The sequence below is a fragment of the Lysobacter tyrosinilyticus genome (genome assembly GCF_054779815.1).
The window spans coordinates 1-229683 of the sequence record NZ_BAAGXN010000013.1 but is presented as its reverse complement, the minus strand read 5'-3'; the positions used below and the strand labels follow the sequence as shown (position 1 = coordinate 229683).

At 64.6% G+C, this 229683-nt stretch carries 191 protein-coding genes and 2 pseudogenes; 88 read left to right on the top strand and 105 right to left on the bottom strand.

Annotation, left to right across the window (positions count from 1 at the left end; genetic code table 11):
* Nucleotides 1-79: 79 nt before the first annotated feature.
* Nucleotides 80-856 (top strand): FHA domain-containing protein, encoded by a 777-nt coding sequence (locus ACYVGK_RS15660; protein WP_460735371.1) that lies wholly within the window; start codon nt 80-82, stop codon nt 854-856.
* Nucleotides 857-1018: 162 nt separating this feature from the next.
* On the opposite strand, the gene ACYVGK_RS15655 is transcribed toward ACYVGK_RS15660, so the two are convergent.
* The gene (locus ACYVGK_RS15655; protein WP_460735369.1) at nt 1019-1417 is read right to left on the bottom strand and encodes a hypothetical protein; all 399 of its coding nucleotides are present in this window, start codon (nt 1415-1417) and stop codon (nt 1019-1021) included.
* Between the two features lie 433 nt (nt 1418-1850).
* Here ACYVGK_RS15655 and ACYVGK_RS15650 point away from each other — a divergent pair, with 433 nt between their 5' ends.
* The gene (locus tag ACYVGK_RS15650) at nt 1851-3221 is read left to right on the top strand and encodes an esterase-like activity of phytase family protein (RefSeq protein ID WP_460735367.1); all 1371 of its coding nucleotides are present in this window, start codon (nt 1851-1853) and stop codon (nt 3219-3221) included.
* Nucleotides 3222-3449: 228 nt separating this feature from the next.
* On the opposite strand, the gene ACYVGK_RS15645 is transcribed toward ACYVGK_RS15650, so the two are convergent.
* From ACYVGK_RS15645 to ACYVGK_RS15625, 5 genes are all read right to left on the bottom strand, one after another.
* Nucleotides 3450-3989: a hypothetical protein gene (locus tag ACYVGK_RS15645; RefSeq protein WP_460735365.1), complete on the bottom strand. Its 540-nt coding sequence runs from the start codon at nt 3987-3989 to the stop codon at nt 3450-3452.
* Nucleotides 3986-5302 (bottom strand): peptidyl-prolyl cis-trans isomerase, encoded by a 1317-nt coding sequence (locus tag ACYVGK_RS15640; RefSeq protein ID WP_460735363.1) that lies wholly within the window; start codon nt 5300-5302, stop codon nt 3986-3988. The genes ACYVGK_RS15645 and ACYVGK_RS15640 overlap by 4 nt, the downstream gene beginning before the upstream one ends.
* A gap of 50 nt (nt 5303-5352) precedes the next feature.
* A complete protein-coding gene (locus tag ACYVGK_RS15635; protein WP_460735361.1) occupies nt 5353-6396 on the bottom strand; it encodes a hypothetical protein in 1044 nt (347 codons plus the stop codon).
* A gap of 249 nt (nt 6397-6645) precedes the next feature.
* Entirely contained in the window at nt 6646-7884 is a 1239-nt protein-coding gene (locus ACYVGK_RS15630; protein WP_460735359.1) for a proprotein convertase P-domain-containing protein, read from the bottom strand.
* 36 nt (nt 7885-7920) lie between these two features.
* Nucleotides 7921-10017, bottom strand: coding sequence for a phosphocholine-specific phospholipase C (locus ACYVGK_RS15625; protein WP_460735357.1), 2097 nt, complete (start codon nt 10015-10017; stop codon nt 7921-7923).
* Between the two features lie 400 nt (nt 10018-10417).
* Here ACYVGK_RS15625 and ACYVGK_RS15620 point away from each other — a divergent pair, with 400 nt between their 5' ends.
* The 3 genes from ACYVGK_RS15620 (at nt 10418) to ACYVGK_RS15610 (ending at nt 13697) form a co-directional block, all read left to right on the top strand.
* Entirely contained in the window at nt 10418-11821 is a 1404-nt protein-coding gene (locus ACYVGK_RS15620; RefSeq protein ID WP_460735355.1) for an ATP-binding protein, read from the top strand.
* Nucleotides 11818-12498, top strand: a complete 681-nt coding sequence (locus ACYVGK_RS15615) for a response regulator (RefSeq protein ID WP_460735353.1) — start codon at nt 11818-11820, stop codon at nt 12496-12498. Before ACYVGK_RS15620 ends, ACYVGK_RS15615 begins: the two co-directional genes overlap by 4 nt.
* A gap of 104 nt (nt 12499-12602) precedes the next feature.
* Nucleotides 12603-13697 carry a S41 family peptidase gene (locus ACYVGK_RS15610; RefSeq protein WP_460735351.1) on the top strand — a complete coding sequence of 365 codons (1095 nt, stop codon included), beginning with the start codon at nt 12603-12605 and terminating at the stop codon, nt 13695-13697.
* 125 nt (nt 13698-13822) lie between these two features.
* Here ACYVGK_RS15610 and ACYVGK_RS15605 read toward each other — a convergent pair whose 3' ends face one another.
* Both ACYVGK_RS15605 and ACYVGK_RS15600 read right to left on the bottom strand, forming a co-directional pair.
* On the bottom strand, nt 13823-14449 hold the full coding sequence (locus ACYVGK_RS15605) for a class I SAM-dependent methyltransferase (protein WP_460735349.1): 627 nt from the start codon (nt 14447-14449) through the stop codon (nt 13823-13825).
* A 372-nt stretch (nt 14450-14821) separates the two neighbouring features.
* Nucleotides 14822-15124, bottom strand: coding sequence for a PilZ domain-containing protein (locus tag ACYVGK_RS15600; protein ID WP_460735347.1), 303 nt, complete (start codon nt 15122-15124; stop codon nt 14822-14824).
* Nucleotides 15125-15504: 380 nt separating this feature from the next.
* On the opposite strand from ACYVGK_RS15600, the gene ACYVGK_RS15595 reads away from it, so the two are divergent.
* Both ACYVGK_RS15595 and ACYVGK_RS15590 read left to right on the top strand, forming a co-directional pair.
* Complete coding sequence (locus tag ACYVGK_RS15595) at nt 15505-17445, top strand: S9 family peptidase (RefSeq protein ID WP_460735345.1); 1941 nt, start codon at nt 15505-15507, stop codon at nt 17443-17445.
* Between the two features lie 563 nt (nt 17446-18008).
* Entirely contained in the window at nt 18009-19613 is a 1605-nt protein-coding gene (locus ACYVGK_RS15590) for an outer membrane protein assembly factor BamB family protein (protein WP_460735343.1), read from the top strand.
* Between the two features lie 397 nt (nt 19614-20010).
* Here the strand turns inward: ACYVGK_RS15590 and ACYVGK_RS15585 are convergent, their stop codons facing one another.
* The 5 genes from ACYVGK_RS15585 to ACYVGK_RS15565 form a co-directional block, all read right to left on the bottom strand.
* Entirely contained in the window at nt 20011-21072 is a 1062-nt protein-coding gene (locus ACYVGK_RS15585) for a serine hydrolase domain-containing protein (protein WP_460735341.1), read from the bottom strand.
* Nucleotides 21073-21154: 82 nt separating this feature from the next.
* Nucleotides 21155-21988 (bottom strand): helix-turn-helix transcriptional regulator, encoded by an 834-nt coding sequence (locus ACYVGK_RS15580; RefSeq protein ID WP_460735339.1) that lies wholly within the window; start codon nt 21986-21988, stop codon nt 21155-21157.
* 8 nt (nt 21989-21996) lie between these two features.
* Nucleotides 21997-22230, bottom strand: a complete 234-nt coding sequence (locus ACYVGK_RS15575; RefSeq protein WP_460735336.1) for a hypothetical protein — start codon at nt 22228-22230, stop codon at nt 21997-21999.
* Between the two features lie 239 nt (nt 22231-22469).
* A complete protein-coding gene (locus tag ACYVGK_RS15570) occupies nt 22470-23483 on the bottom strand; it encodes an alpha/beta fold hydrolase (protein WP_460735333.1) in 1014 nt (337 codons plus the stop codon).
* 339 nt (nt 23484-23822) lie between these two features.
* Nucleotides 23823-24266 carry a fasciclin domain-containing protein gene (locus ACYVGK_RS15565; RefSeq protein WP_460735332.1) on the bottom strand — a complete coding sequence of 148 codons (444 nt, stop codon included), beginning with the start codon at nt 24264-24266 and terminating at the stop codon, nt 23823-23825.
* Nucleotides 24267-24603: 337 nt separating this feature from the next.
* On the opposite strand from ACYVGK_RS15565, the gene ACYVGK_RS15560 reads away from it, so the two are divergent.
* From ACYVGK_RS15560 to ACYVGK_RS15530, 7 genes are all read left to right on the top strand, one after another.
* The gene (locus ACYVGK_RS15560; protein ID WP_460735330.1) at nt 24604-24810 is read left to right on the top strand and encodes a hypothetical protein; all 207 of its coding nucleotides are present in this window, start codon (nt 24604-24606) and stop codon (nt 24808-24810) included.
* 821 nt (nt 24811-25631) lie between these two features.
* Nucleotides 25632-25874: a hypothetical protein gene (locus ACYVGK_RS15555; protein WP_460735328.1), complete on the top strand. Its 243-nt coding sequence runs from the start codon at nt 25632-25634 to the stop codon at nt 25872-25874.
* Nucleotides 25871-26236 carry a YybH family protein gene (locus tag ACYVGK_RS15550; protein WP_460735630.1) on the top strand — a complete coding sequence of 122 codons (366 nt, stop codon included), beginning with the start codon at nt 25871-25873 and terminating at the stop codon, nt 26234-26236. The genes ACYVGK_RS15555 and ACYVGK_RS15550 overlap by 4 nt, the downstream gene beginning before the upstream one ends.
* Before the next feature lie 248 nt (nt 26237-26484).
* Nucleotides 26485-28167 carry a M64 family metallopeptidase gene (locus ACYVGK_RS15545; RefSeq protein ID WP_460735326.1) on the top strand — a complete coding sequence of 561 codons (1683 nt, stop codon included), beginning with the start codon at nt 26485-26487 and terminating at the stop codon, nt 28165-28167.
* 307 nt (nt 28168-28474) lie between these two features.
* Nucleotides 28475-30112 (top strand): outer membrane protein assembly factor BamB family protein, encoded by a 1638-nt coding sequence (locus ACYVGK_RS15540; RefSeq protein WP_460735324.1) that lies wholly within the window; start codon nt 28475-28477, stop codon nt 30110-30112.
* 104 nt (nt 30113-30216) lie between these two features.
* The gene (locus ACYVGK_RS15535) at nt 30217-31866 is read left to right on the top strand and encodes an outer membrane protein assembly factor BamB family protein (RefSeq protein WP_460735322.1); all 1650 of its coding nucleotides are present in this window, start codon (nt 30217-30219) and stop codon (nt 31864-31866) included.
* A 490-nt stretch (nt 31867-32356) separates the two neighbouring features.
* The gene (locus tag ACYVGK_RS15530; RefSeq protein ID WP_460735320.1) at nt 32357-33700 is read left to right on the top strand and encodes a hypothetical protein; all 1344 of its coding nucleotides are present in this window, start codon (nt 32357-32359) and stop codon (nt 33698-33700) included.
* A 162-nt stretch (nt 33701-33862) separates the two neighbouring features.
* Here ACYVGK_RS15530 and ACYVGK_RS15525 read toward each other — a convergent pair whose 3' ends face one another.
* The 3 genes from ACYVGK_RS15525 to ACYVGK_RS15515 are packed head-to-tail and all read right to left on the bottom strand — an operon-like array spanning nt 33863 to nt 39941.
* On the bottom strand, nt 33863-35026 hold the full coding sequence (locus ACYVGK_RS15525; RefSeq protein WP_460735318.1) for a hypothetical protein: 1164 nt from the start codon (nt 35024-35026) through the stop codon (nt 33863-33865).
* A complete protein-coding gene (locus ACYVGK_RS15520; RefSeq protein WP_460735316.1) occupies nt 35023-36828 on the bottom strand; it encodes a hypothetical protein in 1806 nt (601 codons plus the stop codon). Before ACYVGK_RS15520 ends, ACYVGK_RS15525 begins: the two co-directional genes overlap by 4 nt.
* An 8-nt stretch (nt 36829-36836) precedes the next feature.
* Nucleotides 36837-39941, bottom strand: a complete 3105-nt coding sequence (locus ACYVGK_RS15515; RefSeq protein WP_460735314.1) for a hypothetical protein — start codon at nt 39939-39941, stop codon at nt 36837-36839.
* Between the two features lie 448 nt (nt 39942-40389).
* Here ACYVGK_RS15515 and ACYVGK_RS15510 point away from each other — a divergent pair, with 448 nt between their 5' ends.
* Nucleotides 40390-42066 (top strand): NAD(P)/FAD-dependent oxidoreductase, encoded by a 1677-nt coding sequence (locus tag ACYVGK_RS15510; protein ID WP_460735312.1) that lies wholly within the window; start codon nt 40390-40392, stop codon nt 42064-42066.
* A gap of 86 nt (nt 42067-42152) precedes the next feature.
* On the opposite strand, the gene ACYVGK_RS15505 is transcribed toward ACYVGK_RS15510, so the two are convergent.
* Together ACYVGK_RS15505 and ACYVGK_RS15500 are read right to left on the bottom strand one after the other, a co-directional pair.
* The gene (locus tag ACYVGK_RS15505) at nt 42153-43292 is read right to left on the bottom strand and encodes a M23 family metallopeptidase (RefSeq protein WP_460735310.1); all 1140 of its coding nucleotides are present in this window, start codon (nt 43290-43292) and stop codon (nt 42153-42155) included.
* 131 nt (nt 43293-43423) lie between these two features.
* Entirely contained in the window at nt 43424-44764 is a 1341-nt protein-coding gene (locus ACYVGK_RS15500) for a chymotrypsin family serine protease (RefSeq protein WP_460735308.1), read from the bottom strand.
* A gap of 486 nt (nt 44765-45250) precedes the next feature.
* Between ACYVGK_RS15500 and ACYVGK_RS15495 the strand changes: the two genes are divergently transcribed.
* The 6 genes from ACYVGK_RS15495 to ACYVGK_RS15470 all read left to right on the top strand — a co-directional run bounded on the left by ACYVGK_RS15495 (nt 45251) and on the right by ACYVGK_RS15470 (nt 51519).
* Complete coding sequence (locus ACYVGK_RS15495; RefSeq protein WP_460735306.1) at nt 45251-45436, top strand: hypothetical protein; 186 nt, start codon at nt 45251-45253, stop codon at nt 45434-45436.
* 212 nt (nt 45437-45648) lie between these two features.
* Complete coding sequence (locus ACYVGK_RS15490; RefSeq protein WP_460735304.1) at nt 45649-47802, top strand: heavy metal translocating P-type ATPase; 2154 nt, start codon at nt 45649-45651, stop codon at nt 47800-47802.
* Nucleotides 47803-47957: 155 nt separating this feature from the next.
* Nucleotides 47958-49070, top strand: a complete 1113-nt coding sequence (locus ACYVGK_RS15485) for a hypothetical protein (protein ID WP_460735302.1) — start codon at nt 47958-47960, stop codon at nt 49068-49070.
* Between the two features lie 12 nt (nt 49071-49082).
* Nucleotides 49083-49745: a TerD family protein gene (locus ACYVGK_RS15480; RefSeq protein WP_460735300.1), complete on the top strand. Its 663-nt coding sequence runs from the start codon at nt 49083-49085 to the stop codon at nt 49743-49745.
* Nucleotides 49746-49801: 56 nt separating this feature from the next.
* Nucleotides 49802-50716 carry a hypothetical protein gene (locus ACYVGK_RS15475; RefSeq protein ID WP_460735298.1) on the top strand — a complete coding sequence of 305 codons (915 nt, stop codon included), beginning with the start codon at nt 49802-49804 and terminating at the stop codon, nt 50714-50716.
* 8 nt (nt 50717-50724) lie between these two features.
* Nucleotides 50725-51519 (top strand): VWA domain-containing protein, encoded by a 795-nt coding sequence (locus ACYVGK_RS15470; protein ID WP_460735296.1) that lies wholly within the window; start codon nt 50725-50727, stop codon nt 51517-51519.
* Between the two features lie 288 nt (nt 51520-51807).
* Here ACYVGK_RS15470 and ACYVGK_RS15465 read toward each other — a convergent pair whose 3' ends face one another.
* From ACYVGK_RS15465 to ACYVGK_RS15445, 5 genes are all read right to left on the bottom strand, one after another.
* Entirely contained in the window at nt 51808-53889 is a 2082-nt protein-coding gene (locus ACYVGK_RS15465) for an alkaline phosphatase D family protein (protein WP_460735294.1), read from the bottom strand.
* 358 nt (nt 53890-54247) lie between these two features.
* On the bottom strand, nt 54248-55342 hold the full coding sequence (locus ACYVGK_RS15460; protein ID WP_460735292.1) for a DNA glycosylase AlkZ-like family protein: 1095 nt from the start codon (nt 55340-55342) through the stop codon (nt 54248-54250).
* Nucleotides 55343-55426: 84 nt separating this feature from the next.
* Complete coding sequence (locus ACYVGK_RS15455) at nt 55427-58030, bottom strand: ATP-binding protein (protein ID WP_460735290.1); 2604 nt, start codon at nt 58028-58030, stop codon at nt 55427-55429.
* Nucleotides 58031-58127: 97 nt separating this feature from the next.
* Entirely contained in the window at nt 58128-58400 is a 273-nt protein-coding gene (locus ACYVGK_RS15450) for a DUF4242 domain-containing protein (RefSeq protein ID WP_460735288.1), read from the bottom strand.
* 26 nt (nt 58401-58426) lie between these two features.
* On the bottom strand, nt 58427-58654 hold the full coding sequence (locus ACYVGK_RS15445) for a hypothetical protein (RefSeq protein ID WP_460735286.1): 228 nt from the start codon (nt 58652-58654) through the stop codon (nt 58427-58429).
* A 219-nt stretch (nt 58655-58873) separates the two neighbouring features.
* Between ACYVGK_RS15445 and ACYVGK_RS15440 the strand changes: the two genes are divergently transcribed.
* A complete protein-coding gene (locus ACYVGK_RS15440; RefSeq protein ID WP_460735284.1) occupies nt 58874-59188 on the top strand; it encodes a hypothetical protein in 315 nt (104 codons plus the stop codon).
* Between the two features lie 198 nt (nt 59189-59386).
* Complete coding sequence (locus ACYVGK_RS15435; protein WP_460735282.1) at nt 59387-60205, top strand: hypothetical protein; 819 nt, start codon at nt 59387-59389, stop codon at nt 60203-60205.
* A gap of 120 nt (nt 60206-60325) precedes the next feature.
* On the opposite strand, the gene ACYVGK_RS15430 is transcribed toward ACYVGK_RS15435, so the two are convergent.
* Both ACYVGK_RS15430 and ACYVGK_RS15425 read right to left on the bottom strand, forming a co-directional pair.
* A complete protein-coding gene (locus ACYVGK_RS15430; protein ID WP_460735280.1) occupies nt 60326-61336 on the bottom strand; it encodes a hypothetical protein in 1011 nt (336 codons plus the stop codon).
* Nucleotides 61337-61371: 35 nt separating this feature from the next.
* Entirely contained in the window at nt 61372-63282 is a 1911-nt protein-coding gene (locus ACYVGK_RS15425) for a hypothetical protein (RefSeq protein ID WP_460735278.1), read from the bottom strand.
* A 175-nt stretch (nt 63283-63457) separates the two neighbouring features.
* On the opposite strand from ACYVGK_RS15425, the gene ACYVGK_RS15420 reads away from it, so the two are divergent.
* Nucleotides 63458-63778: a hypothetical protein gene (locus tag ACYVGK_RS15420; RefSeq protein ID WP_460735276.1), complete on the top strand. Its 321-nt coding sequence runs from the start codon at nt 63458-63460 to the stop codon at nt 63776-63778.
* On the opposite strand, the gene ACYVGK_RS15415 is transcribed toward ACYVGK_RS15420, so the two are convergent.
* The 3 genes from ACYVGK_RS15415 to ACYVGK_RS15405 form a co-directional block, all read right to left on the bottom strand.
* A complete protein-coding gene (locus ACYVGK_RS15415) occupies nt 63762-64766 on the bottom strand; it encodes a hypothetical protein (protein ID WP_460735274.1) in 1005 nt (334 codons plus the stop codon). The two genes, ACYVGK_RS15420 and ACYVGK_RS15415, sit on opposite strands and share 17 nt — an antisense overlap.
* Nucleotides 64767-64839: 73 nt before the next feature.
* Nucleotides 64840-66201, bottom strand: a complete 1362-nt coding sequence (locus ACYVGK_RS15410; protein WP_460735272.1) for a DUF2252 family protein — start codon at nt 66199-66201, stop codon at nt 64840-64842.
* 164 nt (nt 66202-66365) lie between these two features.
* Nucleotides 66366-67007, bottom strand: coding sequence for a DUF2306 domain-containing protein (locus ACYVGK_RS15405; RefSeq protein ID WP_460735270.1), 642 nt, complete (start codon nt 67005-67007; stop codon nt 66366-66368).
* 388 nt (nt 67008-67395) lie between these two features.
* Between ACYVGK_RS15405 and ACYVGK_RS15400 the strand changes: the two genes are divergently transcribed.
* Nucleotides 67396-68889: a serine hydrolase domain-containing protein gene (locus tag ACYVGK_RS15400; RefSeq protein WP_460735268.1), complete on the top strand. Its 1494-nt coding sequence runs from the start codon at nt 67396-67398 to the stop codon at nt 68887-68889.
* Between the two features lie 111 nt (nt 68890-69000).
* On the opposite strand, the gene ACYVGK_RS15395 is transcribed toward ACYVGK_RS15400, so the two are convergent.
* The 4 genes from ACYVGK_RS15395 to ACYVGK_RS15380 are packed head-to-tail and all read right to left on the bottom strand — an operon-like array spanning nt 69001 to nt 71865.
* On the bottom strand, nt 69001-70008 hold the full coding sequence (locus ACYVGK_RS15395; protein WP_460735266.1) for a DUF2268 domain-containing putative Zn-dependent protease: 1008 nt from the start codon (nt 70006-70008) through the stop codon (nt 69001-69003).
* Between the two features lie 45 nt (nt 70009-70053).
* Nucleotides 70054-70743 (bottom strand): DUF6058 family natural product biosynthesis protein, encoded by a 690-nt coding sequence (locus ACYVGK_RS15390; RefSeq protein ID WP_460735264.1) that lies wholly within the window; start codon nt 70741-70743, stop codon nt 70054-70056.
* 35 nt (nt 70744-70778) lie between these two features.
* Nucleotides 70779-71582, bottom strand: a complete 804-nt coding sequence (locus ACYVGK_RS15385; protein ID WP_460735262.1) for an SDR family NAD(P)-dependent oxidoreductase — start codon at nt 71580-71582, stop codon at nt 70779-70781.
* Nucleotides 71572-71865 carry a VOC family protein gene (locus ACYVGK_RS15380; protein WP_460735260.1) on the bottom strand — a complete coding sequence of 98 codons (294 nt, stop codon included), beginning with the start codon at nt 71863-71865 and terminating at the stop codon, nt 71572-71574. Before ACYVGK_RS15380 ends, ACYVGK_RS15385 begins: the two co-directional genes overlap by 11 nt.
* 181 nt (nt 71866-72046) lie before the next feature.
* Here ACYVGK_RS15380 and ACYVGK_RS15375 point away from each other — a divergent pair, with 181 nt between their 5' ends.
* Nucleotides 72047-73003, top strand: coding sequence for a LysR family transcriptional regulator (locus ACYVGK_RS15375; protein WP_460735258.1), 957 nt, complete (start codon nt 72047-72049; stop codon nt 73001-73003).
* Nucleotides 73004-73319: 316 nt separating this feature from the next.
* Here ACYVGK_RS15375 and ACYVGK_RS15370 read toward each other — a convergent pair whose 3' ends face one another.
* From ACYVGK_RS15370 to ACYVGK_RS15345, 6 genes are all read right to left on the bottom strand, one after another.
* Nucleotides 73320-74729, bottom strand: a complete 1410-nt coding sequence (locus ACYVGK_RS15370; protein WP_460735256.1) for a DUF1501 domain-containing protein — start codon at nt 74727-74729, stop codon at nt 73320-73322.
* A gap of 80 nt (nt 74730-74809) precedes the next feature.
* A complete protein-coding gene (locus ACYVGK_RS15365) occupies nt 74810-76621 on the bottom strand; it encodes a DUF1800 domain-containing protein (RefSeq protein ID WP_460735254.1) in 1812 nt (603 codons plus the stop codon).
* Between the two features lie 553 nt (nt 76622-77174).
* Nucleotides 77175-77828: a DUF1353 domain-containing protein gene (locus tag ACYVGK_RS15360; protein WP_460735252.1), complete on the bottom strand. Its 654-nt coding sequence runs from the start codon at nt 77826-77828 to the stop codon at nt 77175-77177.
* Nucleotides 77829-77843: 15 nt separating this feature from the next.
* Entirely contained in the window at nt 77844-79085 is a 1242-nt protein-coding gene (locus ACYVGK_RS15355) for a hypothetical protein (RefSeq protein WP_460735250.1), read from the bottom strand.
* Complete coding sequence (locus ACYVGK_RS15350) at nt 79063-79749, bottom strand: hypothetical protein (RefSeq protein ID WP_460735248.1); 687 nt, start codon at nt 79747-79749, stop codon at nt 79063-79065. The genes ACYVGK_RS15355 and ACYVGK_RS15350 overlap by 23 nt, the downstream gene beginning before the upstream one ends.
* Nucleotides 79750-80689: 940 nt before the next feature.
* On the bottom strand, nt 80690-81355 hold the full coding sequence (locus tag ACYVGK_RS15345) for an alpha/beta hydrolase family protein (protein WP_460735246.1): 666 nt from the start codon (nt 81353-81355) through the stop codon (nt 80690-80692).
* A 398-nt stretch (nt 81356-81753) separates the two neighbouring features.
* Here ACYVGK_RS15345 and ACYVGK_RS15340 point away from each other — a divergent pair, with 398 nt between their 5' ends.
* The 3 genes from ACYVGK_RS15340 to ACYVGK_RS15330 all read left to right on the top strand — a co-directional run bounded on the left by ACYVGK_RS15340 (nt 81754) and on the right by ACYVGK_RS15330 (nt 85332).
* Nucleotides 81754-82920, top strand: a complete 1167-nt coding sequence (locus ACYVGK_RS15340) for a serine hydrolase domain-containing protein (protein WP_460735244.1) — start codon at nt 81754-81756, stop codon at nt 82918-82920.
* A gap of 162 nt (nt 82921-83082) precedes the next feature.
* Nucleotides 83083-83457: a hypothetical protein gene (locus ACYVGK_RS15335; protein WP_460735242.1), complete on the top strand. Its 375-nt coding sequence runs from the start codon at nt 83083-83085 to the stop codon at nt 83455-83457.
* A 75-nt stretch (nt 83458-83532) separates the two neighbouring features.
* Nucleotides 83533-85332: an RICIN domain-containing protein gene (locus tag ACYVGK_RS15330; protein WP_460735240.1), complete on the top strand. Its 1800-nt coding sequence runs from the start codon at nt 83533-83535 to the stop codon at nt 85330-85332.
* A gap of 271 nt (nt 85333-85603) precedes the next feature.
* Here ACYVGK_RS15330 and ACYVGK_RS15325 read toward each other — a convergent pair whose 3' ends face one another.
* Nucleotides 85604-86806 (bottom strand): hypothetical protein, encoded by a 1203-nt coding sequence (locus tag ACYVGK_RS15325; protein WP_460735238.1) that lies wholly within the window; start codon nt 86804-86806, stop codon nt 85604-85606.
* A 446-nt stretch (nt 86807-87252) separates the two neighbouring features.
* Between ACYVGK_RS15325 and ACYVGK_RS15320 the strand changes: the two genes are divergently transcribed.
* A complete protein-coding gene (locus ACYVGK_RS15320; RefSeq protein WP_460735237.1) occupies nt 87253-88704 on the top strand; it encodes a bifunctional 2-methylcitrate dehydratase/aconitate hydratase in 1452 nt (483 codons plus the stop codon).
* A gap of 12 nt (nt 88705-88716) precedes the next feature.
* Here the strand turns inward: ACYVGK_RS15320 and ACYVGK_RS15315 are convergent, their stop codons facing one another.
* Complete coding sequence (locus tag ACYVGK_RS15315; protein ID WP_460735235.1) at nt 88717-88932, bottom strand: hypothetical protein; 216 nt, start codon at nt 88930-88932, stop codon at nt 88717-88719.
* Here ACYVGK_RS15315 and ACYVGK_RS15310 point away from each other — a divergent pair.
* Nucleotides 88931-89425 (top strand): nuclear transport factor 2 family protein, encoded by a 495-nt coding sequence (locus ACYVGK_RS15310; RefSeq protein ID WP_460735233.1) that lies wholly within the window; start codon nt 88931-88933, stop codon nt 89423-89425. The two genes, ACYVGK_RS15315 and ACYVGK_RS15310, sit on opposite strands and share 2 nt — an antisense overlap.
* Nucleotides 89426-89499: 74 nt before the next feature.
* Here ACYVGK_RS15310 and ACYVGK_RS15305 read toward each other — a convergent pair whose 3' ends face one another.
* The gene (locus tag ACYVGK_RS15305) at nt 89500-90375 is read right to left on the bottom strand and encodes a right-handed parallel beta-helix repeat-containing protein (protein ID WP_460735231.1); all 876 of its coding nucleotides are present in this window, start codon (nt 90373-90375) and stop codon (nt 89500-89502) included.
* A gap of 643 nt (nt 90376-91018) precedes the next feature.
* Between ACYVGK_RS15305 and ACYVGK_RS15300 the strand changes: the two genes are divergently transcribed.
* Together ACYVGK_RS15300 and ACYVGK_RS15295 are read left to right on the top strand one after the other, a co-directional pair.
* The gene (locus ACYVGK_RS15300) at nt 91019-92155 is read left to right on the top strand and encodes a dipeptidase (RefSeq protein WP_460735229.1); all 1137 of its coding nucleotides are present in this window, start codon (nt 91019-91021) and stop codon (nt 92153-92155) included.
* A 94-nt stretch (nt 92156-92249) separates the two neighbouring features.
* A pseudogene (locus tag ACYVGK_RS15295) lies at nt 92250-92384 on the top strand (IS3 family transposase); the annotation flags it as partial.
* A 111-nt stretch (nt 92385-92495) separates the two neighbouring features.
* Here the strand turns inward: ACYVGK_RS15295 and ACYVGK_RS15290 are convergent.
* From ACYVGK_RS15290 to ACYVGK_RS15280, 3 genes are all read right to left on the bottom strand, one after another.
* Entirely contained in the window at nt 92496-93491 is a 996-nt protein-coding gene (locus ACYVGK_RS15290) for a hypothetical protein (protein ID WP_460735227.1), read from the bottom strand.
* 279 nt (nt 93492-93770) lie between these two features.
* Nucleotides 93771-96605, bottom strand: a complete 2835-nt coding sequence (locus tag ACYVGK_RS15285) for a protein kinase domain-containing protein (protein WP_460735225.1) — start codon at nt 96603-96605, stop codon at nt 93771-93773.
* Between the two features lie 45 nt (nt 96606-96650).
* On the bottom strand, nt 96651-97196 hold the full coding sequence (locus ACYVGK_RS15280; protein ID WP_460735223.1) for an ECF-type sigma factor: 546 nt from the start codon (nt 97194-97196) through the stop codon (nt 96651-96653).
* A 153-nt stretch (nt 97197-97349) separates the two neighbouring features.
* On the opposite strand from ACYVGK_RS15280, the gene ACYVGK_RS15275 reads away from it, so the two are divergent.
* The 5 genes from ACYVGK_RS15275 (at nt 97350) to ACYVGK_RS15255 (ending at nt 103803) form a co-directional block, all read left to right on the top strand.
* Nucleotides 97350-98273: a hypothetical protein gene (locus ACYVGK_RS15275; RefSeq protein WP_460735221.1), complete on the top strand. Its 924-nt coding sequence runs from the start codon at nt 97350-97352 to the stop codon at nt 98271-98273.
* Between the two features lie 653 nt (nt 98274-98926).
* On the top strand, nt 98927-99301 hold the full coding sequence (locus ACYVGK_RS15270) for a hypothetical protein (RefSeq protein ID WP_460735219.1): 375 nt from the start codon (nt 98927-98929) through the stop codon (nt 99299-99301).
* Between the two features lie 209 nt (nt 99302-99510).
* Nucleotides 99511-101994, top strand: coding sequence for a hypothetical protein (locus ACYVGK_RS15265; RefSeq protein WP_460735217.1), 2484 nt, complete (start codon nt 99511-99513; stop codon nt 101992-101994).
* An 81-nt stretch (nt 101995-102075) separates the two neighbouring features.
* On the top strand, nt 102076-102735 hold the full coding sequence (locus tag ACYVGK_RS15260) for a hypothetical protein (RefSeq protein ID WP_460735215.1): 660 nt from the start codon (nt 102076-102078) through the stop codon (nt 102733-102735).
* A 138-nt stretch (nt 102736-102873) separates the two neighbouring features.
* Nucleotides 102874-103803 (top strand): hypothetical protein, encoded by a 930-nt coding sequence (locus tag ACYVGK_RS15255; RefSeq protein WP_460735214.1) that lies wholly within the window; start codon nt 102874-102876, stop codon nt 103801-103803.
* Nucleotides 103804-104053: 250 nt separating this feature from the next.
* Here ACYVGK_RS15255 and ACYVGK_RS15250 read toward each other — a convergent pair whose 3' ends face one another.
* The 5 genes from ACYVGK_RS15250 to ACYVGK_RS15230 form a co-directional block, all read right to left on the bottom strand.
* A complete protein-coding gene (locus ACYVGK_RS15250; protein WP_460735212.1) occupies nt 104054-105055 on the bottom strand; it encodes an NADP-dependent oxidoreductase in 1002 nt (333 codons plus the stop codon).
* A 43-nt stretch (nt 105056-105098) separates the two neighbouring features.
* Complete coding sequence (locus tag ACYVGK_RS15245; RefSeq protein ID WP_460735210.1) at nt 105099-105926, bottom strand: oxidoreductase; 828 nt, start codon at nt 105924-105926, stop codon at nt 105099-105101.
* Nucleotides 105927-106016: 90 nt separating this feature from the next.
* A complete protein-coding gene (locus ACYVGK_RS15240) occupies nt 106017-106598 on the bottom strand; it encodes a TetR/AcrR family transcriptional regulator (protein WP_460735208.1) in 582 nt (193 codons plus the stop codon).
* A gap of 262 nt (nt 106599-106860) precedes the next feature.
* Entirely contained in the window at nt 106861-107178 is a 318-nt protein-coding gene (locus tag ACYVGK_RS15235) for a hypothetical protein (RefSeq protein ID WP_460735206.1), read from the bottom strand.
* A 21-nt stretch (nt 107179-107199) separates the two neighbouring features.
* Nucleotides 107200-107664 carry an Hsp20/alpha crystallin family protein gene (locus ACYVGK_RS15230; protein WP_460735628.1) on the bottom strand — a complete coding sequence of 155 codons (465 nt, stop codon included), beginning with the start codon at nt 107662-107664 and terminating at the stop codon, nt 107200-107202.
* A 639-nt stretch (nt 107665-108303) separates the two neighbouring features.
* Here ACYVGK_RS15230 and ACYVGK_RS15225 point away from each other — a divergent pair.
* Complete coding sequence (locus ACYVGK_RS15225) at nt 108304-109539, top strand: S1 family peptidase (RefSeq protein ID WP_460735204.1); 1236 nt, start codon at nt 108304-108306, stop codon at nt 109537-109539.
* 156 nt (nt 109540-109695) lie between these two features.
* Here the strand turns inward: ACYVGK_RS15225 and ACYVGK_RS15220 are convergent, their stop codons facing one another.
* Complete coding sequence (locus tag ACYVGK_RS15220; RefSeq protein ID WP_460735202.1) at nt 109696-111063, bottom strand: XVIPCD domain-containing protein; 1368 nt, start codon at nt 111061-111063, stop codon at nt 109696-109698.
* Between the two features lie 26 nt (nt 111064-111089).
* A complete protein-coding gene (locus ACYVGK_RS15215; RefSeq protein WP_460735201.1) occupies nt 111090-111524 on the bottom strand; it encodes a hypothetical protein in 435 nt (144 codons plus the stop codon).
* Nucleotides 111525-111722: 198 nt separating this feature from the next.
* On the opposite strand from ACYVGK_RS15215, the gene ACYVGK_RS15210 reads away from it, so the two are divergent.
* The 4 genes from ACYVGK_RS15210 to ACYVGK_RS15195 all read left to right on the top strand — a co-directional run bounded on the left by ACYVGK_RS15210 (nt 111723) and on the right by ACYVGK_RS15195 (nt 116850).
* Complete coding sequence (locus ACYVGK_RS15210) at nt 111723-112187, top strand: hypothetical protein (protein WP_460735199.1); 465 nt, start codon at nt 111723-111725, stop codon at nt 112185-112187.
* Nucleotides 112188-112734: 547 nt separating this feature from the next.
* Nucleotides 112735-113820 (top strand): serine hydrolase domain-containing protein, encoded by a 1086-nt coding sequence (locus ACYVGK_RS15205; RefSeq protein ID WP_460735197.1) that lies wholly within the window; start codon nt 112735-112737, stop codon nt 113818-113820.
* 204 nt (nt 113821-114024) lie between these two features.
* Nucleotides 114025-115713: an AAA family ATPase gene (locus ACYVGK_RS15200; RefSeq protein ID WP_460735195.1), complete on the top strand. Its 1689-nt coding sequence runs from the start codon at nt 114025-114027 to the stop codon at nt 115711-115713.
* A 195-nt stretch (nt 115714-115908) separates the two neighbouring features.
* Complete coding sequence (locus ACYVGK_RS15195) at nt 115909-116850, top strand: DNA adenine methylase (protein ID WP_460735193.1); 942 nt, start codon at nt 115909-115911, stop codon at nt 116848-116850.
* On the opposite strand, the gene ACYVGK_RS15190 is transcribed toward ACYVGK_RS15195, so the two are convergent.
* From ACYVGK_RS15190 to aceE, 4 genes are all read right to left on the bottom strand, one after another.
* Nucleotides 116780-118999, bottom strand: a complete 2220-nt coding sequence (locus tag ACYVGK_RS15190) for a hypothetical protein (RefSeq protein ID WP_460735191.1) — start codon at nt 118997-118999, stop codon at nt 116780-116782. The genes ACYVGK_RS15195 and ACYVGK_RS15190 overlap by 71 nt on opposite strands.
* Before the next feature lie 381 nt (nt 119000-119380).
* Nucleotides 119381-120031 (bottom strand): hypothetical protein, encoded by a 651-nt coding sequence (locus ACYVGK_RS15185; RefSeq protein WP_460735189.1) that lies wholly within the window; start codon nt 120029-120031, stop codon nt 119381-119383.
* Nucleotides 120028-120687: an HIT family protein gene (locus ACYVGK_RS15180; RefSeq protein ID WP_460735187.1), complete on the bottom strand. Its 660-nt coding sequence runs from the start codon at nt 120685-120687 to the stop codon at nt 120028-120030. Before ACYVGK_RS15180 ends, ACYVGK_RS15185 begins: the two co-directional genes overlap by 4 nt.
* 233 nt (nt 120688-120920) lie before the next feature.
* Nucleotides 120921-123614, bottom strand: coding sequence for a pyruvate dehydrogenase (acetyl-transferring), homodimeric type (gene aceE / locus ACYVGK_RS15175; protein ID WP_460735185.1), 2694 nt, complete (start codon nt 123612-123614; stop codon nt 120921-120923).
* Between the two features lie 484 nt (nt 123615-124098).
* Between aceE and ACYVGK_RS15170 the strand changes: the two genes are divergently transcribed.
* The 3 genes from ACYVGK_RS15170 (at nt 124099) to ACYVGK_RS15160 (ending at nt 125897) form a co-directional block, all read left to right on the top strand.
* Complete coding sequence (locus tag ACYVGK_RS15170) at nt 124099-124509, top strand: endonuclease domain-containing protein (protein WP_460735183.1); 411 nt, start codon at nt 124099-124101, stop codon at nt 124507-124509.
* A 105-nt stretch (nt 124510-124614) separates the two neighbouring features.
* The gene (locus ACYVGK_RS15165; protein WP_460735181.1) at nt 124615-125022 is read left to right on the top strand and encodes a DUF2946 family protein; all 408 of its coding nucleotides are present in this window, start codon (nt 124615-124617) and stop codon (nt 125020-125022) included.
* A 167-nt stretch (nt 125023-125189) separates the two neighbouring features.
* Nucleotides 125190-125897 (top strand): hypothetical protein, encoded by a 708-nt coding sequence (locus tag ACYVGK_RS15160; protein ID WP_460735179.1) that lies wholly within the window; start codon nt 125190-125192, stop codon nt 125895-125897.
* Between the two features lie 309 nt (nt 125898-126206).
* Here ACYVGK_RS15160 and ACYVGK_RS15155 read toward each other — a convergent pair whose 3' ends face one another.
* The 6 genes from ACYVGK_RS15155 to ACYVGK_RS15130 form a co-directional block, all read right to left on the bottom strand.
* Nucleotides 126207-126980 carry a c-type cytochrome gene (locus ACYVGK_RS15155; RefSeq protein ID WP_460735177.1) on the bottom strand — a complete coding sequence of 258 codons (774 nt, stop codon included), beginning with the start codon at nt 126978-126980 and terminating at the stop codon, nt 126207-126209.
* Between the two features lie 9 nt (nt 126981-126989).
* Nucleotides 126990-128114, bottom strand: a complete 1125-nt coding sequence (locus tag ACYVGK_RS15150) for a copper resistance protein B (RefSeq protein ID WP_460735175.1) — start codon at nt 128112-128114, stop codon at nt 126990-126992.
* Nucleotides 128115-128122: 8 nt separating this feature from the next.
* The gene (locus ACYVGK_RS15145) at nt 128123-130006 is read right to left on the bottom strand and encodes a copper resistance system multicopper oxidase (RefSeq protein WP_460735173.1); all 1884 of its coding nucleotides are present in this window, start codon (nt 130004-130006) and stop codon (nt 128123-128125) included.
* Nucleotides 130007-130123: 117 nt separating this feature from the next.
* Nucleotides 130124-130567, bottom strand: a complete 444-nt coding sequence (locus ACYVGK_RS15140; RefSeq protein ID WP_460735171.1) for a CopL family metal-binding regulatory protein — start codon at nt 130565-130567, stop codon at nt 130124-130126.
* A gap of 75 nt (nt 130568-130642) precedes the next feature.
* On the bottom strand, nt 130643-131551 hold the full coding sequence (locus ACYVGK_RS15135; protein ID WP_460735169.1) for a polysaccharide pyruvyl transferase family protein: 909 nt from the start codon (nt 131549-131551) through the stop codon (nt 130643-130645).
* A 391-nt stretch (nt 131552-131942) separates the two neighbouring features.
* The gene (locus ACYVGK_RS15130) at nt 131943-134216 is read right to left on the bottom strand and encodes an NADP-dependent malic enzyme (RefSeq protein WP_460735167.1); all 2274 of its coding nucleotides are present in this window, start codon (nt 134214-134216) and stop codon (nt 131943-131945) included.
* A 244-nt stretch (nt 134217-134460) separates the two neighbouring features.
* On the opposite strand from ACYVGK_RS15130, the gene ACYVGK_RS15125 reads away from it, so the two are divergent.
* Nucleotides 134461-134871 carry a GntR family transcriptional regulator gene (locus ACYVGK_RS15125; protein WP_460735165.1) on the top strand — a complete coding sequence of 137 codons (411 nt, stop codon included), beginning with the start codon at nt 134461-134463 and terminating at the stop codon, nt 134869-134871.
* Between the two features lie 111 nt (nt 134872-134982).
* Here the strand turns inward: ACYVGK_RS15125 and ACYVGK_RS15120 are convergent, their stop codons facing one another.
* Complete coding sequence (locus ACYVGK_RS15120; protein WP_460735163.1) at nt 134983-136245, bottom strand: flavohemoglobin expression-modulating QEGLA motif protein; 1263 nt, start codon at nt 136243-136245, stop codon at nt 134983-134985.
* Nucleotides 136246-136453: 208 nt separating this feature from the next.
* Nucleotides 136454-137593: a ribosome small subunit-dependent GTPase A gene (rsgA, locus tag ACYVGK_RS15115; protein WP_460735161.1), complete on the bottom strand. Its 1140-nt coding sequence runs from the start codon at nt 137591-137593 to the stop codon at nt 136454-136456.
* 144 nt (nt 137594-137737) lie between these two features.
* On the opposite strand from rsgA, the gene ACYVGK_RS15110 reads away from it, so the two are divergent.
* From ACYVGK_RS15110 to ACYVGK_RS15095, 4 genes are all read left to right on the top strand, one after another.
* On the top strand, nt 137738-138988 hold the full coding sequence (locus ACYVGK_RS15110) for an aminotransferase class I/II-fold pyridoxal phosphate-dependent enzyme (RefSeq protein WP_460735159.1): 1251 nt from the start codon (nt 137738-137740) through the stop codon (nt 138986-138988).
* 120 nt (nt 138989-139108) lie between these two features.
* Complete coding sequence (locus tag ACYVGK_RS15105; protein ID WP_460735157.1) at nt 139109-139729, top strand: SGNH/GDSL hydrolase family protein; 621 nt, start codon at nt 139109-139111, stop codon at nt 139727-139729.
* Between the two features lie 26 nt (nt 139730-139755).
* Nucleotides 139756-140427, top strand: a complete 672-nt coding sequence (locus tag ACYVGK_RS15100; protein WP_460735626.1) for a methyltransferase domain-containing protein — start codon at nt 139756-139758, stop codon at nt 140425-140427.
* 63 nt (nt 140428-140490) lie between these two features.
* Nucleotides 140491-140811, top strand: coding sequence for a hypothetical protein (locus ACYVGK_RS15095; protein ID WP_460735155.1), 321 nt, complete (start codon nt 140491-140493; stop codon nt 140809-140811).
* Between the two features lie 135 nt (nt 140812-140946).
* Here ACYVGK_RS15095 and ACYVGK_RS15090 read toward each other — a convergent pair whose 3' ends face one another.
* Nucleotides 140947-141798, bottom strand: coding sequence for a polysaccharide deacetylase family protein (locus ACYVGK_RS15090; RefSeq protein ID WP_460735153.1), 852 nt, complete (start codon nt 141796-141798; stop codon nt 140947-140949).
* Nucleotides 141799-142066: 268 nt separating this feature from the next.
* Here ACYVGK_RS15090 and grxD point away from each other — a divergent pair, with 268 nt between their 5' ends.
* Nucleotides 142067-142996: a Grx4 family monothiol glutaredoxin gene (grxD, locus tag ACYVGK_RS15085; protein WP_460735151.1), complete on the top strand. Its 930-nt coding sequence runs from the start codon at nt 142067-142069 to the stop codon at nt 142994-142996.
* Between the two features lie 71 nt (nt 142997-143067).
* Here the strand turns inward: grxD and ACYVGK_RS15080 are convergent, their stop codons facing one another.
* The 3 genes from ACYVGK_RS15080 to ACYVGK_RS15070 are packed head-to-tail and all read right to left on the bottom strand — an operon-like array spanning nt 143068 to nt 145582.
* Nucleotides 143068-144459 carry a cryptochrome/photolyase family protein gene (locus tag ACYVGK_RS15080; RefSeq protein WP_460735149.1) on the bottom strand — a complete coding sequence of 464 codons (1392 nt, stop codon included), beginning with the start codon at nt 144457-144459 and terminating at the stop codon, nt 143068-143070.
* 2 nt (nt 144460-144461) lie between these two features.
* Complete coding sequence (locus tag ACYVGK_RS15075) at nt 144462-145013, bottom strand: DUF924 family protein (protein ID WP_460735147.1); 552 nt, start codon at nt 145011-145013, stop codon at nt 144462-144464.
* Complete coding sequence (locus ACYVGK_RS15070) at nt 144998-145582, bottom strand: lysozyme inhibitor LprI family protein (protein WP_460735145.1); 585 nt, start codon at nt 145580-145582, stop codon at nt 144998-145000. The genes ACYVGK_RS15075 and ACYVGK_RS15070 overlap by 16 nt, the downstream gene beginning before the upstream one ends.
* A 346-nt stretch (nt 145583-145928) precedes the next feature.
* On the opposite strand from ACYVGK_RS15070, the gene ACYVGK_RS15065 reads away from it, so the two are divergent.
* The gene (locus tag ACYVGK_RS15065) at nt 145929-146297 is read left to right on the top strand and encodes a cupin domain-containing protein (protein ID WP_460735143.1); all 369 of its coding nucleotides are present in this window, start codon (nt 145929-145931) and stop codon (nt 146295-146297) included.
* Between the two features lie 273 nt (nt 146298-146570).
* Here the strand turns inward: ACYVGK_RS15065 and ACYVGK_RS15060 are convergent, their stop codons facing one another.
* Nucleotides 146571-146978, bottom strand: coding sequence for a GFA family protein (locus ACYVGK_RS15060; RefSeq protein ID WP_460735141.1), 408 nt, complete (start codon nt 146976-146978; stop codon nt 146571-146573).
* An 80-nt stretch (nt 146979-147058) separates the two neighbouring features.
* Complete coding sequence (locus ACYVGK_RS15055) at nt 147059-147835, bottom strand: AMP nucleosidase (RefSeq protein ID WP_460735139.1); 777 nt, start codon at nt 147833-147835, stop codon at nt 147059-147061.
* A gap of 195 nt (nt 147836-148030) precedes the next feature.
* Here ACYVGK_RS15055 and ACYVGK_RS15050 point away from each other — a divergent pair, with 195 nt between their 5' ends.
* Nucleotides 148031-149467 carry an amidohydrolase gene (locus ACYVGK_RS15050; protein WP_460735624.1) on the top strand — a complete coding sequence of 479 codons (1437 nt, stop codon included), beginning with the start codon at nt 148031-148033 and terminating at the stop codon, nt 149465-149467.
* Nucleotides 149464-150765 (top strand): amidohydrolase family protein, encoded by a 1302-nt coding sequence (locus ACYVGK_RS15045; RefSeq protein WP_460735137.1) that lies wholly within the window; start codon nt 149464-149466, stop codon nt 150763-150765. The genes ACYVGK_RS15050 and ACYVGK_RS15045 overlap by 4 nt, the downstream gene beginning before the upstream one ends.
* A 73-nt stretch (nt 150766-150838) precedes the next feature.
* Here the strand turns inward: ACYVGK_RS15045 and ACYVGK_RS15040 are convergent, their stop codons facing one another.
* Nucleotides 150839-152542, bottom strand: a complete 1704-nt coding sequence (locus ACYVGK_RS15040; RefSeq protein ID WP_460735135.1) for a GGDEF domain-containing protein — start codon at nt 152540-152542, stop codon at nt 150839-150841.
* 100 nt (nt 152543-152642) lie between these two features.
* On the opposite strand from ACYVGK_RS15040, the gene ACYVGK_RS15035 reads away from it, so the two are divergent.
* The 5 genes from ACYVGK_RS15035 to ACYVGK_RS15015 all read left to right on the top strand — a co-directional run bounded on the left by ACYVGK_RS15035 (nt 152643) and on the right by ACYVGK_RS15015 (nt 155902).
* A complete protein-coding gene (locus ACYVGK_RS15035) occupies nt 152643-153365 on the top strand; it encodes a hypothetical protein (RefSeq protein WP_460735133.1) in 723 nt (240 codons plus the stop codon).
* Nucleotides 153366-153401: 36 nt separating this feature from the next.
* Nucleotides 153402-153797 carry a DUF1761 domain-containing protein gene (locus tag ACYVGK_RS15030; RefSeq protein ID WP_460735131.1) on the top strand — a complete coding sequence of 132 codons (396 nt, stop codon included), beginning with the start codon at nt 153402-153404 and terminating at the stop codon, nt 153795-153797.
* Nucleotides 153798-153808: 11 nt separating this feature from the next.
* Nucleotides 153809-154423 carry a DsbA family protein gene (locus ACYVGK_RS15025; protein WP_460735623.1) on the top strand — a complete coding sequence of 205 codons (615 nt, stop codon included), beginning with the start codon at nt 153809-153811 and terminating at the stop codon, nt 154421-154423.
* 108 nt (nt 154424-154531) lie between these two features.
* Complete coding sequence (locus ACYVGK_RS15020) at nt 154532-155479, top strand: DegV family protein (protein ID WP_460735129.1); 948 nt, start codon at nt 154532-154534, stop codon at nt 155477-155479.
* A gap of 78 nt (nt 155480-155557) precedes the next feature.
* Complete coding sequence (locus tag ACYVGK_RS15015; protein ID WP_460735127.1) at nt 155558-155902, top strand: hypothetical protein; 345 nt, start codon at nt 155558-155560, stop codon at nt 155900-155902.
* Nucleotides 155903-155930: 28 nt separating this feature from the next.
* Here the strand turns inward: ACYVGK_RS15015 and ACYVGK_RS15010 are convergent, their stop codons facing one another.
* Nucleotides 155931-156563 (bottom strand): LuxR C-terminal-related transcriptional regulator, encoded by a 633-nt coding sequence (locus tag ACYVGK_RS15010; RefSeq protein WP_460735126.1) that lies wholly within the window; start codon nt 156561-156563, stop codon nt 155931-155933.
* A 200-nt stretch (nt 156564-156763) separates the two neighbouring features.
* Nucleotides 156764-157177, bottom strand: coding sequence for a hypothetical protein (locus ACYVGK_RS15005; protein WP_460735124.1), 414 nt, complete (start codon nt 157175-157177; stop codon nt 156764-156766).
* Between the two features lie 190 nt (nt 157178-157367).
* On the opposite strand from ACYVGK_RS15005, the gene ACYVGK_RS15000 reads away from it, so the two are divergent.
* Nucleotides 157368-158123, top strand: coding sequence for a tetratricopeptide repeat protein (locus ACYVGK_RS15000; RefSeq protein WP_460735122.1), 756 nt, complete (start codon nt 157368-157370; stop codon nt 158121-158123).
* 187 nt (nt 158124-158310) lie between these two features.
* On the opposite strand, the gene ppc is transcribed toward ACYVGK_RS15000, so the two are convergent.
* On the bottom strand, nt 158311-161076 hold the full coding sequence (ppc, locus tag ACYVGK_RS14995; RefSeq protein ID WP_460735120.1) for a phosphoenolpyruvate carboxylase: 2766 nt from the start codon (nt 161074-161076) through the stop codon (nt 158311-158313).
* Between the two features lie 278 nt (nt 161077-161354).
* Nucleotides 161355-162779, bottom strand: coding sequence for a glutamate--cysteine ligase (locus ACYVGK_RS14990; RefSeq protein WP_460735622.1), 1425 nt, complete (start codon nt 162777-162779; stop codon nt 161355-161357).
* A 130-nt stretch (nt 162780-162909) separates the two neighbouring features.
* Here ACYVGK_RS14990 and ACYVGK_RS14985 point away from each other — a divergent pair, with 130 nt between their 5' ends.
* Both ACYVGK_RS14985 and ACYVGK_RS14980 read left to right on the top strand, forming a co-directional pair.
* Complete coding sequence (locus tag ACYVGK_RS14985) at nt 162910-164490, top strand: peptide ABC transporter substrate-binding protein (protein ID WP_460735118.1); 1581 nt, start codon at nt 162910-162912, stop codon at nt 164488-164490.
* A 160-nt stretch (nt 164491-164650) separates the two neighbouring features.
* Nucleotides 164651-165571 carry an ABC transporter permease subunit gene (locus ACYVGK_RS14980; RefSeq protein WP_460735116.1) on the top strand — a complete coding sequence of 307 codons (921 nt, stop codon included), beginning with the start codon at nt 164651-164653 and terminating at the stop codon, nt 165569-165571.
* 45 nt (nt 165572-165616) lie between these two features.
* On the opposite strand, the gene yihA is transcribed toward ACYVGK_RS14980, so the two are convergent.
* Entirely contained in the window at nt 165617-166234 is a 618-nt protein-coding gene (yihA, locus tag ACYVGK_RS14975) for a ribosome biogenesis GTP-binding protein YihA/YsxC (protein WP_460735114.1), read from the bottom strand.
* Between the two features lie 311 nt (nt 166235-166545).
* Here yihA and ACYVGK_RS14970 point away from each other — a divergent pair, with 311 nt between their 5' ends.
* The 4 genes from ACYVGK_RS14970 (at nt 166546) to ACYVGK_RS14955 (ending at nt 169722) form a co-directional block, all read left to right on the top strand.
* Nucleotides 166546-167322, top strand: coding sequence for a c-type cytochrome (locus ACYVGK_RS14970; RefSeq protein ID WP_460735112.1), 777 nt, complete (start codon nt 166546-166548; stop codon nt 167320-167322).
* Nucleotides 167323-167441: 119 nt separating this feature from the next.
* Nucleotides 167442-168083, top strand: a complete 642-nt coding sequence (locus ACYVGK_RS14965; RefSeq protein ID WP_460735110.1) for a thiol:disulfide interchange protein DsbA/DsbL — start codon at nt 167442-167444, stop codon at nt 168081-168083.
* Between the two features lie 98 nt (nt 168084-168181).
* Nucleotides 168182-168931, top strand: a complete 750-nt coding sequence (locus ACYVGK_RS14960) for a thiol:disulfide interchange protein DsbA/DsbL (protein WP_460735108.1) — start codon at nt 168182-168184, stop codon at nt 168929-168931.
* 50 nt (nt 168932-168981) lie between these two features.
* Entirely contained in the window at nt 168982-169722 is a 741-nt protein-coding gene (locus tag ACYVGK_RS14955; RefSeq protein ID WP_460735620.1) for an endonuclease/exonuclease/phosphatase family protein, read from the top strand.
* A 10-nt stretch (nt 169723-169732) separates the two neighbouring features.
* On the opposite strand, the gene ACYVGK_RS14950 is transcribed toward ACYVGK_RS14955, so the two are convergent.
* Genes ACYVGK_RS14950 through ACYVGK_RS14940 form a run of 3 tightly spaced genes read right to left on the bottom strand, consistent with a single transcriptional unit; the run spans nt 169733 to nt 172745 of the window.
* The gene (locus ACYVGK_RS14950) at nt 169733-171010 is read right to left on the bottom strand and encodes an aspartyl/asparaginyl beta-hydroxylase domain-containing protein (protein ID WP_460735106.1); all 1278 of its coding nucleotides are present in this window, start codon (nt 171008-171010) and stop codon (nt 169733-169735) included.
* Nucleotides 171007-172149 (bottom strand): class I SAM-dependent methyltransferase, encoded by a 1143-nt coding sequence (locus ACYVGK_RS14945; RefSeq protein WP_460735104.1) that lies wholly within the window; start codon nt 172147-172149, stop codon nt 171007-171009. Before ACYVGK_RS14945 ends, ACYVGK_RS14950 begins: the two co-directional genes overlap by 4 nt.
* A gap of 17 nt (nt 172150-172166) precedes the next feature.
* Entirely contained in the window at nt 172167-172745 is a 579-nt protein-coding gene (locus ACYVGK_RS14940) for a 2OG-Fe(II) oxygenase family protein (protein WP_460735102.1), read from the bottom strand.
* An 87-nt stretch (nt 172746-172832) separates the two neighbouring features.
* Here ACYVGK_RS14940 and ACYVGK_RS14935 point away from each other — a divergent pair, with 87 nt between their 5' ends.
* On the top strand, nt 172833-174680 hold the full coding sequence (locus ACYVGK_RS14935; protein ID WP_460735100.1) for a tetratricopeptide repeat-containing sulfotransferase family protein: 1848 nt from the start codon (nt 172833-172835) through the stop codon (nt 174678-174680).
* A gap of 173 nt (nt 174681-174853) precedes the next feature.
* Here ACYVGK_RS14935 and ACYVGK_RS14930 read toward each other — a convergent pair whose 3' ends face one another.
* Both ACYVGK_RS14930 and ACYVGK_RS14925 read right to left on the bottom strand, forming a co-directional pair.
* Complete coding sequence (locus tag ACYVGK_RS14930) at nt 174854-177829, bottom strand: TonB-dependent receptor plug domain-containing protein (protein WP_460735098.1); 2976 nt, start codon at nt 177827-177829, stop codon at nt 174854-174856.
* 175 nt (nt 177830-178004) lie between these two features.
* Nucleotides 178005-178805 carry a sulfite exporter TauE/SafE family protein gene (locus tag ACYVGK_RS14925; RefSeq protein ID WP_460735096.1) on the bottom strand — a complete coding sequence of 267 codons (801 nt, stop codon included), beginning with the start codon at nt 178803-178805 and terminating at the stop codon, nt 178005-178007.
* Nucleotides 178806-178949: 144 nt separating this feature from the next.
* Between ACYVGK_RS14925 and ACYVGK_RS14920 the strand changes: the two genes are divergently transcribed.
* The 4 genes from ACYVGK_RS14920 to ACYVGK_RS14905 all read left to right on the top strand — a co-directional run bounded on the left by ACYVGK_RS14920 (nt 178950) and on the right by ACYVGK_RS14905 (nt 184909).
* Complete coding sequence (locus ACYVGK_RS14920; protein ID WP_460735094.1) at nt 178950-181043, top strand: lytic transglycosylase domain-containing protein; 2094 nt, start codon at nt 178950-178952, stop codon at nt 181041-181043.
* Nucleotides 181044-181062: 19 nt separating this feature from the next.
* Nucleotides 181063-181440 (top strand): PH domain-containing protein, encoded by a 378-nt coding sequence (locus tag ACYVGK_RS14915; protein WP_460735092.1) that lies wholly within the window; start codon nt 181063-181065, stop codon nt 181438-181440.
* 128 nt (nt 181441-181568) lie between these two features.
* A complete protein-coding gene (locus tag ACYVGK_RS14910) occupies nt 181569-182822 on the top strand; it encodes a multifunctional CCA addition/repair protein (RefSeq protein WP_460735091.1) in 1254 nt (417 codons plus the stop codon).
* Between the two features lie 56 nt (nt 182823-182878).
* Nucleotides 182879-184909, top strand: coding sequence for an LTA synthase family protein (locus tag ACYVGK_RS14905; protein WP_460735090.1), 2031 nt, complete (start codon nt 182879-182881; stop codon nt 184907-184909).
* Between the two features lie 72 nt (nt 184910-184981).
* On the opposite strand, the gene ACYVGK_RS14900 is transcribed toward ACYVGK_RS14905, so the two are convergent.
* The 3 genes from ACYVGK_RS14900 to ACYVGK_RS14890 all read right to left on the bottom strand — a co-directional run bounded on the left by ACYVGK_RS14900 (nt 184982) and on the right by ACYVGK_RS14890 (nt 189454).
* Nucleotides 184982-187606 (bottom strand): TonB-dependent receptor plug domain-containing protein, encoded by a 2625-nt coding sequence (locus ACYVGK_RS14900; protein WP_460735089.1) that lies wholly within the window; start codon nt 187604-187606, stop codon nt 184982-184984.
* 244 nt (nt 187607-187850) lie between these two features.
* A complete protein-coding gene (locus ACYVGK_RS14895; protein WP_460735087.1) occupies nt 187851-188231 on the bottom strand; it encodes a VanZ family protein in 381 nt (126 codons plus the stop codon).
* 8 nt (nt 188232-188239) lie between these two features.
* Nucleotides 188240-189454: a class I SAM-dependent methyltransferase gene (locus ACYVGK_RS14890; RefSeq protein WP_460735085.1), complete on the bottom strand. Its 1215-nt coding sequence runs from the start codon at nt 189452-189454 to the stop codon at nt 188240-188242.
* 65 nt (nt 189455-189519) lie between these two features.
* Between ACYVGK_RS14890 and ACYVGK_RS14885 the strand changes: the two genes are divergently transcribed.
* The gene (locus tag ACYVGK_RS14885; RefSeq protein WP_460735083.1) at nt 189520-190275 is read left to right on the top strand and encodes a pteridine reductase; all 756 of its coding nucleotides are present in this window, start codon (nt 189520-189522) and stop codon (nt 190273-190275) included.
* Nucleotides 190276-190414: 139 nt separating this feature from the next.
* Here ACYVGK_RS14885 and ACYVGK_RS14880 read toward each other — a convergent pair whose 3' ends face one another.
* The 4 genes from ACYVGK_RS14880 to tsaD form a co-directional block, all read right to left on the bottom strand.
* Nucleotides 190415-191242 carry a DUF6159 family protein gene (locus ACYVGK_RS14880; protein WP_460735081.1) on the bottom strand — a complete coding sequence of 276 codons (828 nt, stop codon included), beginning with the start codon at nt 191240-191242 and terminating at the stop codon, nt 190415-190417.
* A gap of 193 nt (nt 191243-191435) precedes the next feature.
* The gene (folK, locus tag ACYVGK_RS14875) at nt 191436-191918 is read right to left on the bottom strand and encodes a 2-amino-4-hydroxy-6-hydroxymethyldihydropteridine diphosphokinase (RefSeq protein WP_460735079.1); all 483 of its coding nucleotides are present in this window, start codon (nt 191916-191918) and stop codon (nt 191436-191438) included.
* Nucleotides 191919-191980: 62 nt separating this feature from the next.
* The gene (gene folB / locus ACYVGK_RS14870; protein ID WP_460735077.1) at nt 191981-192334 is read right to left on the bottom strand and encodes a dihydroneopterin aldolase; all 354 of its coding nucleotides are present in this window, start codon (nt 192332-192334) and stop codon (nt 191981-191983) included.
* 30 nt (nt 192335-192364) lie between these two features.
* On the bottom strand, nt 192365-193381 hold the full coding sequence (tsaD, locus tag ACYVGK_RS14865; protein WP_460735075.1) for a tRNA (adenosine(37)-N6)-threonylcarbamoyltransferase complex transferase subunit TsaD: 1017 nt from the start codon (nt 193379-193381) through the stop codon (nt 192365-192367).
* 134 nt (nt 193382-193515) lie between these two features.
* Between tsaD and rpsU the strand changes: the two genes are divergently transcribed.
* From rpsU to ACYVGK_RS14835, 6 genes are all read left to right on the top strand, one after another.
* The gene (rpsU, locus tag ACYVGK_RS14860) at nt 193516-193731 is read left to right on the top strand and encodes a 30S ribosomal protein S21 (protein WP_036170822.1); all 216 of its coding nucleotides are present in this window, start codon (nt 193516-193518) and stop codon (nt 193729-193731) included.
* A 146-nt stretch (nt 193732-193877) separates the two neighbouring features.
* Nucleotides 193878-194324 carry a GatB/YqeY domain-containing protein gene (locus ACYVGK_RS14855; protein ID WP_460735073.1) on the top strand — a complete coding sequence of 149 codons (447 nt, stop codon included), beginning with the start codon at nt 193878-193880 and terminating at the stop codon, nt 194322-194324.
* A 10-nt stretch (nt 194325-194334) separates the two neighbouring features.
* On the top strand, nt 194335-194898 hold the full coding sequence (locus ACYVGK_RS14850) for a hypothetical protein (protein ID WP_460735071.1): 564 nt from the start codon (nt 194335-194337) through the stop codon (nt 194896-194898).
* 14 nt (nt 194899-194912) lie between these two features.
* Nucleotides 194913-195452: a GNAT family N-acetyltransferase gene (locus ACYVGK_RS14845; protein ID WP_460735069.1), complete on the top strand. Its 540-nt coding sequence runs from the start codon at nt 194913-194915 to the stop codon at nt 195450-195452.
* 106 nt (nt 195453-195558) lie between these two features.
* Nucleotides 195559-197346, top strand: coding sequence for a DNA primase (gene dnaG / locus ACYVGK_RS14840; RefSeq protein ID WP_460735067.1), 1788 nt, complete (start codon nt 195559-195561; stop codon nt 197344-197346).
* Between the two features lie 327 nt (nt 197347-197673).
* A complete protein-coding gene (locus ACYVGK_RS14835) occupies nt 197674-199659 on the top strand; it encodes a S9 family peptidase (protein WP_460735065.1) in 1986 nt (661 codons plus the stop codon).
* A gap of 66 nt (nt 199660-199725) precedes the next feature.
* Here ACYVGK_RS14835 and ACYVGK_RS14830 read toward each other — a convergent pair whose 3' ends face one another.
* Entirely contained in the window at nt 199726-201477 is a 1752-nt protein-coding gene (locus ACYVGK_RS14830; protein WP_460735063.1) for a phosphoethanolamine transferase, read from the bottom strand.
* The gene (locus ACYVGK_RS14825; RefSeq protein ID WP_460735061.1) at nt 201474-202268 is read right to left on the bottom strand and encodes a phosphatase PAP2 family protein; all 795 of its coding nucleotides are present in this window, start codon (nt 202266-202268) and stop codon (nt 201474-201476) included. Before ACYVGK_RS14825 ends, ACYVGK_RS14830 begins: the two co-directional genes overlap by 4 nt.
* 238 nt (nt 202269-202506) lie before the next feature.
* Between ACYVGK_RS14825 and ACYVGK_RS14820 the strand changes: the two genes are divergently transcribed.
* On the top strand, nt 202507-203196 hold the full coding sequence (locus ACYVGK_RS14820; RefSeq protein ID WP_460735059.1) for a response regulator transcription factor: 690 nt from the start codon (nt 202507-202509) through the stop codon (nt 203194-203196).
* Nucleotides 203193-204476, top strand: coding sequence for a sensor histidine kinase (locus tag ACYVGK_RS14815; RefSeq protein ID WP_460735057.1), 1284 nt, complete (start codon nt 203193-203195; stop codon nt 204474-204476). Before ACYVGK_RS14820 ends, ACYVGK_RS14815 begins: the two co-directional genes overlap by 4 nt.
* 460 nt (nt 204477-204936) lie before the next feature.
* Here the strand turns inward: ACYVGK_RS14815 and ACYVGK_RS14810 are convergent, their stop codons facing one another.
* From ACYVGK_RS14810 to ACYVGK_RS14790, 5 genes are read right to left on the bottom strand one after another with little or no spacing between them, the layout of a single operon-like run.
* A complete protein-coding gene (locus ACYVGK_RS14810) occupies nt 204937-206232 on the bottom strand; it encodes a Xaa-Pro dipeptidase (protein WP_460735055.1) in 1296 nt (431 codons plus the stop codon).
* A gap of 37 nt (nt 206233-206269) precedes the next feature.
* Nucleotides 206270-207199, bottom strand: coding sequence for a heme o synthase (gene cyoE, locus ACYVGK_RS14805; protein WP_460735053.1), 930 nt, complete (start codon nt 207197-207199; stop codon nt 206270-206272).
* A gap of 4 nt (nt 207200-207203) precedes the next feature.
* A complete protein-coding gene (locus ACYVGK_RS14800) occupies nt 207204-208346 on the bottom strand; it encodes a COX15/CtaA family protein (RefSeq protein WP_460735051.1) in 1143 nt (380 codons plus the stop codon).
* Nucleotides 208347-208356: 10 nt separating this feature from the next.
* The gene (locus ACYVGK_RS14795; protein WP_460735049.1) at nt 208357-208971 is read right to left on the bottom strand and encodes a hypothetical protein; all 615 of its coding nucleotides are present in this window, start codon (nt 208969-208971) and stop codon (nt 208357-208359) included.
* A complete protein-coding gene (locus tag ACYVGK_RS14790; RefSeq protein WP_460735047.1) occupies nt 208968-209702 on the bottom strand; it encodes an SURF1 family protein in 735 nt (244 codons plus the stop codon). The genes ACYVGK_RS14795 and ACYVGK_RS14790 overlap by 4 nt, the downstream gene beginning before the upstream one ends.
* Nucleotides 209703-209768: 66 nt before the next feature.
* Between ACYVGK_RS14790 and ACYVGK_RS14785 the strand changes: the two genes are divergently transcribed.
* Nucleotides 209769-209981, top strand: a complete 213-nt coding sequence (locus ACYVGK_RS14785; RefSeq protein WP_460735045.1) for a twin transmembrane helix small protein — start codon at nt 209769-209771, stop codon at nt 209979-209981.
* A 106-nt stretch (nt 209982-210087) separates the two neighbouring features.
* Here the strand turns inward: ACYVGK_RS14785 and ACYVGK_RS14780 are convergent, their stop codons facing one another.
* From ACYVGK_RS14780 to coxB, 5 genes are read right to left on the bottom strand one after another with little or no spacing between them, the layout of a single operon-like run.
* Nucleotides 210088-210963, bottom strand: coding sequence for a cytochrome c oxidase subunit 3 (locus tag ACYVGK_RS14780; protein WP_460735043.1), 876 nt, complete (start codon nt 210961-210963; stop codon nt 210088-210090).
* Nucleotides 210964-210995: 32 nt separating this feature from the next.
* Complete coding sequence (locus ACYVGK_RS14775) at nt 210996-211583, bottom strand: cytochrome c oxidase assembly protein (protein WP_460735041.1); 588 nt, start codon at nt 211581-211583, stop codon at nt 210996-210998.
* Nucleotides 211580-211717, bottom strand: coding sequence for a hypothetical protein (locus tag ACYVGK_RS14770; protein WP_460735039.1), 138 nt, complete (start codon nt 211715-211717; stop codon nt 211580-211582). Before ACYVGK_RS14770 ends, ACYVGK_RS14775 begins: the two co-directional genes overlap by 4 nt.
* A 13-nt stretch (nt 211718-211730) precedes the next feature.
* Nucleotides 211731-213362 carry a cytochrome c oxidase subunit I gene (gene ctaD, locus ACYVGK_RS14765; RefSeq protein ID WP_460735037.1) on the bottom strand — a complete coding sequence of 544 codons (1632 nt, stop codon included), beginning with the start codon at nt 213360-213362 and terminating at the stop codon, nt 211731-211733.
* A 26-nt stretch (nt 213363-213388) separates the two neighbouring features.
* Nucleotides 213389-214360 carry a cytochrome c oxidase subunit II gene (coxB, locus tag ACYVGK_RS14760; protein WP_460735618.1) on the bottom strand — a complete coding sequence of 324 codons (972 nt, stop codon included), beginning with the start codon at nt 214358-214360 and terminating at the stop codon, nt 213389-213391.
* A gap of 414 nt (nt 214361-214774) precedes the next feature.
* Between coxB and putA the strand changes: the two genes are divergently transcribed.
* Complete coding sequence (putA, locus tag ACYVGK_RS14755) at nt 214775-217999, top strand: bifunctional proline dehydrogenase/L-glutamate gamma-semialdehyde dehydrogenase PutA (RefSeq protein ID WP_460735035.1); 3225 nt, start codon at nt 214775-214777, stop codon at nt 217997-217999.
* A gap of 166 nt (nt 218000-218165) precedes the next feature.
* On the opposite strand, the gene ACYVGK_RS14750 is transcribed toward putA, so the two are convergent.
* Nucleotides 218166-219539, bottom strand: a complete 1374-nt coding sequence (locus ACYVGK_RS14750) for an OmpP1/FadL family transporter (protein WP_460735033.1) — start codon at nt 219537-219539, stop codon at nt 218166-218168.
* 215 nt (nt 219540-219754) lie between these two features.
* Here ACYVGK_RS14750 and ACYVGK_RS14745 point away from each other — a divergent pair, with 215 nt between their 5' ends.
* Both ACYVGK_RS14745 and ACYVGK_RS14740 read left to right on the top strand, forming a co-directional pair.
* A complete protein-coding gene (locus ACYVGK_RS14745) occupies nt 219755-220447 on the top strand; it encodes a rhomboid family intramembrane serine protease (protein WP_460735616.1) in 693 nt (230 codons plus the stop codon).
* Nucleotides 220448-220514: 67 nt separating this feature from the next.
* Nucleotides 220515-220835 (top strand): DUF1820 family protein, encoded by a 321-nt coding sequence (locus ACYVGK_RS14740; protein WP_460735031.1) that lies wholly within the window; start codon nt 220515-220517, stop codon nt 220833-220835.
* A gap of 82 nt (nt 220836-220917) precedes the next feature.
* On the opposite strand, the gene ACYVGK_RS14735 is transcribed toward ACYVGK_RS14740, so the two are convergent.
* The 4 genes and pseudogenes from ACYVGK_RS14735 to gpmI all read right to left on the bottom strand — a co-directional run bounded on the left by ACYVGK_RS14735 (nt 220918) and on the right by gpmI (nt 225623).
* Nucleotides 220918-221304: a VOC family protein gene (locus tag ACYVGK_RS14735; protein ID WP_460735029.1), complete on the bottom strand. Its 387-nt coding sequence runs from the start codon at nt 221302-221304 to the stop codon at nt 220918-220920.
* A gap of 41 nt (nt 221305-221345) precedes the next feature.
* Nucleotides 221346-222644, bottom strand: a pseudogene (locus tag ACYVGK_RS14730) (S41 family peptidase); the annotation flags it as partial.
* Nucleotides 222645-222819: 175 nt separating this feature from the next.
* Complete coding sequence (locus ACYVGK_RS14725; protein WP_460735027.1) at nt 222820-224031, bottom strand: murein hydrolase activator EnvC family protein; 1212 nt, start codon at nt 224029-224031, stop codon at nt 222820-222822.
* Nucleotides 224028-225623, bottom strand: a complete 1596-nt coding sequence (gpmI, locus tag ACYVGK_RS14720; RefSeq protein ID WP_460735025.1) for a 2,3-bisphosphoglycerate-independent phosphoglycerate mutase — start codon at nt 225621-225623, stop codon at nt 224028-224030. The genes ACYVGK_RS14725 and gpmI overlap by 4 nt, the downstream gene beginning before the upstream one ends.
* 154 nt (nt 225624-225777) lie before the next feature.
* Here gpmI and ACYVGK_RS14715 point away from each other — a divergent pair, with 154 nt between their 5' ends.
* The 3 genes from ACYVGK_RS14715 to ACYVGK_RS14705 all read left to right on the top strand — a co-directional run bounded on the left by ACYVGK_RS14715 (nt 225778) and on the right by ACYVGK_RS14705 (nt 228789).
* Nucleotides 225778-226449, top strand: a complete 672-nt coding sequence (locus tag ACYVGK_RS14715; RefSeq protein ID WP_460735023.1) for a DUF4097 family beta strand repeat-containing protein — start codon at nt 225778-225780, stop codon at nt 226447-226449.
* Between the two features lie 132 nt (nt 226450-226581).
* On the top strand, nt 226582-228300 hold the full coding sequence (locus tag ACYVGK_RS14710) for a M28 family metallopeptidase (RefSeq protein ID WP_460735021.1): 1719 nt from the start codon (nt 226582-226584) through the stop codon (nt 228298-228300).
* A gap of 87 nt (nt 228301-228387) precedes the next feature.
* Complete coding sequence (locus ACYVGK_RS14705) at nt 228388-228789, top strand: MAPEG family protein (RefSeq protein ID WP_460735019.1); 402 nt, start codon at nt 228388-228390, stop codon at nt 228787-228789.
* Between the two features lie 244 nt (nt 228790-229033).
* Here ACYVGK_RS14705 and ACYVGK_RS14700 read toward each other — a convergent pair whose 3' ends face one another.
* Nucleotides 229034-229354, bottom strand: coding sequence for a PilZ domain-containing protein (locus ACYVGK_RS14700; protein WP_460735018.1), 321 nt, complete (start codon nt 229352-229354; stop codon nt 229034-229036).
* Between the last annotated feature and the right edge of the window lie 329 nt (nt 229355-229683).

The following is a 229683-nucleotide window of genomic DNA, read 5'->3' as shown; positions in this document are numbered from 1 at the left end:
CTTTGCCTGGTCAAAGTTCACCGCACGTTGACCGGCGCTCTGGCGGTATCGGATAAAGGTTTCCATGGGATCCAATCAGATGAAGCTTGTCTTCCCCGGTGGAGAACACCCTCAGGTTCTGCTGTCACCCGGTGTGAGCAGCGTAGGCTCGGATCCTCAGGCGACTATCGTGCTTGGCACGCCGGGCATCTTGCCGCGGCACTGCCAGCTTCGTGTCACGTTGACAGGCGTAATGCTGGAAGTGCCACAGGGCACACCGGTAAGCGTCAACGACCGGCCTGTCGAAGGATTCATTTCGTTGCGGCCAGGCGACTGCGTGCGTTTCGACCAGATCGTCGCCCGACTGGCTTCGTTGAGTTCCCCCGAGTCGCAGCGGTCTTCCGGGAGCTGGTCGCCGGCCAATGACGATCCCGGAATGACGGCCGTCCGGAAGGTCATGCCCACGTATGTCTTGCGCGGCCTGACCGGAAGCGTCTTTGGAAGGACCCATCCCGTGGAGGGATCCCTGACCCTCGGGCGCTCGCCCCAGTGCGACATCCACCTAGAGGATTCCGGTCTTTCTCGGATACACGCCAAGCTGACGCCGGAAGAAGGCGGACTGCTGATCGAAGATCAGAACTCCACCAACGGGAGTTTCATCAACGGCACGCGTATCCAACGCCAACGTGCCCACCTTGGCGATGAAGTCAGCTTCGATAGCGTGCGGTTTTTCCTCACGGGATCAGCCCATGTGCAACCCAAAAGCGAGGCGACCTTGGAAAGTCAGTCGCTGCCGCGCGCAAAGTGGCGGGCAATGGTGATCATCGCTGGCATCTCAGCATCAGCGGGCGCGGCACTGCTGATCTTTGGTGTTTAGACACGGCGTCAGAGACAGCGTTGTGTCTCTGACCCCGCTTTCGCGCGCAGGGCGCCGAAGGTGCAATGCGACTAGTGGCTCAGATGCCCTTCGGTCACACCCAACGCAAGCCCCTTGGGGAATGGGCCTGCGCCTGCACGCCCACCTCCGACTTCCGCCTGGTTAGTTGCCGGGCTCGGGGGGCTGCGGGTTGACCCGTCGCGCCGCGCATTCCACGTTCGACTCTTGATGCGGGCCGACCACCGACGCCAGGTGCAGCGGCGGATCGTAAATCGCAAACGCATAGCCATCGCCATGCTTGAGATGGGCTTCGGCTGCGTTGTCGCTGGCCCCGATCAGAATTCCCAGGAACTCGTTCTCGGTAAACACTACCGTCGAGCCATTCGGCAGGATGAAGGTGCAGTTGCCGGTGGCCTCGCAGTTGGCGCCCAGATCGCGGGGTCCGCCGATGTTGTGGCAGATCGTGCGCGGTTGCCCGCCGGCGACGGCGGCGCCTGCAATCAAGGTCGCGCTGACAGCCAGCGCACCCGTCATCAGTGATTTCTTGGTGAGCCTGATCATTTCAGTCTCCGTATCTCAAGTGGATTGAACATAGGTCTGTGCTTGCTGGTTGTGACTCGTCGCGCGTTCCTTCAGCCGCAATAGCACGGTGTCAGAAGCGAAATCGCCGGGCCATTCCACGAAAGGGGTAACTGCCGGGCCGGCGTCACGCTGGAAGGCGCTCCCCGACGGGTCACCCGCAGACCGTGGGCGGCTACTGGGCGACCCGGAGCCCCTTGACCAGAGCGCTGCCGTTGCCGACGCGCTTGTTCCAGCGCCGTAGGCTGGGCTGACTCCATCAGTTGCGGGACGGTGTTGGAGACACTTCCGACGCGCGCCCGCTGGCCTTGGGAAGCGGCGCTCGATGCCATCGGTTGCCCCCTGTCATGCCAGTGGCGCTCGACTGAAACAATCGTGCCCAACGATGCATGTTTCCCATGAGGAACATGCCGCCATGACTCGTCTTAAGCTGCTTCCGCTCGCGCTCGCGTCGCTGCTCGCCTTTCCGGCCCACGCGGCGGTCGATCTGATCGCCATCGATGGCCTCAGCGCAAACGATCGTGATCTATCCACGCAAGCGGGGGCGCTGGAAAGCGGCGTTCCGGGCAATTTGCTGGGCGGCCTGGGCTCGGGGTTCACCTATGCAGGCGGTAGCACCTATCTCGCCTTGCCGGACCGTGGCCCCAACGCGCTCGCCTACGATGCGTCGGTCGACAACACAACGTCCTACATCAACCGTTTCCAGACGCTGCGCATCGTCCTGACACCCAATGCGGCGGGCGCGGCCCTGCCCTTCATTGCCACGCCGACGCTCACCGGCACCACGCTGCTGCATAGCGCTCGCGCACTCGCTTATGGCAACAGCGGCGCTCCAGCGCTCAATGCCACCAACCATACGAATTACTTCACCGGTCGCTCCGACGGCTTCGATTCGTTGCGTCTTTCCACCGACCCGCTGGATGCCCGCCTGGACCCTGAAAGCATTCGCGTGAGTCACGACGGCAGCAACATCTTCATCAGCGACGAGTACGGCCCCTACATCTACCGCTTCAATCGTCGCACCGGCCAGCGCACCGGCATCTACCGCTTGCCGGAAGCCTTTGCGGCGAATGTGCTCAGCCCGATGGGTGATACCGAGATCGCAAGCAACACCGTGGGCCGCGTTGCCAACAAGGGCATGGAGGGCCTGGCCATCTCGCCGGATGGCACGGCCTTGTTTGGCATCATGCAGAGCCCGCTGCAACAGGACGGTGGCACCACCGGTGGCTACACCCGCATCATCCGCGTCGACCTGGAAACGGGCGCCACCCAGCAGTTCGTCTACCCGTTGACCAACATCGGCACCGCCGCCAAGCCCAAGTACCCGACCGTCAGTGACATCGTGGCGATCAACAACCACGAATTCCTCGTCGACGAGCGCGATGGCAAGGGCCTGGGCGACAACTCCGTCGCCGCGTTCAAGCGTCTGTACCGCATCGATCTGGCCGGTGCTCCCGACGTCAGCAACCTGACCGGAACCCTCGCGCTTGCACCGCATGCGGTGTCCAAGACGTTGTTCCTGGACATCGTGCAAAAGCTCAACGCATTCGGCATTGCCAGCAAGGATATTCCCGCGAAGCTCGAAGGCGTCAGCTTTGGCCCGGACGTGGTGATCGGTGGCGTGCGCAAGCACACCCTGTTCGTCGCCAACGACAACGACTTCCTCCCAATCATTACCGACAGCCTGCATCCGGCCGGCGTCGACAATCCCAACCTGTTCTTCGTGTTTTCGGTAGATGTAGGTGATCTTCCGACCTACGTACCGCAACAGTTCGCGAAGAAGTAAGGCAGGCGTAGCGGGCACAACGCTTCGACCACGCGAAGCGGGGGAGCACAAACTCCCCCGCTCCGATCGCAGCGAATATCGTCACTCCATGGTATGGATCTCGACGTAGCCGGTGGCCGTCGGGATCAGCCTGCTGCGTGGATGCGGCAAGGGAAATCTGCGTCCCGCTTGCCGATCGCTGTCGGCCAGCCATCTGGCGACGAATCGATCCGATCACTTCGCTCTCAGTCATTCACTGTTTCGCAGCGCCACCTGCCGCGCTTCCAGATGGCGGATCTTGTCTTGCGCTTCGGCGATCGCGGCTGGCGGCGCGCCGGATGCGCGCGCCCGGGCGAGCAAGGCCTTCCACTTCGGCAATTCTTCTTCCACCGCCATCAGATATTCGGCACGAAGTCGCTGCTGGCCGCGCAGTTCGTACTCGCGGTAGCGGGCGGGATCGCTGAGATCCCATGCAGTGGGCGCGGGGGCCTGCGATTCCGGCAGGGGACGCTCGATCGGCGGTGCGCGATCGTCGCCATGTTCGCGTGCCTCGGCCATCGTCTGCCAGGCCGGTGGCGGCTGTGTCCGCTTCGATGCAGTAGGCGGTTCGCCGAACTCTGCTGGTGTGACGGATACATTCCGGCCGGGCGTGCCCGCCAACGGAGCGGCAGGCGCGAGCGCTTCCAACGATGGCGTGCGCGCGCCTGAAGCAGGCGAGGCATGGAGCCACCACGCCACGACGAGGATGGCCGCAACCGACAGCGCACCGCCTGCCATCCCCCACTTCACGGCCCGGTCTCCAGCACCCTTGGTGCAGCTCGCATACCCAGCATCGCCGGATTGATGTTGATGCGCGCCTCGGCCAGGAGGCGCGCACGCAGGCTGGCGAAGCCGGACGCAGCACGCTGCCGCGCGATGGCTTCACTTGCGGCGAACCGCACCGTTTCGCTATCAGGCGGATGCAGACCGGTCACGCGCTGGTCCACCCTGACGATGATCCAGCCCGGTACCGCGGTACCAGCCTCGGGCTCACGGATCGGCGGCGACGCCGCTCCTGGCGCCTGTGCGAAGGCCAGCTGCGCCAGCCATGAGCCATGTGCGGCCTGGCTGTCGAGCCATTTGGCCACACCATCGCCGGCGCCACGTCGTCGCGCTACCTCCTCGAAGCGCGCGCCCCTGGCGAGTTCGGCGCTGGCGGCACGCGCCCGGACCTCGTCGGCGAAGCGCATCGTGCGCGCCAAAACTTTTTCGGTGCGCGCGAATTCGGCCTTGTGTGCGTTGTAGTAGCTGCGGATGGCCGCAGGCTCGACAGTGCGTTGCTGCCGCTCGACTTCGGGACTGCTGTAGTGCGGATCGCCACCGCTGCCCAGCCGCCGCGCCAGCGCAATACTGCGATTGCGGTCGGCCACCAACTGTCGCAGTTGCGCCAGACCATCGGCGCCGAGGCCGCCCTGCTGACTCACCCAGCCCAGCACGAAACGGTCGCGCGCCAGCTGCCGGGCCTGCTGCATCGCGAAATCGGCATCGAACCCATACAAGACATTGCGTCCCTGCACGTCCAGCTGTGTCCATACGTCGTGCAGGGTAATGCGATAGCGCTGCGCACCCACGCGGCCGTCGATCAGGGGCACGTCGTTCAACTTCGCTTCGCGCGCCGGCGGCAAACGATCGTCCAGGCGCAGCTTGCCGCCGCTGTCCAACAGGGCAACCAGACGCTCGCGTGTGAGCGGATGGCGTTTGACGATGTAGCTTTCGCCCGGCCCCATAGCCTTTGCCAGCGGCTCGCGAAATGCCGCTTGCAAGGTCGTCACCAGCGACGCTTCGACCGATGCCTGCGGGGAAAACCGCACCTGCTCACCGGCAAACAGCACTGCGTCGTCGTACTGGCGCCGCGCATACGAACCCAGCACACGGTCCCGGGCCACCGCCGCCACCACTTGCGAAGGCGTGACGTCGGGCTTCTGCGTCCGCACGGCGCGCAACAATGCATCCATCGCTGCAGTAGACAGGCTCCAGTCGTTTACCCGCAACGCGACACGGGGTTCCGCCAGCGTCCCGTCGACCGGGACGCCAGAGGTTGCCGCATGCACGGGCGTAGCCACGAGCAGGACGCCACAAAGGCCGCCCCTCAACGCGACGGCACGAAGCGCCTTCACGGCGACAGGCGTTCCGCCGCGCGGTCAAGCACGCGCACCACCATCGCAATTGCATGCGGCACCGTCTTGCGCGACACCGCCAGGCGATCGGCGTGTGCAGTGGACGACAGCGCAAGCGCGCCGTTCTGGTAGGTGTAGGCACCGAGCTGGTACATCAGCGGACGGACGTCGGTGGCGGTAGCCGACAGTGCGGGGATGTCGCCCAGCGCCTGCTTCACCAGCACCGGATCGTTGAGCCGCTCGGTGTAGTAGTAATTCTCAACCCAGCCTTCGTAATCGGAATGATTGTTGCCCGATGTGGACCAGGTGTGCTGCGGCACGCTGACGTCGGTGGTGTGCAGAACGAAACCCAGCGTTTGTGCCGTCGGCTGGGCGAGGAACTGCGCGAACCAGTACTGGCCCAGGTTCGAAATCGGCTGGAACGGCATGGCCTGGAAGTCGGCGTACATCGACGCGCTCGACGCGCTGCCGATGCGGTACTTGCTCTCGGTCACACCGTAAGTGTTGTAACGGCTGGTCTCGCCGAACCAGCCCTTCATGCCGCCCGCGCCGTCGTCGAGATGGTCGTTCCACAGCCAGTCAGCGGCCATGTTGTCCACGTCGCCCTTCATCACGCTGCGGTTGTAGTTGTAACCGCCGTAAGGGTTGCCGTGCACATCGCGGCTGTTGGCGTGGTCCTGGAAATGCCAGTACGAGGTGTAGTTGACGATGGCAGCGGTGGTACCCCACAGCGGCGCCTTCACGCAATCGCCGGTGAGCGCGCCGCAGATGTAGGTGTCGGAGAAATCATCGACGTCGTAAGCACCCTGCCCGATGGCAGCGGCGAACGTATCGATGGTGTAGCCCGCCGCCTGCACGCCAGCCAGCAGCTTGTTGTAGTTGGTGATGTCGGGGTTGGCCTTCATGAAGGCCACGGCATCGAGGACGATGCGACGGTGAACCTCCTGCTTGTGGGCCTCGGCGGTGGTGCTGGTGAGCAACAGCGAGGCGGCGCACACAACCGCGGCGGAGTGACGAAGAGCACAGGACAACAGGGACATGACCACGATCTCCTTGTGGATAAGTGCCCGGAATGATGGGCAGCGCTCGTGACGGATCTGCGTCAAATCCCGGCAGAGGCCTCGACCTGTCGAGGGTTCCTCGCTCGCCCTGCCTTGCAGCCGCAAGGCGAACGCAGACAGGCCGCCCGAAGGGCAGCCTGCCGGTGCAGCGTTCATGGATATGGCGCCTTACGGGGGCGCGGCGAATTTCTGCCGACAAGAACGGCGCGCCCGCATCATCCGGATGCTCTAGAACGTAATGCTCCAGCTGTCGATCCTGCCGGTGTCCTGACTGGCATTGTCGTTGACGCGCAGGTTCCAGGTGCCGTTCAACGCTTCGCTGGACAGATCGAAGGTCATCGTCTTGTTGATGTTGTCGGTGCTGGCACCGGTGCGGTTGTGCAGGTTGTAGAGCGTACCGTCGGGCGCGACCAGATCGACCTTCAGATCGCCGATGTAGGTGTGCACGATCGCGACGGTCACCGAGGCATTGGCCGGGCAGTTACCGCTGCGGCCCGCCACCGTGATCGGGCTGTCCACCGTCGCGTTGTCGTTGATCGGGTAGTCGGCGCTGTTGCTGTAGGTCTGCGCGCTGCCCGGCGGCGTGTAACTGCCGGTCAGGCTGAGACCGCTGAAGGCGCTGTAGGCCTTGACCCGCACGTAGTAGGTGCCGGCCGTCGGCACTACGAAGGTGCAGGTCTCGCTATTGCCGCCGAGATACGGACGGCAGTCGTAACTGGTGTCGGTCGGGGCCGCACCGAATTTCACGTACAGGTCCGCGTCGCCGCTGCCGCCGCTGGTCGCGAACTGCAGGTTGGTCGCGCGCGCCGGCACGGTCATCGTGTAGTCCACGGACGTCCCGGCGGCGGCCGACAGATTCGTTACCGGCACGCCGTTGCCGAGCCCGTTGCCGGACGCCACGGTAACCAGCTTGTTGAGCGTATTGGTCGCACCGGCGTTGTCGGTCACCGTCAGGGCGACGGTGTAGGTACCGGCCGCGGCATAGGCGTGGCCGGTGTTGCCGATGTTCGAGGTCGTGCCATCGCCGAAATTCCACAGGCGCGACGCAATGCTGCCATCGGCATCGGTCGAGGTATCGGTGAATGTCGCCGTCAGGCCGCTGACCGTGAAGTCGAAGCTGGCCACCGGGTTGGCATTGCTCGTCTGTGTGCCGACGAAGTTCTGTCCGGCCATGGCGGCGCCATTGACCGTCACTGTGCGACTGACCGGCGCGAAGCTGTAGCCGCCCAGGCTGGGCGTGATCGTGTAGGTACCGTTGCTGAGATTGACCACGGCATAGCTGCCGTTGCTCTTGCTGAGCGAACTGGAGGTGCCATCGCGAACGACGACACCGCGCAGGTTGGCGCCGGTGTTGGTGGTGATGGTGCCGGACACCGCATAGGTCGTCGGCGTGCATTCGTCGGCACTGGCCACAGCCGGCAGCATCAATCCCAGGGCGGGCACGAGCAGGAACGTGTTGAGCTTCATCGTCGAATCCTCAAGGCGAATACGCAACGGCAGGTCTTACGCGCCCAGGGCGGGATCGCTGACGCTCGGCAAACCGGTTTCCACGTGCCCGGCCAGTCGGCGCAGCCAGCCCGCGTCGCTGTCGGAGGTGATGCTCAGGTCGTACCAATGACCGCTGCCCGCGATCGACCACGCATCGAGTAGTTGCGCGCCCGCGGCGAGCGTGTGCGTGCGCGCGGGCTCGGTGCTGTAGCGATTCGGCCGCACGGTGAGCCGGCAGCTCTGCGTGCCTACGTTGCGCAGGACCAGCACCACGCGCCCATCGGCAACGTCGTAGCGCGCCGTGACCTCAGGCTGCGCGTGATCGCCGGTGGCCAGGGCGATGTCGCCCTTGAATTCGCGCAGGAAGCCATTGGGTGCGAACACGCTCAGGTCGTACTTGCCGGCCGTGACCGACACCGCGCTCCAGTAATCGGACAACGACTTGCCCGCTTCGACGGTGTAGAACCACGGCCCGTCCGTGCGGTTGGCGGAATACACGTTGAAGCCCGCGCCGGCGCTGCCGTTGTTGTAGAAGTCCAGCCAATACCGCCCACCCGTCGTCGCACAGACGCGGCCGTTGACGTGCAGGTCATACGGCAGGGCGCGCGCGGAACGCTGACCGGGCTCCTGCCGCGGCATGGTCTGCGTGGTCGGCACGGTCGGCGCACTCAGACGGCAGGTCGCGTCGGCGTCGCCGAGGTTGCCGCTGGTGTCGGGCAACGCCGGCCAGCTCGTGTTCGGCGCAGTGAAGTCGAGCGCCGTGGTGAGATCGCCGCAGACCGCGCGTCGCCACGCGCTGATGTTGGGTTCGGCGACACCGAAGCGCTGTTCGAGGAAGCGCAGCACCGAGGTGTGGTCGAACACCTGCGAGTTCACCCAGCCGCCCTTGCTCCATGGCGAGATCACGAACATTGGCACGCGCACGCCCAGACCGACCGGCACGCCGTTGTAGCTCTCCGTGCTGGTATCCACCGTGCTCAGGCCGAGGCTGGTGGTAAGCGGCGGCAGGTGCGGCGCGGCGTGATCGAAGAAGCCGCCGTTCTCGTCGTAGTTGATGATGAAGACCGTCTTCGACCACACCTCGGGATTGGCGGCAAGGATCGCCAGCAATCGCGCGGTCAGCGATTCGCCATAGGCCGGCGTCGCCGCGGGGTGCTCGCTCATGATGTACGGCGGGACCAGCCACGACACCGCCGGCAGCGTGCCGGCTTCGACATCGCGCTTGAACGCATCGATCAGATATTCGCCACGCGAAGCGGACGCATTCGCCGCGGTCGAACCCGCCACCCACGCACGGCCGCGCTGGTACAGCGGCGACGAGGTGGAGAGGTTGCGGAAGTTCTTGAAGAACGGCAGCGAGTTGTCGCCGTAATTGTCGTACTCCTGATACACCTTCCAGCTCACGCCCGCGCTCTGCAGACGCTCGGCGTAGGTGCTCCAGGTGTAGCCGGTGAACGTCGGATTGTCTTTCGACATATCCGCAGTCCAGTTGCCGTCATCGGCGTTGTTCACCGCCTGCGTGCCGCTGTTGCCCACCGTCAGGCCGCTGGTGCCGGTGAACAGATGCATGCGGTTGGGATTGGTGGGGCCTTGCAGCGAGCAGTAGTACGCGTCGCACACGGTGAACGCGTCGGCCAGCGCGTAATAGAACGGCAGGTCGGCGCGAGTGAAGTAGCCCATGCAGAACGAGCCTTTCGTCTGGATCCACGCGTCGTAGTTCTTCCAGGTCGTGTGCGAACCCTTCCAGTTGTGATCGAGATCCGACAGGCACTGCGCCGAGGTGGCATCGGTGTCGAGATGGAACGGCATCACGTACTGGCTGCTGCCGATGGTCTTGGGTTGCTGCCACACGCTCTTGCCACCGCCCAGCGGAATCGGGCGCGGATCGTCGAAGCCGCGCACGCCGCGCAGCGCGCCCAGGTAATGATCGAACGAGCGGTTCTCCTGCATCAGGATCACCACGTGCTGCACGTCCTGCAGCGTGCCGGTGACGATCGCGGGTTCGACCGCGAGCGCGTCCTGGATCACCTTAGGCAGCAGATGCAGCCCCACGGCACCGCTGGCCGCCATGGCGGAAAACTTCAGGAAATGGCGGCGGTCTTTGGAAACCATCGGAAGCCTCGCGTGCAGGTGGTTTGGCACGCCGGATCCTTGCCAACGCAGGGTGGCGGCGCTGGGGCTGCATGCTCGCTCAGCAATGCGGCACCTGGATGACGCTCGATGTACCGCCGCACCAGGCTGTCCGTGTCCCGCACGGCGTTGTCGCGCTCAGTACAGCGGCGTCCCCGCGGCAGCGTGGTATCGAAGTCTTCCTGATACGGCGACTTCTCGTGCACGTAGTACGGCACACCGCCCACGCTGGTCGATCCGGACCAGCACTTCGGCGTGGCCCGCTCTTCCGGCGCGTGAAACCCAGGTTGCCTGGGTCCGTGTTCTCCATTAGCGTCGCCCGAACCTTGCCGGGCGGTCGACTCCCATGAAGTTTTCCATCGCCAGCCGCCTCTTCGTGGCTGTGCTGCTGTCGGTCATGACGGTGGCGATGCTCGGCCTGGAGGTGGTGCGCTGGCAATTGTTCGCCAGCAGCGTGGAATACGCGCCGCCCGGAAACACCGACAGCTATGACCGGGATCGCGTTCGCAATCTCGCGGCCATGGTGTCCGGGCAGTTCCAGACCCATCACGATTGGTCGTTCCTGCCGTCCGATGTCGCACGCCGCCCGGCCTGGCTGCGTGAAGCGTTACTTCGCCTGCCAACCAAGCCAGGAGCTGCACCGGACGAGCGGCGGTTTTCCTCGAACCTGGGCGACCGCGTCGGCCTGCTCGATCGCGACCGGCATTATCTCGCGGGAGCGGTGGCCAACCGGCTGGTGATTGCGTTCGCTTCAATCGATACGGTCGAGCGCCCGCTCGTCGTCGACGGTCGCACGATCGGGTACCTGATCACGGCGAAATCGCAGAACCCTGCGGACGAGCTGGCGGTGGCCTTCCTGCTCCAGCAGCAGCACAACCTGATGCTGGTTGCGGGCATCAGCGTGCTGTTGAGCGCCCTGGCCGCGGCGGTATTGGCGGCGCACTTCCGACGCCCCATCCAGCGCCTCGTCGCCGGTGCACGCCAGCTCCAGGCTGGCCGCTTCGACGCGCGCGTTGGCGTCCGTCGCAGCGACGAACTGGGCGAGCTGGCCAACAGCTTCGACCATCTCGCGACGCGACTGGCCGACATCGAACGTTCGCGCCGGCAATGGGTTGCAGATACTTCGCACGAGTTGCGTACACCGCTCTCCGTGCTGCGCGGACAGTTGGAAGCACTGCAGGATGGTGTCAGAACCGCCTCGCCGGAGAACGTCGCGATCATGCTGCGACAGGTGCTGTCGCTGACGCGGCGCGTCGACGAACTCTATGAACTGGCGCGCGCCGACAGCGGGCAGATGCGTTACGACCTGACCCCGAACGCCCTCTGGCCGCTGGTCATCGACACCATGGCGAGCTTTTCCGAGAAATTTCGCGCGGCCGGTCTGGTCGTAACCGTCGGAGCACCGCCGCCATGCTCGCTGGTGCTTTGCGATGCCGGGCGGATGCAGCAGGTGGTGACCAACCTGCTTGAGAACTGTGTGCGCTACACCGCAGCGGGTGGATGCATCGAGCTGCGCGGGGAGGTCGTCGACGACGCCCTGCATGTCACGATTGATGATTCGGCCCCTGGCGTTCCTGAATTGGCGCTGGGACGCCTGGGCGAGCGGTTCTTTCGCACGGATTCGTCACGCAGCGATGCGCTTGGTGGCGCTGGATTGGGACTGGCGTTGTGTAGGCAGATTGTTGAGGCGCATGGCGGGCGGCTTGAGTTCGCCACATCCGCTCTCGGCGGCCTGCGGGTCCGGATCGTTCTCGCGTTGGACGACGCGCTGGTAGAAGCGCCATGACCGAAACCATCCTGATCGTCGAAGACGAAGCCGATCTGGCGGCCATCGTGGCCGACTACGTCAATGCTTCGGGTTTCGTAGCGACGATCATGCGTGATGGCAACGAAGCGCTGAGCAGCGTGCGCCGAGCCGCACCGGACCTGATCGTGCTCGACCTGATGCTGCCTGGCCTGGATGGCATCGCGCTATGCCGTGCGGTGCGCGCGTTTTCCGATGTCCCGATCATCATGGCCACCGCCCAGGTCGAGGAGATCGACCGGCTCCTGGGCCTGGAAGTCGGTGCGGACGACTATGTCTGCAAACCCTTCAGCCCACGCGAACTGGTCGCGCGCATCAAAGCCATCCTGCGCCGGCAGCGCAGGCCGGTGGATGGCCAGCCGGATGACAGTCTGCACCTCATCGAGATCGACGAGGCGACGCGGACGGTGCGCCTGCGTCGCCAGCCACTGGAGCTGACGCCGACCGAGTACACGCTGTTCGTCGCCATGGCCAGGCGTCCCGGAACGATCTATTCGCGCGCGCAACTGCTGGACCTGGCGCGGCGTGACAGCCTCGAGGTCAATGACCGTGCGATCGACAGCCATATCAAAAACCTGCGCCGGAAGATCGCGACGGTGACGCCGGAGACCGAAGTCATTCATTCCGTCTACGGCGTGGGCTATCGCGTCGAGGTGTAACGGCCCGGCCGCGGTCGCAGGCGATCCACACACTTTCTCCATATTGCTTGGCCACGCTGGCCTCGTCGGTTACCGACGAATTCCACAGCCAGAGAGACCAAGCAATGGACATCAGCAAGAAGAAGAAAGTGGGCGCCGTCGCTGCCGTCAGCGCCGGGGCAGTGGGCCTGTTGGGGTTCGCGCTGTTCGGTATGCCAGGCCGCGCCCAATCCGAGCCGTCACAGAAGGACATGCGCATCGACAAGGCCATCCGCGAGGAAGCCATCGCGGGCGTGATCGCCAATCTCGAAAAGTCCTATGTTTTTCCCGACAAGGCGGCGGTGCTCACCAAGCAATTGCGCGCCCGGATGCAGCGCGGCGATTACGACACCGTGACCAGTGCGGAAAAGCTGGCCGAGACGCTGACAGCGGACCTGCGGCGCGACAGCCAGGACAAGCACCTGGAAGTCCGGTACTTCGAAAAGGCGGTAGCCCAGCCTTCACCGGAACAGGAGGCGTCCGACGCGGCCGCGGAATTCATCGATGGACAACGCTTCAACTTCGGTTTCAAGCGACTCGAGCGCCTCAACGGCAACATTGCCTATCTGAACCTGCATTCGTTCTCGCGACCGAACGGTGCGAGCGAGCGGATCGCCGCCGCGATGACCTTGTTCGGCGACACCAAGGCCATGGTCATCGACCTGCGCGACTGCTACGGCGGCGATCCGGAAACGGTGATGCTGTTTGCCAGCTATCTGTTCGACCAACCCACCCATCTGAACGACCTGTACTGGCGCGACGAGAACCGGACTGAACAGCGATGGACCACGGCAACCGTGCCGGGCAAGAAGTACGGCAGCACGCGCAAGGTGTATCTGCTTACCAGCAGCGACACGATTTCCGGTTGCGAGGATTTTGCTTATGCGTTGAAGAACGCCGGTCGCGCCACCGTGATCGGCGAGACCACCGGCGGTGGCGCGCATGCAGGCGGTCCGCGTCGTCTGAGCGACCACTTCATGATGTTCGTGCCGTCGGGTCGTCCGATCAATCCGGTGACACACACCGACTGGGAAGGCGTCGGCGTCAAACCCGACATCGCCGCGCCGGCCGAGAAGGCGCTCGAGGTTGCCGAGATTTCAGCGCTGAAGGACCTGATCGCCACTGAGACGGATCAGGACTGGAAGCAACGCTTGCAGTTGCGGCTCGACGAGATCGAATGAGATCTTCGCGCCTCCTTCTCCCCGCAAGCGGGGAAAAGGGAGTCACACCGGCAACTATCGCCCTGACACCATCAGGTCGCCGCCACGGCCTCCGCGCCCTTGGCGTGCGTGCCGGTAGTGAATTGTCAGGCGCCAGACTGAAATACAGGAAGATCAGCGAAGCGCCAAACACCAATATGTTTGTCGGAGTAGATGCCATCGGTATGGTGGCAGCGTTCGTCGACGAGTGCCACAGGCATTGGAAAGTTGAAGGGTGGGCGCTGCATGTTGAGCGGACGCCACTCTCCGGTCTGGATGTCCTGGTTGCTGCGGTCACCCACGAAGGTCGTTGCCGCGAGGTACGTCGCGCCGGTACGACGGAGATTGGCGAGCGCCAGCAGGACATTGGCCTGACTGAGATGTACCAAGGCATCGCGGCAAAGGACAAGGTCGGCAGTTGGCAGGCGCTGACGGACCATGTCACGGCAGAGGAATTGCCGGCGTGGAGAGGACCAGCGTTGCCGGTTTGAGCGGATGAGTGCAGGCACGATGTCGACGCCGATGTAGCGATCTACTGCGTCTGCAAGGGGAGATGTCCAGTTGAAATCGCCACACGGAGCATCGAGCAGGGTTTTGGTGCCGAGGGATCGCAGCAGAGCGATGAGATCCGGGAGGAAATCGGCGGCCCGCTCACGCGTTGAGCCGGGACCGGAGCTCGACTCGCAGTCACCCCAGCTCTTTGCGGCGTGGATAGCGTCGAAGATCCGACGCATCTCACGAGTCTTCTTTGTGAATGATGGTAGTTCGAAGAGAGCCATGCTGGCGCCGCCTGAGTGAAGCCGAGCCGCGGGGCGGCGCGAATGAATTGACCAGCGCCCGAAAGCGCGATCGGAACGGATGTTCGAGCGCCCACGATCGCGGGTCAAGCAACGCACATCGGCGGCATCGCTCACCCATCGATGCGTTCGGCCTAGGGCCAGCCGCGCGGATCGCGGCAGCACCGGCAACACCGATCCGGTCGCGCCGCACCTGCACTTAGCCGTCTTCGTACTCGGCCCGGAGCGGCAATGAGGGAGGGGCACTAGATTGCGCCCGAATAGACGGGCGCGGGTTCATAGGCACAGCGAGTAAGCGTTTGCGCGTCTTCAGCCCAAGCGCCGCATTAGCGCCAGGATGCGCCCTTCCTGTTCGGGCTCGAAGGCCAGACCGAGGTGGTCGATCGCCACGCGCGCCACATGCCCGTGCAGCATGATCGGATCGTCGGAGTCGGCCAGGAAGAACACGCGCAGCGACGCACCGTCGACCGGCGTCCAATCGTCCGGCAGACCCACCCGCGCGCCGCCTGCGGAAATGTCGAAGATCTCCGCGTCATGCCCATGGCCGTTGGGCGTGATCATGACCGCGCCGTGGACTTCGTGACGCGGGGTGTGGCGGTGCTCGGTGTCCATGCGCTCGCTTCCTTGGGGAATCCTTCCCTTCGAACGCCGGGGGCAGGTGGAAGCGGCCGCGGGTTTGCTCCAAGGCCCCGGGCGGTGCCCCGGACGCCGCGGGTCGAGCCCGGTGCGGGCGCCGGTACCAGGCGGAGGCGATCAATACCGAGGGTCCGGGTGGATTCTCATGACCCCATGAAATGAACCTTGAACCTTTCCTTCGATGTGGATTGGCAATATCGGACAACGTACGCGCAGGGTGACTAACGCAACATTGGCCTCCTGATGGCCGGCATCCCCAGTTGCTCCGTGGTCAAAGCAACGCAATGACGCCGCCCCATCGTTCCCGGGCGTGGAAGCCCGTCTTGCCTGACGATTTCTCAAAAAGGAGTTTCGATATGCCGCTACCGTTCCAGCGAATTTCCCGGCTTGGCCTTGGCCTCGCGATGGCTCTCGTGATGGCGCCGCCCGTCCTCGCGGCGCCGGCGGCGGACGCTGCCCAGATCCAGCGCCCGTCCCACCAGTACGCAATCGCCGACTTCGTCAACACCATCGGTGTGACCGGCGCTTCGTTCTCCGCGAATGAGTCGCGCCTGCTGTTCTCGTCGAACAAGTCGGGTGTGTGGAACGCCTACTCGATGCCCGTGACCGGCGGCGAATGGACTGCCGTTACCCGGTCGACCACCGACAACAACTACGCGGTCGCCTATTTCCCCAACGACGACCGCGTGCTGGTCACCCGCGACCAGGGCGGCAATGAACTCAACCATCTGTACGTGATCGGTACCGATGGCAAGGAGCGCGACCTCACTCCCGGCGACAAGCTCAAGGCGACCTTCCACGCCTTCAGCCACGACGGCCATCACTTCTATGTCATCAGCAACGAGCGCGACCCGAAGTTCTTCGACGTCTACCGCTACGACAGCGCCTCGTACGAACGCACGCGCGTGTACGAAAACAAGGACGGCTACGATCCCGGCAGCCTGTCCGCGGATGGCCGCTGGCTGATGCTGGGCAAGCAGGGCGACTCCACCAGCGACTCCAACCTGTTCGTCGCGGATCTCCAGAGCGGCAAGGTGACCAAGGTGTCCGAGCACACCGGCGAAGCCGCATTCGCCGGCCAAGACTTCAGCCCCGACTCGAAGTGGTTGTACTACACGGCGAACGATGCCGGCGAGTTCGCCCAACTGCGTCGGGTGAACCTGTCCACTTGGAAGCATGAGCTGGTAAGCAAGGCCAACTGGGACATCCAGTTCGCCTACTTCTCGCACAACGGCAAGTACCAGGTTACCGGCATCAATTTCGATGGAAGCACGGTGCTGGACGTGGTCGACACCGTTACGCGCAAGCCGCTGGCCATCCGCAACCTGCCGGCCGGCAACCTTTCGGGCGTGAACTTCGCGCGCTCGGAGCGGCGCATGGCCTTCTACGTCAACGGCGATCGTCAGCCCAGCGACCTGTATTCGCTCGAGCTCGGTGGCGAACCCAAGCAGCTGGTGCGCGCGCTCAATCCGGCGATCGATCCGGCCGACCTGGTCGAGACCCGCGTGGTGCGCTTCAAGAGTTTCGACGGGATGCAGATCCCCAACATCCTGTGGAAGCCGCATCAGGCCACCGCCGCGCACAAGGTGCCGGCACTGGTGTTTGTGCATGGCGGCCCCGGCGGACAAACGACGCGCGACTACAGCAGCCTCCTGCAATATCTGGCCAACCATGGGTACGTGGTGCTGGGGATCAACAACCGCGGCAGCAGCGGCCACGGCAAGACCTTCTTCGCCGCCGATGACGGCAAGCACGGCCGCGAGCCGCTGTGGGACACCCTGGCCGCGAAGAAGTACCTGCAGTCGCTCGATTACGTCGACCCCGATCGCATCGGCATCATCGGCGGCAGCTACGGCGGTTACATGACCGTGGCTGCCCTAGCGTTCCACCCGGATGAGTTCAAGGTGGGCGTGGACATCTTCGGCGTGACCAACTGGCTGCGCACACTGGAAAACATCCCGCCGTACTGGGAGAGCATGCGCAAGGCGCTGTACAAGGAGATCGGCGACCCCGCCACCCAGCGCGACTTCCTCATCGCCACTTCGCCGTTGTTCCATGCAGACAAGATCAACAAGCCACTGATGGTGCTACAGGGCGCCAACGACCCACGCGTGCTCAAGGTGGAGTCCGACGAGATCGTGGCAAAGGTGAAGGCGAACGGCGTGCCGGTGGAATACGTGGTCTTCGACGACGAAGGCCACGGCTTTACCAAGAACAAGAACCGCATCGAAGGCTACGGCAAGGTGCTGGAGTTCCTCGACACGCACCTGAAGGGCACGACCGAAAGCACGCAGTAGGCGCGCGTCGGTTCACATGGCACGACAGGAAGGCCCTGCAATGCGGGGCCTTCTTCTTGCGATTGCAGCGCGCTCTGACTCGAAAGGATGGGACAGGATTCAATTGCCACTTCAGCAAATGGACATGCCCCCTTATCTCAGCGGAGTGTTGTCCTTCTCCCCGCTTGCGGGGAGAAGGTGCCCGCAGGGCAGATGAGGGGCGTTTTTCTGCGTAGACGCGTGACGTCCCCTCACCCTGCATCGCTACGCGATGCGGTCCCTCTCCCCGCAAGCGGGGCGAGGGGATCATTCCCGCAATCGAGGCCCCGTCAGTTCAGGCGGCCCTTTATTTTGCGAACCCATTTTCCTCAAATTGAGCCCGACAAATGAAACCCTCCCCCCCCAACAGCTTTCAACCATTCACCGAGTCACGTGTAAGTGCGATTGAGTAGAATGCCCGGCGGTGCGCGGGCAAGTCATCGCCGATCGATCACGTGGGATTCCTTACGTGGTGACAGTCGAGGTGCGCGCACAAACTGAACTCAGGGGAAGGACGGATGCAGGCGATACGGTGGAGTGCACTGGTGTGCGCGTCGGTGGTGTTGGCGGGTTGTCCGCAGAACAAGGACGCTGAAAAGCGCGAGGCTGTGGCGCCGAAGGTGGGCGCTGCCCAGATCACGACGTCGACGTCTCCTACGAATGTCGCAACCTCCGGGGTCACGCTCACGCTCGCCACGCGCCCGGTGTCTGCCGAGATCAACAAGGGCGAGCGGTATGCCGTCACGCTGGTCGGCACTTGGCAGAACACGGGATCAGGCGCGGTCTACCTGCAGGCAAGCGACAGCGCCAACAAGTTCGTTGGGCCGGCGCCCGTGTTGGTCGCCAACCCTTCGACCTACCGCAACCGCCCGGCGCCGACCTCGACGTACCGCATCACTGTGTCGTTTCCGTCAACGGCGGCGGCAGGCTTGTACACCGGCACGCTCACTGTGCGTGCCTGCGCGGATAGTCTGTGCGTACAACCCTATGCGGACACGCCGCACAGCATCGGATATTCGCTCAAGGTGAATGCACTGGGCGAATGGGAGACCCTGCAGCGCACGTCGCGCCACGACGGCTATGTGCCTGTACAGATCACGCCGAGGGGTTATGTTAAGGCGTGGACTTATCAGGCCCCCAACGCATACGTGCTGAGCGACGTCGTGACGGGTGGTGGCAACGTCTATTTCGCGGAGTCGGGATCCAGCTCGGTGTTTGCAAAACGGGCAACTGACGGCGTGACGCAGTGGCGCCGTGTGTTCACAGGAACCAACGGCCCTCGCGTCAGCCCGCCGACCGTAGCGAACGGGGTCGTCTACGTCTCGACGACCGGACACGATGACACCTGGCTGTATGCACTGCGGGCCAGCGATGGGATGCAGTCGTATCAGTCCAAGTTCTTGACGCAGTGGGCCGAGATCCTCAACCCCGCCGTGCGTAATGGGAAAGCGTACGTCAACGCAGGCTATTTCGGAGGCGTGGTGTATGCCTTCAACCTCGCCGGCGGCACCGCCGCATGGAATGCCTCTGGCGGCACGTATGGCAAGAACACGCCGGCGGCCGACGATGACTTCGCTTACGCCTATAACGGCAGCACGCTCAACGTGTTCAATGCCGCCAACGGTTCGCTGTTCACGAGCATCGGACCGAGCCCCAGCGGGGTGCAGACCGACTACAACGGCACGGTAATGCTCGGCTCGACGGATCATGTAATGGCCTACAACGGCACGACCTTCGCGACAACGGAAAAGCGTCAGCTGCTGAACTACTCAGTAGCTGGACAGGCGTTGCGATGGATGTCGATTTCGCTTTACAGCAACTATCCCGCTGTTGCGAAGGGTGTCGTCTATGCGACATCTAACGAGACGCACACGCTCGACGCGCTCGACGAGGCAACGGGACGGTTGCTGTGGTCGTGGAAGCCGCTGGAGCAGTCCTTCGAGTTCATCGGAAACGTGGTCGTTGCCGACGATGTCGTCTTCGTCAGCACCAATACCAGGGTTTATGCGATCGACCTCTTGAGGCAGCGCGACATCTGGTCCGCGCCGACGCCCGGCAGGATATCGATTTCGGCGGATCGGATGCTGTTCGTCTCGTCGCAGGCCTACTTTTACCCTAACTCCCGCATCACTGCGTACCGGCCGAATTGATCGCCGCGGCGCGTGCTTGGCCGGAGTTCCGGCCTGACGCAGGTTGCGAGTGAAATCGCAACTTCAAAGAAGAGTGACCCGGTTCATCTACTGCATCTAGTAAATGGACCTGCCGCCTATCTCTACGGCGTCTAGGTCTGTTCCGCGATGATGCGTGCGCACTCTTGAGCGGCGACGACCTGTACCACCTCGCGAACGCGAACCCACCTCCCTCTCCCGCAAGCGGGGAGAGGGAGTCATTCCGGAACTATCGCCGTGACGCCATCAAGGCGCCGCCACGGCCTCCGCCACCTTCGCTTGCGTTTCGCGACGGACGACGATCTCGGCTCGGTGACGCTCGGCCGGGCCGGTTCGTCCAGATCCCTGACGACCGCGCCGCGCCAGCGACGCCGACTTATCAGATCCGCGGAAGCTTCGGCAGGATCTGCTCCATCAACAGCTTCGCCGTCAGCCGGTGCGGTTGCTGCACGTTGTAGTTGGTGGTGGTGATCACCACGACGACCCGCTCGGCGGGGAAGACCTGCACGGAGTTGCCGCCGCTGCCGTTCATCGCGAACGACTTCCAGACCTTTTCGCCCACCGGGAACTGCATCAGCCACCACAGGTAGCCGTACTCGACGCCGTCGTCGACGCGGGCATGCGCGGTGGTTGAGGCCTGTACCCACGCGTTTGGCACCAGCGTCTTGCCGTCGTGCTTGCCGCCGTCGAGATACAGCTGGCCCAGCGCCAGCAGGTCGCGGCTGCGCAGTCCCAGGCCACCGCCCGCCTGCGGCAGGCCCAGCGGGGAGAACTGCCATTCCGGTTTGTCGATGCCCAGCGGCGCGAACAGCCGGCGTTGCGCGTAGGCATCGAGGCGTTCGCCGACGGCGCCCTGGATGGCCGCACCCAACGCGGTCACGCCGGCGGTGCAGTAACGGAAGTTGCGTCCATACGGCGACTTCGCCGGTGTCGGCATCCAGGCCGGGAAGCCCTGGATCGGCAAGTCGATGTAGAACTTCACCCAGTCCTCGACCAGGTACATGCGCTCTTCGTTGCCGCGCGAGTACTCGTTCTCGTCGTGGCATTCCATCAGCGAGGACATGGTCATGACGTCCTCGAAGGTGATCTTCGCCTTGCGCGGATCGTCGTTTTCGATGGGCTTGGTGTAGTGCAGGTACGGCAGCAACGGAACCTGCGCATTCGGCAGCTTGCCGTCGGCGATGGCCAGGCCCGCCAGTATCCCGGCGACGGTCTTGGTGGCCGAGCGGGTGTTGCGGCGTGCTTCGGCGCCGCCGTCGTCGAAGTAGTGCTCGTAGACGAGCTTGCCATCGCGGGCGATCAGGACGCTGGTGATCTGCTTGAACTCGCCCGCTACCACTGCACGGGTCACGTTGTCGAAGGGCGCCTCCTCGACGGCGGCCGCGGCCACCAACGGCGCCGCCAACAGACACGCCGCGAATACAACTGTTTTGATACGCATGACAAGCTCCAATCGGGAATGCGCGAACCGTAGCAAGCGCGTCGCGCCATGCCTTGTATGTACTGAACCTGCCGCTGACACGTCAGCCCAGCGCGCGATATTGCGCGGGCGTGCAGCGATGCTGACGGCGGAAGGTATGGGTGAAGTGGCTCTGGTCGACGAAGCCGCATGCTGCGGCGATGTCCACCAGCGCGACGCGGCGGTCGTGCAGCAAGGCGATCGCGCGCTCCATGCGGCAGCGGCGCAGGTACTCGCCCGGCGAGCAGCCGTAGCGCCGGCGGAACGCGCGCGCGAGATAAACCGGATGCACGCCGGCGGTATCCGCCAGCTCGGCCAGATCGGGTGTGCGGCGCCACTCGTCGTGGAGTTGCTCGCGTGCGCGTTCGAGCCACATCGGGCCGTCACGTTCGCTCGCGCCAGGTTGCGCTGCGGCATCCAGCAGGAGCTGCAGGCCCGCCTCGATGGCCAGCGGCGATGCGCCGTCCCAGTTGCGCAGCTCGTGCCATAACCGCGTGGCCAGCACCAATGCGGTCGCGGGCAAACGCATCGCGTCCTGCGCCAACTTTCGATGCTCGATCGCCGTGTTCCATGCCGCGGCTGGAATGGAGAGAGTGAAGAAGCGTCCGTCGAGGCCGCGAAAGCAATCGCGGTGCGTCGTCCCTGGTGGGTTGAGCACCAGCGCGCGCGTCGTGCACACCTCGGGCATGCCGCGCGCCGTGCTCAGGTACGAGCCATCCAGCAGGATCAGGAAATGGGCGTCGTCGTGGGTGTGCGTGTGGACGTCGTGCTCTGGCACCGTCGGACGCATTTCAGCCAGCGCGAGATCGCCGACATGGCGCTGCTCGCGGTAATCGCCGTAGAAGGCGCCGTGCCCCAGTCGCGAACTTCGATGCACGTCAGCCGATGCGTAGTTCACTGGGGCAGTCAGGCCGCTGCGCGATTCGAGTGCTGCGGCCCGGAACGCCAACCGAGAAGACGGGCAGGAAGCAACAGCAACGCCTGCAGGAATGCAAACAGCGCCGAGAACGTGATACCGACCAAGCGAAACGGCAGAGCGAGCAGCCATACCACGGGCCACAGCACCAGGGCCAACAGTGCGAGCGGCCAGCACACGACGAAGAGAAGGCACCAGGCAGCGATCGCAAGCAGCGTCTTCATCAGGGTTCTCCGCGGCTGGGCGAGCCGCATGCGGATGGACCGGCGCACGTTGCGGCCTTCGGAAGCCCCAGGCAATCCGCCTGCGACGAACCCGCCCTGGCACCCGACCAAGCCGTGAATACGGCGACAAAGCTCGGTGGAGACGCTTCTGCGATGGGCCAGAGTGAATTGACGCGTCGCACGCTAGGTCACTCTGGCCCCCTTCCTTCGGTTTCGTCCCCATTGTTCGCGGCGCGACATCACCGTTGAGGCTTGAGCACTCCGGTCACCGCCTCTGCAACCTTTTCCGGCGCATCCAGCTGCACCTCATGCGACGCGTTCGGCACGTCGACACGACGGCCGTTGCGCGATGAAGCGATCAGCCGCGTCTGCGTCTGTTCGCGTGCGGCCTGCATCACCTTGCGCACGTCGTCCGGCACGCCGGGGAAATCGTTGGGCGCAATCAGGACGATGACGGGCGTATTGCCATACGACTCATCCGTCGCGACGGGCGCGGCGAAGATCGCGGTGTTGGCGTCGAGCTCGGAACGCAGCGTGCGCCAATACGCGGGCTTGAGCTTGTAGGCGCGCGTGGCGGCGGCGACAGGGACGCTTTGCCACGGCGGCGCAGCGCGCAGGCAGGACGACAGCGGGCCTTCGGCCTTGTCCAGCGTGCCGGCTTCGGCCGCCTTCAGGCAGGCGTCGAGGTAGGCATTGCGTTGCGTACGGCCGATTTCGCCCTGCTCCTTCCATTCTTGCGGGAACAGCGCGTCGGCGCCCTGTTCCGGCGGATCGAGCAGCACCAGCGCGTTCACCCGCTTCGGGTTGAGTTGCGCGTAGCGGCGCACGATGTTGCTGCCGAGCGAGTGCCCCACCAGCACCAGCGGCGTCTTCAACTTGCCTGCCTTGATGAGCGCGGCCAGGTCCGCGACGTCGGCGTCGAGGTTGCGCGGCATCGGGCCTTCGTCGCTGAAGCCGTAGCCTGCGCGGTCGTAGGCGCATACGCGTACGTCGGGCGACCGCAGCGGCTGCACGCGGAACCAGGTAGCGGAGTCGGCATTGCCGCCGGCTTCCAGGAGCACGGTCTTGGGCCCTTTGCCGACGCAGCGCAGGTTCAATGCGCGGCCCGGGGCGATAGTGACGCGCTCGCCGGCTGAGGCGTACGTGTCCGGGGTTTGTTGCGGGGCATCCGGCGCGGCGCGCGCAAGTGCGAACATCGAAGTAGCGGCGAGAAACGCAAGCTTGCGATCGACTTCATCCTGCTCTCCGTGCATGGCGGGAAGCACGTGCGCCAACGTGTCCGGCACACGGCACGGGCAAGCGTATCGCGACTCGCAGAAGAATAACGGCCTTGGGCCCACCTCTTTTTCGGTTGCCTTCAGCAACCGCCCATCTCCTGCGGCGGAGAGGCGTCGTTCTGAACTTGATCTCTTTACCTTTGGAGTAAATCAACCCGGCCCCTTTTACCTCCTGGGTATTGTTGGCGCGGTAGCGACACGCCCGAAGGAAAGTCGACTCACACTGCGGGAGCTCCGCTTGCGGCATTGCCGCTTGCCACTTGCAAAAAAACGGCGGGGCTTTCGCCCCGCCGCTGGATAGCTCACAACACGACCTTATTGCTTGGTCGGCATATTGACCTTGTCGATGCCGTGGATGACGCCGTTACTTGAGTCGATGTCGGCCGAAGTGACCTGAGCGCCGTCGATGCTGACCTTTTCGTCGGTCAACTTGATCGGGGCCGACTGGCCGCCGATGGTCTTGGCGGCTTGCCACTTGCCAATGTCGGCCACGTGCTTGCGGCCGTTGACGACGTGGTAGTTGAGCATCGAAACGAGCTCTTGCTTGTTTTCGGGTTTGAACAGCTCTTCCAGCGCGCCGGCTGGCAGTTTGTCGAACGCGGCGTCCGTCGGGGCAAAGATGGTGAAGGGGCCGGTGCCACGCAGCGTATCGCTGAGGCCGGCGTATTCGATGGCCTTGCCGAAGGTCTTGAAGGACCCATTGGCGGCAGCTGTATCGAGGAGATTCTTGCTGTTGGTGGGAGTAACCAGGGTGTCCATGAGATTGAGTGCCTTTGAGTACGACCCGCAGAGTTGCGGTGTCGCGAGCGGCCGAAGCCATTACCCTGCTGGAAGCAGAGTTGCGAGGCTCAGTGCGAAGGAGAAGAGGTGCCGCGCGGCTGAGTGGCCGTTACGACGTTGCGTCGTAGTGCCAGGCGAGAGTGCGCCCTGGCTTGTTAGTTGGGTGTTATCTGATGAACGCGGTGGTTACCTGGGGTACAAGCGTCAACTCGGCAGATCTCTCGTGCGTTGGCCGGACGAGAACTCCGAGCGCCTCGTTGACGACACGCAACCGCGCGAGGGTCCACACTCAGGTAAATCGAGCTGGAGAATCACCATGGGAATCGAGTGGAGCAATCGGGATAGCGAATTCGAGGGCGCTGAAAAGCACGTCGCCGCCACCTTGGCAGCTGCCCTGATCGCGCGTGGCTTCAACATGCCCGCCGCGTCCAATACCACCATGGCTGCAGCGCAGGCGGTGGATATCTATCGGCGGGTCCTGGGGAAATTGAGAGACGCGGATGTGGAACCCGATGCAGAGTAGAGGTCTGGCCGCCGACAGCAGCAGTGGAAATCGCGCGAACGTCAGCGGTGCGACAGCATGGATGTCGAACTCGCAGAAGAACGTTGATCGGACAGCAACGGCGCATGATGGGCCCTTGCGATGGGCCAGCCCTCATTCTCGGCCGCGGCGATCGCCTGCGCGATGCCCTTGCTGGCTGACTGGGCAATTGGACCGCACGTACTGACGTAACGATGTCGCTTTTCTCGGCTCACGCAGCGGCTCCTGGATCGGTGATGACATCGAGTCAGAATCACCGTACTCCCGGATCCGATACGGGCTGTGAACGACAACAGTCGAAACCGGTGCTGTCCGGCAAACAAGCGCATAGTTCGTGGCTACGACGCAATGTCGTAAAGGCCTCAGCCGCTCTACCCGCCCCTGAGCTCTCCCGATGCCCATCTCCACGACCGGCGGGGCGTAGCCACCCTGCGCGCAGCTGACGGATCAAGGAGCACAAGATGCAACCGCTTCTACTACAGTCAATTCGCGTTCGCCTGCGCCAAGCAGTGCGAATCGAGGCCGCAGACGCGCCTCTCACCACCCAGCCAACAGTTGCGCGTTCCGGCTGGCCGCCCTTGTCCACCACGCCGTTGCTTCGCCGGCGAAGCACCGACGCGCTTCCATGGCTTCCGCGCGGTCCACGCGACGACTGGAAACGGTAGTCAACCAGCCCACGCACGGATTTTTGCCCGCTTTTTCGCCTCGTAGCCGCGGGTTGATACCCGCCCCTACGCACTCGACGATTTCCTGTCGTCGTGCCCCACGGGCCTTCGTGCAGCTCGCCGCACAGGAACAGCACCATGATCATCTCTCTTTATTCCGGCATGGCCTCGTGGGTAGTCGTACCGCAACGAGTGAAGCCGACCCGTGCGACGTTCCTGTTCGGACCACTCATCTTCGAGGGCACGATCCATTCCCATCTCCTGTCTGCGGACATCTGGTCCCGCATCTGGTCCGACTGGGAGCGGCAATCGTTTTCCAGCTTGTCCGAAGACCTCGGGTTGGTATTGCTCGAGGCGAGCCTCAATCGATACGGTAGCTGAGCGGACTGTTCGCATCGCCAGGATTCGCCCTGAGCTGGCAGACGGGCAAGGTTGAAGTCGCCCGCGCCGGCGACATCGCCTACACGCTCGGGTCCTACCAACTGACCGTCAACGACGCCAACGGCAAGCCGATCGTCGACCGCGGCAAGTACGTCACGATCTGGCGCAAGCAGCCCGATGGCGGCTGGAAGTCCATTGTCGACACGTTCAACACCGACCTGCCCATGGAGCCGATGGCGCCAGCGAAACGCCGACCCAGCCCAAGCAGGACGCTGCCAAATAGGGTCGTTGAGCCCGGACAACCGGCCGTCACCCAAGCGGCGACCGCATATGCGCATCCGGCTTGCCGCGCCACTCGATAGTCCTGAAAGCACTCGGAGCCCGTTAGCTCGAAGGACTGCCCACGCTCTGAACGCAAGTTCACTCTGGCGGTTCTTTCTTCTTCTCCGTCGTGCATGGCGCGCGCATGGGAAAAAGCCGGCCTTTATCGAACACCTTCGGTCGCGACACCAGAGCCCAGAGTCGACTCCCCCAATTACTTTTGATCATTTGCCGCAGGTCCTATCTGCGGTCGCATTCTGTTGCCCCATCCCCGTGACAAGGACGTCCGATGATCAGGTCCGTGATGTTGCGCGTCGCCGCTCTGTGGCTGCTGGCGAGCTCGTCCGTATTCGCCGCGGTTCCCGCGCACTACGTCGTGTTCGAACTGGATGCACGCGGGCACGCGGAACCCGTGTTCTACACACAAGTACAGCTCGACGATGCGCGGCGCGACCGACAGCATCCACACCAGGCTGAACGCGGGGTCGAACACATCGTGTACCGCGCTTCGCGCAACGGCGTGAAGAGCGCGATTGCGTACGAAGCACATGTGCCGAACTTTGTCCGCGCCGAGTTCGCACGCGACCCCGACCATGGGCACGGCGAGATCGCGGTGCATCCGTTGATTCGCGATCCGCATCGCGCCTTCGTCGTGCGCGTACCGATTGCGGAGGCCGACGAAATCGAACTGGCCGGCAACATCACCCGGGCCACGCAGCGCATCGACCTGCGCGAGCTAGCGATCCGTGCGCCGCTACTACCGCTGGCCGGAATGATGCGCACCCCGGCCAAGCTTCTGGAAACGGCGCGCGGCAAACCAACCAGCACCGACAATCGACTCGACATCCTCGTGCTCGGCGATGGTTACACGGCGGCCGAACAAACGACGTTCGCAAATCATGTCGCGGCGCTGCAGACCGCGATGTTCGACGTCAGCCCCTACAAGGAATACCGCAGCTTCGTGAACTGGCAAGCCGGCTTTGTCGCCTCACCGCAATCGGGCGCCGATCATCCGCCGTATCAAGCGAGCTGCACGACCACCAGTTGCTGCGCCGACACCGCTGCCCGCAACGATCCGCTGACCGGACAGTTCGTGAGCACCGCCCTGGACGCCGCGTTCTGCACCGCCCAGGTGCATCGCCTGTTGTCTGCCAACTCGACGAAGGTAATGGCTGCGGCTTCGAGCTACCCCAACTGGGACAAGATCATCGTCACCGTGAATGACCCGGTGTACGGCGGCGCCGGCGGCTCGTTTGCGGTCGTGTCGGCGGAACCGCATGCGCCCCTGATCGCGATCCACGAATTCGGCCACAGCTTCCACGGCCTGGCCGACGAGTATGAGACGCCCTACCCCGGCTTTCCCGCCTGCAGCGATATCAGCGGCAACACGCTGTGCGAACCCAACGTCACCAATCAAGGCAATGCCAGTCTGGTGAAATGGCGCAGCTGGTTCACCCCGGGCTTGCCGATTCCGACGCCCGATGGCACGCCCGGCGTGGGCCTGTTCGAAGGTGCGCGCTACTTCAGCACCGGCATGTACCGCTCGGTGGAGAACACCTGCCTGATGCGCGCCCTCGGCACCAGCTTCTGCCCGGTGTGCCGACAGGAGTACGTGCGCATGCTCTACCGCGGCGGCTTCGGCTCGCCGGCCAATGGCATCGATCTGATCGAACCGGGCAGTGAAGCGCCTTCGGCAGGCGCGACCATTTCCTACACACGTGGCATGACGCAGCGCTTCCGCGCCGCGCTGTTGCTACCGTACGAAGGCTCGGTAACGACGCAGTGGTATCTCGACGGCGTCGCGATTCCCGGTGCCACGGCACCGAGCTACGACTTCCGTCAGGACGCATCCACTCCGGCGAACCATACGCTCGAGCTGCGCGTCACCGACCAGACCGCGTTTGTCCAGCCGAGCATGGCAGGCATGCTGCTGGTGCATTCGCGACAGTGGACGATTCGCGTGCGCAGGTGAAGCGGCAATTCGCATCTGCGCGAGCAGGGCAGCAAGCGAAGCAAAGGGGTCGGGTTCACTACAATGAACCTGTTATCAGCTGTGGGCTGTACCGAACGAGCTCAACGCTCATCAGCGAGCGGACGCGTGCGGCAAAGCGTAATGAAGATGCCAGCCGGTGCGCGCGCGCCTCATACCCCGAGAAAGAGTGCGATTGGGTGTTAGCATGCCCGCCGGTACGCGGGTAGCCAACGCCGTCGCTCACGTGGGGTTCCTGACGTAGTGACCGTCGAGGTGCGTGCACAAACTGAACTCAGGGGAAGGACGGATGCAGGCGATACGGTGGAGTGCGCTGGTGTGCGCGTCGGTGGTGTTGGCGGGTTGTCCGCAGAACAAAGACGCCGAAGAACGTGAGGTCGTTGCGCCGAAGGTGAGCGCTGTCCAGATAGCGACGTCGACGTCTCCGTCGAGTGTCGCAACCGGGGTCACGCTCACGCTCGCCACGCGCCCGATGTCCATTGAGATCACCAAGGGCGACCGCTATGCCATCACGCTGGTCGGCACCTGGCAGAACACGGGATCCGGCGCGGTCTACCTGCAGGTGAGCGACAACGCCGGCAAGTTTGTTACGCCGGCGCCCGTGTTGGCGTCGACAGTTTCTACGTATCGCAACCGTCCGTCGTCGAACTCGGCGGCCACTTACCGCATTGAGGCATCGTTGCCGACCACGACCGCGGCCGGCACGCACACCGGCCTGCTCACCGCGCGTGCCTGCGCGGACAGTCTGTGCGTGCAGCCCTACGTTGATACGACGCACAGCATCGGGTACACGCTCAAGGTGAATGCCTTCGGGGAATGGGAAACCCTGCAGCGCACCTCGCGCCATGACGGTTATGTGCCGGTGGAGCTCAAGCCGAGGGGCTACGTGAAGGCATGGAGCTTTCAGCCCCCCAACGGGGGCACGATCAGCGACGTCGTAACCGGCAACGGCAATGTCTATTTCTCGGAGTTGGGGGCCCACTCGGTGTATGCAAAACGGGCGACCGACGGCGTGACTCAGTGGCGTCGTGTGTTCACCGGAATCTACGTCACCCCCGACGTCAGTCCCCCGACCGTGTCGAACGGGGTCGTCTATGTCTCGACGACCGGACAAGGCGACACCTGGTTGTATGCGCTGCGGGCCAGCGATGGCATGCAGTCGTATCAGTCCCAGTTCCAGACGCAGTGGGCCCAGATCCTCAACCCCACTGTTCGTAACGGGAAAGCGTATGTCAACGCAGGCGGGGTCGGAGGCGTGGTATATGCCTACGACCTGGCCGGCGGCGACATCTTGTGGAATGCCACTGGTGGCACGTACGGAAAGAACACGCCGGCGGCCGATGATGACTTCGCCTACGCCCATAACGGCAGCACGCTCAACGTGTTCAATCCCGCCAATGGCTCGCTTTACGCCAGCATCGGACCGCGCTCCGCCGGAGAGTGGGGCGACTACAACGGCACGCCCATGCTGGGGTCCGCGGATCACGTGTTGGCCTACAACGGCACGTCCTACTCGCAGGCGACAGGGCGCCAGTTGCTGGACTACTCCGTCGCCAACAAGGCGGTGCGTTGGACGTCGATCGGGCTTTACAACTACTTTCCCGCGGTTGCGAAGGGCGTCGTCTATGCGACGTCGAACGAGTCGGACACGCTCGATGCGCTCGACGAAGCGAGCGGACAGGTGCTGTGGTCGTGGAAGCCGCGCGAGTCCTCCATCAACTTCATCGGCAATGTGGTCGTGACCGACAATATCGTCCTGGTCAGCACCAACACCCGGATTTATGCCATCGACCTTTTGACGCACCGTGACATCTGGTCCGCGCCGACGCCCGGCACGATGTCGATTTCGGCGGATCGGATGCTGTTCGTCTCGGCGTCGGCCAACTCTTGGCTCCCAGCCCTCATTACCGCGTATCGGCCGAACTGATCACCGCGACACGCTGAGGTGATTCGTTCATGCTGAAACGGGTGAACCGCCTTTCGCAAGCTTTCGACATTCAACATTTCGCGAAGAACCAGGGCCAGAACCGGATGAAGGCAATAGGATGGAGAGCGCTGGCGTGCGCGTCGGTGGTGTTGGCGGGTTGTCCGCAGAACAAGGACGCCGAAGAACGTGAGGTCGTTGCGCCGAAGGTGAGCGCTGTCCAGATAGCGACGTCGACGTCTCCGTCGAGTGTCGCAACCGGGGTCACGCTCACGCTCGCCACGCGCCCGATGTCCGTTGAGATCACCAAGGGCGACCGCTATGCCATCACGCTGGTCGGCACCTGGCAGAACACGGGATCCGGCGCGGTCTACCTGCAGGTGAGCGACAACGCCGGCAAGTTCGTTACGCCGGCGCCCGTGTTGGCATCGACAGTCTCTACGTATCGCAACCGTCCGTCGTCGAACTCGGCGGCCACTTACCGCATTGAGGCATCGTTGCCGACCACGACCGCGGCCGGCACGCACACTGGCCTGCTCACCGCGCGTGCCTGCGCGGACAGTCTGTGCGTGCAGCCCTACGTTGATACGACGCACAGCATCGGGTACACGCTCAAGGTGAATGCCTTCGGGGAATGGGAAACGCTGCAGCGCACCTCGCGCCACGACGGTTATGTGCCGGTGGAACTCAAGCCGAGAAGTTACGTGAGGGCGTGGACCTATCAGCCAACTAGTAACGATGAAACGCTGAGCGATGTCGTTACGGGCAATGGCAATGTCTATTTCTCGGAGAGGGAATCCCACACGGTGTATGCCAAACGGGCGACCGACGGCGTGACGCAGTGGCGTCGTGTGTTCACCCAAAACCAGAACCCCCGCCTCAGCCCCCCTACCGTATCGAATGGGGTCGTCTATGTCTCGACGACCGGATCCTACGACACCTGGTTGTATGCGCTGCGGGCCAGCGATGGCACGCAGTCGTATCTGTCCCAGTTCCAGACGCAGTGGGCCGAGATCCTCAACCCCACCGTCTGCAATGGGCGGGTCTATGTCAACGCAGGCGCGTACTCGGGCGAGGTCTACGCCTACAACCTCGCCGACGGCGCCCCCCTGTGGCAAGCATCGGGCGGCTCGTACGGCAGGAATACGCCGGCGGCCGACGACAACTTCGTCTATGCCTATAGCGGTAGCACGCTCAGCGTCTTCAATGCCACCACTGGTTTGCCACTCGCCAGGATCGGGCCTACGCCTTACGCAACAACGCACAACTATTACGCCACGCCCATGCTCGGCTCCGCGGATCACGTGTTGACCTACGGCGGCACGACCTACGGCCCGATGGAACCGCGCCAGCTGCTGGACTACTCCGTAGCCAACAAGACGGTGCGCTGGATGTCGATCTCGCTTTACAACAACTATCCCGCGGTTGCGAAGGGCGTCGTCTATGCGACGTCCAACGAATGGCATACGCTCGATGCGCTCGACGAGGCAACGGGACGGCTGCTGTGGTCGTGGAAACCGCAAGAGCAGGGCTTCAACTTCATCGGCAATGTGGTCGTGACCGACAATATCGTCCTGGTCAGCACCAACACCCGGATTTATGCCATCGACCTTATGACGCACCGTGACATCTGGTCCGCGCCGACGCCGGGCACGATGTCGATTTCGGCGGATCGGATGCTGTTCGTTTCGATGCCACGCGACGCTTTCCCATACCCAGCTCCCCCCGCCCGCATCACTGCGTACCGGCCGAACTGATCGCCGTACCGCTCGCCAGGCCGAAATAGATTTGAAGCCACGTCAAGGGTCAGGTTCATTTGCCGCATCGGGCATTTGAACCTGACCCATTGTTTTGGGTGAAATCGGGTAGTGAGACGCAGGCCGTGCATAGGGTTGCGCGCACATGCAAGCATGTGCGCACCACTATCGCGATAAGGAGATTGCGTTGAAGGACCAGATCCCATTGCGCAGCAGACGCCGGCGGAACGTACGCCCGCTTCTCAGCCACGCGCTGTTGTTGGCAGGCGTGCTTGCCCTGTCGGGCTGCCCGGAGTCAGCGAGTCCGTCTGCACCTGGCCTCGCGACTGCGGAGAATTCGTCCCCGACTGCAGCGACCTTGCCCGACTCCTCGACGACGGCCACGCCTGCGACATGGTGGACCACCGGTCATCGTCGATCGGGTTCGGTCGGAGGAGTCTCCGCATCTTCCACGCAAGCGTCGTTGTGCTCGCAGGTACAGCAGTACGGCGTGACCTTCACTCTGGACCGCGCGTATCCCTGCGGCCAGTTTGCCAATGGCGACTACTGGGTCACACCGGTAGAAGGCAGCCTGGGCAAGGTCAAGGTGCTGTCGATCACCCCCGCCTATCAGCAGGGACGCAACGGCTTCGAGGTGAATCCATCCCGGGTCGATCGCCATGGTTTCGACGCAGGGGCCTATGGTTTCGACGCGTCGCTTGTGCAGGCGCTGCCCTATTCCGCGGCGCCCAACGAGTCGCTGGTGAAGGCGGTCTCGATCATCGGCAACGACAAGACCTATCTCGATACCGCCGTGGTGCTCACGGTGCTGGCCGCTGCGCCACCGGATGGTGGACGCACCGTGTTCCGTCCGCCTTATTTCGGACGAACCAAGCCGCTGTACTCGACGAATGGGCTGCGGTTGGATTTGCTGCCGACGTTGCCCGCGCTGCCGGACATGCCCACCCTGCCCGCGCTGTCGCAACGGTTTGCACGTGTGCAGTTGGATCATCAGCTGTGGTGGAGCGCGGACCAGATCCATCCGGTGCAGAACATGCCTGATTACGGCGCCGTGATTGCAATGGACACCGCGGTGGCCTCGCTGCGCCTGATGGTCGAAGGCGATTCGGTCGGGCGCAAACAACTGGCGATTCACCTGGTGCAATACGGCATCGATCTCGACGCTGCCATGCAGGGCGGTCTGCACTTCTATGCCGACGGTGGTCACCGGCACGGCAGGAAGTTGGTGCTGGCCCTATCCGCGTTGTTGCTGGACGACGCGGCGATGGCAGCGCGCGTGCGGGACTTCCAGCTCGGAACCTTCCAGGAAGACAGCCAGCTGTATGTCGGTGCCGGATCCGGGATCGTGCTGTTTGGCCAACCCTGCTCTGCCGAGGATTACTGGGACAACCAGATCACCGGTGGCAACTCGCGCGATTGCCGCGACCCGTATGGCTACATCGATGGTGGCCAGGAGCCGGGCGCTTACTACCAGTACTGCTGCACCGCCAAGGCCTACAAGGCCACCGCGCTCGCACTGCGGCTGCTGCCGGCGTTGCGCTGCATCTGGAGCGACGATCGGATCCTGCGCTACGCCGACCGCTGGGTGCAGCACGGCGCATGGACCCAGCCAGACCCCTATCAGCCTCTCGGTAACGGGGCGCTCGACAGCAATCCGGCCGATGGCACGGGACGCTGGCCTCAAGCACATGGCGCCGCGCGCGATGACGGCTTCTATGCCAATGAATTCGCCGATGCGATGTGGGCCGCGTACCGATCGCACGCCAGCGACACGTACAGTTGCTCCGCGAATGTCGAGAAGGAGTGCAATGGGATTCGCATACCGGGGCGGTGAATTTTTTCGGAGCAAGGTTCATTTGCGGCATCGAGTAAGTGGGCCTGCCCCCGTTGTCCGTGTGCTCGGATATTTCGAGCGCGTCGTCGACCTCAACGAAGGCCGCAAGCGGTACGTGTGGCTCGCGCTCGGATCCGCCCCGCCACGCCGTCGCACTTCCGATCAGCGCGACGAGGTGACTCGGGTCAACCGCTCGAGCCAGCTCCGAAGGGGACTGAGATCGGCCTTGCTGTAGATGACGGGCCCGGAGACCGCGAGCCTCTCCAGCCCCTCTAGGTCGGGCGGCACGGCCCAGGGTCCGGACAGGAAGCCCGTGGGCTGCCCAATGCCGCCAATGCGGCCGGCCGCGCTCTTCACGCGACTTTCCAGCGTCTTGCCGCGCGGAACGTTATTTGGCAACACCAGCTCCGGCGTATCGGTGCGACGTGCATCTGTCCAGACATCGTCTCGCTTCAACCACGCCTGTACGCCCACACCGGCATCGGTCCACGTCGGATTGAACAGCAGCCGTTCGCGCGGCAGGGGCACCAGTCTGCCGTCCTGATGGCATTGGATGACATCATCGCGTCCGGAACTGGCCAGGCGCACGAAGAACGCGCCCAACTGGCTGCTTACGCCTTGCGAACCTATGGTCTTGGCTTCGACCCTGAGCAGCACGATGGTGTAGCCGCCGTAATCCATGAGGAACGCACCATCGACGAAGTCGACGTTGTTGATGCTGAAGCGGTCGACGTAGCGGATGCCGGCCTTCTTCCACGCTGTCGGGCTCGTGAGCCGCTGCTGACGCATCGCCTGCGTGCGTTTCGCGAGCGCGAGGCGATCCTTGTCGAGGAACGGCACGGTCTCGCCGTTGGCATCGAAGAACCCCAGCCCGCCGTAGCGACGCCCGTTGGCATCCAAGCCCACCTCGGCACTGTGGATGCGACGAAGAAAGAACTCCTGCATCTCCAGCGCGCCGGCCAGATGGTCACCCAGGCGCACCCGCACGTCCGGAACATCAAGGAGGGAGCGCTCCCAGTAGCGCCCCATGAACTGGTAGATGGTCTTCGGGCTGCCATCGAATTCGGCCGCTGTCGCCAGCACGTGGGATTCGATCAGTTCCTGGCCCCTGATTCCTCCCAGCGTCTCTGGAAGCGGATCGTCGCGCATGTACTGCTCCGTGCGCTTCCAACTGATGAGCATCGAGGACACCCTGTCCGCGCGCGGCCGCACGTGCGGCACGCCCTTCGCGCCCGCGGGCGCCTGCCCGTGCGGATGGGGCACCCCTGCAGCCTCGAGCACCTGCCGACCCGGCATCTTGCCCGGAACCTTCACGTGCACACTCATCGCGCCGTGTCCTGTGCGAGCGCAAGCACCAGCACGCCGTCCTCCACCGTCGTGCCGATGTCGCCAGCCAGCCACTCCAGCTCGAGCGCGCGTCGCACCACGGCGAACTGGTCCGGGAGGCCGAGACGAAGCGCAAGCGCGTGGTCGACCCGTTGGGCCACCTTGAGCTTGAGCACCGAAGCGACGAGCTGTGCCGACATCGCGATGCCGAGCGCGCTGCAGGAGCCCAGCATCAGGCCGGCACGACGTAGTGTTTCCATGCTCTCGACGCTCATCAGCGCGATGGCCTGTCGCCACTCGTCCTTGGCCGTCTGGACCTGTCCGATCACGTCCACCACGCTCATCGCCAGCATCGCCATGCCCAATGCCACGTCGATGCCTTCGATCAGCGAGCACACCAGCACCGCGCCGGCGGGCAGGGACGCGCCGCCACTGACTACCGTGGAGGCCACGAACGCAACCAGGGCGGCAACGGCGGCAATCCAGTTCAACACCGTCAACAGGATGCGGAATTTGTCGGCCTCGCGCCTGGCTGCCTCGATCTCGGTCTCCAGCGCGTGCAGGTAGTGCACGGCCACGCACCTGCGGAAGCGGCTGCGGTGCTTCTCATTCCGGTCCAGCGCGTAGGCACGCACCAGGTCGGCCATGCCAAGCACGGTGTTGGATTCCGGTTCGATCGCGCACGCAAGCAGCGCTTCCGCCAGCGGGACCGGCGAAGTCAACGCGCGCCGCAGGCTGGCGCCCAGGGTCCAGCGTTCCAGACAACGGCGGGCGACGATGCGCTCCGCTCCGGGAGCGTCGCGATTCCAGTACTCCCCGAGCTCTGGATTCAGCCCACCGCGACGAGCCGCCTGTTCGGCAACGCCGTCCATCACCAGGCTGCCGGTCAGCTGCGCCAGCTGCGCATCGTTGCGCACCAGGGTGTCCATGATTAGCGTAGCCAGCGCCGATTCGCGATCGCTGTAGATCAGCTGCACGCCTTGCTCCATCCCGGGCGTCGACGACCTTCCGCCGGAAGGTTCGAACAAATCGCCCGACGTGTCCGCGACCAGCACCGCCGCCGGACATTCGACGCGCAACAGCGCGAGCTGCTCGGCTCCACCGCGCAGGTACTCTTTCTCGCGCGCGCCCCAGTTGCGTGCGATGTCCTTGTAGCGGTATTCGTCGTCGTTCACCCCTGGCACGTAGCCGCGTCCAAGCCCGGGGGTGTTCTTGCGCTCCTCCTCGCTGCGCTTGCGCTTGCGTGCCAGCGAATGGAACTCGCCCAGCCGCGCATTGGCCTGCTTCCATGCCTGTCGGTCGACGAATACATGCTGCGATTTGGTGATCGCTTTGAAGCCGCTACGCCAGTTCGTCAATTGCCGGCGTATGGCCTGCCAGCGACCCTTGGCGAGGACCGACACCTCCGCTTCAATCGCCGCAAGCTCCTCCGCGATGCGCGCTCGCAGCAGTCCGCTCGCACCGCGCACCAGACCGCCGAGCGAAGGCTGCGGCGGAGACAACGCCGCAATCTGCGCTTGCACTGCCTCGACCACCGGCCAGCCCCACAGCGCATACAGCAGAGCCAGCTGATGGAACAGGGTGTCATCGATCTGCAGATCGACCTGCACCGCTTCAGTGCCCGGTAGCGTGCGCAGTGCCAGCGCCACGCTGCGTGCAGGCACCGACTTGCCGGTGTAGCCGCGCCAGTACTGCGCGAGCCACAGCGCGTTCACCGGTTCCAGTTCGAGCAGGGCCGCTTCGGCCTCGGCGACATCCACGCCACCTCGGCCGATGTCGACCGCCACCTGTACGGCCAACATGTCGCGCCTCAGGCCGGAATGGCCGGAATGGCGGGATCGGCCAAGTCGGTCGGAATCGGCGAACTGCTGTCCTGCAGGTAGAGCAGCGCGGTCGGCACAGTGAACGGCCACGGATCGCCTTCCGGCTTGGCGCCCTCCAGGTCGTCCTGCTGCTTGCGGATTTCTTCATGCACCGGGATGAACAGCGGATCGCCGATGACCGGCGCCGCACCGCCACTCCACGGCTCGCGCGTGGCGAGGAAATACATCACCGCGTCGTAATAGCCCGGCGTCACCGCCACCAGCACGCGTGCCGAACCGGCGCGGAGGAAGTCGCTCATCGCGCTGTCCGCGTAGTCCAGGCGATTCATCATTTCGAGCCACTTGGGACGTCGCGCCCAGAAGTAGGGATAGGTCACGTAGGTGATCTGCCGCCATTCGAAGGCCTGCTCCAGGAACTGGACCAGGCGCCCGCGCCGTGCCGCCTCGTCGATGCGCAGGAACGGGAATTCGACCTCCAGCGAAGGCGTGTCGAAGCGCGCGTAGGGCTGCCCGTTATGGTCGCCGGCGTCGAAGGTGGGATAGGTCATTTGCACCGGAGACTCGCCCACGCCCGGGATGGCGACCAGCACGTCGTCGGACGCGTCGGCATCGAACTCGTGCGCGATCATGCTCACGCAATGGCGCTTGAGCTCCTCGCGGATGACGCCGGCGTTGAAGGCCTCCGATCGTCCCTGGATGAGTTCATTGACCGTCAATGCACGCAGTTCGGCCAGTGCGTTGAGATATTCGGAACGCGCCGATTCGTGCGCGACGCGCCTGGCCTCGTTGATCGGCCCGACCCGGTCCTGCTCCAGCTGGCGGATGTGGTTGTACACGGCGATCTTGAACGTCTCCCGCGAGGCGTCCTTCAGACTCAGCTCCGCATCGAGCGTGAGGCCGTAGTGATTGCCGTCCTGCAGCGCGATGGTCAGGTCCAGTCCCGCTCCGCTGATCGGAAGGGCGTCGACCGTGATGATCTTCGGTTGCCAGTGCCAGCCGCCGAGGCCGTTATCTGCGTGGTCGAAGACCTGCGTTCCGTCGACGGTTAGGACGATGTAGTTGTCATTCTTGCTCTCGGTTTGATCTTCCCCACCGCCCTGCCCGACGCGCCCGGTGAACTCGATGTAGCCACGGGCGCTGATCTGCGTCAGCGCGTAATCAACCGCTTGTTCGTCCATGGCCACGCGGTAGGTCGCACTGGTCCACTGGTCGTCGCCCAGATTGGCCTGGCTGAACATGTTGGTGTTGTTCGCCTGGTTGATCAGACTGACCTTCCGGGTCGGCGCCGGATAGGTGAACGCGGACAGGTCGTAGCGGACCGCCAGTGCATCGAACACATCGGTCGTGATCTGCGCGGCCAGGAGCGGCTGCCCGGTCAACGGGTTGCGGATGTCGACGCCTTCCAGCTGGGGCGCTTCCGGCGGCCGCGGCAGCCGCATGTCGCGCGCGGCCGCCTGCAGGCGCGCCTGCACCAGGAACGCGGCTGGTTCGGGAATGATGAATTCCAGCATCCAGCGCTTGCCGTAGTTGAACAGCTGCGCTTCGTAACGCTTGTCCAGCCAGCGGTAGATGCCCGACACGTGCCTGGCACCCTGCTCGGTGTTCGTGTACTTCTGCCGGTCCTTGTCGATGGTCTCGTAGGTCGTGGTGATGGAGCGGCTTTGGCTGGTGCGGCGTTCGACCTGGCTGACCGCCTTGTCCATGACCTCGCGTGCAAATGCATTCGCACTGCGTCGGCTCACCTCTCCGGAGTTGGCGTAAGCGAAGCCGGCACCGATGTTGGTCTGGATCTTGTATCCGCTTTCGTACTGGATGCTGGTACTCGCATTCGCGTTGACGTTCAGCTGGGTCTTCAGCGCGGTTTCCGCTTCCTGCTTGATGTCGTACTTGTCCGTGGACTGGCGCTCGCTGGTGTTGGTCTCGGACGCGTCGGTGGTATAGGACAGCGCATCCACCCGACGCTCGGTGACCTGCGTGCTGCGCGTCTTCTCCTCGCCGCTCATGATGTTGACGATGCGCGCGATCTCGCCCACCCGGTAGCCGCGCAGCCACTGCTTCACCACCTTCAGATCGCCGAGGTAGGGGGTGATGGAATTGAATTTGCCTACCGCGTAGTAGCCCAACTCGGCCACGATGGGCGGGATCACCACTTCGGCGTGCAAGCACTTGCGCAGGTCTTCCGCGCTCGCCACGAACTTGACGGCATCGGGGCGCGCCGGATTGGCTCGCAGGCCCGCGTGCTCGCCGTAAACGCCTTCGAAAATCGTCGCGTAGTAGTCCGCGCCGGGGAACGCAGGCAACGTCCCTGCGCGCACGGCCTCCAGGCAGGCATCGGCCGCCAGCAGCTCAAGCGCATGCAGGGCACGGATACCATCCATCACCTCGCCCAGGTCGACGTCCACGATGCGGCGCAGGATGTAAAGCTGGTAGAGCGTGTCCCAGAGGACGGCGCGCGCGTACTGGAACGTGCTGTCGTACTGGTGCCCTTCCTGCAGGTAGACGGCCGACCACAGGTCGGTGCTGCCACTAAACAGCGCCTGCAGCTCGGCGAACAGCAAGGCCTTGTCGAATGCGGCATCGTCCGCATGGCGCCACAGAATGGTCCGCAGGCGCGGCAGCCAGTCGCCGCCGGACGGCACGTCGGACAGTTGCGCAGGCAGCAGGTAGAACACGTTGCCGGCGCTGGCCGCGAGATGGGCATGCTCCTGCAGCTGGCGCACGATGTCGATGCTGCGCCCCGCGGCCGGCATGGTACCCAGCTGTGGCTGCAGGGTCGGCATTTGCGCCAACACGCCGGCAACTACGGCGTCATTGGTCTGGCGCGGCGTACGTCCTCCGGTGTGTTCGAACAGTTCCGCGTAGATCAGCCGGCCCACCGCCGACTCGCTGTCGGGGCGGAACGGCTCGCGCGCCGCGCGTGAGACGACGTAGTAGTCGGCGACCTCGCCGTTCTCGTCGACGTACTCATGGTTGGCGCGCGTCAGCGGGCCGGTGTCATGCACATATTCGCGCTGGGACCCGGGCCGGTCGGTGGCCTCCGGTGCCCGTAGCGCAACGAACTGGAATACGTTGATCTTGTCGCTGCCTGCCATGGGATGCCACTTCCTTCGTTAATCGAGCGCACACCCAGACATAGAGCGCAAAACGGCACCCAAACCGGACACGCGACCAACGAGTCCATTCGCCGCAAGGCGCTGGATCAGCTGCATCCGCGCTTTGCGCTGCTGCATCAACGGGAGGCGTCATGCGGACGCCGACTGGACCAAGTGGTCCGTTGCCCAAGCTGCCGAAATATTCATGCGACACGGCCTCACCGGCCCTGTATGGACGCTGCCCCAGGAGAAAGGACGTTTTTGATGGACCTGCTGTCCGCTATTGGGCCGACATCAGCTGCTGAGCAGTGACTGTTATCGACCCATAGCGGACAATGACTTGGCACGCCCACGAGATCATCCTCGGAAATAGGGCGCTTCACCGCGCTCAATGCGCGTGCCCTGCCCCTAAATGACGGCGATGAACCTTCGCCATCGGATGCACCGCATGCTTCGACTGACCGATCTCAAGTTGCCGCTGGACCACCCCGAGCCGGCGCTGCGCGAGGCGATTCTGGCGCGACTGGGTATCGCCGCCGACGAGCTGGCCGGCTACACCGTCGCCAAACGCAGCTACGACGCGCGCCGACGCGGCGCGATCGTGCTGATCTATTCGGTCGACGTGGACACCCCGCGCGAAGCCGACATCCTGCGGCGGCTGCAGCTGGACACCGAGGCCGAAGGGTTCGCGCACGCCGGCGACGGCGGCAAGGTGATGCGCACGCCGGACACGAATTACAAGTTCGTGGCACGCGCGCCGGACAACCTTCCCCTGCGCCCCCTGGTGATCGGCATGGGCCCGTGCGGCCTGTTCGCCGCGCTCGTGCTCGCGCAGATGGGATTCCGGCCGATCGTCCTCGAGCGCGGCAAGGCCGTGCGCGAGCGCACCAAGGACACTTGGGGCTTGTGGCGCAAGAAGGTGCTCAACCCCGAATCCAACGTGCAGTTCGGCGAAGGCGGCGCGGGCACGTTCTCCGACGGCAAGCTGTGGAGCCAGATCAGCGACCCGAAGCATTACGGCCGCAAGGTGCTCGACGAATTCGTCAAGGCCGGCGCACCGGAAGAGATCGCGTACGTCAGCAAGCCGCACATCGGCACGTTCCGCCTGGTGTCGATGGTGGAACAGATGCGCGCGACGATCGAATCCCTGGGCGGCGAAATCCGTTTCAGCCAGCGCGTCGACGATCTGCTGGTCGACACCGACCGCGATGGCACGCGCCACGTGCGCGGCGTGACGCTGGAGAGCGGCGAGCAGCTGCGCGCCGACCACGTCGTGCTCGCGCTGGGCCACAGCGCGCGGGACACGTTCGCGATGCTGCATGCGCGCGGCGTGTTCGTCGAAGCGAAACCGTTCTCGATCGGCTTCCGCATCGAACATCCGCAATCACTGATCGACACCGCCCGCTTTGGCGCGCAGGCCGGGCATCCGCTGCTCGGAGCGGCCGATTACAAGCTCGTGCACCATTGCCGCAACGGCCGCTCGGTGTACAGCTTCTGCATGTGCCCGGGCGGCACCGTGGTCGCCGCGGCCAGCGAGCCCGGGCGCGTGGTCACGAATGGCATGAGCCAGTACTCGCGCAACGAGCGCAACGCGAATGCGGCGATCGTCTGCGGCATCACACCAGAGGATTTCGCGCCCTACGGCGAGGGCCCGCTCGCCGGCATCGAGCTGCAACGACACTGGGAGGCGCGTGCGTTTGAGCTCGGCGGCGGAGAATACGAAGCGCCGGGTCAGCTGGTCGGCGATTTCCTGAAGGGTCGAGCGTCGAGCGCGTTCGGCACGGTGCTGCCCTCGTACAAGCCCGGCGTGCGCCTGGGCGATCTCGCGCCGTCGCTGCCCGAGTACGCGATCACGGCGATCCGCGAGGCGTTGCCGGCGTTCGAAAAGCAGATCCGCGGTTTTGCGATGCACGACGCGGTGTTGACTGGCGTGGAGACCCGCACGTCCTCGCCGGTGCGCATCACGCGTGGCGAGGACGGCCACAGCCTGAACACGCGCGGCCTGTTTCCGGCAGGCGAAGGCGCTGGCTACGCGGGCGGCATCCTGTCGGCCGGCGTCGATGGCATCCGCACAGCCGAAGCAGTCGCGCTCGATATCGTTTCCCGCACCGCGCGCGCCGCGTAGCGTTCGCGGTCCACATACGGCCGAACGCGGCCAGGGCTGGAGCGATAACGGTCTCTGACACCGTTACCCCCCACCCTGCAACTGCATCAACAATCCGGAATCACCACGCCGTTATTGTCCTTGGCTTCGTCATTGCCCCAACGGCTCAGGTAATACGCCGAGACCCACTGATTGGCAGGGCCGACGTCGAGATCGGTCTTCAGCCACCAATGATTGAAGTTCGTGCCGTTGCTGATGTTGCGGCCCCAGCTTTTGCAGAACACATAGCTGGTACCAGCATTGAGCGTGCCGGTTTGCGTTGTGCTGGTCGGCGAACCGTAACCCGGTGCGTTGGCAAACGTATCGACCCAATACTTGGTCACGCTCGGCGGTGGCGCGTCGGGGCAGGTCGGAATCACGATGCCGTTGTTGTCCTTGGCTTCGTCATTGCCCCAACGACTCAGGTAATACGCCGAGACCCATTGATTGGCCGGGCCGACGTCGAGATCGGTCTTCAACCACCAATGATTGAACGACGTGCCGTTGCTGATATTGCGGCCCCAGGCTTTGCAATACACATAGTTGGTGCCGGCGTAGAGCGTGCCGGTTTGCGTGGTGCTGGTCGGCGAACCATAGCCCGGCGCATTTGCAAACGTGTCAACCCAATACTTGTTGCTCGGCGGGGGTGATGCGACGCCGCAATTGGTGCTTACCATTGAGCTCGGCGTGTAGGTGTAGTTGCTATTGAACTGGATCGCCACGCCCTGCAACACCGGAAACGTGATGTGCTGGTTGTCGGCATCGACCGAACTGTCCGGGTTGTAGAGTTGTTCGTAATGCAGATGCACGGCACCGGTGCCGACGTTGCTCATCGTGCCAACGACTTGTCCGCGTTTGACCCACGTACCCACCGCGATGCGGTTGGTCATGTGCATGTAGGTGGTGAACCAGCCGTTACCGTGCGCGATCTCGATGCCGCCCGGATTGAATTGCTCGTGCACGTAGCCATCGGCCGAGGCAACTACGCGGGTGTCGTTGGAATAGAAATCGATCTTCTTGTCGTCGGGGTTGTGGCCCTGATAGGTCGTGAGGCTCGCACTCACATTGCAGGGGTAAGGCAGGAGGAAATCGGGCCGCGGCGTCGCCGCCAACGCGGGCCGCGAAGACAACATCATGCCGGCGGTGCATGCGAATGCAGCGAGCAACACGGGTACGGTCCAGCACAAACGGCGGACATCGGGTTTCATCGCCATGATCTCCTTGATAGGCGTGCGCAAAACTTGTCGGGTTCGATCAATGCCGAACACTGACGTATCGGCATTGGCATTCAACGGGCCGGGGAGCGATGTCGCGCCCGGCCCGCTGGATCGTGCTTGGATCAGTAGCCGGTCAGGGGCGTCACGCCCCAAGTTCTCCAGGCGGTTCCAAAGTCCTGGAACACCATCGTCGTACCACCGTCACCGCCGGTGAGGGTGCCTTTGGCGACCACTCGGGCGCCATCGAGCGAGAACACCGGGCCGCCGCTGTCACCCGGCCTCGACGCGATGCCGCCGTCACGCTTGTAAGCCACGATCAGATCGCTCATGCAGGTCCAATCATGGTCGGAATCGTAATCGCAGAAGCTGTACGTGATGTTGTTGGTGGCCTGGATGCCGCAGACTGCGCCGCTGACCGATCCGGACTGGCACAGCCACTCGTTTGCATACACCCAACCCCAACCCGACACCGCCTTGCTGAATTCACCGGAGCCGACGCCGCCGTCGTAGATCCGATGCTCCGCGTTTGTCGGTATCAGCAGGATATCCAGGCCGTAGTTTTCGAGCCCGACTCCGCCGATGTATTCGCCGGCCGGATCCAGGATGCGATCCGGATACGTCGCGCAGTGCGCGGCGGTCAGGATGTACTCATAGCCGGCGCCGTCCCGCACACCGAAGCCCGACGAGCAAGACGCGCGGAACGCGCCATTGCGCCACGAGTGGATGCGGGCCCCACCCCACCACGGCGCGCTGTCGTCCAATCGGCTCGTGAAGTGGAGCGGCTCGCCCTCGGCTACTTCAACTGGCACCGAAACTTGCGGTAACGCGGCCTGAGCGCGATCCAGCGCAATGCCCGCCGCCTTGGATCCCGGATGGGCCACGAGCTGGATCGCCCGATCGTCGACGATGACGACGCTGTGGAATGGACCACCCGAATTGGCTTCCACGCTCGCACTCAGGCGATGCGCAGCAGTACGCAGTTCTGCGCGCGAGAACTTGGCATTCTCGACATACACCGGCGCAATCCGCGAGGCCTTGGTGATGGCATGTTGGATGCGCGCCGGGATGGCCCCCTTCCAACGCAGCACCACCGAACCTTCCTCAAGCCGCAGCGATGTGTAACCGGTCGCGCCGGAGCGTTCCACTTCCCAGCGGACCACGTCGGCCGCTTGGCTCAGCGTGTGTTGGTCCTGCATGAGCTTTAGGGTCTTGGCGTCGGCCGATCGGAAGAACGGATCTTGGAATACGGCTTTGCCTGCCTTGCCAGCCGGTGTAGCGCTGACCTTTGCGGTCGACGCAAGCCAGACGCCATCGGCGGCGCTGGCAATCGATGACGCCATTCCCGTGAGCAAGGCACCACTCACGATGAGTCCCGTCAGACGGGCAATTTCTCCATTACGCATCTCAACACTCCCTTGTGTTTTCGAACTACAGGTTCGGTGGGTACATCTCCTTCGTTGCATGCTGGGCTGCTGCGTGGCGGCACCTCCTTGAGCGCAGCAAAGGACGCAGACTTGCGCCTGGTGCTGCAAAGCATTCCGGGGTTGCCGGCGACTTCAGCGTGAGCACGTCACCGAGCGAGGGTTGGCATCGGCGCGTGTTGTGCGACTTGCCGAGGACCATCCTTGGCCAGCGCTACCGCCAGCACCAGGGCCATTCACTCGCGTTTGCGAGGAGCCAATCGTCAGGGATCCAAAGTGGACTATTCGTCACGATGCCTTCTTGGCAATCGGAGAAAGTCGACTCTGACCCTGTTTGTGGACTCTGACCCTGTTTGTGACTCTTTCTGATTGCCTCGGTCGCCTTTGATTCCACACCTCCGCCTCCTTATCCCGGCGGATCCGCGACGACCATCCCAACCTGCCGCGCCGAGCCACGACACGCGTCACGGCTCCGCCGCAAAGCACGCCACTACCCTGTGTGCATCATCCCGTCACGAGACATCCCGAATGAAATACCTGCTCGCCTTCCTGCTCGTCCTGCCCCTGGCCGGCTGCGAGCTGTTGCCGGTGGAACTGATACACCCGGCCGGCAAGGAGCTGGTCTGCCACAAGGGCAAGAAGACGCTGGAACTGCCGCGTGATGCTGTCAGTGCCCATCTGGGCCATGGCGACCACCGGGGATCGTGCCGCTGAGTGCTGGCGAGCTACATTGCTGTCATGCCTGATGCGCACGCGGCAACAGGCAACATGGAAACGGCCGGGGGAACCCGGCCGCTCCTTTTCTCGGGACACGGACCTCCAACGCAGCGATCGACGCGATTTGTAATTGTGTTGCTCGGCTGCTTTTGGCTACGGTTTCGCGCTCCTTCAGTCGAAGGAGTCGACGGACAAGCACAGGAGGCCCGATGGGCGCCGGAAATCACCCGCACCCCAGTCACGGCCATGACGAGGGCAACGAACACGGTCATGGCGACCAGCACGGCCACCACCAGCATGGTCATGGCCATGATCACGGACACGGCCATGGGCACAGTCACAGTCACGGGCACAGACACAGTCACGGCCACGGGCACGGCCACGGACACAGTCACGGCCACGGCCACAGTCACGAAGGCCATGGACATTCGCACGGCGACGGCCTTGGAGAGCTCTACCTCGCACTGTTGAGCGGCGGCTTTCTGGTCGGCGGTTGGCTGGTCGAGCGAGTCGTGGGTGCAGGCGCTCTCGCTGCTATCGCGCTCTATTCGCTCACCTACCTGACCGGTGGCTGGGGTGTCGTCCTGGAAGCATGGGCGCACCTGCGCGCGCGCAGATTCCAGATCGAGTCGCTGATGATCGTGGCGGCCATTGGTGCGGCGGTGCTAGGCAAGTGGGCGGAGGGTGCGTTGTTGCTGTTCCTGTTCGCGCTCGGTCACTCGCTGGAGCACTACGCCATGGGCCGCGCACGGCGCGCGGTGGAAGCCCTGGGCAAACTGCGACCGGAGACCGCCCTGGTACGACGCGCAGGCCAGCTCGTCGAGGTGCCAGTGGAATCCCTGGAGATTGGCGAACACGTGATCGTGAAGCCCGACGAGCGCATCGCCGCCGACGGCTTCGTCATCCTGGGCGAGAGCGCCGTGGATCAGGCCGCGATCACGGGCGAAAGCATTCCGGTAGACAAGTCGCCGGTGTCCGATGTCGAGGCGGCGCGCCAGCGGCCGGATGCGGTAGCGGCCGCGCATCGGGTGTTTGCCGGCACGATCAATGCTGGGCGGGTGTTCGAAATCGAAGTAACGCGTCGCGCCGATCAGAGCACGCTGGCGCGAATGGTGGAACTGGCCCAGGTCGCCGAGTCGCAGCAATCACCCACGCAGCGTTTCACCGAACGCTTCGAACGCTTGTTCGTGCCCGCCGTCCTGGTACTGGTTGGGCTGTTGCTGTGCGCACCCCTGGTGATCGATGAAACATTCGGCGCGAGCTTCTATCGCGCGATGGCGGTGCTGGTGGCCGCAAGCCCGTGTGCGTTGGCGATTTCCACGCCCAGCGCGGTGCTGAGCGGCGTCGCACGCGCGGCGCGCGGCGGTGTTCTGGTCAAGGGCGGCGCTCCGCTTGAAACCCTCGGAGTCCTGCACTCGCTGGCCTTCGACAAGACCGGCACGCTCACCGAAGGCAAGCCCAGCGTCACGGATGTCGTGCCCTACGGCGACGCGACCGAACAGGAACTGCTGGCGACCGCGGTCGCGGTTGAACGCCTCAGCGAGCATCCGCTCGCGGGTGCCGTGGTGCGCGACGGTTCCGCACGGCTGGGAGGCGCTCCGATTCCAGTCGCCACCGACTTGACCAGCCTCACGGGCAAGGGGCTCAAGGCGTTCGTCTCGGGCGAAGCCGTCCATCTGGGCAAGAGGTCGCTGTTCGCAGAGGTCGAAGGCAATCCGCTGCCGGGCGATCTGTCCGCGCGTATCGACGCACTCGAAGCCGAAGGCCGCACCGTCTTCGTCGTGCGCCAGGGCGGACGCTACCTGGGTGCGATCGGCCTGATGGACGTGCCGCGCGCAAACGCACGCGAGGTGATGGAACAGTTGCGCAAGCTCGGCGTGACGAAGCTCGTGATGTTGTCCGGCGACAACCAACGCGTGGCGGATGCGGTAGCGCACAGCTTGGGCATCGATCATGCAATCGGCGAACTGATGCCCGAAGGCAAGGTCGACGCGATCAAGACGCTTCGCGCCCACGGCGAGGTAGCCATGGTGGGCGACGGCGTCAACGACGGACCGGCGCTGGTCAGTGCTTCGATCGGCATCGCGATGGGGGCGGCGGGCTCGGATGTCGCGCTTGAGACGGCCGACGTCGCGCTGATGGGCGATCGCCTCGAGCACCTGCCTTTCGTGGTGGGCTTGAGCCGGCAGACGCGCCGGATCATTCGCCAGAACCTGTGGGCCAGCCTGGGCATGGTGGCCGTGCTCATCCCCGCGACGGTGCTGGGCCTGAAGATGGGCTGGGCCGTGGTTTTCCACGAGGGCTCGACACTGTTGGTGGTGGCGAACGCGCTGCGTTTGCTGGCCTACCGGGACCCGAACTGATCCGCGGGCCTGGCCCGAGGGATCCTGTATAAAATCAATGACGGCCGCACGGCCGTGCAGGGAGCAATACCACGATGCAATTCCCCACCACGACGTCTGGGTCCGTTTCGGATCCCGTAGCTTCGTCTGCGCCGAGCTTGCCCGTTACGACAGGCATGCCCATGAACACTGGCGCGATCGTGCTGCGCGAAGACCAGCTGCCGCAGGCCGAGTCCGCGCTTGCCGCGCTCGATTTCGAAACGATCGGCCCTGGCCAGATCGCCACCATCGGCATCAGTGCAGAGCAGAACCTGGGCAAGACGCTGGACGGCATGCTTGCACGGCTGGACAAGAAGTCGGCGGCCAAGGTGTTCGACTTGTTCGCCCGCCTGCAGAGGGGCGTCGACGACGCCAATCTGCCCGAGATCCTGGAAAAGGTGCAGCGTGGCGAAAAGACGGGGTTGTTGGGCACCCTTCGCGCACTGTTGCTGAAGCTGATGGGCAAGAGCGCCGAGGAGATCGCACAGGACCTGATGGACCAGCTGTCCGATCTGATCACCGGGCGCACGCGCACGCTTGCGATGGAGATGCAGAAGCTTGAGGGCGAGCTCAACAAGGAAATGCAGGTGCTCAGCACCGAGCTCACCAGCCTCGGGCAGCTCAAGCAGAAGTATGGCGAGCACTTCGGCGAGTTCACCGTGCAGGCCGCGGTCGCGCGCGCCTTCGTGGATAAGGCCCGCGCCTACGTGCAGGCGCAAGCGGCAGCGGCGGATCCTGCCGACCTGGTGGCGCAGGCGCGCGTGCGCGAGCTCGAAGACAAGCTTCGCCTGCTCGACAGCCGCGCGTTGGCGCTGGAAGGCACCTATACGCGTCTTCCCGCCGACCGCCTGGTCATCCAGCAGGTGGAAGACGCCGGTGTAGCCACGCTGCAAGAAACGGCGACGACCGTCGCTTCGCGCTTCGCGTCGATCAAGATGGCGTTGCTTTCCATCCAGGGCGCCTTCGCGGTCAAGACCGTGCAGCAGATCTCGGCGCGCCAGGCCAAGCTGGACGAACAGCTGACGAAACTGCGAGGCGATGCGCTCAAGGACGTCGCCGTCACTGCCGCGCGTGCTCCGGGCGACAACCGTCTGGCACAGGCGAAACAAATCGAGGCGATCATCGTTTCGACTCGCGAGATCAACGCGCTGGTCAAGGCGAGCCGCAAGGAAACCGACGAGAAGTTCGATATCGCCCGCGCAAGCTTCGAACAGTCGCGCAACGCGCTCATGCAGCTGCGTTCTGAATAAGGATCGAAACTGATGTTGACATTGAATCTGCAGAAGCCGGATTCGGCTCCTGTCCGCAAGCTGCAACTGTCGTTGAACAAGGGTGTGCGCTTCAGCGTGCAGGTCGAGTGGGACTGCAAGGCCGAGCACGAGGACGACGTAGACGTGCACGCGCTTGAGGCAGTCAATTCCGGTAGCGGAGCCAAGGTGGCCGCGCTGGAGAACATCCTGTCGACCTACAACACCACGCGCATGTCGCGCAGCGGTGTGCTGCGCAACAACGAGGACGGCTCGTTCGCCACCCCGTCGGGCGGCCTCTCGCATTCGGGTGACATCCGACGCCAGGGCCTGAAGGCCGAAGTTCTGACGATCGACGGGTCGAAGGTGCCGCCTGCGGTCAACGAAATTCCGCTGTTCGCCACCGTGCACAAGGCCGATCACGGCGATGCACACGAGGAAGAGCACGGCGAGGACGACGATGAGGCGGCGTTCGCGGACATCGACGTGTGCATCGTCACGATCGCCGACGAGTCCGGAAGCGTCCTGGGCAAGTACAAGCTGTCCGACGAGTTCGGCGACTTCAACGTGGTCCAGCTGGGCTCGGTGATGCTCGGCCAGAACGGCGGCTGGGAGTACGTCCCGGTCGGCGTGGGCTTCAAGGGCGACTTCAACGAAGCCCTGGGCAACTTCTGCTGAGCGATCGCGTGGCGGAGGAAAAACCACCGCAGCCGGGTCGGTTGCAGCCGACGGTGATGAAGCCGCCGAAGGAGCGTTCACGCGAACGCAAGGCTTCGTCGCCGGCCCCGGATCTACCGCCTGCGCCCGGCATCGCAACGCCGACCGTCGTGGCCGGCGTACGCCGCCAGCGTATCGAGGCCAACGTCGCCGAGCTGCGAGTGCTGGCCCCCGATGCCCCGGCGCCGGTGTACCAGGCGGCCCTGCAAATGATCCGCGAAGTGGTCGACGCCCGGATGAGCGAGCGCAAGGCGATCCTGTGGGGTCACGAAACGCAGAAGGCCTATGGCGAACGCGTGACCGGGACGTTTTCGCTCGCGCAGGATCCCGTGGTCGAGCAGGCACGTGCCTGGGTCAACCGCATGACCACGATCCTGGGCGCGATCGACCTGATGGCCGTGTGCGGCCACGGCAAGGGCGGTCTGCTCGGCAGCATGGCGAAGGCCATGAGCAACAAGATCGATACGCCGCGCGAGCTGTCGGCCGCACTCGATGAGCTGCGCCTGCTGCTCGACCGCACCGGAGCGGCGATCGACCGGCTCCTGCAACTCAAGGAACGCCTGCAGCAGCAGGCCGATGCTATCGCTCGGATCGAGGTCGAGATCGAATCCGCCGCGCTCGCCGCACTGTTCCTCGCCGGACACTTCGTTGCGAAGGCGCCCGATCTGGCACAACTGTTCACCGATCGCAGCATGAGCTTGAATGCCACGCTTGCGCAGATGCGCCAGAGCAGTCCGATCTACCGCATGCAGCTCCAGCAACCGCTGCAGCTGATCGCGGCCATCCAGAACGTAGCGTTGGTATCGCTGCCCGGCTGCATCGCCGGGATGTCCGCGTTGCTCACCCTCCTTTCCACCAAGGGCGCCTCGCCCACCGAAGCCCGTGACATGAGCTACCAGCTTCGGGATCTCCTCAGCCAACTCAACCTCTAGGAATACGCATGTCCCAACGACTCGCGCTCGATCTCAACAAATCGGCTGCCGCTTTCCGCCTTTCCCTGAACAAGGCCGGCGTCGCGCCCGACATCAAGGCCGAGCTCATCGTCGTGATGGATGTATCGGCGTCCTTTGAACACGAGCACGAGGAAGGCACGACCAGCATCCTGTTGGAGCGCTTCGTGCCGCTCGCCAAAGTGCTCGACCCGGACGGCCAGTTCGACCTCATCACCTTCAGCGGTGGCGAGGGCTCGGTGCGCCATCTCGGCACCATCGACGAAAGCAACGCAAATAACTACATCGTCGACCATGTCGTCGAGCGCGTGGCCGGCTGGAAAGGCGGCACCACCTACAGCTTCCCGCTCGAGGAGTCCTTGCGCGTGCTGGGCTGGATGCCGTATCCGGCCGGACGCGACCCGCTGAAGCAGCCGCGCTTCTGGGAACGCCTGTTTGGCATGTCGGCCGAACGCAAGGCTGAGATCGAGAGCCCGCGTCCGAAGAAGCGTTCCATCATTCTGTTCGTCACCGACGGCGAAAACGACCCGGGCAACTACCACGGCGACAAGCGCCGTACGCGCGAGGTCCTGCGCGCCTCGCAAAATCGCGGCGATGAGGTCTACTTTCTGTTCATCGGTGCCTGCGAGCACGAGAAATTCGAGTTCGTTAAAGAAATCGCGAAGGAGTTCAGGAACACGGGTGTCGTGATGGCGACCGATCCGGAAGAGTTCGCGAACCTCCCGGACGAGGAACTCATCGACAAGCTGCTCGACCCGGAGCTGGTCGGCTGGCTTAAGCGCTGATCGCAGCCGGCAACAGAACGTCGAGGGTGCTCATCGCGCTTGCGACTGGTGATGTAAAGGCGAACTGTAGACTTGTCCTTCTCCCCGCGTGCGGGGAGAAGGTGGCGCGTAGCGCCGGACGCCCGAAGGAAGCACCCTTGGGGTGTGAGGGGCGCTTTTGCTTTGCGCTCGTCACGTCCCCTCACCCTGCGTCGCTAATCGCGACGCGGTCCCTCTCCCCGCCAGCGGGGCGAGGGGAGGTGTGTCGCCAGCTGACGTTGTGCCTTCTTCCTCAACGCATTACGCGCGTCACACCGCCAATCCGGCATCGCCTTCCAGGATGGTCTGCCGCATTTGCGGCCGTTCGCCTGCCCGCCACAGCGGCACCTCGTGGCGGACGCGATACCGCAGAGGCCCGCCGTCCACGCCGGCACTGCGTTCGATCGGCCGCGGGATGCAGACGAAGTCGGTCTGCATGGTGTTCGCGTCGACGCGCACGGTGGCGTAGCCGTGTCCACCCATGTCGACGAACGACAGATGCGGAGCCAGATCCGGATTGCTGACCGCGTGCGCCTTCGCCAGGTCGCCGCTGCTGGCGAATTCCAGCGCCGAACGCACGCCGTGGTGCAACAGCAGGTTGACGGTAGGCTGCGGTGATCCGTCACCCGGATTGGCGACGTACAGCGGGCGCAACGGATTGTCTTTTTTCAGGTTGTGTTCGTTGCCTTCGGCCATGCCCGGGGAAATGAGCGAGCCGCCGACGAAGCTGACGCCCACCGGCTCGAACGCGGCGGGCGGCAAGGCCTTGGCCGCGTAGCCCGCCCAGAAGCTATGGCGGTCGCCGGCGACGATCGCAAAGCCGGTGATGCCGGCATCGCGCACAGCGTCGAAGATCTCGGCTCGCTCGTGATAAGTGCCGCCCCAATCGCTCGTAGCCATGAGGCCATAGCCTGCGCCCTTCCATTTGGCCAGCTCGGGCGGCAGGTTCTGCGGATCGACGCGCCAGTCGAGCGCGCCCAGCGAATTGCCCCAGATCTTCCAGGTGGCCGTAGCAACGCGCAGGCGCTCGAGGAACCAGGCCTTCTGCTTCGCACCCAGCATCGTCTGCGGAGCGGCGTTGGCTACGTAATTGGCCACGCTCTTGTCGCCGAGGGACAGCCTCGCAGGCGGATGACCGTTGGCGTAATCGCGGCCGGCGTCGAGTTGCGCCCACAATTCCTCGGGGACGAAGCCCAGCGTGTCGCCTTCGAACAGTGGGTTGATCTCGTCGTGGTTGCCGGGGTCGCGCGAGCGGAAGCTGCGATTGTCGGTGACGAACAGGTCGATATGCCGGCCCCAACGCAAGGCCCGATAGACGATCAGGCTTTCGATCGCCGCGAGATTGTTGGGCTCGGTTCCCAAACCGGTGTCGTCGAACTCCTTGACCAGCGTGTCGACCACGTGTGGCGCGTCGAAGGTGTCCAGCTTCGAACCCGGCGGCAGCACCCGAGCCGGCTGGTATTCGAACCAGGCCTGGTTGGCCGCGACCTTGAGCGTCTGCGCGGGAACCCACCCTTCCGTGCCAGGGAATTCCTGGATCGACTGCCAGCCGTTCCAGGAGAATTCGTGGTTGTCCCAGATCGCCACGAAGGGCCAGCGTGCGCGCGCGTCCTGCAAATCCGGGTCCTGCAGGTAGGCGTGGTAGAGGACGCGATAGTCCTCCAGCGAGTCCGGCACCCAGAAGCGGTTCTTGGCGACCGTCTTGCCCTTCGGAAACTTGATGGGGAAGGTGATGAGGCGGTCGTAGCGATGGCCGTTCTTGACCTGGTCCGGGTACTGCACCACTTCGTAGACGAAATCGCCAAGGTGCAGCACGAAGCCGATCCGTTCTTCCGGCGCGGCACGCTCGTCTTCCCAGATCATCTTCCGATAAGCATTCCCGTAGCCCTCGGGCATGCTCTGGCAACTGACGAAGGCGAAGCGCGCCGGGCGCGCATCGTCGGGCGCGGGCGCCGTCAGCGTTCGGCCGATCCGGCTGCCGTTGCCCTCCTCGTCGACAAAGCGATACCAGTATTCGCCGGCCGGCGGCAGGTCGCCGACCAGCACGCGACAGGTCCAGTCGGCCTGGGCCAGCACCGGCGCGGACGTGGTCGCGATCACGCGCGTGAATGCCGGGTCTTCCGCCACTTCAACCAGCAGCGTGGCGCGCTCGCGACCATCGGCATAGGGGCGCCGCGTCCAGAGCAGGACGCTGTGGTGATCGGGATCGCCCGAGGCGACGCCTTGCGGAAACAGGTCACGACGCTCGCGCCAGCCACTGGCGGAAGGACGCACCGTCGCGCAGCCCCAGGCCAGGGTCGCGCCCAGCGCGGCGGCGAGTTTCACAAAATTGCGGCGGCTGAGTGTCGTCATGTCGGCCCACCGGTTGCGGTTGTCGATGCGCCGCAACGTAGACCTCGAACGTCGACCGGTGAACGTGCCGGAAGTACCGCGGTGAAGCCACGTTAGCCTCCTTCTCCCCGCCCGCGGGGAGAAGGTCGAAGCGGGCGATAGCCCGCTGAGGGAAGGGCGGATGAGGGGCGCTTTGGACTTTGCCTCGTTATGCGACGACGTCCCCTCACCCTGCGTCGCTTGCGCGACGCTGTCCCTCGCTCTGCCCCCGGCCCTTGCGCATAGCGCAAGGGCGTTCAGTCGGACATGCGCCAGTGGCGCATAAGCGCCCGCCTTCACCCCGCAAGCGGGGCGAGGGATCGAAGGGGAAGTGCGCGGCTCAGCTCTCCAACCCCAGGAATTCGCGCACCCGTGCGAGTTCTGCATCGAGAGCTGCGCGAAAGGTGGCAACGCGCGGGGCGCGGCCGTCGATGTAACCGAAATCGCTGACGAGCGTGCCATCGGCCACGCTCAGGTTGCTCCAGCCGATCACACGATCGCCCCAGAGCAACGGCAGCGCGTAGTAACCCAGCTTGCGTTTGGCGGCGGGCGTGTAAGCCTCGAAGCGGTAGTTCCAGTCCCAGAAAAGCGCGAAGCGGCGCCGGTCCCACACCACCGGATCGAAGGGCGTGAGCAGGCGCACGGCCGCATCGGGTTTCCAGCGTGCCGAAGCCGGCTTCTCGTCAGCGGGCCAGTACCAGTCCACACCGTCCACGCGGACATGAGCGAGGCGCTGCTTCGCCCGCGCCACCGCCGACGCACGTTGTGCCGCCCATTGCGGCGCGCCGCCGCGCAGGTAGCTCACGAGCTGCACCAGGCTCGACGCCGGCAGCGGTGCGTACTTGCGCACCGCCAGGTCCACGAGTGCGTCCATGCGCGCATTCGCGGTGAGCGCATCCGGTGGCGTCGCGTCCACCGCATGGGTCGCATACACACGCGTGCCGCCTTCGCGACGCGCCACCCGCAGCAGGCCGCGGTAGTGCATGCCGTCGAGCAGCTGCGTACTAGCGTTGGACGAGCCACCGAACCAGTTGGTGACCTTGCCATGGGCGAAGTGCGCGTCCACGTCGCGCGGATGAACCTCGCCACGTTCGGCGATGAAGTCGCGCACGGCGTGCGCCTGTTTCCAGCGCGCCGGCGTCCAGGCCACGCGCGGTGTGCGCGGATGCATGAGGCGATGGTGCGCGCGCGGCAGAAAGCCGTAGTTGACGAAGAAATCTTCCTCCAGCGGCAACTTCGGGTAGCGACGCTCGAGATCGCCGGCGCGATACCCCACGACGCGATGACGCAGTGTCAGGTCCTGCGCACGCGCGGGCGCACGGATCGGATCCGCCTGCACGAAACCGAGCCGCTCGATCGCGCGTGCAAGCGTGGTCGGCTTGAACAATGAGCGGGCGACGGCGTAGCGGCGCAGCTGGTCCAGAGTGATCGGCATGTGCGAAGTCTAAAGCGCCGGATTCGTGCCGGCGGCTGCAACAGGGGGACGCAGCGTTGATCCTTCAGGAACATGGTCGGAGAGCTATTTCAGGAATGCACTCTGCCCCTCGTTACGAAGTCCCAGGCGACCGGCGATCGATACGGCTTCGCTGCGCGAGCGCGCGTCGAGTTTGCGCAGGACCGCGGAGATGTGGTGATCGATCGTCTTTTCCGAGCGCACCAGCTTGCGGGCGATCTGCGCGTTGGTGAGGCCGTCGGTCAGCAGCGTCAGGATCTGCAACTCGCGGGTGGTCAGGCCGGCCGGGTTTGCGGACGTCGTCGCCCGCGGTCCGCGCGCCAGCCCGCGCACACCGGCATCGCGCAGCTGTTCCCTGCACCGCCGCGCGGTGGCGTTCGCGCCCAGCGATTCGAAGACGGCGAGCGCCTCGCGCATGGCGGGCTCGTCGCCTTCGAGCAGGGCCAGCGCGCGTTCGTACGGACAGCCCAGTCGCTCCCAGGCCTCCGCCGCCGCTTGCCATTGCCCTGAGAGCTGCAGCGAATAGGGAGTGTCAGTGCCGTCCGGATCGGCTGCGGTCAACCCGAGCTTCGCGCACCAGCAGCGCAGCTCGCCGAGTGCGCGCGGATCGCGGAGCTGCTCGGCCATCGTGTAGGCCTGCAGCACGATCGGATCGACCGACGCGTTGTCGCCGTGAAGCCAGGCAGCCTCGGCGTGCGCTGCAGCGACCGGTGCCAACCGCTGCAGTTCGCCGGAGGCCTGCGCGAGTTTCGTCGCCTCGTCGATGAGTTCCTTCGCGCCCGGGTCGCCGCGCCGCAGGCGCAGCCGCGCCAGCACCGCCAGTGCGCAGATGCGCGTGACCGGCGCGACGCGAGGGTTGGTGCCCAGCTTCAGCGCGGTCGCCGCGGCGTTGTCCCACTGGTCCTGCTCGAAGTCCAGGCGCGCCTGCCAGACCTCGATGTAGTTCGACCACGAGTCCAGATCGCGGGCAGCGAAATAGCGCGTAGCCGCTGCAATCTGCTGCTGCGCATCCGTATAGGCGCGCGCCTTGACCGCAGTGCTGACCAGGTTCGCGTAGCAGCGCGCAACGTGCTCCTCGTAGTTGTGCGTGAGCGAGATCTCCAGGCTCCGCTCGATCAGCGGCACACCTGCGGTAAGGCCCATGGCGTACTGCGCCGTGCCGACGTTGTTCAGCGCGTGCGCCAGCACTTCCTGGCTGTCGATGCGCGTGGCGAGTTCGATCGCGCGGGTGCCCCAGGCCACGGCTTCGTCGGTGTGCCCGGACAACATGTACAACTGCGAGCGATTGCTCAGCGCCCAGGCGTAGGCTTCGTCATCGGGCAGGTTCTGGAGCAACTGCACGGCCTGAGCGGCGTACTCTTCCGCCTCGTGCTTGTGCCCACCGAACCAGTGCAGGCGCGACAGCCAGCGAAGCGTGAGTCCTTCCTGCCGCAGATCGCCGAGCTCGCGCCAGATCGGCAATGCGGACGTGCGGGCGACGATCGCGCTGTCGTTCTCGTCGATGAGGTAGTACTGGATCGACAGGCGCCCGAGCAGGTCGGCGCGCGCTTGCGGCGCCAACGCGTCGGCATGGACGAGTGCGGTGGCGTAGAGCGAAGCGGCTTCCCGGTGTGCGCCATGCGATGCCGCTTCATCACCAGCATGGAGCGCGTACTTGAGCACGGCCGCTGAATCGCCTGCAGCGGACGCGTGATGCACAAGGCGCGAGGTCGCGACCGCCGGCGCACGCCGCTCCAGGCACGCCAGCATTCGGGCGTGCAGCGCCGTGGCCATCGGCGCCGGTAGCGCCTGTTCGATCGCGATACGGGCCAGCTCGTGGCGAAACGCATACGAGCGACCATCGGCCATCAACAAGCCGCAGGCCAGGGCCGCCGCAATATCGGCTGGCGCCGGCGCGAGGATCGCATCGACCACGTCGGCTTCGACGCGCGCCGGCACGATCGCCGCGAGGTCGAGCAGCGCGCGCACGGTCGGCGTCTGGCGCGCGGCCCGCGCCAGCACTGCGTCGCGCACCGTCGCCGGCATGCCCTCCGCGCGCAGGGCTTCGGTGACGAAGAACGGATTGCCGCCGGTGGTGGCATAGATGCCGTCGGCGGAATGACGGGTCTGTCGCGCCAGTTCGGCCACGCCGGCTTCCGACAGCGGCAGCAACGGCACGCGCACCACCGCGTCCGCTGGTAGGTCGCCCAGCACCATCTGCAGCGGATGGCGTTCGCCCAGTTCGTCGTCGCGGTAGCTCAGCACCAGCAGTGCGCGCACACGCTGGATGCGGCGGGCCAGGAATTTGACCAGGTCGAGCGTGGCTGCATCGGCCCAGTGCAGGTCCTCGAGCACGACGACGGTTGTCTCGCGCGATGCCTGCAGATTCGCCAGGAACGACGTGAACAGTTCGACGCGACGCCCATCCAGGCCGAGCATCGCTTTCACTGTCGATCCCAGCGCGTCGGCCATGTCGTAGAGCGGACCGAGCGGACGCGGCGAGAACAGCGCCTCGCAGCCACCCCACAGCACGCGTGCGTCTTGCCGTTGCGACACCAGCTGCGTCACCAGCGACGTCTTGCCGATGCCCGCCTCGCCGGAGACCAGCGCGGTGCGGCCGGCGCCCTGGCCGGCGACATCCAGCGCGCCTTGCAGTGCCTGCAAGGCGGGACCTCGTTCGATCAGTTCCACTGCACCGGCTCCGAGGGGGCGCGCCGATTATCCCCCTCATGGCGGCGACCGCGGCAGCACCCAGGGTGATGCCCGGTGCCGCCGTCCGGTAGCGCATTCAGTAATGGAAGTAGGGATCCAGCACCCGGATCTCGGTGATGCTGGTGACCGGCAGGCCGTTGCGGCGGGCCGCCTGCCGGATCGCCTCGGGTGCGGCGGCATCGTAGAGGCAGAACGTCTTTTTGCGGTCGGCGCTGACGTAGGAATGCAGCCAGGTCACGCCACTGTCGCCATTGACGCCAACGATGCGCGCGTTCACTTGCGCACCATCGGCGTTCGCGGGGATACCGAGTCCATCGGGGAAGCTGCGCTCGACCAGGTATCTGGGCATGACAGGCCTCTGGCGGGTTGCAGGATTCAGAAGCAGCGGAAGCGCTGCGGCGACCATTCACTGACATAGCGGCGGTCGGCGGCATAGCCGGAGCTGTTGCCGTAGCCCACGCCGAAATCGCGCTCGCGATGGACGTGGCGGACGCAGCCGGCGGCCGGCATCGTTTCGACCACGACCGCGTTGAAGTCGCGCGGCCGATTTGGCATAGCGACGAGACCGGCGGTGGCGAAGAGTTCGAGCATGTAGGGGGCCATGACGGATTCCTCATCTGGATCACGCAGCCCGGTGCTGGACTGCGATGCCAGACTAGGCGTCCGCGCACTTACCTACATCGGGAGGGATCCCCAGATTGCGCGGGCCGGTTCCCTATCTTTGATGTATGGGTTTGGAGGGAATCGTGATGGCACGGAAGTTGCCCTGGAGCGCTTTTCATCACGCTATAGTCGACCGCTCACAGCGCAAGGGGATTCTTCATGAGAGCTGCAGTATTGCTTGTTGGCATTTCACTAGCCGCCGTCGCGGGTGCCCAGGTACGCACCAACCCACAAAAGACCAGCCTGCCACCTGCCGGAAGTTTTCGCGTGGAAGACGCGCAAATTGCGCTGCTCAAGAAGCAAATGGCGGAAATAAAACAGCAGGTGTTGGAACTCCAGGAAAAGAACGGCGTGCTGTCCCACTGTCTGCACGAGCTCCGCGACGACGTCAAACGCCTGAAGAACCCGCAGCTGGCTCAGCTTGACGATGAAGTGACGGTCGGGAAGCCGATGTCGCTGGTTAAGTGCGATTGAACATCCAGCAAGGCAGCGAGCGAAACAGGGGGCGGAGTGAACTGCTGTGGACACCCACTCGTCCGCGAAGCTTCCGCATCAATCAAATTCCTGACCCCGTTATCCCTCCAACAGCTGCAGGCGATTAAGTGCCCTATGGCGAAAGCAATGGTGCAAGAGAGGCAAATACTGTCTGAGCTGTCTCGTGTTATTGCCTGGATGGAATCACTGGGAATACCCGCGGCCAAGTCACGATATGCTCGCTATGAGAAACGCATTGCAAAGTTCTTCGACGACGCAGTCCATCCCACGTCTATCGAAGGTCAACAGGCGTGGAAAGACCTTACGCACGCATATCGCGAATGCATTGAAATCTATCTGATATTCAAAACATTCGCGGGATGTGATCATCCAAACTTCATCTCGATTCTCGCAAAGGTTGCTTCCGGCGCGGAGGTGCCCGCACTTGCTCAGGCCGGGACATCGCGTGACTTTGCGTACGAACTACTGATAGCAGCCAGGTTCCATCTTTCCAGTTACGCAATTCGCTTCGATGAGACTTCGGATGTGGTGGCGGAGCAGGCTGGAATTCGCATTCGTGCCGAATGCAAGCGCATTGCCTCCGAGAAAAAGCTCGAGTCGCGCATCAAAGCCGCGGGCGGCCAGTTGGCAAGAATGACGGTGGTAGAAGACGATGCGACGCTGGGCCTGATGTTTATTGATGTGTCGAGCTGCGTAGCCTCCGAAGTTGCGCAGTTGGTTGAGACAAGGGCGGACGCGCAGAACGCCTTGAACTCGGCGATTGGCAACTTTCTTCAGCGGAATGAGGTGGCCATTGAACGCCTTAACGACAGGTTCTCTGAGGCGTCTTACGCCACGTGCATAACCGCAACGGCACCGATCTGGTCACGTGACTTGGTCTTGCATGCCACGACAGGGACTGCGGTCTCGGCTTCACGTGCGATGAGTGACCGTAAGTTCGAGCGGCTTAGACATGCCTTGAGGTCATTCAATAAAGGGGTCGCAACCCTTTTTTGAAAGGACCGGCCGGGACGCGGGACTGGCCGTAAGCCTACATCGGGTAGGAAAAGCTCTACCGCACCCTGCAAAAAAGGGACGGAGGGGATTACTAATTCCCTCCGACCCCTTTCAACTCGCTTATTGCGCCTTCACTGCAATGCAGCGCGAGCGGCCGGTGAGCACCAGGAAGTCCTTCATCTCGCCGGAGGACAACAACTTTGCCTGTTCGACGCGCGCGACCGGACCACCCCATTTGCGATCGAGGGGGGCTGACTTGAAATGCAGGCTGGGCGCGAGCAGTTCCGGTTTGTGGAAATCGACGCGCATCCTGTCGCCGGGGTACGAGATCCTGCCGCTCAGCGTGTCGGGAATCTGCACCTGCAGCTCCATCGATCCTTCGCCGGCGGTCCAGGTGCACGCGTAGCCGGAGTTCATGAAGTCGCCCTTGGTGATCGACAGATCCGAGCGCTCGCACACGTTGGTCGCTTGCCCGAGGACGCGCAGCATGGCGTCGATTGGCACCGCGCCAGTGACGCCCGCGCCCTTGACCAGGCGGACGAACTCCGGCGTCGGATCGGTGCCATTGGCCTGCAGCGGGGTGCGGATGCAGTCCGTGCCCGAGTCGGCCTGACACACTGCGACGCAATCCTCGCGCGGCTCCCACGACGACGCGCCGCCGTTCAGCAGCCGCACGCGTTCAAGTTCCAGCCGCTTCTGCGACGTGAGCATGGGGTCTGCGATCTGCTTGTCCAGCGCAGCGACTGCCGCTTTCAGGTTCTTCGCGCCAGTTGGCGCGGTTGCGATCAGAACGGAACCGTCGTAGTACCGACCGTCCACGTTCCAGCCGTGCGTCACGCGACACTCGCCGTGGTCGTCCTGGGAAGGCGAGCAACCCAGTGATTTCCGGCCGCCCTCACCGGGCAGAACGGTCAATGGTCCGTGCGGGACGGTTACGACCCGATTCTCATGCGTGTAGTTCAAGTACTCGGAAAACGAGATATCGGCCATGACGCCGGTGTTGTTGAAGAGATAGAACTCCCGTGCGCCAGGACACGTGCAGTCGTAGCCTCTTGGGCTTACCGGCCAGTTCACTTCCGGATCCGGACGCGGTGACCGGGGCGCATTGCACGCGCCGAGTACGAGTGCCATCGCAGCACAATTAACCATCGTCGATTTCATACGCATCATTGCCTCCCAAGCTCCTCGGAAATCACACAGGCCCACGTCTCATCGAGTTGGCGGGCTCCCTTCAGTTCCACCGCGTTCCACATCTTGCCGTCGTGGTTGATGAAACGGCTGGATTGCGCACGCAACTCGGTCGCCGTCATCAGCGGCTGGATCGCCGCGATCTGCGCGAGATCGATATCGATGCGCGACGCAGCGGCCAGACCGCCGCCGGAGACATCGGCGCCAAACCGCAGGCCCGCGGCGAACGGAACCACTTCCTGGCGCACGCCCATCGTGATCGCATAAAGCCGCGAGCGGATGTTCTCCTTGCAGGTCTTGATGCCCTTCAGGCCGGCGCCGCACGGGTACTTGTAGGACGCACAGAACCAGGACTCCTTACGCACGTTAGCCTTGAGCCGCAGCGATCCCGAATCGCTGACACCCTGGTCGGTCTCGCGGAGCTTGGCGCGGTCATTGCAGGTCTGGGCCTGCGTGTCGACATACAGCTGGGCGATGCGCCGGTGCACCGGCCGCAGCGGCTCGAGGTCGGCGCGCACGGACGCATTGAGGCGCCATGTGTCAGGCGCCCCCACTACTGGCGAGAACCAGAACCGCACCTGCGCCGGCATCTCGAGGGCAACCGGCCCCTTGGGCCCCTGCAGCGTTTGTGGCGGCAGCTGGATGCTGCGCTCGACCGGGCGGAGGTCGCAGACCTTGCCGCGTTGCTGCTTGTCGGACGCAGGCAGCCACAGCGATGCCGACATGCCGCCCTTGTCGCCAGCGGTGAGCAGGGGCGTCACTTCGTTATCGGCCTGGCTCTGCAGCGCTTCGGTCGCGGCCTCGAACTGCTGGACGAGCTGCGCCCAATCCTCGCGCTGGTCGGTGAACTTCGGATCCTTGAGCGATTCCCGCACGCCTTCCAGCAGCACGATGGCTTCGGCGATGGTGTCGCGTGCCGCTTCATTCAGCGCATAGAGTTTCTGGCGGCGTTGTTCGTCCGACAGCGTGGAGTCCTTGGCGACTGCGGTGAAGTCCGAAGCCAGTAGCTTCTTGTGGACAGGTTCCATCCGATCTAGGAAGTCGATCGCATTCATGCCGGCGGTGAGCTGCGCGCGGTTGATGTCATCGAGCGACACCGGCATCGCCTCGCTGACCTGCACGCCGACCGGAACAGCGGGAACCTTGGCGCCGAACTTGTTGCCCCACCAGCTCGAAACGCCGGGCGGATCCGCCGCGACGACATGCACGGGGAACGGCGCGAAACTGGCGACGCGGCATTCGGCGTCGGCGGGAAGCGCATTCTTCAACGTGCTCCACGGCACGAAGAACTCGGAGACACGCGCGGACATCAGGTAGCCGATCAGCCGATCGAGCGCATCCGGCGTCATCAAGATCGTGCGCGCGCCACCGACCACCTGCGCCGTTGCGGGCCCGGAGTGGATGACGATCGCGGGCTCGTCCTCCGGCGCGCCCTTGCGGCTCAACACGACGGCACCGGCGTTGCCGGTGTCGAGCATCACGTCGCGGCCTAACAGCAGCGCCTGCCGGTCCGGCGGCAGGATCTCGGCGTCGTACTCGCCTGCCGCCAGCGGCAAGGGCTGCCCGCCGACCTTGGCGACATGGGTGTAGTCGTCGGCGGCGAAGAGATTGAAGTTCTTGTCGCAGTCCGAGAAGCACAGGTCCCGCGCACCGGGCACCTCCAGACGCAGGCGGCGTCCAGGACCGTAGGTGGTGATTTCAAGCCGATCCCGCCGCTTGTTGCTGCCGCTGCCCAGCGTGACGCGCTGTTCGATGCGCTCGCTGCAGCTGGACGAATCCGACGGTGGTGATTCCTGCGCGCACGCCATCCATGAGCAAGCGGATAGTGCGAGGGCCAGGCAAAACAGACGAGCACGACCACCGGTTGCCCGGTGCGAGACTAGTGTCATTGGATTTTCCCCCTGGTTGCGGGGGTATTTATGCCCGAGCGGAGCTCGAAGCAAAAGGCCTGACCCCGTCTGCAACGACTCGGCCCCGGCATCGCCGGTGCCGGATGAGCTGCAATGCAGACGTTGGCGGATCACCTCAAGCAAAGGGATCAGGTTCATTTACCGCATCGAGTAAATGAACCTGACCCCTTTGTTCTGCCGGCACAGTGCCGAGCATCACGTCGTATTCCTGCACCTGCACTTCGCGCCACGCCGTTCCAGCCGCCGGCGCAGCAGACGACAATTCATGAATGTGGGTCTCCCCCAGGAGAGCGCATCCATGCGCAAGAAGTCCTTGGGGCAGATCATCGGTGCGGCTGGCGGCGGGAAGATGACAATCCCGTGGCACCGGCTGTACCGCGGCGATGCAGGAACGTCCTACCCAATCCACCCCGGCGCGCAGCGCGCCGGGGCATCCATCACCGATCCCTACGCACCGCTCAGCGATACGGATTGAAGGTGTAGGAAGCACTCACCGCTTCGGGAATCGAAAAATAGTTGCGCACCAGACCGGCCGGATCCGTCGCCAGCGCGCCGCGGCCGGGACCGTCGTTGCTGTCGTCCCAGCCCCACGGTGCATTGGCCGCGTTGGCGGTGCAACCGATGGCGCCGGAACCACAGCCGCCGCTGTTGTCGCCGAAGAAGCTGCCGAAGCTGGCGAACAACGCGACATTGTTGCGCTGCGCCCACAGACCATTGGTCTCGAAGATGTCGACCAGCTTGTAGAGCACGTTGCGATCGTTGTAGTTCGAAGGCACTTCGGCTGTCGTCAGCGACGGGTAGTAGACGACGCCGTCGCCACCCGCGATGTCGTAATACGGTCGCGCCTTTAGGCCGTGCCCCTTGGCCTGTTGCGCCGTCACCGGATGCTGCTGGCCGTTGTAGCTGGCCATCGACAACGTGCCGTCGACCGACTCGGCGCCGCTGGCCCAGCCACTGCCGGCCGGGACGTAGGAGAAGAAATCGGTATGCGCCACGGTGACCGCCGACTTCAGCGCGCCGTAGGTGCTGCCATCGCGCGCGATGGTGAGGAGCAGGCCCTCGGCATCGTTCTCATGCTCGGTGTCGAAGAACGAATCGGTCCAGTCGCGCGGATGGAAGAACATGTAGACGATGTACCAGTGCGTGCTGGTCTCGACCACCGAGTAGTACCCGTGCGCCGCTAGCGGATACGCCGCGTTGCCGGCCCGGTCCCAGTTGTTGCGGCCATCGAGGTCGCCATCGAAGTCGTAGCGTGTGATGTAGTCCGCCGCGCCACCGAGCGAATGGCTGCCGGTCGGATCGGTGTCCTGGTAATGGATCGGCGCCCAACGCAGCGCGAGCGCGGCGCGATCCTCGGCGTTGACCGCCGACAGAGCGTGCGCAGTGTCGATGAAGCCCAGACCGAGTACCGCACCGAGCAGAATGGTGCTTACCGCGCGGGGAATGCTAGCGAACAACCTCATTTCAGCTCTCCTTGCCTTTGGGGTGGCCTGCGATCGTGCGAGGGCACGATTGCAGGCGTGTGAAGAACGGTCCTCAGTACAACGGCGTCCCCGCGTTGTAGGCCGTCACGAACGCCTGCCAGTCCAGCTGCACCTGCGCGGCATAGTCGAAGGCGAAGGCAACGACTTCCGCCTTCAGTCCGCTCTTGCTGGTAACCGCGTCGGTCACCTGCTTGTCGATGCTGTAGCTGACCACGGTCACGTCGTAGTCCTGGTCGGCGATCGCGTGCGCGGAGGCGAGCGCCTGTCCGAACCAGGTCGCGGCCGTGTTCAACTTGCTGCCGCTGTCGAGCAGCGTGGTATCGAAGTCTTCCTGGTAGGGCGACTTCTCGTGCACGTAGTACGGCACACCGCCCACGCTGGTGGAACCGATCAGCACTTCCGCGTTGAGCACCTGCGCCTTGGCCGTGCGCGCGATGCGGTTGCCTTCGTGGTACCCGTAGGCCGACGCCGGGAGGCGACCGCTGGCGGCGATCGCGACCGCGCTGGTGCCCGCTTGCTTCATCTCGAGGATGACGTCGTCACTGGTCGATGACGACGCGCCTTCCACCAGCACGTAGTAACGCAACCGGCCCAGGCTGCCCACGCCCGAACCAAGCTTCTGGTGGATGTCCTTCACTGAGTAGTAGCTGGCGGCATAGCGCTTGGACGAAGCGATGGAGCTGACGTAGGCCGCCATCGCGCCGCCGACGTTGCTGTAGGTCAAGGGCGTCACCGCCACCAGATTGGACAGGTCCTGGAAACGACGCTGCGAGCTGACCACGGCGGTGTACTTCGACAACAGCGACGAACGCGTCTTGCCGTCGGCCGTGGCGATGGTGTCGTCGACCACGCCCGTGGTGTTGCTTTTGACGAGCTGGAAGCTGAGCTCGGCACTGCTGCCCTTGAACTCGATCATCTTGTCGACGTACGCGCCGACCAGCGTGTTGATCGCGGTGGTGATATCGGCATCGGACACGCCGTTCTCCCGGCCCGCCAGCACCATGCTCGCGGCCAGGCGGCGCAGGTCCCACACGTATTGGCCGAGGTAGCCCTCGTCGTAGTCGGCGAGCTTGAACGTCGCCGTGCCGTTGCTGTCGCGCGAGGCATCGAAGTTGCCCAGGTGCACGTCACCGCCGAGCCAGGTGTAACCGGTCTGTGCAGTGACGTAGGCCGACGCCGGCCGCGTCGCCATGTCGCTGAAAAAGATGTGGTCGGTGCCGCGATAGAAACCGTATGGACTCAGCGCCATCTTCGCCAGCTTGGTGTCCAGCTCGTTGCTGGCAGTGGCGGCGTAGGGATGGTTGTAGGCGTAGACCTGGTTGACCACCCAGCTGTCGCGCGCGGTGGCGGCGGAAGCGGCAGGGACGGCAGCGGACACGAGGCAGACCAGCAGACAAGACAGGAGGGGACGCACGATTGCAGCTCCGGCGGGCAAAGGGCGTACTGCACTGCGCCGCCGTTGCGACGGCATGAATCTGGTGTGACACCGGGGCGACAGGGCCCCGTTGAGATCCATTTGCGTGCGCTCTGGCAGAAGGCCACTGCACCCCACGGCGCGAAGCGCATTGCTGGCGATTCTCACTTGGGAACTTTGGGGTGTGAACGGGAAGAGTGGCGGATGACCACCTCCGCGAAGGCGATGTTCAGGACCCACGTGGCGACGAAGAGGATGTCGGAGGCCAGGCCAATCGGGGGCTGGCCCGTGACGATGTAGATCGGGAAGAACACCAGCGCGACGGTCCCCAACCCCATGCCGACCGCGTAGGCGCGGATCACCCAGGCGCGGTGGCGGAGGAAATCGCGGTCCCGGATTGCTGCCATTGCCTGGGCGAGCGCGATCAGGAGCGCCAGGCCAAAGAGACCGCGAGCGATGTCGACCAGGGGCGTTCTTTGTGACGTCACCTGCACGAGAATCGAGAGGCCCGAGAGGCCAATGGTCGCCCCCGAAAGCATGAAGATCCGGCCCAACACGCGGTGCAGCGCCCCAAAGCGGTGGCGGAGGGCGCGGACGAATTGCACAGGACCGGTGATCCCGAAAGCGACTCCAGCCAGGACATGGGCAAACAAGGAGATGGGGGCAACGGCCAGGTGGGCGCTGTCTTCGGGGTAGGTGCCGGACGGAATCTGGAACGCGAGAACGAGCGAGTTCAGGATCGGGATGGCGGTCAAGAAGGCCAAGGACAGGACAAGCGGGATCGGTCGCTGAAAGAAGCGGAACATGGGGGTCTCCTTACCCGGAAAGGGTCAGTCGTCGTGAGACGGCCGACGCCGAAGGTGCTGCTCTAGCGTGCTGCGTCTGAGTTCATCAGAAATTATCAATCTTGGCGTGTTCGTTCCGCTCGAATCGACTCCATCTTAATCGCCGATGCTCAACGTACTGAGCCGGGAGCACTTCGCTCCATAAGGGCGTTAGAGCGTTAGGCACCGCAAAAGCTAGGGACCGACGCGAGTCGAGGATAGGGCCTATTCGATGACATCCGTTGGAGCCAACTTCAACCGGTTTCGAAGTAGCGGCGCAGGTTGGTGAAAACAGTGGAAGGCGGTTCCAACCAAATCGCCTGGTCGTGCATCTGAGTCCGAGACCCTCATGGGGCGATGGCGACCTTTCATGAAGAACCACCCACTGCTGTCCTGCGTGACGCTCCTGCTCTGGAGCCTGTGTGCACAGGCTCAATCGCCATCGGCGATCGCTTCCGTCGAAACGACGCCGCGAGCGCTTCAAGCACGGATCACCAGGGTCGAGCAGGGACTCTCCACGCGGGTCGTGGTCAAGGGCTCGCCAGATCGGAAGATGGCCCTGACCGAGCGCATGGCTTTTCATCAGGTTCCAGCGGTCAGCATCGCCCTCATCAACAGGGGCCGGATCGAATGGGCGCGCGCCTATGGCGTGGCCGATATCGCCGACCAGCGGCCCGCGACCACGACGACGCTGTTCCAGGCCGGTTCGATCAGCAAGGCGCTCAGCGCCATGGGAGCCTTGCGCCTGGTCGAGCAAGGCCAGCTCTCGCTGGATGGGGACGCGAATCGCCAGCTCGTCTCGTGGAAGATTCCGCAGAACGAGTTCACCCAGCGTGGAGCGATCAGCCTGCGCATGTTGCTCAACCACGGCGCCGGCACCACGGTGCATGGCTTCAACGGTTATGCCCCTGGGCAAGCATTGCCGACGCTACTGCAGGTACTCGACGGTGCTGCGCCCGCGAACTCCGAGCCGGTCCGGGTCGACCTCGTCCCCGGAAGCGCGTGGCGCTACTCGGGCGGGGGTTACAGCATCGTCCAGCTGATGATGAGCGAAGCCAGTGGGCAGTCGTTCGATCAATACATGAAGACGGCGGTCCTGGACCCGATGGGGATGGACCAGAGCACGTTCGTCGCACCATTGCCACACATCTGGCGCGACCTGGCGGCCACGGCATACGACATCAGTGGCACGGCCGTCGCGGGTCAATGGCGCGTCTATCCGGAGTCCGCCGCTGCCGGCCTATGGAGCACGCCCAGCGACCTCGCGCGCGTGGTGCTCGAAGTTCAGCAGGCTGAAGCGGGCAAGTCCGACAAAGTCCTGTCACGCAGCATGACCTCGACCATGCTGACCCGTGGCTTGGGTGAGTACGGCTTGGGCTTCTTTGTCGAAGATCTGGGCGATCGCACCAGCTTCGGTCATAGCGGCGGCACTGAAGGGTTCCGCTCCCAGCTCTATGGCTACACCCACTCCGGTCAAGGCGCAGTGGTGATGACCAACAGCGACAACGGCGCTGCCCTGATCGACGAGATCCTGTGCAGCATCGCTGCAGAGTACGGCTGGCCCGAGCTCCATGTGATCGAGAAGACCGCGATTCCGGGCGACACAGTCATCAACAGACAGGTTGCGGGCGACTATCAGTTGGTGAACCTGCCCGCCCACATCGTCGCCGAAGGCGAACGCCTCTACTTCCAGAGCGAATTATTCGGCGCCAAGCGCATGGAGCTGTTCCCGGAATCGAAGACTGCGTTCTTCATGACGGCGCAGGACATGTCGATCCGTTTCGAACGGAGCGGAGAGGGTGCAGTCGTTGGATTCAACCTGGTGCGTGGGGCTAACACCTACCCGGCCACAAGGACCAAGTAAAGGAAGTCCCGGTCTCACGCAGCGCCGCAGATCAGAAGCAAGGGGGCCGGGTTCATTTTGCCGCATCGAGTGAATGAACCTGACCCTTAATCCGCGCGGCTTCTTTCCCCCTCATTCCGATTGTTGAGGGGATGCAGGCGATTGCTTCACCTTGATTACCTTCTTCCCCTCTGTTGCGCCTTCGGTAGCAGGCAGCTGCATGCCCGGCATCCATCCGCTCCTTGCCAGGAACGCTCGGGGATCATCCAGTTCGATGATCTCGCGCAGCGCGGCTTTCTTGTCCTTGGCGCGCAGGTAGTACGCCTTCGCGATGCGGTAGCCGACCCAGTAGCCGAGGTCATACGGTTCATCCGAACCGACGCGGTAGTTGTAGAGCCAGGCAGACAGATCCGTACTGTCCATGTCGCGCACGAACGCGCGCTCGATCTCCTCCTCCCTGCCCTGTGTCCATAGGGCGTGCCGCGCGTTCCCTACTCGGCCGGAGGTCAGCTCCGCGATTAACTCCGCGATGCCTTCGGTCAGCGAAACTCGAAGGACTGTCGCATCCGGAGCGCCGGCCTCGAAGTCCGTGAGCGACGCCGGTTGCTGGATGTGCCCGTACTCGTGGGCGATGACGTGGACGAAGCGGTCTTCGATATCCGGATTCATGAAATCCGCTGCGCACAGCGCTTCCAGGCCGATGGTGACGCCCGCAGGGTTGGTGATGCCGACCGGCCGTCCGCGGCCTACCACGATGGCTACCGGTGGAAATCGGGCCTGGGGATACAAATCCGCCAATTTCGCGAACGTCGACACCAGCCGATGTTCGACCGCGGGAAGCACGGCAAGGCAGTTCTTCGCCTTCGCGTACATCGCCGGATCGCTGTTCAAGCGCTCGGCAATGCTCTGCGCAGTGACGCGCCGCAGCTTGGCGAATTCGGCCAGACTCTGCGTGGCGTGGTCGAGGTAAACCGTCTGGATCTGTTCGACCGTCGGATGCCCCTGGGTGGCGTCATAGAGCGCATAGAAGCGCGTGACGTCATCGGTCAGGATTTGTGGTCCGTGGCGCGCGTCTGCCAGCGCAAGCGCGGGCATCAGCACGACGGTGATGAGGAAGAGCGAGCGCAGGTGTCTGTGCATGGGCATCGAAGGCGCAAGGAAGGGAGGAGGCTGGTGCGTGCCGCGCTACGACGCCAGTTTCTCGCGGAAGTCATCCACCAGCCGCTTGCGACTACTGCGGGCGTATTCCAGCGGGGAGAACGGCATCGATGCCTGCGCGTACTGCTCGATGAGCGCGCCGATGCGAGCCTTGCCGTCCGGAGAGGCCCACGTGGCTTCGTCGCTGCCCAGTTTGACGAGCGCTTCCTGCAGGACTTCCTTTCGCGCGATTGCCATTTCCGACGAGGGGTCTGCGACACAGAGACTGTAGATGCCGTCCAGGAACGCCTCCCATGCCTCCCGGGTACGCGCCTGGAGGCCTTCGGTGCGCGGCTGCCCCGTGTCGGTGAAGCAGTCGGGCAGGCGGAAGACGCTGCGATCGCATTCGCGCAAGGCCAGCGCGAAGTTGTCCTGGAAGCGCGCCTTCAAGGCGTGATGGGCCGGACCGGCACCGAGCCGTTCACGTGCCTCTACGGCGCGTGCGACCCAACTCGCGTTCGCGGGATGGAAGTAGTCACCCAGTGACGCATTACCCGCCAGGAATTCGCCGAAGGCCTTGGACAGCAGCGTGCCCTGCTCGGACACGGAGTACGAGGGCGCGGGCACCAGTCGCTCGTCGACGAGCCGGCGCAGGGCTTCGGGCTCCATCGCACAATCGGCCGACAACTGCGCGGTGGTGCGGTAGTAACGGTGAAGGTAGTTCGCGATGTCACTCATGACGTCAGTGCTGCTCTTGGTGATGAAACGGCGAGCTACAGCATTACCCGTCCACCGGCGACATCGAGCACGACGCCGGTAATCCAGGAAGACGCATCGCTCAACAGGAACAGCGCGGCCGCCGCGATGTCGTCCGGCGTACCCAGTCGGCCCAGGGGGAAGGCACGCACCATCTGCGTTTGCCGCTCCGCTGAAAGCGTCGCCTGTGTGCGTTCCGTCATCACCGCGGACGGAGAAATGCAGTTGACGCGCAAGCCAACGGGACCGGTCTCCTGCGCCAGGTGACGCGTGAGCATGATGACGCCGGCCTTCGCCGCGCCATAGCCCGCGGGGGCGCCGGACGCCATCCGGCCACCCGCGGACGCCATCGTCAGAATGCCGCCGCTTCCGCGCGCCAGCATGCCCGGCAGGAACGCCTTGAGGGTGAAGAAGGTGGAAGTGAGGTTGTTATCGATGCTGGAGCGCCAATCCAGCTCGGTGATGTCCTGTACCGGTACGGGTTTGCCGGTGCCACCGCCTGCGAACGCCAGCACGAAGTCCGGTGCACCCCAACGCGCATCGACCTCGTCCCGCAGGCGTTGGACCTGCGCCAGATCCGAACAGTCGGCGGCGACGGCGATCGCGTCCACGCCCAAGGCCTGAGCGGCGGACACCGTGGTCTGCAACGCCGCCGTGTCGCGCCCATTGATCGCCAGGCGAACGCCGTTGCGGGCCAATGCGAGACAGGTGGCCGCGCCGATGCCGCGCGAGCCACCGGTCACCACGGCGGTCTTCCCGCGCAGATCAGCGAAGACCGGAAGCGCGGCCGGGATGCCTGCAGCGGCCGTGTCAGGGCTCATGAATTCGCACCTCGATGTTGTGCCGATCAGGATCGTGGAAGTACAGCGCGTCCGCCCAACCACGCGCACCGAACTGCCGCGCAACCTCGCCGTCGCGAACGAACGGCGCGCCGCCGAAGACCACTCCGGAAGCCTGTAACCGCTCGCGCACGCGTTCGAACGTGCGCCGGTCGACGCTCAGCGCAACATGCATCGCATCCGTAGGCACTTCGGCCAACAGATCGAGCACGCTGTCGTGGTTGACGCGAAGCACCTCGAACGGCGGTGCGCTTTCGTGCTTCAACCCGAGAATCTGTTGATAGAAGCAGGAGGAGATGATCGATCCGCAACATGGTTGCCTCAGGTCAGGGTGCACGACGGCAGGGGGAGCGCGCGTCCTCGCATGGCAGTCTAAGCAGCGCCCAACGCTGACGCAGTCAACGATGTGGCATGCCCGTCATTCGAAACTGCATGGAAAGACCACGATGTCGATCAACTGGGATGACCTGAAAGTCGCGCTGGCCATCGTCCAACACGGCAACCTGAGCGCCGCCGCACGCGCGTTGGGCACGACCCAGCCCACGGTCGGTCGTCGACTCGAGGCATTGGAGCGGCAGCTGAAGGCGAAGCTGTTCGACCGCGAAGCGGGGGGACTGCGACCCACGGCATTGGCGCGATCGCTGACCGACGGCCTGGAGCAAATGGATGCCGGCGCGTTCTCCGTGCAAAGACAACTGGCGGCGCGCGACACCGGGCTAAGCGGCGAGATCCTGGTGACCAGCCTGGACTGGCTGGGAGACGAAGTGATCGCACCGATGCTGGCGCGGTTCGGCGCGCTGCATCCCGGCGTGCAGATTGAGCTGATCAACGAGACGCGGGTGTTCAATCTCGCCCGTCGCGAAGCGGATCTTGCCTTTCGCTTCGGATCGTTCGTGCAGGAAAACCTGATAGAGCGCCGCCTCGGCGAGGTCGCCTACGCGCTGTACGCCACCGAGGATTACCTGCAACGGCAAGGGACACCCGATGTCAGCGACGGATTCGACGGCCACCGGCTCGTCTATCTCGATCGTGCTGCGGGCGAAGTACCCCACGAAGCCTGGCTGGCGGCGGTAGCGCCGCGCGCGCACACGGTGGTGCGCGCCAACGGGTTGCGCGCCCACCTCGCGGCGGTGCGTGATGGCGTGGCCATGGCGGTCCTGCCCTGCCTGATTGCGGACCGGGAGCCGCGGCTGCGTCGCGTCGAATTGCCGAATGCAGCCCTGATGCGATGGGTGCGTCTGGGTTTTCATTCCGACATGCGCGAGAACCCGCGCATTCGCGCGCTGGTGGACCATGTCGTGCACGAGTTCGAGCGGTTGCGGGAACAGCTGAATCCGTCGTGGTCATGCAGCGCGTTGGGCCAATACCCGCCGCGCGGCCGAGCCCGAACCGGCGTGAGCTGACACCTCGCCACCGCTACACGAACGCGGCGCTGCCGCGTTCTTCCGCCCGGCAGATCCGGCTGTACGCTCGGTCTTCCTGCTTTTTCATGTCCGGAACCTTTTGCTTCGCCGCAGTGGAAACGAACTAGTATCCCGTCCCTCCCGGCTCGTTCCGTTCCCTACGTGCCCATCGAACGCCTTGGCATCAGCCCGAAGTTCAAGAAGCTTCGTCCGTATCTGAAGTGGTGGCCGGGAGGACCTGGCGGCGAAATGACGCAGGCGTTCGCGCATGCGGCTTCAAACGCTGCCCCCTGTTTTCTCGGTGCTACCAGGTTATTCAGTTGAAAAAGCCGAGATTGCGCGCGGAGAAATTGTTGAGATTTGGGAAGATCAAGTCGAGCTCGGTATCAGCTACGCCGAACCACCGCGCCAGGGTCGCGGAGTATTGGTCCACCGATGTGCTCGGGATGATCTGGCCCCAGGCTGCATCGTCGGGACCGTCGTTGATCAACTGCGGGAACGTGCCGTAGTAGCGGCCGCCGCGTACGGCACCGCCGAGCACGAAGTGGTGCGAGCCCCAGCCGTGGTCGGAGCCGTCGCCGTTGGACGAGAGCGTGCGGCCGAAATCGGACGCAGTGAAGGCGGTGACATTCTGGGCGACCTGGAGTTCGACCGTGGCGTTGTAGAACGCAGTCATTGCTTGTGCCAGCTCAGCCAGCATCACCGGGTGGTCAGTGAGTTGGCTATCGTGGGTATCAAAGCCACCCGCGGACACGAAGAACACCTGGCGCTTGAGTCCTAGTGCTTCGCGCGCCTGGATCAATTGCGCGACCATCTTCAGTTGGCTGCCCAGCGCGGTGGCCGGGAACGCGGTCTGGATCGGCGCGCTCGCGCTCGCCAATGCCGTGCGCACGTCGGTCGAATTGACATACGAGCGCTGGAACGCGGAAACGAATTCGCGCTCGATCGGATGGCGTTGGGTTGTGGCATTGGGATCGAACAGCGCCAGCAAAGCCGCTTCGCGCTCCGCACCTCCGGTGCCGCCGAACCGTTCGAACTTTCCGGGGCCGCCAGCACCCACGCCGTACGCGCTGGAATTCACGGCGCGCTGCAGCACATTGGTGCCGGACAACGCCATGTTCATCGGCAAGGTGGCGGCGGGATTCGCATCCTGCAGCAGGTCGGCGACCCGTCCGGCCCAACCAAGGTTGTTCGCATCGTCCGAACGCGAGGTCTGCCAATAGATCTGCTGGTCGTCGTGCGAGAACAACTGTGGTGGCAGCCGTACCGAGTTGTTCTGGTATTGCGCTTTGGTGACCGGTTCGACCAGCGTCCCGACATTGGCGACGATGGCCGCCTTGCCGGCATTGAACAGTTGCTGCAGGCCGGTGGTACCGACGGCGTCTTTGCTGCGAATCGCAGATTGCAAACCGTAGCTCACGCCGCCTGCCGGTACGCCACCCGGTTGTGGCTCGAGCGCGAGCAGCGCACTGCGCGGCAAGGCCAACGTGGCGCGGGTCGTCGCGTATTGCTGATAACTGGCGAGGTCGTAGGGCACGACGGTGTTCAACCCGTCATTGCCACCGTACAAAAACACGCAGACCAGCGCCCGGTAGTCGCTGAATGCATGCGTGCCGTAGCCCAGGGTGGCGGCCTGCAGCAGCTGCAGATTGCCGCATGCGGAGTACAGGCCCGCGCCACCGAGTGCGCCCAGGATGGTCTTGCGGAGAAAGTTGCGGCGATCCATGGCGTAGCCCTTGTCTGATTCGGTGCCGTGTCGTATCCGGGCCGCGTCTGCCAGCCCGGGCTTTTAGCGAAGGCCAGGCTTCACTTCTGAACGCTGTATTCGGGCGAGTTGAGAATTAGGTACAGGGCTTCCTGCACGCGTTGCGGGTTCTGGTTGCTGCCATCTATTCCGCTCAGATAGTCGAGCAAAGTGCTATGCATGGAGTCCGACATCTGCCCCGACATGAACAACACGTTGTATCGATCGACCAACTGCGTCGGATCTGCGGCGAGCTTGGCGTCGCGTGAGAGATCGATGAGCACGTCGGCCGGATTCGGATTGGGTCCGAGCACGTAGCTGAAGATGCGTTTGCCCAGATCGTTATTGGCGTCGATGATCTGGGTGTCGGTGGTGATCTCGAGTTCCGGCGCGACCATGCCCTGGCTGACCAGACCGCCGCTCGGCCGATAGTCAGGGTGGAAGAAGTTGAACACCGACTGCGCACGCAGCGGGGCCTGGCCGTAGTACAGCCAGAATCCGAGCGGGACGTTGTAGCGTCCGTTGCCAGCACGCGCGTCCAACGCGCGCCACAACTGGATCGGTACCAGCACCGGTTCGCGCAGCTTGCCGAAGCGGGGCGGGATGGCGGCCAGCGGCTGGCCGTTGTCATCGCGCAGTCGCGCTTCGTTGTCGAGCACAATGGCCCGGACCACCGCCGCAAGATCGCCGCGTACGCCGTGGCCGTTGTCGTTGAACACGCTGGCCACGCGGGCGATGTAGGCCGGGCTCGGATTGCTGGTCACCATGCGCTGAATCAGCTGCTCGACGATGAACGGCCCGACATTGGGATGGTTGAAGATGTTGTCGAGCGCGGCCGTCATTTCCGCCCGGGCATCGCCGCCGTGCAAGAGAACGCCATTCGTCAGGGCAACGCCGGGGTAAGTCAGCAGTTGCTTGTCGGTGGTGGTGTCGTGGTAGCTCTCGAACGGCGCCATCGGCTGCCGCCAGTCCGGCGCGGGGTCGTTGTCGTTGCCACCGCCACAACTATTGAAGTAACCCAGCCGACAGTGCGCGAAGTTCCAACCCGTGAACACGTGGGCGAAGCCGCGCACTGTGTTCTGGTTGTAGCTCGGGATCGGTTGGCCGTTGGACAACTGGGGGCTGCCATCGAGATTGAGTTGCACCTGGCCGACCGAGAACAACTGCATGATTTCGCGTGCGTAGTTTTCATCCGGCCGGAGATTCTTGGCTGCGTTCGACTTCTGGTTGCCCAGCATGGACAGGTAAGCGCCCATCACCGGATGGACGGTGACGTCTTCGAGCAGCGTGCGGAAGTTGCCGAAGGCGTCGCGCGTCAGGGTGTCGTAGTAGTGACTCATCGCGCGTGGCTGGTTCCATAGTACGGCGGGCGCGTCCGATACAACGAATATTTCCGACAACGCGAATGCAACGCGCTGACGCAGCTGATCGTTGTGCACTATCTGGGGATCGACCGGATCGGGACCGCCCATCGCCATCAGCAGCCAGGCTTCCAACCGGTGGCTGATGCGGGCGCGTTCCGTCGTCCCGATCAGTTTGTCGATGTAGGGAAGTTCGTAGGACGGTGCGACGGCGAACTGCTCATCCAGCCAGGCGTCGTAGCCGACAGCGCGCAGGTGCTGGATGTCGGCGAGTGTGGGCCCGAAGGTCGTCTGGGCGAGAAAGCGTGCCGCCTGAGCGTCGTCGATGGGCCCGACAGTATTGAGGTCGGCGGCGCTTTGCGACGTCACCAAAGGATGATCGACGGTTTGGGCGGACGCGCCCGGCGCCGACACCGGACCTGGCGCGAATCTGCCCAGCGCAAACACGCTTGCCGCAACCAGCACCACGCAGCACACGGCGCGCGCATTTACACGAACCCAGTCCGCCACCATGAATCTCCCTCCTGCTCGGTTGCCCGCATCGCGTTCGATGCCGGGGGACGTCCTGTCGCCACTGCTCTGGCAAGCGCTGCATCCATCGATCGCCATACATGCAGTTGGCGATGTGGGTGCCTTAGACACCGCAAAAGCTAAGGCCCCGACGCGAGTCGTGGAAAGGTCCTATTCGATGAAATTCGGTGGAGCCAATTTCAACCCGGGAAGCAAAGAGGGCCAGGTTCATTAGCCGCGCTGAGTAAATGATTCCGACCCCTTTATTGGGTGCAACCCGGAGCTGGTGCATCCGCTGACCGAAAAGCTGGTGCATCGGGAAGCAAAGGGGTCAGGTTCATTTGTCGCACCGATCAAATGAACCTGACCCCATTATTCGGCCGAACCGGCGTGAGCTGACACCCGCCACCGCTACACGAACGCGGCGCGGCCGCGTTCTTCCGCCCGGCAGATCCGGCTGCACGCCCGGTCTGCCGGCTATTTCATGTTCGGAGTCCCCAGGTTTGCCGGCCCTTCCCAAAGGAAGGACTCCGGCTGATTTTCCCCAAGACCTTTTTTAGTGCAGCAAAACGCCCGGCTTCTTCTTCCACACCGCCCAAGTCTCGACGGGATCTTCCGGATATTTGCGCAACACGCGCTTTTCACCGGAGGTGCGCAGCTGGCGATTTGAGCGCCAGGCAAATTCGCCAGCGGCCCGCACTGCGGCGTGGACCGCAACAACAGTCGCCGCGGGGACCTTGAAGTCTTGCATTGCGAACTTGAAGATCAGGTCGGCCTCCTCTCGACTGCGCTCCTGGAACCAATAGAGGTAGTCGTGGATGATCGCTGCATACGCATATCTCCCGTCCGTTGGGAAGATTCCCCAAAACAGACGGGGAATGCTTGCGAAGTCCGTAACGAACCCCGCCGGAACGCGCACCGGCTTGTGCGCTTCCTGCCCGGAGTTTGGGCTCCATTGAATGTCATCTGTGATGAAATACATTCTGTCGGCAAACCGACCCAGGTGCAGGGCGCCGGTAGCTGCCGAGAACACATTGGTCTTCTTTAGCCAGTCGTCCGCTGCGTCCGTGTCGGCGCACCAATCCTTGGACTGCTGTGACTTGTCGCAGCCATGAGTTTCTGGGCCGGCTGCCCGAGCACTTCGCCCGGACAAGCCCATCAAGCAGATCGCGCTGATCGAGGCCACCACTGATCTTCGTGAAGTGTCCATCCCATTTCTCCTCAGTCATTCTGATTGCAGCCGACTACGAACCAGTATTTCGGCATCCTTACCTAGCTGCCGTATGAATCTACGAGCTTGCGATGAGATTCGCTGGCATTCTCCGATGGCCACCACACCTATGCCGACATCGCCCTGGTCGCTGCTTGCCGTCGCGCCTGGGCCTGCCGCATAAAGGAAGGCGACATATCCGCCTTCTCCTCCATCGGAGCAAATCCCCCGATGCGGCATCATCATCAGCCTCATCTTTGGCTTCGTTTTCGTCGCCATCAGCCCCTTGTATCCGTACGGGATTTTCTCTCGAAACATTTCCGATAGATCATCCGCATTCATCGCTCTCCCAAGGCTAGAGGACGAATCGACCTCTTCAAACCCTTCGTCTTCGAGACCTTCCCCTATGACTTCGTAGATTTCATTAATTAGGGTGGTTAGGTTTGACGCCGCTGGCGCGCGATACCGTTTTGTGACTTCAAAACTTGTGGAGTCGAAGTACCATGGCAAGGGCAAACGCCCTAGAGATTTTTTCATCTCCGCTTCAAATTGCGTGTCCTGGTCGACGTCCAAAAGCCAGCTTCGGCCAATGACATCTGAACTTCCTTGCATATTCGAAGTGTCGCCTCCGACAAAGTAGTAGATGTACTCCAAGGCACCTGGTGCATTACCGGTTAGCGAAGGATCGATCGATGCGAACGCATGCATCACATACGACGATATCGGCGCTCCCTCCAGCGCGGCGATAAATCCGAACTCGAATTTTGAAATTCCCACCAGTAGCGTCGAGTGGACCGTCGACTGTGCTGGTCCGACATCCCCTCGATAGAGGGGACATTTTTCGGCTTCCAGCCCATAGCTCACTGCTGCCGCACTGTTTTCCGGTCCATACCTGGCCTTGAAAGATCGAAGATCGGATAGCTTTGCGGGACGCACGCAGACAAGACTGGTGGCACCTTTGGTAAGCACGGTGCAGCCGAACCCGTCCAACAGCGGTTGATCGCTCCAGTCCTGAAAGCAAAGTTGACCAAAGCCAGCCGCTCTGTCCTGCATCATTTTTTCAAGCGGAGCTCGCGGTGGCAGACAGCGCCGTCCCGGAACGCGTGTGACAGCCTTTACAGCCTCAAACGCACTGGCGACGTCGTTGCACGCATTGAGCTTGTCGAGACGGACTTGCGCGAAGACTGGAGCGCTCGCCGCTGCCAGGAGCAATCCAAGCACGCTAACGCCCTTGCTACATTCCATCGATGTCGTCATACATCACGTCCATGAAGTAGCTGGAAGCTATGCGAACGTCCGGCACATCTTCCGAGAACGGGAAGTGCAGGCCAAAGCGGAAGGCAGCTGATCGCTGCGCCGGCGTTCCGTGTGCGTCGTATGCGCGTTCTCGATAGAGGCCCGTCAACTTGATGTTGTTTTGAAATTCTCCCCAGGGACGTTGACTTAGCTTTTCTCTAAAGACTATGCCGGTGACAAAGTCCGCGCCCAATTCAATCTTCAACGGGCTTCGCGCTTGTCTTAGTGCGTCCTTTCCTCCGGCGATCTGCATCTGCATGACGTGTGCGAGCTCATGCGTTATGGGCGCCAAGTACCGATCATCTATTTCCGCCGGATAGGTAATCAGGTACCCCGGTCTGCTTCCGCTCGCTGGGTCAATGTCTGCAGCATAGAGCGCGCCTTTGCATCCGTTGAAGCGCACCGCACTCGGCTCGATCGATAAGTAGTCCATCACCTGCCTGACCTGCTCAGATCGTGACAGCTTCAGCGGATCTCCCGGATCGCAGACGACTATCGGCAGGTTGTCCGCCCCTGTAGTCATGGCTCGCAGACAGGCGTCCCTATTGCCGGCGTCGGCGCCGAAGCAAAGGACCACTAACATCGCGATCAATGTCGATCGCGCAGCAGCAGGGCGTGTACTCATGGCCCCCTCCGAGTTCGGTCAGATGCACACGCCCTGCCACGCCATTCCGCCCATCTGGCAGGGGATACCGCAAGACCGTGGCTGCGCGTATCCGCTTTTGCATCGCGGATGTGGCTGGCGAAGGCTTGGATCTACCGGTCCCCAGCAACCACATTCGCCAACGGGCGTACCGCGGCGCAACGCCCCCCTGGACATTGCCCCCCCGCCCTCGTCGGGGCGTGAATCCGTGCCCGGATCCGCCTCCCCAGACTCCAGGACGTCCTGCACATCTTGTTTGTTCATCTCGCAAAGACGCGCTATGGCTGCGACCGTCTTGCCACGGCTGGCCATCCGCTCGATGCTCGACGCACTGCATTCGGCGTATGCCGCTGGAGCAATTAGCAAGGCGCTGGCGATGACCGCGCAGCAGGCGGCCCTTAAGGCGTTCCGGGACATACCCCTTTCCTCCTTGATTAGCCCTGTCTGTGGCGGTAGCGACGTCCGTCGCCATGCTCGGCCAGTGCTTAATGTTCGGCTCAAAAGATTCTTGGAAATACTCACCTAGTTGGGTGAGGTCCCTGGCCGGGAGACTCCCGCCCATGGTTGCGCGTCGACTTTTCGGTCGACGGTTGGACCCGATGGGGTTGAGAGTTCGAGTTTTCAGGGTTGGGGGCTGGAGCTTGTTGCGCGCCGCCACCGCTACACGAACGCGGCGCTGCCGCGTTCTTCCGCCCGTCAGATCCGGCTGTACGCTCGGTCTGCCGGCTTTTTCATGTCCGGCGTCCGCACGTTCGCCGATCCTTCCCGTTAGGCCGCAGAGTCCTTCGGTCAGGCGGTCCGATCCTTTGCTCAAGACTCCAGATCTGTGGAGAAGGTATCGGCGCTCTTATGGAAGGACGCTAGGGGATTTCGGGGTTGCCGCTTTTGGTGACTGCGCGCTTCCGCGCCCGGCCACCCGAGGTCACTGTCGACCCTGTTTCACCGTTGTTGAACCATCAGCGTCGGTACGGTGCACCCAGTCAAGCACTGGGTCGACCCATGCCGCGAGCGGCATATAGAACGCGCCATGCGACTTGCCGGTGGAGATCCTGATCTCGTCGAATGACTGCGGGTGCTCCGGCTGATCCGCAAGGGGCTTGCAACTCCCCGCAAGCGTATCGCTCGCCTCATAGACCGAGAACACCTGGCCGGTAAGGCGGAGCTGCGTGGGGACAGGGCCGGCAGGACAAGCCGCCAGCAGCACAAAGCGGACCTGCGGCCGCCGCAGAAAGCTGGAAACGCGTGTTGCGATTCCACCGCCTTTGGAGAAGCCGGCAACCACTATGTTCCCGGGCGGAACGCCGCGAACAATCAGCTCTTCGACTTGAGCGACGACCACGCCAGCGTATTTGTTCATGTCGGTTTCGGGCGGGCGCTGCGCCGAAATGACTACGGCTCCACGAGAGGAGAGCGCCTCCAGTACAGCGGGGTAGTCATAGAGCCCGAAACGCGGATCGGTGGGGCGCGGGCCAGCGTTTTCTATGATTCGCCCATGCAGGTAGATCACATAGGTCTTTGCGGGCTCAGGGGATTCGGGCACGTCGGTATAGACGATGCCTGCACGAGCCGGGGCTGCGACGGCGAGCATGAGAAGAAGCCAAGCTTTCAACGAACTCTCCACGGCGGCGGACTCTTCTTACCTGGCGCCCGAAAGCGCGACTGTCGGATGTTCGAGCGCCCACCATCGCGGGTCAAGGAACCCACACTTGCTGACTTGTTCTTCCTCAGCCATTCGAGGCAATCGGAAAAAAGTCGACTCTGACCCCGTTTTTCCAAACCGGGTCTTTATCCTCCGCGATCGTGGCACTGCGCAGGCACGGCGCTCGTCGGTGCGATGACATGACTTGCGGCCCGCGCGACTGGATGTTCCGGGGCCCAGCATGGGAAGCACGCGACTGGTGCGCATTGCGCGCAACGCACAGCCGCAATGGAAACGAGCCAGGGCATGCCTCTGGCTCTTCGAACGCCCACTCATCGGAGATCCACTTGAACTATCCCGCGCGCGCGACCTTCTTCCGTGTCGCCCTCTTCTCACTGTTGCTGCTCCAGGCCCCGGTTTCGGTGCAGGCCGCTCCCGCCAGCGCGCAGACCCCGGACACCATCGACCTCGATGCGATCCTGGACAAGGCCATGCAGGGGACCGCGACGCCTGCACTCGGTGCGCTGGTTATGCGCGACGACAAGGTCGTCCAGCAATCCGTGCGCGGCGTGCGCCGCAACGATCGACCGGAGAATGTACTCGTCGATGACCTCTGGCTGATCGGCTCTACCGGCAAACCGATGACCGTTGCCATGATCGCCAGGCTCGTCGACCGCGGCGTGCTGTCCTGGGACGCACCGCTGGCGAAGATGCTTCCCGAGCTTGCCGAATCGATGCGGCCGGAATACCGGTCGGTGACGCTGGCGCAGCTGCTGTCGCATCGCTCGGGCTTGCCGGAGAACATCCGCGACCTCAAGTTCCTCGACACGTTCTTTGCCGATGTGCGCCCGCTGCCGCAGCAACGCCTCGCGTTCATCACCGCCGCGCTGAAGGATGAGCCGGTTGCCACGCCAGGCTCCGAATTCGTCTACTGCAACACCGGCTTTCTCATCGCCGCCGTCATTGCCGAGCGCACCACGGGTACGGACTTCGAGGAACTGATGCGTCGCGAAGTCTTCCAGCCGCTGGGAATGACCAGCGTTGGCTTCGGCCCGACGCCCGCGGGCCAAACGCTGGGCCACCGCGGCGGCAAGCCGGTGACCACGGCGATGAAGACCTCCGATGACGGCGTGCCGATGATGTACACGGCCGCCGGCAACCTGCATATGAGCCTGAGCGACTGGGCCCGATTCTGCCTGGATCAACTCGCCGGCAGCCAAGGTCGCGGCAAGCTGCTGACGCCTGCCTCGTACCAGCTCATGCAGACAGCTCAACCCAACAGCCCGTCCGGAATGGATTGGGGCGTGCAGCCTTCGATCGCGGGACGCCAGGGGCCCGTGCTCGTGCACGGCGGCTCCGACGGCAACTGGCTCGCCTGGGCGGTGTTGTTTCCCCAAGCCGGCACCGGCGCACTGGTCGTTGCCAATGCCACCGACGACATGGGCGGCGACAAGGCGACGAAGATCGTGTTGGGGACGTTGTTTCCGAGCTTGAGCCCGGCGATCGCCAAGTAGCGGCGGGAACGACACGGACACTGCGCCGAGATAGAGGATCAGGTTCGTTTACTGCATCAAGTAAATGGACCTGACCCCTTTATCGTTCCGGGGTCACTGTCGCGACGGCCAAGTCGAGTGGTACGGTCCGGCGGTCACGGAGGACATAGGGGGTGTCCGGAGATGACCACGCTACGCTTTTGGCTGTTGGCCGCCGCACTCTATGCGCCTATGGCGAGCGCCAACGATACGACACCGTTCCAGTGCGAACGCCTGACGATCGCGAAGACCCGAAGCTGGGTCGCGCCGATCCTTCGCGACTTCTGTGAGAAGCAGGAAGCCAGCAATGGCCAGACGATGGCCAAGCTGCTCGGCAAGCCTCGTCCTTCCACCCAGGTGTACTTGCTTCCGAATTACGGAAGCCCAGAAGCCAAGCGCGCAGGACTGGCATGCGTAGGCGGTACCGCGATGCGGAAGCTCGCCAACGGATGGGAACAACTGCGGGATCGACAGCACAACTGGGTGAGGTGCCGGGACCTTGAGGAAAGTGCGTCCTGACCCCCGTTTTCCTTACCCCCTGCTTCCCCCTTGGGTCGCCCTTGACCCGTCAACTACGCCCACACGGAGGTTCCCATGGCTTTCACCCCCCTTCCCAACAGCCACTACTACCTGGTCGCCGAACACAGCGGCAAGGTGTTGGAGGTCAAGGACGCCTCGCACGCCGACGGTGCGATCATCCAGCAGAACGCGGCCAAACCATTTGCCGAGTCGACGCACCAGCAGTTCACCTTCAACGACGGCGGCGAGCGAATCTACGTGCTGCGAGTGAAGCATTCGCAGAAGGTGATCGACATCGCCGGGGGTTCCAAGGACGACCGCATCGCCGTGCAACAGTACGGCTGGCATGGCGTGGACCATGAGCGCTTCCGCATCATCGATGCCGGCGACGGCTGCGTCTTCCTCGAGGCCGTGCACAGCGGCAAGGTGCTGGAGGTGTACGGCGAGGAGAAGGGCGACGAGAAGCCCGTGCTGCAGTACCACAACCACTACAGCGGCAAGAACAAGCACCAGCGCTTCCGCCCGGTGCTGGCCGAAGAAGGCTTCGCGCCGTCGTCGCTGCCGGGCTTCACCAGCCCCAGCCAGATCGTGCGCGACGTGACGCTCGGCATTACCGGACTGATCCCGACGGCCGGTGGCGCGATCAAGGGCGTGGTCGGAATGCTGTGGCCGGACGCCGGCCCGAGCCTGATCTGGAACCAGGTCATGCGCTACATCGAAAGCTACGTGGAGAGCCGCCTGGAGGAGGTGCGCATCACCGCGCTGCGCAACACCATCGAAGGCGCGAAGGCGAACCTGCGCACCTTCGTCGACCTCGTGCCCGGCACGGAGAAGGCCACCAAGCTGGTGTCCACCATCACCGCCCTCAACCAGGTCGACCGCCCCTTCTTCGACATCCACTCCGCCGAACGCACACTCAGCTACCTGGTCACGATCGGCACGATCAAGCTCACCCTGCTGCAGGAAGCCGCGCGTTACTACGCCGATATCGCCAAGCAGACCGACGACCCCAACAAGGCCGTGCACATGAAGGAACTGCGCGACGGCATCGCCGAATACACCCGCGCCGCCAAAGCCTTCCGCGCCGCCGCGATGAAGGCGCGCGTCGACAGGATCGGGCGCGACTTCCGAGTCATTCCGGTCGGTCGCGAGTACCACGACTTCACCCACTCGGTGACCCTGAAGGACGGCGCCGACGGCCGCGAGATGCAGATTTACAGCAACCGCAACGGCAATACCGAGGAAACCAAGAACAAGCTGTGGAACATCCGCAAGGCGCTGGTGGAGGCGCAGTTCGGGGCGCAGTTGGATGCGATCCTCGCGCCGTCGCTGCTATGGGGCGCATTCGACCCGGACAAGCCGCGGCCGACGTCGAAGACCGTGAAGGCCAACGTCGGCCCATGGGGCTCCGTGCACGATCCCATCGCCCTGGCCGACGGCAAGGGCATCGCCAGAATCGAGCTATGGGCCGACGCCCAACTGCGCGGCATCCGCATCACCAACCGCTCCGCCGAGAGGCACATGGTCGGCGCCGAGCTCGGCACGTACTGCGGTTCGCTGGATCTGGCCGCAGACGAGTACATCGTTGGGGTGTACGGCAGCGCTTACTACTACGTGCATTCGCTGTTCGTGGAGACCAACTTCGGGCGGCGGCTGGGTGGGGGGAATTTCCATCAGGCTTATCGGTTTCAGGCCGATTTGCCGCCTGAACTTTCCGCGCGCTTGGTCGATATCACGGCGTCGGGTGGGCCGAAGAACGTGGATAGCATTCGGCTTGATTGGGAGTACGCGTTGCAGGGGGAGTATCCGGTGCTGCTGACCGAGGCGGTTGATGAAGGTGATGAAGCCGAACGTCTGGCGGATGAGCTCCAGTGAGTCAGCTCCCCGTGTCGCTGCGCACCAGTTGCTCGGGGTGACCGAATAGTGAAAAGGGGCCAGAGGGAATTGACGCTTCAAGCGCAAATTCACTCTGGCCCCATTCTCCCGAAGGACGCTGCGGGATCCCGGGATTGCCGCTTTGGGCGACCGCGAATAAATGAACCTGACCCCTTTATCCCGAGCTTGAGCCCGGCGATCACCAAGTAGCGGCGCGAACTAAGAAAGGGGTCAGGTTCGAGCATGAACCTGACCCCCTGCCATGGCTGGCTTACGCAGCGCGCTGGTTGCAGTAGGTCACCACGTCGACTGAAGTGCCTGAAGCGAGTGCGCTTTGGACCTGGGCCTGGCTCATGCCGTATTGCAGTTGAGCGTTATTCGCCTGGACGTTGAGCACCAGCGTACCGGCCTGGCCATACGCCAGCTGCCACTCGTGAAGCGCCTGGGCCAGATCCTGCTGCACCTTGGTGAAGGAAGCGGACGACGCATCCTGCGTCGCATGCTGCACATCTGCAATCGCAGCGTTGACCTCCGTCTCCAGCGTCTGCCACTCCTGGAGGATGGCCAGAAGCGTGGGCCCAAGGGCCTGCGTGGCTTGCGCGAACTGCGTGTACTGCTGCGCCAGAATCTGCAGGGTGGCCACATCAGCCGTCAGGCCGGTAATGGCCGACTGGTCCGCAGCGATCTTGTCCTTGTCGGCCTTGATCTGGATCGCATCCAGCGCGATGTAGGTGGTAGCCACGGCGACGGCCGGCCCCAGTACGATCCAGGTGAGCGCTCCAATCGGCCAGGCGGCGATTGTGGCGATGGTGCCCAGTGTGATCGCGGCACCATCGGCAATGCCCAAGCCGATGATGGCAGCGGTAAGCGAGCTGATATCGCTTTCCAGCTTGGCGATGTCCGCCTTGAGCGTATTGATCTTGGTCATGTCCGCTTGCGCCGCTTGCGCGGAGCTGTCTGCGATCGACTGCAGATTGGAAGCCAGACTGGGCATGGTGTTGTTGAAGTTCTGGATCGCGGAAACCGCGCCAGCAATGAACGTCACCACCAGATTGAGGGTACGCGATACGGTCGCAAGATCCGTGTTGAGCGCGCCGAGCGCGATCTGATTCTGCGGATTCTGTACCAGCAGGGTCGCCTGCGCCTGCGCATCCTGCAACGCAGCCGTGATGGTGGGGTTATAGCCCTGGACGTCCTGAGGCACGGTAAGCAGCCGTGCCATCACCGTATTGGTCCAGCTGAGGGCCACCGTCTTGCCCTGCGTGTAAGCGGTGACGAACTGATCCCAATCAGGAGGATTCTGATTCAAGGTCGGGAGATTGGACGAGAAGATACTCGTCATCAGCTGCGTCACCGTGGCTACGTTCTGCTGATACTGGTTGGTGGTAGCCACCAATGTCGGCTTGCTGAAGCGGATGACGTGGGAAAGGGTCTTGCTGCCGGAACGAGCACTGCCTGCGTTGGAACGTACCATGATGATGAGCTCCTTCTCTGCGTGTGGTTGATGGTCTTAAAAAGCGTGCATCACTTGCGACACGAGGCCACGACATGGCCTTCCTCTGGGATCCTTCCAAGGTCGCGCGAGCATACGTGTCGCTGGGCACGGCCCAGATCAGGCCGTACAACAACAAGTTATGGATTTCGCCCCCTGCAGACGGACCCCCAAGCGATCATCCACATTGCATGTGTGCAGCACTTGTGAAGGAGTCGGCCGGATCTCGCCAGAGTCAAGCCGCATCGTTGACGGAGTTGCCCGGGTCCTACCACCAAGTGACAGAAAGATGACGCGTCGGCTCACCAAGTACTGCGCGTGCAAAGACACGCGGCTTGATTGCCTCCGTCCCCTATGACTCCTTTGCCGCGCCCTCACGGCGCTCCGCGCCACACTGATCGCTCCCGTTCCGTCCGTGGGAAGCGTCCATGAGTCACTTCGACAGCCGCTCCGCCATCCGCCCGCCACCGGATGCGCCGATGGTGGACATCGCCGACTACGTCGTCGATTACCGGATCGACTCGCAGGAGGCCTTCGACACCGCCCGCTACATGCTGCTGGATTCGCTGGCCTGCGCTGCGCTGGCGATGGACCACGCGCAGTGCGTGCAGCACCTGGGTCCGCTGGTGCCGGGTGCGGAGCTGAAGGGCGGCGCGCGCGTGCCGTTCACCGCGTTTGAGCTCGATCCGGCGCAGGCCGCCTACAACATCGGCGTGCAGATCCGCTGGCTCGACTTCAACGACACCTGGCTCGCCGCGGAGTGGGGGCATCCGTCGGACAACCTCGGCGCCCTGCTCGCGGTCGCCGACTACCTGGGCCGCAAGGCCGAGCGCGAAGGCGGTCAAGCGCTGACCGTGAAAGACGTGCTGGGCCATGCGATCAAGGCGCACGAGATCCAGGGCTGTTACGCGCTGAAGAATTCGTTCAACCGCGTCGGCCTCGACCACGTGATCCTCGTGCGCTTGGCGTCGAGCGCCGTCGCCACGCGCATGCTCGGTGGCGGCAAGGACGAGGTGATCGCCGCCGTGTCGCACAGCTGGATCGACAACGGCGTGTTGCGCACCTACCGGCACGCGCCCAACACCGGTCCGCGCAAGAGCTGGGCCGCGGGCGACGCCTGCCGCCGCGCCGTCATCCACGCGCTCAACGCCATGAAGGGTGTTGTCGGTTATCCCAGCGCGCTGAGCGTACCGACCTGGGGCTTCTACGATGTCGCCTTCGAAGGCAAACCGTTCGAGTTCGAGCGGCCGTTCGGCAGCTACGTGATGGAGAACACCCTGTTCAAGATCAGCTTCCCGGCCGAGTTCCATGCGCAGACCGCGGTGGAGTGCGCGATGCGGCTGCACGCGCAGGTCAAGGACCGGCTCGACCGGATCGAGCGCATCGAACTGGAAACCCAGCAAGCCGGCGTGCGCATCATCGACAAGACCGGCCCGCTCGCGAACTACGCCGATCGCGACCACTGCCTGCAGTACATGGTGGCCGTGCCCTTGATCTTCGGCCGCCTCACCGCCGACGACTACGCCGACGCGGTGGCCAGCGATCCGCGCATCGACGCGCTGCGCGCGAAGATGGTGGTGCGCGAGAACCCGCAGTTCACCGCCGATTACTTCGATCCCGACAAGCGCTACATCGGCAATGCGGTGCAGGTGTTCTTCACCGACGGCACCGCGACCGAGCGGGTCGCGGTCGACTACCCGATCGGACACCGCAAGCGCCGCGTCGAGGGCATCCCGGTACTGATGGCCAAGTTCGAACCGGCCATGCGCGCCCGCTTGCCGGCGGCCCACGTCGATCGGCTGCTGGCCCTGGCGGCCGAGCCCGCGGAGTTGGAGTCGTTGCCGATCACGCGGTACATGGACCTGCTCGCCAACGCCTGAGACTTGTGCGTTTTAACGCAGTGTCCAGAGTGGACTTTTCTTCACGATGCCATCCAGGCGAGTGGAGAAAGTCGGCTCTGACCCTTGTTTTGAATAAATGAACCTGACCCCTTTATCGGCGTTATCGCCGATCTTGCCGTTTCGCCAGTCCTGTGACCAAAGACACTCGTTACCCGGGTCAGCGGCCGCGACGATGCTTGCAGTTTCCCATTGAAAGGACTCACTCATGACGCCCTTCCTTCGCTCGACCTGTTTGAGCATCGCTTTGTTGTGCGGCGCGAGCTTCTTCGCAGTCAGTGCTCATACCAGGCCGTCTGCGGAACAGAATCTGCTAGATCTGGGCAAGCAACTGATCGAAGCGCAGCGCACCTTTGACCAGGCGGCGTTGGAGTCGATGCTGGCTCCGGGCTATCTGGAGATCTCACCTGTCGGCGATGTGGATACACGCACTCAAGTCATCGGCTTCTACAGTCCTGAAGCGAAGGCCGGGATGGCCGCAAGCGGCAAGGCGCCGCCGATGATCGAGCTCAGCGAGCCGGTGGTGCGAATTCTGGGGGACGATGCGACGGTGATCGCGCGCGAAACCCTGATTGTTCCAGGCAACGACCCGACGCGAACCGTCGCGATGCGCGTCCTGCTTCATTTCCATCGGACCAATGGCCGGTGGCTGCTGCAGACCTCGCAGTACACGTCATTGCGAAAGGCGGCTACGCCGAAGTAGCCCAGCGTTGCCCCTCGCGAAACAGGGCCTGGATGCCCTGCTCGGCGGCCACTTTGAAGTTCGGGGCGGCAAACCTACGGTGTGTCGTGCCCACTGCGAGGGATGGTGTTGTCGAAGGCATTGCATTGCATGACCGGGCTATCAAAGCCCACGATTAGGTTGTCAAAGACCGGGCCCAACTCCTCCGACCCGCACTGGATGCCGATCGTGCTGAATCCTCCGGGGAAGTGACCCGGATTGGCATTCAAGTGGTTTCCGCTCACCTGCAGGGATGCGCCGCTTTCAGAGACCCTGATGCCCACGCGAGCCACATCGCGAACGCGGTTGCCGCTGACACTGCCAGCGGTGTTGAGGTAGACCAAAATGCCGGTTCCGACTGAGCCGATGACCGTGTTGTCGATGATGTCGATGAAGCCGATCATGACCATGGCAATCTGCCCGCCGTTGTCGCGCAGGATATTGCTTCGCACTACGGACTTCTCGCCGCCGATCACCTGTAGGCCATACCCGATGTTTAGATCGAACTGGTTGTCCTCGACCAGATGGCCGCCTCCGGTACTCAGGAAGTTGGCGGACAGGTCCACGCCAGCCCCGAAGCCGCGAACCTTGCACTGGCGTACCGTGATGTGCCGGCGGTCTTCGGAGAAGATCGCTCCCGCGCGAGAGTCGGGGCCCGCCGCCAATCCGTCGATTGTGAAATGGTTGCAATCGATCGTGACGTTGTCACTGTTGATGACAATCGCACGGCCGCTGGTGATGGCAGTGGCGAGGTCGCGCCGAAGGCACCAGGTGCCCGGTGTAGAGATGGTCGTCGGCAACGTATCGATGAAGCCGGTGCAGTGGTCGAAGCTGCGGGCGGCACGCGCCGGACTCTGGGCGAAAGACGCCGATGCCAGGATGGCGCTGGTCGCCAGTATCAAGCCAATGGCGATGTAGCGAGCTGTTTTCATGATCCCGCTCCCGGCAGGCGACTTGCCGATAGGCACGCCGCGTTATTGGATTGGTCCGTAGCGTCGCTCGGAAACAAGCAGCCGACTTCGTCATCATCGCCGAGCGTGGTAATCGACGAGAGAAATCGGCGTGACACCGATGTGAGTTCAAGCCGCGGCTCCCCGAGGGGGAACACACGTTTGGCCCATTATTCTGCGTCGCGATGATCAAATAGAGTCAGGTCTAACCCTTACGGGGGATCAATTGCTCTGCCCCGCTCCTAGCCACAGCCTACAAGGCCTTGGCGATAGTGACGTTTGTGATTTTTCCCCGGAATTTTCCAGTGTCAGAACAAGGGTCAGATCCATTTGCCGCGTCGAGTAAATGAACCTGACCCCTTTATCGCGCGCCATTGAAGGCAAGATCCGGGCGCACGTGGTGGGGGCCCAGCGAACGGACTGATGGCGGTCTCTGAACCTGACGCCTATTTGCGATTGCGTCCGCGCTTGTCCGCCATGTGTCCGCGCGGACGTCCGACGCCCCTCCCTACACGGACCGCTTCACCGCGCGAGCCTGCTACGACGCGGAATCGAGAATTGGCACGATGCTTGCTCACACGTTACGCGATGCGTCTCTATCGACGGCGCGGATTTGGAGCAACACATGGGCAAGCGAACAGACAGACGCGACTTCCTGAAAACCTCGGCCGCACTCGCGGCCGGGTTCGTTCTGACACCTATCGCAGGAGCGGCCTCGAAACGCGTCGAACCATCGATTCGTTACCGCGACGCCATCATCATCGACGGCAATCTGGTGCCGCCGTTCGACGACACCGCCCCCCTCGATCGCTCCACGGCGCTCGCGGTGAAGTCGTCGGGGCTGACCGCTCTGAAGGCAACGCTGGGTGGCAGCAATGGCGACTTCGCCCAGGCGAGTGCCGACATCGATGCTTACGAAGCCGGCATCCGCCTCAACCCCGACGTGTATCTCAAGATCGAACAGGTGTCCGACCTTCTGCGCGCCAAGCGCGACGGCAAGGTAGGCATCATCTTTTCGTTTGAAGGCGTCGACATGCTGGAGGCGAAGCTCGAACGCATCGATCACTTTCGCGCGCGTGGCGTACGCGTGATGCAGTTGTCGTACAACCGATCGTCTGCGTTCGCATCCGGGGTGCTGAGCCCTCAGCCGGCTTCGGGTCTGACCCCGCTCGGACGTGAAGCCGTGCAACGAATGAACACCGCAGGCGTAACCCTGGACCTCAGCCACTGCGATGAGGGTTCGACGCTGACGGCGCTCGCCGTGTCCAGCAAACCCGGATTGATCACGCATGCCGGTTGCGCTGCAGTGCATGCACATCCTCGCAACAAGAGCGACACCGTGTTGCGTGCCGTGGCGGCCAAGGGCGGCATGGTCGGCATCTACGACCTGGGCTTCCTGACCCGATCCCCGCGACAACCGACGCTCGATGACTATCTGCGCCATATGCGCCATGCCTTGAACACCTGTGGCGAGGACCACGTAGGGATCGGCAGCGATGCGCTGCTGATGACGTTCGACACATCACCGGAGAGCATCGCCCAGTGGGACAAGGACATTGCTGCGCGTAAAGCCAGCGGCGTCGCGGCACCGGGCGAAGGCCCACCGCCGTTCGTGGTCGGACTCAACCGTCCCGACCGCAGCTTGCTCATCGCCGATGCGCTGGCGCGCCGCGGCTACAGGGCGCGGACCGTCGAGAAAGTGCTTGGTCTCAACTTCCAGCGGGTATTCGCCGACACATGGACGAGCGCCGAAAGCGCATAGGGACGGTAAGCGAATAGCAAGGCACAGGATCGAAAATGTTCCAGGTTGATTTTCAGGACCCTATGAGAATGGCCCTGGAACCTTTTTCGATTGCCGCGAAGCCGCACGCATGGCGGTGTTCGAGTATGTCGAGCTGTTCTACAACCGCATCCGCATGCACTCGGCACTGGGCTACCAGTCACCGGCCCGTGCGGAGCAGGAGTATCAATCGGTCAGGGCTGTATCCTGACTACTCGTCTGTGGAAAGCGGGGCAGTCCACTCTGACCCTGCTTTCGACAACCGATTTCGACCCAAAGCGGCCATCGCGATGCCAATAGATTTGGCACTAGAGCTACGCCCTTACTTCTCAAACGCGTACTTCGCACGGTCGCGCCGATCCTCGTCATCGGTATCTCCCGTGTGCAACGTGTGTTCAAGCAGACGTTGCTTGAGCGACGCAGGAACGAGTGCCCTGTCCTGTGGATGGCGCTTGGAGAAATACCATCCAGCGAAGTACCGAGCCGCGCCTTCCAGCAATGCATCGCTCGCATCGGGCGCCTGCGCAGCCGCGATTATGCGATCGGTGGGGTAGTCCAACAGCAATTGTTCGGCAATCTCCTCGTAACCAGGAAAGCCCGACCAGCGCCCGCTTCCGGAACCAAACCAGACGAGCAGCGTCTGGATTGCCGCATCGCGATCGGGATTTGCAGACGTGAACGCAGCGCGGAGATCCTCCATTGGCTTGCCAAATGGCAGCATCCCCTGCTGGAAATTGGCGTCCGCATCCCAGAACGGCTCGATGGACGAGGGCATCGCAGCGAGGAAGCGCTTCCGGCCGGCTGCATTGCGGGCATTCTCGGCCTCCTGGCTCTTCTCCATGTCCTCCAGGGAGTGCGAGAGCGGAAGCTGCAGGCTCGCCATCAGGTCGTTGAGCACCTTGGGGGAGCCCGCAGCCCCGGCGCCACCGAGCATCTTGCCGTCCCGAAACACTTCCACCTGTTGGCAGGAGTAGCAGAGGAGGACGTCGTACGCGTGTCCCTTGAACTGGATTCGGAGTGCGTGCCTTGGGTCGAAGCATGCCGCCATGGCCCCGTCCCATCCGGCGATCGCCGAATCAAACGCGTCGACAGCGATCGACCTCTGCGCGTCGCTCAAATCGGATTGCCCAAGGATTTCGTACCCCTGCAGTCGCGCGACTTTCTTGTCGGGATCGTCCCACGGTTCCAGGGAATAAATAACGGCATGCCCAGTGGAATGAAGCGCCTGTGCTGCTTCTGCGGGAAGTGCGTTTGGACGATCCGACGCGACAGCGGTGCTCGATGCGAGCATCCATGAGATCAACAGGAATATCTTCACCGGCACTCTCAAACATTCGATGGGCCGCTCAGGATAATCAATCCTGTGGTGTCGGATATTTCGTCGTTGACTAATGCTCCCTTCTTGCCGACAGCCGTAGGAAAAGTCCTACCCCACCCCGCGGCATTCCCCGACAGACGCCTGCGTAGTTCTCCGTAAACCTGTATTGCCCACTTCGTACGGGCCTGGAAACAGGGGTCAGAGTCGACTTTTGTCGCGATGCGATCTGGGCTAGCGGAGAGGGGGCCGCACGTCAGTTCGGATAGGGTTGTGCTCCCGTCAGAGCTTGGCCCGTGCCGGTGCGCCGGCAATGAGCCGTATCGCCGCATCGCGCTCGGCGCTCCGCTCCAGCGGTATTCCGGTGAACGACGCCTTGGCCTCGACGCGAAGCAGACGCGCGGCAGCCTGGTCGCCGAGCATGTCGTAGACGCCCGCAAGGCCGGTCGAGGCGCGCACGATAAGTGCAGCCGCATTCGGTTCGGTCGCCCTGGCCGCCGCTAGGGCGCGTTCGAACTGCGACTTCGCGTCGCTGTTGCGACCAAGACTCTGCAGAATTTCGCCTAACAGGAGGCGCGCCCGAATGGCCTTGTCGGAACCAAGGTCCGACAGTGCGTCATATGCCATGACGGCCTCTCCCGCGCATGCGGCCGCTCGCTCACGATTCCCTCGTGCAGCCATCAGCCCGGCCTCGACCGTTAACGCGAATGCGACGTCCGGATGAGCATCGCGATGCCGACGTCGCGCTTCCATAAGTGCCTCGTCGGCAAGCGCCCCGGCTTCGTCGAAACGACCGCGCGCGACGAGGACTTCGGCGAGGCTCGCGAGGTCATAGCTGCGGCCGTTGTCACCATAGTCCTCGCCCAGCAAGTGTTTCTTACGTTCGATTGCGTCGCGCAGCCCGGCTTCCGCTTTGGCGTACGCCCCCTGCCTAAAATTGATGCGCGCCAAATTGCCAATAGTCACCGCCTCGCTGACCGCCGCCGGCGCGAGTGCCCGGTTGACCGCGATCGACTTCGTGTAAAAGACGCCCGCTTCGCCAAGTTTGCCTTCGAGCGCAAGCACATTCGCCAGATCGTTGAGGTGCCAGGCGACACGCGGGTGCGGACGCGTGTACGCACGCGAATCGATATGGATTGCGGCGCGCATAAGCCGTTCACCCTCGCCGTAGCGACCGACTCGAACTAGTGCCCTCGTTAGAAGCGCCATCGCCTCGGCGACTTCGGCATGCTGCGCACCGAGCTGGCTGCGCTTGCGCGCGAGAGCTTCGCGCAACAGCGGCTCGGCGCGGTCGGCGTGGCCCGCATCCAGGAAGATCCAACCGAGATTCGTCACGGTCTCGGTCAGTGCACTGCTGTCGCTGGGCAGAACGCGGCGTCCGAGCGAGAGTGCGTTCTTGCCGACATCGATCGCCTTGGTCGAGTCGCCGATGCGCTCCTCTAGACCAGCGAGCCAGGCGAGCGCCTGCACTTCTTCCCGAGATTCTCGATTAGGGCCCGCCTCGAATGCCGCGATCGCATCCTGCAGGCGTGACCTCGCATCGCGAACGCGGCCAAGCTCGTCGGCTTCCTTCGCGATCAGATACTCGATGTATAGGGAACGCCGATCGGCCGCGCCGAACTGAGCCTTGGCGAGTGCGGCAGCCTCTTCGAGAGGCTGCTGCGCACGGTCAGGATGACCACTGCGGCGTTCGAGATCACCGATCAGCGCAAGAATCTCGACGCGCAGCGCCGGCTGCATCGCGAAATCGCGATTGGCCCGATCGCGACCGCGCGCAAGCAGTTCTTGTGCGGTTTCGCTCGTCTCGACTCCTGGGGACGCGCTGTCGAACAGGCCTTCGAGGAACGATTTGACCGCATCCGCACGCTGTGTCTCTGCTAACGCTACGAGCGCCTGCGCGCGCGCATTCTGCGCGGCGCGACGCGCGAGACGCGATTGATGCAAGCTGACGGTCGTCGCCCCGCCGAGGGTTGCAGCGATCAGTACGCCGGCTGCGACTGCAAAGGCGTGTCGTTTTGCAAACATGAGGGCGCGATACGCGAATGTGTTCGCGCGGGCGCACACTGGCTTACCTTCGAGGTGGCGTTCGACATCGTCGCGCAGCGCGGCGACGGTCGCATAGCGATGACTGGGATCAACCTGCGTCGCCTGATGCACGATCGCATGCAGATCGGTGCCGAGTTTGCGCCGCAGCGTCGCGTCGTCGAACACCGCCGCATAGCCACTGGAATGGTCGGACGCGCCCGCATCGATTGCTCGATCGCGGGTCCGGAGCGGTCGCAGGCCGGTGAGCTGCTCAGCCAGCAGGAGGCCGAGTGCATAGACGTCGATCGCGGTGGTAGCGGTGCCGCCGGCGAGCTGCTCGGGTGCGGCGTAGGTGCGCGTCAGGTACCGCGCCTCGGTGCGGGTCTGTTCGCCTTCATCGTCCAGCAGCTTGGCGATGCCGAAATCGACGAGTTTGACGCAACCATCGTCGCTGACGAGCACGTTGCTCGGCTTCAAGTCGCGATGCACGATCAGGTTGCGGTGCGCGTGTTCGACTGCCTTGCAGACGTCGACAAACAACGCGAGACGGTCGCGTCTTTCGAGGGCGTGTTTCTCGCAATGCGCAACGAGGTCGTTGCCGGCAACGAATTCCAGCGCGAAAAACGGCGTACCCGTTGGCGTGAATCCCGCATCGAGCAACTGGGCGATGTGCGGGTGCTGCAGACGAGCGAGGATGTGCTGCTCGCGCAGGAAACGCCGGCGCTCATCGGGAGCGTGCACGTTGATGCGCAACAGCTTGAGTGCGACGGTTTGCGAACCGCCAGGTAACTCGCGCTCCGCTTCAAATACGCTGGCCATGCCGCCGGCGCCGACGAAGCGCCGTATGTGATAGCCGGAAATGGTTGGCGACGTATCAGACAGATCGTCAGCGAGCGTCGGCAGCCAGCCTGCGACACCTCGTTCGAGCATCTCTATGCTGGGCGCATTGTCGAGTGCGCGCGCAACGAGCGTGCGTAGCGTCGCGTCCTCGCAGTGCCTGCACAACCATTCGGTCTGTTCGGCGACAGGCACGTCGAACAGGCGGTCGAGCAGCGGTTCGATCTCATGCCAACGTTCGGCGAACTCGACCATCATCGGCGGCGCGCAAGGTCATCGATCGCAAGTGTCGGCCTCACGTCACGCTCCTTGCGTCAGGCAGGCAGACAGGAAAGTGCGCGCCTTCAGCCAGTCGCGTTCGACGGTACGCGTGGTGACGCCGGTGGCCTCGGCGATCTCCCCGTTCGAGAGGCCGGCGAACAACCGCAACTCGACGACACGTACAAGCCGCTGATCCAAGGCAGCGAGTCGCTGCAGAGCCTCGTCGATCGCTAGCACATCGATGACTTCCGCCCTCTCCGCCTCCGTCATCTCCGGCACCTGACGTTTCTGTGCGTTCTTTCGTCGCGCGTGATCGACAAGGACATGGCGCATTACGCGGCTCATGTACGCATACAGATGCGCGCGATCGGCGAACGTGACGCCGTTGTTCTGTCGGGCCAGCGTCAGATAGGCCTCGTGGACCAGCGCCGTCGTTTCGAGCGTATGCGCGCCTTCGTGCGCCCGCTGGCGGTGCGCGAGCTGGCGCAACGATGCATAGACCATGGGAATCAGCCTCTCCATCGCTGCGGAGTCGCCGCTCGCGGCACGCTTGAGGACTTCAGTGATATCGGATGCGGAGCTCATTGTCGCGAGATTCTAGCAACCGGCCCGGCGCTTCCGGCCGGCAGCGTGTCGGTCCCGAGGGCGTCTTTGCGCTTTAAGGAGGGATGGTGAAGTTCCGGACGGTCACGACCCGTCGGAGTGCCATCGCTACTTCTTTCAACCAAGGATTGAGTTATGTCAGACCATCGAACTTCGCGTCGCCGGCTTGCACAGGCAGCGACCCTCTTTACCCTGGTACTCGCCGGGTCTGTCGGCGCGGCCTCTCCCGAAGCAGGAACCAGCACGGATACCGCCGCACACTACACTTATAAGACGATTGACTATCCCGGCGCGTCGGTCACGATCTTCTGGGGAATCAACGATCTGGGCGAAATGGCCGGTCAATACACCCTGAGCGGTCAACCGGCGCACGCCATGGTTTATAGCGACGGCCGTTTCGAGTCGCCCGACCCGGAAGGCTTGTTCGGCGACAACTTCAGCGCCGCTGGCGGCCCCACCAACAACGGCACGGTCTTCGGCGGCTACGCCGATGCATCGAAGCAGCAACACGGCTTCGTGATCCGGCGGGGCCAGGTCGAGACGGTCGATTTTCCCGGACGTCTCAATTCAAACGTGGATGGCGTCAATACGCGCGGTGACATTGCCGGCGTGTATTGGGACGCCGACGGCATCTATCACGGCGTGTTGCGCCATCACGGGCACGATACGCCGATCGACGTCCCCGGCGCACGCGACACGTATCCGCTGGGCATCAGTGCCAATGGCGAGATCGTCGGCTATTGGGACACCAAGCCCGGCGAGACGCACGGCTTCCATCGCAGCGCGAGCGGACAGTTTTCGTCGATCGATGTGCCGACCGCCAAGTCCGGCGGAACAGTCGCATTCGGCATCAACGATGTTGGTCAGGTCACCGGCTACTACGTTGACACTTCCGGGCTCATTCACGGCTTCATCAAGACGCGCGGAAATTTCCAGAATCTCGATGTACCCGGTGCGAGGGCGACGATTGCAACCGCCGTGAACAATTTGGGCGAAGTCGCCGGTCAATACTTTGATGCGACCGGCAAACGGCACGGCTTCGTGGCGACACCGCGGTGATAGTGCGATAGCACCAACCAGGCAAGGGCTTCGCCCCGTGGCGGAGCCTTTGCCTATTCAACAGCGCAGCCGGTCAGCACTTGGTCCGCTGCGGCCTGGCGATGCCAGGCACCGCTGTCGGATGTCCTCGGCCATCGCCCAAGACGCATAGGCGCGAGGGTCAGATGTCCCACGCCCCTAGGGCGCGGAGCTGGCACCACTTGATGATCCAGGCCTTATGGCCCGAGGGTGTGTGCCGGGCATTTTCATGTCCGGCGTTTGCACGTTGCCGATCCTTCCCGAATGAGGCGATGGCCTTCGCTAAAGACGGCGAGTCCTTCCGGAAGGATGTTTCTGCCTTCGGCCAGGGCTCGCGAGCCTTGGCGTCGAGGCTTTGCGCCTCAAGGCCAGGACTCGGAATCCTTCTCGCAGCGGCGTTTGGCTTTCCGGAAGGCCGCGGAGTCCTTCGGACAGGCGGTCCGATCCTTCGCTCAAGACTCTAGATCTATAGCGAAGGCGTCGGCGCGCTTACGGCAGGACGCCAGCGGTTTCCGGGGTTGCTGGTTTTGCTGATTACGCGCCTTCCGCGCCCGGTCCACCCCGGGTCACTGTCGCGGCGGCCAAGTCGAGTGATACGGTCCGGCGGTCACGGAGGACATAGGGGGTGTCCGGAGATGACCACGCTACGCTTTTGGCTGCTGGCCGCCGCGCTCTATGCGCCTTTGGCGAGCGCCAACGATACGACGCCGTTCCAGTGCGAACGCCTGACGATCGCGAAGACCCGAAGCTGGGTCGCGCCGATCCTTCGCGACTTCTGTGAGAAGCAGGAAGCCAGCAATGGCCAGACGATGGCCAAGCTGCTCGGCAAGCCTCGTCCTTCCACCCAGGTGTACTTGCTTCCGAATTACGGAAGCCCAGAAGCCAAGCGCGCAGGACTGGCATGCGTAGGCGGTACCGCGATGCGAAGGCTCGCCAATGGATGGGAACAACTACGAGATCGACAGCAAAACTGGGTGAGGTGTCGGGACCTTGAGGAAAATGCACCCTGACTCCGTTTTGCGCGCGACATTTGGATCGGGATGGGATGGGGTGGGATGCGAGTGACGATCCGACGCACGCTTACATCGCTCGCCTGCTCGATCGAAATGCACTCTGACCGCACTCGCTTTGTACATGCCGGCGATGGAGCACGCGCCTCGGCCGGCCCCCCTGCCGCAACACGGATATCTGACGAAAGATCACTAAGGAGACGGTACGCATGGGGACAATTCTTTCGGCGCCAATGACATCGGCGCTGCAGGCGGTGAATCGGGACGAGCCGGATTGGGACGCGATCATCGATCAAGCCGGTCCGGGCGGACCGCTCGAGCGCTGGGTCCGACCGGGCCCGTACTGGCAGGTCGTGACCGGAATGCACGTGAACCTGGCCGACGTGATTCGTCACGCGGGTGAGGCCGCCAGCGCGAGCTCAAGTCACTTCCGCCTACTGGTTTTCGCCGACACCGTCGACGCACGGCACGACACCTCCGCATCCATCGACATCAAGTGGCTCGACGGCGTCGTGGTCATCGGCCGCCGCCTGCAGACCAACGCAACGCTGCACTACAAGATGAGAGGCGGCTTCGCCGAGGTGCTCGGCTTCTATATGCGGCAGATCGACCAGCCCGCCTGCCGGCCGCAACTGACGCGCCGATCGGAGTGGGAAGATCGCGATGGCAGCATGCGTTCGGATACGCAGACCCGCGATCTTCCGGATCCACTGACCCCGCAGGTGCTGGGAGCTGCGAACGAGAACATCGGTCTGTACGATCTCAAACAGGTGTTCGAGACGCTGCCGATCGACTTCTCGCTGATGCCGATGCAGGTCTGCCTGCGACTGCTGGAACGCATGCTGTTCACCGCGCAGTGGCTGGGCGCGCAGGGCAAGGGCGAGCGAGCGCTCGAACTGCTCGCGCGTCTGCAGGAGCTGCTCAAATTGCGGCCCGCCGAGCCCGCGTGGCAGGCGCTGGCACTGTCCTGTTCGAACCTGCAGGAATTGCTGCAGCCGGTGCGCTTCGATCCGGACCAGGTGCCATATCTGAGCGCGTCGTTCTATGGCGATGTGGCGCGTGACCACCTCCCCGCCTTGCAGACTTACGCGGGCAGCTATGCACGTCTCGCCGACCGCAACGTCGAACTCGGCGCACGCAAGGAAGCGGCGCGGCGCGTGCTCGGCGAGAAGGACGACGCCGGTGCGTTCCAGAAGCTGGTCGCCACCCAGCTCGCGGAGAACCTGCGGCTGGCGACCACCAACGTCAAACGCGCGCAGGACGCGATCGAGCCGCAGAACAAAAACGTGCGCCGCGCCGAAACTGCCTTCAAGGCCGGTCTGGACGCATGGCGCGAAGCCAAGGAACGCGAAGCGGCCTGGGCGATCGCCGGCGCGGTGTTCTCGTTCGTGTCCGGCGTGGGCTCGATGTTCGGCGGCAATGGCGCCGGCGCGGCCGATGCGGCCAAAGCGGCGGCGGACGTGGCGAGCACGGCGGCCAAGCTCGCCGAGATCATGAAGAAGCTGGTCAAAGTCGGCCAGGCCATCGAGAAGATCGTCAAGATGTGCCTGGCCATCGTGGCCGCTGCCGACAAGATTGCCGATGCGGGCAAGTTCGCCAACGACCTGTCCGCGATCAGCCGCGAATCGATGTCCGACGACGCCAAGGGCGCGCCGTCGGCCGGCGCGTATTGGGACCAGCTGTGGGTCGAAGTGGAGACGCAGCTTGCCCCCGCGATCAAGGAAGGCGTCGGCGGCGCGGAGGAGTACCTGAAGGAACTCAAGATCCTGGTGATCTACGGCCGCGCCCTGACCACCGCGCAGGCGGCGCTGCCACCGCTGATCCAGGAGATCGCGCGCAGCAAGCTCCAGACAGAGATCGCCGCGCGCCAGCACGACGCGGTTTTGCGTGAAATCGACGGAATGAAGAAGGACGAGCTGTTGTCCGCCCACGCCATGATGCTGCTGTGGGGCAACTATCGCGCGGTGCAGCGCTCGTTGCTGGTCGTGTTGAGTCAGTTCGACGCCGCCTGGCGCTACTGGGCCCTGGACGACGTCGCCGCCCGCGACAACTACCGCGGCATCGCCGACCTGGCCGAGGACCTCAAAGCCGTCGGCGATCTGCGCAAGATGCAGGCACGCGCACTGGAAAGCTTCAAGCCCGCGCCGCAAGAGTTCCGCCGCACGACGCAAGCGCTCTCGACCACGCAACGCGACGCGCTGCTCGACGGCCAGCGCATCGGCCTGCGCCTGACGCCCGAGCACAGCCCGCTGTCGGGCTGGGGCCTGGCCAGCCGCGTGCGCGTATCGGAGATCCACGTCTGGGTGGAATGGGCGCCGGGCAAGCGGCCCAGTCGCGGCGCGATCGAGTTCACCGTGCGCAGCAGCGGTGCGTACGACGACCGGCGCCTCGTGGGCAGGACACCCAAGTCCTTCCACTTCCATGGCGCGCCGGTGGACCTGACCTTCCGCTACGACCTCGCCGCCACGCCGGCGGACCAGCCGGACACGGTGCGCGTACGCGCGGCCATCGCCGAAGATTTCCGCACGTCGTACAGCGAACCCACGCTCTACACCGACTGGATCGTATCGACCCCGAAGGTGAGCGCAGGCGACGCCGACACCGTGGATATCGTCAAGCTGAAGGCGGATATCACCGGCATCCGCGTGGAGTTCTCGGGAACGTACATCAAGGATCCGGATCGGGTGGTGTGAAGCAGCAACCGGGCAGAGTGTCATTTTCAGAATGGCACTCTGACCCCGTTTTTCGACCCCGTTTTTCGCGGAAGGATTCGTATGGAAAAGGTTCTTGCTATTGGCGGTTCCGGCTACCTGATTCCCGCCGTCCTATTCATTTTGGTGCTGTACGTCATCCGCGGGTTGTTTGGCTTGCATGGCCGCCGCAGCCAGCATCGCAAGGAGTTTTTGGAGCTATGGGACGCCACGAGGAGCCAAGACGATCTCTGGCTGGAAGTCGCCGTGCGACATCTCTGCGGTGCATATCTACCAGCTCGCGTCATTCGACTGGCGCTGGCTCAGCCCGATAGAAGCCAGTCACTGTTTGACTTGGCAGAGCTTTGGCCACTCTTTCGATTTGACGCGGACTCACAAACCGTCTCCTGGCAGCACCAGCGGCACAACACGCTAGCCAAGCGGCGCATGGGCCGGGCGGTACTGCTTGCCGGCTACTTCGCCTGCGCCCTAATCGCTGTACTCGCAGCACTGGTCGCGTCGAAGTCCGGTGATAGCACTTTCGCTGGATGGGTATATGGCGTGTGTGCGGTCGTAACAGGGTTCGTCGCCATCATTTGCCTCATGCGAGAAGACACCATCAAAACCGCTGCATCGATTGGTGATGAGTGGCAAAGCCGCATCAATCGACACGCGAAGCACTCAAATAGACCATCGAGCACGGCGCGCCACAGCGAGGATGCTGCACTAGAAGGTGCACTTTGACCGTTATTCCCTGAGTCGGAAAAGGCACTCTGACCCCGTTTTCACGGACTCGTAATGACCTTTGGCTGTGATTTGCCGATTTGTCGGCCCTAGCAACTGACTCAGCAAAGGGGCCGGTTCATTTTCTACGTCAAGTAAATGAACCTGACCCCTTTATTTGCTTTGTTCGTGACCCCTGTTTTCCACTCGAACCCTCAGGAGGGATTAATGGACCTGGCCGCTCTGGCGATGTCGCGCCTAACCCAATGCCATGGGGAAGCTGCGACTGCTTTTTTACCTGCCGTTCGGCCAATTTACGCACGTGTGGATGGCATTCCTGAATGTGTCGCCACAGGATTTCTGCTTCGCCTCTACGGCAGATCGTTCTTGGCGACTGCAGCACATGCTGCCGACAACGACCGCCGCGCTCCGCTCATGATCGGCGGAAAAGATGCGCTCGTAGATATCGATTGCTTCTTCGAATGCACACCTCTTCCACCGAATGGAAGAGCGCATGATCGCTTTGACTTGGCGTTCTGCGAACTGACACCTAAAGCTGTTAGCAAGCTAGGTGATGTTCGCTTCCTAGGTGAAGATGATTTGGCTGCCGCACCTGAATCAGCAGACGGCCACGCGTATCTGGCACTTGGGTACCCCGTTGCCATGAACTCGGATGTCAATATCGACCCGGCCCTTCGGCATGCAAGGGCCACGATGTGGCACTACTCCGCGACCCCATGGGAGAACCAGGCTCTTCAAGAGAAACTGAGTGTCACTGCATCAACACACATTTTTCTGAAATTTTCTTCGTTATCGCGCGAGTCCGACGGCACGATGATTGAGTCCATTGCCCCCCGTGGAGCCAGCGGTGGGGTACTGATTGACCTCGGAAAGTTCCTCGCCCTCTCGGCCCTGAAGAAGGGACAGTGTCCCCGCCCGCGCGTAGCCGGCCTGCTCATCGAGCACCAAGCGTCTGACAGCACTATCGTTAGTACCAAGACGCACCTGCTCGTCGACGCCATCAAGCGCTATGTTGCTGGGGATATACCGTTTCCAAACGACGAACCCCAGTTGGAGGCGGCGGAATGACTTGGCCATCGCCGCGAACCGGCTTAGATCTCCGTGAGCGTTGAAAGTCGACTCTGACCCCTGTTTCTTTGCGTCACGCCATCGGACCGAAAAGGGCACTCTGACCCCGTTTTCAGACCCCGTTTTCAGGTGTTCGGCCCGAGTTACCGGTAGGCGAATGTTGTTCCGCCGACATCGACGTAGGCCGTGGGCGCATTGCGCCACACGATGTTCGAGCTGCTTTGCGATTGATTGCGCGTGTTCATGCTGCTCACCCCGCCTTGATGACGACCTTGCCTTTCGCACGGCCCTTCGCCAGGTAATCCATCGCTTCGTTGGTCGCGAGGAATGGAAAGATCCGATCCACGACCGGCCGCACGGCGCCGGATTCGATGAGCGCCGTGATCCTGCTCAACTGCTCGCCGTCGGCCCGCATGAAAACAAACGAGTAGCTGACGCCGTGTCGCTTTGCCTTCCTCCGGATGCCCAGGCTCAAGAAGCGCATGATCTGCTGGAGGAGCCAGTTCAGCCCGTTCTCTTTAGCGAACGCCACGTCTGGCGGACCGGAGATGGAAATCAGTTTGCCTCCAGGCTTCAGCACCTTGAGGGACTTTTCGAGCGTGTCCTGGCCCAGGCTGTTAAGGACCACGTCGTAGCCATTGAGGACCTTCGCGAAATCCTGATTCTTGTAGTCGATGACGACATCCGCGCCGAGACTGCGGACCAGATCGACGTTCTCGGTGCTGGTCGTCGTCGCCACCGTCGCCCCGATGTGCTTTGCCAACTGGATGGCAAACGTGCCGACCCCGCCGGAACCGGCGTGTATCAAGACTTTCTGGCCCTTCTTCAGGTTGGCGCGTTCGATCAATATCTGCCACGCGGTCAGGCCCACCAGAGGGATGGAGGCAGCCTCTTCCATCGTGAGATTCTTTGGCTTCAACGCTACGTCGGCTTCGTTCATCGCGATGAACTCAGCGAGCGTCCCGATCCGGTCCTTGCTTGGACGTGCATACACCTCATCGCCAGGCTTGAACCCGCGGACCTTCGAGCCGACGCCGACTACGACTCCGGCGACGTCGTTGCCCAGTATCAGCGGCAAGCGATAAGGGAGGATGAGCTTGAACTCGCCGTCCCGGATCTTGGCATCCAGCGGGTTCAAGCTGGCCGCGTCGATGGCGACGAGGACATCATGGTCGCGAACTTGCGGCTCCGGCATTTCACCGAGACGCAATGCGTCGTTCTTGTTGTAGCGATCAACGATGAATGCCTTCATGACTGCCTCTCTGGATGTGTGGGCAACGGCTTTGAGAGAACGCTTACGGTGCCTTGGGGGCGTCAAGCCTTAGATCCTTTCGGATACCAGCGTCCACCAACCTGGCCGGTGCAAATCTGCGCAGCAGTCGCAGCCGATTCGCGAGCCCGCCGGCCGTGTACCGGAGCTTGGGCTGGCCGTCGATGGCCGCCTGCAGCACGACCTCGGCCACGACGCTCGGCTCGTCGGCGGTTGCCATCACCTTGCTGAGCACCTTGTCCAGGAGCGCGCGAACTTCGCGATATTCATCGAGCTGCGAATCGGGGGCCAGAAGGTTCGCTTCGAACTGCGTCTTCGTGTAAGCGGGCTCGATGACCGACACCCGAATGCCTTGTGTACGCAGCTCGTGATCGAGCGACTCCGAGTAGCCCTCAATCGCATGCTTGGTAGCGGCATAGAGAGCCCCGTAAGGCATCGGAATGAAACCAAGCACCGAACCGATGTTGAGGATGCGACCGCTGCCCTGGCGTCGCATGTGCGGCACGACGGCACGGGTCATGCGGATCAGTCCGAAGAAGTTGGTTTCAAAGATGGCCTTGGCCTGCTCGATCGAACTTTCTTCCGCTCCGGCGGGCGCAACGCCGAGGCCGGCGTTGTTCACGAGCAGGTCGATGCGACCCTCCCGCCGAATGAGCTCTGTCACCGCGGCTTCGACCGATTCATCACTAGTCACGTCGAGCGGCAGCATTGCGAAAGACTGCGAGCCCGACGCGGCACCGCGTCGGCTGGTGCCGTAGACCTTGTAGCCCGCCATGACGAGTCGCTGCGCGGTGGCTTCGCCGATACCTGATGACGCGCCTGTTACGAGGGCAATGGATCCTGCGATTTTCATGGGAGTGCCTTCATTTGGAGGGGAAGTCATGCGTGCATATGATGCTCGTCATATTTTGAGGCGAGCGCATAGGCCTGAATTCCAGGTGGGTCAGTCCTGGGCGGGAACGAGATGCTTTAGCGCTGCCTCGCGCAACGCATCGGAAAGCTTGGGGTCGTCGACAGCACGCGCGAGGACGAGAGCGCCCACCATCGTCGCGACACTGAAGAGGGCGTGCTCGTGTGCGCCTGGTTGCCCCCAATCGGCCGACTGGCGAGCGACGAGGTCGATCATTTCCTTGATGCGGCGCGTGGCGGAACGCCTTACCTCCGGCGCCTGGCGTGGCATCTCCGAGCCAAGGGCAGCCGTTGCACAGCCGGATTCGATCCCTTCGAGGTGCTCCTGGGAGAGATAGGCCCGCATCATGGCCGGGAGCGCCTCCCCCGGCGGCGAGCTGGCGGCGATGCGCTCCATCATCGCCACGCTTTCACCACCGGCGCGGTCGGCAGCCTCGGCGAGCATCGCCTCGCGCGATGGGAAGTGGGCGTAGAAGCCGCCATGGGTCAGACCGGCGGCCTTCATGATGTCGGCGACGCCGGTGCCGTTGTAGCCGCTGCGGCGAATGGCGCGTGCGGCGGCATCGACGATGCGATCGTGCGTAGCTTCTTTGGAACTGGTGGTGGCGCGCTTCATATGATGAACATCATATTCAATGCTGCCGTTCGGAGCAAGCGGTTTACGCTCCCCCAATCGGGGGAGCGGCTTCTGGGGCGCCAATGGCAGCTTCGAAAAGCCCAACCCTGAGCGGAAACAGGGGTCAGAGCGCACTTCTTGTCACGCGCCCTCTGGGCGAGAGTAGAGAAAGTCGACTCTGACCCTGCTTCTCGGCAAAGGGAACGGACCCTCCGTCCCCTTCGCCCGTCCCATCAGCTACGCAATTGCGCAGCGTTCCCCATCAGTGCTCCGGATCCCGCAACGAGACAGCGCCGCCACCGGATACGACAACCTTGTCGGCAGCAAGCTTCGGCAGCGTCAGCTCGACCAACTCGGCCGTCCAATCCTCCGCTCGAACCCGGCAATGCTCGGCCAAGTACGCGCTGTCGCGCTCGTGAACGGCGACGGGCCCGGAGCCGGCGTCGGTCAGGATTTGCCGCCACTCCGCGAGCAGCGCGGCGGGATCCGGGTGCGTGGCAACCAGTGCGCGCAGCGCCAATCCCTGGACATGTACCTGCGCCTGCAGGCTGCACATGGCTTCTTCAGTGTTTCCGTCCATGTGTGTCCTCCAGCGGATGCGTTACGAGTTGAACACCGAACCCACCTGGATACGCCGCGGGGTGGATTCGGGGCGCTTGGGGATGCTGATCGTCAGTACACCGTTGTGGCCTGATGCCGTGATGCCTTCCGGATCGGCGCTATCGGGCAGCGCAAAGCGGCGATGGAACACGCCGTGGCGTCGTTCGATGCGCGAGTACCGCTCGGTTTCGGTCTCCTTCTCCTCGCGACGCTCGCCCTTGATCGTCAGCAGGCCCTTGTCCATCTGCACCTCGATGTCCTGCGGATCGACTCCCGGGATATCCGCGTACAGCAGGAAGCGATCGGCCTCTTCCTTGATGTCCACGCGCGGCACCCACTGGCTGGTGACAACCGACGACTCGTCGGTGGTGTTCTGAAACAGACTCCCCTCGAACAGGCGGTCGAAGATCTGCTTGACCGGATCCTTCATCGAACCCTGTGCGGGCCACTGGGGATTACGAATCATCTCGTTCATGACTAGGTCTCCAATTGGCTAGGGACGGTCTGCCCGTCCGGCAACGGGAGTAGGTTCGCGGCGAAAAATTTCAAGACCTTCCGAACGGGGTCTGGTGCGCGTTCAAAATCGGTTTAGCGTTGTGGTGACGGCGTTGATGGGAAACGCGCGCGATCTAACAAGGTCGCTTGCAGCTCTGCCACACTCGCCCCGCTCCCTCGCCGAAGAAACAGGAAGTCGACTCCGACCCCTGTTCTCGTCGCAGTACACGTCATTGCGAAAGGCGGCTACGCCGAAGTAGCCCAGCGCAGACGTCCTCGGGCCAAGGGGAAAAGCAATCTGGAAAAGGCACTCCGACCCCGTTTTCGAGAACGGACGCAGGCGCGGGCCGCTAGTCATGGCTGCGTAAGCAGTACAGGACAAAGCGACAAGGAGGACGGAGGGAATTACAAATTCCCTCCGTTCTCTTTGTTCGAAAGAGCAGGCGTTTTTCGAAGAAGTCAGCGCTTTTGCACTTGCTGCATTGCGCCAAGTCCCATCGAAATCCTGTGCTAGTTTCCGCCGACGATCGTCGGGTCGAACAGGGGCGAACCAGGCTGGTTCAAAGCGATCGTGTCACCACCTTCAGCCATCAATCGAGGAGCTTCCGAAATGCAGAAGTCGTTCTCCAAGGTTCGTGTCCTCCTGTCACCGCTCGCCGTCGCCATAGTGCTGGTTGCCGCCAGTGCCCCCGCTTCCGCTGCGAACGACGACCTCGCTCCCGCACTCAAGCAGGCGATGAAGCGAGACCTCGCCCTGACCGATGCCCAGCTCGGGCAATACCTCAAGACCGAGCACCTTGCGTCGCAGCAGGCCAACACGATGCAGCAGCAACAGGGCACGCATTTCGCCGGCAGCTGGATCGAACGCAAGGCGAACGGCGACTTCCAATTCGTGGTGGCCTCTACCTCCATCGGCGCGCAAAAGGCACCCGCGGGCGTCGAGATCCGCAGCGCACGCCACACCCTCGCGGAGCTGGAGGCGTCCAGGGGCCGGCTCGATCAAATACTCGCCCAAGGCGCCAAGGTGCCCAAGGGTGTGTACAGCTGGACCGTCGACGTGGAGAGCAACAGCGTCGTCATCGGCATCGGTAATGGCGGCCAGCAGGCGGGCATCGACTTCGTCGCCCGCAGCGGCGCGGACGCCCAGACCGTGCGCTTCGTAACCATGGACGAGCAACCGAGCCTGCGTTCCACGCTGCAGGGCGGCCTCGGCTACCTGCGCAATCCGGGCGACGGCTACCTCTACGCCTGCTCGATCGGCTTCAACGTCACCAAGGGCACCACGCCGGGCTTCGTCAGTGCAGGCCATTGCGGCGACGCGGGCGAACCGGTGTACCTGGAAGGCGCGGCAGGAACCGGCCCGCAGTGGACGCTCGGCCCACAGATCGGCACGTTCCAAGGCTCCACCTTCCCGAATCCGGGGAGCTCCGGTACCGACATGTCGTGGGTCCAGGTCGCTTCGGGCAACACGCAGCCGGCGAGCGTGTACGGCTGGGGCAGCGGCGATGTCACCGTGACGGGCGGCACCGAAGCCGCCGTCGGTGCGGCCATCTGCCGTTCCGGCCGCACCTCGGGCTGGCGCTGCGGCGCCATCAAGGCCAAGAACGTGACGGTCAATTACCAGAGCGGTGAGACGATCGTGAACCTGACCCAGACCACTGCCTGTTCGGAAGGCGGCGACTCTGGCGGTTCCTTCATCACCGGTACCGGTCAGGGCCAAGGCGTGCTCTCGGGCGGCAGCGGCAACTGCAAGGGCCGGGCCGGCAAGACCGGAGGTGGAAACAGTTACTACCAGCCGCTGCTGCCGCTGCTGTCGTTCTACGGTCTGACTCTCAAGACCAACTGATTCACTCCAATCACGCGTTATGAAAATCGCCCCGGGCAACCGGGGCGATTTTTTAGTCCAACCAACCAACAAAGGGGACGGAGGGGATTATTAATTCCCTCCGTCCCCTTTGTTCGTCAGCCTGTCTGGGATCGCGGGGATCTCTACATTTGGCAGTCAACCGAACACCGGCTGACGCATGGGCTGGCGTTCGGCCATTTCAGGCTGTGGCGTTGACTGTTGCGGTTGCGATTCGCTCATGGTCTGAAGCTGAGCGAGTGACTGGTCGACCGGCCTCGCCAACGCCTCGTCAGTTCTCATGTGGGCAAGGCGGTGTGCAGGACTATCCAATGCGCCCTCCACGACGAACAGATTCTCTCCGCCGCGAACTTTCTCCGTCCCCTGGCTCAACACAACGTGATCGATGCGTGTGAAGCCGTTTTCCTTTGCCAGGCAAGCCGCGCTGGCGCTCATACGCGCACTGTGCTCGTCGTAGTTGCGCCCCAGCTGTCCTTCCAGACGTCGAACGGCTTGCTCGGCCTCGATCAGCAGCGGATCGACCGGGCGGCCGCCATTATCGGTACGTGCGTTCCCCTGAGGATTCATGTAGCGAGGAATGACACCCGGTTCTTGATTGACTTCGGGAGGCAGCATTCGCGGTAGCGCGCGCTGGATGGTTGCCGCATCAAGGTCGCCCGTCTGGGTCAGACCATGCGCTCGCTGGTAATTGATCACCGCCGCCTGCATCGAGAGGCGATAGACCCCATCGATCGGTATGGCCTGATTGTCCGCCGCGCGATACCCCTCTGCATTCAAAACCCGCTGAATGCCACGCACCGTCTCGGACGACTCGCCGATGCGGATGACACCGTCATCCACCACGGCTCTGGCTTCGATGCCCTGCGTTCGACGATCTGCATCAATGGCAAGACGGCCACTGGCAAGGTCGTCAACGTAGTTCTCGTATTGCTGGTAGTAGCGCGTATCGATTTCGAAGTGGACGTGCTTGCCTGCGTTGGCAGGAAGGCCTTGCCGATTCTGGGTTCCCAGCGACTGACCGTATTCGATGGAGTCGCCCTCCTCGACCGCAATCGGGTTGAGATGCCGGGCCCTGGCGATTACTTCACCGCCCTGCCTGTCCAGAATGTCCACGACGCCATTGGCTGCGTCGACGCGACCGATGTAGCCCGCCAGTGGTGCAGGCACGTCTACATCACGTACGCCCGCGGCACCACTGACGAGGTGCGAGTCCTCCAGGATGAAATCTTTGACGAGCAGGACCTGGCTATCAGTGAGTACTCTGTACTCATCCGTTCTCGCGACTTCTATCTCCTGGATCTCGCCACCCACCACGCCGTACGAACGGCGCCGCGGGTTCTCAACCTGCTGAGGCACACCGTCTACGACCCGCGCGTTGCGGTTTGCGCCGGGATGATGGGTGACTAGATCGTCGAGTGTTTCGAAGGGCTCGTTACCCTGCACGCCATTGCGGTTGGGCGCGCCCAGTTGTAGCAGGCGATAGTGAGGCAGTTCCGTCTCGCTCATGTTGTCGTCATTGATGTTTCAAACAGCTATCGGCCGCTCTGGCAGCGTTTGAAAACCGTGGTGTTGGCCTCGTCCACGGCCGCAAGCGTCCACTTGTTGAGCACGAAGATCCGAGGCACGTCCTTTTCATACCTGTCGGACGGCCCGATATCGATCAGTGATTCGATCTTCCAGGCTTTTGGCGCCTTGGACAGCAGCGTGACCTTCGTGGGCTTGCTTACCTCTTCGTAACCACGCAACTGGCTGGCGGTTATGTCCATCATCTGGTCCCCGTCGTATGACTGTCCGGGAGCCGGGCAGTTGCCGCCCTCTGGAATCCAGAATCCGTGCAGTTCCTTGGGGTAGGACACGCGCCCCGCGGCATTGGCAGGGCTGGCAAACAACGGGAACGCAATGACCAACGCGAGAACACCGCTTCCGGTTGCACGAGCCATTGCCTGTGCGGTCACTTTCGATCGCATGAGACCTCCTTTGTCCTGTTCGCGAGGGCCAACTATAGCCGTACGCCGAAATGCCGAGCCATTCACTCGCCCCCACTTCGACTGTAGGAAAAGTCCTACCCCACACCACGGCATTCCCCGACTGATTACTGCGGCAATCTCCGCCACCCTGCCTCGTCCGCACATGGCGGGCATTCCTCAAGCAAACGGAGATTGCATATGCAGAATCTGATTTCGTTGACCCTGTCCCAGCAGGACCTCACCGACCTCGACGGCGCCATCGCGACGCTGCGGCGCGTGTTCACCCCGTTTGTCGCACTGCAGGCGGACGAGCGCGTGGAGATCAAGAAGATGGGACCCAAGTCGCGCGAGTTCTGCGAGCAGACGCTGACGCTGCTCGCCAACAACCCGCAGATCGTGCCGCCAAGTCTGGGCCTGACCGAAGCGCTGGCCGATCGCACCGCGTTGGAACAGCTGCGCCCGCGCCTGCAGCAGCTGCATCAGTTGGTGGAGAAGGCCGACGACACCGAGATGGCACTGGGCAGCGACATGATGGCGATCGCGCTGGAGGGCTATCGCCTGCTCGAAGTGTCCGGCAAGGGCGAAGCGCTCAAGAGCGCGCGGCGCGAACTGTCCGCGCGCTTCGCCCGCAAGCGCCGCGCGGCGGAACCGGAACCGGCCTGAGCGCCGCACTCCCCTAACGCGACACCGCCTCGGCGCCCACCGCGCCGGGGCCTTGGCCCGGCGGCAGCGGCGACAGCGGCTCCGCCGGGTTTCTTTTTGGGCCGCCGCGTGGACGTTGCACCCCGCGGGGTCCACGGTTCGATCGCTTGAGGTCGACGCTTGCACCTCTTGGGGTCCAAGCGCCGAGCTTTGAGGTGGACGCTTGGACCTGGGAAGGTCGAAGCGTGGCGCTTGCGGGGTCCACGCTCAACCGGTTGGGGTGGAAGCGCCGGGCTTGGAGGTCCGGGCTTCGCGTCGCTGGGGTGGAAGCGTCGCGCCTGGAGGTCGACGGTTGGACCCGATTAGGTGGAGGGTTGGAGCTGTCGGGGTTGGAGGCTGGAGCTCTAAAGGTCCAGAGCATTTGCTGATTAATTGCCTCCGTCCCCTTTGTTCTTGAGGAAAGTGCACTCTGACCCCTGTTTTCACCACCCGTCCTTCCCGGGTCACTGTCGCGGCGGCCGAGTCGAGTGATACGGTCCGGCGGTCACGGAGGACAGGGGGCCAATCCATGCGACGCATCCTGAAGTACCTGGGCATCACCCTACTTGCAGCGTTGGCGGTATCGCTTGTACTGGGGCTTCGCCCCTTCATCGACCGGGATGCACCCGCCACCCATCCCGTCCCCCTCGCGCAAGCTCCGCTGCCTCCAGAGCAGGCGAAGAAGCTCACGAACTACATAAGGACCGAGGCGGACGGCATCGATGCTTTCGTTGTGCTGCGCGGCGAAACGGTGCTGATGGAGTACGGGGAGGTCGGCACGCCCATGAACCTGGCGTCCGCGCGCAAGAGCATCCTCAGCCTGCTGTTCGGTGTGGCGGTCGACCGCGGGTTGATCGATGTGAACGAGAAGCTCGGAGCGCTAGGCATCGACGAGAGCCGGACGCCCCTCACGCAGACGGAGAAACAAGCCACCATCGAGCACCTCCTTCAAGCCAGGTCAGGCATCTACCTGCCCTCTGGCGCGGAGACGGTAGAAAACAAGGAAGGCCGCCCGCAGCGCGGCCAGTTCGCGCCGGGCGCGAACTTCTTCTACAACAACTGGGACTTCAACGTTCTGGGCGCCATCTTCGAACGCAAGACGGGGCTGTCCATTGGCGAGGCCATCGATACCTGGCTGGCCACACCCCTGGGCATGCAGGACTTCAACCGCGAGCACGTGATCTATGACAATCGCGGCTCCGACTCCGATTACAGAACCTATCGCATCCACATGAGCGCGCGCGACCTTGCGCGGCTTGGAGCGCTGGTAGCGCAAAAGGGCGTGTGGAACGGGAAGCGGGTCGTCTCAGCCGAGTGGATAGCCAGGAGCACCACGTCGTATTCCGCCACGCAGAACCCGTTCTACGACGGGTTCGGCTACTCCTGGTGGTTGAACTCCGAGCTCAACGCCGTGCAGGCCGACGGCTGGGGCGGCCAGTACATGCTGGTGGATCCGGCGCGCGAGCTGACACTTGTGGCACGTCGCGATACAGGAAATTCAATTCTCGGGTACCTGATCTTCAGCCAGTTCCAGAAGCAAGGGCATCCTTCGGATATACAGAAGCTATACAAGCTCTTGCGGCAGATGCCGGTCGTGACACGCCCCGTCCGCTAGTTCAGGTCTGCGGTGGATCCGAAATGGATCCGAAAAGGTTCCGGGTTCATTTTCATGGCTAATCAAATTGAACCCGGAACCTTTCTTAGCGAACCTGTCTCTCGTCTCGCCCGTAGAATATGTACCGTGAATATCGCAACTATCTGAGCGCTCAGGCCAGACTGAAACGCGTGCCGCTAGCAGGAACATGGGGAAAAGGGGACGATGTCGAAGACGCAACTGAAGAAGTTGGTAATCGAGAAGTTTCGTGCATTGAACAACGTAGAAGTCGAATTCGGCGATTACGTCACGGTCGTTTGCGGAAAGAACGGCACTTCCAAGTCGTCCATTCTCGGCATAGCGGCACAGATCTTTAGTTTCGACAAGGACTACGTGACTGGCGACGCTCTCACCTTCCGACAGATTGCGGGAGGCGCATTCAAGTCGCAGTACAGCGAACACTTCAGGATCTCGGACAAGTTTGACGTTCCTGGCTCCATGACAGTCAACATCGAACTGCTCGATGGCTACACCGACGAAGCTGCGACTGCAAAACTTGAACTGATGAGCCGCGGGAAGTCGCCCAGACCCGTGGTCAGAAACAACAGCACCGCTACAGGGAAGAGCAATGCGAGCAGAAATTTCACGCACCCGGCAATCTTCCTTAGCCTGAAGCGTCTCTTTCCTATCGCTGACAGAGACTACAAAGTCATTGACTTTGACTACCTACAAGAACACAAACAGAACTTCATTGGCCTGACCAATGAATTGCTCAATCGGAGCTCGACCCTAGCCACGGGCACCGGAGGGAGCATTAGCTCAGCCGTCGCGCACGGCGACAACTACGATCAAGAGTCCGTTTCTGCTGGGGAAGATAACGCTGGACAGATCGTATTGGCATTGATGTCCTTCAAGAAACTCAAAGATGAGTATGCAGACTACAAAGGCGGCCTGCTTCTGATAGATGAGGCCGATGCTGGGTTGTTCCCAACAGCGCAAGTGAATCTGTTGAAGATGCTCGACCGCGAGTGCAAGGAGCTGAATCTACAAGTTGTTATGACTTCACACTCCCCGGTCTTAATCGAGCACGCATCCGAGTTAAGTCTTAAGTTCAGGAAGAAGTACAAGACCATTTATTTGAGCAACACCTTTGGCAAGGTCCAAGTGATGCAGGATTGGTCATGGTCGCAAATCAGCGCAGACATCAATACAAGGACGATTTCCACCGCTTCTGGCGTTGCCTTACCGAGCCCGAACGTTTATTTCGAGGATGCAGAGGCTGCGGACTTGTTTGATGCGTTAATGATCAGGCAACCAATAAAGAAGTTCGCGAAACCATTACCTGACATAGCGCTCGGCTGTTCAAACTACATTAACCTGATCCGGCAGCGCATTCCCGAGTTTGCCGAAAGAAGCGTCATTTGCTTGGATGCGGACCAAGCTACGCAAGTGGCGGGCAAGGCCTACAAGACGATTGTCATTCTTCCTGGCAGCCTTCCGCCCGATCAGCTGATTTTTGAGCATTTGTACAATCTTCCCGCGGCTCATGATTTTTGGAAGAACGGCCTGCAGTTCACCCGAGATGTATTCACAAACTCCGCAGCCGAGGTGATTCGAGAATTCTCCATCAATGGCAGTCGTGTTGATCTTGGGGAGCGGCTTGAGGCATACACTGGCACCAAGAAGCCGCGCGAGATTTTTAAACGGTTCTACAAGAATGAAGATTTTCAGCAGCTCGTGAAAGCTGGCTCAAAACCGCACAACCCCTGGAAGCACTGGGTCGAGAATAACCCCGCGCTTAGCAATGAATTTCTGACCAACTTCAAGATGACCATCCACAACGTAATGAAGGACGGTTTTGCAGTTGACGTGGCCAAGCTGGCCTCGCTCGAAGTCAGGTTGAAGAAAATTTAGGGATTCGCAACCTGTACGATTCCTTGCGCTGGCGCCATTCGCTCAGGAAATGGCGGCGCTTGAGAGCAGCTAGAGATTGGACCTGCCCCGGCCACCCTCTATTGCGAACCTAGCCCTTTGTGCGGCTTTTGTGTTGTGGCCGCCACCCAAGCAAGTCCGTACACTGCACTGGACACGAGGAAGTCCCACTAGGCCATGGCCTTTTCTACGCCACTACGATACCCAGGGGGCAAGGCCAGTCTCGGCCCTTGGCTTGCCGACGTCATGCGCGCGAATGCTATCAACGGTGGCGTGTATGTCGAACCATATGCCGGAGGAGCTGGCGCGGCCCTCTACCTGCTAACAAACGGGCACGCAGATCGAATCATCATCAATGACGCAGATCCGGCCATCCACGCCTTTTGGTGGTCTGTCCTTAACGACACCCACCGATTCATCGCCAAGTTACGCCGCTGCGCTATTACGTTGCCTGCACGAGAACAGCATAGGCGCATACTTGCTTCGCCTAACGCATATACGACTCTAGAGGTTGGCTTTGCCGCGTTCTTTTTGAACCGCACAAACCGATCAGGAATCTTGCAGGGCGGGGTCATCGGCGGAAAGGATCAGTCGGGCCCCTACAAGATCGATGCGCGATTCAATAAAGACGAGTTGTCCACGCGCATCGAGCGCATAGGGGAACTCCGCTCCAACATCGAGCTCCACGGAGTCGACGCTCTCAACCTAGTCCAGAGACTGAAGAAAACACTACCAAAGCAGAGCCTTGTTTACTTTGACCCCCCCTACTATCAGAAAGGGGCGCAGCTCTATAGAAATTTCTACGAGACCAAGGATCACGAGAAAATTGCGAAGCGCGTTCAGAAACTTCGCACTCCTTGGCTAGTCACGTATGACGACTGCCCAGCAATTGCGTCCTTGTATGAAGACTCCAGTGGGCTGAGCTTCTCACTCTACTATTCCACTCATGCTTCAAGAGAAGCGAAGAAAGAGTTGATGTACTTTGGCAACGTTTCCCTTCCCTGTGAGCCATACATGAAGCGAGCGAACCCGGGCAATTTACGCACGCCTACTCCTGGGAAGCGTCAGGCGCTTCGCCAAAGGGAAGGCTCAGCTGCAAGGCAGCGTTCGTCAACCTGACCCTCAGTCGAAGGCTCGCACCACTGCGCTCCAGCCTCGCATTGAAGAACATTTCATGGCGATCGCCTTCGACAGTGGACAGATCGAACCGATGCTCTCCAGCCGAGTAGTCAGAAAACTGGACTGGCAAAGTCATGGTGAGCTGACGCTCAGCTGCTCCGGCGGCATCAACCCGATGATCGATGTGAAAGTCTTCATCCATCTTTGGCAGATCTTCCACTCGGGACACAATTCGAACTTGCTTCTGATCTCCAGTTTCTAGCACGGGGCTCACAACCGGGGAGAGAGATGTCCTTACTAGCATTAGCGAGCCGCCAAGCCCGCCCCTTTTCTCGCGTTTTCGACGTTGGCGGTCGGCTACTTCATGTTCCGAAAGGCCGAGCGCCTTCGACATCGCCTCTATCACTTCGCGAACATCCGCCAGTTCGTCAGCGATCTCGTCTACTGACTTTGCGTCAGCTACTTCGTAAGCCTCTTCTATGATCTTCCGTCTAATCGCTTCGATCAGCGCATCGCCTGCTAGTTGAACAACCTCTACGCGCTCACCCCGACTCTCGATATCCGCCGGAATTCTGTCTCGAACTAGCTTGTTGTACTCAACCTGCTCTTTATCTGTTCCGAACAAGTCAACACACTCAACGCTGCAACCCTTCTTGGTCAGAATGTAGAAGAGATGCGACAACAGCCCTCCGCTGAGCTCAACTACATAGCCGTGATCTAGTGCATGCGAAGCAAGCTCATCCACGAGCTTCCTCGAACGAAGAATCTCGTCTTCGTCTGGATCCAATGTGACGCGCTCGACCTTAATGCCGCCCTTTACATCTTGCATTAAGCACTCCCAGTCCTTCCGGGAGCGGATCTCTCGAACTTCAGAGTTTCGGAACTTCTTCCTTGGAGTCGCCTTTCTGTAAGCGCCTTCCGTCTTTTCCCATGGCTCGTGGTACCAGGGCATTACGGCGTGCTGACTCGCCGACCTTGCAACGTCAACAAACCACATCACGACAACAGGGAATCCACAGGCAGATGCGACTCTTCTGGACGTCCAGGCTATTTCTTTGGCCCAAGATTCAAGACGAATACTTCTGGACCAATCTGGGCCTTCCGCTGTCCTATGAACTACCCACCGACCCGACTTGTCTGGTGCTACAAACTTGTCCTTGTAGCGTTCGCGAACAGACAGAATCTGGCATGTTTCGGCCGTACCCTTTGATAGGTCGACGTGCATCGTATCCACGTCATATACGTCGTGCGCGAAGAAGTAGACGCCCTCAGGAATACCCCAGAGAGCTTCGATGCGCACCCGCCTCTCTTCCGGCATAGCCAGGCACCATGCAGAGGCAGTTGCGGGAATGAAGTGATGACCGATTAAGGCTAGGTTGGTTTTATCGCTAAAGCTATTGAGATCGCTTCGAAATTTTCCAAGCAGCCACTCAGCCGCAGCTGCACCAGATCTTAGCTCGTCGCTACGCGGGAGCATTTGACGCTGCTCTGGTGCCAGACCAGTCGCGTCAGTGCGGAGAACGAACGGCGCAGTGCAAAGGGCGTCAAGATCACGGCGCACTGAGTCCGGAATAACCCCATCACGGACTATAGAATTGATTGCATCCTGGTCGTTCAAGACGAAGAACGACGGCATGGTGTAGCCAAGTGTCGAATAGAGACGCGCGTTCGCAAGCTTCTTGTAGACTTTTAGCTGATCTGCGCTTGATCGCGTGAAAATCTCCAATTCGCCAGCCACAGCAGGAACTGCAGCTTCTGTTACAAGAGATTTTGGGAGAACGCCGGCCCTAGGCTCTAGATAATCAAGTTGAACAATCCAGACAGCGCTTCCATCCCAAACCCACTCCATATGTGCTCGCTGCGATGAGCACCAAGCCGCCGCCGCTCGCAGCGAGCGAGGTATCACCGCCCTAGCATCACAAGCCAGCGCTCGAGATTCAGCCGAAGAGGAATCCCGCCATCTGCGTACGCCAACGGGAACAAGTTCACGCGCTTCACCCTCAAATTCCGCATGCCAGTCGCGCGGATGTCTTGATAGGCGTCGCTCGTTAGATAGATGGCCCTTTGCACGCAGCTGCAGTCTGCGCTGGACTACAAAATGAACGACTTGGCGGTCGCGCTCCGCTTCGAAAGTGGGACTTTTCGCCATCGCTGCAATCGTTGCGGCTACATCAGAAAGCAAGCACGGGCGACTATCCAGCGCACCTCGCTCCTCCATACCCTCGCGCGTTCCGCTAGAGCGAACCAGCACATGACTCTGCGATCCCAAGCCAACAAGCGCGCCAGCGCTAATGATGGCTTCCTGGGAGGGACTCGCCGTGCCACTTACAACAAAGAAGTCAGGAACCCATGCGATGGGCAAGCGCAAGATTCCAAACGCCTTTAAGCCGACGCTTCCAGGAGTAATATCACTCGCTTCAACTTGGGAAACACTTGTTCCCGCGACGAGCACTACTGGTCTATTCGGGCCGGGAGATGCACCGTACTTAGTCGGCGCGTCTGCGCTCGCATCTCCCCCGCTCATCCTTGACTAGGACTTCTTTGCCTGAGGATGACCAAACAGCGTGTCTGCGATTTCTTGCAGCTTACGAGATGCGCTGTCCGCAAAGTAGCCCGCAATAAATCCTAGAGAAACAAACGATGCACCGCTCTGATGCTCGCCAACCGTGAATCCGAATAAGCCCGCGTCTGCGAGCGCCCCTACTGCAAAAGCCATTCCGCCAGAGAGAAGGGGTGAGAAAAGGCGCCAGACGCTACGATCGATATTCCACCAACCGCGAGCAACCACCTTGTATAGATACTTCAGCCCGAAAAGCGAACCGCCCAGGACGCCTGCGAACATTAGGTACGCATAGCGATTCAATGTTTTGGCTTGACAGTCCGCGCAACCTTCTGCGAGCCAATAGAAAATCTCGCCACGCCAAGTCAAAAAAATTCCCACTGCAGAGAGCAGGAAAACCACAGCAACATAGGCGGCTTCGAGACGTATGCGCTTCCAAGCGGTTTGCGGCCAGCGCGATTGCCAGTTGAACTTTTTCCGCTCGTCGTCGTTGATGAGTTCATCTTCGGCGGTGGCTGGAACAGATGCGTTTTGCGCCTCGACCGCGGATTCCGACGACGCATCTCCTTCATTTGAAGGTCGAGGCGCTACTGCCGAGATCCGCGAGTCTGTCGAACTCACGCAGCGCAATCCAAAGTACCGGACGTTGCCGCGAGCAGTTGTCGCGCACTTCGTTCAGCCACGTCAAGCTGAGGATAGATCCGGTAATCGAATTCTTGGGGGCGGCCCAACTCGTCTGCGATAACTCTACGGAAGAACTGAGAACGTCCCTCTGCGAGAATGGCCACATGACCGCAGCCATCAGCTCGGTAGCTGTCAGACACGAATAAGTACTCGCGAGCCCCAACTATCGCCTCAAGACCCGCAGCCGAGCATTCCACCCAAGTTAGAGCAGGATCAAAATCCCGCGCTCGCGCGCTCAACGGAAAGGCTAGGGGCACGATGTGTAGGTGAGCATGCGACGTTCCGCAGCTCGTCTTGGAAGCTTCCTCTTGGCCGCCGTGCTCGAACACGACAGCCGCGCCATATGACTCTTCCACAACAGCGATCGTCGCACGTACAAACTTTTCGAACTCCGCGTCTCCATATCTCGCAGATAGGTTAAGCGTATGTTCCTTAGGTGCAATCAATGTCCATCCGTCGACAAGCGCGCCAACGGAAACAAAAGCCATGTATTTGTCGCTTTCAAGCCATGGCTGATCGATCACTCCGAGTGATCTGTCGCCCCTGGAAATCGCGCAGAGACGGCAGCACTGAGCTGACAGTTCGGCACGCATCTTCTGATCCTCGATTAGTGCTGGCAGGTTCTCACGCCCATCAGCTGGCTTCAAGTTGGCCGGCCGAGGGAGCAGCTTACCCGAGAGAGTTTATGTCATTGATTTTGCTGGCGCACGTGCCGCCACTCATCGGCGACGCACCCCTATTTAGCCCCGGCGAGGGATTGGCAAGACCAGGAATGGTGCGTGGGCACAGAAAAGGCGGCCTCGGGCCGCCTTCTCTATTACCTTGATCAAACCCCAACCGGATTCGGCTTCTCACTATCAATCTTGTACTGCTTGATAGCCCTGGCCACATCCTTCGCCGTCATCTTGCCTTCCGCGGCCAGGGCCGCGATGGCGGCGTGGGCGATGTAGTAGCGGTCGACTTCGAAGTGGCGGCGCAGGTTGGCGCGGGTGTCGGAGCGGCCGAAGCCGTCGGTGCCGAGCACGGTGTACTTCATCGGCACGTATTCGCGGATCTGGTTGGCGTAGGCGCGCACGTAATCGGTTGCGGCGATGGCCGGGCCCTGGCGGCCTTCCAGCAGCTGGGTGACGTAGGGCTTGCGCGCGTCCTTGGCTTCCGGGTTCATGCGGTTGAAGCGTTCGGCGTCGGCGCCGTCGCGGGCGAGTTCGGTGAAGCTGGGGCAGGACCAGATGTCGGCGGTGACGCCGAAGTCCTTGTCGAGCAGTTCGGCCGCGGCGATGGCTTCGCGCAGGATGGTGCCGGAGCCGAGCAGCTGCACGCGCAGTTCGCCCTTCTTCGGCTTGCCGTTGCCCTGCAGCAGGTACATGCCCTTGATGATGCCGTCGGCTGCACCTTCCGGCATGTCCGGGTGGGTGTAGTTCTCGTTCATCAGGGTGATGTAGTAGTACTCGTCCTGCTGCTCGGCGAGCATGCGCTGCATGCCGTGCTGCAGGATCACCGCGACTTCGAAGCCGAAGGTGGGGTCGTAGCTGCGGCAGTTGGGGATGGCGCTGGAGAGCAGGTGGCTGTGGCCGTCTTCGTGCTGCAGGCCTTCACCGTTCAACGTGGTGCGGCCGGCGGTGGCGCCGAGCAGGAAGCCGCGCGCGCGCATATCGGCGGCCTGCCAGGCGCTGTCGCCGATGCGCTGCATGCCGAACATCGAGTAGTAGATGTAGAACGGCAGCATCGGCAGGTCGTTGGTGCTGTAGCTGGTCGCACAGGCCATCCACGACGAGAACGCGCCGCATTCGGTGATGCCTTCTTCCAGCACCTGGCCGGCGGCGTCTTCGCGGTAGTACATCAGCTGGTCGCGGTCGACGGGCTTGTACTTCTGGCCGTAGGGCGCGTAGATGCCGAGCTGGCGGAACAGGCCTTCCATGCCGAAGGTGCGCGCTTCGTCGGCGACGATCGGCACGCAGCGCGGGCCGACCTGCTTGTCGCGCAGGGTGATGTTGAGGGCCTGCACGAAGGCCATGGTGGTGCTGATTTCGCGGTCGCCGCTGGACTTCAACAGACGATCGAAGGTTTCCAGCGGCGGTACTTCCAGGGTCTGCGTGCTCTTGCGGCGACGCTGCGGCAGGTAGCCGCCGAGGGCCTTGCGGCGCTCGTGCATGTATTCGACTTCCGGCGAGTCTTTGCCGGGGTGGTAGAACGGGACGGCGCTGTCCTTGAGCTGGTCGTCGGTGACCGGGATGTTGAAGCGGTCGCGGAAGATCTTGACCTGTTCGTCGTCGAGCTTCTTGGTCTGGTGCGTGGGGTTGAGCGCTTCGCCGGCCTGGCCCATGCCGTAGCCCTTCACCGTCTTGGCGAGGATCACGGTGGGCATGCCCTTGGTCTGGGTGGCCTGGTGGTAGGCGGCGTAGACCTTGTGCGGATCGTGGCCGCCGCGGTTGAGGCGCCAGATGTCGTCGTCGCTCATGTTGGCGACGAGGGCGGCGGTTTCCGGGTATTTGCCGAAGAAATGTTCGCGCGTGTAGGCGCCGCCGAAGGCCTTGCAGTTCTGGTATTCGCCGTCGACGGTTTCCATCATCAGCTGGCGCAGGCGGCCGGTGGTGTCGCGCGCGAGGAGCGGATCCCAGTAGCTGCCCCAGATGTTCTTGATGACGTTCCAGCCGGCGCCGCGGAAGATGCCTTCCAGCTCCTGGATGATCTTGCCGTTGCCGCGCACCGGGCCGTCGAGGCGCTGCAGGTTGCAGTTGATGACGAAGACGAGGTTGTCGAGGCCTTCGCGGCCGGCGACCGAGATGGCGCCGAGGGATTCGGGTTCGTCGGTTTCGCCGTCGCCCATGAAGCACCAGATCTTGCGATCGGACTTGGGCATGAGGCCGCGGCCTTCGAGGTACTTCCAGTTGCGCGCCTGGTAGATGGCGCTGATCGGGCCCAGGCCCATCGACACCGTCGGCACCTGCCAGTAATCCGGCATCAGCCACGGGTGCGGGTAGGACGAGATGCCGCGGCCGTCGACTTCCATGCGGAAGTTGTCGAGCTGGTCTTCGGTGAAGCGGCCTTCGAGGAAGCTGCGGGCATAGATGCCGGGCGAGCTGTGGCCCTGGACGGCGATGACGTCGCCGGGGTGGTCGCCCTCGGGGCCGCGCCAGAAGTGGTTGAAGCCGACGTCGTAGAGCGTGGCCGCCGACGCGAACGAGGCGATGTGGCCGCCGAGGTCACCGGGCTTGCGGTTGGCGCGCACGACCATGGCGAGCGCGTTCCAACGGATGATCGAGCGGATGCGCCATTCCATCGCGGCGTCGCCGGGGCTCTTGGCCTCCAGGTGCGTCGGGATGGTGTTGATGTATTCGGTGGTGGGGTGGAACGGCAGGTGCGCGCCGGCGCGGCGGGTTACTTCGACCATGCCTTCGAGGATCTGGTGGGCGCGTGGGGCGCCCTCGCGGTCGATGACCGCCTGCATGGATTCGACCCATTCGCGGGTTTCGGTGGGGTCGGGGTCGTTCTGCAGCAGCTCGTTAAGCCAGTTCGTCATGGGGGCTCCGCGCGGCCCATTGGCCGGCGTGTGGGGTCGTTGGAATTAGAGCCGGGATTCTAGCAATTGGGGGTGGGTAGGGGACCTGCGGGTTAATGACGAAAACCACGGGTTCGGCAAAGTGGATGCTGTGAGTACGAATTCACTGCTTGTCCTTCTCCCCGCGAGCGGGGAGAAGGTCGGAGCGGGCGATAGCCCGCGGAGGGAAGGGCGGATGAGGAGCGCTTTTAGCTGACGGCCCCTCACCCTGCGTCGCTTCGCGACGCTGTCCCTCTCCCCGCAGGCGGGGCGAGGGGTGGGCTAGCGAGCGGGGCGAGGGCCTGTCTTGTCCTTCTCCCCGCATCGCGGGGAGAAGGTGCCCGAAGGGCGGATGAGGGGCGCTTTTCGCTTGAGGCATTCCCCTACTTTCAAGCACGCGCTCCGCTGATTCACGCAGCAGCTGCCGCTTCCGACGATGCCAATCCCTCACGAAATGAGCGCTCTCATGCGCGGCAAACAAGACCATTCGCGCGAACGCGCTCTGCGTCGCAATCAGACCGAAGCCGAGCGCCATCTGTGGCAGTCCCTGCGAGAGCGGCGATTGCTGAGCTGCAGATTCCGCCGACAGCACCGCATCGGACCCTACTTCGCCGACTTTGCGTGTCCGGAGCACCGATTGGTGGTGGAACTGGATGGAAGCCAGCACCTCGTGTTCGCCGAAGCGGATGTGCGGCGCACGCGGGTACTAGGGGCACTGGGGTATCGCGTAGTGCGGTTCTGGAATGACGATGTGCTGGTGCGGACGGAGGTGGTGTTGGAGGCGATTGCGGCGGCGTTGCGGTTGCCGGCGGCCGGCCCCTCACCCTGCGTTGCTGCGCAACGCTGTCCCTCTCCCCGCAAGCGGGGCGAGGGGTGAGTCCACAGCGCGGCGAGTTTGCTTTTCCTTCTCCCCGCCCTGCGGGGAGAAGGTGCCCAACGGGCGGATGAGGGGCGCTTTTAGATAGGTAAAATGCCGCGCCCCATGCGCAACCCCACCTTCCAGCTTCGAATGGCCCTGCTGGCGCTAGTCGCCACGCTGCTGCTCGTGCTCGTGCCAACGGTGGGACGGGTGCTCTCGTCCGCCTCCGATGCCTCGTCGGGGGTGTGGGCACAGATGTGCACCATGGCGGGGTTGAAGCTGGTCAAGCTCGCGCCGGGTGACGCGAATCCGCTGACGCCCAAGCCCTCGCCTGTCCCCACGGGCGGCGATGCGATGCAGGACTGCGCCTACTGCCCGCTGCTCAATGCGATGGCGGTGCTGGTGCTGTGGGTCGTATTGGCGTTTCCGCAAGTGGTGGTACGAGCGCTGCGCTGGTGGCGTGCGCCGGTGCGCTACACACGTTGGTATCCGTGCGGGCTTGGGTCCCGTGGGCCGCCGCTCGCGGCTTGAAGCACCCGTTCCTTTGATCGCGTGCGGCGCTGTCCGCACGTGCGTTGTGCTTCCTGTCGACTCCATCGATGCCATGCTGCGCGCGTCGCGCATAGCCGTGGCTGTCGACGCATTCCAACCATCCTGTCGCGACCGCTGATTGCCGGTCGCGCTTTGCGGAGATTTCCATGTTTGTTCGTTCGTTCTGTCTGTCTGCCCTTTGCCTGTTGCCGTCGTTGGCGTTCGCTCATCACGGGCAGGATTTCCTGCTGGTCGAAAGTCCGGCGGTGCCGCATCCGAAGCAGGTCTATCTGCTCGCCAATGCGCATGCCGCGCTTGATGGCGATGCGGAGGAACAAGCTGGGTTTGAGCCGGCCCTGCTGGTTGGCGTTACGCCGCGGGTGGCGATCGAGCTGCACGCGCATGCAGAGAAACTCGCTGGTGAGGACTGGAACTACGAAGCCACCGCGCCGTCGGTGCATGTGTTGCTGAGCGATCCGGAGAACCATCACGGCTTGCAGGTCGGCTTGAGTGCGGAATACGAAATCGCCGCGGAGGACGATGCACCGGACAACGCCGAGGTGCGGTTGTCCTTCGAGAACACGCACGCGGCTTTGAAATGGGGCGCGAATCTGGTCGGCAGTCGCGAACAGCATGGCGAAGCGGATTGGGGCGCGGTACTCGGCTTCCGTCGCGAGATTCGTCCGGGCTTTGCGTTGGGGTTCGAAGGGCAAGCCAGCTTTAAGCGCGCGGAAGGTGCGGAAGTGCTGGCGGGTGCCTATTTCGAAGGTGGGCAGGCGTGGGCGCTGAAGCTGGGCTTGGGTGGGGAGCGCGAGGCTGACGGGGGATTCATGCCGCTTGCTCGGGTGGGATTGGTGGTGCGGTTGAACGATTGAGGGCGAAGGCTGCTACTCGAGCAGCGCCCCGTTTCGCAACAACTCCCCTCACCCTGCGTTGCTGCGCAACGCTGTCCCTCTCCCCGCAAGCGGGGCGAGGGATAGTTCCAAGCGGGCGGGGGTAGTTCCAAGCGGGCGAGTGAGTTGCCCGTCCTTCTCCCCGCTTGCGGGGAGAAGGTGCCCGAAGGGCGGATGAGGGGCGCCTTTCGCTCAGCCGTTGAACTACAGGTCGCTGGCGAAACGCACACACTCTTCACGCATGCGCGCCAGCTGCTGCCCGCGCGCCGCCGGATCACTGATCACGTCGGATCAGTGGTGTTCATGGGCATCGTGCTCGGCGGGAGCGGGCTTGGGTGCGTGCACGTGACGCGTGCCGTCGGCGTGCACGTGCGTGGTGCCCGCTGCTGGTGATGCGGGCGCAGTGGTCGCTGCCTGATCATGCTCATGCGCGGCTGCGTCTTCCGTATGCGCGCGGTCCGCGTCGGGCTGCGTATCGTCGTGATGGTGGCCTTCCATGCCCTCGGCGTGCGAGTGGCCAGCGGTTTCGCCACCGCCGTGGGAATGGCCACCACTGCTGGCAACCAGTGTCTGGTATTGCTCGGCGTCGAGCTTGGGCAGTTGCTGTAGGAAGGCCGCCATGTTCCAGATGTACTCGTCGTCCATGCTCTTGCCCCAGGCCGGCATGCCCGACGCCTTGATGCCGTGCTTGATCACCCAGAACGCTTCCGCCGCGTCGACTTGCGCCTTCGCCAGATTCGGCGGCGAGGGATACAAGCCCTTGCTCAGCTCGGTTGGCTGCATGCCCGGCCCCAGGTGGCAGCCCGTGCACATCGCGTCGTAGTTGCCCGCGCCCTGGCGGATGCGCGCCGGATCATTGAGGTTCTCCGGCAGTGCCAGCTTTTGTGCGCGGGTGTCGATCGAACGTTCGCGCAATGCCTGCAATGCCGCGTACACCGGCGGGGTGTGGGCATCATCGGCACCGATGTTGTAGGCGCCCGACCACACGTAACCGGCGGCGGCGAGTGCACCGACGCCGGCGACGATGGCGAGGGTCAGCAGCGATTGCTTGTTGATGAGTGACATGGGATCTCCTCAGAACCAGATGCGGATGCCCGCGACGATGCGGGTGTCGTTGACGGCTTCGTCGGCGGCGCGGCGTAGATCGGCGGTGGTCCCGAACGACCATTCACGCACCACGCCGACGTACGGCGCGAACTGACGCGTGACTTCGTAACGCAGACGCAGGCCGGCTTCGGCCGAGCTCAGGCCCGAACCGATATGGCGACGCGGATCGTCCTGGCCGTAGGCGTTGAGCTCGAGCAGCGGCTGCAGGATCAGGCGGTTGGTGAGCAGGGCTTCGTACTCGGCTTCCACGCGCGCCGCGGTCTGGCCGCCCTGCCCCACGTAGGCAGTGGCATCGACTTCAAATTTGTACGGCGCCACGCCCATCACGCCGATCGCCGCGAAATCCTGCGACGAGCCATGGGTGAAGTCGTGGCGCACGCCGGCGACCACGTCCCACCAGCGTGCGACGGCGCGGCCGTACAGCACTTCGACATCGGCGCTGTCGATGCGGTGTTCGATGCTTTCGCCTTCGCTGCGCAGCCACAGCTTGTTGCGGTCGGTGCCGATCCAGGCGCGACCTTCCCATTCCAGCCCGCGGCCTTCGGCGGCATTGAAGGCTTCCAGGCGATTGAACTGCACGAAGTGGTGGATGCCGTTGTCGTGCGCCGGATGATCCTGAGGCGGCGGTTGCGCGGCGGCGCGATTGGCGTCGGTGAGCACCGGGATTGGGGTGATCGGTGCATCGCTGGTGCGCGGCATGGTGTGGCCCATGGCGGCGTGATTCATGCCGGCGTGGTCCATTCCCGTGTGATCCATCGGCGCGGGTTGGGCGGCGCCGTGATCCATCCCGCTGTGGTCCATGGCGCCGTGGTCCATGCCGCTGTGATCCATCGGCTGCGGCGCAGGCGTCGCATGCCCCATCGCCGCGTGATCCACGGGCTCGGGTGCCGGCTTCGCGCGGGGCTTGGCTTTGGCCTTTGGTTTGGTTTTGGGTTTGGCTTTCGGCTTGTCCTGATGCTGCGCATGGTCCTGCATCGGCATTTGATGCGGAGCCTGCGCTTGCGTCGGCATCGGCATCTGATGCTGCGAGTGGTCCTGCGCGGCGGCATTGAAGGCCAGCAGCAAGCCGGCGGCGAGCGGTGCGAGTGTCATCGGCGTCTTCATTCTTCGACCCTCACGGTGCGCATCATCCCCGCTTCCATGTGAAAGAGCAGATGGCAGTGGTAGGCCCAGCTGCCAAGCGCGTCGGCGCGGACGCGATAGCTGCGGCGACTGCCCGGTGGCATGTCGATGGTGTGCTTGCGCACCTGGAAGTTGCCCTGCTCGTCCTCCAGATCGCTCCACATGCCGTGCAGGTGGATCGGGTGCGTCATCATCGTGTCGTTGACCAGCACGATGCGCAGGCGCTCGCCGTAGTTGAGGCGCAGCGGTTCGGCTTCGGAGAACTTCTGGCCGTTGAAGCCCCAGGCGAAGCGTTCCATGTGGCCGGTCAGGTGCAGCTCGATGTCGCGGCCGGGTTCGCGGCCGTCGGGATCGGCGAAGGTGCTCTTCAGCATCGAATAGCTAAGCACGGTGCGGCCGTTGTCACGCAGGCCGATCCCGGGATCGTCGAGCTTTGGCACCGGTGCCATCGTCTGCATGTCGACCAGTGGATTGCGGTTCTCGCTGGCGGGATGCGATTGCATGCCGCCGCCGTGATTCATGCCCGACATACCCGGCATGGCGGACATGTCGTGGCCGCTGTGATCAGCGTTCGAGGCTTGACTGACGTGACCCATGTTGGCGCCACAACCGCCTTCCATGCCCTTCATGTTCATGCTGGCGCCGCAGCTGCCTTCCATGCCCTTCATCCCGGACATGTCATGGCCCATGCCGCCGTGGCCCATGTCGGCCATGGTGAGCAGCGGACGCGGGTCGACATTCGGCACCGGCGCACGCAGGCCTTCGCGTACTGCGAGCGTGCCGCTGACATAGCCAGTGCGCCCCATGTCCTGGGCGAAGATGGTGAAGGCGTCCTGGCCGCTGGGTTCGACGATCACATCAAAGGTTTCCGCCGTGGCGATGCGGAACTCGTCCACCGTCACCGGATGCACGTACTGGCCGTCGGCCGCGACCACGGTCATCTTCAGACCCGGAATGCGCACGTCGAAGTGCGTCATCGACGAGCCGTTGATGAAGCGCAGCCGCACCTTCTCGCCAGAGCGGAACAACGCCGTCCAGTTACCCAGCGCCGTGGTGCCGTTCATGAGGTAGGTGTAGGTGTTGGCGTTGACGTCGGACAGGTCGGTCGGCGACATGCGCATCTGGCCCCACATCTTGCGATCGTCGAGCGTGGCCGCCAGGCCCTGGCGTTGCGTGTCGCGGCAGAAGTCGCCGACGGTGCGCTGGTAGTAGTTGTCGTACATCGACATCTTCTTCAGTCGTGCGAACAAGTGGGCCGGATCGAGATCGGTCCAGTCGGAGAGCAGCACGACATAGTCGCGATCGAACGCGAAGGGCTCGGGTTCGATCGGATCGATCACCAGCGGGCCGTACAGGCCGGCCTGTTCCTGGAAGCCGGAATGGCTGTGGTACCAGTAGGTACCGGCCTGATTCACCGTGAAGCGGTAGTGGTAGGTCTCGCCGCGATGGATGCCGCCGAAACTCAGGCCCGGCACGCCGTCCATGTTTGCGGGCAGGACGATGCCGTGCCAATGGATCGAAGTTGCATGGCCGTGGATCGAGCCGGCCGGCAGCGCGTTGGAGACACGCAGATTGACCGTGGTGCCCTCGCGCCAGCGCAGCAGCGGCGCGGGAATGGAACCGTTGACGGTGATCGCCGTGCGCGTGCGCCCGGTGAAGTTCATCGGCGTTTCGCCGATGGTGAGATCGAACTCGGTGCCTGACAGAACGTTGGGATAGCCGGCGGACTTCAGCGCCCAGCCGGCCTTCGGCCATAGGCCCAGGCCGGCGACGGCACCGCCGACAGCCAACCCCTGGACGAAGCGGCGGCGCGACAGCCCGCGCGATCCGTCGGCGTCGCGGCCGAAAGCATCAGATGACATGGAAAACTCCGTAAGAAAGCTTTGTCTGCGACGCGTGGGCGTCGCGCGCGAACACGCGCATCGCGACCGGACGATCGCGCGCGCATGCGAAGGGGCGCCGAGGGCGCCTGGGACGACTTAGCCGATGGGAGGTCGGATGGGATGCGGCAACGCCGGCGTGGCGTGGCCGAGCGCCAGCGGACGCACGCTGCGGTCATGATCGAGCGCGGCGGGCGGCAGGTGCAGCGTCGGCACGCCGACCTGGGCGATATGCACGCAGGCGCAACGGCAGGTGCCGGACTTGCAGCAGTCGGGGGTGTGCTTCGACTTGGATTCGGTCGGCGCGGGCGCCGGAGCCGTCGTGACTTCGAGCTTCGCCGTCGACGCCATGTGGTGGCCGTGGCACGGCATGTTGTCGTCGGAAGCGACGGCAGAGGCCGGCGCGACTTCATGCATCTGGTGCATCTGCACCGGCGCCTGCATCGGCAACTGCATGTGCACCGATGCGGCCGCGCCCGCCACCCCGTTCAGCACGAGGCAGAGGCTCAGCAGCGCGCGCAGCAGCAGCGATCCGATCGACATGTGCGTACTGTACCCGCGTCACCCGCGGCGCGGGTACAGGATTCGTAAACCCTGAACGACGTCCAGGGTTTTTGTTCAACCGGCAGGCGTGAAGGCCAGCCCGTAGTCGCCGGCGAAACGGGCGCAGGCCTCGCGCATGCGCGCCTGCTGCGCGGCGCGCACCGCCGGATCGCTGAGCACGAACGATTGCGTCTCGCTGGCGATGTTGATCAGGTCCTGGCGCACGCGTTCGACATCCGATGCATTCGCCGGGCGGATCGGACGCATGTGATTGCGTTCATCCGGACCACCCACCCAGCGGGTGAGGAAGTTACCGATGGCCTTGCCCATGGACACGTCGCGCTTGAGTTCGACATGCACTTCGGCGGTGTTCAACTTCATGCCGAGCGTATCGAGCCAGTCCTGCCATTTGAATTCGTTGAAGCGGCGCGCCAACACCAGCGCGCGCCACGGCACGCCGAGGGTGTCGGCGAAGATCGCACCATGCAGGGATTCGGTGAGCACACGTTCGCAGCTCGCGATCGCGTCGGCCACCGCCTGCGGCGATTGACGCGGATCGATCGGATACAGACCCGCAGCGCGCGCGAGCGTGTCCCAGTCGTAACCGTCGTAGCTCTTGTGATGCGGGATCAGACCGATGCGGCCGGCGACCGGCGCCAGCGTGCGCTGCAACGGCGCCCACAGCACGGCCGCATCGCCCAGGCCGAGCGCGGGATCGAGCCCGCACTTCTTCGCGGTGCCGGGGCCGCGCACCCAGTACACGCGCCAGCTGTCGTCGAGCTTCGGATCGCCGCGATAGCCGGTGCCGGAGCCGAGCACGATCTTGGTTTCATCCGGACGCGTGCCGCCGAGGATGGTGCCGATGCCGTATAGCCACAGCTCCGGATGCTTGGCTTCCAGATCCGGAAACAACGCTGGCCACAGTTCGACGTTGAGGTCGTCGCCGAAGTTGCCTTGCGGGAGCTTGCAGTATTTCAGGCGCATGAGTGGGCCGTGTTCTGGATGTTCATGCCTTGGCTTTCCTTGTTCGCCATTCCCGCGGCCCTTCGACTTCGGGCCTGCGGCCCTACGCTCAGGGCGAACGGATTTCGTGGACTGTGAAAAGCGCTAAGTGGATTTCGTGGACTGTGGAAAGCGCTAAGCGGATTTCGTGGACTGTGAAAAGCGCTAAGCGGATTTCCTGGGCTATGAAAGACGTGAACGGATGTCGCGAACTGTGAAAAGCGATGTGCAGGCACGTGGACTTGCGGCTCTATACCGTCCCGATTGTCCGTTCGCCCTGAGCGTAGGCGCGAAGCGCCGGAGTCGAAGGGCCCGCGGGAATGCCGAGCTAAGGGACGCCGCGCGCACGATGGAACGCGGCGTCCTTGCACATTTACCTGCGGCCCGAGCGAATCTGCGCATCCACCGCCGCAATCGCCGTCATGTTGACCACCCGACGCGGCGTCGAAGCCGGGGTCAGGATGTGCGCCGGCTTGTCCAGGCCCATCAGGATCGGACCGATCGCGACGCCGTCGGTCATCACCCGCACCATGTTGTAGGTGATGTTGGCGGCATCCAGGTTCGGCATCACGAACAGGTTGGCGCGGCCCTTCAGGGTGGTGTTGGGGAAGATGCGGTGACGCAGTTCCTCGTCCCATGCAGTGTCGGCCATCATTTCGCCGTCGACTTCGAGCTTGGGCACGCGCTCACGGATGAGCTGGTAGGCCTTGCGCATCTTCAGCGCGGAGGCGTCGTCGTGGCTGCCGAAGTTGGAGTGCGACAGCAGCGCAACCTTGGGTTCGATGCCGAACAGCTTGAGGCGGTAGGTCGCCTGCAGCGTGGCTTCGGCGATCTGTTCCGGCGACGGGTCGACCTGCACATGGGTGTCGAGGAAGAACCACACGCCCTGGTCGTTGATCACCGCGGTCATCGCGGCGGTGCCGGTGACGCCCTTCTCGAAGTCGAACACGCTGCGCAGGTAGCCGAGCTTCTTGTGGAAGCGTCCGACCAGGCCGCAGATCATCGCGTCGGCTTCGCCGCGCTCGACCATCAGCGACGCGATCAGCGTCGGACGCGAACGCATCAGGTTCTTCGCTGCCGCAGGCGTGACGCCGCGACGCTCGGTCTTGGCGTGGTACTGCTGCCAGTAGTCGTTGAAGCGCGGGTCTTCATTGATGTTGGTCAGCTCGAAGTCGACGCCGGCCTTCATGCGCAGGCCCAGACGCTGGATGCGCGACTCGATCACGTCCGGGCGGCCGATCACGATCGGGAACGCGAGCTCCTCGTCGATCACGGTCTGCACCGCGCGCAGCACGGTCTCTTCTTCGCCTTCGGCATAGACCACGCGCTTCTTGTCGCTGCGCGCGCGATCGTAGATCGGCTTCATGATCAGGCCGGTACGATAGATGAACTGCGCCAGCTTTTCCTCATACGACTTCATGTCGAGGATCGGACGCGTGGCGATGCCCGAATCCATCGCGGCGCGCGCGACGGCCGGTGCCAGCAGGGTCAGCAGGCGCGGATCGAACGGACGCGGGATCAGATACTCCGGGCCGAACTTCGGCACGTCGCCGCCGTAGGCACCAGCGAGATCGGACGATTCCATGCGCGCGATCGCCGCGATGGCGCGCACGCAGGCGAGCTTCATCGCTTCGTTGATCGTGGTCGCACCGACGTCTAGCGCGCCGCGGAAGATGTACGGGAAGCACAGCGCGTTGTTGACCTGGTTCGGATAGTCCGAACGGCCGGTGGCGATGATGCAGTCCGGGCGGACCTTCTTCGCGTCTTCCGGGAGGATTTCCGGATACGGATTGGCCAGCGCGAGGATGATCGGCTTGGCGGCCATCGTCGCGACCATTTCCGGCTTCAGCACGCCGCCGGCGGACAGGCCGAGGAAGATGTCGGCGCCGTCGACGATGTCGGCGAGCGTGCGCTTGTCGGTGTCGCGCGCGTAGCGCTCCTTGTCCGGATCCATCTTGCCGCGACCGGTGTAGAGCACGCCGTCGCGATCGACCGCGAGGATGTTCTCCGGCTTCATGCCCAGCGCGACCAGCATGTCGAGGCAGGCGATGCCGGCGGCGCCGGCGCCGGACGTGGCGAGCTTCACCTCACCGATCTTCTTGCCGACGATTTCCAGCGCGTTGAGCACGGCCGAGCCGACGATGATCGCAGTGCCGTGCTGGTCGTCGTGGAACACAGGGATGTTCATGCGCTCGCGCAGCTTGCGCTCGACGATGAAGCATTCCGGGGCCTTGATGTCTTCGAGGTTGATGCCGCCGAAGGTGGGTTCGAGCGAAGCGATGATCTCGACCAGCTTGTCGGGATCCTTCTCGTCGACTTCGATATCGAACACGTCGATGCCGGCGAACTTCTGGAACAGCACGCCCTTGCCTTCCATCACTGGTTTACCAGCCAAGGGACCGATGTCGCCCAGGCCGAGCACCGCGGTGCCGTTGGAGATCACCGCGACCAGGTTGCCGCGCGCGGTGTAGTCGCTGGCGAACTTGGGGTCCCTGGCGATCTCTTCGCAGGCGTAGGCGACGCCCGGCGAGTACGCGAGCGCGAGGTCGCGCTGGGTCACCATCGGCTTGGTCGCGGAGACCTTGATCTTTCCGCGCGGTTCCATGCGGTGGTAGTCGAGGGCGGCTTGTTTCAGTTCGTCGGACATCGCTCGGCACATAAGCGGCTGGGTTTGGGATTGTAGCCGCGCGATCCGGCCGGTTTCGTGGCAGCGGCCGCGATGCGGGAACTCGGCCAAATCGGCATGACGACGCCATTCGCCCCCGCATTGGCGCCACGGAGGGCCGGCTTCGTCGCGTATCGGCGGGATTTCGTCGCCCGGGGGCTTGACCCCGGCGCGCTGTTAAGACTGTACTAGTTCACATAGTACAGCTGACTCCCCGGACCTACCGATGGCCCGAACCCAAGCCCTGATGATCCAGATCGCCACCGGCGACTCGCGCCCGATCAGCCGCCAGATCGTCGATGCGATCCGCATGAAGATCGCCACCGCCGAGCTGGAGCCGGGCGCGCAGCTGCCCAGCGTGCGCGGCCTGGCGCGGCAATTGACGATCAATCCGAACACCGTCGCCAAGGCCTACGCCGAGCTCACCGCCGAAGGCTGGCTGGAGGCCCGCCAGGGCCTGGGCCTGTACGTGGCCACGCTGCGCCAGCGCCTGAGCGAGGCCGAACGCGAGCGTCGCCTCGACGACGCGATCTCGCGTTTCGTCCATGAAGTGGTCGCCCTCGATTACCCGCCCGCCGAGGCGCACGCGCGCCTGGGCCTCGAACTGCGCGCACTAACGCCCAAGAAGACCGCCTGAAGCTTCCATGTCCATCCATGATTCCGAATACGTGATCGGAACCGCCGGGCTGACCAAGCGCTACGGCCGCAAGCCGGTGCTCGATCACGCGAAAGGGAGGGAGAAGAGCGGTTAAACGTCGAGAAAGTCGTCGCGCTGCGCCACCGCATCCAAGCGGATACGGTTGGCGAACAACGAGAACGCGAGCATTCCGGCCAGGCCGTTCGCGCGCACGATCCACTTCGGTAGCCAGCGCGGCGGCACCAGCACGCCCTGATCGAACAGGGGCTCCCAGCGCTGCACGTCGCCCAAGGTCATCTTCCCCGCGAACAAACGCCGGCACAGCAGCAGCTTGTTGTGGCGCAGGGCCCAGCGGAAGAAGGTGTGCACGCTGACCAGGCCGCGCAGGTACACGGTGTCCTTGGTGAAGGCGGATCCGCCCGTCAGTGGCACGCCGCGGAACACGCGCTGGGCCGAGGTGAAACTGTCGGCGTCGCTCTGCCCGGCGTCGCGGAAGTAGTGGAAGACCTGCAGGAAGTCGGCGCCCTCCAGCGCCATCGCCACCGCTTCGATGCGCAGGCTGATGCGCTTCATGCGCTCGATGTCGATCGCACCGGTGATCTGCTCGGCGAAGGTTGCCAAGCCCTCCTGGGTGGCGGTGGTGCGCGGCGAGGACAGCCCCAGACTGGCCAGATGCGGCTGCTCGCGGCCGTTGAGTGCGGTGAGCGAGTGCACGAAGGCCTCGTGCTCGATCAGCTGATGGCGGTCGTAGTCGCTGAAGGCGGCGCCGTGGCGTAGGCGAATGCGGTTGGCACCGGCCGCGGCCTTGGCGATGAGGTCGGGGTCGAGCACGACTTCGATGACGCGCTTGTCGAAGAAGTCGTCGAGTGCGGCCTGCAGCTGTAACTGCAATGCCGTGGCCGAGATCGCCACGCATTCGGACGGCGCTAGCAGTTCGCGGTCGAGTTCGTTGGCGATGTCGATGAAATGGTGCGCGGCCTCGCGCGTGGTCGGGCCGGCGCCGGGCAGCGGTTCGTCAGGACGGCCGAACAACCGCACCGAGTGCGTGGTGACCGCGGGCGTACCGAGAGCTTCGAGCAATTCCGCGGCGATCGACCAGCTGCGCGCGGAATCGCAGAGGTAGTGGCCGAGCGGATGGTCGGGATCGGCCTCGCGGATGATCGCGTCGAGTTCGCGACGACAGTCGGCGAAATCGAGCTTGGGGTAGTCGATCACCGGCAGCGCGTAGCGGCCCTGCGCGGCTTCGTCGAGGAACCGCTTCTGCACGCTCGCCGGCCAGCTCACCAAACCGAGCAGCTTGATGCCCTTCACGGCCTTGACCATGCGCGCGTCGAGCGCGGAGTGGTGGGCGAGGTCGGGGGTGAGGTCGGTCATGGTCGTTTACCCCCTCCCTTGCGAAGCAGGGGAGGGTTGGGGAGGGGTGCCGTGTGCGCAGCGCACGGCGCTTTGGCTGCTAGGTCTACGCGAGCGCGGAAGCAAAGCAAAAAGCACCCCTCCCCGACCCTCCCCTTCGCTACGCGAAAGGGAGGGAGAAAGGCGCCTTCGCTGCGCGAAAGGGAGGGAGCGAAGAGCAACGGCGCACTCAATGCCGCCCATACTTGTCATCCAGACGCTTGTTGAGCGCCTTGCCGGCCACCTTCTCCTCAGCCTTCTGCGCACGCCGGTTCGCGGCCTTGTTCGCCGCGTCGGCGACTTCGCCGCTGAGCTTGAGGAAGTTGGCGAAGCGCTGCGGATCGAGCTTGCCGCCTTCGATCGCGGCGCGTACCGCGCAGCCGGGTTCGCGCTGATGCTTGCAGTCGCGGAAGCGGCATTGCTCGGCCAGCGCTTCGACGTCGCTGAAGTTCTCGGCGACGTCTTCCTCGCCGGTGGGTTTCAGTTCGCGCATGCCGGGCGTGTCGATCAAACAGGCGCCGGACGGCAGCGGGATCAGCGCGCGATACGTCGTGGTGTGGCGACCACGCGAATCGCTCTCGCGCACTTCGCTGGTCTTCATCTTTTCCACGCCGAGCAGGGTGTTGGTCAGCGTGGACTTGCCTGCGCCGGAGGAACCGACCAGCACCGCGGTATGGCCAGGCTGCAGCCACGGCAGCAGCGCGGCGACGCTGTCGGGATCCTTGGCGTTGACCGCGCGGATCGCGACGTCCTGCGCGGCCAGTTCCAGCTCGCCCACGGCGTCGGCGCTGTCGGTCTGCGCGATGTCGGATTTGGTCAGCACCACCACCGGTTCGGCGCCGCCGCTGCGCACCAGCAGCAGGTAGCGCTCGATGCGGCGCGGGTTGAAGTCGGCGTCCAGGCCGCACACCACCAACACGGTGTCGACGTTGGCGGCGATCAGCTGTTGCTTGTAGTGCTCGCCGGCAGCGGCGCGCTTGATCGCGGTGCGGCGCGGCAGCAGCTCGACGATCTTGGAATGCTTGATCGAACTGCCTTCGATCAGGACCCAGTCGCCGACCGCGGGCCGCTCTTCCGGGGCGCTGGCGCCCTTGCGGTAGGTGGCCGGGCGCAGCCATTCGGGCAGGGATTCCACCGGAAAGCTGTGGTCGGGACCGTCGGAGACGATGTAACCACTGCGGTGCTGCTCGACCACGCGGGCCGGGCGGGCGTGGGGGCGCAGGACCAGGGCCTCACGCCAGGCGGATTCGGTGGGCAGGCCGTCGTCGGCCAGGGGCCAGCCGATCGCCTGCAGGGCGGCCAGTTCGGGGCTCACCGGACTGGTGTTCAAACGGATGTGAAGGCGGCGGACATGCCCGGATTCTAGCCTCGCCGCCACAGAACTCGCGCCGGAAGCGAAATTTCATGGACCAAGGCACTGAACCGGCTGGGTTTTCGGCTAGTCTGGCCGACCACCCACTCCCCCGCTGCGCCGATGTCCCTGCCTCCCGTGAAGACCCGCGAACGCCTGTCCGAAGTCCGTTACGAGATCCGCGGAGAGCTGGCCCGTCGAGCCCGGGAGCTGGAAGCCCAGGGCCGCAAGCAGATCAAGCTCAACATCGGTAACCCGGGCGCCTTCGGCTTCCGCGCGCCGGAGCACCTGCAGCGCGCGATCGCCGAGCGCATCGAGCAGACCGATCCCTACACCCACCAGCAGGGCCTGCCGGCCGCGCGCGAAGCGATCGCGTCGTTCCACAAGCAGCGCGGCACCCCGAATGCATCGCCCGAGCGCGTGTTCGTCGGCAACGGCGTCAGCGAACTGATCGACCTGTCGCTGCGCGCGCTGCTCAATCCTGGCGACGAAGTATTGCTGCCGTCGCCCGACTACCCACTGTGGTCCGCGGCGACCATTCTCAACGACGGCCGTCCGGTCTATTACCAGTGCAAGCCGGAAGACGGCTTCGTGCCGAGCCCGGAAGAAATCGAATCGCTGGTGTCCTCGCGCACCCGCGCCATCGTGCTGATCAATCCGAACAACCCGACCGGCGCGTCGTATCCGCGCGAAGTGCTGGAGAAGATCGTCGCGATCGCGCAGCGCCACAAGCTGCTGCTGATGGCGGACGAGATCTACGACAACATCCTCTATGACGAAGCGAGCTTCGTACCGCTCGCGCCGCTTGCCGGCGACCTGCCCTGCCTGACCTTCGGCGGCCTGTCCAAGGTGCATCGCGCCTGCGGCTGGCGCGTGGGTTGGGCCGTGCTCAGCGGCGATCCGATGGCCAGCGGCGACCTGCACCACGCCATGGACCTGCTCGGCGCGCTGCGCCTGTGCGCCAATGTGCCGGGCCAGTTCGCGATCGAAGCCGCGCTGCAGGGCGAGGACACGATCACCGCGCTGACTACGGCAGAAGGTCGTCTGTACGAAACCCGCCGTGCGCTGCTTGAGTGCGTGGCCGCGAGCAAGCACCTGGAACTGGTGACGCCGGCCGGCGCGCTATACGGCTTCCCGGCCGTGGTGGGCGATGCCGCGATCGGCTTCGACGACCACAAGTTCGCGCTGGAACTGCTGGAAACCGAGGACGTGCTGGTAGTGCCGGGCTCGAGCTTCAACGTGCCGTATCGCAACCACTTCCGCGTCACCCTGCTGCCGCCGCCGGACGTGTTGCGCGAAGTATTCGTCCGCATCGAGCGCGTGCTGGATCGGTATGCGGAACAGGCACGGGCCCGGCGCAGCGCGGTCGCGTAAGCGGCAAGATCATGTGACAGCGAAGGCGGGCTCCGGCCCGCCTTCTGCTTTTCGGGGCTCCCCGCGCTAGCCGTCGGCGGTGACAGCACCTTGATCGCGCACCCGCCTAGAATGGCGCGCATGGACGCCGCCAACGACACCCTGACCTATCTCGCGCTGGGCGACAGCTACACCATCGGTGAAGCCGTGCCCGAGGAAGGCCGCTGGCCGATGCAGCTGGCGCGCGCACTGCGCGAGGAAGGCACCGCGCTGGGCAATCCGCGCATCGTCGCCACGACCGGCTGGACCACCGACGAGCTCGAGTGGGGCATCGATGCGGTCGAGCCGCTGGGCACCTTCGACCTGGTCTCGCTGCTGATCGGCGTCAACAACCAGTACCGCAACCGCAGCGCGGTGGCGTACAGCGGCGAGTTCCACAGCCTGCTGCGGCGCGCGATCAGGTTCGCGCACGGGCGTGCCGATCGCGTGCTGGTGTTGTCGATTCCGGACTGGGGCGTGACCCCGTTCGCCGCCAACGACAAGCGCGATGCGGCCACGATCGGCGGCGAGATCGACGCCTTCAACGCCGCCGCGCAAGCCGTGTGCACCAAGGAAGGCGTGGCCTTCGTCGACATCACGCCGGTCTCGCGCGAACGCGGTGCCGAATTGCTGGCCGAAGACGGGCTGCATCCGTCCGCGGCGATGTACACGCTGTGGACCCAGGCGGCGTTGCCGGTGGCACGCACGCTGCTGGCGAAATGAGCGACGCCGGTTCCGCCACGCAGGCGTTGCCGCGCGCGCAGGCCCTGGCGATCGCACAGGCGTACCGGCCGCAGCGCCTGCGCGAAGGCTATTGGGACTACTACTACACGCGCACCAAGCTGGGCAGCGATCCGCTGTATCCCGGCGTCTGCGCGGCGCTGCGCGGCACCACGGCACCGGTGCTCGACCTGGGCTGCGGCTTGGGGCTGCTCGCGCATGCACTGCGCGCGCAGGGCGTGACGCTGCCGTACCGCGGCGTCGACAACGATGCCGGCAAGATCGCCCGCGCGCAGCGTGCGGCGACGCGCATGCGGCTGGCCGAGGTCAGGTTCGACACCGTCGATCTCGCGCGCGAACAACCCACGCATCGTGGCAGCGTGGTGCTGCTCGACGTGCTGCAATTCATTTCGCCGCAGGCGCAGGCGCGCACGCTCGATGCCGCGATCGCGATGCTGGTGCCGGGCGCGAAGCTGGTGATCCGCACGGGCCTGGCCGATGGCAGCGGACGCGCACGCGTCACGCGCGCGGTGGATGTGTTCTCGCGCGTGCTCGGGTGGATGAATGCGGGGCCGTCGCGGTATCCGGATGCAGGTGAGCTGCGGGCGCGACTCGAGGCGGCGGGATTGGCGGTGGAATTCACGCCGTTGTATGGCAAGACGCCGTTCAACAATTGGCGGGTGGTGGCCACCAAGCCTTGATCTTGTCCTTCTCCCGCATCGCGAGGAGAGGGTCGAAGCGGGCGATAGGCCTAAAATCGCGCGATGGATTACCAACTCGTCATAAAGTTCTGGCGCAAGTCTCTAGACAACGAAGAGTTCCTCGCGACGATTGAGGGTGAGTTAAAGGGCGCGCTGGGCAATACGGTGGAACTGGAGGGCTATGACGTAAGCCCGAAAGAGATCAACCTGTTCATGCTTACGTCTGATCCTCGCCACTCGTTTCGACGGGCAAGAGATGTCCTGGAGAAGCTGGGCGTAGTACTCGGTGTTTCTGCCGCTTTCCGCTTGGTCGGCGGCGCGAAATTCACCTCGGTCTGGCCACTCCGCGCCACGCGCAAATTCTCGCTCCCTAGTGCAGGGTAGGCCTAACAATTCATTCAAGCCGACCAATCGCTGCGCGATTGTTTTCGGCTTGATTCACGCGATAGCCCGTTGAGGCGACCGGGGCGGATAAGGGGCGCTTTTGCTTTGCGCGCGACGTCCCCTCACCCTGCATCGCTACGCGATGCTGTCCCTCTCCCCGCAAGCGGGGCGAGGAGTAAGCAGCTGCGGCGCGAGAACTGGTTCGCCAGCTTCGATGTCTTCCGGCAGCACCGTGCCGTAACCAAGAGTGTCCAGCCGCCGCAGCAACAGCGCCAGGATTTCCAGATTGCGCCCGTGCTTCGCGCCTTCGTGCAGCAGCACAATGGCGCCCGGCGCGAGATCACGTTCGATGCGCGCGACCACCGCGCCGGGATCCGCCGCTACGCCATCGAAACCGCGCGCACTCCAGGCCACACGCGCCAGGCCAAGATCGCGCAGCGGCGCCGACACGAACGGATTGGCCATGCCGACCACTGCGCGAAACCAACGCGGCGTGATGCCGGTGATCTCTGCCAGCGTCGCCTGGTTCTGCGCGATCTGCGCGCGCATCTGACGCGGGCCGAGCGCCCAGAACCAGGCCTGCGGGTGGGTATCGCTGTGATTGCCCAGGGTGTGGCCGCGCCGGACGATCTCGCGCACCAGATCCGGTCGCTTCCGCGCGCATTCGCCGACCACGAAGAACGTTGCCCGCGCCTGATGGCGATCGAGCAGGTCGAGTACCGCGGTGGTTTCGTCGGAGGGGCCGTCGTCGATGGTCAGCCATACCCGCGGCTCATGCGTCGGCAGGCGCCGCAGCGCCGGGCCGAACAGGCGCGAATCGGGCTTCATCGTGCCCCACAGGATCGGCAGGTGCGAAAGCAGCATTGCCGGCAGGCCCCAGATCCAGCCCCAGCGCCACCAGATAGCCGCCACCACGAGCTGCGACAGCGGTAGCCAGATCAGCCAGGCGTGTGGATGGCGGGGTGGGTTGTGCAGGGAGGCGGACATGCGTCGATGATGCCATGCGCTTACGGGCGCCCCTGCCCCTCACACCCCAAGGGTGCTTCCTTCGGGCGTCCGGCGCTTCGCGCCACCTTCTCCCCGCTGGCGCGGGGAGAAGGGCAAGGACAAATGCGCCGCGCACTTCGGCCTAGTTCCACCGCCCTCACACCTTGCCCCTCGCCCCGTTTACGGGGAGAGGGACAGCGTTGCGAAGCAACGCAGGGTGAGGGGCCGTGCGCGCGCTAAAATGCCGCTTTCTCCCCCGGAAATCCCCATGTCCCTCGACCCCGCGCTGCGTTCGCGCATCGAATCCCTGCTGAGCTCGAACCGCGTCGTGCTGTTCATGAAGGGCGAGCCGCGCGCACCGCAATGCGGCTTCTCGGCCAAGGCCGTGGCCGCGCTGTCGTCGCTGGATGTCGACTACGCCCACGTCGACGTGCTGGCCGATCCGGAGATCCGCGAAGGCATCAAGGCCTACGGCGACTGGCCGACGATCCCGCAGCTGTATGTCGGCGGCGATCTGGTCGGCGGCAGCGACATCATCGAGCAGATGGTGAATTCGGGCGAACTGCATTCGCTGCTCGGCCTGCCGGCACCGGATCGCAGCCCGCCGTCGATCACGATCGCCCCCGCCGCCGTCGGCATGCTGCGCGACGCGCTGGCCAATGCCGGCGACGGCTACGCGCTGCAGGTCGTCATCGACGCGCGCTTCGACGCCAAGCTGCAACTGGCCCCGGTCGACGCCGACGCGATCGCGGTCGAGCACGACGGCATCCGCACGCAGTTCGACATGGCCAGCGCGCGTCGCGCCCAGGGCATGCGCATCGACTGGGTCGACGACGAACGCGGCCGCGGCCTGGTCATCGACAATCCCAACGCGCCGCCGCGGGTGAAGGCGTTGTCGGTAGTGGAAGCCAACGCCCGCGCCGCCGCCGGCTCGGTCACGCTGATCGACGTGCGTCCGCCGGAAGAACGCGCCATCGCCGCGGTGAACGTGCCGTTCTCGGTGTTCGACGACGAAGGCCTGTCGCACCTGGAGAACCTGCCCAAGGAAGCGCCGCTGGCGTTCCTGTGCCATCACGGCGGGCGCAGCGCGCAGGCGGCCGAGCACTTCCGCGGCCTCGGCTTCCGCGAGGTCTACAACGTTGAAGGCGGCATCGAGGCCTGGGCGCTGGAAGCCGATACGCACGTGCCGCGTTACTGATCGCATACCCCCGCAACGATGACAAAAAGGCGGGCGTTGCCCGCCTTTTTGTTGGCTGCGACATGCGCAATTCAGCGCCGGTTGCGCGCCAACGCCTCCAGCGCCGCCTTGCGGGTCTCCGCCAGATCCACCAGCGGGCGAACGTAATCGCGGGGCACCGAGCCCGTCCACGGCGCATGCCGCTGCGGCGCGGACAAATGCGCCAACTCCGGCACCCAGCGCGCGATGTAGTCGCCGTCCGGATCGAACTTCTGCGCCTGCAGCACCGGATTGAATACCCGGTGATACGGCGCCGCATCCGCGCCGGTACCGGCCACCCATTGCCAGCCCAGCGTGTTGTTGGCCAGGTCCGCATCCACCAGCGTGTCCCAGAACCAGCGTGCGCCTTCGCGCCAATGCACGCGCAGGTTCTTGCTCAGGAAGCTCGCCACGATCATACGCACGCGGTTGTGCATCCAGCCGGTGTGCCACAGCTCGCGCATGCCGGCATCGACGATGGGGATGCCGGTGCGGCCGTGCTGCCAGGCTTGCAGCTGCCGACTGGTGACGTTCGCCCACGCGAAATCATCGAAGCGCGGATTGAAGTTGGCGTCCGGTGTGTGCGGAAAGTGGTGCAGCAAGTGGTGGGCGAATTCACGCCAGCCCAGCTCGCGTACATATGCATCGCGATCGGCGACGGCGTCCGCGCCGTCGAGCAGACGCACGACGCGCCACGGCGCGATCTCGCCGAAATGCAGGTGTGGTGACAGTCGCGAGGTGCCGCGCTCGTCCGGGCGATCGCGTCGTGCGCCGTAACCATCCAACGCATTGGCGATGAAGTCGTTGGTCGCTGCCAGCGCACCGGCTTCGCCCGGCGTCCATTCGTTCCAGAAGCCTGCGTCCCAGGCGGGCACTGGCGCCAGCGCGAGGCTATCGATGGCGATCGCGTCTTCGACTACGGGCGGCGACGGCAATCGCGGCGGCGCCTCCGACGCCACGGGCAGACGCCATTGCGCCAGAGCGCTGCGCCAGAACGGCGTGAACACGCGATACGGATCGCCGGTCTTGCTCTGCACCTGCCACGGCTCGAACAACAGCGCGGCGTTGTGGCTTTCCGCACGCAGTCCCTGCTGGCGCAGCGCGCGCTTGATCGCCGCGTCACGCGCTTCGATCGCTGGTTCGTAGCGACGATTCCAGAACACGGCCTCCGCGCCAGTCGATGCCACCAGCCGCTGCAGCGTCGCCAGCGTGGGCCCACGCCACACCTGCAAGCACGAGCCACGCGCCGTCAGCTCCGCGTCCAGGCTCCGCAACGAACGTTGCCGCCACGCATCGGACGCCGCGCCCGGCGTCCACCCGCCTTCCTCATCGGGCGCATGGATGTACACCGGCACCGGTTCGAAACCGCCACGCAACGCAGCCTGCAGCGCGGGGTTGTCCGCCAGGCGCAGATCGTTGCGGAACCAGACGAGCGCGGTTGCCATCGTTAGCCGGAGAAGCCGCCTTCGGCGAGGAAGGCCAGCTCCTCGACCGTGCTCTCGCGTCCGAGCGCCGCATTGCGATGCGGGAAGCGACCGAAGCGCCGGATGATGTCGTGGTGATGCCGCGCCCAGCGATCGGCGCCTTCGCCCAAGCCCGCGAACAACACCACCGCGCGCTCCTGGTCGACCATCGCTTCGGAATGTTGGAACGGCAGATACAGGAAGCTGCGCAACCCGTGCTCGACCTGCGCGTCGAAGCCCAGCGCCAATGCGCGCGTCGCGTAATGCCGCGCCAGTCCGTCGCTGGCGAAGGCATGGCCGCTGCGGCGGAACACGTTACGCGGAATCTGATCGAGCAGCAGCACCAGCGCCAATGCGCCTTCGGCATCGTCGATCCAGGATTCGAACTCACGACGCGCGGCGCGCAGATGCGCATCTAGGAAGCTTGTGCGGCACTCACCATCGAAGGCGTCGCCGCCGCCGAACCAGCGCTCCGGCCCCGCATTGCGCCAGAAATCGACGACCTCGCGGGCCGTCGTGATCACGAGATCGCCCATGCTTCCTCTTCTTCGTATTCGTTGCCGAGCTGGGTTTCGAGTTCGGCGATCCAGGCCGCAGTAATGCTCTCCAGCGTCACCGCATGGATCAGTGGCTGGATCGCGCCGCCGGAATACGACTGCGCGATGAAGCGCGCATAGCGTTCGCGGAACGCCAGCCACGCCAGATGGACCTGTTCGAACGCGGCGAGGTCGGCGCCGTCGAGTTGACGGCGCAGGTGCGCCACCGCATCGTCCAAGCGCGCGTCGACGCGCTGGAAGTCGGCCACCGCCTGCGCGCTCATCTCGTCGCGCGCCACCAGCTCGCCACGTCGCGCAACCTCGCCGGCCTGGCTGACGTAGCGCCCGGCGATCTTGACCGCGGCCTCGGCCTTGCCGATCAGGCGGCCCTCGAACTGGCGCAGCTCCTCCAGGCTGGTGCTGGTCTGCTCCAGGCCCTGCTTCAGGTTCAACAGCTTCTGGTTGCGCTCGATCGCTTCGGTGGTACTGCGCCGCTCCAGCCGGCGCTGGATGAAGTACAGGCCCCAGGTGATGGCCGCCCCAACCAGCAGATAGAAGAACTTTTCCATGCGTTCCCTCGTCCTCGTCTTGGGGAGTGATTCTGCCTGCTGGGGGTCGCACAAGCTGCGATAAGTCCGCCGAAATCCGGCGATTCCGTCGATTTGTCGGCAATCCCGGGGCCGATTCGCCCCACCGCCGGCGGTCGGCTGGTTGGCCGGCCGAATGCTTTTTTCACGACCGGGAAACCTCGTTGGGCCTAGGCAGTGGGGCCACGCCGCCTTCGCGGCGTGAACGGCCGACCGCGCTCGCACAGGCGACATCGCCGTCCAGCTTGTGGCTTCCAGCTCCGGCCGCAGTGTCGGGTCCCCGCCGCACCGCGTCGCCCGGATCTCCAACCCCCGAAAGGAGACTGATATGCGACAGCTACTGTTGATGATGCTGGTCGCGCTGTGCGCGGCCCCCGCGTACGCGCAGGACGCGGTCAAGGTCGACCCGAAGCACTACAAGGTCGAATTCGAGAACGACCAGGTGCGCGTGCTGCGCATCAACTATGGGCCGGGCGAGAAATCGGTGATGCACGAACATCCGGCCAGCGTGGCTGTGTTCCTGACCGACGCCAGTGCGCGCTTTACTCTGCCCGATGGCACCAGCCAGGACGCGACGATGAAGGCCGGCTCGACCCAGTGGAGCGCCGCGGAGAAGCACCTGCCGCAGAGCACCGGCGACCAGCCGTTCGAACTGATCCTGGTGGAACTGAAGAATAAGCCCGCCAAGGGCAAGTAAACGCCGCGATGGCCTTGCCCTTCTCCCCGCATGCGGGGAGAAGGTCGCAGCGGGCGACAGCCCGCGGAGGAACGGGCGGATGAGGGGCGCTTTTCGCGGTAACGCCACGCCCCCTCACCCTGCCCGCTTCGCGACTACGCAACGCGGTCCCTCGCTCTGCGCCCAGCCCTTGCGCGCAGCGCAAGGGCGTTCAGTCGGGCATGCGCCAGTGGCGCATAAACGCCCGCCTTCACCCCGCAAGCGGGGCGAGGAGTGAGCCACGGAGCAGCTGTTTTAGAGATGCCGCGTTTCGGCGGGCGCTTCCATCCAGTTGTTGTTGCGGCCGTCGCTGTAGCGCACTTCGGCGGCAATCAGTTCTTCCGGCGTCGCGTCGTCCAGGCAGGCCAGCTGCACCGACACGTAGTGCCCGCCGATTTCGGGAATGTAGCCGCGGCTGAACGAACGCACGCCGCAGGTCTTGCAGAACAGCCAATGGCAGCTGTTGCTGCCGAACTGGTAATCCGACAGCGCCGCTTCGTCGGTCAGCAGACGGAACGCTTCCGGCTTGAGCATCGAGCCCCAGTTGCGCGTCTTGCTGCAGATCGAGCAGTTGCACTTGCCGGTGCCGGCGGCGAGGTCGATATCGGCCTCGAAACGGACGGCGCCGCAATGGCAACTGCCGTGGTACGTCTTCACACTCATGAGAGCTCCTTGCATTGAGGAAAATGCTGGCCGGGACGCGATCGCGATGCGCGCCGTATCCACGCCGAATGTGAAGCCGCTTATTCGTCGAAGCGCAGATGCCGCACCGACTTGCCGTGGCGGCGGACCAGACGCAAGGCTTCGATCCCGACCTGGATGTGATTGTCGACGAATTCGGCGCTGACGCGCGCATCCGAGGCTTCGGTTTTCACGCCTTCGGGAATCATCGGCTGATCCGATACCAGCAGCAGCGCACCGCAAGGAATGTGGTTGGCGAAGCCGGCCGCGAACACGGTCGCGGTCTCCATGTCGATCGCCATGCAGCGCAGACGGCGCAGGTATTCCTTGAAATTCTCGTCGTGTTCCCAGACGCGGCGGTTGGTGGTGTAGACGGTGCCGGTCCAGTAGTCGTGGCCCATGTCGCGGATCATCGTCGACACCGCGCGCTGCAGCGCGAACGCCGGCAACGCCGGCACTTCCGGTGGTAGGTAATCATTGGAGGTGCCTTCGCCGCGGATCGCCGCGATCGGCAGCACCAGGTCGCCGAGCTGGTTCTTCTTCTTCAGGCCGCCGCACTTGCCGAGGAACAGCACCGCCTTGGGCGAGATCGCGGTGAGCAGGTCCATCATCGTCGCGGCATTGGGGCTGCCCATGCCGAAATTGATCATGGTGATGCCGTCCGCGGTGGCGCTGGGCATCGGCTTGTCCAAGCCGACCACCTGCGCGCCGGTGAGGCGGGCGAAGGTGTGCAGGTAGCCGCCGAAATTGGTCAGCAGGATGTGCTCGCCGAACTGGTCGAGCGGCACGCCGGTATAGCGCGGCAGCCAGTTTCCGACGATCTGTTCTTTGTCTTTCATCGAGACCCCTTGGTCTTGTCGTGGTCGTTTGTGTTTGCCGATTCTGTCACGCCGACCATGACTATTTTCAGGCGTGACGTTCGGCCCGCCGACGCGCTACGGTGCCGGTTTCACAGTTCCACCCATCCTTTTGTTCCGGCCCGCTCGGGACGAACGGTTTCCATCCTCAGGGGAACATCCATGTCCTTACGACCCATGTGGGCCGGCTGCGCGCTGACGCTGCTGGTCGGTGTGGCACAGGCCGCGCAGCCAGCGACCGTGCCCAAGCAGACCCGCTTCACCCAGGACCCGTATCCGAGCACCTACCGAGTCATCGCCTCGGCACCGGTGCTGATCCAGCACGCCACCGTGCTCGATGGCACGGGAAAGCGCCTGGATGACGCCGACGTGCTGATGCGCGACGGCAAGATCGTCGCCGTGGGCAGCGCGCTGGAAGCTCCGGCCGACGCCGTGCGCGTCGATGGCACGGGCAAGTGGGTGACGCCGGGCATCATCGACGTGCATTCGCACCTGGGGGTGTATCCCAGCCCCGGCGTGAGCGCACACAGCGATGGCAACGAGGCGACTTCGCCCGTCACGCCGAACGTGTGGGCCGAACATTCGGTGTGGCCGCAGGATCCGGGCTTTGCCACAGCGCTCGCCGGCGGCATCACCTCGCTGCAGGTGCTGCCGGGTTCGGCGAATCTGATCGGCGGCCGTGGCGTGACGCTGAAGAACGTGCCGGCCACGACCTACCAGGCGATGAAGTTTCCCGGTGCACCGTGGGGCCTGAAGATGGCCTGCGGCGAGAACCCCAAGCGCGTGTACGGCCAGAAGGGCGGCCCTTCGACGCGCATGGCCAATGTCGCCGGCTACCGCGCCGCATTCATCGACGCCAGCGAGTACCTGCGCAAGAACGCGCCGAAGAAGTCGACGCCGAAGAAGCGCAAGTGGTGGCAGTTCGGCACCAGCAACGGCAGCGGCGCCGACAGCGAGAAGGACACGGGCGGCAAGCGCGACCTCAAGCTCGACACGCTCGCCGGTGCGATCAACGGCGATATCCAGGTGCACATTCACTGCTACCGCGCCGACGAGATGGCGACGATGCTCGACCTGGCCAAGGAATTCGGCTTCAAGGTCGCCGCGTTCCACCACGGCGTGGAGGCCTACAAGCTTGCCGACCGCCTCGCCGCGGAAGGTGTGTGCGGCGCGCTGTGGGCCGACTGGTGGGGCTTCAAGATGGAAGCCTTCGACGGCATCCAGGAAAACATCGCCCTGGTCGATCGTCCCGCCAACAGTTGCGCGATCGTGCATTCGGATTCGGAAGAAGGCATCCAACGCCTCAATCAGGAAGCGGCAAAGGCGATGGCGCACGCGAAGCTCGCCGGCATCGACATCGCACCCGAACGCGCGATCCGCTGGCTGACGCAGAACCCGGCCAAGGCGCTGGGCATCCTCAACCAGACCGGCACGCTGGAGGCCGGCAAGATGGCCGACGTGGTGGTCTGGAACGGAACGCCCTTCAGCGTCTACGCCAAGGCCGAGCAGGTCTACATCGACGGCGCGCGCATCTACGACCGCAACGACGCCACCCACCAGCCGAAGTCGGACTTCATGCTGGGCCAGGGCACCACCACCGGAGGTGTGCGATGAAGCGCTCCGCATTGAAGGCGCTCGCCGCCGCCATGCTGCTGTCGTTCGGCACGGCGCACGCGCAGGACGTGCTGATCAAGAACGCGACGGTGCACACCGCGACCGCGCAGGGCACGCTGCAGAACAGCGACGTCTTGGTCAGCAACGGCGTGATCCGCGCGATCGGCCACGGCCTGCTGGCGACACCGGACGCGCAGGTGATCGATGCGCAGGGCAAGCCGCTGACGCCGACGCTGTTCGGCGGCATCACGGAAATCGGCCTGGAGGAAGTCTCCGGCGAGAAGAGCACGGTCGATACGTCGGTTGGCCTTGGCGCGGGCACCAAGCAGATGACGGTGCGTCCGGAATTCGACGTCACCCTCGCCTACAACCCGGACTCGGTGCTGCTGCCGGTCGAGCGTATCGAAGGCATCGGTTGGACCTTGCTGGGCGCCAACACCACCGAAGGCGGCTCGATCATTGGCGGCCAGGGCGGCGTGGTGCGTCTGGATGGCAGTCCGGATCCGATCGGACCGCGCGTGCTGTTCGTCAATCTCGGCAGCGATGCGGCGGGCCTCACTGGCAACTCGCGCGCGGCGCAGTGGATGCTGCTGGACCAGCTGATCGATGAAGTGCGCGGCCGCATCGGGCCGGATTCGAACATGGCCCTGCTCACGCCCGCCGGTCGCGCCGCGTTGGCGAAGTATCTCAATGGCGGCGGTCGTGTGGTGGTTGGCGTGCATCGCGCCGCCGACATTCGCCAGCTACTGCGCTGGTCGGCGCGCCACAACGTGCGTATCGCGATCGAAGGCGGCACTGAAGCGTGGAAGCTCGCGCCGCAACTGGCTGCGGCGAAGGTGCCGGTGTTCGTCAATCCGCTGGCGAATCTGCCGGCCAACTTCGACCAGATCAACGCGACCCTGGAGAACGCCGCGCGGCTGCGTGCCGCGGGCGTGGCGGTGAGTTTCGCGCAGGAAGGCGATGCCTCGCACAACGCGCGCAAGATCCGCCAGCTGGCGGGCAACGCGGTAGCCAATGGCATGGCCTGGGAAGACGGTCTGGCCGGACTTACGCGGGTGCCGGCGGAAGCCTTCGGCGTCGGCGACACGCTCGGCAGTATTGCGCTGGGCAAGCGCGCCGACCTGGTGCTGTGGAGCGGCGATCCGCTGGAAGTGAGCACGGTGGCGATGCAGGTCTGGTTGGATGGCCGTGCGATCCAGATGCGCAGCCGGCAGACGGAACTGCGCGATCGCTATATGCGGACGGCCACGCCGGCGGAAGCGGGTGGAATGCCGCGGGCCTATTCGAGCGGCAACTGATCGGTTCGTGCCGGCAACGAGAAGGCCCGCCATCCGGCGGGCCTTTTTCTGGCGGGCAAGCAGATGCGGTACCTCAGGGCATTACCGCATTGCGCCGCTCCGCATCGTCCTGATGGTTCAGCACCACCACGCGATTGCGACCTTCGTGCTTGGCCCGGTACATCGCCTCATCCGCACGCTGCAGCAGCGTCGCGGCGGTGTCCTGCGGGTGGCATTCGACTACGCCGATGCTCAGCGTCAGCGCCACCGGGGCGCCCTGCACTTTCGCGCAACGCACCTCCACTTCCCGGCGGATGCGTTCGGCCAGATCGCGCGCATGCCGCCGTGCCGAGCCGGGCAACAGCAGCAGGAATTCCTCGCCACCGATGCGGCCCAGCTTCTGTTCCGGCTGCATCTCCGAATGGATCGCCTCGGTCACCGCGCATAGGCAGGCATCGCCGATGGCATGGCCGTGCGAATCGTTGATGCGCTTGAAGTGGTCGAGGTCGAGAAACAGCACCGACAGCGGCAGGCGACGCAAGCGGTTGTCGAGAATGGCGCGATCCAGTCGTCGCATCATGCCCGCGCGATTGAGTACACGCGTCAGCGCATCGTGCTCGGCGTCCTGTTGCGCCGCGTCGCGTTCGCGCTGGAAGGTGCGCATGCGATGGGCCAGGCCCAGCACCAGCACCACCGCCGCAAAGGCCTGCACCAGCGGCAGGCCGTATTCGAGCCAGGGATTGAGCGGTTGGCCGGAGCTGAGTTGCACCGCACGCGCCGTCGACACGGACACCAGCGGCAACCAGGCGATCAGCACGAAGCCCGCGTGCCGTCCACCGTGCAACCAGGCCACCATCAGGGCGATGATCGCCAGCACGTTGGCCAGCATCAGCAATGAATTGCCGATCGGCGGAAACCAGCTGCGATCCCCGGGACCAGGCAGCAGTGAGGAAAGTATCAGGGCCACGAACAACAACGACGGCAGCACCGCACCCACCACGAACAGCGTGCGGCTCAACCGCGGCACGCGCGGCCACAACTCGGCGAATTCGAGCAGGAACAACACTGCGACGACGGTCGAACCAGTCGCGATGAACCAGATGCCTTCGACCCCGAAGCGCGCCAGCCATGCGAGCACCGGCAGCGCATACGCATCGCCATACGCCAGCAGCACGTACATCATCTGCAGCGCCATGGTGGTCGCGAAGAGCAGGTAGACACGCTCGCGCATCTGCAGCCAGAACAACAGGGTTACCAGCGACACCGCGATCAGGATGCCCAGGCTCAGCCACAGCACGCGCACGTGGCCGTAGTCCTCGACGCGGAACTCCTGCGGCGTGCGCAGCGCCACCTGCAGGGGATAGCGTGCGCCTTCCATGCCGATGTAGACCGGGCGCGTCGTATCCGGCCAGGCGAATGAGAGCGCGCGGCGCGAGTGGCCGTTGTCGAGGCCAGGATCGAAGATCGATTGTCGCTGCGGCCGGTAGTCCGGCGGCGCGAGCACGGTGAGACGCGCGCTGAAGGGGTGATAGACCAGGAGCAGGCGTTCGCCCTTCTTCGACGGATCGGCCTGCAACCGCCACCAGCCGCGACCACGTTGCGCACCGGCCAGCTGGTCGGCGCGTGTCGTGGCGGTCCACGCCGCGTCGGGCTGTTCGCGCAGTTGCGCGGGCGTGAGTACGCGATCGTCCTGCAACCTCTCGATCCGGACGATGCCAGTGTCGACGCGCGCCTGGACGCCGGCCGGCCAGCACGCTAACCAGACGATCAGCCACACCACGCGCCACGCTGCCCTCATGTCCCTGTTCCCATAAGGTCGCCGGGGCAGTGTCCGCCCGCACGCATGCCATCGCAAGCCCGTTCGCCCTATCCTGTCGGCAACTCAAAGAGGGACCGTCATGCCGCCTTGGTCACTGGTGCTGATTGCGGGGTTGTCGACCGCGGGTACCACCAACTACGCGCTCCAGCCCGCCGGCACGTTCCATGGCGACGAACCGGTCGCCGGCGACGGCCAGGCCTGGCTGGCCTTGCGACAGCATCCGAATGGCGTCACCGAATTGATCCCCACGCGGCTGCGCGTGCGCACCGTGCACGACGGCGTGCTCGATCGCGAAGACGAAGCCACCGGGCGCGAGGTCAGCTCATCGGTCGAGGACGCGCTGATGTTCCTGCGTGGCGACGCCTTCAAGGGCGGGCGCGTCGTAGCCGCGGAGATCACTTCGGAAGCGCTGCCGCCCTCCGCACTGCCCGACTACAGCATCGACTTCGCTGGTCGCCCGTACCGCATTCGCACGGACTGCACGCCGTCGCCGGACTCGGACTCGAGCGCGGAGCAGCAAGAATTCAATTGCCGGCTGCTGCTCGAGCACGACGGACGCACGCAGCCGTTGTTCGCGATGTCGGGCTATGCGCTGGCGGGCAGCACCGGCGTGCTCCTTGGCGACGAGGCCGGCGCGCATCTGATCTTCGCCGGCGATCTCGATCGCGACGGGCGGCTCGATCTGATCTTCGATGGCAGCCATCACTACAACGTCTCGCTCCCTACGCTGTTCCTATCGTCGAAGGCCACCCCGGACGAGCTGGTCCACCAGGTGGCGCAGTACGACTCGGTCGGCTGCTGATCCGCTTCCATCCATCGTCTTAAGGGGAACCACTTCATGTCCTTGGATATCAACTGGCTCGCGCTCGTGGCCGCGGCCCTCTCGGCCTTCCTGCTCGGCGGGATCTGGTACGGGCCGTTGTTCAAGAACACCTGGTGCCGCGAAGCCGGCGTCGATCCCAATGCGGCTCCGCGTCATCCCGCGCGCGTGTTCGGCAGTGCCTTCGTGCTGGCCCTGGTCGCGGCGTTCGCGTTCGCCTGCCTGCTGGGGCCGTCGCCGTCATTGCACCTCGCGGTACATCACGGCGCGCTGATCGGCATCGCCTTCGTCGCCACCAGTTTCGGCATCAACTACGCATTCGCGCAGCGCAGCCTGAAGCTATGGCTGATCGACGGCGGCTATCACGTGCTGCAGTTCGTGCTGTACGGCGTGATCCTCGGTCTCTGGCATTGAGCGACGACACCATGACCCTGCGCTGGTATTTCGATTTCATCTCGCCGTTCTCGTACCTGCACTGGCAGAAGCTGAAGGCCTTGCCGGAAGCGGTGACGCCGGTACCGATCGTATTCGGCGCGGTGCTTGCCGCGTGCGGCCAGAAAGGCCCGGCGGAGATCGCGGGCAAGCGCGAATTCACCTATCGCCACGTGCTGTGGCAGGCCCGCCAGGAAGGCGTGACATTGCGGTTTCCACCCGCGCATCCGTTCAATCCGCTGGCAGCGCTGCGCCTGTGCGTGGCCGCGGGCAGCACGGTCGCGGCCGTCGACGCACTGTTCGATTGGATCTGGAAGGACGGCCACGCCGGCGACAGCATCGAGGCGCTGGCGCCGGTGGCGGCGACCTTGGGTGTCGATGCGGCCACGGCCCAGGGCGAAGCCGCCAAGGCCCAGCTGCGGGCGAATACCGAAGCCGCGATCGCCGCCGGGGTGTACGGCGTGCCGACCCTCGCGGTAGGCGAGCACCTGTTCTGGGGCAACGACGCGCACGGCTTCGCGGTTGCTGCGATGCGCAATCCGGCCGTGCTCGAAGACCCGGAAATGCAGCGGGTCGGCGCCTTACCGGTGGGGGTCCAACGCCGCTGACGTGTGCCCAGGCGCCATGACGTGCCTGTGTCGAACACGCGCCAAACTCCGTGCTGGGGCGTATCCTGACCGCGTTTTGCAACAAATCGCGGCTACAGGGGGCCCCAAATGCGTATCGGCATCGTCGTCGACTCACCGTGTGACCTGCCGGAGAGCTACCTGCAGGCACACCAGATCTCCATCCTGCCGACTACCGTGCGCATGGGTTCGGCGGTGCAGGCCGACTACCGCAACCCCGAAGCCACCCTGCAATTCCTGCAGATGCACCTGGCCGAGCGCGGCTGGGAAGCCGAGAGCAGTCCGTTCTCGGTCGAGCAGATCCGCGACCTGTTCTTGAGCAAGCTGGTCATCGACTACGACTACGTCTTCTGCCTGACCATTACCAAGACGCGCAGCCAGATCTTCGACAACGCGCAGCAGGCCAGCTTCGCCATCCTCAACGAATACAAGGCACCGCGCGCGGCCGCGGGCAACACCTCGCCATTCGCGCTGCGCGTGATCGATACCCAGAACCTGTTCGCCGCGCAGGGCATCCTGCCGGTGGAAGCGGTGCGCCTGCGCGCCGCCGGCGAAGGCACGGCCAAGATCCGCGCGCGCCTGGAAAATCTCGCGCTGCACACGCAGGGCTTCCTGGTTCCGCGCGACCTCAACTACCTACGCGAACGCACACGCATCCGCGGCGACCGCAGCGTGAGTTTCCTCGCGGCCAAGCTGGGCACCGCCTTCGACATCAAGCCGATCCTGCATTGCAACCGCGGTGAAACCGGACCGGTGGGCAAGGTCAAGAACTTCGAGAACGCCGCGCAGAAGCTGTTCGAGCACGCCGCCGGCCGCGTGGACCGGCGTGAGCTGATGACGCCGACGATGTGCGTGAGCTATGGCGGCGAACTCGATGAACTGCGCGCGCTGCCCGGCTATTCGACGCTGCGCCAAGCCTGCGTAGTGAACAACATCGAACTGTTCGAGACGGTGATGGCGCTCACCAGCATGGTCAACATCGGCAAAGGCGGACTGGCCCTTGGCTACGCCGCCGAAACCGGCAAGATCGAGCTCTGAGCGCGCCTGCCGAATTCACATCCGGGCAATAAATCCGGGCCTAAGCTGCGATCAAATCCACGACAGGGGATATCCAGGATGGCGACCCGCTACTACATCAGTCTGCCCAATCCGGCGCTTGCGCGGGGCAGCGATGCGGCACTTGCGTTCAACGCGCATGGCGCCGAGGAATTCGCCGCGCAACTGCAGGATGCGTTACGCACGACGTCGCTGTTCGAACGCTGGCGCAAGCGCCAGGAAGATCCGGAAGGCGTCGATCCGTCCTATGGCGCGGTCGATCCCGGCGCTTCCGTGCACGGCCAGCAGGACGACTTGCACGTGATGCTGGTGGTGACCAGCGTGATTCCCGGCAACGTGCTCAAGCACCGGCTGCGCCTGCTGGCCGGCAGCGGTTGGGAACTGCGCGACGTCACCGCGGCCTGAGCAGCCGAATCGAGCTGGAAAAGCAGCCTCAGACGAGCGACGCGTCCGGGGCCGCGCGCTCATCGGGACGGTGCAGCGCGAGCAGGGCGACACGCCCGCTGATGCCTTCGCGCTCGAACACCTGATGCAGATGACTCTTCACCGTCTCCGGGCTGATGTTGAGGCGACGGCCGATCTGCTTGTTGCTCAGCCCCATCGACGCCCAATGCACGATTTCGCGCTGGCGTTCGGTGAGATGCGAGAGGTCGTTCACCGGCGCCGGTGCGCGCCGCTCGGCGGCTAGTGCGCGCCCCAGCAGGCTGATATCGACCGCGAACAGGCCTGACTCCACAGCCCGCAAAGCGCGCAGCAGTACGTCCGGGGAGGCGAGCTTCTCGATACAACCGCTGGCGCCCTTGCGTGCGCAGTGCCGCAAGGTCGCGACATCGGGATGGCGGAAGCAGTAGATGCACGGCGACCGCGCGTCGGCGTTCGACAACCGTTCGATCTGCGCGTCATCGCCATCCAGCAGCCATATCGCGCGTTGCTCGGAAACGTTGGCCAACGTGTCGGCCGCGAAAACGCCGCACCATTCGACGTCGCCGCGTGGTGCCAGTACGCGTTGCAAGTGGGCGGTCCATCGCCGGTCGCGTCCAAATGCAAGGACCGGCAAACCAGTCATCGCCCCCTCCGTCGCGCACCGCGGGGTGCGCTCCATACCGCGAACAACGCGTGAGTGGGATGGGGGCGGCCATCACACCTTTCTTGCGGGCGGGCGATTCCCGTAGCCAGCGACGTGAACGCGGCGGTTAAACGTTAGGAATTCGCTCGATGACACGGGCGGGTGCCCCCATCGGAGGGGTCGGCGCCGGGCATGGGCCCTTATCGCGGCTGCGGCACGCAGTGATCGACGTCCATCAGGAAGCCGGGGGCGCAGTCCATGCTGCTGCGGGCAACGGTGCGGCACAGGCCGCTGACCGGCTCGCAGCCGTAGCCGTTCGCGGCGCAGTCGTTGCGCGCGCCGGAACTGTTGACGCTCACGGTCGGTGCTTCGCAATAGGCGTGCACCAGGCTGCCGCCCTTGCGGGTCCATTCGGCCAGCTGCGATTGCAGGCGCGTGTTCTCGTCGCGCAGCTGCTGGTTCTTCGCGCGCTCCTTTTCCCACTGCTGCTTGTAGTCGATCTGGATGGCATTGAGGTTCGGCGTCGCCATTGGCTTCACGGCGCTCACGTTCTGCGCGGCCAGCGGTGCGGCGACGAACAGCGACAGCAGGATCCAGGCATTGCGGTGCTTCATGTTCCCCTCCCTGGCCGCGCGATGCGGCAGCGTGCGGAGCATAGCGTTCTCGGCCCCCCGGTCCACTTGCCGCCGGCAAAAATGATGCGGGTGGTGAAATCAAATCGCCGCCGCTGTCAGCAGCCCGCGCGCCCGCTACACTCCGCGGCCACGGCGCCAGCGCCGCGATTCCATTTTGGGGAGAACGAACATGCCCATCCTGGGCCTTGGCCTGCACGTGATCATTGCGATCTTCTTCGCCATGCATGCCATCCGCAGCGGGCAGGATCGCTATTGGCTGATGGTGCTCTTCGCATTTCCCGGGCTGGGCAGCCTGGTGTACGCGCTGACGATCTGGCTGCCGGAAATGCGGCACACGCGCCATGGCCATGCGCTGGTGCGCGGCGTAAGGCAGGTGCTCGATCCGACCCGCGAACTGCGTGCCGCACAGGACGCCTTCGAGATGACCGCGACCACCGAGAATCGCCTGCGCCTGGCCGATGCGCTCTTCGCCGCCGGTCGCGCCTCGGAAGCGGTGCCGCAGTACCAGGCCGCGCTGCAGGGCATCCATCGCGATGATCCGGACATCCGGGTGCGCCTCGCCGGCGCCCTGCTCGACTCCGGACACGCCACCCCGGCGCGCGCCATGCTCGACGAGGTGATCAGCAAGCGCCCGGACTTCCGCTCGCAAGACGGACACATCACCTACGCCCGCGCCGTGGCCGCCGAAGGCGATCGAGGCAAGGCCCGTTCGGAATTCGACACCCTGATCGGCTACGCCAGCGGCTTCCAGGCCCACGTGCGCTACGCCGAAGTGCTGCGCGACTGGGGCGAAACCGACAAGGCGCGCGGCCTGTGCGACCAGGCGCTGTCGCGCGCCAAGCGCATGCCGGGTTATGCGCGTCGCCTCAACAAGCCGGAGCTGGATCGGCTGAAGCAGATCTCCGCGCAGCTGGCCAAAGCCTGATTGCACGCGCTTGGTAGAGCGGAGCTTGCTCCGCTGCTGTAGCTGTGATCACGCCTCGAAAGGCAGCGGAGCAAGCTCCGCTCTACAAAGCTGATGATCACCCACGTAGCGCCGAGCCTGCTCGGCGCTTTTGTTTTTGGCCGGGTCGCGAAGAGCAGCCGAGCAGGCTCGGCTCTACAAATGCCGATCAGCCGGTGTTCTGGATGCCGGCCGCGATGCCGTTGACCGTCGCGATCAGCGACTGCAGCAGTGCTTCGTCTTCGCTGCCCCCGGCGCGCCAGCGCGCAAGCAGATCGACCTGCAGCATGCTGATTGGATCGACGTAGGGATTGCGCAGGCGGATCGACTGGCGCAGGCGCGGATCGTCGGCAAGCAGCGCCGCACTGCCCTTGATCGCGGACACCGCCTCGCGCGTGCGTTCGAATTCGGCGGCTATCCCCGGATGGAAGCGTGCATGCCGCTCGCCGGCCAACAGCGAATAGCGCTCGAAGATGCCCAGGTCCGATTTCGCCAGCACCATTTCGACATCGTCGATCAGCGTGGTGAAGAACGGCCAGTCGCGCGCCATCTCGGCCAGGGGCTCGCGCCCATGCTGCTGCAGCGCGCGTTGCAACGCGGTGCCCACGCCGTACCACGCGGTCAGGCCGGAACGGTTCTGCGCCCAGGCGAACACCCACGGGATCGCGCGCAGCGACGCGATGCCCGGCGGCCGCACCACGCCGACACCGCCGGCACGCTTGCTCGGCCGCGAGCCGATGCGCAGGCGCTCGATCACGTCGATCGGGGTGGCCGCGCGGAAGTACGCGGGGAAGTCATCGTCCTCGTGCACCAGCGCGCGGTAGTGCGCGCGTGCATCGCCGGCGAGTTCGGACGCGATCGCGCGCCAGCGCTCCTCGCGTGGTTCGGCCCCGCGTGGACGCAGAGTCGCGCGCAGCACCGCGCCGGTGGCCTGTTCGAGATTGCGCAGCGCGAGCGCGCGGATGCCGTATTTGCGGTGGATCACTTCGCCCTGTTCGGTCACGCGCAGATAGCCGTCGACGGAACCGCGCGGCGCGGCGATCACCGCACGCTCGGTCTTGCCGCCACCGCGGCTGATCGAGCCACCGCGACCGTGGAAGAACGCGATCTGCACGCCACTATCCTGAGCCAGTCGGGTCAACGCGACCTGGGTCTGCTGCAGGGCCCAGCGCGAAGCCACCAGGCCACCATCCTTGGCGCTGTCGGAATAGCCCAGCATCACGATCTGGCGGCCGCCACGCGCAGCCAGGTGTTGGCGGTACAGCGGATCGGCGAACAATGCGCGCAGCGTGTCGGCCGCGGCGTCGAGATCGTCGACGGTTTCGAACAGCGGTGCGATGTCGAGCGGTACGACTCCGTCCGACCGATCATCCTGAGCCTGTCGAAGGACGCAGCCGGCCAGACGCGCGAGGGCCAGCACCGCCAGCGCATCCGCGGCGCTGCGGCTCATGCTGATGATGTAGGGCCCGAAGGCGCGTTCGCCGTAGCGTGGGCGCAGCCTGGAAACGGCGCGGAAAACGTCAAGTACAGCTTGCGACGTAGCATTACCGGACGCCGCAAGCGTTACGTCGCCGCGCAGCAAAACGTGCAGCCGCGATGTGCGCTCGGCAACGTTGCGCGCGCTCCACTCGTCGTCGCCGATCAGCGCCGCGATCGCCGCGTCATGTGTCGCCGAATCCTGGCGCAGGTCGAGGCTGGCGAGATGGAAACCGAAGCAGGCGACTCGCCGGCGCAGCCGGCGCACTGCGAAGCCACCCGCGTGCTCGCCGCGATGCGCATGCAGACTGTCTTCGATCAAGGCAATGTCGGCCTCGAATTCGGCGGCATCGGCGTAACCTTCCGGCTCCTCGTGCTGCGTCGCCCACAGGCGTTCGAAGATGAAGGTGAGCAGCTTGCGGTACGGCATGTCGGCATGGCGCGGCCGCAGCTTCGCTGTTGCGGCCGGCATGCGTTCGCGATAGAACTCGATGCGGGCCGACAGCGCCTCCGACACGCCCACGCGGGTCAGCGACTGGCTCAGCGCCTCGCCCAGCGAAAGCAGGTCGCGACGATACGCGGCGAGCACCAGCGTGCGCTGGCCCGCCAGCGTGCTGGCGATGGTGTCCGCTCCGACGTTGGGATTGCCATCCATGTCACCGCCGACCCAACTACCGAAGCCGAGCACGTCCGGCACCCGGGCTTCGGCGTAGGCCTCGCGCAATGCGTCCTCGAACACTTCGTAGAACACCGGCAACACGCGGTACAGCACGTCCGACAGGTAATAGCCGACGTGCTGGAACTCGTCCGCGACACTGGGCTTGGCCGAAGGTGCTTCGGCGGTCTGCCAGCTGGTGGTCAATGCGAGGCGGATGCGTTCGCGATCGGCGCGGCGTTCGGCGGGAGTGCGGCCGCGGTCGATATCCGCGACCAGGCTCGCGACGATCACGCGTTCCTTCTTGAGCAGGGCACGACGCACCGCTTCGGTGGGATGCGCGGTGAACACGGGTTCGACCCGCAACCGCGGCAGCAGCGCGAGCAGTTCATCGCGACTCACGCCTTGCCGTGCCAATCCCGTGAGTACGTCGCGCAGCCCGCCTGGCTGCGGTGCCGCGCCCTGGCGTTCGTAGTCGCGTCGGCGACGGATGCGATGCACCCGCTCGGCGATGTTCACCGCCTGGAAGTAGGTGGCGAAGGCGCGCACCAGGTCGGCGGCATGATCCAGTTCGATGCCTTCCAGCGCCTGGGCCAACTCGGCGACCGGGGCGTTGGTTTCGCGGCGCCGGATCGCCGTGCGGCGCAGGCGTTCGACTTCCTCGAGAAATTCGGGCGATCGCTGCTCGGCCAGGATCTCGCCGACCAGCGCACCGAGCATGTTGACGTCTTCGCGCAGCAACACGTCGTTCGGCGCGAAGTCGACGGTGCGCAGGGGCTCGGTGTTCATCGCAGGCAGGCTCATGCCGCGAGTCTAGGGCGGGATCATGCTGCGTGGCAGCATGATTTCAGGTGCAACGATCTAGTTGTCCTTCTCCCCGCGTGCGGGGAGAAGGTCGTAGCGGGCGATAGCCCGCGGAGGGCAGGGCGGATGAGGGGGAGCGAGCGTAGCGAGCTTCTTCTTGCTTGGTCCCAGCGAAGAGCAAGAGCAACAACAAAGGCAGCTCGCTGCGCTCGCCACCCCTCCCCCGCCCTTCGGGCACCCTCTCCCCGCAAGCGGGGCGAGGGAGATCAGCTGGAATATCAGTACGCAAACTCGCGGAACACATGATCAATGTTGCCGCCCCACTCGCCATGGAACAGCGCGAGCTTGCGTTCGGCCGGCGTTTCGTTGGCCTCGGCGAATTCGATCAGCGGCTCGAGGAAGCGGCTCTCGTCGACGCCGTGGCGGTTGAGGCGGGCGCGACGCTGCAGGCCGGCGACGGAGATTTTCAGCGCTTCCAGCGCGAGGTCGCGCAACGTGCCATTGCGGAATGGCAGCTTCAGCGCGTGCTTCGGCACGCCATCACGCAACGCATTGCGTTCGGCGAGGCTGAAATCCTTGACCAAGTCCCACGCCGCATCGAGCGCGGTGTCGTCGTACAAAAGGCCGACCCAGAACGCTGGCAACGCACACAAGCGGTTCCACGGGCCGCCATCGGCGCCGCGCATTTCCAGATACTTCTTCAGGCGCACTTCCGGGAACGCGGTGGTCATGTGATCCGACCAGTCACGCAACGTCGGCAGTGCGCCCGGCAGCACGTCCAGCTCGCCGCGCAGGAACTTGCGGAATGACTTGCCGCTCGCATCGATGTATTCGCCATCGCGATACGAGAAATACATCGGCACGTCGAGCAGGTAGTCGACATAACGCTCGAAGCCGAAGCCGTCTTCGAACACGAAGTCGAGCATGCCGGTGCGATCCGGATCGGTGTCGGTCCAGATGTGCGAGCGATAGGAGAGGTAACCGTTCGGCTTGCCTTCGGTGAACGGTGAATCGGCGAACAGCGCCGTCGCGATCGGCTGCAGCGCCAGCGACACGCGGAATTTCTTCACCATGTCGGCTTCATCGCTGAAGTCGAGATTGACCTGGACCGTGCAGGTGCGGGTCATCATGTCCAGGCCGAGATCGCCGCGCTTGGGCATGTAGGCGCGCATGATCTTGTAACGGCCCTTGGGCATCCACGGCATCTCCTCGCGCGTCCACTTGGGCTGGAAGCCCATGCCGAGGAAGCCCAGCTGCAACTCCTGCGCAACCGTCTTCACCTCGTCGAGGTGCTGGTTGGTTTCGCGGCAGGTCTCGTGGATGTTCTCGAGCGGCGCGCCGGAGAGCTCGAGCTGGCCGGCGGGTTCCAACGTCACCGAGGCGCTGTCGCGGGTCAGGGCGATGGTGCGTCCATGCTCCTGCACCGGCGTCCAACCGAAGCGGGTCAGGCCGGTCAGCAGCGCTTCGATACCGCGATCGCCGGCGAAGGTCGGCGGCCGCAGGTCGTCGAGGCGGAAGCCGAATTTTTCGTGCTCGGTGCCGATGCGCCAGTCCGCGCGCGGCTTGCTGCCGCTGGCCATGTATTCGACCAGCTCGCGGCGGTCGGTGATCGGGGATTCGGCGACGTTGCTCGGGCTCGACATGGGGTGTGCTGCTCTCTTCCGTGTGCTGCTCAGGACGATATGGGGCCGCTGCCCGCGCATCGCAATCGTTGCGTAGGGCGGGTCTTGACCCGCCGTTCCGGTAGTCGGCATCGCAACGGTGCTATGGCGGGTCAAGACCCGCCCTACAATCGGCGACCGCAGCAGTGTAGAGCCCGACTTGCCTTCGACAATGTCCGTCCTGCAACAGTGTGGTCTGGCCCTGTTGCTGGCGCTGCCCGCGGCCGCCGTGCCTGCCACGACGCTTGAACGCGGCAATGGCCCCGAACCCGCCACCCTCGACGCGCATCGCTGCCAGGAAGTCGCGTGCGGCAACGTGCTGCGCGACCTCTACGAGGGCCTGGTAACCGAGGATGCCCATGGGCGGCTGATTGCGGGCATGGCGCAGCGCTGGACGGTTTCGCCCGATGGCCGCACCTGGACCTTCGTCCTGCGCGAAGGCCTGCGCTGGAGCAATGGCGAGGCGCTGGATGCGCCGCAGATCGTGGCGAGCTTCCAGCGCGCGTTCGCGCCAGCCACGGCGGCGCCGTTCGGCGAGTTGTTCGATGCCCTGCACAACGCCCGCGCGGTGCAGGCCGGCGAGATGCCGCCGACCGCATTGGGTGTGACCGCGCCGGATGCGCGCACGGTCGTGTTCACCATGGATCGCAGCGCGCCACTGCCGGCGCTGCTCACGCTGCCGATCGCGTTTCCGGTGTACCTGCCTGCGGTGGCGCGGTTCGGTGCGCAGCACACGCGGCCGGGACAGCTGGTGTCGAACGGTGCCTACCGGCTCGTTGCCTGGACGCCGCAGGCGAACCTGATGGTCGAACGCAACGCGCGCTTCCATGCCGCGCGCGAGGTCGCGATCGAACGCGTGCGCTTCCAGGTCACCGAGGACGCCGCCGCCGAGCTGCAACGCTACGCCGCCGGCGACCTGGATCTGACCGAAGTGGTCCCGCCACAACCGCTGGACGCGCTGCGTGCGCGCTTCGGATCGCAACTGCGGATCTCGCCGTACCTGGGCGCGTTCTGGCTCGGCATGAACCTGACCCAGCCGCCCTTGCGCGATGATCCGCAGTTGCGTCGCGCGCTCGCGCTGGCGGTGGATCGCGACAAGCTGACCCGTTACATCACCGGCTTCGGTGAGCGCCCCGGCTACGGCATCGTGCCGCCGGGCATCACCGGCTACACGCCGGCTTCGGCACCGTGGTCTCGACTCACGCAGGCGCAACGCGAAGCGCGGGCACGCACGCTGTACCGCGCGGCCGGCTATTCATCGCTACACCCGCTGGTGATCGAGCTGCGCTACAACACCTCCACGCCGCACCGACGCATGGCGCTCGCGGTCGCGGCGATGTGGCGCGAAGTGCTGGGCGCACAGGTGCGACTGCGCAACGAGGAGTGGAAGGTGTTTGTGAGCAACCGCAAGCAGCGCGTGATCACGCAGGTGTTCCGCGGTGGCTGGATCGCCGATGTGCCCGATGCGCGCAACTTCCTGGCCGCATTCGGCAGCGACGGACCGTTGAACTGGACGGGTTACGACGACGCCGGCTTCCGCGAGCGCCTGGCCAAGGCGGATGCCGCAAGCACCGAAGCCGCGCGTAATGCCTGGCTGCGTGCGGCCGAACAGCGTTTGTTGAACAGCGACGCGGTGGTGCCGCTGTACTTCTACACCTCCAAGCATTTGGTCAGTCCGCGCGTGCACGGTTACGAAGCCAATGCGCTGGATCGGCATGCCAGCCGATGGCTGTCGTTGGAGGCTGCGCGATGACACCAGGAAAGATGCCGCCCCCGTCCTACGACTTCGTCATCCCGGCGTACGCCGGGATCCAGCCGTTACCGTTACCTGACGTGCCATCTCAATCCGGAAATCCAAAGCTGGATCCCGGCGTACGCCGGGATGACGACAGTTGCGTTCGCCTGGTCTGCGCATGAAACGCTTCGCCTCGCGCCTGCTCGAAGCGCTGATCACCCTGTGGTTGCTCGCCACGCTGTGCTTCGTGCTGCTGCGCGCCGCTCCTGGTGGCCCCTTCGACGCGGAGAAGGCCGCACCGCCGGAAGTGCAGGCCGCGCTTGCCGCGCAATACCGGCTCGACCGGCCACTGCTGGCGCAATACGGCGCATGGCTGGGCGATGTCGCGCGCGGGGATCTGGGGCCGTCGTTCCAGTACCCGGATTACACGGTCAACCAGCTGGTGGCGAATGCCTTGCCGGTATCCGCACTCAATGGCGGACTGGCGCTGCTACTCGCGCTCGCGCTCGGCATCCCGCTGGGGATCTGGTCGGCGCTGCATGCAGGACGGTGGCTCGATCGCGTGCTGATGTTCATCGCCGGGCTCGGGCTCGCGGTCCCGAAGTTCGTGGCCGCACCGCTGCTGGTGTTGTTGTTCGCGGTGACCTTGCATTGGCTGCCGGCCGGTGGCTGGGGCGAATGGCGCAATGTCGTGCTCCCGGTCGTCGCATTGGCGCTGCCCAACCTCGCCTACTGCGCGCGCCTCACCCGCGCCTCGATGCTGGAAACGCTTTCCGCCGAATACCTGCGCGCGGCACGCGCGCGCGGGCTGTCGGAAACGCGATTGCTGTTCACGCATGCTCTGAAGCCCGCGCTGTTGCCGGTGGTCGCGTGGCTGTCGCCGGCCCTCATCAACGTGGTCACCGGTTCGGCCGTCGTCGAACAGGTGTTCGGAATCCCGGGCATGGGCCGCTACTTCGTACAGGGCGCGCTCAACCGCGACTACACCCTGGTGCTGGGTGTGGTGCTGGTGGTGGGCGCGCTGATCGTGCTGATCAACACGCTGGTGGACGTGCTGCGCGGGTGGATGGATCCGCGGTTGCGGGATGCCGACGCGTAACGCCCATTCGTCATCCGGAGTACGCAGGATGACAAGGTGATGGCGCTAGAACTCCAACCAGCGCCCCAGTACCGCCCGCGCCTCGTCGACGCCCTGCTTCGACTCGCCCGAGAAGGCCTGCACGCCCACCGTGTCGCCGAACGCACGCGATAGCTCCATCCGCACCGCCTGCAGGGTGTTCATGCTCGCGCCGCGGCTGAGCTTGTCGGCCTTGGTCAGCAGCACGTGCGCCGGGATCTCACGCTGCACCGCGTAGCCGAGCATCTGCCGGTCGTAGTCCTTGAGCGGGTGACGGATGTCCATCACCACGATCAGGCCGCGAAGGGCCTGGCGGGTGGCGAAGTAGCTCGCGATGAAGGCCTGCCAGTGCGCCTGCAGTTCCTGCGGGACCTTGGCGTAGCCGTAGCCGGGCAGGTCGACCAGGAACTTGTCGGTGGTCGGCGGCACGTCGAAGAACACCAGCTGCTGGGTCCGCCCCGGGGTCTTGGAGACGCGGGCCAGCGCGTTCTGCTGGCAGATCGCATTCAGGGCGCTGGACTTGCCAGCGTTGGAACGGCCGGCGAAGGCGACTTCGAGGCCGGTATCGGCCGGCAACTGGCGGGGGTTGTGCGCCGAAAGCAGGTAACGGGCGCGGGCGAACGGGTTGGGGGCAGTAGTGGCCATAGCGACACAGGATCGCATGGCGCCGCGACCAACCCAACGTATGGCGAGGGTGATGCCGCCGCAGCGGCCTGATAGCAACGAAGCCCGGCACGCGACCCAGCCAATGCCGCGCGGGCGGCTGATGACAGCGGCGGGCGGCGCTTCTGCGCCGCATTCCGGGAGTCCGGCCCCCACTCCAGATGGCCCAGATCGCCCGCCCCCCGCAATCCGCGATCCCCGTCGCGTTGACCGTCCTGCGCCGCGCAACGATAATTTCGCGGTTTCGGCGCCCGCATCCGGGCGTCCCTCAAGTACTTCCCGGAGCCCAGCTCATGCGTCACGCCCGCGTCCTCGGCCTCGTCGGTATCGCTGCTTTCGCAGCCGCCGCCGTTGCCTTCGCCCAAGCCACGGTCACCCCGGTGCCGGACAACGCACCCGTGCAGACCGCTCCGCTGGTCGAAAAGCCGGCGACCTGGGGCGACGCCAAGGCCGGCGCCGCCAAGGCCGGCACCTGCGCGGCCTGCCACGGCCTCGACGGCAATCCGACCGATCCGCAGTACCCGCGCCTGGCCGGCATGCCGGAGCGCTACATCGCCCAGCAGATCGCCCTGATCAAGAGCGGCGAGCGCAACACCGGCATGGCCGCGGTGATGAAGCCGTTCGCCGACGCGCTCAGCGCGCAGGATGCCCGTGACCTGGGCGCCCACTTCGCGATGCAGAAGGCCGGTAGCGGCGTCGCCGACGACACCGTGATCGCCAGCGGCCCGAACAAGGACAAGAAGTTCTTCGAAGTCGGCCAGCAGCTGTTCCGCAGCGGCGACAAGGCCCGCGGCATCCCGGCCTGCATGGCGTGCCACGGTCCGGTCGGCGCCGGCAACCCTGGCCCGGCCTACCCGGCCGTCGCTGGCCAGCAGGCCGCCTACGTGCAGCGCCGCCTGCAGGAATACCGCGCCGGCACCACCACGCAGAAGGATCCGCACCTGTTCAACGTGATGGCCGGCGTCGCCAACCAGCTGACCGACGAGGAAATCGGTTCGCTCGCCAGCTACGTGCAGGGCCTGCACCCGACTTCCGACGAAGTCGCGGCCGCACCCGCCGCCACTCACTGACGAACGCGCCCTGAACCTGCGCACGGGTGCGCGGTCATAGACCAGCCCCGCGTTGTTCAATACGCCGACCGTGATTTCACGGTCGGCGTTTTCGTTTCCACTCCCGACAATTCACGCACATGACCTTCCGACTGAGCCTCCTGCTTGCCTTGCTGCTGCCCCTGTCGGCCGTAGCCGCCCCGCCTGCCGCGGCGCCCGTCGAGGGCACCGACTACGAAGTCATCGACGGTGGCACCCCGTACGAGCCGGTCGCCGGTCGCATCGAAGTCGTGGAAGTGTTCGGCTACACCTGCCCGCATTGCGCGCATTTCGAGCCGGCGGTGCAGACCTGGAAGGCCAAGCTCCCGAAGGACGTGAAGTTCACCCCGGTCGCCGCGCCCTTCGGCGGCTATTGGGAGCCGTATGCCAAGGCGTATTTCGCGGCCAAGGCGCTGGGAATCGCCGACCGCTCGCACGAAGCGGTATTCCGCGCCCTGCACGAGGACGGCGAGCTGCCGCGCAATCCGAGCGATGACGAGCTTGCCAGCTTCTACACGCGCTTCGGCGTGCAATCGGCGCGCTTCCTGGCCACGTTCAACGGCCCTGGCGTGGAGGCGCAGATGGAGCGAGCCCTGACCTTCCTGCAGCGCAGCGGCGTGGAAGGCACGCCGACCATGATCGTCGCCGGCAAGTACCGCGTCACCGCCAAGCCGGACGACGTGCTGCACGTGGTCGACCAGCTGGTCGCCCGCGAGCGCGCGGCGGCGAAGTCGCGCCGCTGATCCAGGCCCGCCCTGCGCGCACGCAACCTGCGCGGGGCCCTCGCTATCCTTGTCCAATGGCGCCACGCGCCACTCGAACCGTTACCGGAGATTTGTCGATGATGCTGCGCCCGGCCTTGCTGCTATCCGTCCTTCTCTCGCTCGCGGCCTGCGGCGGGCATAACGAACCCCCGGCCGCCTCAACGCCGGCGGCTACCGCACCGGCAGTCGCCACCCCCGCAGTCGCCACAGTCGGCGAGTCTGCTCCCACGGCCTCGCAGGATGCGCCGGTCGGCCCCGCGCCGGTGGCCGGCATCGACTACATCGAGATCGCCGGCGGCCAACCCTTCGCGCCCGCCGACGGCCGCATCGAAGTCGCTGAGGTCTTCAGCTATACCTGTCCGCACTGCGCGCATTTCGAACCGATGCTGGAAGCGTGGAGCGCGCGCCAGCCGGCCGATGTGAAGCTCGTCCCCGTGGCAGGCCCCTTCGGCGCCAATCCGAAACCGTTCGCGCAGGCCTTCTACGCCGCGGAATCGCTCGGGTTGCGTGAGAAGACCCACGTCGCGCTGTTCAACGCGATCCACGTCGACGGCTCGCTCGATGCAATGCAGGCTACGCCGCAGAGCATCGCCGCGTTCTACGGCAAGTTCGGCGTGGATCCGACCAAGTTTGCCCAGGCCATGGACAGCGCCGACACCAACGCGCGCATGCAGCACGCCCTGAGCTTCATCCAGAAGTCCGGTGTCGACGGCAGCCCGGGCATCATCGTCGCGGGCAAGTACCGCGTGACCGGCAAGACCATGGAAGACATGCTGCGTATCACCACGCATCTGGTCGCCAAGGAGCGCGTGGCGCGCGGCGGTTGAGCCGCGCCCGCGACCCCATGCACAAGGCGACCGGTCATCGCCGGCTGAAGCTGCTCAGCGCCAACATCCAGGCCGGCTCGAGCACGCGTCGCTACAGCGATTACGCGACGCGCAGCTGGTCGCACGTGCTGCCGCTGGGCAACAAGCACGGCAGCCTCGACACGATCGCGCAGCTGGCCGGCACGCACGACATCGTCGGCCTCAACGAAAGCGATCCGGGCAGCCTGCGGTCCGGCTTCACCAACCAGACGCATTACCTCGCCCAACGCGGTGGCTTCCATTACTGGAGCCACCAGCCCAACCGTCGCGTCGGCGGCGTGGCTTCCAGTGCGAACGGCCTGCTCAGCAAACTGGAACCGGTCGAAGTGATCGACCACGCGCTGCCCGGCCGCATCGCCGGCCGCGGCGTACTGGTGGCGCGTTTCGGCGACGATGCCGATTCGCTCACTGTCGCGGTCGCGCATCTCTCGCTGGGTGCGCAGTCGCGCGCCTCGCAACTGTCCTTCATCGCCGAGCTACTGCACGAACATCCGCACGCGGTGCTGATGGGCGACTTCAACTGCGACATCGATCGGCCCGAAATGGCCGCGCTGTTCCGCCGCACCCGCCTGCAGCCGCCCGCGCATGCCGTGCCCACGTTCCCGAGCTGGCGTCCGCAGCGTGCGATCGACCACATCCTGCTCGGCGACGGCCTCACCCGTCACCACGCGCGCGCGCTGCCCGCGGCGCAATCGGACCATCTGGCCCTATCGCTCGAGCTGGACGTACCCGAGCACGCATTGCGCGGCTAACGATCCACGTTCAAACCTGGCCGCGATTGAAGTCGCCGATGCCCTCGACGATGGCGGTCATCGCATCGCGCTCGGGCAGGCTCAGATGCGGATTCCACGCATCCATCAGCAGGATGACGCGGGTCTCGCCGCTGCGGTTCCAGGCTTCGTGCAGCCAAGTGTCGTCGAAGCCGACGCATTCGCCTTCGCGCCAAGCATGAATCTCGCCGCCGACGCGCAACGCGCAGTCCCTGGGTACGATCAGCGGCAGATGCACCACCGCACGCAGATTGGTGACGCCATGGTGCGGGAGGATGTGGGTGCCGGCGGACAGCACCGAGAAACATACTTCCGGCGCGTGTTCGGCGATGCGCAGCAACGGCAGCGAATCCAGCGCCCGCGCGGTGGCCGGGCTGCGCCGGTGGTTGTCGGCGAACGCAACGCCATGGCGATAGAAGAAGAATGCATCCCAGCGCGGCGCCACACTCTGTTCGCCCTGCAGGTACTCACTCAGGTCGGCGTTGGCGGGCGCGTCCAGGAAGGGCGCGAGCGTGGCGGGCTCGGCCAGGACCGCGCGCGCTTCTTCGCGGATCGCAAGCCATTCGCTTTCCAGCCGCTCGATCCAGTCGAAATCCTCGCGGCGAAAATAAGGTGCACTGGGCGTGTCGGGAAAGAACAGAAACTTGGGCTGCTGCAACGCATTCGCCGGCACGATGTCATCGAGCTTGAGGTAGCCGCGCACCGCGCGCTCCACCCGGCGCATCTCGTCACGCCCATGCCGCTCGATGAGCGGATCGAGCAGATGCGCCAGCAGCTCCGGCCGCGAGGCCCGCACGAACTCCGCCGCATGCGCCACCTGCGGCCGCAATGCGGGCGGTGTGCTCGCCTCGTCCAGCCACTTTTCCTCGAGCTGCGCACGGCTCAGCGCGCGGAAATACGCGCGCATCGCGCCGATGCGATCACCGGCCCGTTCCAGCAGCCGGCCCAGCTGCAGATGCGCGATATACAGCCCCGGCGCGATGCGTACCGCGTATTGCAGCGCCTGGCGGGCCTCGTCGGGATAGCCGGCCGCCTCGGAGGCGACCGCCAGTTGGCGTAGCAACAGGGCGTTGCCGGGTTCGTGCTGGCAAGCCTGTTGCAAGTGAGCCAATGCAAAATCCGCGTGCCCCTTCGCCAGCGCATCACGCGCGATGAAGACGCGTGCCTCGACGGACTCGCCTTGCGCGAGCACCTGCTGATATCCGCTCAGCGCGCGCGGATCGCCCGCCTGCGCCCACGCGCGCGCCTGCGCCAACACGGCGGCGCTCATGCGCCGTCTCCTGGCTTGCGCGCCTCGACGAAGAGCGAATAGTGGCGACCGCCGTGACTCGCACCGGCCACTTCACTGTTGGCGTCGACCTGGAGCTCCGCATGGCGGCTCGCGTTGAACTGCGACAACTGGATCTCGCCGAAGCCGGCACGTTCCAGCGCGCGACGCAGCGTGTCGAAGTCGTAGCCGAACTTGTGCGCTTGGAACAACCAGGCCGGATCCGGCCCCGCACCGGCATAGGCGAGGAAATCCTCCAGCCGCGTGGTCTGCCCATCGCCCGCGCCCCAGTGCTCGCGCCGCTCCGCGAAGAACTGCGCGTCGTCGCGCTGGTAGGCGTCGATGCACTGGGCGATGTCCGGCACGACGATGCGCACCACGCCAGCGGGCTCGAGCACGCGCAGGATCTCGCCAAGGAACGGCATCACGTCGTTGGGATAGAACAGATGCTCGAGCAGATGCGACAGGTACACCACGCGCACGCTGCTCTCGGCGAACGGCAAACCCCAAAGCACGTTGGTGGCCAGCGGCGCCGGATGCACGTCGAGATTGATCCAGCCCGGCAGCAGGCAGGGGCCGCAGCCGATGTGCAGCTTGAGATCGCGCGCACCGTCCTCCACGCCCAGCGCCTGCAGCTGCGCGCGCAGATACGGCCCGCGCTGCGCGGCCAGTTCGCCACGCAGCGAGGCCACCGCGGACTGCAGGGCCTGCAATCGCGACTCCAACCCGGCGCCATCGTTGCTACGCAACGCCGTCTCGGCATGTGGGCCGAAGCCAGCGACGTCGCAGCCCAACCCGTAGATCTCCTGGGTCAGCGCGGACAGGCGCTGGCGGCTGCGTTCATGCGCGGCTTCGACATCGTCCGTCGTGGCCAGCGCGGCGTCGCGCAGTGCTCCGCTCTGCTGCAGGTAGTCCAGCGCGCGCGCTGCAAATTCGCGCGTTCCCGCCGGCAATGCCGCCAGGGCCGCATCGACGGCGAGCGGTTGCGCGAATTGCGCGAGCCAGCCGATCAACGCCGGCTGGTCCGTCACGAACGGGGCCTTGGCCGATGTGGTGTGGATCAGCATGCGGCCACGCTGGAAGCGCAATACCGCATCGGCGGCAAACACCAGGCGCGTGGCGGTGGAGAGAACGGGATCCACGGACGGCACCTTCACGCTCAGAACAGGAAGTAAGTGGAGAGGATGTATTTGTCGTTGCTCACCGGCGCACGGCCGGCGTGCTGAAACATCCAGTACGGCGGGAACATCAGCAACCGCCCAGCCTTAGGCGCGACATCGATGCCGAGATCGACAAACGAGGTTTCGCCGCCTTCGGCGACGTCGTTGAGATACCACAGGAACACCAGGTAGCGATTGCTCACTTCGCCCAGCGAATCGAAATGCGGCTGGAAGCGATCCTCGCCACCGGGGCGGTAGCGCTTGATGATCAGCTCGCTGTTGCGCTGCGCGAGCGGCACCGGGATCGTCAGGCCGACGGCTTCCACATAGCGCGCCAGGTGCGCATGCATGTTCGCGAGCAACATGCTTTGGAACTGCGCATCCGAGAGGGAGCTGATGTCGAGCTCGGTCCAGCCGCTGTCGTCGAGGCCGCCGCGGACGCCCTCGCCGTTGCGGCGCTGGAAGCGCGCGAGGGTGTGGAAGGATTCGATCATCCGCTGGCACAGCGCGGCCGGCAGCGCGTCGTCGTAGACCTGCACGAAGCGATCGAGGGAGTTGGCTGAAGTGGGGTTCGGCACGGGTATGATCGACTGCATGCGTGGGCGGATGACTGGCCGTTCCGCAGCCCAATCCTCAAGTTTTCGGCATCTTAGCCGACCCGCCGCATGTCGCCTTCCACCCATCCCCAAATCGCGCTTCAGCTATCCGACGGTTTCCAGCTTCTTGGCGAAGGGCTGCCGGCAAACGCGGAGGAATCGGCACGCGCCGCCTTGGCCGAGACGCCATCGCATCCGGGCTGGATGCTGTTGCTGGCCTTGGCGCTGAGCGCGCAACAACGCGGCCTGGAAGCGCTGCCGCTGCACCAGCGCCTGGTCGAACTCGAACCGGAGGTCCCCGAGCACTGGTCCAACCTCGGCAACTGCCTGTGCGAAGTCGGACGCGAGAGCGAAGCCGAGCCTTCCCTGCTGCAGGCGTGCAAACTCGGCGCCGACGATGCGGCCGTGCACTACGGCCTGGCCCGGGTGTATGCGTACAGCGGACCGGTGGAATCGGCGCGGCGCCACATCGAGCTGGCGATCGCGCACGAGCCGCAGGACGCGGAACTGCGCCTGCTTCGCGCAAGCATCCTGGCGGCCACCGAGCAGTGGGCCCAGGCCGGCGCCGAAATTTCGCTCCTGCTCCAATTGCCGATGGATGCGGGTCAGCGCTCGGAGTTGGGCTATCTCTATCTTCGCGGCAATCAATACGAAGAGGCGATCGCGATCTTCCGCAATCCGCCCGCGGATCCGGCGTTGTCCGCCGATTACCAGATCGGACTGATCTCGGCGCTGGAGCGCATCAACCGGCTTGATGAAGCCATCCAGCTGCGTCGCGAGTTCCCGGCGTTGCCGGACGATGCCCGGGCCACGCTACGTGACAAGTTGCAGCAGGTGGACGCCAAGCTGGCCGCCCGTGCCGGCGATCACGCCCGTGCTGCGGCCCTGCTGCAGGACATGATCGATCGTTATCCCGCGCAGACCAGCGCGCAAACCAGCAATTGGTTCGACCTGGGTGCAGCGCGCGCCAAGATCGGCGAGGCGGACGCGGCCATGACCGCGTTCGCCCGTGCCCATGAGGGCCAATGCGCGCTCGTGGATGTCGCGCATCCTTCGCTGTCCAGCGATACCAGCGTGCCCGCGCTGCTCGAACAAGCGTTGCCGAAGCTACCAGCCTGGGAACCCGGCGCGGTGCTCGACGGCCCCACGGATCCCGTGTTCGTGGTCGGCTTCCCGCGCTCGGGCACTACGCTGCTCGAGCAGCTGCTGGATGCGCATACCGATCTGGTTTCGTTTGATGAGCAGCCCTTCCTGCAGCGACTCGTTCTCGAACTCACCGATAGCGGCCGCCCGCTACGCGAGGCGCTGGAGGCCCTCGATGGCGCCACGATCGACACACTGCGGCGCGTCTATTTCCGCGATGTGAACCGGGTCGTGAGCGGACTCGGCGGCCGCCGCGCGGTCGACAAGAACCCGCTCAACATGGTGCGCCTGCCTTTGCTGCAGTCGATCTTCCCGCGTGCACAGACCGTGCTGGCGATCCGCCACCCCTGCGACGTGGTGCTGAGCTGCTACATGCAGAACTTCCGTTCGCCGGTGTTGGCCTTGCACTTCAACACGATCGAAAACACCGCGCGGATGTACGACCAGGTGTTCAGCCATTGGCTGGCAGCGCAGGCCGATTTCCACTGGCCTGTGTTCGTGTTGCGCAATGAAGACCTGATCGCGGACACCGAAGCAACCACGCGAAGCCTGTTCGAATACCTGCGCTTGCCGTGGCAGCCCGACCTGCTCGCTTTCACCGATCGCGCCAGCCGCAAGGGCGCGATCAAGACACCGAGCTACACCCAGGTGATCGAAAAGGTGAACGCGAAGGCGGTGGGACGCTGGGAGCGCTACCGCGATTACTTCAATCCGGCGGCGATCGCGGCGCTGGCGCCGTGGGTGCGTCACTTCGGCTATTCGCCGATCGATTGAGCTGACCAGCGCAGCCCGCTGGGCTGCCAATACATCGAACCCCTTCGCACGCCGTTCTAGGCGCGGTCTTCGCGCGCGCGGCAGAAACTCTCGGCCAACACCGCGCACTGATTCGGGCACAAAAAAAGAGGCCGCGCTTGCGCGCGGCCTCTTCGTGACACGTGTAGCAACCGTTACTTGAAGTCGACCGTGACGCTGGTCCAGAAGTAGCGGCCGATCGGGTCGAACGTGCGCTCGTCGATGTTGCCGTTGAGCGTGTTGTTCTGGTACAGCAGCGACGGCTGCTTGTCGAACGCGTTGTCGATACCGACGCGGATCTTGGTGTTCCAAGGCGCGTAGGACCAACCCACCTGCACGTTGTGGTAGGTATGCGCACCGACTTCGAAGCGGCACTGCTCGTCACCCGGCTTGTAGAACAGGTTGGCGCAGGTGTCGTTGGTGCGGAAACCACCGACGTGGAAGCCACCGACGTAGCGCGTGGTCCACTGGGCGTCCCAGTTGCCCAGCGACCAGGTCAGGCTGGCCAGACCGCGCCAGCGGCTGTAGTTACCCAGGCCGCCGTTGGCCGGCGACAGGAAGCCGCCTGCGTTGTGGCGGTCGCCGACCTTGTCACCCTGGAAGATGATGTCCTGGTCGTACTGCGCGACGTAGGTGGTGTCGAGGTTGGCGCGGATGCGACCCCAAGCGGTATCGGTGTTGTAGCGGAAGCCGATGTCCACGCCCTTGGTGTCGGTGGTGCCGACGTTGGCGTTGAGGTCGAACAGGCGGATGATTTCGCCGTTGGCGTCACGCGAGAACAGCGAGCACAGCGGGGACGGATTCGCGGCGGTGCTGAAGTTGGGATCGAAGCAGGTGTTCAGGATGTTCTGCGTGCCGATCGTGCCGATGGTTTCGTCCAGATGCACCTTCCACAGGTCCACCGCGGTCGAGAAGCCCGGCAGCCAGTTGGGTTCGTACACGAAACCGATGGTGACGGTGTCGCCTTCTTCCGGCACCAGGTCGCTGTTGCCGCCCTTGATCGCCGACAGCTGGGTATCGGTCTGCTTGAAGGTGCCGTTGGTCGGCACGTTGGCGCAGGCCGGGTTGGTCGGGTCGGTCGGTGCCTTGGTGTAGCCATTGCACGGATCGCTGAAACCGTCCGACGAAGCGAACTTGCCCGAGTACAGGTCGGTGATGGTCGGCACGCGGAAGACTTCCGCGTAGGTGCCGCGCACCAGCAGCTGTTCGTTCGGACGCCATTCCAGGCCGAGCTTGCTGTTGGTGGTGTTGCCGAACAGCGAGTAGTCGGAGAAGCGGGTACCCACGCTCAGGTTGAGCGACTTGGCCCACGGGGCATCCGCCAGCAGCGGGATGAACAGTTCGCCGTAGAACTCCTTGGCCGACAGGTCGCCATGGGTCGCCGCCGCACACACTTCGGACGCGATGCCGCAGGTGTAGTTCGTCTCGTTGATGACCGCCAGCGGATCCGGGGTGAAGGTCAGGCTGTCCTTGCGGAATTCGAAGCCGAACGCGCCCTGGACCATGCCCGCGCCCATTTCGAACAGGTCGCCGTCGACGTTGGCCGCGATGCCGGTGGTGCGCTGCTTCAGCTTGTTGACCGGATTGACGATGTACGGGGCCATCGCCTTGGCGAAGGCCTGGCCCTCGGCCGTGGACGGATCCTGGCTACCGAAGAAGTTGACCGGGTTGCAGCCCGCGATCGCCGTGGTGGCATCGCCCGGCACGCGTACGCAGGTCGGCACGCCACCGATCATCATCGACGGGCCCAGCGCGGGCGCGAAGTTGGCGTAGTTGACGTAGCCCTTGAACGCCGATTCCTGATTGATCTGGCCGTTGCTGACGCCGAAGTCCCAATGCCAGCTGGTTTCGCCGAACGCGCCCTTCAGGCCGGTATGGAACTGCTCGACCTTGGTCGAGAACTCGAAGCGGCGGTTGCCCAGTGCGCCCAGACGCAGGCGGCTGTCGGTGATGTTGACGCAGGTGGGATCGGTGGTGAAGCACTTGCCCGTCGCAGGATTGACCGGCGCGTTCGGGTTACCGAAGACGTTGTAGATGTTGTAGTTCGAGATCTCGATGTTGTCGTTCGCCGGACGACCGTCGAACGGCAGCGGAGCGATCTGGCTGGCCGAACGGGTGCGGTTGCTGAAGGCGACCAGGTAAGCCTGGACATTGTCGGTAACGTCGTAGTTGCCGGTGACGAACAGACCCATGCGTTCCTGCGGGGTCAGCTCGAGGTTACCGACGGCCTGGTAGTTGAACAGGTCGGCGGCGCCGAAGCAGTGGTAGTCGCTACGCGAAGCGCCCGTGGAGCCCGGGTTGCGGGCCACGGCCGAGCACGGCAGGCCGGAGACGGCGCTCGGCACGCGGTAGCGGCCGTTGAGGCTGCGGCTGGAGCCGTTGCTCACCACGCCCGGCGTACCCGGGGACGAGGTGGTCGCCGCCGAACCCAGAGTCTTCGCGTCCTTCGAGAACGCGCGATCGGCCGCGGTGATTTCCTGCTGGTTGTTGTAGTTGGCGCTGACGATGAAGCCGCCGCGCTCGCCCTGGTGACCGAACGTGGCGCTCAGGCCGACGCGCTCACCATCGGTGTGGTCGCTGATGCCGTAGCTGGCGGTCGTCGACAGACCGTCCATGCTCTTGCGCAGGATGAAGTTGACCACGCCGCCGACCGCGTCGGAGCCGTACAGCGCGGAGGCGCCGTCCTTCAGGATTTCCACGCGCTCGACCATCGACATCGGGATCGAGTTGACGTCGTTGGTGACGATGCGGCGACCGTCGAGCAGCAGCAGCGTGCGGACTTCACCGAGGCCGCGCAGCGACACGGTCGCAGCACCGGCGCCGCCGCCGTTGTTCACCGACGGGTTGGTAGCCGCGCCGGCCATCGACGGCACGTCTTGGATGAAGTCACCGATGGTGAGCGCGCCGGACTTGTCGATCGCCTGGCGGTCGATCTGGAACACCGGGCTCGCGGTCTCAAGGTCGGTGCGGCGGATGCGCGTGCCGGTCACCGTGATGGTGTCGAGCGTGGTGGCCTTGTTGGCCGGAGCGGCAGGAGCCGGAGCGTCCTGTGCGGCGGCGAGGCCGGGCAGGCCGATGAGCAGCGAAAGCTGGATAGCCTTCGTCAGAGGTTGGTAACGCAGCGCTTTCATGAACTCTCTCTCCTAGGAATTTCTTATGAATAGCCGGGGGCACGTGGCGGGGGCGGTACGGCAGGAGCTCGCCGGCGACATGCCCTCCGAGTTGTAAACAAATAGTGAAAAGGACACAAGCGGCAAAGGCATGGGTGCCGTACCGCAAATCGATCGGGCAAGTTTGGACAAGGCCTCAGCCACCCAGGAGCAAGCTGGTCGCGACCACCACCAGGAACCCCGCAAACACCCGCTTCAGGCTCCCGCCGTCCAACCGATGGGCCAGCTTCGTGCCGTACGGGGCGGCGAATACCGACGCCGCGGCCACGCCGATGGCTGCAGGCAGATAGACATATCCAACCGAGAATTGCGGCAGTGCACCATGCGGCGCATGCAGCGCATAGCCCACTGCGCTGGCCATGCCGATGGCCACACCGCACGCGGACGAGGTACCGACGGCCCGCACCGGGACCACGCCGCGCCAGACCAGCAGCGGCACGGTCATGCTGCCGCCGCCGATGCCCACGACGGCCGAGACCGCGCCGATGAAGCTGCCGGCGAAGGTCATCAACGGGCCTCGGGGCACGACCACGGCGCCGGTATCTGCCGCCGGCGTGCGACTGAGCAGCAGTTGCGCCGCCGCGATCAGGCAGTACGTCGCGACGATCCAACGCAGCACATCGCCATCGATGCGCACCGCAATTCCGCTACCCAGCCAGCCGCCAATCAGCAACCCCGGCACCATCCATCGCACGGTCGGCCACAACACGCTGCCGCGACGGTGATGCGCACGCGCCGAAGCCGCTGCGGTCAGCACGATGCTGGCGAGCGAACTGGCTAGGGCCGCATGCATTGATGCTTCCTTCGGCACACCCACGCTCGGCAGCAGCCAGGTCAGCGCGGCCACCAGCACCAGGCCGCCACCAACACCCAGCAGCCCGGCCAATACGCCCGCTACTGCACCCAATGCGAGAAACAACAGCAACGACACCAGCATGGACGCTCCACTTCGCAAACATGAGTGCGGCGATCCTAGCGATGCCGAGTTCGTTGCGCATGCACCGCGATCGCACTGCAAAGCGGCAATCGATGCATCGCTCAGCGACCGTCCGTTCACCTGCCTCGGCTATAGTCGGTCGCCATGCCCCCCCGCATTCTGCTCTCCACGCTGACGGCCTTCGTGGTCGCCGCCCTGCCTTCGGTCTCCGGCACGTCGTCGTTGCGCTGGACCAGTCAGGCGCCTACATCTCCCGTCGCAACCACGCTGGTTGCCGCCGATCCACAACTCGTACGCGTGCAAGCGGCGCTCGAAGCCGCCGAGCGCGGCGAGTTCGATGCCGTCGCGTATGGCGATCTGGCGCGGCATCCGTTGTACGGCTGGATCGAATACGTAGGCCTGCGTCGTAACATCGATTCGCTCAACGCCACGCAGGCCGAATCCTTCCTGACGCGCTACAACGGCCAGGCCGTCGCGGAAGCCTTCCGCGACATCTGGATCGCGCAGACCGCGCGTCGCGAAGACTGGAACGCGCTGCTGGCCGCATGGAAGCCGTCCTCCGGCAGGAACAACGAGCAGCGCTGCGCGCAGTTGCAGGCGCGCCGGGCGCTGGGTCGCGACGACGAGCAGTGGATCGGCGAGGCGCAGAACCTATGGCGCAAAGCCGCCAACCCGCTGCCGGGCAACTGCAACGCGGTCTTCGAGGCACTCGCGGCGAAGGGCGGACTGCCAGCGGAATTGCGTTGGGAGCGCATCGACAAGGCCGCCGCGGAATGGCAGCCGACGGTGATGCGCGAAGCCGCGCGAGGCCTGTCCAGCGAGGACGCCGCGCTGGCCAACGACTACGCCGCCTACATCGAAGCGGTGCACCCGCGCGCCCTCAACTGGCCGAAGACCGAACGCAGCCGGCACATCGCTTCCTACGGGCTGGCGCGCCTGGCCAAGGCGGATCCGCTGGCGGCCGAGACGCAACTGCCACAGTACGCACAGGCACTCGAATTCACCGACGAGGACCGCGGCCGCGTGCTGTACCAGGCCGCACTGTGGACCGTCGCGTCGTACGAACCCGAATCCGCGCAGCGCCTCAACGCCGTGCCCGACGCCGCCTACGACGAGCGCCTGCACGAGTGGCGCGTGCGCGAAGCGATGGCGCGTTCGGACTGGGCGGGCGCGCTCGCGGCGATTCGCAAGATGGGCGAGAAGCAGCGCGCCGATTCGCGCTGGCAGTATTTCGAGGCACGCCTGGCCGAGCTGACAGACGACAAGCCGACCGCGCAGCGGCTGTATCGCGAGGCGGCCAACAAGGCCGAGTTTTTTGGCTTCCTCGCCGCCGACCGCATCAATGCGTCGTACACCTTGTGCCCATGGCTGCCGATGGACACCGACGCGCAACGCGACGCGGTCGCGCACGATCCCGCGATCGTGCGCGCGGTGGCGCTGTACCGCATCGATCGCCGCGGCTGGGCCACGCGCGAATGGGACGAGGCGCTGAGCCGCTTCGATGACGTACAGCGGCGACTTGCTATCGAAGTCGCGCAGTCGAATGGCTGGTTCGATCGCGCCGTATTCGCGCTGGGCAAGACACCCGCCGGCGAAGCGCGTCCGGACGAGTTACGTCTGTACATGCTGCGTTTCCCGCTGCACCACGACGCCACCATCCGGCGCGAGGCCACGACCAATCGCCTCGACCCCGCATGGATCGCCGGTGAGATCCGCGCCGAAAGCGTGTTCGATCCGCGCGCGCGCTCGGGCGCCAACGCGATGGGCCTGATGCAGTTGTTGCCGGGCACCGGCGCCGACGTCGCGCGCAGTCTCGGGCTGGTGTGGGGCGGTGCGGATTCGCTGTACGACCCGGATACCAACATCGTCCTGGGCAGCGCCTATCTGCGGCAGATGCTCGACAAATACGGCGGCCAGCCGTATCAGGCGATCGCCGGCTACAACGCCGGCCCGGCGCCGCTGGAGCGCTGGCAGTCGCAACGGCCGGGCATGGATCCGGATTTCTGGATCGAGACGATCAGCTACAAGGAAACCCGCGATTACGTGGCTCGCGTGCTCGCCTTCAGCGTGCTCTACGACTGGCGCCTCAACGGCAATGCGCTCAGCCTTACCGAACGCATGCGCGGACGTCTGGACGGGCCGCGCAAGAAATTCGTCTGCCCGCTGGCCGTGGCTCCGAAGCCCGTCAGCGCGCTACCCCAACCCGCCGCTCCGGCCAAGCCGAAGAAGCGTCGTTAATCGCCACCAGGAAGCATCCATGGGCCTGCTCGACACCCTGCTGGGTCACGCCAGCGAAAAGAATCTCGACAAGATCGCCGAAGACTTCGCACCGCTGCTCGCGCCTGGCGAAACCCTGCAGCGCGCGTTCGGACTGATCCGCGACCTGATCGTATTCACCGATCGTCGCCTGATCTTCGTCAACAAGCAGGGCATGACGGGCAGCAAGGTCGAATACCTGAGCGTGCCCTACCGTAGCATCGTGATGTTCTCGATCGAGACCGCAGGGCATTTCGATCTCGAAGCCGAACTGCGCATCTGGCTGTCCGGCCAAGCCGCGCCGCTCGCGCGCAGCCTCGGCCGCAATGCCGGCGCGCAGGAAATTGTCGCCCTGCTGGCACAGCACGCCCCGCGCTGAGGCCCGCGCCTTGTAGAGCGGAGCTTGCTCCGCTGCCTTTTGCTTTTTGGTCGGCCGCCCAAGATCAAGAGCAGCGGAGCAAGCTCCGCTCTACAAAGCGGTGGCGCTTCGGGCGCTACACTTTCTGCATGAAGACTTATCTCGTCGGCGGCGCCGTCCGCGATCGCCTGCTGGGCCTCGACCATGGCGATCGCGATTACGTCGTGGTCGGGGAAAGCCAGGCCTCGATGGAGGCGGCCGGCTTCAAGGCGGTGGGCCGCGACTTTCCGGTGTTCCTGCATCCGCAGACGGGCGAGGAATACGCGCTGGCCCGCACCGAGCGCAAATCGGGCCGCGGCTATCGCGGCTTCGTGGTCGACGCCGATCCGTCGGTGACGCTGGAGGAAGACCTGCAGCGGCGCGACTTCACCATCAATGCGATCGCGCAGGACGAAGACGGCACGCTGGTCGATCCCTTCGGCGGCGAGCGCGATCTCGAGGCGCGTGTGCTGCGCCATGTGAGCCCGGCCTTCGCCGAGGATCCGCTGCGTGTATTGCGCGCGGCGCGCTTCATGGCCCGTTTCGCCGATCTCGGTTTCCACGTCGCGCCGGAGACGATGGAACTGATGCGCGAAATGGTCGCCAGCGGCGAACTGGCCGAACTCACCCCCGAACGCGTCTGGCAGGAACTGCGCCGCGCGGTGGCGAGCGCGAAGCCGTCCGCGTTCCTGCGCACACTGCACGACTGCGGCGCGCTCGCGGTCGTGTTGCCGGAAGTCGATGCGCTGTATGGCGTGCCGCAGCGAGCGGAATTCCATCCGGAAGTCGACACCGGCGTGCACATCGAGCTGGTGTGCGACATGGCGGCGCGGCTCGCGCCGGGTGACGACCTGGTCGGCTTCGCCGCGCTTACGCACGATCTGGGCAAGGCGCTGACGCCCGCGCACATACTGCCCAGGCACATCGGCCACGAGAACGCCGGCATCGAACCGCTGCGGGCGCTGTGCGAGCGGCTCAAGGTGCCCACGGACTTCCGCCAGCTCGCCGAATGCGTATGCCGCGACCACCTCAACGTGCATCGCATGCGCGAATTGCGCGCGGCGACGGTATTCGAGCTGATCGGGCGCTGCGACGGCTTCCGCCGCCCCGAGCGCATCGCGCAGATCGCGCTCGCCTGCGAAGCCGACAAGCGTGGTCGCACCGGTTTCGCCGACATCGAATACCCCGCCGGCCGGTTGCTGCGCGAAGCGCATGCGGCGGCGATCGCGGTACGCGCCGCCGACCTGGGCAGCGACCTGCAGGGACCGGAACTGGGCGAAGCGCTGCGCCGCGCACGCATCGTCGCGATCGCGTCGGTTCTGGATGCCGCCGGGAAGGCCGACGAGTCGGCAAGCCAGACCTGACCGCGGCGATCCGGGCGCAGGTGCCTAAAATGGCGCACCCCCCGATCGTTCCTGCCATGAACCGTCCCCTGCTGTCGGCACGCATTTTCGCGGCGTGCTGGATCTTCCTGCTGCTGCTGGTGGTGATGCTCGAGGCCGCGCGCCTGGTGATGTGGGTGGGGCATGGGTCCATTCCGGATGCCGGCTGGCTGCTGCGCGGCCTGCTGCGTGGCGGCCGCTATGACCTCGCCATCGGTGGCAGCCTGACCCTGCTGGTGCTGCTGCTCACCCTGCCCCTGCTCGCGCTGCCGCGGATCGGTCGGATCGCACCGAATCTGGCCTTCGCGCTGTGCATCGGACTGCTCGGCATCTGCACGCTGCTGGCGACGAGCGAGTACTACTACTACGGCTTCTATCACACGCGTTTCGACCCGGTGGTGTTCGGCCTGTTCGAAGACGACACCGTGGCGGTATTGCAGACGGTGTGGAACGACTATCCGGTCGTGACCGGCACGCTCGCGGTAGCCGCGCTGTTGTTCCTGGCCTACAAGGCGCTGCGCTGGGCCAGCGGGCGTCTGAGCCATCGCCTGCAGTTTGCCGGATACCAGGGCATCGCCCTCGCCATCGCGCAGGTGCTGGCATTGGCACTGCTCGCGCGCGGCACCCTCGGCACGTTCCCACTGGTGCGCCAGGACGTGCTGTTCGCGCAGGATCCGTTCGTCAACCAGATCGTGCTCAACGCGCCGCTGACGCTGTACAAGGCGTACAAGACCCGCGGCAAGGACATCGATCTCGGCGACGACCCGCGCGTCGGACTGCGTCGCTGGGGTTTCGCCACTCCGCAGGAGGCCGCCGCGGTACTGGGCGTGCGCGGCGACGATACGCAGATCGCGGACGCGCTGTTCGCGCGCGTGCCGCCACGTAATGGCGTGCTGCTGCGCAAGCCGCATGTGGTGCTGGCCCTGCTGGAATCATTCGGCACAGATCTGCTCGATGCCGACGGCGGCAGCAACGACTTGCTCGGTCGCTTGCGTCCGCATTTGCGCGACGACTATCTCTTCCCGAACTTCTTCGCCGCGCAAAACGGCACCCACCCCGCGCTCGAAGCGCTGTTGCTCGGCTCGCCGATCACGCCGCTGACGCGCGGCCGCTATGCCGACGTGGCCTACCCGACTTCGGCCGCACTCCCGTTCAAGCAAGCGGGTTATCGCACCGCATTCATCTATGCGGGCGGTGCGTCCTGGCGCAATCTGCGCCGCACTTTCCTGCACCAGGGCTTCGATCACGTCTACGACGCCGCGGACATCCGCGCGAAGTTCCCGGCGACGCAGGGCAACGAATGGGGCGTGTACGACGAATACGTGTTCGCCTACGCCCGTGACCTGCTGGCACAGGCCGAGCGCGATGGCCAGCCGCTGTTCCTGTTCCTGCTGACTACGACCAACCATCCGCCGTTCAACGTTCCTGCGGGCGCGCGCACGCAGTTCGATCCGGCTCGCCTGGGCAGTCGCGCCGCACCCGACACCGCCGCGCTGCAACGGATGATGGCGACCTACCGCTACCAGGCCGACCAGCTCGGCGGCTTCATGGACTGGCTGACCCGCGGCCCGCTGGGCGATCACGCGATCGTCGCCGCAACCGGCGATCACAATCTGCGTTCGCACTACATCTACGCGCTGCCGCAGGAGCAGCCCGATGTCGATCGCGTGCTCGGCTACTTCCATCTGCCCGCGCCCTATCGTCCGGCGCAGGTGGATACGCAGCGCTTCGGCGGCCACGCCGACATCCTGCCGACGCTGGCGGCAGTGGCGTTGCCGGACGCGCGCTACTGCAACTTCGGCCGCGATCTGTTGGCGCCGGCGCAAGCCGACGATCACGCGTTGTCGCGCTTCCATTGGCTGTACCAACCGGACGGCGTGGTCGAAGCGCCCGAGCAGCCGGCCTTCCACGCGTGGACCGATCGCGCCCGACGCCGCATCGCCGCGAATGGACACGCGCCTTCGCCGCAGGAAGCCAGCGCCGCGCGCCGCGTCGCCGCGCGCGTGGCCCTGCAGGACTGGTTGATCCGCCGCAGCGCGCTGGGCACGCCGGCCCGCAGGACACCGTGACCGGCGCGTGCGGATAGCCCAAAAAAATCGGGCGGCCGAAGCCGCCCGATGATTTTTCCTTCGCGGACTCGCTTAGAACTCGAAACCGACCCTCACGTAGTACTCGCCACCGTTGAAGCCATACGGCGAGGACAGCGGGTACTGCGCGCCCAGGAAGTTGAGGACGCCGTTGGTTTGCTTGTCCGGATACTTGTCGAAGATGTTGTTGCCGCCGACCGTGACGTGGGCGCGATCGTCAAACAGGTTGAAGGTCACCGCCAGGTCGAACAGCCAGCTCGAACCGAACTCGGCCTTCTCACCGAAGGTCATGTCTTCCCAGCCGTCGTAGCGGTTCGCACGGGTCGTGACGTTGAAGTTCCACGGCGATTGCCAGTCGAAGGTCAGCACCGTGCGGTTGTTGGGCAGCTGGTTTTCCATGTCGGCCACGCGCTCGGCATCGATGATCGGCGTGGTGGTGCCCGGGATCAGGTCGACGTGGTCGACGTCCTGCTTGTTCCAGCTGTGGCGGGCGTCGAAGGTGCCGGTGCCCCAGTTGCCGAAGTCGGCCTTGTAGATCGCCACCAGGTCCAGACCCTGCACGGTGGTGTCGATGCCGTTGCTGAAGTACGACACCTGGCCGGGAATGGACGCCGCCGGAATGCCGGCGGCGAGCAGCGCCGCCTCTTCCGGCGAGCCCGGGGTGATGCTGAAGTTGCGCAGCGCGATGCGATCGTCGATCTGGATGTTGTAGTAGTCGACGGTCAGGCTGAAGTTGTCGGTCGGCGTGTAGACGAAGCCGGCCGAGTAGGCGAACGATTCCTCCGCCTTCAGCGGCTGTGCGCCCAGCGCGATCGCGGCGGGGCTGTTGACCGGGAAGGTGCCTTGCGGAATCAGCGCACCGCTGGCGTTGGCCGTGGTGGTGATGTCCAACGTGTTGATCTGGCCCGGGGTCGGCGCGCGGAAGCCGGTGTTGACCGTGGCGCGCAACGCGAACGTGTCGGTCACAGCGAAGCGCGACGACAGCTTCCAGTCGAACGTATTGTCGAACGCCGAGGAACGCTCGTAGCGACCGGCCAGGCCCATCGTCCAACGCTTGGTGATGTCGGTTTCGAGGTCCACGTAGGCCGCGCGGCTGAACTGGCTGAATTCGCCCGCGCCTTCCGGCGAGTCACCCTGGAAGCCGTCGGAGCCGAAGCCGAACAGCGCCGCGGTCGGGCCGACCAGGAACGACGCCGGATCACCTTCGCCGATCTTGTAGGTCTCCTCGCGCCACTCGCCACCGAAGGCGACGTTGATCGGCGAAGCGAACATGTCGTTCTGCCAGGGATAGGTGAAGTCGAGGTTCGCGCCGCGCTCGAGCTGGGTCAGGATGCCGGGCTCGAAGCTGGTGGGGCTCAGGCGACCCAGGCTCGGGTTGATCGAGTTGATCAGCTTGTAATAGACCCGGTTCTCGCCCTGGCGCAGGCTGGCGTCCCACTGCAGTCCGCTCGCGAACTTGCCCTTGGCGCCGAACACGCCTTCGTAATCCATGATGTCCGCGGCGAAGGTCGGCGTGTAGCCACCGGGGAACTGGGTGTAGATCGGATTGAGCGCGATATAGCCGGACGGGCTGGTTGCGGACGGGGTCAGGTAGTCGGCCGGATTCCCGCCCTGCGCGATGATGGCGTCGACGATGGACTGGGCCACCGGGTCGGCTGCGGTGCCGCCGGCAGTGCCGCAGCCCACGCAGAGCGTGCCGCGCGGGCCGACGCCCGCCACGCCCACCGGCGTGCGGTAGAAGAAGCTGGAGTCGAACTTGGAGTCACCGTAGCTGCCGAAGCCATAGAGGCTCAGGTTGTCGCTGAGCGGAATCTCGGCGTTGAAGAACGACCGCAGGCCCTTGGCATTGGGATCACCCCAGCGCTGGCCCAGGCCTTCGAACGGAACCTGGCCGGGACGCGCGGCTTCAACCACGGCCGCATCCGCACGCGGAATGCCGCGCGAGGTGAAGTCGCTCTCGAAGTACTCGGCAGTCAGATTGAAGAAGCCATCGCCGGCGAGCGGCAGGCCGAGGTTGAACGAGCTGCGCCACTTGTCGCCGTCGCCCTTGAACGTCGAGCCGTACTGGGCGTCGACGCGCACGCCCTCGGCGTTGTCGTTGAGGATGATGTTGACCACGCCGGCGATGGCGTCGGAACCGTACTGCGCGGACGAGCCGTCGCGCAGCACTTCCACTTTCGCGATCGCGGCAGACGGAATCTGGCCGAAGTCGACCGCCTGCGAACCCTGGTTGATGGTGCCGAACGGTTCGGCCTGCAGATTGACCAGCGCCGAACGGTGGCGGCGCTTGCCGTTGATCAGCACCAGCGTTTCGTCAGGCGGGAGGTTGCGCAGGTTCGCCGGGCGGATGAAGGCGGTACCGTCGGCGATCGGGAAGCGCTGGGTGTTGAACGAGGGCGCCACGTTGGCCAGCTGGTCGGTGAACTCGGCAGACGACTGCTGTTCGAGCTTGGACGGCGAGAAGACGTCGATGGGCGACAGCGACTGGGTCGGCGACTTGCCCTGCACGCGTGTGCCGGTGACGACCAGCTGGTCGAGTTCGACGGGCTTCTTGGCGGCGGCCGGAGCCTCGGCCTGCGGTGTTTGCTGGGTTTCCTGTGCAAAAGCGGGCAGTGCGACGCCGGCGGCGAGCGTGGCAATCACGGCCAGCGCCAAACGGTTGCGGTTGATGGCAGGCATGCTCGGAGTTCCTTTGGATGACGGGGAGGGCCTCCCCTGCAGGCCCCGTGCACCGAGCTTCAGAAATTTTTAACTTTTGCGCAAGCAGTGCAAAAACCTTGCCGAATCGGTCTTTTTCGACTCGGCAGCGCAAGCTCCTGTATTTACGGCCCCTATCGCCGGCACCGTACGACGGCGTGCGGCAGCACGCCTGCACTCGGCGGCGTGGATCGCTGCACCGCAGCACGATGGCTGGGCCAATCGCTCAGTGCAGGCGCGCGTCCAGCCGCTGCAACCAGCGCGCGGCAGCCGTAAACGACATCAGCAGCCCCAGCACGACCCCGGTGGCATTGGCCAGGGCATCGGCCGGATCGGCAATGCGGTCCCGGGTCAGCGCGGCCTGGGCGAACTCCAGTCCGATTCCCATCGCCACCAACGCCAGACCGGCGCCGAGCTGGGTGCGACGCCGCGCGAACAACAACACCGCGCCGTAGGCCAGCAGTGCGTAGCTGGACAGGTGCTCGACCTTGTCGAAGTTGTGCGGAACCTTCATCGGCGGCGGCGGGGTCAGCGACAGCACGATCACCGCAGCGATCGCGCACAACCATAGTCCCAGCCACAGGCGGGGCCGCTGGAATGGACGCAAGGCCGCACTCACAGCCGGAAGCTCAGATCGCCGGCCATGAACGCGGTGCCGAACTCGACGTCCTTCTCGAAGCCCATCACCTGGAAGCGCTCGCCCATCTCGCTGGGCAGGGTCAGCTTCTTGACCTCGTTGCGGCGGCGCTGCTGCTCGGTCGCATCGTGCATGCGCTCGATGCGTTCCAGCACCCCCGCCATGCCGTTGCCGAGCAGGAAGCTGGCCTGCGAGCAGTAACCGGCGAAGTCGAAGCCCGCGGCGACACCGGCCTCGGCCAGCGCGGTGAAGTCGACCGATGCGGTGATGTCTTGCAGACCCGGCCACAGCAACGGTTCTTCGTGCATGCGATGGCGGTAGTACGCGCGCAGCGTGCCGTCATTGCGATCTGCCTGGTAGAACTCGGCGCGCGGGTGGCCGTAGTCGACGAACAGCATCGCGCCGCGCTGCATGCCGCCCGACACGGCCTGGATCCAGTACGGCAGCTGCGGCAGCAGCTCGGAACGGTAACCTTCGGCGAATTCGCGACCGAGGCGTCGCTCGATGTTGCGCACCGCATTGCCGAGGAATGCATCCGCCGGCCGCAGCGTGCGCGCGAAGCCTGTCCTGAGCGTAGGCGCAGTCGAAGTCGAAGGGGCGTCACCTTCGACGGTCACGTATTCCTCATAGACCTCACCGTCGCGGATCGCGAAACGCGGGGTCGGCAAGGCATCGATCACTTCGTTCGCGAACAGCACGCCGCTCCATTCGTCCGGCAACGGTCCGTTTAGCCACTCGACCAGCTCGAACAGCATCGGCGAGAGCTGTTGTTGCAGGCGATCGCGCTGCCGCTCGCGCAGGTCGGCGCTGGGTTCCAGGATCAGATAGCGGTCGGGCAAGGCATCCAGTTCGAGCAGGCGCTTGAGCACGACTTCGGCGAAGGCGCCGCTGCCGCCGCCGAGTTCCAGGAACACCGCCGAACTGCCCAGCTGCTGCAGCACCGGCGCCACGCTCTCGGCGACGCAGGCCGCGAAGATCGGGCCGAGCTCGGGCGCGGTGACAAAGTCCCCGCCTTCGCCGAACTTGCGCGCACCGGCGCTGTAGTAGCCCAGTCCCGGCGCATACAGAGCGAGCTCCATGAAACGGGAGAACGGAATCGCGCCGTCGTTGGCGGCGATGTCCTGGCGGATGAGGGTGGTCAGGCGCTCGCTGTGAGCGAGCGCATCGGCATCAGGCGGGGGCAACGAAGTCATGCGGCATTATCTCCCGCGCGGCGCACAATGCCGCGTCACGAGTATTCGCTAGAGGAGCTGCACGCATGGACTCCGCCCGCCCCGTCGCCCTGGTCACCGGCAGCGCCCGTCGCATCGGCGCGGCGATCGCGCGCAGCCTGCACGCGGCCGGCTACGACCTGGTCCTGCATTGCCGCCATTCGCGCGACGAGGTGAATGCGCTGGCCGCGCAGCTGGATGCGGCACGGCCGGGCAGCAGCTTCGTGCAACAGGCCGACCTGGCCGAGTTCGATCGCATTCCGGAACTGGTGGCGCAGACGATCGGTCGTTACGGCCGGCTCGATGCCCTGATCAACAACGCGTCGTCATTCGTGCCCACGCCGATCGGCAGCACGACACCCGCGCAATGGGACGCGTTGTTCGCCAGCAATGCGCGCGCGCCGTTCTTCCTGGCCCAGGCCGCGGCGCCGCATCTGATCGCGACACGGGGTGCGATCGTCAATCTCGCTGATATCTACGGCGAACGCCCGCTGCGCGAACACACCGTCTACTGCATGGCCAAGGCCGCATTGCTGATGCTGACGAAATCGCTGGCGCTGGAGCTGGGGCCGACGGTGCGGGTCAACGCGGTATCGCCCGGCGCGATCCTGTGGCCGGAAGCGGACGACTCAAAAGCCGGCGGCGATACCGAGCGCCAACAGAAGCTGCTCGCGCGCACGCCGCTGGGCCGCACCGGTACGCCGGAAGAAGTGGCCGAAGCGGTGCGGTGGTTGCTGCAGGATGCGCGCTACAGCACCGGACAGGTGCTGCATTTGGATGGTGGGCGCTTGCTGGATGCCTGAATGGTTGTGTCCCTTCTCCCCGCGTGCGGGGAGAAGGTGCCCGAAGGGCGGATGAGGGGCGCTTTTGGTGTTCGCTGACGCCCCCTCACCTTGCGTTGCTCCGCAACGCTGTCCCTCTCCCCGCAAGCGGGGCGAGGGATTACTTGGCTCGGAACGCTTGCTCCAACTGCAGCCCACGGAACGCCGGCGGCGCCTCACCTTCGGTCGCATAGCGGTACAACGCGGCCGAATAGATGCCGCTCAACGCGGCCTGATACACGCCCATCAGCAGCAGCGCGATCACGAACACCACGCCGACCGCGATCGCCAGCGCCGTCGACACCTGCGCAGCCAGATAGCCGAGCACCGCGCCAACCAGGATCACCGCGAAGCTGAGCAGGCCGAAGAACACGCCGATACCGACATTACCGATCGCGTTCTCGCCCCAGGTGCGCTTGAGCAGGCTCGCGCTCTGCTTCAGCGCATCGACCGGACCGACGTTCTGGCTCACCAGCACCGGCACGACCAGGAAGGTCGCCAGCGTCCATGCCGTGCCCAGGCCGCTGCCGAGGATGCGGACCAGCAGATTGTCGTCGTCCTTCATGCGCTTGAGCACCAGACCCACGGTCGCCGCGATCGCGGCATAGCCCAGGATCGCCGGCAGGCGCGCCTTGGCGGCGTTGAAGCCGTCGGCCAGCGTCGGATCGCCGCCGTCGAGGCGGATCATCGCCGCGCCGACCAGCGCGCAATTGCAGAACAGGATCACCGCGTACTGGCAGAAATAGAACGCGAAGACGACCACGGCACCAACCACGTTGAAGCCGTCGGAGAACACCCGTAGCGCCCAGACCGGCAGCAGGAACGTCGCCAGCACCACCAGGGTCAGCACGCCGGAGATGATCGGGAACAGCATCAGCTCCTTGTCGGAGCGCAGGACCGCGGCGCTCGCCTTCGCCAGTTCCCAACTGCGCGAAAACTTCTCGAACATCGTTCCTTCCCCCGAAAGCGCCGCATGGCTGAAGCGCGCATCCTCGGGGCAGACCGAAAGCGGCGCAAGTTGGCCCGCGATACAAGCGCAGCAATCGGAATGCTCGCGCCGCGCCCGCGGCGGCCCGCGATACAACCAAAGCGATGGGTACGCGCAAGCCGCGCCCGCGGCCGATAGCGGCAAACAACCCGTCTTACAGCTCGACCCGCTCCATCGGCGCATGCCGGTCGCGGTGCGCGTCCCACAACTCGGCCAGCGTGTGCACTTGCCCCGGCACGACCACATCGGGCGCGATCTCGGCCAGCGGACGCAGCACGAAGGCATGCTTCAGTTCGTCGCGCGGAATCTGCAGGTGGCCATCACCCTGCAACATCAGGTCGTCGAACAACACGATGTCGATGTCGAGCGTGCGGTCGCCAAAGCGCGGCCCGCTGCGGTCACGGCCGTGCGCGTCTTCCAGCGCATGCAGCCAGGCGTTCAATGCGAACGGATCGAGTGCGGTGTCGACCACTGCCGCGGCATTGAGAAAATCGCCGCCCTCGAAGCCGACCGCCGCGGTGCGATACACCGGCGACAGCACGATCTCGCCGAAGTGTTTGCGCAGCGCGGCGATGGCGGCGCGCAGATGCCGTTCGGGTTCGCGGTTGCTGCCGAGACTGAGGTAGGCCTTGCTCATGACGTCATTGTCGATGCATTTCGCATCGCGGCGAAATGGCGGTTGCTACTAGCGATGCAGCGCTAGGACTTGCTGCGCTCGATGATCACGCCGACCGCGCGCGCGCCGCGCACGGCGCCGGGCTTGCTCAGCTTCAGGCGCACGTGCTGCACGCCGAATTCGTCTAGGACGATCGCCGCGACGCGTTCGGCCAAAGTCTCGACCAGACCGAAATCCGACTGCGACACGTATTCGATCAGGCGCTTGCTCACCGCCTTGTAGTTCAGCGTGTCCTCGATGGCGTCGGAGGCCGCCGGGATGCGGTTGTCGAAGCTCATCTCCACATCGAACAGCAGCGGCTGGCGGATACGACGCTCCCAGTCGTAGATGCCGATCAGTGCTTCGATCTCGAGGGCTTCGATGAAGACCTTGTCCATGCAGTGAGTATCCGTATCGGGCGGCGAACGCTACGCGACTTCCGACAGGGTCGCCATGTCCCAGCGCGGTGTCACCCGCACGGACGCATCGCTGTGCTGGCCGGCCTTGAGGCGCAACGCGCCGGCGAAGGCGATCATCGCGCCGTTGTCGGTGCAGAACATCGGCCGCGGAAAGCTGACCCGACCACCGCGACTCGTAGCCTGGGCCTGCAACTTCGCGCGCAGTCGCTTGTTTGCGCCGACGCCGCCGGCGATCACCAGCGTGTCGAAGCCGGTGGCGTCCAAGGCGCGGTCACACTTGATCGCGAGCGTATCGACCACGGCGTCCTCGAAGGCGCGGGCAATGTCGGCGCGGGTCTGTGCGCTCTTGTCGCTGTCGCGCCAGGCCAGCAGCACCTGCGTCTTGAGCCCGCTGAAGCTGAAATCCAGACCGGGCCGGTCGGTCATCGGTCGGGTGAACTTGAACAGGCCGGGGCGACCCATCTCCGCGAGCGCCGCCAGTTGCGGGCCACCGGGGTACGGCAGATCCATCAGCTTGGCGGTCTTGTCGAAGGCTTCGCCGGCGGCATCGTCCAGCGTCTCGCCGAGCAGCCGATAGCGGCCGATGGCCTCGACCGCGACCAGCTGGGTATGACCGCCCGACACCAGCAGCGCCACGAACGGCGGCTGGGTGTTGGCGTCTTCCATCAGCGGCGCGAGCAGATGGCCCTCCATGTGATGGACGCCGATCGCGGGTACGTCCAGGGCCCAGGCCAGCGCGCGTGCCACGCCCGCGCCGACCAGCAGCGCCCCCACCAGGCCGGGGCCGGCGGTGTAGGCGACGCCGTCGATCTCCTCGACCGTGAGACCGGACTCGGCCAGGGTCTGGCGGATCAGCGGCAGCAGCTTGCGCACGTGGTCGCGGCTGGCCAGCTCGGGCACCACTCCACCGTATTCGGCGTGCAGCGCGATCTGGCTGTAGACGGCATGCGCGCGCAGGCCCGTGGCCGTGTCGTAGACGGCGACGCCGGTTTCGTCGCAGCTGGTTTCGATACCGAGGACTTTCATAGGGCGGAATATGGGGGCGCGCACCGGATTTTGCAGCCTGCGGCCGCGACGGTTGCACGCGGCCAGAGAGGGCCGCTATCATACGCGGCTCTTCTCCCGGCCCAGCCCGGGTTGGTCCCTCAACGAGATTACGTATGCCCAGCGTCAAAGTCCGCGAAAACGAGCCCTTCGAGTTTGCGCTCCGCCGCTTCAAGCGCACCTGCGAAAAGGCCGGTGTTCTGGCCGAGACCCGCAAGCGCGAGTTCTATGAGAAGCCGACGCAGGAACGCAAGCGCAAGGCTGCCGCCGCGGTGAAGCGTCAGGCGCGCCGCACCTCGCGCGACGTCACCAAGCGTCAGCGCCTGTACTGATTGCCCGGCGGGCCCGCGCCCGCCTGCAGTCTGGCAGAAGCCGGCCGCGCCCATGCGCTGCCGGCTTTTTGCATTTCTAGTTCCTGGGGATTCGAGCCCGTTCCGGGCCATTTACCCCGCCCGTCTTCCCGATTCAGGAGATTTCCATGTCCCTCAAGCAACGCCTCACCGACGACATGAAGGCCGCCATGAAGGGCGGCGACAAGGACACCCTCGGCGTGATCCGGCTGATCAATGCCGCGATCAAGCAGAAGGAAGTCGACGAGCGCGTCGAGCTGGACGATGCCGGCGTGATCGCCGTGCTGGAGAAGGCGGTTAAGCAGCGCAAGGACTCGATCAGCCAGTTCGAAGCGGCGAGCCGCGAGGACCTGGCTGCGATCGAACGCGCCGAAATGGTCGTGATCGAACGCTATCTGCCCGCCAAAATGGGCGAAGCCGAGGTTCTCGCCGCCATCGATGCCGCCATCGCCGAATCCGGCGCCAAGGGCCCGGCCGACATGGGCAAGCTGATGGGCGTACTCAAGCCCAAGCTGGCCGGCCAGGCCGACATGGGCCAGGTCTCGGTCCTGGTGAAGCAGCGCCTCGCCGGCTGAGCCGCGCGGCATGTTCGGCCGCTGGTTCCAACGCGCCCTCTCCATCGACAAACGCGTCGAGGACCGCGTCTGGACCGACGCGGCCGCCTGCGACCGCGGCCTGCGTGCCCAGGTAGCGCAGGCCCTCTCCGCGCGTAACGCGGTCTTGGTCCTCACCCGCTCGCTGACCGAGCGAGAGGACCTGGCCCGTGACCTCTCGACCCGCGTGCTGCGCGTCGGCGGCGACCGCTTCGCCGCAGCCGACCTGCAGCAGCACCTGCGTTCGCCCGCCGCGCTCGGCTTGGCCTGCATCGGCGATCTGCGCGCGACCGCGGCGAGCACCGGCCAGACCGCACCGCTGCAGGTGCATATCCGCGGCCGCGGCACGCGCCGCAGTGAAGACCGTGCCCTGCTCGACCTGCTCGCGCCCTGGGCGCCGGCGCAGGTCGTGTTCCATCATGCGATCGACGATCCGCTGCTGCAGTCGCATACCGCCACTCTGCAGCCGCTGCTGGAAAAGCTCGGCTGGCGTCCGGATGAACCGATCGCCGGCCCGCTACTCACCCGCGCGATCGCGCGCGCGCAACGCCCCTGAACCGTGGAGACCGCATGACCGCCCATGCTTCGCCCATCGCCACGCAACGCCCTGGTGTCACGCTGCGCCCGGCTACGCGTAACGACGTGCCGCTGATCCTCGCCCTGATCCGCGAGCTCGCCGAGTACGAACGCGAGCCCGATGCGGTACAGGCCGACGAAGCGATGCTCGCCGCCAACCTGTTCGGCGACGCGCCCGGCGCGGAAGTGGTGATCGCCGACGTCGACGGTCGCCCCGCTGGCTTCGCCCTGTTCTTCCACAACTTCTCGACCTGGCTCGGCCGGCGCGGCCTGCACCTGGAAGACCTGTTCGTGCGTCCGGAATTCCGCGGCCGCGGCGTCGGCCACGTGCTGATGACCTATCTGGCCAAGCTCGCGGTGGAGCGCGGCTGCGGCCGGTTCGAATGGTCGGTGCTGGACTGGAACACGCCGGCGATCGATTTCTATCGCCGCGTCGGCGCGGTCGGCATGGAGGAATGGACGGTGCAGCGCCTGAGCGGCGACGCAATGCGGGCGCTGGCTACCAGTTTCGACGCGTCGCGGAATGGTCCGTAGCGCCGCGCCTGCGCGGTGCGCTCTTCGGTACGCCGCAAAGGCGCACCGCGCAGCCGCGGCGCTACAGAATCGTTCGCGGTGCCCATCCGTGGGACCATAGCTCCCAATGGCGCGCATTCCTGACGGCTTCATCGACGATCTCCTCGCACGATCCGACCTCGTGGAGATCATCGGTGCGCGCGTCCCGCTGAAGCGGCAGGGCAAGGAATACTCGGCGCGCTGTCCGTTCCACGACGAACGCTCGCCGTCGTTCACCGTCTCGCCAACCAAGCAGTTCTATCACTGCTTCGGCTGCGGCGCGCACGGCACGGCGCTTTCGTTCCTGATGAATTACGACCGCCTTGAATTTCTTGATGCGGTCGAGGAACTGGCCAAGCGCGTCGGCATGGAAGTGCCGCGCGACACGCAGCAACGCAACGCGAATCCGGAGACCAGCGATCTCTACAGCGCGGTCGATGCGGCGGCGAAGTTCTTCCGCAAGCAGCTCTACAACAGTCCCAAGGCCCAGACCTACCTCGACGGACGAGGCGTAAGCGCGGCGATCGCGGAGCAGTTCCAGATCGGCTACGCACCCGACGGGTTCAGCGCGTTGAAGGATGCGCTCGGCAACGACGAGCGGCGCATGCGCCTGCTTGAACGTGGCGGCCTGTTTTCGAAGAACGAACGCGGCCACGTCTACGACAAGTTCCGCGACCGGGTGATGTTCCCGATCTTCGATCGGCGCGGTCGCGTGATCGCGTTCGGCGGCCGCGTACTGAACGCGCCTGTTGACGGCAGGGACGCCGGGCCGAAGTACCTGAATTCGCCGGAGACGCCGCTGTTCCATAAGGGCCGCGAACTCTACGGCCTGTGGCAGGTGCGCCAGGCGCACAACAAGATCGACAAGCTGGTGGTGGTCGAGGGCTACATGGACGTGGTCGCGCTGTTCGAGCACGGCGTCGACTGCGCGGTGGCCACGCTCGGCACGGCGACCACGCCGGATCACGCCGAGCTGTTGTTCCGCAACGCGCCCGACGTGTACTTCTGCTTCGACGGCGACCGTGCCGGCCGCGGTGCGGCGTGGAAGGCGCTGGAATCGGTCTTGCCGCGCATGAAGGACGGACGCCAGGCGTTCTTCCTGTTCCTGCCCGACGGCGAGGATCCGGACACACTGGTGCGCCAGGAAGGCCGCGACGGTTTCGAGACGCGCTTGCGCGATGCAACGCCGCTGTCGCAGTTCTTCTTCGATTTGCTGAGCAACGACGTCAACCTGGCGACGTTGGAAGGCAAGGGGCGCCTGGCCGAACGCGCCAAGTCCTACCTCGCGCAGATCCCCGACGGTGCCTTCGGCGACCTGATGAAGCAGCGCCTGACCGAACTCACCGGCGTCGGCGCGCGCGCGAGTTCGCCGGAGACGCACGTTCCGGCGCAGCGCGCGAATGCGCGCATGGGTGCGCAACCGGCGAACAAACCTTCGGTGGTGCGGACCGCAATCACCCTGCTGCTGCAGCAGCCGTCGGTAGCGCTGGCGCTGCCCTCTTCGCTGCATTTCGCCTCGCTGGAACAACCGGGCATCGAGCTGCTGGTGGAAATGATCGAGTTGGTGCACCAGCGTCCCGACATCTCCACTGGTCTGATCCTCGAACACTTCGCGGCGCGACCCGAGTCCGCGGCGCTGACCAAACTGGCGATGGCTCGCGCGGTCGAATCCACGGCGATCACCATGATCGACACACAGGCGCTGGACGACGAAGAGAAGCGCAAGGAAACGTTCCTGGATGCGGTATCACGCCTGGAAATCCAGGCGATCCAGCAACGCATCGAAGGCCTGCAGAAGCGCCTACCCGAACTGGTCGAGGCCGAGCGCCAGGAACTGCGCGAACTGCTGGTGCTGCGTACGCAGAGTCGTCGCTGACGCCTCACCCTACCCTTCTCCCCGCGAGCGGGGAGAAGGTGCCCAACGGGCGGATGAGGGGCGCCTTTCCCATCCCGCCCCTCACCCTGCGTTGCTACGCAACGCGGTCCCTCGCTCTGCCCCCAGCCCTTGCGCATAGCGCAAGGGCGTTCAGTCGGGCATGCGCCAGTGGCGCATGAACGCCCGCCTTCACCCCGCACGCGGGGCGAGGGGTCGTCCGCAGCAAGGCGTGCGGTTCGGGACAGCATCAAAAAGGCATGCCTTCAGGCCGGACGAGGCAAAGCGTTGGGGCGCTAAGCTCGCGACATCGTCCCGGGGAATCTAGCCATGCCCATCCGTCGCACCCTGCCTGCCGCCATGCTGGCGCTTGCTTGTCTGCCCGCTTTCGCCCAGTCCACGACAGGTGATGTGAAGCGCGAGGAAGTCGGCAATCGCGTCAGCGAGAACATTCCGGCCATTCCGGCCGAACTGCTCGAACAACTCAACCGTTACCAGAACACGCGCGGCGCTGGCCTCGCGGGTTGGACCCGGGATGGCTGCCTGCTGATCAACACGCGTTTCGCGGAGACCGCACAAGCACACCGCGTGTGCCAGCCGCTGGGCATGCGTGAACAGCTGACCTTCTATCCCGAACCGCTGGGCGGCATGACCATCGCGCCGTCGACCTCGAAGCTCGATGGCTTCGTCTTCAGCAAGGACAAGGGCGGCGACGAGTTCTCGCAGCTGTTCTGGTTCGACTTCGCCTCGCGCAACACCACGCTGCTGACCGACGGCAAGCGCTCGCAGAACGGCGGCGCGCTGTTCACGCGTGACGGTTCGCGCATGGCCTACAGCAGCACCGCGCGCAACGGCAGCGATACCGACATCTGGGTGCGCGACATCGCCACCGGTACGGCCAAGCTGCTGGTGACCGAAGGCGGCAGCTGGAACGCGCAGGACTTCTCGCCCGATGGCAAGCGCCTGCTGGTTACGAAATACGTGTCCGCTGCCGAGTCGTATCCAGGCGTGGTCGATGTCGAGACCGGCAAGCTCGAGATGTTCCCGGTCGATGGCGGCAAGGCCGCATTCGGCGGCTTCGCGTTTGCACCGGATGGTCGCGCGGTGTACTTCGTCTCCGATGAACCGCTGGATGGCAAGGCACAGGAATTCCAGACCCTGCGCTATCACGATCCGGCCAACGGCAAGTTCGAAGTGCTCACGCGCAACATCCCGTGGGACGTCGACGGCTTCACCATTGCCGAAGATGGGCAGCATCTGGCCTACGCCACCAACGAGGACGGCATCAGCAAGCTGCATGTGCTCGCACTGCCGTCGCACGGCGAAGTGAAGCTGCCGGCGCTGCCGATCGGCGTGCTCGGCGGCTTCAATTTCTCGCCGGACGGCCAGCGCCTGGCGCTGACGCTCAACAGCGCGACGTCGCCCAGCGACGTGTACGTGATCGATCTGGCGAGTGCGAAGCTCACGCGCTGGACGCAGAGCGAAGTTGGCGGTCTCGATGCCAGCAAGTTCGTCGCGCCGACGCTGATCCGCTATCCGACCTTCGACAAGGTCAACGGCAAGACTCGCAGCATTCCCGCGTTCTACTACCGCCCCGCCAATGTCCCCGCCGGCACGAAGTTGCCGGTGGTGATCAACATCCACGGCGGCCCGGAGAGCCAGTCGCAGCCGACCTTCAGCCCGACCGCGCAGTTCCTCGCCAACGAGCTGGGCGTGGCGATGCTGGTGCCGAATGTGCGCGGCTCGGCGGGCTACGGCAAGACCTATCTGGCGCTCGACAACGCCGAGAGGCGCGAGGATTCGGTCAAGGATATCGGCGCCCTGCTCGACTGGATCGCGAAGCAGCCAGAACTCGATGCCTCCCGCATCGCAGTACAGGGCGGCAGCTATGGCGGCTACATGGTGCTGGCCTCGCTGATGCATTACAGCGACCGGATCCGTGCCGGCGTCGACATCGTCGGCATCTCCGACTTCACCACCTTCCTCACCAACACCGAGAGCTACCGTCGAGACCTGCGTCGGGCCGAATACGGTGACGAACGCACGTCGGAAATGCAGAAGGTGTTCGCGCAAATTTCGCCGGCGCGGCATCCCCAGCGGATCAAGTCGCGGTTGTTCGTGGCCCAGGGCAAGAACGATCCGCGCGTGCCGTACACCGAGGCCGAGCAGATCGTGAAGGCGGTGCGCGGCAACGGCCAGCCGGTGTGGTACCTGTTGTTCAACGACGAAGGCCACGGCTTCAAGAAGAAGGCCAACAACGATTACTACGGTGCAGCTACGATCCTGTTCTGGCAGCAAAATCTGCTCGCCAAGTAACGCGATCCTGCAGTGCGAAAAGCAAACGGCCCGCAGCGATGCGGGCCGTTTCTTGTTTCGTGGCGCTTAGCCGCTGGTTCGTCGCGGCGGCGCCACGCTCTCTGCCAACGGCGCACTTCCGGGCGCACTTTGGCAGCGCGCGAACAGATCGAGTCCGGCGTTGTACTCGGGCGTGCGCACCTGCATGAGGCCCAGCACCGAGTGGAACAGGTTGTCCTGACTGACCGCCTCGGCGCTGCGCTGGCGCAGGCATCCCACATCGACGCCACGGGTCGCGGCAAACTGCGGCGACAGCCACACCAGCAGCGGCACGCGCGTCTGCGTGTCCGGGGCGATGGCATAAGGCACGCCGTGCAGGTACAGCCCGTTCTCGCCCAGCGATTCGCCGTGGTCGGACAGATAGATCAACGCCGTGTCGCGGCCGGTTTGCTCGCCGAGCAGAGCGATCGTGCGCGCGAGGAAATGATCGGTGTACGTCACTGCGTTGTCGTAGGCGTTGACGATCTGCTCGCGGCTGCAGCGGTCGAGGTCGGAGGTTTCGCACGCCGGCGTGTAGTGACGAAACGCGGCCGGATAGCGCGCGTAGTACGCCGGCCCGTGATTGCCGAGCTGATGCAGGACGATGACCTGGTCGCCGGGCTGCGCGGCGATGCGTTCCGACAGTCCGTGCAGCATGGCTTCGTCGAAGCAGCCGTCGTGCGTGCACGCGCCGGGCACGGCACCGTGTTCGAACGACTCGAACGCCAGGCCTTCGCACACGCCCTTGCAACCGGTCTGGTTGTCGCGCCACAGCGTGCGGATGCCGGCGTGCTCGAGCACGTGCAACAACGATTCGGAATGCTGGATCTTGTCCTTGTCGTAATTCGCCCGCCCATAGGGCGAGAACATGCACGGCAGGGAAATTTCGGTGCTGGAACCGCACGACGACACGTTATCGAAATTCACCGGGCCGGCCGACTGCTGCGCCAGTGCGGCCAGCTGCGGCGTGGTCTGGCGCGTGTAACCGTTGAGCCCCCAGTTCTGCGCGCGCACGGTCTCGCCGACCACCAGCACCAGCAGGCGCGGTTTGGCGGCGACCGGGCGCCCCACGACCTTGGCGTGCGTGCCCACCGGTTCGCGCGGGCGGTTGCGGTCGGCGTTCGCGTCGCGGGCAACGGTCAGCAGCGAGGTCAGGTAATTGCCCGGCGTGATCAGGTAGCGCAGCTCGTGATGGTTGCGCATCAGCGCCGAAACGCTCTGGAACGAGGCCATCAACGCGGCGGCCAGCATCAGCGCGGCAAGCACCAGCGTGCCCGCGCGCATCAGCAGCGCGCGCGGCAGCGAGCGCGGACGGATGCGCAGGCGCCACAGCAGCACCGCAGGCAGCACGCCACCTAGCAGCAGCGAGGGCAATGCGGCCAGCGAGACGAGTTCGCGCGACTCCTTGCCGTCGGTATGCAGGATGTTGCGCAGCATGTCCGCGTCGAGATACACCGTGTACGTCGACATGAAATGCGAGGCCGCGGCGCTCGCGATCAGCAGCACGGTCAGCAGCGGTTTCGCGATCCAGCGGTTGAGCAGGACGCCCAGCATCAGGGTGTGGAGCGCGACGATCGCCACGAACAGGCTGATGCCGGTGAACGCACCCTGGGTACCGTGCAACGCACCGGTGGCGGCCACGGCACGGAAGAAGGTCTGGTTGCTGGCCAGCGCGAAATACAGGCTGGCCAGGACCAGCAGCGTGTCGCTGCCGATCTGAGGTCGTGCCTGGAGCAGGCGCGTCAGCGGTTTCGCCGGACGCGCGGAGCGCCTGGCGGGCAGAACGTCGTTGACACTCATGGTGCGGTCACACAGTCGGTAGGGCGCGAGGGCGCCAAGTTATCGCGCCAGAAGGCCCGGTGCACCAGGACCGCGCAACTCCAGCAGATCGCCAGGGCCGCCAGGTCGTGCGAGAGGAAATGCGCGCCGCGCAGCTGCTGGGAAATGCCGAACAGCACGCCGAACCCGAGGCCGACCGACAGGCCGGCCCAGCGCCAGCGGGGCTTCACCGCGCCCAGGAAGAAGTACAAGGCCAGCCAGGTATAGCCGCCACTGGCATGTCCGGCGGGGAAGCACTTGCCGCGCCCGAGCCCGACCGGGCGAAGCTCGAACAGGCCGATATAGGGCCGCGCGCCGCCGTAGCGGGCCAGGTCCCAGGGGCAATCGACGTTCGACCAGGATTTCAGGCCCGCGACCAGCAGCGTCGACAGCGCCGTGGCCACCAGCAGGTACCCCAGCGGCCGGCGCAAATGACCCCAACTCGGGCGCGCACAGGCCACCAGCCAGGCGGCAAGTACGGTCAACCAGGCTGCGGTGCTTAGATCGCGGCCCAGCAAATGGATCAGGTATTGGGTCGTCCAGACATGGCGCAGGGCCCAGGCATGGCCTTCCAAGGCATAGAGCCGGTCTGCCAGCCAAAAATCGGCGTGCAGCAGGTTCGCGACCGCGAACAGCGCGGCGATGGCCAGCAGCGGCCAAACCAGGTGACGGCGGGCGAAATCCGGGTCCTGCCAGGTCGACCAGGCCTCGGTCGCTGGCGCGACGGCAGGGCCGTCGGCGACGGGAGCGACGGGGAGGGGGGAAACAGGCATGCGACTACGGTCTGGCGGCTGGGCCGGGAGGCCGCGGCCATGCTCGGGCCGGCGCTGTCGGAGAACGGTAGGAGCAGGATTCGCAATGCGTTAAGAGGCTTGCCGTGGTTCACATTTACGCGAATGCGCGCCGGTGGCAGCCTCAATTCACGATGCTATCGTCCAACCCGCTGCAACGGCGTTACGACAGCCCTGGAGCGATTCTGGCCGGTCGTACGGCCTCGAGCTGGGAGAACACATGCGGCTGCTGGTGGTAGAGGACAACCGGAACCTGGTCGCGAACCTGTTCGAGTATTTCGAAGCGCGCGGCTACACCCTCGACGCCGCGCCCGACGGTCCCACCGGCCTGCACCTCGCCCTGACGCAGGATTACGACGCGATCGTGCTCGACTGGATGCTGCCGCGTATGGACGGGCGCGAGGTGCTCACGCGCCTGCGCGACGCCGGTCGCGAAGTGCCGGTGCTCCTGCTCACCGCGCGTACACAGCTCGACGACAAGGTCAGCGGCTTCCGCAGCGGCGCCAACGACTACCTCACCAAGCCTTTCGACCTGCCCGAGCTCGAGGTACGCCTGGAGGCCCTCCTCTCGCGCGCCAACGGGCGGGCGCGGCGCGTCCTGCAGGTGGCCGACCTGCGCTACGACCTGGCCACGCTCGAAGTCACGCGCGCCGGTCGCTCGCTGCACCTGTATCCGGCCTGCCGCAAGCTGCTGGAACTGCTGATGCAGGCCAGTCCCGCCGCGGTATCGCGCGAGCGCCTCGAGCGCGGGCTCTGGGGCGACAGCCCGCCCGACGGCGACATGCTGCGCTCCCACGTGTACGAACTGCGCCGCAGTGTCGACGGCCCCTTCGCCGAGAAGCTGATCCATACCCTGCCACGCGTCGGCTATCGCCTGGCGGCGACTGACGGCTCGGAGATCGACGAATGACCCACGAGGCGAAGCCTCCCACTCATTTGCGCAGCCTGCGCAGCCGCTTGCTGCTGGCCCTGCTCGCGTATGTGGTCCTGCTCTCGATGGTCGTCATCGCACAAGGCAACCTCGTGCACGAGCGCGCCGAGCGTCTGGTGTGGCGCGCGATGCTCAATTCCGAACTCGATCACGCGGTCGAGCGCATGCACGGGGAACCCGGCTACCGCTGGAGCAACACCAATACGATGGCGCTCTACGACAGTCGCGATCCCGCGCTGCCGCCAGTGCTGCGCGGCTATGGGCCGGGGCTGCACGATGACATCGACATCGACGGAAGTAATTACGTCGCGCTGATCCGGCGCGTCGATGGTCGCACCCTGCTGCTGACGCTCGACGTCACCGATTTCGAGCAACGCGAAGTGCACACCGCAGTGAACGTGGTTGGCGTGGCGCTCGGATTGATCGTCGTGTTGGGCCTGATCGTGGCCTGGATGGCGAACCGGATGGTAGGCCCGCTGAGTCGCATGGCCGAGCAGATCGGCGAACTGCGTCCCGACCAGCCGGCACAGCATGTCGACGTGCGCGAGTCGACCAGTTCCGAACTGCACGTGATCTCCTCCGCGCTCAACGACTACCTGCAACGCAATGCCCGCTTCGTCGAACGCGAGCGCGCCTTCATCGACACCGCCAGTCACGAACTGCGCACCCCGGTCGCGGTGATCTCTGGTTCCGCCGAACTGGCGCTGCAGCAGCCAGGGCTGCCGCCTGTCGCGCAGCAACACCTTGGCCGCATCCACCGCACGGCACGCGATGTCGAGCAGTTGATTTCATTGTTGCTGGTCCTGGCCAAGGACCCGGCGCGACTGGCGCGGTCGAACGAACGCGTCGCCCTCGACGAGCTGCTGCCGGAGATCATCGAGGATCACCTGCATCTCACGCGCGACAAGGCCTTGACCGTTGCCCTCGCACCGCCGCCCTCGATCGAGATCGCCGCCCCGCTGCCGATCGTGCAGGCCGCCATCGGCAACCTGCTGCGCAATGCGATCGAACACAGCGACCGCGGCGAAATAACGGTGCGATTGGAAGCGCCGGCCAGAGTGGTGATCATCGATCCCGGCCACGGCATGACACCGGAGGAAATCAGCGCGATCTACGCCCGCATGGCCCGCGGCGGGGGAGACCGCGGCGACGGCATCGGGCTGGATCTGATCGCACGCCTGTGCGAACACCTGGGTTGGCGCCTGACCGTCGCATCGGGTGAGGGCAGCGGAACCACGACGACGCTGGCATTTGTGTAGCGCGCAACAGGGACCATCACCCTTTTTGCAAAAGCAAGAGCAAAAGCGCCCCTCACACCCCAAGGGTGCTTTCTTCGGGGCGTCTGCCCTTCGAGCGTCTTCTCCTCGCGATGCGGGGAGAAGAAATAGCTTTCGTGCTACTTGGTCTTGGCTTGCGCGCCCGTCGACATGAAGACCCGAAGGGCGGCGCGCATGGATGCGCGCCGTTTTTCGACCGCGCCATGGATGGCGTGTCGAAAAATCCCCGTAGCAACGAAGCCATGGGTGTGCAGTGTCAAGGATGGCCATTTCTTTGGTTACTTTCTTTGGGCCAGCAAAGAAAGTGACCCGCCGTGAGGCGGAAGCTGTTGATCTTCCTCGTCATACCAGCGAGAACGCAAAGGCTGGATCCCGACTTCCGCCGGGATGACGAGCAACAGCAAAGTTTGCTCCAGGATGACAACCGAGCTGCGCGAAGGAATTACTTACCGCGCGAATCCTTCACCACATCGCCGCCCTTCATCACGAACGGCACCGACTCCAACAGCGTCACATCCGCCGTCGGATCACCCGACACCGCGATCAGATCGGCAAGACGCCCCACCTCGATCGCACCGCGATCCTCGCGCCCCAGCGCCTGCGAAGCATTGAGCGTCGCCGCCTGGATCGCCTGCACTGGCGTCATCCCGTACTTCACCATCCAACGGAACTGTCGGGCGTTGTCGCCGTGCGGATACACGCCGGCATCGGTGCCGAAGACCATCTTCACCCCCGCCGCATGCGCCTTGCGGAAGTTCTCGCGCTGCACATCGGCGATCTCGCGATCCTTGCGAAGATTGTCTTCGAGCACGCCGTTCTTCTTGCCTTCGGACTGGGTGTACTCGGTGTTGTAGATGTCCATCGACAGCCAGGCGCCGCGCTGCTTCGCCAGCTTGATGCCTTCGGCATCGATCAGGCTGGCGTGTTCGATGGTATCGACGCCGGCGCGGATCGCATCCTTGATGCCCGCCGCACCGTGCGCATGCGCGGCGACCTTCATGCTGGCCATGTGCGCCTCATCGACGATCGCCTTCATCTCGTCGAGCGTGAGCTGCTGCGCGCCCGGCTCGTCGCCGTGCGAGAACACGCCGCCCGTCGCGCAGATCTTGATCACCTGCGCACCGTACTTGCGCAGGGTGCGCACGACCTTGCGCCCCTCTTCGGGGCTGTCGATGTTGTACGGGCTCTTCTCGTCCATCGACGGCGGGAAGAACGTGGAATCGCAGTGGCCGCCGGTGGCGCCGACCGCGTAGGTCGCGGTGACCACGCGCGGACCGACCAGCTTGCCCTGGTCGATCGCCTGGCGCAGGCCAACGTCGTTCCAGGCATCGGCGCCTACATTGCGCACCGTGGTGAAACCGGCCATCAGCGTCTTCTGCGCGTGCGGTACGGTCAGCACCGACCAGAAGCGATCGCCGAACTGCAGGCCGGTGTAGCCGCCGTAGGTTGGATCGCTGTCGAGATGCACGTGCATGTCGATCAGGCCCGGCAACAGCGTCATGTTGCCGAGGTCGTAGCGCGGCATGTCCAAGCCTATGATCGCAGCGCCGGGACCGTGCGCGATCTGCTTGATGTGACCGTCCTCGATCGCGACGACGACGTCGTCGAGCATGCGGCCGGTGCGTACATCCAGCATGTGCGCGGCGGAGATGATCGCATTGCCATGATCGAGCGCCTGCGCCGTTCCTAACGGCAGCATGCATAGGAGCGACAGCGTCAGGTTGCGCAGGACGGGCATGCTGGACCTCGTTCGTTGATGTTTGGGGAGTCGGGCCTCAGCCCACCTTCTGGAAGGCGAACGGCGCCGCCGGCTGCAGCCACGGCAGCAGCCAATGATCGATGAGCAGGAAGGCGAACAACGCCATCAAATAGATGATGGAGTAGCTGAACACCTTCATCGCGTACAGCTCGTCCGGCGGATTCATCAACTTCCACGCGTGCCAGAGGAAGCCCGCCCCCAGCACCAGCGCACCACCGAGGTAGAACCATCCGCTCATGCCCGCCGCGAACGGCAGCACCGTCACCACGACCAGCAGCAGCGTGTAGAACAGGATCTGCCAGCGCGTGTACTGCACGCCGTGCGTAACCGGCAGCATCGGCACCATCGCCTTGCGATAGTCCTCGCGACGGAAGATTGCCAGCGCCCAAAAATGCGGCGGCGTCCATACGAAGATGATCAGTACCAGCAGCAGTGCATGCGGCCAGTCCCATTCGCCGCGCATGCCGGTGATCGAGGCCCAGCCGAGCAGCGGCGGCGCCGCGCCGGCGATGCCGCCGATCACGATGTTCTGCGGCGTGGCGCGCTTGAGGAACACGGTGTAGATGACCGCGTAACCGATCAGCGACGCGAAGGTAAGCAGCGCGGTGACGACGTTCACCCACAACACCAGCACCAGCATCGACAGCGCGCCGAGGATCAGGGCAAAGGCGAGCGCCTGCTTCGGCGTGATCTGACCGGCGACGATCGGACGCCACGACGTGCGCGCCATCTTCGCGTCGATGCGCGCATCGAGCAGCTGGTTGATCGCGGCCGCGCTCGAAGCAGCGAGCCAGATGCCGAAGAAGCCAAGCAGACCGTGTCGGGCTTCCTCCAGCGTCGGCAGGCCGTCGATCGCGAGCAACGCGCCCACCAACGCAGTGAACACGATCAGCGCGACCACGCGCGGCTTGGTCAGGTCGAAGTACTGGCGCAGCGTCCCACCCATCGGCTCAGTGCTCCGGCGCGCGCAGGCGCGCGAGCAGCGACACCAGCAGGAACAGCAGCAGTGCGGCGCCGGCGTTGTGCAGCACGGCCACGCCCAGCGGCAGGCCCAGTTTCACATTGGCGATGCCGAGGCCGACCTGCGCCAGCACCAGGGTCGTCAGCAGCCCGCCCCAGCCGCGCATGCCGGGCGTGCGCAGCAGCTTCAGCGCAAGCCACAGCAGGTACACGAACACCACCGCAGCCATGAAGCGATGCGCCATCTGGATCGCGATGCGCGACTGGCCATCGAGGATCCCGCCTTCGTAATCCACACCGACACCGCGCCACAACACGAAGCCTTCGCGGAAATCGTGCGCCGGCCACCACTGGCCCACGCACTTCGGGAAATCGTTGCCGCAGGCGAGCGCGGCGTAGTTGGCGCTGGTCCAGCCACCCAGTGCGATCTGCAGTGCCAGCAACGCCAATCCGATCATCGCCAGGCGCCGCATCGACAACGCATCGGCCAGGCGGATCGGCTGGTCGGTCGCGCGCCACGCCATCCACACCAGCAGTGAGAACGTGGTGAGACCACCGAGCAGATGCCCCATCACGACGATCGGCTTGAGCAGCCAGGTCACCGTCCACATGCCGAGCAGGGCCTGGAAGATGATCACCGCCAGCGTCAGCACCGCGACGCGACTCAGGTCACTGTTGCTCCAGCGCCACGCGGATACCAGCAATGTCGCTTCACCCAACACGGCGAGTACCGACGCCGCCCCGTGCAGACCCTGCATGTACAGCGGGATCGCGACCGCGACCAGGGCGGCCGCGGCGATCACCGGCCACGCCGCACGCGCACGCTTGCGCGCGGCGAGCAACGCCAGGCTCAACACGAGCACGCCGAGCAGGCCCGCGATCATGCGGTGCACCTGTTCGCGCCAGGCCTTGTGCGTCTCGAACGGACGGATTGCGCTCGCCGCATGCTGGCTGACTTCCTGCGCGGCCGCGGGCCAGGTGGCGCGACCGTAGCAGGTCGGCCAGTCGGGGCAACTCAGGCCCGCGTTCGATAGGCGCACGAAGGCGCCGAAAACGATCACGCCCAGGGCGAGGGCGACGGCGAGCCACGCGATGCGGTGGAAGTTCCGGGTCGGTTTGGTCAATGCGGTCATGCGCGATGCCTTACTTAAGCTTGAGCAGCTTGGCCAGGTCGGAGCGCAGGTCGCCCGGATCGGAGCCGGCAGCGTAGCGCAGAATGACGAAGCCATTCGGGTCGATCACATAGACCGGCACGCCGCGACCGCCCTTGTAGGTGACCTGGTCCACGCGCGGCAGTTGCGCGCGCAGCTCGGGCGCGGCCTGCAGCATGCGCAGGTTGGCGAGTTTCGGCGCACCCGCCGGCATTGCGCACGGCGTGCCGGCACACAGCCACAACACGTCCACACGCGTGGCTTCGCGGCCAAGCAGTTCCCACACCTTGTAGACGTCACTGGCGGTCTTCGCGCACTCGGCGCCGCAGTCGGCCGGCGGCGCAATCGCGATGCGCCAGGTACGGTTGATCGGTGTCCAGCGGTACTCGCTTCCGTCGATCAGCTTGGGCGTCTGCGCGCGTAGATCGGTCGGCGGCTGCAGTAGCTCACCCTTGTTCTTCATGCCGGCGGGACGCCAGCCGGAGAAGCGCAACACGCCGGCAAAGATCAGGCTGCCGAAGAACAACGCGAAGATCGCCAGCAGCATCACGCGATTGCGATTGCGCAGCTGGCGGTCCGGAGCGAGGGAAGGATCGGGACTAGTCATGGACGGGCCTTGCGAAACGTCAGAATCAGGGCGGTAACCAGCACGGCGGCGGCCAACGCGAACCATTGCAGGGAGTAGCCGCGGTGGCGCTCAGGCGGCAGCGTATTGGCGAGCAGTTGCAGGTCGCGTTCGTAGCCCAGCGGCAGTGCCGGATCCAGACGCAGCACGCGCGGCGCCAGTGGCGGCGCGAGCTGCAACGTGCGCGACAACGCGGCCATGTCGATGCGCGTGAGCACCCATCCGTCGCCTTGCGCGGCCATGCCGCTGCCCAGCGCGATACCCGTCGAGGGCGGCGGTACCAGCAGGCCGCGCACTTCGACACGCCCGCGCGGCAGCGCGATCGCCGGCATCGCGCGATTCGCCGGCAATGGCAGCCAGCCCAGATCGATCAGGACAGGTCGGCCAGAAGCCTGCGCCGCGCCTTCCGGGCGGAACACGCGGTACGCATGCACACCGGCCCGGCCGTTGCGCTGCTGGTTGTCCAGCCACAGAGGACCGCGCTCGTCGAAGTGACCGAAACCTGCGGCCCAGTCGTAATCGCTTCGACGCTTCGCATCCGCCGCCAGGCTCAACGGCACCGGCTGCCGCCGTGCCAGCACCTGCGCCACCGCATCGAGCATCGACTGCTTCTCGACCGCGCGCTGCGCCTGCCACAGGCCCAGGCGTACGAACAGCGCGATCGCCAGCAGCGCCAACGTCCAGCCGATCACGAGGTTGCCGCGGCGACTCACGCGCGATTCCCCGGGGACTGCGATAATGCGTGCCTGGGCAGGCACTGCCCGCGCTGGAGCGCCGTCATGAAGACCCTGCTGATCATCGCCGTCCTGATCCTCATTCTCTGGAACCTCGGTGCCGGCCTGTACTACATGCTCATCGATAAGGGCGAGAGCAAGCGCACGGTGAATGCCTTGACCCGCCGCATCGCGCTGTCCATCGCGCTGATCATCGGCGTGATCATCGCCGCCAAGATGGGCTGGATCGAATTCCACGGCGTCGGCCGCAACCCGTAACGCATCCCGGCATACACCGCGGCGCTGTGCGCCGCGCTTTCCCGCAAAAAGCAAAAGGCCCGGGACCGCGGCTTTTCAGCCTCAGCCCGGGCCTTCGTGTTTCGTCTTACAGCACGTAGACGAACAGGAACAGTCCCAGCCACACCACGTCGACGAAGTGCCAGTACCAGGCCACCGCTTCGAACGCGAAGTGGTGTTCCTTGTTGAAGTGGCCCTTGGCGCAACGGAACCAGATGATCGCCAGCATGATCGTGCCGAGCGTCACGTGTGCGCCGTGGAAGCCGGTGAGCATGAAGAAGGTCGAACCGTAGATGCCCGAGCCCAGGGTCAGGTTGAACTCCTTGTACGCCTCGATGTACTCGCTGCCCTGGAAGTACAGGAAGGTGCAGCCCAGCAGCACGGTCGCGCCGAGGAAGGTCAGCAGCGTGCCGCGGTGGCCGGCCTTCAGCGCATGGTGCGCGATGGTCACGGTCACGCCCGAGGACAGCAGGATCAGGGTGTTGAGCAGCGGCAGGCCCCAGGCCGGCACGGTCGAGAACGTACCGCCCACGCCCGCCGGACCATTGGTCGGCCAGCCGGCGGTGTAGCCGTTCCACAGCAGCGCGTTGGTCATCACGCCGTCGCCTTCACCCGACAGCCACGGCAGCGCGTACTGGCGGGCATAGAACAGGGCGCCGAAGAACGCGGCGAAGAACATCACTTCGGAGAAGATGAACCACACCATGCCCATGCGGAACGAGGTGTCGACCTGCTTGTTGTAGTTGCCCTTGATCGACTCGCGGATCACGTCGCCGAACCAGCCAAACAGCACGCCGGACATCAGCGCGATGCCGAAGAAGAAAACGGCCTTGCCCCAGTGGATCTCGTTGAACCAGCTGGCCAGACCGACCATGGTGGTGAACAGCGCGATCGAGCCGAGGAACGGCCATCGGCTGCTATGCGGCACGAAGTAGTGGTGGGCGTCTGCGTGTGCTTGAGCCATGGCAGGTGTTCCGTAAGTGCTATGCGAAAAAATCAGGGCGCTGCGCGCGAACCGGCCGAGCTACCGGCCAGCTTCGCGGTCAACGCGTCGTTCTTGAAGAAGGTGTAGGACAACGTGATGGTGCTGACGTCGGCCGGCAAATTCGGATCGACGATGAAGCGCACCGGCATGTCGCGGGTCTCGCCGGCCTTGAGCGTCTGCGCCGTAAAGCAGAAGCACTCGGTCTTGGCGAAATAGCCCGAAGCGCGCGCCGGTGCCAGCGACGGAACCGCGCTGCCGACGATGTCGCGCGCGCTGGTGTTGGTCGCCTTGTAGCTCGTCTCGTACTGCTCGCCCGGGTGAACCTGCATGGTCAGCTGGTTCGGCGCGAACTGCCACGGCAGCTTGGAGTTCACGCCGCCGTCGAACTGCACGGTGATAAGACGTGCGTCGGCCTTTTCCTGCACACCGGTAGCCGCCTGGCGCTCCAACCGAATGCCGAGCACCTTCTCACAGGCGATGCGATACAGCGGGATCAGGCTGAAGCTGAAGGCGAACGCCGCAATCGCGACCAGCACCATCCTGGTGATGCCACTGGTCGCCTTGCGCGCGGGCGCGTTGCTGGCCGGCTCGCCGTTCACTTCGACAGTCCTACCAGGGCGATGAAGCCGACATAGACCAGCACCGCGAAGGCCGCGATCCACAGCGCCGTGCGACGCACGCGCTTGCGGCGTGCGTCGGCTTCATTCGGCGGGAGCGGAAGTTGCGGGCTCATCGCGGCGTCGTTCTTAGTGCGTGATGTCGCCGTGGGCCAGGTCGCCGTCGCGGATCACCGGCGGCACGCTGAAGGTGTGGTGCGGCGCCGGGCTCGGCACGGTCCACTCCAGGCCCTTCGCGCCTTCCCAGGCACGGGCATTCGCCTTGGCGCCGTTACGCTTCGAGTGCCACAGGACGTAGAACATGAAGAACGGCGTCAGGAACATGCCGAACGCGCCGATCGAGCTGACCATGTTCCAGTCCGCGAACACGACGTTGTAGTCCGGGATACGGCGCGGCATGCCGGCCAGGCCCAGGAAGTGCTGCGGGAAGAACAGCAGGTTGACGAATACCATCGTCCACCAGAAATGGATCTTGCCCAGGGTCTCGTTGACCATGCGGCCGGTCCACTTCGGCCACCAGTAGTACACGCCGGCGATGATGCCGAACAGCGCGCCGGTGACGAGCACGTAATGGAAGTGCGCGACGACGAAGTAGGTGTCGTGGTACTGGAAGTCCGCCGGCACGATCGCGAGCATCAGGCCGGAGAAACCGCCGATGGTGAACAGGATCACGAAGGCGATCGCCCACAGCATCGGCGACTCGAACGAGATCGAGCCGCGCCACATCGTGGTAACCCAGTTAAACACCTTCACGCCGGTCGGCACCGCGATCAGCATCGTCGCGAACATGAAGTAGATCTCGCCACCGAGCGGCATACCGACGGTGAACATGTGGTGCGCCCACACGATGAACGAGAGGAACGCGATCGATGCGGTCGCGTAGACCATCGCCTGGTAGCCGAACAGCGGCTTGCGGCTGAAGGTCGGGATGATCTCGGAAGCCACGCCGAAGGCGGGCAGGATCATGATGTAGACCTCGGGGTGACCGAAGAACCAGAAGATGTGCTGGAACATCACCGGGTCACCGCCGCCGGCGGCGTTGAAGAACGAGGTGCCCGCGTACTTGTCGGTCAGCAGCATCGTCACCGCGCCGGCGAGCACCGGCATCACTGCGATCAGCAGGAACGCCGTGATCAGCCAGGTCCAGCAGAAGATCGGCATCTTCAGCAGGTCCACGCCCGGGGCGCGCATGTTGAGGATGGTGGCGATGATGTTGATCGCGCCCATGATCGAGCTGATACCCATCATGTGGATCGCGAAGATCGCGAAAGCCACGTTGTTGCCGCCCTGCAGTGACAGCGGCGGGTACAGCGTCCAGCCGCCGGCCGGCGCGCCGCCGTCCATGAACAGGGTCATGAGCAGCAGGGTGAAGGCGAACGGCATGATCCAGAAGGACCAGTTGTTCATGCGCGGCAGCGCCATGTCCGGCGCGCCGATCTGCAGCGGCACCATCCAGTTGGCCAGGCCGACGAAGGCCGGCATCACGCCACCGAAGATCATGACCAGCGCGTGCACGGTGGTCATCTGGTTGAAGAACTCGGGCTTGACGTACTGCAGGCCCGGCTGCATCAGCTCGGCGCGGATCACCACCGACATTGCCGCGCCGATGATGAACATCACGAAGGAGAACACCAGGTACAGGGTGCCGATGTCCTTGTGATTGGTCGAGAAGAACCAGCGCTCGATGAAGCCCTGCTTGTGATCGTGGGCGTGGTCATCGTGGTGCACTTCGGGGTGCGCGGCTTCGTAATGCGTCGACATGGTCGTGCCTCGGTAAATCGTTCGAATCAGCCGGCGACCGCAGCAGCGGCCGGGGCTTCGATGGCAGCGGCAGCGGGTGCTGCGGCGGCAGGGGCCTCAGCCGGAGCAGCCGGCGCCGGCGCGGCCGGGGCGGCAGGAGCCGCCGGCGCGTTCTTCGCCTTCTGTTCCGCCAGCCACGCGGTGTATTCCGCCTTGGGCAGCACTCGCACGACGATCGGCATGAAGCCGTGGTCCTTGCCGCACAGCTCGGCGCACTGGCCGCGATACACGCCCGGCTCGGCCACTTCGGCCCAGGCCTCGTTGACGATCCCCGGGATGGCGTCCTGCTTCCAGCCCAGCGCCGGCACCCACCACGCATGAATCACGTCGTCGGCGGTGATGACGAAGCGGATCTTGGTCTGCGCCGGCAACACCAGGGCGTTGTCGACGTCGAGCAGGTAGTTCGGATGGTTGGCGGTACGCGCATCCGTATGGCTTTGGCGGATTTCGTCGCTCTTGCGATCCAGACGGCTGGTGAAGTTGACGCCTTCACCCAGGTACTCGTACTTCCACATCCACTGGTAACCGGTGACCTTCACGGTCATCTGCGATTCGCGGGTGTCGTACATGTTGATCAGCTTGCTGGTAGCCGGGAAGGCCATCAGGACCAGCAGCGCGATCGGAATCACCGTCCAGATGATTTCCAGCTTGGTGCTGTGAGTGAAGTCCTTGTCCGGCACCGCGCCCTTGGAATGGCGGAACTTGAACATGGCCACGAACATGGCGCCAAACACCAGGATGCCGATGCCGACGCAGATCCACAGCGACAGCATGTGCGCCTCATAGGCGTTGTGTGCCAGCGGAGTGGCGCCCTGGCCCATGTTGAGCTGCCAGCGGTGTGGTGCGTTGGTCCATGTATCGCTGGCGGCCTGGGCGAAGGCGAACAGCGGAGCGGCCATCGCGGCCACGCCCATTGCCCACTTACCCACGGTCCGAAGCTTGCTACGACCGGCTTTCATCAGTTCGAGCCCCGAAAAGATCAGTTGATTCATGTGTTTGGTCCGCGGGCTGCCTCGGTCGGTGCTGCTTCGCTGCGAAGCAGTGCCGGCTCCGGCGGGGAGCCGCGCGGAACGAGGTGGCTGGCAGGTCCGGCCGCAGACCATTGGGTTGTCGACCGGGACCTAACACGCCGGAGGCAGGCCCAGGGGGCATCGGCTTCACGGACGCTACGGAATAACTGCGAAATGGTAGCGGCCGGGCCGCGCGCGGGCAACCCGCAGGGACGCCCGGGAACACAGATTGCGATCGCAAAAATCGCCAGATCCGGCACAAAACGGGCGCGCCGTCATGACGATCTTTCACGCCGCCGGCCCAGCGCGCGCTGGGGTCGAAGCTCTAAACTATGGGGCTTCCCCACCGCAACCGCGGGCCCGATGAACCCATCCACCACCGCTACCGTCCCGGCGGGCACCATTACGCCCGTTGCCGACGTCCTGATCAGCCCCGAACTCCCCGCCCCGCCGTCCGGCCCGCGCGCCGCGATCACCGCCGGCTGGGTGCGTGACGAGGCCGCGCACGTCCGTCATCTGCTCGAGCAGGCCCGCCTGCCCGAGGTCGACCGTATCGCCGCCCAGGCCACCGCCGCCGACCTTGTGCGCCGTGTCCGCGCCCGCGCGAAGGACCAGGGCGCGATCGAGGCTTTCATGCGCCAGTACGACCTCGGCAGCGAGGAAGGCGTGCTGCTGATGTGCGTAGCCGAGGCGCTGCTGCGCATTCCGGACCAGGAGACCGCCGACAAGCTGATCCGCGACAAGCTCGGCGATGCGGACTGGAAGAAGCACATGGGCCAGTCCGACTCGGTCCTGGTCAATGCCTCGACCTGGGGCCTGATGCTCACCGGCCACCTGGTCAACCTGGCCGACGAAACCAAGCGCGACGTGCACGGCGCCTTCAGCCGCCTGCTCGGCCGCGTCGGCGAACCGGTGATCCGTCTCGCCGTGCGCCAGGCGATGAAGATCATGGGCCACCAGTTCGTCATGGGGCGGACCATCGGCGAGGCGCTGGCGCGCTCGCAAAAAGGCGAGAACGCGAACTACCGTTATTCGTTCGACATGCTCGGCGAAGGCGCGCTGACCACCAAGGACGCACTGCGCTACCAGCAGGCCTACCGCGACGCGATCCATGCGATCGGCAAGAGCGGCGACTACAAGGGCCGCGAGGTGTTCGGCGTACCCTCGATCTCGGTGAAACTCTCGGCGCTGCATCCGCGCTACGAGCATGCCAAGCGCGAACGCGTGTTCGCCGAACTGGTGCCGCGTGTGCTGGAACTCGCGCAACTGGCGAAGTCCTACGCCATCGGCTTCACCATCGACGCAGAGGAATCCGATCGTCTGGAGCTCTCGCTCGACGTGATTGCCGCTGCGTATGCCGACACGTCGCTGGATGGCTGGGAAGGCTACGGCCTCGCTATCCAGGCCTACCAGAAGCGCGCGCCGGAAGTGATCGACTTCATCGCCGACCTCGCCCGCAAGCACTGCCGCCGCATCCCGGTGCGCCTGGTGAAGGGCGCGTACTGGGACAGCGAAGTGAAGCGCGCGCAGGTCGACGGCCAGCTCGGCTATCCGGTGTTCACGCGCAAGCCGAATACCGACGTGTCGTACCTCGCCAACGCGCGCAAGATGCTGGAAGCGGGCGATGCGATCTATCCGATGTTCGCCACCCACAACGCGCAGACGATCGCGACGATCCACCAGCGTGCGAAGGCGATGGGTCGCGCGCAGCACTTCGAATTCCAGAAGCTGCACGGCATGGGCGATGACCTCTACGCGGAAGTCATTCCCGCCGATCGCCTGAGCGTGCCGTGCCGCGTGTACGCGCCGGTCGGTTCGCATGAAGACCTGTTGCCGTATCTGGTGCGTCGCCTGCTCGAGAACGGCGCCAACTCCAGCTTCGTCAACCGCATCACCGACGAGGACATCGCCATCGATGACCTCATCCAGGATCCGGTCGAAACCGTTTCCGCATTCGAATCCATCGCGCATCCGCGCATTCCGCAGCCGGTCGACCTGTACCGCAGCTTCGGCATTGAGAGGAACAATTCCATGGGCGTGAACCTCGCCAACGACGATCAACTGCGCACGCTGGCCGAGCAGGTCAACGCGGCCACGAAGTCCGACTGGCGCGCAGCGCCACTGGTGCCGGGTGCGAACCTCGCCGGCGCGACCATTGCCGTGACCAATCCCGCCGATCGTCGCGAGACCGTGGGTCAGTGGCAAGCCGCAGACAGCGCCACCGTCGAGCTCGCGCTGAAGAACGCCGTCAACGCATTCGATACGTGGAACGCGACGCCGGCCGCTTCGCGCGCCGCGATCCTCGAGCACGCCGCCAACCTGCTCGAGCAGCGCATGCCACAGTACATCGCGCTATGCACCAAGGAAGCGGGCAAGACCATTCCGGACGGCGTCGCGGAAGTGCGCGAAGCCGTCGACTTCCTGCGCTATTACGGCGCGCAGGCGCGTGCGCTGTTCAAGCCCGAGGCCCTGCCCGGTCCGACCGGCGAATCCAACACCCTGCAGATGTCCGGCCGCGGCGTGTTCGTCTGCATCTCGCCGTGGAACTTCCCGCTGGCGATCTTCCTCGGTCAGATCTCCGCCGCGCTCGCCGCCGGCAATACGGTCCTCGCCAAGCCGGCCGAACAGACCAACCTGATCGGCTACTACGCGATCAAGCTGTTGCATGAAGCCGGCGTGCCGGAAGCCGCGGTGCAGTTCCTGCCGGGCGACGGCGCCACCGTCGGTGCCGCGCTCACGCGCGATCCGCGCGTCGCCGGCGTGGCCTTCACCGGTTCGACCGACACCGCGCGCGCGATCAACCGCGCGCTGGCCGCACGCGACGCCGCGATCGGCGTGCTGATCGCCGAAACCGGCGGTCAGAACGCGCTGATCGCCGACTCGTCCTCGCTGCCGGAACAGGTGGTGAAGGATGCGATCTCCTCCGCGTTCACCTCTGCCGGCCAGCGTTGCTCGGCCGCGCGCGTGCTGTTCGTGCAGGACGACATCGCCGACAAGGTCACGCACATGCTCGCCGGCGCGATGGCCGAGCTGAAGGTCGGCAACCCCGGCCTGCTCTCGACCGACATCGGCCCGGTGATCGACGAAGACGCGCTGAAGATGCTCAAGGACCATGCCGCGCGCATGGACAGCGAAGCCACCAAGATCGGCGAAGTGGTGCTCGACGGCGACGCCGCGAATGGCAGCTTCTTTGCCCCGCGCGCGTACGCGATCCCGTCGATCGACGTGCTGCACAAGGAAATCTTCGGACCGGTGCTGCACGTGGTGCGCTGGAAGGCCGACCAGCTCGACAACGTGATCGATGCGATCAACGGCACCGGTTACGGCCTGACGCTGGGCATCCATTCGCGCATCGACGAAACCATCGAGAAGATCTCCTCGCGCATCAAGGTCGGCAACTGCTACGTCAACCGCAACCAGATCGGCGCGGTGGTCGGCGTGCAGCCGTTCGGCGGCCAGAACCTGTCCGGCACCGGCCCCAAGGCCGGCGGCCCGCACTACCTGCCGCGCTTCACCACCGAGAAGACCATCACCATCAACACCACGGCGGCGGGCGGCAACGCGTCGCTGCTGACGCTGGGCGATTAATGCAGCGGCGGCGGGTCACAGCACGCCGCCACGTTTGTAGAGCGGAGCTTGCTCCGCTGCTTTCATCCCGAAGATGGCAAGAGCAGCGGAGCAAGCTCCGCTCTACAAGGAAAAAGAAAAAGCCCCGCAAACGCGGGGCTTTTTTTGTTGCAGTGAAACGCGTGGATCAGAACTTGAACTGACCGGCGATGCCGAACAGGTTCGCCGAGCCTTCCGCGTCGCCGACCAGGCGCGAGCCGCTGGACGAAACCACGTCGATCTTCGGGTTGTCCACCGAGATGCGCTGGTAAGCCGCGTCGACGCTGAGCGCGTCGGTGACCTGCCAGGTCAGGCCGATCGAGTACAGCGTGCGATCGTTGTCGGGCAGGCGCGGGGTGCGGGTTGCGTCATGGGTCGGGGTTTCATCCTGGGCGTAACCGGCACGCAGGGTGAACTTGTCGCTCAGATCCCACTCGCCGCCCACCGACCAGAACTGGGTGTCATCCCAGTTGAAGGGTTCGGCGCCCAGCGAGGTGCCGTTGCTGCGACGCACGTCGACCGTGCGCAGCGACGACCAGTCGGTCGCCTGCCAGTCGGCCAGCACGCGGATGGCGTCATTGACGTCGTAGCGGACGCTGAGCGTGTCGATGCTCGGCAGGGTCAGGTTGGCACCGCCAGGACCATCGGCGAAGTTCGCAGCGCGCGGACCGAGGGCCGCCTGCACCGAAGCCGGCAGCGTGAAATCGATATCACCCGAGATCTCGTGGTCGACTTCCGAACGGTGCGAATAGCCGATGGTCAGCGCATCGATCGGGCGCAGCTGCACGCCGGCGATCCAGCCCAGGCCGTTGTCGCTGCCGTCAACGCTGAACAGGCCGTCGGCACTCTGCGGATGGAACGGGAAGGCCGCGTTGAAGCAGTTCGCCGGGTTGCCCGAGCCGGTGCACAGGGCGGTACCGAAGTCGATCGCCTTGGTCAGCGTGGCTTCGGCGCGCTCATGGATGAAGCCGACGCCGACGGAGAAACGATCGGTGACCTTGACCGATGCGGACAGGGTCAGGTCGACAACCTTCACGTCCGACTTCAGCGCGTGGTAGCGGCCGACCCAGCCGTCTTCGTACTCGGTCTTCAGGCCGAACGGAGCGCCGATGCTGGCACCGAGCGTGAGGCCTTCGAGGGCACCGTGCATCGGGAACACCGCCGAGATGTTCGGCACCGGGGTCAGGTCGCCGGCATCGCCGCCGTCGCCGCCGGTCAGGGCCGGAGCGTTGGGGCCGAACGCCGCTGCGGCCTTGCCGCTGGCATTGACCTTGAAGCTCAGGTCGATCGCGGTGACGTCGCCGCGCACGGTGGTCTTGTCGAAGCTCGACATGGCGGCCGGGTTGCCGGTCACCACGGTGGCGTCGTCGTTGAACACGGCGCTGCCGGCGTTCGCGCGACCGAGATTCTTGACGCTGGCTTCACGCAGCTGGAAGCCGGACGCGTTGGCCTGGCCCATCGCCAGCACGCCGGCGATACCCAGCGCCAGAGCGCTGAAAGTGGTGCGATTTGCGTGGATCATGTGTGTACTCTCTCCAATGGACTACGTGTTTTTTTGAGTCTTCTTCTTGGTCGTCTGCGCGGCGCCGGCGAGGCCGTTGCCGTCGGCGCCGAGACCCCTCCCGACGTACGACACCGTATGCACTATAGCGTGGGTATTAACCGGATGCTAACAACGCCAGGAGGCCTTGCGGAGGTGTCGGAAGTCGCCGCTGCACGGGGTCGACGGGCGTGAGTGTGTTCGTTTCCATCCCCTCCCGGCAGCGGTCCCCACGGCGATGGGCGGTACCGCTGCTGTTCGTCCTGCTGTGGCTCTGCTTTCTCGCCGTCGCGGTCCTGCCCGACCCGCAAAAGCAGCACCTGGTACTCGAATGGGGCGCACTCTCGGGCGGGTTGGCCGCTCCTGCGGAATGGATAACGGCGTTGCGCGATGGACGGCTGCTGCGGTTGTTCACCGCGCTGTTCCTGCACGCCGATTGGGCGCACCTGCTGGGCAACCTGGTGTTCCTGCTGATCTTTGGCCTGTCCGCGGAGCGCGCGATGGGTCCGTGGCGGCTGTTGGCGCTGTTCTTGTTCGGAGGCGCCGTGGCGAACCTGGCCGCGGCGATTGCGATCGGCACGCCCGACCGCCTGATCATCGGCGCCAGTGGCGCGGTATCCGCCTTGATCGGCGCGTATCTCGCCCTGTTTCCCGGCGCGAAGCTCGGGATGGTGGTGCCGTTAGGCCTGTTCCTGCAGTTCGTGAAGGTGCCGGCGGCGCTGCTGATCGGGGTCTGGGCGCTGCTGCAGCTGGTCTTCACCTTCATCGGCCCGGCGTTCGGTGCGGTGGCGTGGTCGGCGCACCTGGCCGGCTTCGCTTTCGGCGGGGTGTTCGCCTTGGTCGCCAAAGCCGGGATCGCGCGCCGGATGCGGCGCAAGCGCGGTTACTGAGCAACGCCTTGCACGGCCTGGCACTCGCCCCTATCTAACAACCAGCCAGTTCTACTCCCGCACGCCAATGGCCAAGCCGCTCTACAAGATCACGTTTCTCAACGCCGGCAAGATTTACGAGTTGTACGCGCGCAAGGTTGGCGCGGGCACGCTGTGGGGCTTCACTGAAGTTGCCGAGCTGGTATTCGAGATGCACGACGGCCTGGTGATCGACCCCACCGAGGAACGACTGCGTGACGAATTCGGCAACACGCGGGTGCTGCACCTGCCGATGCAAAGCATCGTGCGCATCGAGGAAGTCGAAAAGAAGGGCCAATCGGCGATCCGCGATGCGGCGACCGGCGAGAAAGTGGTGACCCCGTTCCCGATGCCGGCGAAACCGCGCTGAGGCAATCGTCATCGGGCGCGCGATGCGTGTCCGCATGCGACGTGCCAGCCGATCCGAAGCGAAGCGGCTTCGAACTCGACAACTAGATTCCGGCGGGCCGGGTCTCGCTCATCAGCGCCAGCTGGTTGCCATCCGGATCGACGAACTCCGCCAGCCACAACTCCATCGCAGGCGTGCGATGAATGACATGCGGCGCCGCCTTGAAGTCGACGCCTCTTTCCTTGAGCGAAGCATGGACCGCGACGATGTCGGCGACCTGGAAGTAGATCGCCGACCCGCGTTGCGCGAGCTGACCTTGCGGCAGCACCCCCACGAGCAGTCGAACGCCGCCGCAATCGAAGAACGCCATCTGCGGTGGCGCCGCGAACAGAAACGGAAGGCCAAGGACATCCCGATAAAACGCCAGCCCCGCTTCGAAATCCGCTACAGGGATCAGCAGTTGGGCGACCTTGGCGTTCGACAGGTCCATGGCAGTAATCGCACTTCGAGGCGTCAGCCCTTGGGCACCGGCGCCTTCTGCGCCACGGTCGGCTTCTTCAGTTCGTTCAACGCCGCGGTGATTGGCGCATCGCCCTCGAGCACCTCGCCGGCGTTCGTGCCCGGCGCATCGTCTTCATCGCCGCGCAGATGCCCACGCAGGCTCGCCTCGGTGTAATCAGCCTTGCCACCGTTCTGCGCGTCCTTGCCCGGGTGCAGCACCACGTCGGGGGTGATGCCCAGGGCCTGGATCGATTTGCCGCTCGGCGTGAAGTAGCGCGCGGTGGTGAGCTTGACCGAATCGCCGTTGTCCAGCGGCAATACCGTCTGCACCGAGCCCTTGCCGAAGGTGCGACTGCCGACGATGCGCGCGCGCTGGTTGTCGTGCAGCGCACCGGCCAGCACCTCCGACGCACTCGCCGAGCCCGCGTCGACCAGCAGCACGACCGACGCGCCGCCGCTGCGATCGCCTGGCGTGGCGCTGAACTCGGCGTCGCTGATCGGCACGCGGCCGCGCGTGCTGACGATCTTGCCCTTCTCCAGCAGGCTGTCGGCGATCTGCACGGCCGAGGTCAGCAGGCCACCCGGATTGCTGCGCAGGTCGATGACCAGGCCGCGCAGCTTGCCGCCGGCCTGTTCGCGCAGTTTGTCGAGCTGGCGATCGAAGTCGGCGGCGGTATCGGCCTGGAACGAGGCGATGCGCAGGTAGCCATAGCCCGGTTCGAGCATGTGACTGCGCACGCTGATGATGCGGATGGTTTCGCGCGTGAGTGTCACGTCGAAAGGCTTGGGCTTGTCCTGGCGCACGATGGTCAACGTGACCTTGCTGCCGGGCTCGCCACGCAACGGGCCGGAGGTGTCGCCCTCGTCGGGCTTGAAGCTCTTGCCGTCGATCGCGGTGATGATGTCGCCGGCCTTGATGCCGGCACGCGCGGCCGGGGTGTCGTCGATCGGCGCGATCACGCGTAGGCTGCCATCGGGCTGGCGCTGGAGTTCGACGCCGACGCCGCCGTAGGAACCACGCGAGGACTCATCGAACTCCTCTGCGGTTTCGTGCTCCATGTAGACGCTGTGCGGATCCAGATCGAACAGCAGGCCGCGGATCGCAGACTGCATCAGCTTCTTGTCGTCGACTGGCTCGACGTAGGCTTCCTTCACCGCGTTATACACGGCGACGTACCGGCGGATTTCCGCGAGCGGCACCTTCGAGGCGCTGGTGTCCTCGGCGTCGGGCGCCTCGATCGACGCGGGCTCGCTCGCCGGCTTGTCCTGTGCGTGAACGGGCAGCACGCACAACGCGGCTGCGAGCGGAAGCAATCGACGCAGGGACATGAAACGCTCCAGTGATCGGGTGTGGCTTGGACCGCGCGTAGCGGGCCGGGGTTCACCCGATTATGGCGGCAAGCACGCAAAACCGGCGGAAGCTTTCGTTAACCAGGGGTCCGATTCATCTGCGCGCAAGGCGCAATGCGGGGCATTCGCCTCATCAGGCTTCGGGATCGCGGTGTCAGTGCAGCCAGGCCCTGGGATTGACCGGCTGGCCGTTGCGGCGCAGCTCGAAGTACAGCGCCGGGCGCCCGTGGCCGCCGGAGCTGCCGACGGTCGCGACGGCATCGCCGCGCCTGACGGCCGCGCCCACGTCCTTCAACAGCGCATCGTTGTGCGCGTAGAGGCTCATGTAACCGTTGCCGTGATCGATGATCAGCAGTAGACCGTAGCCGGTCATCCATTCGGCGTAGACCACGGTGCCATCGGCGACGGCTTTCACGGGTGCGCCGGCGTTCGCGGCGATCAGCAATCCCTGGCTGCCGCGGCCGTCGGGCATGGTGCCGCCGTAGCCCGCCAGCAATGAACCCGACAGCGGCCAGCCCAGTCCGCCGACCTGCAATGCCGGCGTGCTCGCCACGACCGGCGCGCGCACCGTGCTGCGCGTAGCGCCGGTGGCGCGCTTGGATTCGCGCGCGGCCTTCGCGGCCGCGGCGCGACGCTCGGCTTCGGCGCGAGCTGCAGCGGCGCGCAACTGCTGCAACAGTTGTTCCAGACCCTCGGCATCGCGACCCAGCGCCTGTTCGCGCTCGCGGCGATCCTGGTATTTCTCATCCAGCTGGACGAGCAGGCTCGCGCGCGTTTTGCGGTCCTGTTCGAGCTGGCCAAGCTGTTCGCGTTGCTGCTGGCGCGTGCGATCGAGGTCGGCACGGCGCGCCAGGATCGCGCCTTCCAGGTCGTCGAGTTCATGCAGCTGCGCATCGAGATCGGCGATGCGACGCGCGCGATCGGCTTGCACGTAGCGCTGGTAGGTGAGCACGCGTTGCGTGTCGGCGACGCGATCCTGCGCCAGCAATGCCTTCAACGGCGTGGCCTGGTCTTGCAGATAGGAGGCCCGCAGCAGTCGCGCCAGCTCAACACGGTGCGCCCCTTGCGTGGCCAACGTCGTCGTGCGTTGCTGCTGCAGTTGTGCGAGCGATCGCTGGTCGCGAACGAGCCGGCTTTCGGTGTCGCGCAGCACGCGGGTGGAATGGCCGACCTTCTCGTCGGCTGCGCGCAACTGCCGGGTTACGTCGCCGCGCTGGCCTTCGATCTCACGGCGTTCGGCGGCGACCTGCTTGAGCTCACGCTTGACGTTCTCGAGCTTGCGTTCGGTCTCGCCTTTGTTCTGCGCGGCCGCGGGCACGGCAAAAGCCGCAAGCAGTACCGCCAGGGCAAAGGCGCGTGCGCTCATCCGGCCAGCGTGCTCTCGACCTGCGCCACGCTGGCGAAGGTGTCTTCGATCAGCAGGCTGGCACCGGTCATTTCGGCCGGGCGCGGCAGATCGAGCAGGTCGAGGATGGTCGGCGCGACATCGCGCAGCGCACCGCCGTTGCGAAGCGTGGCCAGGCGCGGACCGGCGTAGACGAACGGCACCGGCCCCACCGTGTGCGAAGTGTGCGGCTGGCCAGTATCGGGGTCGCGCATCATCTCGACGTTGCCGTGGTCGGCAGTGACCAGCAACGCACCGCCGACTTCGCGCACCGCCTGCGCGATCGCGCCGATGGCGACGTCTACCGCTTCGGCAGCCTGGATCGCCGCGGCGAGGATGCCGCTATGGCCGACCATGTCCGGATTGGCGATGTTGCAGATGGCCACGTCGATCTCGCCGGAACGAATCGCGGCGACGAGTTTCTCGGTGACTTCCGGACAGCTCATTTCCGGCTGCAGGTCGTAGGTAGCGACCTTCGGGCTCGGCACCAGTACGTGCGTTTCACCGGGGTAGCGCTCCTCGCGGCCACCGTTGAAGAAGAAGGTGACGTGCGCGTACTTCTCGGTTTCGGCGATGCGCAGCTGCTTGAGGTGATGCGCGGCGAGCACTTCGCCCAGAGTGTTGTGCAGATCCTCCGGCGCGAACGCTACCGGCGCGGGCAACTTGGCGTCGTACTCGGTCAGACACACGAAACGCGACAGCGCGGGGCGACGCACGCTCTCACCAGCGTGATCAAAGCCATCGAATGCGGGCGATACGAACGCCGCGGTGAGCTGACGCGCGCGGTCAGCGCGAAAATTCATGAACACGATCGCGTCGCCATCGCGCATCGGCGCACCGCTGCCGATGACCGTGGGCACCACGAACTCGTCGTTCTCGCCGCGCGCATACGCTTCGCGCAATGCAGTCAGCGCGTCGGCGGCGTGGTGTGCTGCCTGGGCGTCGACGATCGCATCCCACGCGCGACGCTGGCGGTCCCAGCGCTTGTCGCGGTCCATCGCGTAGTAGCGCCCACTGACCGTCGCGATCTGCGCGTTGCCGGCCTTGGCACAGGCGGCTTCGAGCAGCTCGAGGCTGGGCTGCGCCGACTGCGGCGGCATGTCGCGGCCGTCGAGGAACGCGTGTACCGCGACTTGCGGCACGCCTTCGCGGCGCGCCAGTTCAAGCATCGCGAAGATATGGGTCTCGTGACTGTGCACGCCGCCGGGCGAGAGCAGTCCCATCAGGTGCAGCGTGGCGTTGTTCGCCTTCGCCGCGGCGCAGGCGGCGCGCAGTTCGGTGTTGGCGAAGAAGCTGCCGTCCTCGATCGCGGCATCGATCCGGGTCAGGTCCTGGTAGACGATGCGGCCCGCGCCGAGGTTCATGTGTCCGACTTCCGAATTGCCCATCTGTCCATCCGGCAGGCCGACATGGCGGCCTTCGGTATGGATCAGGGTATGCGGGTTGGCCGCGAGCAGGGCGTGCCAGTTGGGAAGGCGGGCCTGCGCCAGGGCATTGTCGGCGGGGTCTTCGCGATGTCCCCAGCCATCAAGGATCAGCAGGACGACGGGCTTAGGTCGGGAATTCGACGACACGGGTCTTTCCAGTACTTCGGGCAGGGGCAAATTGTAGCGGAGGCCGTATTTTGGATGACCTTGGCCCGCCGGTCCCGAGCACCGGCCTTCACACAGGCTTAAACCCGCCGGTCCGGGGCCGCATCCAACCCGACATGTCCACAAGGAGTTCGCCATGATCCGCACCCGCCTTGCCCTCGCCCTGGTGCTCGCCTGCGCCACCCTCTCCGTACACGCCTCGGATCACGACATCTCCAAGGTCAACGGCGCCATCGACATCGAGGAAGGCGGCCAGTACGGCTCGCTGGAAACCGTCAACGGCAGCATCGATATCGGCGCTAATGCCCGCGTGACCAACGCGGAAACCGTGAACGGCGGGATCGACGTCGGCACGGGCGCGAAGACCGGTTCGCTGGAGACCGTCAACGGCGGCATCCAGATCAACGAACGCGTGACCACCACGGGCAACGTCAGCACGGTCAATGGCGGCGTGTTTGTCGGCCGCGGCGGCAATGTCGGCGGCAATATCGAGACGGTGAATGGCGCGATCGGCATCGTTGATACCGATGTCAGCGGCGGCATCGAGACCGTCACCGGCGACGTGACCGTCGGCGTCGGCTCGCACGTGCGCGGCGGCCTGCACTACGAGAAGCCGAGCCGCCCCTTCATCAGTTTCGGCAAGCCACGCACGCCGCGCGTGGTCATCGGCCCCAACGCCCAGGTCGACGGCCCGCTCAATTTCGAACGCACAGTCGTGCTGTATGTGCATTCGACCGCGAAGACCGGGCCGATCACGGGCGCCACCGCGATCCGCTTCGACACGCCGACGCCACCGCCGGCGCAATAAGCCGCGACGGCGTCTGAACCGGACAGCATCGGTTTCACGCTTCGGGTTTTTCCCGCGCGAAGCCGACAATGTCGGCACGGCCCGGCACTAGCGGGCCGTGCCTAGAATGGGTCTCCACGGGTAGGAGACCCCATGAAATATTCCCTGCTTCCCTGCGCTCTGGGCGCCGCATTGCTGCTGGCAGCCTGCCAGCCGCAGACGCCGGCAGCTACCGTCGCCGCCCCTGGCGCACCGACGACTGCATTCGCTCCCGCCATCCGCGCGGAGGACTTCGCCGCGCATGTGCGCACGCTCGCATCGGACGAATTCGAGGGCCGTGGACCGGGCAGCGCCGGCGAGGACAGGTCGGTTGCCTATATCGAAGGCCAGTTCAAACGGCTGGGCCTGAAGCCGGGCAATGGCGATAGCTATTTCCAGACCGTGCCGATGACCGAGACGGTCGCCGATGAGAACGTCACCCTGAAGCTGGATGTCGCCGGCAAGCTACGCGAATTCCGCTTCGGCACCGACATGGTGGTGGGCACGCGCACCGGTCGACCGGAAGTGAAACTGGATGGTAGCGATCTGGTCTTCGTCGGTTATGGCGTCAACGCGCCCGAGCTGCAGTGGAACGACTACGCCGGCGTCGATGTGAAGGGCAAAACGGTGGTGATGTTCGTCAACGATCCCGGCTTCCACCAGCAGGACCCGTCGTTGTTCGAAGGCAACCGGATGACCTACTACGGGCGCTGGACTTACAAGTTCGAGGAAGCCGCGCGCCAAGGTGCCGCTGCGGCACTGATCATCCACGATACCGAAGGCGCCGCGTACGGCTGGGACGTGGTGAAGAATTCCTGGAGTGGCGCGCAGTTCGACCTGCGCGCCGCCGATGATCCGGCGCCACGCGTACAGGTGCAGGGCTGGATTACCGGCGAGGCGGCACGCTCGCTGTTTGCGGCGCTCGGACAGAATCTAGATGCGCTGTACGCCGCGGCAGGCCATCGCGGCTTCAAGGCCATGCCGCTCAATGCCAAGGCATCGATCGACCTGAAGAGTCGCATCAGCGAGAAATCGTCGCGCAATGTCATCGCGCGTCTCGACGGTGCTACGCATCCGGACGAGGCCGTTGTCTACATGGCGCACTGGGATCACCTCGGCAAGCACGGACACAAGGCGGATGAGCACAGCGGTGCGTCTGCCGCGGTTGGCGAGGACACGATCTACAACGGCGCGATCGACAACGCGACGGGCGTAGCCGGCATCCTCGAAATTGCCGAAGCATTTGCCCAGCAACAGCCGCGGCCGCAGCGCTCTCTGGTATTCCTCTCGGTCACGCTCGAGGAATCCAGCTTGCTTGGTTCACGCTATTACGTCGCGCATCCGGTGGTTCCGCTCGACAAGACGGTTGCCGTAATCAATCTCGATGCGATGCCGGTGATCGGTGCGGCGCACGACATGACGGTGGTTGGCTACGGCAGCTCGCAACTGGAAGACATCCTGAAATCGGTCGCACAGCAGCAGGGACGCACGCTGCACGCCGAAGCGACGCCCGAAGACGGCTTCTACTTCCGCTCCGATCATTTCAATTTCGCGCGCGCTGGTGTGCCGGCGCTGTATGCCAAGGGTGGTGATGATCTGATCGAAGGCGGCATCGCAGCCGGACGGCTGGCGCAGCTCGACTACCGCGACAACCGCTATCACAAGCCATCCGACGCATACGATCCGGCGTGGAAGCTCGACGGTGTAATCCAGGATGTCGAGGCCCTGTACGGCGTCGGTCGAACGCTGGCGGATGGCTCGCAATGGCCCAGATGGTATGAGGGCAATGCCTTCCGTGCAGCGCAACAGAAGCTGCATTCCGGCGCGCAGTAGCGTTCGGGATCGAGCATTGAAACGGCGCCGGAAGGCGCCGTTCGCGTTTGTCGGGTAGGCTGGTGCCACACTCCCCGGAGGATCGCCATGCTGAGTCTCGCCACCGCCTATTGGTGCGTGCTGATTGCCGCGCTGCTGCCGTATGTGTGGGTATCTGTTGCCAAGGCCAGTGGCGAACGCTACGACAATCGCGATCCGCGCGGCTGGGTGGCGCGCCAGACCAATCCGCGTGTGCATCGCGCGAATGCGGCGCAACTCAATGGGTATGAGGCATTCGCGCCGTTCGCGGCCAGCGTGATCCTGGCGCAGCTCGCTGGTGTCGCGGCCGATCGGATCGCATTGCTGGCGCTGGCCTTCGTAGTCATGCGCATCGTGCACGGCCTGGTGTATGTGGCCGGGCTCAGCCACACACTGCGCAGCCTGGTCTGGTTCGGCGCGTTTCTTTGCGTGCTAGCGCTGTTGGCATCGGCGGCCCTGCGGGTCGTCTAAGCCAGCGTTAGGCCGCTCATAGTTCTCACGGCAGCGCATCTCGGTCCCTGCTGCAGAGATTGCTCAGCGCCTCATGCACGACCTGACTGAGATCGGGGCCTTTGCGTCGGTCATTTGAGGCCTTCGAGCATGAATGACCGCATTCCTGGCGGGCTCGCATCACACTGGCCCGCGGCCTAGCAATTAATTCAAGCCGAGCCACTTCGCGGCTCGGCTTAATTCAGGCGATATCAGGCGCGTTCCATCACGGCGGCGCCTGCAGCCCGAGAGCGGCGAAAAGCCGCTCGATGCCATCGTCCTGGGCCGGGTCGAACGCTATCCCGAGATGATCAACGGTTACCCGAGTGACATGACCGCGTAAGGCAAACTCGTCTTCGTCGATCCGGAAATACACGCGCAACGCGGTGCCATCATCCGGAAGCCAGTGCTCAGGCAGGCTCATGCGTGCGCCGCCCAGCGAAAGGTTCATGACTCGAGCCGCGTGCTGATGGCCGTTGGGCGTCACCATGACCGCCTGCAAGGTGTCATGACGAGGATGCCGGCGCTGTTCGGCTTCGGTAGGCATCGCGAGGTCCCTTTTCTCGATTTCCCGTGTCGGTATCAACGGGCAGATCCCAGGGGAACGGCCAGGCCGCCCGGGCTAGATTGCTCAGTGGGCACGTCGCTGACTGATGCCTCTTCTGTGGAAGGCATGTTCGAACTAAATGCATGTCCGCCTGGCGGGAGCGCAAGCTTTTACATGCGATCACCGGCCGACTAACTTCGTCGCGCGCGCTTAGTCGCCGTGCGTAAGCCAAATGGTGTCACGCGGTGGGCGCGTTTTTTACGCAAAAAAGAACCCCCGACCTTTTGGGTCGGGGGTTCGGAGTAAATGCTCAGCAATGACCTACTCTT

What these genes read in the sequence shown, in the direction of transcription:
- ACYVGK_RS15660 (WP_460735371.1), top strand. Translation starts at nt 80, where the DNA reads ATGAAGCTTGTCTTCCCCGGTGGAGAACACCCTCAGGTTCTGCTGTCA.
- ACYVGK_RS15655 (WP_460735369.1), bottom strand. Translation starts at nt 1,417, where the DNA reads ATGATCAGGCTCACCAAGAAATCACTGATGACGGGTGCGCTGGCTGTC.
- ACYVGK_RS15650 (WP_460735367.1), top strand. Translation starts at nt 1,851, where the DNA reads ATGACTCGTCTTAAGCTGCTTCCGCTCGCGCTCGCGTCGCTGCTCGCC.
- ACYVGK_RS15635 (WP_460735361.1), bottom strand. Translation starts at nt 6,396, where the DNA reads ATGTCCCTGTTGTCCTGTGCTCTTCGTCACTCCGCCGCGGTTGTGTGC.
- ACYVGK_RS15630 (WP_460735359.1), bottom strand. Translation starts at nt 7,884, where the DNA reads ATGAAGCTCAACACGTTCCTGCTCGTGCCCGCCCTGGGATTGATGCTG.
- ACYVGK_RS15625 (WP_460735357.1), bottom strand. Translation starts at nt 10,017, where the DNA reads ATGGTTTCCAAAGACCGCCGCCATTTCCTGAAGTTTTCCGCCATGGCG.
- ACYVGK_RS15615 (WP_460735353.1), top strand. Translation starts at nt 11,818, where the DNA reads ATGACCGAAACCATCCTGATCGTCGAAGACGAAGCCGATCTGGCGGCC.
- ACYVGK_RS15610 (WP_460735351.1), top strand. Translation starts at nt 12,603, where the DNA reads ATGGACATCAGCAAGAAGAAGAAAGTGGGCGCCGTCGCTGCCGTCAGC.
- ACYVGK_RS15605 (WP_460735349.1), bottom strand. Translation starts at nt 14,449, where the DNA reads ATGCGTCGGATCTTCGACGCTATCCACGCCGCAAAGAGCTGGGGTGAC.
- ACYVGK_RS15600 (WP_460735347.1), bottom strand. Translation starts at nt 15,124, where the DNA reads ATGGACACCGAGCACCGCCACACCCCGCGTCACGAAGTCCACGGCGCG.
- ACYVGK_RS15595 (WP_460735345.1), top strand. Translation starts at nt 15,505, where the DNA reads ATGCCGCTACCGTTCCAGCGAATTTCCCGGCTTGGCCTTGGCCTCGCG.
- ACYVGK_RS15585 (WP_460735341.1), bottom strand. Translation starts at nt 21,072, where the DNA reads ATGCGTATCAAAACAGTTGTATTCGCGGCGTGTCTGTTGGCGGCGCCG.
- ACYVGK_RS15575 (WP_460735336.1), bottom strand. Translation starts at nt 22,230, where the DNA reads ATGAAGACGCTGCTTGCGATCGCTGCCTGGTGCCTTCTCTTCGTCGTG.
- ACYVGK_RS15570 (WP_460735333.1), bottom strand. Translation starts at nt 23,483, where the DNA reads ATGCACGGAGAGCAGGATGAAGTCGATCGCAAGCTTGCGTTTCTCGCC.
- ACYVGK_RS15565 (WP_460735332.1), bottom strand. Translation starts at nt 24,266, where the DNA reads ATGGACACCCTGGTTACTCCCACCAACAGCAAGAATCTCCTCGATACA.
- ACYVGK_RS15560 (WP_460735330.1), top strand. Translation starts at nt 24,604, where the DNA reads ATGGGAATCGAGTGGAGCAATCGGGATAGCGAATTCGAGGGCGCTGAA.
- ACYVGK_RS15555 (WP_460735328.1), top strand. Translation starts at nt 25,632, where the DNA reads ATGATCATCTCTCTTTATTCCGGCATGGCCTCGTGGGTAGTCGTACCG.
- ACYVGK_RS15545 (WP_460735326.1), top strand. Translation starts at nt 26,485, where the DNA reads ATGATCAGGTCCGTGATGTTGCGCGTCGCCGCTCTGTGGCTGCTGGCG.
- ACYVGK_RS15540 (WP_460735324.1), top strand. Translation starts at nt 28,475, where the DNA reads ATGCAGGCGATACGGTGGAGTGCGCTGGTGTGCGCGTCGGTGGTGTTG.
- ACYVGK_RS15535 (WP_460735322.1), top strand. Translation starts at nt 30,217, where the DNA reads ATGAAGGCAATAGGATGGAGAGCGCTGGCGTGCGCGTCGGTGGTGTTG.
- ACYVGK_RS15525 (WP_460735318.1), bottom strand. Translation starts at nt 35,026, where the DNA reads ATGAGTGTGCACGTGAAGGTTCCGGGCAAGATGCCGGGTCGGCAGGTG.
- ACYVGK_RS15520 (WP_460735316.1), bottom strand. Translation starts at nt 36,828, where the DNA reads ATGTTGGCCGTACAGGTGGCGGTCGACATCGGCCGAGGTGGCGTGGAT.
- ACYVGK_RS15515 (WP_460735314.1), bottom strand. Translation starts at nt 39,941, where the DNA reads ATGGCAGGCAGCGACAAGATCAACGTATTCCAGTTCGTTGCGCTACGG.
- ACYVGK_RS15510 (WP_460735312.1), top strand. Translation starts at nt 40,390, where the DNA reads ATGCTTCGACTGACCGATCTCAAGTTGCCGCTGGACCACCCCGAGCCG.
- ACYVGK_RS15505 (WP_460735310.1), bottom strand. Translation starts at nt 43,292, where the DNA reads ATGAAACCCGATGTCCGCCGTTTGTGCTGGACCGTACCCGTGTTGCTC.
- ACYVGK_RS15500 (WP_460735308.1), bottom strand. Translation starts at nt 44,764, where the DNA reads ATGCAACGAAGGAGATGTACCCACCGAACCTGTAGTTCGAAAACACAA.
- ACYVGK_RS15495 (WP_460735306.1), top strand. Translation starts at nt 45,251, where the DNA reads ATGAAATACCTGCTCGCCTTCCTGCTCGTCCTGCCCCTGGCCGGCTGC.
- ACYVGK_RS15490 (WP_460735304.1), top strand. Translation starts at nt 45,649, where the DNA reads ATGGGCGCCGGAAATCACCCGCACCCCAGTCACGGCCATGACGAGGGC.
- ACYVGK_RS15485 (WP_460735302.1), top strand. Translation starts at nt 47,958, where the DNA reads ATGCCCATGAACACTGGCGCGATCGTGCTGCGCGAAGACCAGCTGCCG.
- ACYVGK_RS15480 (WP_460735300.1), top strand. Translation starts at nt 49,083, where the DNA reads ATGTTGACATTGAATCTGCAGAAGCCGGATTCGGCTCCTGTCCGCAAG.
- ACYVGK_RS15475 (WP_460735298.1), top strand. Translation starts at nt 49,802, where the DNA reads ATGAAGCCGCCGAAGGAGCGTTCACGCGAACGCAAGGCTTCGTCGCCG.
- ACYVGK_RS15470 (WP_460735296.1), top strand. Translation starts at nt 50,725, where the DNA reads ATGTCCCAACGACTCGCGCTCGATCTCAACAAATCGGCTGCCGCTTTC.
- ACYVGK_RS15465 (WP_460735294.1), bottom strand. Translation starts at nt 53,889, where the DNA reads ATGACGACACTCAGCCGCCGCAATTTTGTGAAACTCGCCGCCGCGCTG.
- ACYVGK_RS15460 (WP_460735292.1), bottom strand. Translation starts at nt 55,342, where the DNA reads ATGCCGATCACTCTGGACCAGCTGCGCCGCTACGCCGTCGCCCGCTCA.
- ACYVGK_RS15450 (WP_460735288.1), bottom strand. Translation starts at nt 58,400, where the DNA reads ATGCCCAGATACCTGGTCGAGCGCAGCTTCCCCGATGGACTCGGTATC.
- ACYVGK_RS15445 (WP_460735286.1), bottom strand. Translation starts at nt 58,654, where the DNA reads ATGGCCCCCTACATGCTCGAACTCTTCGCCACCGCCGGTCTCGTCGCT.
- ACYVGK_RS15440 (WP_460735284.1), top strand. Translation starts at nt 58,874, where the DNA reads ATGAGAGCTGCAGTATTGCTTGTTGGCATTTCACTAGCCGCCGTCGCG.
- ACYVGK_RS15435 (WP_460735282.1), top strand. Translation starts at nt 59,387, where the DNA reads ATGGAATCACTGGGAATACCCGCGGCCAAGTCACGATATGCTCGCTAT.
- ACYVGK_RS15430 (WP_460735280.1), bottom strand. Translation starts at nt 61,336, where the DNA reads ATGGCACTCGTACTCGGCGCGTGCAATGCGCCCCGGTCACCGCGTCCG.
- ACYVGK_RS15425 (WP_460735278.1), bottom strand. Translation starts at nt 63,282, where the DNA reads ATGACACTAGTCTCGCACCGGGCAACCGGTGGTCGTGCTCGTCTGTTT.
- ACYVGK_RS15420 (WP_460735276.1), top strand. Translation starts at nt 63,458, where the DNA reads ATGAACCTGACCCCTTTGTTCTGCCGGCACAGTGCCGAGCATCACGTC.
- ACYVGK_RS15415 (WP_460735274.1), bottom strand. Translation starts at nt 64,766, where the DNA reads ATGAGGTTGTTCGCTAGCATTCCCCGCGCGGTAAGCACCATTCTGCTC.
- ACYVGK_RS15405 (WP_460735270.1), bottom strand. Translation starts at nt 67,007, where the DNA reads ATGTTCCGCTTCTTTCAGCGACCGATCCCGCTTGTCCTGTCCTTGGCC.
- ACYVGK_RS15400 (WP_460735268.1), top strand. Translation starts at nt 67,396, where the DNA reads ATGAAGAACCACCCACTGCTGTCCTGCGTGACGCTCCTGCTCTGGAGC.
- ACYVGK_RS15395 (WP_460735266.1), bottom strand. Translation starts at nt 70,008, where the DNA reads ATGCACAGACACCTGCGCTCGCTCTTCCTCATCACCGTCGTGCTGATG.
- ACYVGK_RS15390 (WP_460735264.1), bottom strand. Translation starts at nt 70,743, where the DNA reads ATGAGTGACATCGCGAACTACCTTCACCGTTACTACCGCACCACCGCG.
- ACYVGK_RS15385 (WP_460735262.1), bottom strand. Translation starts at nt 71,582, where the DNA reads ATGAGCCCTGACACGGCCGCTGCAGGCATCCCGGCCGCGCTTCCGGTC.
- ACYVGK_RS15375 (WP_460735258.1), top strand. Translation starts at nt 72,047, where the DNA reads ATGTCGATCAACTGGGATGACCTGAAAGTCGCGCTGGCCATCGTCCAA.
- ACYVGK_RS15370 (WP_460735256.1), bottom strand. Translation starts at nt 74,729, where the DNA reads ATGGATCGCCGCAACTTTCTCCGCAAGACCATCCTGGGCGCACTCGGT.
- ACYVGK_RS15365 (WP_460735254.1), bottom strand. Translation starts at nt 76,621, where the DNA reads ATGGTGGCGGACTGGGTTCGTGTAAATGCGCGCGCCGTGTGCTGCGTG.
- ACYVGK_RS15360 (WP_460735252.1), bottom strand. Translation starts at nt 77,828, where the DNA reads ATGGACACTTCACGAAGATCAGTGGTGGCCTCGATCAGCGCGATCTGC.
- ACYVGK_RS15355 (WP_460735250.1), bottom strand. Translation starts at nt 79,085, where the DNA reads ATGACGACATCGATGGAATGTAGCAAGGGCGTTAGCGTGCTTGGATTG.
- ACYVGK_RS15350 (WP_460735248.1), bottom strand. Translation starts at nt 79,749, where the DNA reads ATGAGTACACGCCCTGCTGCTGCGCGATCGACATTGATCGCGATGTTA.
- ACYVGK_RS15345 (WP_460735246.1), bottom strand. Translation starts at nt 81,355, where the DNA reads ATGCTCGCCGTCGCAGCCCCGGCTCGTGCAGGCATCGTCTATACCGAC.
- ACYVGK_RS15335 (WP_460735242.1), top strand. Translation starts at nt 83,083, where the DNA reads ATGACCACGCTACGCTTTTGGCTGTTGGCCGCCGCACTCTATGCGCCT.
- ACYVGK_RS15330 (WP_460735240.1), top strand. Translation starts at nt 83,533, where the DNA reads ATGGCTTTCACCCCCCTTCCCAACAGCCACTACTACCTGGTCGCCGAA.
- ACYVGK_RS15325 (WP_460735238.1), bottom strand. Translation starts at nt 86,806, where the DNA reads ATGGTACGTTCCAACGCAGGCAGTGCTCGTTCCGGCAGCAAGACCCTT.
- ACYVGK_RS15320 (WP_460735237.1), top strand. Translation starts at nt 87,253, where the DNA reads ATGAGTCACTTCGACAGCCGCTCCGCCATCCGCCCGCCACCGGATGCG.
- ACYVGK_RS15310 (WP_460735233.1), top strand. Translation starts at nt 88,931, where the DNA reads ATGACGCCCTTCCTTCGCTCGACCTGTTTGAGCATCGCTTTGTTGTGC.
- ACYVGK_RS15315 (WP_460735235.1), bottom strand. Translation starts at nt 88,932, where the DNA reads ATGAGTGAGTCCTTTCAATGGGAAACTGCAAGCATCGTCGCGGCCGCT.
- ACYVGK_RS15305 (WP_460735231.1), bottom strand. Translation starts at nt 90,375, where the DNA reads ATGAAAACAGCTCGCTACATCGCCATTGGCTTGATACTGGCGACCAGC.
- ACYVGK_RS15300 (WP_460735229.1), top strand. Translation starts at nt 91,019, where the DNA reads ATGGGCAAGCGAACAGACAGACGCGACTTCCTGAAAACCTCGGCCGCA.
- ACYVGK_RS15285 (WP_460735225.1), bottom strand. Translation starts at nt 96,605, where the DNA reads ATGGTCGAGTTCGCCGAACGTTGGCATGAGATCGAACCGCTGCTCGAC.
- ACYVGK_RS15280 (WP_460735223.1), bottom strand. Translation starts at nt 97,196, where the DNA reads ATGAGCTCCGCATCCGATATCACTGAAGTCCTCAAGCGTGCCGCGAGC.
- ACYVGK_RS15275 (WP_460735221.1), top strand. Translation starts at nt 97,350, where the DNA reads ATGTCAGACCATCGAACTTCGCGTCGCCGGCTTGCACAGGCAGCGACC.
- ACYVGK_RS15270 (WP_460735219.1), top strand. Translation starts at nt 98,927, where the DNA reads ATGACCACGCTACGCTTTTGGCTGCTGGCCGCCGCGCTCTATGCGCCT.
- ACYVGK_RS15265 (WP_460735217.1), top strand. Translation starts at nt 99,511, where the DNA reads ATGGGGACAATTCTTTCGGCGCCAATGACATCGGCGCTGCAGGCGGTG.
- ACYVGK_RS15260 (WP_460735215.1), top strand. Translation starts at nt 102,076, where the DNA reads ATGGAAAAGGTTCTTGCTATTGGCGGTTCCGGCTACCTGATTCCCGCC.
- ACYVGK_RS15255 (WP_460735214.1), top strand. Translation starts at nt 102,874, where the DNA reads ATGAACCTGACCCCTTTATTTGCTTTGTTCGTGACCCCTGTTTTCCAC.
- ACYVGK_RS15250 (WP_460735212.1), bottom strand. Translation starts at nt 105,055, where the DNA reads ATGAAGGCATTCATCGTTGATCGCTACAACAAGAACGACGCATTGCGT.
- ACYVGK_RS15245 (WP_460735210.1), bottom strand. Translation starts at nt 105,926, where the DNA reads ATGAAAATCGCAGGATCCATTGCCCTCGTAACAGGCGCGTCATCAGGT.
- ACYVGK_RS15240 (WP_460735208.1), bottom strand. Translation starts at nt 106,598, where the DNA reads ATGAAGCGCGCCACCACCAGTTCCAAAGAAGCTACGCACGATCGCATC.
- ACYVGK_RS15235 (WP_460735206.1), bottom strand. Translation starts at nt 107,178, where the DNA reads ATGGACGGAAACACTGAAGAAGCCATGTGCAGCCTGCAGGCGCAGGTA.
- ACYVGK_RS15230 (WP_460735628.1), bottom strand. Translation starts at nt 107,664, where the DNA reads ATGATTCGTAATCCCCAGTGGCCCGCACAGGGTTCGATGAAGGATCCG.
- ACYVGK_RS15225 (WP_460735204.1), top strand. Translation starts at nt 108,304, where the DNA reads ATGCAGAAGTCGTTCTCCAAGGTTCGTGTCCTCCTGTCACCGCTCGCC.
- ACYVGK_RS15220 (WP_460735202.1), bottom strand. Translation starts at nt 111,063, where the DNA reads ATGAGCGAGACGGAACTGCCTCACTATCGCCTGCTACAACTGGGCGCG.
- ACYVGK_RS15215 (WP_460735201.1), bottom strand. Translation starts at nt 111,524, where the DNA reads ATGCGATCGAAAGTGACCGCACAGGCAATGGCTCGTGCAACCGGAAGC.
- ACYVGK_RS15210 (WP_460735199.1), top strand. Translation starts at nt 111,723, where the DNA reads ATGCAGAATCTGATTTCGTTGACCCTGTCCCAGCAGGACCTCACCGAC.
- ACYVGK_RS15205 (WP_460735197.1), top strand. Translation starts at nt 112,735, where the DNA reads ATGCGACGCATCCTGAAGTACCTGGGCATCACCCTACTTGCAGCGTTG.
- ACYVGK_RS15200 (WP_460735195.1), top strand. Translation starts at nt 114,025, where the DNA reads ATGTCGAAGACGCAACTGAAGAAGTTGGTAATCGAGAAGTTTCGTGCA.
- ACYVGK_RS15195 (WP_460735193.1), top strand. Translation starts at nt 115,909, where the DNA reads ATGGCCTTTTCTACGCCACTACGATACCCAGGGGGCAAGGCCAGTCTC.
- ACYVGK_RS15190 (WP_460735191.1), bottom strand. Translation starts at nt 118,999, where the DNA reads ATGGCGAAAAGTCCCACTTTCGAAGCGGAGCGCGACCGCCAAGTCGTT.
- ACYVGK_RS15180 (WP_460735187.1), bottom strand. Translation starts at nt 120,687, where the DNA reads ATGCGTGCCGAACTGTCAGCTCAGTGCTGCCGTCTCTGCGCGATTTCC.
- aceE (WP_460735185.1), bottom strand. Translation starts at nt 123,614, where the DNA reads ATGACGAACTGGCTTAACGAGCTGCTGCAGAACGACCCCGACCCCACC.
- ACYVGK_RS15170 (WP_460735183.1), top strand. Translation starts at nt 124,099, where the DNA reads ATGCGCGGCAAACAAGACCATTCGCGCGAACGCGCTCTGCGTCGCAAT.
- ACYVGK_RS15165 (WP_460735181.1), top strand. Translation starts at nt 124,615, where the DNA reads ATGCGCAACCCCACCTTCCAGCTTCGAATGGCCCTGCTGGCGCTAGTC.
- ACYVGK_RS15160 (WP_460735179.1), top strand. Translation starts at nt 125,190, where the DNA reads ATGTTTGTTCGTTCGTTCTGTCTGTCTGCCCTTTGCCTGTTGCCGTCG.
- ACYVGK_RS15155 (WP_460735177.1), bottom strand. Translation starts at nt 126,980, where the DNA reads ATGTCACTCATCAACAAGCAATCGCTGCTGACCCTCGCCATCGTCGCC.
- ACYVGK_RS15150 (WP_460735175.1), bottom strand. Translation starts at nt 128,114, where the DNA reads ATGACACTCGCACCGCTCGCCGCCGGCTTGCTGCTGGCCTTCAATGCC.
- ACYVGK_RS15145 (WP_460735173.1), bottom strand. Translation starts at nt 130,006, where the DNA reads ATGTCATCTGATGCTTTCGGCCGCGACGCCGACGGATCGCGCGGGCTG.
- ACYVGK_RS15140 (WP_460735171.1), bottom strand. Translation starts at nt 130,567, where the DNA reads ATGTCGATCGGATCGCTGCTGCTGCGCGCGCTGCTGAGCCTCTGCCTC.
- ACYVGK_RS15135 (WP_460735169.1), bottom strand. Translation starts at nt 131,551, where the DNA reads ATGCGCCTGAAATACTGCAAGCTCCCGCAAGGCAACTTCGGCGACGAC.
- ACYVGK_RS15130 (WP_460735167.1), bottom strand. Translation starts at nt 134,216, where the DNA reads ATGTCCGACGAACTGAAACAAGCCGCCCTCGACTACCACCGCATGGAA.
- ACYVGK_RS15125 (WP_460735165.1), top strand. Translation starts at nt 134,461, where the DNA reads ATGGCCCGAACCCAAGCCCTGATGATCCAGATCGCCACCGGCGACTCG.
- ACYVGK_RS15120 (WP_460735163.1), bottom strand. Translation starts at nt 136,245, where the DNA reads ATGACCGACCTCACCCCCGACCTCGCCCACCACTCCGCGCTCGACGCG.
- ACYVGK_RS15110 (WP_460735159.1), top strand. Translation starts at nt 137,738, where the DNA reads ATGTCCCTGCCTCCCGTGAAGACCCGCGAACGCCTGTCCGAAGTCCGT.
- ACYVGK_RS15105 (WP_460735157.1), top strand. Translation starts at nt 139,109, where the DNA reads ATGGACGCCGCCAACGACACCCTGACCTATCTCGCGCTGGGCGACAGC.
- ACYVGK_RS15095 (WP_460735155.1), top strand. Translation starts at nt 140,491, where the DNA reads ATGGATTACCAACTCGTCATAAAGTTCTGGCGCAAGTCTCTAGACAAC.
- ACYVGK_RS15090 (WP_460735153.1), bottom strand. Translation starts at nt 141,798, where the DNA reads ATGTCCGCCTCCCTGCACAACCCACCCCGCCATCCACACGCCTGGCTG.
- grxD (WP_460735151.1), top strand. Translation starts at nt 142,067, where the DNA reads ATGTCCCTCGACCCCGCGCTGCGTTCGCGCATCGAATCCCTGCTGAGC.
- ACYVGK_RS15080 (WP_460735149.1), bottom strand. Translation starts at nt 144,459, where the DNA reads ATGGCAACCGCGCTCGTCTGGTTCCGCAACGATCTGCGCCTGGCGGAC.
- ACYVGK_RS15075 (WP_460735147.1), bottom strand. Translation starts at nt 145,013, where the DNA reads ATGGGCGATCTCGTGATCACGACGGCCCGCGAGGTCGTCGATTTCTGG.
- ACYVGK_RS15070 (WP_460735145.1), bottom strand. Translation starts at nt 145,582, where the DNA reads ATGGAAAAGTTCTTCTATCTGCTGGTTGGGGCGGCCATCACCTGGGGC.
- ACYVGK_RS15065 (WP_460735143.1), top strand. Translation starts at nt 145,929, where the DNA reads ATGCGACAGCTACTGTTGATGATGCTGGTCGCGCTGTGCGCGGCCCCC.
- ACYVGK_RS15060 (WP_460735141.1), bottom strand. Translation starts at nt 146,978, where the DNA reads ATGAGTGTGAAGACGTACCACGGCAGTTGCCATTGCGGCGCCGTCCGT.
- ACYVGK_RS15055 (WP_460735139.1), bottom strand. Translation starts at nt 147,835, where the DNA reads ATGAAAGACAAAGAACAGATCGTCGGAAACTGGCTGCCGCGCTATACC.
- ACYVGK_RS15050 (WP_460735624.1), top strand. Translation starts at nt 148,031, where the DNA reads ATGTGGGCCGGCTGCGCGCTGACGCTGCTGGTCGGTGTGGCACAGGCC.
- ACYVGK_RS15045 (WP_460735137.1), top strand. Translation starts at nt 149,464, where the DNA reads ATGAAGCGCTCCGCATTGAAGGCGCTCGCCGCCGCCATGCTGCTGTCG.
- ACYVGK_RS15040 (WP_460735135.1), bottom strand. Translation starts at nt 152,542, where the DNA reads ATGAGGGCAGCGTGGCGCGTGGTGTGGCTGATCGTCTGGTTAGCGTGC.
- ACYVGK_RS15035 (WP_460735133.1), top strand. Translation starts at nt 152,643, where the DNA reads ATGCCGCCTTGGTCACTGGTGCTGATTGCGGGGTTGTCGACCGCGGGT.
- ACYVGK_RS15030 (WP_460735131.1), top strand. Translation starts at nt 153,402, where the DNA reads ATGTCCTTGGATATCAACTGGCTCGCGCTCGTGGCCGCGGCCCTCTCG.
- ACYVGK_RS15025 (WP_460735623.1), top strand. Translation starts at nt 153,809, where the DNA reads ATGACCCTGCGCTGGTATTTCGATTTCATCTCGCCGTTCTCGTACCTG.
- ACYVGK_RS15020 (WP_460735129.1), top strand. Translation starts at nt 154,532, where the DNA reads ATGCGTATCGGCATCGTCGTCGACTCACCGTGTGACCTGCCGGAGAGC.
- ACYVGK_RS15015 (WP_460735127.1), top strand. Translation starts at nt 155,558, where the DNA reads ATGGCGACCCGCTACTACATCAGTCTGCCCAATCCGGCGCTTGCGCGG.
- ACYVGK_RS15010 (WP_460735126.1), bottom strand. Translation starts at nt 156,563, where the DNA reads ATGACTGGTTTGCCGGTCCTTGCATTTGGACGCGACCGGCGATGGACC.
- ACYVGK_RS15005 (WP_460735124.1), bottom strand. Translation starts at nt 157,177, where the DNA reads ATGAAGCACCGCAATGCCTGGATCCTGCTGTCGCTGTTCGTCGCCGCA.
- ACYVGK_RS15000 (WP_460735122.1), top strand. Translation starts at nt 157,368, where the DNA reads ATGCCCATCCTGGGCCTTGGCCTGCACGTGATCATTGCGATCTTCTTC.
- ppc (WP_460735120.1), bottom strand. Translation starts at nt 161,076, where the DNA reads ATGAGCCTGCCTGCGATGAACACCGAGCCCCTGCGCACCGTCGACTTC.
- ACYVGK_RS14990 (WP_460735622.1), bottom strand. Translation starts at nt 162,779, where the DNA reads ATGCGCGGGCAGCGGCCCCATATCGTCCTGAGCAGCACACGGAAGAGA.
- ACYVGK_RS14985 (WP_460735118.1), top strand. Translation starts at nt 162,910, where the DNA reads ATGTCCGTCCTGCAACAGTGTGGTCTGGCCCTGTTGCTGGCGCTGCCC.
- ACYVGK_RS14980 (WP_460735116.1), top strand. Translation starts at nt 164,651, where the DNA reads ATGAAACGCTTCGCCTCGCGCCTGCTCGAAGCGCTGATCACCCTGTGG.
- yihA (WP_460735114.1), bottom strand. Translation starts at nt 166,234, where the DNA reads ATGGCCACTACTGCCCCCAACCCGTTCGCCCGCGCCCGTTACCTGCTT.
- ACYVGK_RS14970 (WP_460735112.1), top strand. Translation starts at nt 166,546, where the DNA reads ATGCGTCACGCCCGCGTCCTCGGCCTCGTCGGTATCGCTGCTTTCGCA.
- ACYVGK_RS14965 (WP_460735110.1), top strand. Translation starts at nt 167,442, where the DNA reads ATGACCTTCCGACTGAGCCTCCTGCTTGCCTTGCTGCTGCCCCTGTCG.
- ACYVGK_RS14960 (WP_460735108.1), top strand. Translation starts at nt 168,182, where the DNA reads ATGATGCTGCGCCCGGCCTTGCTGCTATCCGTCCTTCTCTCGCTCGCG.
- ACYVGK_RS14950 (WP_460735106.1), bottom strand. Translation starts at nt 171,010, where the DNA reads ATGAGCGCCGCCGTGTTGGCGCAGGCGCGCGCGTGGGCGCAGGCGGGC.
- ACYVGK_RS14935 (WP_460735100.1), top strand. Translation starts at nt 172,833, where the DNA reads ATGTCGCCTTCCACCCATCCCCAAATCGCGCTTCAGCTATCCGACGGT.
- ACYVGK_RS14930 (WP_460735098.1), bottom strand. Translation starts at nt 177,829, where the DNA reads ATGAAAGCGCTGCGTTACCAACCTCTGACGAAGGCTATCCAGCTTTCG.
- ACYVGK_RS14925 (WP_460735096.1), bottom strand. Translation starts at nt 178,805, where the DNA reads ATGCTGGTGTCGTTGCTGTTGTTTCTCGCATTGGGTGCAGTAGCGGGC.
- ACYVGK_RS14920 (WP_460735094.1), top strand. Translation starts at nt 178,950, where the DNA reads ATGCCCCCCCGCATTCTGCTCTCCACGCTGACGGCCTTCGTGGTCGCC.
- ACYVGK_RS14915 (WP_460735092.1), top strand. Translation starts at nt 181,063, where the DNA reads ATGGGCCTGCTCGACACCCTGCTGGGTCACGCCAGCGAAAAGAATCTC.
- ACYVGK_RS14910 (WP_460735091.1), top strand. Translation starts at nt 181,569, where the DNA reads ATGAAGACTTATCTCGTCGGCGGCGCCGTCCGCGATCGCCTGCTGGGC.
- ACYVGK_RS14905 (WP_460735090.1), top strand. Translation starts at nt 182,879, where the DNA reads ATGAACCGTCCCCTGCTGTCGGCACGCATTTTCGCGGCGTGCTGGATC.
- ACYVGK_RS14900 (WP_460735089.1), bottom strand. Translation starts at nt 187,606, where the DNA reads ATGCCTGCCATCAACCGCAACCGTTTGGCGCTGGCCGTGATTGCCACG.
- ACYVGK_RS14890 (WP_460735085.1), bottom strand. Translation starts at nt 189,454, where the DNA reads ATGACTTCGTTGCCCCCGCCTGATGCCGATGCGCTCGCTCACAGCGAG.
- ACYVGK_RS14885 (WP_460735083.1), top strand. Translation starts at nt 189,520, where the DNA reads ATGGACTCCGCCCGCCCCGTCGCCCTGGTCACCGGCAGCGCCCGTCGC.
- ACYVGK_RS14880 (WP_460735081.1), bottom strand. Translation starts at nt 191,242, where the DNA reads ATGTTCGAGAAGTTTTCGCGCAGTTGGGAACTGGCGAAGGCGAGCGCC.
- folK (WP_460735079.1), bottom strand. Translation starts at nt 191,918, where the DNA reads ATGAGCAAGGCCTACCTCAGTCTCGGCAGCAACCGCGAACCCGAACGG.
- folB (WP_460735077.1), bottom strand. Translation starts at nt 192,334, where the DNA reads ATGGACAAGGTCTTCATCGAAGCCCTCGAGATCGAAGCACTGATCGGC.
- tsaD (WP_460735075.1), bottom strand. Translation starts at nt 193,381, where the DNA reads ATGAAAGTCCTCGGTATCGAAACCAGCTGCGACGAAACCGGCGTCGCC.
- rpsU (WP_036170822.1), top strand. Translation starts at nt 193,516, where the DNA reads ATGCCCAGCGTCAAAGTCCGCGAAAACGAGCCCTTCGAGTTTGCGCTC.
- ACYVGK_RS14855 (WP_460735073.1), top strand. Translation starts at nt 193,878, where the DNA reads ATGTCCCTCAAGCAACGCCTCACCGACGACATGAAGGCCGCCATGAAG.
- ACYVGK_RS14850 (WP_460735071.1), top strand. Translation starts at nt 194,335, where the DNA reads ATGTTCGGCCGCTGGTTCCAACGCGCCCTCTCCATCGACAAACGCGTC.
- ACYVGK_RS14845 (WP_460735069.1), top strand. Translation starts at nt 194,913, where the DNA reads ATGACCGCCCATGCTTCGCCCATCGCCACGCAACGCCCTGGTGTCACG.
- dnaG (WP_460735067.1), top strand. Translation starts at nt 195,559, where the DNA reads ATGGCGCGCATTCCTGACGGCTTCATCGACGATCTCCTCGCACGATCC.
- ACYVGK_RS14835 (WP_460735065.1), top strand. Translation starts at nt 197,674, where the DNA reads ATGCCCATCCGTCGCACCCTGCCTGCCGCCATGCTGGCGCTTGCTTGT.
- ACYVGK_RS14830 (WP_460735063.1), bottom strand. Translation starts at nt 201,477, where the DNA reads ATGAGTGTCAACGACGTTCTGCCCGCCAGGCGCTCCGCGCGTCCGGCG.
- ACYVGK_RS14825 (WP_460735061.1), bottom strand. Translation starts at nt 202,268, where the DNA reads ATGCCTGTTTCCCCCCTCCCCGTCGCTCCCGTCGCCGACGGCCCTGCC.
- ACYVGK_RS14820 (WP_460735059.1), top strand. Translation starts at nt 202,507, where the DNA reads ATGCGGCTGCTGGTGGTAGAGGACAACCGGAACCTGGTCGCGAACCTG.
- ACYVGK_RS14815 (WP_460735057.1), top strand. Translation starts at nt 203,193, where the DNA reads ATGACCCACGAGGCGAAGCCTCCCACTCATTTGCGCAGCCTGCGCAGC.
- ACYVGK_RS14810 (WP_460735055.1), bottom strand. Translation starts at nt 206,232, where the DNA reads ATGCCCGTCCTGCGCAACCTGACGCTGTCGCTCCTATGCATGCTGCCG.
- cyoE (WP_460735053.1), bottom strand. Translation starts at nt 207,199, where the DNA reads ATGGGTGGGACGCTGCGCCAGTACTTCGACCTGACCAAGCCGCGCGTG.
- ACYVGK_RS14800 (WP_460735051.1), bottom strand. Translation starts at nt 208,346, where the DNA reads ATGACCGCATTGACCAAACCGACCCGGAACTTCCACCGCATCGCGTGG.
- ACYVGK_RS14795 (WP_460735049.1), bottom strand. Translation starts at nt 208,971, where the DNA reads ATGACTAGTCCCGATCCTTCCCTCGCTCCGGACCGCCAGCTGCGCAAT.
- ACYVGK_RS14785 (WP_460735045.1), top strand. Translation starts at nt 209,769, where the DNA reads ATGAAGACCCTGCTGATCATCGCCGTCCTGATCCTCATTCTCTGGAAC.
- ACYVGK_RS14780 (WP_460735043.1), bottom strand. Translation starts at nt 210,963, where the DNA reads ATGGCTCAAGCACACGCAGACGCCCACCACTACTTCGTGCCGCATAGC.
- ACYVGK_RS14770 (WP_460735039.1), bottom strand. Translation starts at nt 211,717, where the DNA reads ATGAGCCCGCAACTTCCGCTCCCGCCGAATGAAGCCGACGCACGCCGC.
- ctaD (WP_460735037.1), bottom strand. Translation starts at nt 213,362, where the DNA reads ATGTCGACGCATTACGAAGCCGCGCACCCCGAAGTGCACCACGATGAC.
- coxB (WP_460735618.1), bottom strand. Translation starts at nt 214,360, where the DNA reads ATGAAAGCCGGTCGTAGCAAGCTTCGGACCGTGGGTAAGTGGGCAATG.
- putA (WP_460735035.1), top strand. Translation starts at nt 214,775, where the DNA reads ATGAACCCATCCACCACCGCTACCGTCCCGGCGGGCACCATTACGCCC.
- ACYVGK_RS14750 (WP_460735033.1), bottom strand. Translation starts at nt 219,539, where the DNA reads ATGATCCACGCAAATCGCACCACTTTCAGCGCTCTGGCGCTGGGTATC.
- ACYVGK_RS14740 (WP_460735031.1), top strand. Translation starts at nt 220,515, where the DNA reads ATGGCCAAGCCGCTCTACAAGATCACGTTTCTCAACGCCGGCAAGATT.
- ACYVGK_RS14735 (WP_460735029.1), bottom strand. Translation starts at nt 221,304, where the DNA reads ATGGACCTGTCGAACGCCAAGGTCGCCCAACTGCTGATCCCTGTAGCG.
- ACYVGK_RS14725 (WP_460735027.1), bottom strand. Translation starts at nt 224,031, where the DNA reads ATGAGCGCACGCGCCTTTGCCCTGGCGGTACTGCTTGCGGCTTTTGCC.
- ACYVGK_RS14715 (WP_460735023.1), top strand. Translation starts at nt 225,778, where the DNA reads ATGATCCGCACCCGCCTTGCCCTCGCCCTGGTGCTCGCCTGCGCCACC.
- ACYVGK_RS14710 (WP_460735021.1), top strand. Translation starts at nt 226,582, where the DNA reads ATGAAATATTCCCTGCTTCCCTGCGCTCTGGGCGCCGCATTGCTGCTG.
- ACYVGK_RS14705 (WP_460735019.1), top strand. Translation starts at nt 228,388, where the DNA reads ATGCTGAGTCTCGCCACCGCCTATTGGTGCGTGCTGATTGCCGCGCTG.
- ACYVGK_RS14700 (WP_460735018.1), bottom strand. Translation starts at nt 229,354, where the DNA reads ATGCCTACCGAAGCCGAACAGCGCCGGCATCCTCGTCATGACACCTTG.